The sequence below is a fragment of the Chromobacterium sphagni genome (genome assembly GCF_001855575.1).
Classification (GTDB): domain Bacteria; phylum Pseudomonadota; class Gammaproteobacteria; order Burkholderiales; family Chromobacteriaceae; genus Chromobacterium; species Chromobacterium sphagni.
This window is the reverse complement of the sequence record NZ_MKCS01000003.1, coordinates 1-224846: the sequence shown is the minus strand read 5'-3', so window position 1 is coordinate 224846 and position 224846 is coordinate 1. Positions and strand designations below refer to the sequence as shown.

Below are 224846 nucleotides of genomic sequence, written 5' to 3'. Positions count from 1 at the left end.
CCTCGGTGGCGATGCTGGTGGCGCTAGGCCTGTGGCCGCATTCGCCTGAGGCGCTGCCGGCCTTCGAGGCGCTGCCCTTTGTTATGTTGATCGCGCGCGAGGCGACGGTGGGCCTGCTGCTGGGTTGTCTGCTGGCTTGGCCGTTCTGGGTGTTCCATGCCTTGGGCAGCATTATAGACAACCAGCGCGGCGCCACCCTGAGCAGCAGCATCGATCCGGCCAACGGCGTGGACACCTCGGAACTGGCCAATCTATTCAACCTGTTCGCCGCCGCGGTCTATCTGCAGGGCGGCGGCATGGGGCTGATGCTGGACCTGTTCCGCCAGAGCTACCTGCTGTGCGACCCGCTGGGCGGCGGCATGCCGGCTTTGACCCCCGTGCTGGGCCTGCTCAACCAGGTGATCTCCAAATCGGTGGTGCTGGCCAGTCCGGTGATGGCGGCGCTGCTGCTGACCGAGGCGGTGCTGGGCCTGCTGTCGCGCTTCGCGCCGCAGATGAACGCCTTCGCGGTGTCGTTGACGGTAAAGAGCGCGGTGGCGCTGGTGATCATGCTGCTGTATTTCGCGCCGGTTTTGCCGGACGCGTTGTCGCGGCTGTCTTTCCAGCCCGGAGCCTTGTCCGGCTGGCTGCCGCCGGGGCGCTGACATGTCCAACAAGACCGAACAGCCGACGCGCAAGCGTCTGCAGGACTCGGCCAAGAAAGGCCAGTCCTTCAAAAGCCGCGATCTGGTGGTGGCCTGCCTCACGCTGTGCGGCGTGGCCTATCTGGTGTCCTTCGGCTCGCTGGTGGAACTGATGGGCGCTTTCCGCCAAGCCATCGCCGGCGGCTTCAGCCTGGACATGGCGGGCTACGCCAAGGCTGTGGCTTGGCTCGGGCTGAAGCTCTTGCTGCCCATCTTCCTGCTGTGCGTCGCCGCCTCGGCGCTGCCGGCGCTGCTGCAAAGCGGCTTTGTGCTGGCCAGCGAAGCATTGAAGCTGAATCTGTCGGCGCTCAATCCGGTCAATGGCTTCAAAAAACTGTTCAGTTTGCGCACGGTGAAAGAAGCGGTAAAGGCGCTGCTTTATCTGGCCAGTTTCGCGGTGGCGGTGACGGTGATCTGGCGCAAGCACAAGGAGTTGCTGTTTTCCCAGCTCAACGGCGGCCCGCTGGAAATGGCGGGGGTGTGGCGCGAGCTGCTGCTGTCGCTGGTGCTGACCTGCCTCGGCTGCATCGTGCTGATCCTGCTGCTGGACGCCATCACCGAATACTTCCTGTTCATGAAGGACATGAAGATGGACAAGCAGGAAGTGAAGCGCGAGATGAAGGAGCAGGAAGGCAATCCGGAAGTCAAGTCGCGCCGCCGCGAGGCGCATATGGAAATCCTGTCCGAGCAGGTGAAGTCCGATATCGAAAACTCGCGTCTGATCATCGCCAACCCCACTCACATCGCCATCGGCATCTACTTCCGTCCCGATGTGGTGCCGATTCCCTTCGTCTCGGTCATGGAAACCAACCAGCGCGCGCTGGCGGTGCGCGCCTATGCCGAGAAAGTCGGCGTGCCGGTGGTGCGCGACGTGCCGCTGGCGCGGCGCATCTTCGCCGGCCATCGCCGCTATTCCTTTGTCAGCCTGGGCGAGGTCGACGAGGTGCTGCGCCTCTTGGTATGGCTGGAGCAGGTGGAAAACGCCGACCGGCCGCCCGAGGATGGGCTGGCGGGGCCGGCTGGCTGAGCTTTTTGCGCCGCCCCCCGGCCGGAGAGAGCCGGACAGCGAGCGAAACCGCTGGTTTGCCCGTGCTGCGGCAGCGCATGGCGCAAGCAATGAGCGATTCCTGAATGTTTGTCCCGGCGCTCCGCGCTTAAATGATCTCGACCGTTTTTCACGCGCGCCGCGCGGCGAAGGCGGTTGCTAGCCAGCTCTGCCGGGTTGGTGACCTTACCAGGAGCAGATATGAACGCTAATGACAATGTCAGCGACGACCGTTTTGCGGAGGTGGTCTGGGAAGCCGTGAGCGGCGGCGCCACGTTGAAGGACGTGCACGGGATTCCGCAGGACATGATGGAAGGCCTGTACGCCCACGCTTACGATTTTTACAACAAGGGACGGCTCGACGATGCGGAGACTTTTTTCCGTTTCCTCTGCATCTACGATTTCTACAACCCCGACTACATCATGGGCCTGGCCGCCGTGTGCCAGTTGAAGAAGCAGTTCCAGAAGGCCGCCGATCTCTACGCGGTGGCCTTTGCGCTGAGCAAGAGCGATTACCGGCCAGTGTTCTTCACTGGCCAGTGCCAGCTGTTCATGCGCAAGGCCGCCAAGGCCAGGCAATGCTTTGAGCTGGTGTGCGAGCAAAGCGCGGACGAAGCGCTGCGCGCCAAAGCCCAAGTGTATCTGGACACCTTGCAGGAAGCCGAGAGCGAGCAGTCCCGACAGCAGAAAAAGGAGCAGGCATGAGTGATGCAGGCACAATAGGCCGCAGTGCGTATCTGCACAATCCCAAGCTGGCCGAAACCGCATTTGAGAGCGTCCGCAAGGACAGCAGCTTTCTCGACGCCGCGGACAAGGCGCTGAAGTCGGTGCTGGCCACCAAGGCCGGCGACGGCGACGTCCAGGTCCGCGAACGCGACCTGGCAACGCCGGCGCTGACCCAGCCGACGCCCAGGGCCAAGGAGGAACTGGACGGCAGCGGCAAATTGACTTTGCTGCTGGGCAAGCTGATGTCGCTGCTTGGCGATGTCTCGTTGTCGCAGCTGGAGAGCCGCATCGCCACTTGGCGGGCGATGATGGAGGCGCAGGTCGAGATGGGCGACAAGCTCTCACGCGAGTTCCAGCAGGCATTCCAGGAGGCGAGCGAAGCCACCGAGGTTTTCAAGAGCGCATCCGGCCAGTACGACAGCGCCAAGCAGGCGGCGGAGGCCGCGCAGAAAAAAGCCGAGGCCGCCCAGGCCAAGGTGGACGCGATGTCTCCGGACGAACCCGGTTACGCCGAGGCCCAGTCCGCCAGCCAGCAAGCGGCTGCCGACGCGCTGCAAGCCAAGCAGAAGGCCGACAAGGCGTTCGACGTGGCGGAGAAGGCCCGGGTCGTGGCCATGGACAAGGCCAGGATCGCCGACGATCTGGCCGGCAAGGTGCAAGGGGCAAACGTCAATGCCGATGTCTCGCGCAAAACCGGCGATGACAATTTGTCCAACGTCGCCAAGCTGACGATGCTGATGGCGATGTTCGTCGAGCTGGTCGGCAAGAACAGCGAAGAAAGCCTGAAAAACGATCTCGCCCTGTTCCAGTCGCTGCAGGAAGGCCGACAGAAGGAAATGGACAAGAAGTCCACCGAGTACCAGGAAGAGGTGCGCAAGGCAGAGGAGCTCAATCGCACCATGGGGTGCATTGGCAAGATTCTGGGTGCGGTGCTGACGGTGGTCAGCGTCGTGGCCGCAGCATTCACCGGCGGCGCCAGCCTGGCGCTTGCCGCTGTGGGCGTCGCGCTGATGGTGGCGGACGAGGTGGTCAAGGCCACCACCGGGGTGTCCTTCATGGAAGAGGCTTTGAAGCCGTTGATGGACAAGGTGCTCAAACCGTTGATGGACCTGTTGGGCAAGGCCATCGCCAAGGCGCTGGAAGGCATGGGGGTGGACAAGAAGACCGCCGAGCTGGCCGGCGCCATCATCGGCGCGGTGCTGGCCGCCGTCGCCATGGTCGCGGTGATGGTGGTGGTGGCTGTCGTCGGCAAGGGCGCCGCCAGCAAGCTGGGCGGCGCGCTAAGCAAACTGATGGGCGACACCATCAAGAAGATGGTGCCCACGGTGATGAAGGAGCTGGCCAAGAACGGCAGCAAGGTGCTGAGCCAGGGCTTCCAGCGTTTGGCCAACAGCCTGGGTCTGCAAACCGACGCCGCCGCCAAGCAGATGATGGCCAACACGCTGGGCCGCATCGTGGTCGGCGGCGAGGTGGCTCAAGCCACCACCCAGGCCGGCGGCAATGTGGCGCAAGGCGTGTTCATGAAGAACGCCAGCGACGCGCTGGCGGACTTCACGCTGGCGCGCGCCGCGATGGACCAGATCGAACAATGGCTGAAACAGGCGGTTGAAGTGTTCGCCAGCACCCAGAAAATCACCCAGGAACTGACCACGGCGATGTCCAGCGCGCTACAGCAGAACGGCGAAGCCGGCCGTTTCGTGCTGCGTCAGAGCCACGCCTGAAGAATATGAGGAATTGATCATGAGCAACGCCATTACATCTTCCCCGCTGTTCCCTTCCCGCCTGCCGTCGAGCGGTGTCGATCTGGCCGGCAGCGCAGCCAAGCCGCGCCTGCAGGACGGGCCGATTTCGGTCGGCACCCTGCAGGCGATACTGAGCCAGAGCGGCGATGCCGGTCGAGAGCTGGCCGGCGCGCTAGCCGGCAAACCGGACCTGGCCCAGCCGAAGCTAAAGCCGCAAGACGCCGGCGTGCTGCACGCCTGGCTGGCCGACAAGTACGAAGACGCCGGCTTCACCGCCGGTGTCGAGCACACGGCCAACAAGCTTGAGCAGGCGATAGACAAGGAGCTGAAGCAGCGCAGCACCGAGGGCGGCGACGCTGGCTTCGATATCAGCGGTCTGTCCACCAGCATGGCCGCGCTGCTGTCCCAGGCCATTGTGCTGATGTCGGCGCTGCGCACCGCCGACAATGCGTTGAGCACCAAGCTGTCGCTGGTCAGCTTCGACGCGACCAAGGCCACGGCGGCCTCCATGGTGCGCGAAGGCATCGCCAACCTGTCCAGCAGCATCGTGCAGAGCGTCGGTCAGGTGGCCATCACCGGCGTCGGCGCCAAGAAGAGCCTGAACGGCCTCAATGCCGAGCGCGGCGCGTTGAAGAACAACGCGCCCAAGCTCAGCAAGCTCGGCGACGAGGGCCGCAGCGTCCAGACCACGCTGGGCCGCCAGAACACGGTCAAGCTGGGCGCCGATGCCGACAACCTGAAGCAGGTGGGCCTGAAGCCGCAGAACGGCGCGGCCCGTCCGGAGGTGAGCGCGTTGAGCGGGCAGCCTAGCGCCGCCGGCAGCGTGGCCGACGGCATGGCCGGAGAGCAGATCGGCCTGCAGTCCAGCAACACGCGCCTGGCCAAGCAACATGAGACCGCGCTTGGCGGCACCGCCGACGGCCTGGGGGTCAAGAGCCAGACCGAACAGCGGGCGCTGGATGACACCAAGCTTAAGGCCCAGGCCAAGCAGACCACCGGCAAGGCCATCATGGACAGCTCGGCCGCGGCCGGCAGTATCGCAGGGGGATCGGGCCGCTACGCCTCCACGCTGGAACAATCAGAGCAGCAGATCAGCCAGGCTTCCAGCCGCGTGGCCAGTACGGCTTCCGAGGAAACCCGCGAAAGCAGCCGCAAAGCCGATAGCATCATTCAGGAACTGCTGCGCACGCTGGATGGCATCAGCCAGTCCAAGAGTTCGGCGATGGCCGCGATCGCCGGCAATCTCCGCATCTGATCCGTCCCATCGGAAAGCGGCGGGGCGGCATTAGCGCCCCGCCCGCCGTCCCGGCCTTTCCGGCCGGGACGGCGTTCCGCACCATTGATTCCGCCCGCGCCGCCGACGTGTAGCGGCGCTGGCCATGCAGGGGAATTCCATGTACGGCATTCAAACTTCGACCTCCATGCCGCTGACGCGGCCGCAGACTCCGGAAACCCAAGCCGCCGCGCAACGCCCCGACGCGTCCGGCGCCGCCGAGCCGGCGCGCGCGGTCGCGCAAGGGCCATCCGTTCCCGCGCTGGGCGCCGCCAAGATCAAGGCCGACGAGCTGAGCCGGGCCGCGCAGGACGTCCGCCGCAGCGTTCAGAGGCAGGCCTCTTATGAAACCAAGCTGGTGGAACAGCGCTCGCCGTTCTCCGGCGTCGTGCCGCCATCGGCCGAGGCGGCGCTTGCCAAGCGCGCAGCGCTGGCGGGCGAGCTGGACGAGGCCAAGAACGCCCAGACCCTCAGCGCCAGGCTGTTCGAGGGCAGTCTGCAGGGCGTGGCGCAAAGCGCTTACTCGATGAGCGACGAGCAAAAGCAGGCATTGCGTTCGGGCCTGGAAGACGCGTTCGCCGCCGCGCCGCCGCAGGCCCGCTCCGCCGGCGCGCCGATGTTGTACTCGGCAAACGCCGTGGCGGACGACGGCATGTCGGACAGCGAATTGTGGGCGGAGATCAGCAAGGCCATCGGCCAGATCAAGGACAACTACCTGGGCGTATACGAGAACGTCGTTGGTCAGTACACCACTTTCTACAAGGCGTTCAGCGACATTTTGTCGAAAATGGCGAACTGGATCACGCCCGGCGGTGACGGCAACAAGGTCAAGCTTGATGTTGGGGCGCTGAGGAGCGCGCTGGAAGATGACCTGAAAACCAAGTTCTCGCTGCCGAATAAGGAGGCCGTGCTCTTTCCCGTGCAAGCAAAGGGCGCGACTTCGGTTCAGGGCGGCAGCAAGAGCGATGCCGAGAAATGGGCTGCCGAGATGGGCCTGCCTGACTCCTGCGTCAAGCAGTCCGCTGATGGCAAGTGGGTGGTGGTGATCGACATGACGCCGGTCAGCACGATGATCGATAACGTCGGCAAGCTGGGCTCCGGCGTGGTTGAAATGGACAACGCCAAGTTCCAGTCCTGGCAGTCCGGCTTCAAGGCTCAGGAAGAGAACCTGAAAAACACGCTGCAGACGCTGACCCAGAAATACAGCAATGCCAATTCGCTGTTTGACAACCTGGTCAAGGTTTTGAGCAGCACCATCAGCAGCTGTCTGGAAACCGCCAAGTCCTTTCTGCAGATTTGACACCTGATTGGGAGCAAGCGATATGACTATTACCGCTTCATTGTCGCGCGCTGCGTCTTGTCCGGACCTGAGCGCGCTTCATGCCGGCGCCGGCTCGCCGCGCACCGGACTGGCCCGGCAGCTGAGCGCCGCCGAAGGTCGCGCCGGCATGCCGGCGACGCGCGCGCTGTCAGACGGCGATCTGGCCGGCTACCAGGCCGGCTTCGCCAACCGCAGCCTGGATGCGCTGTTCGCCAATATCGGCCGCGCCGACGCGCTGCGCGATGTGTACCACGGCTCGACCAATGTCTATGCCAAGCTGGAAGTCGCCGAATTCGCCAAAGTCTATCATCAGTTGTCGCGGCAAGCAGGCCTGAGCACTGAGGCGCGCGGCGTGCTGGACGGGCAGGCGCGCCGGTACGCGGAACAGATACTGAAGGACGGTCTGGGAGAGCGTTCCGCCTTCGGCCCATGGACGCCGAAAAACGCCAAAGGCTATCGGTTGCGCAGCGGGCTGGAGCGTCAGCTGGCGCAGTTCGCCGCCAAGCATCTGGCGGGGGACGCCGCGCGGCTGGGCGACGCTATGATGCGCGACGAGGTTATGCCTTTCGTTCGACAGTATCTGGAGCATCAACTGGGCGGGCAACTGAACGAGGAGATGCTGAGCCAGTTATGCGGCGTGTTCGACCGCGCGGCCTTCCAGGCTTTTGAAGCGCTGCGCGCCGCGCGCGGCCAGTTGCAGGATTTGCATGGCCTGGGGGTCGGCAAGCTGGCGCGCGATCTGGATACCGTGGCGGTGCTGCCTTTGCTGTTGCGCAATGTGCTGGCGCAGCTGCAGCCGCCTGCGGCGGAGGCGCGGGCTGAACCGCCGCCGACCGCCGCGCCAGGCGCAGACAACGGTTCGACGCCGCCAACTGCCGGCGTCACCATCAATATCGGCGACATTCATATCGACAACAGCCGGCATATCGACAACAGCCGGCATATCGCCCACCATCATGGCGGCAGGCGGCGCGGGGGTGACAGCCCGACGTCGCTGGCGGTGTCGTTGCGGCTGCGCCATCTTCAGGGCCGTGCGGCGCAGCCGGCCGATCTCGGCCGCGATCCCGCCGCTGGACGCAGCGGCGCCCGGCCTGCCGGCGAAGAGGCCGCGCCACGCCGTGAAATGGACATCGGCGGGCGACGCGCCAGCGTCTCGACGCAGACCCCAGCCGACGCCGAGCCGCGGGGCCGGGCAGATGACGGCGCGGGTGTAGGCGCCGGGGCCGGCCCGGCGCTGGCCGCGCAAGAGCCCATATCTGGCCGGACGGCCTTGCCGTTCGCGGTATGGCGCAGCTACTACCCGGAGACGGTGCTGCGCTCTGCCGGTTTTCATCTGAACGGCGACGCCCATCCGGCTGCGCGGGCGCTGATCACCGACCTGCGAAATGCGCTGCGGCTGAACGGCGGAGAGCTGGCATCAATGCCGGAGCAGGCCGCGCTTATAGCGGTGCGCGACAGTTTTCTGCGCGAGGCTCCGGCGCGGGACGGCGTGCCGCAACCTTATCAGCGCCCTCTGGACGAGGGACAGTGGACGACGCTGCACAACGCGCTGGACGCCCATGCGCAACGCGATCAACTGCGAGGCCAAGTGCAAAAGCTGGCGCGGCTGACCAATCTAGCCGCCGGCGACTGGCAACCGGATAGTGTGGTGGCGCGCTTGCTGGACTGGGCGCGGCCGGCGCAGAGCGTGTCGCCAGCGGCGCCGCAACCGCAGCGTGCATCAGCTGCTGCTGCGGCATCGCTGGTATCGGCGGCGCCGGTTGACGGCTTCGCCGATATCGAGCTGAGCCGAGCGCCATTGCGCAATCTACCCACTGCGGCCTATCTGCGCAGCCAGCGGTTCGTCGATCAGCCGCGCATAGCCGGCGAGTTGCTGTTGGGTGCGCTGCGCGACGCTTTGCAGGCCGACCCGGCGACGCCGGCGGCGCGACGGATCGCTTTCGAGAAGAGCCGCGACGCATTGTTGCCGAGTTTCGGCCGGGTGCCGGTGCTGGAGGCGTTCGCCGGTGGCCGGGCAGAGAAGCTGGAGCCGGAACTGGAGCGTCTTCTCCCGGTGATAGCGCGCCATCCGCAGCGCCAGGCATTGGCTGGCTTCGCACGCCAGATGGTCCGCGAAACCGCGTTGTTGCGCGGCAGCGCGCCCAATCCGCTGCTGACCCGGCTTTTTGGCGCGCTGGGGCTGGATGCTGCGGAGGAGGCCGGACGCCGAACGCCGCAGACGGCGTCGTCCGACGTCATCCTTACTGTCGATGGCCAGCACGTGAACGCCGCCGCGGCCAGGGAGCGCGTAGATGCGAAGCGGCATTGACGCGCGGGTCAGGGCGGTGATCGGCGCCTGCCTGGCCGCCGACGCCGCCCGCATCCAGCCGTCGGCGCGGCTGGTGGACGAGCTGTACGCCGATTCGCTGGAGCTGCTGGACATGGTGATGGCGCTGAACGACGAGTTTGGCATCGACATCGGCGTCGACGACATCGCGGCCATCCGCACGGTGGCGGATGTGCAGGCGGCGGTGGCGCGCCAACTGGCGGCGGCCGCTTAGTCCAGCGCGCGACGCAGCGCGTCCCGGAGAGCTTGCAGGTCGTGGTCCGGCGGCGGCGGCCGGCGCAGCAGGGACTCGAAGCGGCGGGCGGCGGCGGCCAGTTCCTCGCGGCCTGCCGCCAGCGCGGCGCCGCGCAGGCGGTGGGCGTGGTGGATGGCCAGTTGCCAGTCGCGCTCGCGCAGGGCTTGTTCCAACTGGCTGGCGTCGTCGGCGCAACTGGAGCGGAACACCTGCTCCAGTTGGTTGGCCGGCGGTGGCGCGGCAGGTTCGCTGGGTTTGGCGGGCCGGTGGTCCAGCCATAGCGTCAGGATCTGCTCCAATTGCTCCAGCCGCAAAGGCTTGGACAAACAGCTGTCCATGCCGCTGTCCAGGCAGCGTTGCTGGTGCTCGATGCCGGTCGTGGCGGAAATGGCCACGATGGGCAGGTGGGGCTGCAATTGCAGCGCCGGATGGCGACGCAGCCGTTGCGCCAGCTCGTAGCCGTTGACGCCGGGCAGATTGCAATCCAGCAGCACCATGGAGAAGCACTGCCCCTGGTCCAGCAGCGCCAGCGCAGCGGCGGCGTCCTCCGCCATCACGGCAAGGTAGCCCAGTTCTTGCAGCTGCTGGGCAATGACGAAGCGGTTGGCCGGCTGGTCTTCCACCACCAGGATCGGCGCATGCCCAGGTTCCGGCCGCGATGGCCCTACGGAGGATTCGCCCTCGATATGGCTTGCCTGAGGCGGCACACTGCGCACCGGCAGCCGCAGGGTCATGGTTGTGCCGAGGCCCGGCAGGCTGGACAGCGCAATGCTGCCGGCCATCAGTTCCACTAGTTGGCGGCAAATGGCCAGCCCCAGACCGGAGCCGCCATAGCGGCGAGTGGTGTCGTCCGCCTGGGAGAAGGCCGAGAACAGCCGGCTTTGCTGCTCCGGCGCAATGCCGATGCCGGTATCTTGCACCGTGATCAGAAGAACGCCGTTTTCCTGGTCGGCCAGCTGCAGATCCACCCGCAGCAGCACCTCGCCCTGATGGGTGAATTTCACTGCATTGCTCAGCAGATTGCTGAGGATTTGCCTTATCCGCACCGGGTCCAGCATGACTTGATGGTTGTCCAGTCCCGCCAGTTGCACGTTCAGCCGCAAGCCCTTTTTTTCCGCGCAGGTCCGGTAGATGGCCGCCACGCCGGCGGCCAGGGCCTCCATGTCTGTGGGCACCGGCTCCAGAGCCAGCCGCTGGGCGTCCAGCTTCGATATGTCCAGCACATTGTCCAGCAATTCCAACAGATTGACCGCCGAGGCGTTGGCCAGCGCCGCCAGCTCTTGTTCGCGCGGCGGCAGCGCGGCGCGGCGCAGCAGCTCCACCGAGGCCAGGATGGCATTCATCGGCGTGCGGATTTCGTGGCTCATCATCGCCAGGAATAGCGATTTTTCCGCCTCGCTGCGTTGAGCCGCCCGCTGGGCGGCTCGCGCGCGCTGCGCCAGCAGCACCAGTGCCAGCAGGCCGATGCCCAGCGCGGTGAGCTCGAAAGCGTAATAACGGGCGATGGAGCGCCATGACGGCATGCCGTAGTCTGTGGTCCGCAGCCAGGTGTAGAGGATGGCGTCGGTGTCTTCAGCGGTGAGTTGCGCCAGCGATTTGTTGATGATGTCGCGCAGCATCGGTTGGCGCAGGTTGACCGCCATCGACACCAGACGCGGCATCTCGCTGACGCTGCCGGCGATATGCAGCGTGCCGTAATAGCGGCGCTGGATTACTGCCTGCAAGGTGGCGTCCAGGCCGACTGCGGCATAGGCGCGGTTTTCCGCTACCGCGTCCAGCGCCGCCAGCGGCGTGGCGGCCGGCACGATATGTATGTCGGGATAGTACTGACGCAGGAAGTACTCGTAGGGATCGCCTTGCTCAACCGCGACAGTCTTGCCGTTAAGTTTGGCGGGATCGAATACGATGGGCTTGTCCGCCCGGGTGACCAGCAGGGTGCTGCCGGAAAAATAGGGGTCGGTAAACAGCATCTGCTGATTGAACGGCGCAGGAATCAGCTTGGGCGAGGTGGCGGTGAGCAGGTCCAACCGGCCTTGCAGCATCATCGTCATCGCCTGGAAGCGGTTTTGCACCGGCACCAATTGGAAGCGGATGCCGCTGATGTCTGCTATCCGCTGCAGATACTCCTGGGTCAGGCCCTTGTGCTCGTCTTGCTCAAGGTATTCGATCGGCCAGCCGTGCGGGTCTATCGCGTAGCGCACCACTGGCTGGCGGGACAGCCAGGCGCGTTCCGGCGCATTGAAGGTGCTGGCCATGCTCTGGCTGTGACCGAGCAGCAGGACCAGGGCCAGCAGGGCCGCCAGGAGCGGGCCTCCGTTGCGCAGCCTCGATGCCGGCTTCATTTGTCCTCCAGCCGGTGTTGCAGTTGGAACAGTTCGTTGTCGCGCCGCAGGCCGAGTTTTTTCAGCGCCGACTGCTTCTGGTTGCTGATGGTCTTGATGCTGCGCGAGAACTTGGCCGCGATGTCGCTCACCGACAAGCCGTGCAGACAGCAGCGCAACACTTCGCGTTCGCGCGGCGACAGGTCGGGATGGTCGAGCAAGGTGGGACTGGGGCCGTGCGGCGGAGGTTCCGGTTTGTCCTGTCTGGCCTGCAGCGCTTGCGACATCTCCGCGCTGAGGTAGTCGCGGCCTGCGGCCAGCGCGCGGATGGCTGCCACCAACTCGTCCAGTCCCTGCTCCTTGCCGATGAAGCCATGGGCGCCGCCGCGCAAGGCCAACGCGACGGTGGCGGGAGTGTAATAAGCGGACATCACCAGAAGGCGCAGCGGTGGAAAGCGTATCCGCAGCGCCCGGATCAGATTGATGCCATCGATGTCGTCGGGGCGCAGCGTGTAATCAATCACCACTACATCGGCGCGGTCTCCTTGCTCGTTGGCCAGGGCTTGGATCAACTGGCTGCTGGCCGTGAAACTGCCGGTAATCTGCAGATCTGGCACGCCAGCCAGATGGCTGGCCAGGCCATGCAGGATCATCAGATGATCGTCCAGCAGTGCGATGCGGATGGGATGGAGGGACTGGCCTGTGACAGATTTGCTATTGGACATGTTTTTTTCCCCACGGATGCTCGCCGCAGGGGCCGGCATGGCCGGCCCTGCCGTTCCATTGTTGATTATGCATGCTGCCGAGTGAAAGCGCGGCATGGCTGTTTTTGTCATGGCGAGTGCGCGGCTAGCGCTTTCCCCTCAGTCGATTCTACTCGGCGCGGCCGCGAAACCACAGGATGCTGGAGGAGCTTCGAGCATTTTATGCATTTGATTTTTATTTATTTTTAATCAAATGCCAATGGCTTTTTGTTTCATGTTGGGGCATGGTTTGTTGGCAATGCCAAGCCGTCGAAGTCGAAAATCACCGGCAGCGAGGTGCGCAACGCCGCGATCGCGGCGTGCAAACGCTTGGGGAGACGAATCTGGAAACGCTGGAGCGGCTATCACCGCCGCAGTCTGGCGGAAACGAAGATGCACGGTTTCAAGCGACCGTGTAGCCGAGTGATGGCGCGCACCTTTGATCGACAGGTGGCGGAACTGCAAGTGCGCGCGGCGTTTTTGAACCATTTTACCGCTCTGGGCCGCCCGAAGACCGTGGCGGTGGCAGCGATGAACTGAATTCGCTCTGGACAAGGAGACGCACGTTCTTGGGCGGGGTTATGCAACAAAGCCCCTCGGATAGAGGGCATCGATTGGCTATTAAGCGGAAACCGTCATTTTGAAAGGAAGGAGTGCTTGAGTTGCAATCGATTGTCTGACAGTGTTTTTGTACCTAAATAAAAGGACAGGTGTGTGGCGCTGTCGTGGGTCTCCGAGGAGGCTCTAGCTGCCCGCATGCCAGAGCAAAGCCTGACCAAAAGGGGACCATAAAGCCGTGCGCACGCCGGCGGCGTTCAGCGCGTTGCGCGTCCATTGATTGCAGGTCATCAATGGGTTGTAGTTGCCGTTGGCCTGATAAAAGGCGTCATTGCCGTCATAGTGGTAATCCTTGAGCCACAAAGGTTTTCCGTCGGCGTCGATGGGCATGCTTTGGGAAATGAAATCCACCAGCTTTGCGTATTGGCCCGGGGTGAGCAGCATTTTGCGCGTATTGGCGCTTTCGCTGGGTTGGGGCTGATATTCCACGTGTAGCACGCTGTCGTCTGAAGCCAGCGCCGCCAGGGCTTTGCCTGGCGTCAGGTCGGCCCAGGTCTGCGTTTGCAGAAAGAAGGTGCGGCTGCCCCAGCCTATGGCGATGTAAGGAGAGGCCGCAAAGCGGTCGGCGCGAAGAATCTGCCGCGGCGGAAACCGCGCGCTCCAGTCCATCTGGCTGTTTCGCATAGGCAGCACCAGGCCGGTATGCACGCCGTTGCTGTCCAGGTAAATGGGGATGCCCGCAGCTGGCGCTTGCCAGTCGCGGTTGGCTGGCAGCAGGCCGAGCGCCAGCGCGGCCTGCAGGTAGGCCGCAGGCATGGCCAACAGGCCTGTCAGAGCGAGAGGTGCCAGGAATCGGAGGCGGCTTGCGGGGCGTGGATGCTCTTGGCTCATGGTTCCGCGAAGGGAAGATGGATGGCGGATGATCGCACTCCTCCCCGGTGGCGACAAGGCAGCGCAATCCGCGCCATAACAAAACACCCCGCGGGGCGGGGTGTCGGGTGGCTCAATGGTGGTCGTGCCTATAGGCGAAGACCGGCAGCTGCCATTCGCGCCATAACGCGGTCAGGCGCAGGGCCAGGCCAAAAGCGAAGCTGGCGGCGATATTGTAGTCGTGCGGCACGTTCAGCAGATTCAGGCCCAGATAGAGCATGGCCACCAGCAGCGACACGCTGGCGTACAACTCGCGGCGGAACACGATGGGCACGCGGTTGCACAGCACGTCGCGCAGGATGCCGCCGGCGATGCCGGTGATCATGCCAGCCATCACCACGATCACCGGATGGTAGTGCATGCCTAGCGCCACATCGCAGCCGATGATGGTGAAGGCCACCAGGCCCAATGCGTCCAGCACCAGAAACAGCCGGTTCAGGTGGCGCATGAAGCGGGCGGCCAGCACTGCGGCGATGCCGCCGGCCACTACCAGCAGCACGTATTCCGGATGTTGGGTCCAGCCTATCGGGTAGCGGCCCAGCACGATGTCGCGCACGGTGCCACCGCCGAGGGCTGTGAGGAAGGCGATGACGGTCACACCAAAAATATCCATATTGCGGCGGCCGGCGGCCAGGGCGCCGGTCATCGCTTCGGCGGTGATGGCGATGAGATAGATCAGGGTCAGCATGATTTCACACGATTGCGGCAGTTGCGCGCCGGAGGGGCCGGCAGACGGGGAAGCGGGAACGGAACGAGTGCAGGGCGCCGGAAAACGTCGGGCGCGCCGCTGGATGAAGAGCGGGACAAGGCAGACTCCTGGGTGGATTCCGGGCTACGGAACAGCCTCTCCCCTTGTCCTTTTACCTGAGAGTTGCATGGCCTTTGGCCACTTGCCCCTTCGGTGGGCTGCTCGCGGCAGCCTCTCTCCAATCGGCTTGAATCAATGAAACACTGCGGTACGGCTTGCCTGAGCGATTATGGGAGCTTGCGTCTTCGGCGGGGGCGTGGCCCCTCTCTCCCGCAGAGAGTCACTATATTAGCTTTTGCTATTGGAATAGTCAACGGCAGCACCGGGGCGCGTTTGCGCCCCGGCTGTGCTCGGTCAGGATTTGGCTTGCGGTTTGGCGCGGGGACTTGTCTTGCCGGTTTTGGCCGGCGCGGCCTCTCCCGGCACCTGGCCATTGGCCTTGGCCGGCGCTTTTCGCGCGCTGGCCGGCTTGGCCGCGACAACTGGCTTGGCTTCCTCCGACTTCACCGCGGCTTGGGCTGTCGGTCTGTTTTCCGGCGCGGTTTTCGCGGTCTGACGCGTGGCGGCAGGTTTGCCGGATTTGGGCTTGACCGCTGGAGCGGAGGTGGTTGCGGGTTTTGCCGATGGCTTGGCGGCAGCGGGTTTGGGCAATAGCTGGATCGCAGGCGCGGCGGGCGGTTCGGCCCTGGCTTGCCCGTTGATTTCCAACTGCAACACTTGCGCTACTTCGTCCAGCCGTGCCTGATGTTCCGGAGGTATGGCGCCGCGCAATGACAGCAGGTCGCGCGCCAGCATCCACGCCTGATGGCGGCGGTGCGGGTCAGGTAGCAGCAGGGTCAAGCCCTGCAGCGCGCGCGGCGCATCCAGTCGCACCAAGAATATCTGGTGGCGGACGATGTCCTTGAGCTGCATCAGCGTCAGCGGGTATTCGTGGCGCACGTCGCGCATCACGCGGCGGATGGCGTTGAACGGCCGCTCATCCACCACGCCCATGCCGATGCTGACGTACAGCAGCAGCCGGACGAAGCCGTCGGCCAGCGTGCCCTGCTCAAAGCTGGGGTCCAGCGCCTCGCGCTTCAGGCGCGCTAGCTCGCGGCTTTCCCAGGCCAGCACGTGCTTGCGCGGCTCGCTGGCTGGCCGCACGCCGACCAGGGTAGCCAGCTGCGGCGACTCGTAGACGGCGCGGAACAGTTGCTCCTGGGTGGCATCGCGCAGGTCGCGGTATTGGTCCAGCGACTGGGCGATGAAATGGGAGAGCTGCTCCTGCCATTGCCACAGCGGGTTGCTTTCCGCCACTGGCCGGCGTTGTTCGCGCACTTGGGCGGCGAGGCCGGGCAGCCACCACAGCCAGGGATTCTTCGGAGAGATCAGCGTGCGTTCCAGCCGGGCCGGGTGGAGCTCGCGCAGCAGGCGGGCGCTGGCTTCGTTGCCGATGGCGCGCAGCGCGGGGGAGAGGTAGCGGTCGTACACGCCCTGGTTGATCTCCGACACCCGCTTCACCACCTCGAAGGCGCGTTCGTCGTCGCGGCCGTCGTCCAGTGCCAGGATGTCGGGCACGTCGCGCGCTTCGAAGCGGATGATGTAGCGACCTTCTATGTATTCCTGGCCGGGCGCGTCCGGCGCGATGTCTTCGATGATGGCTTCATACAGGCCGGGGGCCAGCACGTCTATCAGGTCCAGCGCGCTGGCGAATTCGCTGTGTTCCTTGTTGGCGATGCCGGCGGACACGAAGATGCCCAGGTGTCCCACCTTGCTGTGCAGTGCGTAGACGATGGTCTGTTCGTTGTCGCGGATGTCCTCGACGCTGTCGTAGAGGTCGGCGATCCAGTTCAGCGCCTGTTGCGGCGGGGTGATGTTGTCGCCCCAGGAGGCGAACACCACGATGGGCGAGCGGATGTTGCGCATGTCCACCCGCACCTTGCCATCATGGCTGGCGATCTTGCCGTGGACCAGATCGTTGCCGACGAACAGTTTCTGGGCGATCCACTCCATCTCTACCTTGTTGAGCAGGTAATGGCCGCCCCACCAGCGCTCGAAGTCCAGATAGCGTTGCGGTTCGGTATCCACCTTGGAGTAAAGGTTGTAAGACTTCTTCCACAGGGTGTTGGCCGGGTCCAGTTTTTCGAAGTTGTTGACCAGGTGGGCCCCGTCGAAGTGGCCGTTGCCCAGATCGCCGGCCAGCGACGCGGTCCAGGTGCCGCCGTTCAGCCCGCCGGCGTAGCGCATCGGATTTTTGCCGCGGACGCCGGCCCAGTAGGACAGCGGCGATCCGGCCAGCAGGATGGGGCCCACCAGTTCCGGCGCCACCGCGGCCAGCATCGCCAGCGCCCAGCCGCCCTGGCAGTTGCCAATGACGAAGGGTTTGCCGTCGGAGTCGGGGTGCAGCTCGTTGACACGCTTGAGGAAGGCGCCTTCGGCCTTGCTGACGCTTTCTATGGTCTGGCCGGGCTCGGGCTGTGGGAAGAACATCACGAAGTAGCAGGGGTGGCCTTGTTGCAGCGCGATGCCGATTTCGCTGTCCATTTTGAAGCCGCCTATGCCCGGGCCGTGGCCGGCGCGCGGGTCTATCACCACGAAGGGACGCAGGGCCGGGTTGGTGGGCGGGCAACTGGGCGGCGGCGCGATGGCCGCCAGCGCGTAATTGGCCGGATCGGGCAGTTCGCGCCCGTCCTGGATGATCTTGTGGTCGAACACCAGCACCGGCGGCTTGCCGCTCTCACAGTGTTCCAGGTAAGTGGCGCCGCGCTGGTAGAGCACGTCCCAGTACAGGATGCCGCGCTGGCAGGCGTCCAGCCAGTAATCAAACAGCGGTTGTGCGAACGGGGGAGTCCCGCCTTGAACTGCAGTAGCTGACCACATTGCAACCCCTTGCTTTGGAAAAGATGGAGACAGGCGTGGCGGCCGATGACAAGGCCATGGACGCCACTGTACTCGCTTGATGCTGCAATGCAATAAAAGCGGATGGTCTGAGCCTGGTCTGTGGCGCGCAGCCATCAATTTGTTGCGGCGCAAACAGGAGTTCGAGTCGCTGCGGCCGTTTCCAGTTCCTTGACCATCACCACGCTGGCGTAGGCTTTGTCCGGCCATTGCAGCGGGGCCTCGACGCGGTAGCCGCGCTTGCCGTAGCGCTCCACCAGATGGGACGCGGGTTTGGCGGTGTCCAGGCGGATGCGCAGATAGCCCTGGCTGCGGGCCCAGGCTTCGGCGGCGTCCATCAGCAGGGAGCCCAGGCCGCAGCCTTGCCAGACGGGATCGACGCCGAACTGCATCAGCACCGCGCCATCCGGCTGGCGGAATTGCGGGCAGGGCGAGGCCGGCAGCGGATGATGCACCGTGATGGTGCCGGCCAGCGCATTCCCGCGCCATGCCAGCAGGCAGTGGCCGCCGGCGATGCGGCGGCGGGTCACGGCCACGCTCTGGTCCACCGCGGTGTAGCGCAGGCCCATTGAGGCCAGCTGAGCGTAGGCGCGGTGCAGCAGCGCGGTCAGTTGTTCCAGGGAGTCGGTTTCGGCCAGCGGGCGCAGCGTGAACATGTTTTCAACCATCCGGTGCGGGAAACCGGGGGTGAAGCAATTGTCATGCCGGGCGAATGTCGCTGCGCCCCCAGTCGCCGGCAATCTCTTCGCTGATCAATTCCTGGCTGATGAAGTCGATGAAGGCGCGCACCGCCGGCGACAGGCCGCGGCGGGTGGGAAAGGCGGCGTGCAGGATGCCCCAGGGAAAATCGTATTGCGGCAGGATGTGGCGCAGCTTGCCGTCAGCCAGCGCCTGATGACAGACATTGCGCGGCAGAGCGGTGATGCCCAGTCCGGCGATGGCGGCCTCCAGCAGCACGATCATGTCGTCGGTCATCAGCCTGGGCGTGTCGATGTGTATGGTGTAGCTTTGGCCGACATTGTCCAGCAGCATCCACTGGCCGCGGCTGTCGGGCCGGCTCATGGTCAGCGCCGGCAATGCGGCCAGCCGCTCCGGGGTTTGCGGTTCGCCATGCTGTTCGATGAAGGAGGGGCTGGCGACCAGGATCACCCGGCTCTTACCCAGCCGCCGCACCACCAGGCTGGCGCTGTCCTCGATCACATTGCGCACCCGGATCGCCACGTCCACGCCTTCCTCGATCAGGTCCACCCTGCGGTTGGTGGAGTCCAGCGCAATGCGCACCTGCGGGTAACGCGCCAGGAAACGCGGCACTGCCGCGCTCAGCATGGTTTTGGACAATAGCTCGGGGCAACTGACGCGGATCAGGCCGCGCGGTTCGGCGCTGCTTTGCAGCACGGTCTCGTTGGCGGCTTCGGCTTCCGCCAGCATTGCCTGGCAGTGCTGATAGTACTGGCTGCCGATTTCGGTCAGGGCCAGCCGGCGGGTGGTCCGCTGCAGCAGGCGCACGCCCAGCCGGTGTTCCAGTTCGGCCACCCGCCGCGACAAGCGCGATTTGGGAATGCCCAGCACCCGGCCGGCGGCCATGAAGCCGCCGTGCTCGACCACCTTGGCGAAATACAACAGGTCGTTCAAGTCTTGCATTTTATTGTCCCGCTGGTAGAACAATGTTTCCAATTTTAGTAGTCTATTCGGAATTGTTGCACCTGCCTATCATGCAGTCATTCCCCCCTGACATTGAAAGACTGCCAAATGAAACTGCTCCATCTCGATTCCAGCATCCTGGCCGACAATTCCGTTACCCGCGAGCTGTCCGCCGTCGTCGCCAATACGCTGCGCCAGCGCCACGCCGATGTTGAAACCACCTACCGTGACCTCGCCGCCAACCCCATTGCCCACCTGTCCGGCGAGATCGTCGGCGCGCGCTTCGTCGCCGAGGCGGACTGGACCGCGACGCAGCGCAGCGAAAGCGCGCTGAACGATCAGTTGATCGAAGAATTCATCGCCGCCGACGTGCTGATAATCGGCGCACCGATGTACAACTTCTCCATTCCTTCGCAGCTGAAGAGCTGGATCGACCGCGTAGCGGTAGCCGGCCGCACCTTCAAATACAGCGAAAACGGCCCGGTGGGCCTGGTGCCGAACAAGAAGGTGGTGCTGGTTTCGGGCCGCGGCGGCGTGCACAGCGGCGAGCAGGGCAGTTTGATGGATTTTCAGGAGGACTTTCTGGTGAAGGTGCTGGGCTTCCTGGGCGTGATCGATGTGGAAATCGTCCGCGCCGAAGCCATCGGCATGGGGCCGGACAAGCGCGCCACCTCGATCCACCTGGCCAAGGAAGCCATCGCCAAGCTGGCGCTGTGATTCCGGCTGGAGGAAAACGCCAAAGCCCCGCAAAAGTCCGGGGCTTTTCCATGTCGGCCCGATCTTAGTCCAGCGGCAGCCTGAGGGCATGCTCGACGCTGGTTTCGCTCAGGTGGCGGCGCATGATCGCCCGCAACGAGCCATCATGGTACATGCGGATGATTTCGTCGTTCCAGCGCGCGGCCGCCTCCTGGCTGAAGCGCGCCTTGCTCAGCGCGAGGCCGCCTGAGATGGTTTCCGTATCCGGAAAGAAGTCGTGCACGGTGACCTGCTGGCTGGCCTGATGGCTTTGCAGCCAGGGGTCGTAGCTGACCGGATGGCCGAAGGCGGCGGTGACTACGCCGCTGCACACCATCTTGTACAGATCGTCCTCGTTTTCCGCCATCACCACTTTGTGCTGCTGCACCAAGTCTTCCAGCAGTTTATCCTGGGCCGGGCTGTGGCGGTAGCCGCGTATCATGCCCCAGCGCAGATTGGGCAGCTGCAGCAGCTCGGGCAGCGAGGATGCCTGCACGCCGCGATGCAGCAGCACCATGTTCTTGCTGTGGTGGTAGGTGAGCAGCCACAGGTAGCGTTTGCGTTCCGGCGTGATCAGCGTCGAGGTGCCGATGTCGGCCTGGCCGATTTCCAGCAGCTTCAGCACCCGCGGGCGGGGGTAGTCGCTCTCGTTCTGGATGGGGCAATTCAGCCGCCGCGCCAGCTCGTGGATGATTTCCGGATCGTAGCCCTTGCCTTTGTGGTAGGCCACGCCGAAGTCGTAATAGGCGATGACCAGCGGCCCTTGCGGGCATGCGGCGTTGGGGGCGGCCCATGCGGTGGGCAGCATCAGCAACAACGCGCAGCCTGCTAGCCATTTCATGTTTCGCTCCGTGGCGCCGGACAGCCTGGTCCGGCGGATCAATTAATGGGCAGCCGCATCATCTGCTTGGCGGCGCCTTCGTTGAGGAAGCGTTGCATGATGGCGTACAGGCTGCCGTCCTGGTACATCTTCACCAGTTCCTGATGCCATTTCTCCGCCGCCTCCTGGCTGAAGCGGCTTTTGCTCAGCGCGAGGCCGCTGGCGACCATGTCGGCCTCGGGAAACAGGTCGAGTATGGTGATCTGCCGGGCGGCCAGAGGGTCGCGCAGCCAGCGGCCGTAGCTGAGCGGCTGGGCAAAGGCGGCGGTGACTACGCCGCTGCTCAGCATCTTGTAAAGATCGTCTTCGTCCTCGGCAATCACCACCTTGTGCTGCGCGGCCAGGTCGGCCAGCAGCTTGTCCTGGGCCGGGCCGTGGCGGTAGCCTCGAATGGCGCCCCAGCGCAGAGCCGGATCCGCGCGGAGGTCGGCCAGCGTGCGCGCCTGGGTGGCGTGGTACAGCAGCACCAGATTCTTGGTGTGATTGTAAGGATATATCCAGGCATAAGCCTTGCGCTCGGGGGTGGCGATGGTGGACGGGCCGACATCCAGCAGGCCGTTCTCCAGCATCTTCAAGGCCCGCAGGCGGGGAAGCTCCATTTCGCTGCCTATCTGGCAGTGCAGACGCTGCGCCAGTTCGTGCACCAGATCCACGTCATAGCCTTTGCCGTCGCGATAGGCGGCGCCGATCTTGTAGTAGCCGACCCTGAGCGGGCCGTTGGGGCAGGCCGGGTTGGCTGCGGCCGGGTTGGCTGCGGCCAGGTTGGCCGTCGGCGTCAGCAGCAGGCAGGCCAGCCAGGCGGCGCGGAATCGCAAGAGGCGATTCGGGGGGGCTATGGTAACGCGCATGGACTTTCCCGGACGAGATCATCGTTTCACTATAGCCAAGGCTGCCGCGCTGTTTGATTGCGCTGCGTGGTGTCAGGTGTGGATTTGCCGGGAGGGAAGCGAGAGGTCTGTCGGCCATCTGTCGCGGCAGGCCACCGGCCCGGTTTGAACCGGGCCGGGGTGGCGCTTACAGCTTGATCAGCGTGCTTTTCAGCTCGCTGTATTTTTCCAGCGCGTGCAGCGATTTGTCGCGGCCGTTGCCGGACTGCTTGTAGCCGCCGAAGGGGAAGTTCATGTCGCCGCCTTCGTCGTAGCAATTCACCCACACCGTGCCGGCGCGCAGCCGGCGCGAGATCTGGTGGGCGGTGCTGACGTTGGCGGTCCATACCGCCGCCGCCAAGCCGTATTCGCTGTCGTTGGCGATGCGGATGGCGTCTTCCACGTCGTCGAAGGTGATCACCGACAGCACCGGTCCGAAAATTTCTTCGCGGCAGATGGCGAGATCGGGGCGCGGGCAGTCGAATACCGTCGGCTCGATGAACAGGCCCTTGTCGGCGTGCGCGGCCTTACCGCCCAGCAGCAGGTTGGCGCCTTCGCTCAGGCCCTTGTCGATGTAGCCCAGCACTTTCTTGTATTGGATGCCGTCGACGATGGCGCCCATGCTGGTGGCCGGGTCCAGCGGGTCGCCCGGGTAGTAGCTGGAGGCGGCTTTTTGCAGTTCCGTGAGGAAACGGTCCTTGATGGCGCTGTGCACCAGCACGCGGGAACCGGCGGTGCAGACTTCGCCCATATTGTAGAAGATGGCGCCGGCCGCGCTGCGCGCCGCGTGCTCCAGATCCGGGCAGTCCGGCAGGATGATGTTCGGCGACTTGCCGCCCAGCTCAAGCCATACCCGCTTCAGATTGGACTGGGCGGCATAGCCGGCGATCAGCTTGCCCACCGCGGTGGAGCCGGTGAAAGCCACGCAGTCCACGCCCATGTGCAGCGCCAGCGCCTTGCCGACTTCGCCGGGGCCGGGCAGCACCTGGAAGATGCCGTCGGGAATGCCGGCTGCCTTGGCCAGCGCGGCCACGCGGATGGCGGTGAGCGGCGATTTCTCCGAGGGCTTGACGATGACGGCGTTGCCGGCCGCCAGCGCCGGGCCGAACTTCCAACTGGCCATCAGGATGGGGAAGTTCCACGGCACCACCGCGGCCACCACGCCCACCGGCTCGCGCGTCACCAGGCCGACGAGCTTGGGATCGACCGGCGCCACTTCGCCGCCAACCTTGTCTATCGCCTCGGCATACCATTCCACGCAATAGGCTGAGGCGGGAACGTCCACGCTGGTGGTGTCGCCGATCGGCTTGCCGGCGTCCAGCGTTTCCAGCAGCGCCAATTCGTCGGCGTGTTCGCGGATCAGCGCGGCGAAGCGCTTGAGGATGCCGCCGCGCTTGAGCGGCGCGAGGCCGGACCAGACGCCGGAATCGAAAGCCCGGCGCGCGGCCTTGACCGCGGCGTTGACGTCGGCTTCGCCGCTATGGGCGATATCGGCCAGTTTGGCGCCGGTGGCCGGGTTGACGCAATCGAAGCGGCGCTCGTCGGCGGCATGCCGATAGGCGCCGTCGATGAAGGCGCGGCCTTCTATTTTCAGTTCTGCAGCAAGTTGTTTCCAGTCGGCATGCGTACTGCGGGACATGGCTTACTCCTCTTGATGTGGATACTGCTTGCGGTTACAGCGGCTGAGTCCAGCCGGAAATCAGGCAGCATGGGGGCTGCAAAGTTCGATCAGCGCGCCGTCGGGGCTGCGCAGGTAGGAAACCACCTGTCCCCACGGTTTTTGCGCCGGAGCCGCCAGTTCTTGCGCGCCGCATTCCAGCGCGCGCCGGTGGGCGGCTTCCACCTGGTCGGTGACCAGGCCGATTTCCATTCCCAGGGGCTGGGCGGTGTCGCTGGCGCGCACATGGCCGGCGGGGAGGTTCATCGCGGCCAGCTCGTGGCTGGCGAAGGACAGCGTGGTGTCGCCGGTGTCCAGTTCGCCGTACATGCCGGACTCGTGCAGGAACTTCTGCCTGAGGCCAAAGGCTTGTGCGAAGAAGCGCAGCGAGGCGGCGACATCGGGAACGTAGACGATGGTGTAGCCCAGTTTCATTGTCATCTCCGGAGTGGGGCGGATTCAGAATGTCGGCGGCGAGCTGGCGCTGACCATCTCGCAGATGTCGTCGCCGACGTTGCGGAAACGGTGCGGCAGCTTGCTGTCGAAGTAGTAGGCGTCGCCCGGGCCCAGCACCCGGCTTTCGTTGCCTACCGTCACCTCTATGCTGCCGCGGATGATGACACCGCCTTCCTGGCCCTCGTGCACCAGCATGTCGGGGCCGGTGTCGGCGCCGGGCTGGTAGCGTTCGCGCAGGATGGCGATGTCGCGCTTGTCGTGGCCGGTGCCCACCAGCATCAGATTGATTTCCGCGTTGCCCAGATTGGGCAGTTCGTCCGCCTGGTAGAACACCCGCGGCTGCTGCGGCGCGGCGTCGAAGGTGAAGAATTCCGCCAGCGTGATGGGCAGGCCTTCCAGCACTTTCTTCAGCGAACTGACCGAAGGGCTGACGCGGTTCTGCTCGATCAGCGAGATGGTGCCGTTGGTGACGCCTGCGCGCTTGGCCAGCTCTCTTTGCGACAAGCCAAACCGGGTTCTGACCATTCTCAACCTAGCGCCGACGTCCATGCTTGCTGCTCCATCAATATGTTAATAATTTTAGACATTTGAGGCATTGTACCGCGAGCGGGAGTCAATCTGCTTGCTGCGTCGCAAAATCGAATATCTTTGCAACGGTCAGGGTTTATAGTCAGAATCAGCTTGAAGGAGCAAGCGCAATGTGAATTTTCTTAAACGCATGTTGTTTGCTTGCCCATGAACAAAACTAGATGGAGGCGACTATGTTGATTGGCGTTCCGAAGGAGATCAAGAACCACGAGTACCGAGTGGGTCTGACGCCGTCCGGTGTGCGCGAGCTGGTGGCGAACGGACACAAGGTGCTGGTGCAGACCCAGGCCGGACTGGCGATCGGCTTCACCGACGAGCAGTACATCCAGGCCGGGGCGTCCATCGCCTCCAATGCGGAGGAAGTGTTCGAGCGCGCCGAGATGATAGTCAAGGTGAAGGAGCCGCAGCCGGTGGAGTGCCGGCTGTTGCGGCCGGGCCAGGTGCTGTTCACCTATCTGCATCTGGCGCCGGACCCGGAGCAGACCAAGCTGCTGGTCGAGTCCGATTCCATCGCCATCGCCTACGAAACCGTCACCGACGAGCGAGGTGGCCTGCCGCTGTTGGCGCCGATGTCGGAAGTGGCCGGCCGGATGGCGATCCAGGCCGGCGCCCACGCGCTGGAGAAGGCGCAGGGCGGCCGCGGCGTGCTGCTGGGCGGCGTGCCGGGCGTGGCTCCGTCCAAGGTGGTGGTGATAGGCGGCGGCGTGGTGGGCTTGAACGCGGCGCGAATGGCGATGGGCGCCGGCGCCGACGTCACCATCCTGGACAAGTCGCTGACCCGCCTCAAGGAAATAGACATGGTGTTCGGCGGGCGGATCAAGACCTTGATGTCCAACAGCGCCAATATCGACGACAGCATCCGCGTGGCCGACCTGGTGATAGGCGCGGTGCTGATCCCCGGCGCCGCCGCGCCCAAGCTGGTGACCCGTGCGATGCTCAAGAGCATGAAGCCGGGCGCGGTGCTGGTCGACGTGGCGATAGACCAGGGCGGCTGTTTCGAGACCAGCCGCGCCACCACCCACCAGGACCCGATCTACACGGTGGACGGCATCGTCCACTACTGCGTGGCCAATATGCCGGGCGGTGTGGCGCGCACCTCCACTCAGGCGCTGACCAACGCCACGCTGCCATACATGCTGGAGCTGGCCAACAAGGGCTGGCGCCAGGCCCTGCTGGACAACGCCCATCTGCGCAACGGTCTGAACATCTGCCGCGGCCGCGTCACCCACCAGGCGGTGGCGAAAGACCTCGTCTATCCCTATGTCGATCCCATCGAGGCCATCAAGGCCGCCAGCTGAAAGAGGAGCGCAGCACACCATGCAGCAAGCGATCATCGGCATTCCCTGCGACGTGAAAATGATAGGCCGGCTGCCGTTCCATGCGGTGGGCGACAAGTACATCGCCGCCGCGGCCGGCGGCGCCGGCGGCCTGCCGCTGCTGATCCCGTCGCTGGGCGACGAGAAGCTGCTGCGCGCCACGGTGGCGATGCTGGACGGCGTGCTGCTGCCCGGCTCGCCATCCAATGTCGAGCCGCATCACTATGGTGGCCCGGCCAGCCGGCAGGGCACGCTGCACGATCCGCAGCGCGACGCGACGACGTTGCCGCTGATCCGGCTGCTGCTGGAGGAGGGCGTGCCGCTGCTGGGCATTTGCCGCGGTTTCCAGGAGATCAACGTGGCGCTGGGGGGCGAGCTGCACCAGCACGTGCAGGAAGAGCCGGGCCTCAATGACCACCGCGAGGCGGAAAGCGACGACGTGGTCGAGATGTACGCGCCGTCGCACGCGGTCAGTTTTGTCGAGGGCGGCCTGCTGGCCGGCTGGACCGGCCAGCGCGGCGCGCAGGTTAACTCGCTGCACCAGCAGGGCATCAAGCGGCTGGGGCCCTGTCTGCAGGCGGAAGCGCATGCGGACGATGGCTTAGTTGAGGCTTACCGGATTAGGGACGCCAAGGGTTTCGCCTTCGCAGTGCAGTGGCACCCGGAATGGCGCTATTGGGAAAACCCGCTGTCGCAGGCGATCTTCCGCGCCTTCGGCGACGCCTGCCGCGCCAGGAGGGCTGTCCGGACGAGATAGGCGGGGCCCGCGCGCCGGCCGGTGAACCCGGCGCGTTTTTTGATGACTCATAAAGTGACACCTCCCGATCCAGAGCCGTATCCAGCGGCCGGGGAGTCAACAGAGGAAGCGTTATGAATCACCAGATCAACGAGTGGTTGAGAGAGCATCGCATTACCGAAGTGGAGTGCATCGTGCCTGACATGACCGGCGTGGCGCGCGGCAAGATCGTCCCCAAGGACAAGTTTGTGTCCGACCCGGAAATGCGCCTGCCGGAGGCGGTGCTGATCCAGACCGTAACCGGCGACTACCCGGACGACAGCCTGCTGGACCTGACCGACCCCGACATGGTGCTGGAGCCGGATCCCAACACCCTGCGCTACGTGCCGTGGGCGGTGGACCCCACCGCGCAACTGATCTACGACTGCTGCCGCGCCGACGGCAGCCCGGTGGACGTGGCGCCGCGCAATGTGCTCAAGCGGGTGCTGCGCCTGTTCGACGAAATGGGCCTGGAGCCGGTGCTGGCGCCGGAAATGGAGTTCTACCTGCTGTCGCCGAATCCGGACCCGGACATCCCGCTGGCTGCGCCGGTGGGGCGCACTGGCCGCGCCGAGTTTGGCCGCCGCTCCTACTCCATCGACGCGGTCAACGAGTTCGACCCGCTGTTCGAGGACATCTACGACTACTGCCACGCGCAAAACCTGGAAGTGGACACGCTGATCCACGAGATCGGCACCGCGCAGATGGAGATCAACTTCCTGCACGGCAATCCGCTGGAACTGGCCGACCAGGTGTTTCTGTTCAAGCGCACCGTGCGCGAGGCGGCGTTCCGCCACAATATGTACGCCACCTTCATGGCCAAGCCGATGGAAAACGAGCCCGGCAGCGCCATGCACCTCCACCAGAGCCTGGTCGACAAGAACACCGGCCGCAATGTGTTCACCAACGAGGACGGCAGCCCGTCCGAGATTTTCTTCGGCTTCATCGCCGGCCTGCAGAAATACATTCCGCAGACCATGCCGCTGTTCGCTCCTTATGTGAACTCATTCCGTCGTTTGTCTCGCTATACCGCGGCGCCGACCAACGTCGAATGGGGTTACGACAACCGCACCGTCGGCTTGCGCGTGCCGCACTCGTCTCCCGCCGCGCGCCGCATCGAAAACCGCGTGCCCGGCGTCGACGTCAATCCTTATATCGCGATGGCCGCCACGCTGGCTTGCGGCTACCTGGGCATGGTGAACAAGCTCAAGCCCAGCGAACCGAGGCAGACCGACGCCTACGAGCTGCCTTACCAGTTTCCCAACAGCTCGGAAGAGTCGCTGCAGCGGCTGGCCGGCTGCACGGAGATCGCCGAGGTGCTGGGGCCGCGCTTCGTCAGCATGTACGTGGCGATGAAGGAAAAGGAGTTCGCCGAGTATTTCCGCGTGATCAGCCCGTGGGAGCGCAAGTTCCTGCTGCTGCACGTCTAGTGCGCAAAGGGTCCGCGCGCGGTTAGAATTGCCGCAACAGACAGGACATTCGAATAAATCGACGCCGCAGGCGCAGGAGAGGCGGGCCAGGGGTCCGCCTTGTCGGAGAAAACTGGAAGGAAGTGTTATGCAGAAGCAACGTACCACCAGCCAATGGCGTGAACTGGATGCCGCCCACCATCTGCATCCGTTTACCGATACCGCATCGCTGAACCAGCAGGGCGCGCGCGTGATGACGCGCGGCGAGGGGGTGTACCTGTGGGACTCCGAGGGCAACAAGATCATCGACGGCATGGCCGGCCTGTGGTGTGTCAATGTCGGCTACGGTCGCAAGGACTTCGCCGAAGTGGCGCGCCGCCAAATGGAAGAGCTGCCCTTCTACAATACTTTCTTCAAGACCACCCATCCGGCGGTGGTGGAGCTGTCCAGCCTGCTGTCCGAAGTGACGCCGGCGGGTTTCGAGCGCGTGTTCTACACCAACTCCGGCTCGGAGTCGGTGGACACCATGATACGGATGGTGCGCCGCTACTGGGATGTGAAGGGCCAGCCGCAGAAGAAGACGCTGATCGGCCGCTGGAACGGTTACCATGGCTCCACCATAGGCGGCGCCTCGCTGGGTGGCATGAAATACATGCATGAACAGGGCGATCTGCCGATTCCCGGCATGGCCCACATCGAGCAGCCGTGGTGGTACAAGCACGGCAAGGACATGACGCCGGAAGAGTTCGGCCTGGTGGCGGCGCGCTGGCTGGAAGAGAAAATCCTGGAAATCGGCGCCGACAAGGTGGCGGCGTTTGTCGGTGAACCCATCCAGGGCGCCGGCGGCGTGATCATCCCGCCGGCCAGCTACTGGCCGGAGATCGAGCGCATCTGCCGCAAATACGACGTGCTGATCGTGGCGGACGAAGTGATCTGCGGCTTCGGTCGTACCGGAGAATGGTTCGGCCATCAAGGGCTGGGCTTCACGCCGGACATCTTCACCGCCGCCAAGGGCCTGTCCTCCGGCTATTTGCCGATAGGCGCGGTGTTCATCGGCCAGCGCGTGGCCGACGGGCTGATAGAAGGCGGCGACTTCAACCACGGCTTCACCTATTCCGGCCACCCGGTGTGCGCGGCGGTGGCGCACGCCAATGTGCTGGCGCTGCGCGACGAGGGCATCGTGGCCCGGGTCAAGGACGACATCGGACCCTATATGCAAAAGCGCTGGCGCGAAACCTTCAGCCAGTTCGAACATGTGGACGACGTGCGCGGCGTCGGCCTGATCCAGGCCTTCACGCTGGTGAAGAACAAGGCCACCCGCGAGCTGTTCCCCGATTTCGGCGAGATCGGCACCCTGTGCCGCGACATCTTCTTCCGCAACAACCTGATCATGCGCGCCTGCGGCGACCACATCGTGTCGGCGCCGCCCTTGGTGATCAGTAAGGCGGAAGTGGATGAGATGCTAGGGGTGGCGGCGCGCTGTCTGACCGAGTTCGAGCAGACCATCAAGGCGCGCGGGCTGGTGTAAAGCGGCTATGCTGGCTGAGGAGGTGGTAATTTTGTCTCCTCAGCAAGTTTTACAGCTGATGAAGCGGGTTGGTACAATTCCACCCGCTTTTTCTATTATTTCTATAATGAATTGCAAAAAGGCATGCTGTAATACAAGCAACGGCATAGGGCAACATCAAAACAGGACTTGACGCATGTTCGTCGGAATCGGTTATCTCATCATCCTAGGCTCGGTGCTAGGGGGCTTCATCGCAGCAGGGGGCCATGTCGCCGCACTGATGCAACCGTTGGAAGTGGTGATGATCGCGGGCGCCGCCATCGGCGCCTTTGTCGTCGCCAACGGCGGCGCGCCGCTCAAGGCCACCCTCAAGGCGATGCCGTCTGTATTCAAGGGCAGCCCTTACGGCAAGGCCTTCTATATGGACCTGTTCTCGCTTCTGTTTGAAATTCTGACCAAAGTGCGCAAGGAAGGCCTGATGTCGATCGAGGCCGATGTCGAAAATCCCGACGCCAGCCCGGTCTTTACCAAATACCCCAGTGTCATGCGCGATCACCATGTGGTGGAGTTCATTTGCGATTATCTGCGGCTGATGGTCGGCGGCAACCTCAACGCCTTCGAGATCGAAAACCTGATGGACGTGGAAATCGAAACCCACCATCACGAGGGCGAGGTGCCGGTCAGCGCGGTGAAGGGGCTGGCCGACGGCCTGCCCGCTTTCGGTATCGTGGCCGCGGTGATGGGTGTGGTGCATACCATGGAGTCGGTGGGCGCGCCGCCGTCGGAGCTGGGCATGCTGATCGCCCACGCGCTGGTGGGCACCTTCCTCGGTATCTTGCTGGCCTACGGCTTTGTCGGCCCGCTGGGCACCATTCTGGAGCACAAGCTGGGCGAGGGCACCCGCGTTTACCAGACCATCAAGGTGACCTTGCTGGCCAGCCTCAACGGCTATGCGCCGCAAGTGGCGGTGGAGTTCGGCCGCAAGGCGCTGTCGTCGCTGGAACGGCCTTCGTTCAAGGAACTGGAAGACCACGTCAAGCAGGCGAAGAAATAAGGCGGGCGGGAGATCACCATGGCTGACGAATCGCAACGACCCATTATCGTCAAACGCATCAAGAAGGGCGGTCACGGCCACCATGGAGGCGCCTGGAAGATCGCCTATGCCGACTTCGTGACCGCGATGATGGCTTTCTTCCTGCTGATGTGGTTGCTGGGTTCGGCATCGGCGGGAACCTTGAACGGCATTTCCGAGTACTTCAAGACGCCGCTGAAAGTGGCGTTGAGCGGCGGCGCCGGCGCCGGCGACGCCACCTCCGTGGTCAAGGGTGGCGGCAACGACCTGACCAAGCAGGCCGGCCAGGTCAACAAGGCCGGGGCGCGCAAGGAGGACATCATGAAAAAGCAGCAGGAGCAGGCCAAGCTTGACCAGCTGCAGCAGAAAATCCAGCAGAACATCGAGCACAGCGAGCTGCTGAACCAGTACAAGAACCAGCTCAAGCTGGAAATGACGCCGGAAGGCTTGAAGATCCAGATCGTGGACGAGCAGAACCGTCCGATGTTCGATTCCGGCAGCTCGCGCATGCTGCCGCATACCCGGGTGCTGCTGCAGCAGCTGGCGCCCGATCTCAACCAGCTGCCCAACCGCATCAGCATTTCCGGCCACACCGACGCCAAGCCCTTCGCCGGCGGCCAGGGCGGCTACAGCAACTGGGAGCTGTCGGCCGACCGCGCCAACACCGCCCGTCGCGAGTTGATCGCCGGCGGCTTGAGCGAGAGCAAGATTCTGCGGGTGGTGGGGCTGTCGTCGGCCAATCCACTGATCAAGAGTGATGTATTCAGCCCGGAAAATCGCCGCATCACCATCCTGGTGCTGAACAAGGACGCCGAGCTGTCCATCCTCAACGATGGTTTCAAGCCGCAGATGAATCAGGACGTGATCGGCGGCCCGGGCAGCGGCGGCGGCCAGGACGCGGCCCCGCCGCAAGCGGCTGGGAATCCTTGACGGCGGCGCAGGCATGAGCCGCCTGCGGCATGTTCTGCAACAGCTGCTGGCATGCCTCGGAGCCTGGGTGTTCATCGCCCCGGCGCAGCATTTGCCGGCATGGTCCATGCTGCAGGGCCTGCTGGCGGCCTTGCTGGCCATCGCTTTGCGCCAGCCGGGCTGGCAGAGGCTCGCCCACGGCCTGTTCGTCCCCGCGGTGGTCGTGATGCAGCAGGCCGGGATTCCCGCCACTTGGTATCTGCTGGCCCTGCTGCTGACGGTGGCGCTGGGGCGCAACGCGCTAGTCGAGCGGGTTCCGCTTTACCGCTCCGCACGACGGGTCGCCGATCTGCTCGCCGGGAGACTGGCGGCCGATGCTACTCTGCTTGAGGCCGGTTGCGGCGATGGCCGGCTGGCTTTACAGTTGGCGGCGCAGCGTCCGGATATCCAGTTGAGCGCGCTGGAAAACGCGGTAGGCAGCTGGCTGCTGGCCTGGCTGCGCTGGTGGCGGGCAGGCCGCCCGGAACGCCTGGCCGTCGCCTGCCGCAGCTTCTGGAAGGAGGACTGGGGAAACTATGACGCAATCTATGTGTTTTTGTCGCCCGAGCCGATGCCGCGTGTGTGGCGGAAATTCCTGGCCGAGGGACAGCCTGACAGCCTGCTCATCAGCAATACCTTCGAAGTGCCGGACATACAGCCCGACGAGCGCATCCCGCTCGGCGGCCCCTTGCAAAAAGAACTCTTGATCTGGCGCCATCCAAATGGATCTCAATAACTGGGCCAAGTCCATCGGTGAAAAACGCTGGCCGATATTGCCCGATACCCTGAATCAGCTGACCGACGCCTGCGCGCGCCACAGCGACCTGATTAATTTCACCGACCTGGCCAATCTGTGCCTGTCCGACCCATTCCTGCTGCTGGATCTGTTCCGGGTGATAGGCAACTCGCGCGCGCTGCAGCGCAATGAAAGCATCCCGTCGGTGGAGCAGACCTTGATGCTGATGGGACTGGAGGCGGTGACCAACCGGTTCAGCAAAATCGGCGCGCTGGAAGCGGTGCCGGGCCAACTGGACCCAGAAGTCTACGAGGCCGTGGGGGACTGGCTGGGACGTAGCCGGGTGGCGGCGCTGCTGGTCAAGGAGTGGCTGTCCATCATGGGCGAATTGAAAGTCGAAGACTGCTTCGTCGCCGCGTTGCTGTACAACCTGCCGGCCTGCATCTACATGATCCAGCGCAATCAGCTGCCGGACAAACCGTTGTTGCAGGAGGTCTCCGAGGCGTTCAACGCCGATTATGGCCAGGTTCTGGAAGCCTTTGTCAAGAACATGCCGCTGCCTTCCGGCTTCAATGCGCTGATCGGGCAGGGCGTGCCGACCAAGCGCCGCCAGTTGCTGAAGCTGGCCATCGCCACCGCCAATTCGCTGGAACACGGCGTGGTGCGCAGCACTTGGCTGGTGGGGGTGGACACCGCGGCCAAGATGATCAACGTGATGCCGGAGCTGGCCTATATGGCGGTGGTGCATGCGGTGTTGAACGTGGCGCGCCATCCGCACGTGATCGGTTACACCTTCCCGGCCCGGTCGCTGCTGCGGCTGCCTTCGAATGCGGGAAAAATGGAGATGAAGAAGGCGGCGGCCTTGCCGGGCGAGGATCAGCTGGAACACGCGATCCGCGAGTCCATCCGTTTTCTGGCCAACGACCTCAAGTTCGAACGGGTGCTGTACTACCACTACGAAGATGAGGGCCACAATCTCAAGCTGCGCTACCAGGTGGGGGTGGCGGGCGAAAGCCCCTTGCGCAAGCTGCTGCTCGATCTGGAGATCGGCAGCTTTTTCGGCGTGTTCACCAGCAAGCCGCAGAGCTTCCACGCGACGCCAGACGTGCGGGGCCAGTTGACGCGCCGCTACCGGGACGAGTTTTTCCAGCATGTGGGCGACCACGAGTTCGCGCTGATGACGCTGTTCGGCGGCCGCAAGCTCAGCGGCGTGTTCTATGTGGACAATGCCCGCAGCGGGCGGGCGATAGACGAGGCCACCTATCACCGCTTCAAGGACTTGGTCACCCGGCTGACGCAGATGCCGCACTGATGCAAGAAGGCGGCGGGACGGGTACACTCTGTCCCTTCGTCTCCGCTCCGCTACCAGAATCGACCATGCATTACATTTCCAAGACCATTACCTCCCCCCATAACGACGAAGTCAAGGCGCTGGCCAGGTTGGCGCAGCACAGCCGCGACCGCCGCAAGGAGGGCGTGATGGTGCTGGAAGGCATACACTTGGCCGAGTCCTGCCTGCAGGCGGGCGGCGTCCTGTCGCGGCTGTATGTCAACGAGGGCGCGCTGGGCAAGGCCGAGCTGCAGGCCTTGCTGTCCCGGTTGCCGGCCGCCTGCGTGGTGGCGACGCTGCCCGAGGCGGTGATGGCAAAGGTGACCGCGCTGACCAGCGCCTGCGAACTGCTGGCGCTGTGCGAGCGGCCCAGGCCGCCGGCGCCGCAGGCCGCGGCGTCGCGGCTGCTGCTGGAGGATATTCAGGACCCGGGCAATCTGGGCACCATCCTGCGCACCGCCGCCGCTGCCGGCGTGTTCGAAGTGTTTTTGTCCAAGGGCTGCGTGGACGTGTTCTCGCCCAAGGTGTTGCGCGCCGGCATGGGCGCGCATTTCGCGCTGAACATCCATGAACACGCCGATCTGGCTGCCGAGTTGGCTGGTTTTGCCGGGCGCAAGCTGGTGACCTATCTGGAAGGCTCCAGCTCGCTATACAGCCATGACCTGACCGGGCCGGTGGCTTTCGTGTTCGGCAACGAGGGCGCCGGCGTCAACGAGACGCTGCTGGCGCTGGCCGACGCGCGCATCCGCATCCCGATGCCGGGCCATGCGGAATCGCTGAACGTGGCGATGGCCGCCACGGTGTGTCTGTTCGAGCGGGTCAGGCAATTGGAAAAGTAGGGTTTGTCTTTAGCCGAGGCGGGCGGCAGGCAGGCTCCGCCAGTAGCCGATGCCGGAAACGGCTTCCTGCGGCAGCGCCGCGCGGGCCAATTGTCCCGCCGCGCCGGATAGCGCCAGCAGGCAACCATCGCTCAGCTTGCATGTCAGGGCGTCTGCCGGGCTGGCGACAATCCCAATGGCATTTCGGCCCAGCGCGCAGGCCATGTTTTCTCCGCTGTGGCTCAGCGACGCATGCAGTTCTTCGCTGCCAATCAGGAGCGGGGACGATCCGGCGCCGGAGCGGCTCCCCAGCCTGCCAGCCGAATGTCGAGATACCTGCCCGCCAGGCGGCGCAGCAGCCAGCGCGCGGCCTGGAACTATTGCTGCCTTTCGAGCTCGGCGGCGTCCAGCCAGGCAAGCGCCGCGAGCGCATCCCGCAGGCAGGTATCGGCGAGCATGGACTCAGCGGCCGACCTTGGCGTAGCTGCCCTTGATTGCTGCGCCGGCTATCATCGTTCCGGCATGGCACTCGATGGTTTGGCTGTCGCGGCGCTCTTCCTTCTTGTAGTAGCTGACGATATCCACCACGGCATTGGCGTGGCGCTTCTTGGCGGACTCCTGGAACGAGATCAGCGTCGACAGGATGGCCCAGCGGCAGGCCTGCTCGTCGGATTTGTTGACGGCATTGGTCTTCTGGTTGGAGACGTCCGATCCCATCTTCTTGCGGATGGCCGGGGTATGCTGGCCGGCCAGGTAGAACTTGACCGAGCCATCCAGCTTTTGCTGGGCTTCCGGCATGGACAGCACGTCGGACAGCGGGATCTGTACGACGGTGTCGCGGGCCATGGCGGGACCGGCAATCAGGATCAGCGTCAGCAGCGGGGCGGCGAATTTCATGTTCTAAAGCTCCTTGTCTCGATGGGTGAGCCGGCCGGGAGGCCGGCGGGAAGGTTCAGTCGCGCCAGCGGCGGAAGATCAACGAGGTGTTGATGCCGCCGAAAGCGAAGTTGTTGCTCATCACCAGCTCGGTTTCCAGTTGGCGTCCGGTGCCGGTCAGATAATCCAGTTGGGCGCAGCGCGGGTCCAACTGGTCCAGGTTGAGGGTGGGGGCGAACCAGCCCTCGCGCATCATTTCTATCGACATCCAGGCTTCCAACGCGCCGCAGGCGCCCAGCGTGTGGCCCATATAGCTCTTCAGCGAGGAAATGGCGATTTTTTCGCCGAACACGTCGCAGGTGGCATGGGACTCGGCCACGTCGCCCTGCTCGGTGGCGGTGCCGTGCGCGTTGACATAGGGAATGTCCGACGGCGCGAGCCCTGCGCCGTCAAGCGCCATGCGGATGGCGCCGGCCATGGTGGCGGACTGCGGGTGGGTGACGTGCTTGCCGTCGCTGTTGGTGCCGAAAGACAGTATTTCCGCAAGAATGTTGGCGCCGCGGGCGCGGGCATGCTCCAGTTCCTCCAGCACTAGCGTGCAGGCGCCTTCGCCCAGCACCAGGCCGTCGCGCGCGGCGTCGAAAGGACGCGGTGTCAGCGAGGGCTGGCCGTTGTACTCCACACTGGTGGCGAACAAGGTGTCGAACACCGCCGCCTGGGTCGGGTCCAGCTCCTCCGCGCCACCGGCTATCATCGCCAGCTGGCGGCCGCTCTGGATGGCCTCGAACGCGTAGCCTATGCCCTGGCTGCCGGACGTGCAGGCGCTGGAGGTGGTGATCACCCGGCCGGTGATGCCGAAGAACACGCCGATATTCACCGGCGCGGTGTGCGCCATCATGCGGATATAGGTGTTGGCGTTGATGCCTTCTATGTTTTTGCACATCAGCATGCGGCCGAAGTCGCCCATATTGGCCGGACAGCCGGAGGACGAGCCGTAGGAGATGCCCATCCGGCCGCTGCCGAGCAAGGGGTCGCTCAGCAGGCCGGCCTGTTCCAGCGCCAGTTCGGTGGCGCGGGTGGCCATCAGAGCCACCCGGCCCATGCTGCGGGTGGTCTTGCGATTGTAATGAGCCGGCAGCTCGAACGGCGCGGCCGGCGCGCCGACCTGGGTGCCCAGGCCTTCGTATTCGCCCCAGGGCTCCATCACCTGCACCGCGTTGCGGCCAGCCTTCAAGCGCGCGTGCACGGTTTGCCAGTCATGGCCCAGGGGGCTGAGCGCGCCTACGCCGGTAATGACGACTCGCTTCATCCCATCATCCCCCCGTTGACCGAAATCACCTGACGCGTGATGTAGGCGGCGTCCTCTCCCATCAGAAAACTGACCACGGCGGCCACTTCCTCCGGCTTGCCCATGCGGCGCGCCGGAATGATCTTCATCGCCTCCTCCAGCACATGTTCTTCCACCATTTCGGTGTCGATCAGGCCGGGGGCGACACAGTTGACGGTGATGGCGCGGCTGGCCAATTCCACGGCCAGCGCCTTGGTGGCGCCGATCACGCCGGCCTTGGCGGCGCTGTAGTTGACCTGGCCGCGGTTGCCCATCAGGGCGGAAACCGAGGCCAGTGTGACGATGCGGCCAGGCTTGCGGCGCCGCACCAGCGGCATGGTCAACGGTTGCAGCACGTTGTAGAAGCTGCCCAGGTCGGTGTTGACCACCAGGTCCCAGTCTTCCGGCGGCATGGCGGCGAAGGTGTTGTCGCGCGCCAGGCCGGCGTTGCACACCACGCCGTAGTAGCAGCCATGGGCTTCGATGTCGGCCAGCAGCACGGCGGCCGCGGTCTCGCGGTCGGTGACGTCGAATTGCAGCACGCGGGCCTGGCGGCCCAGCGCGATGATTTCCGCGGCGACGGCGTCCGCCTCGTCGCGGCGGCTGCGGCAATGGACCGCCACGTCGTAGCCGTCCCGAGCCAGGCGCAGGGCTATCGCGCGGCCTATGCCCCGGCTGGAGCCGGTGACCAGAATGGTGTGGTCTGTCATTGCGAGGATTCCTTGATGAAGTGATCGATATCGGCCGGCTCGAAAACCTTGAGTTGCGCCGAGGCCAGACGCTGGCCCTGGCTGTCGATATGGCAATCGAACTGACACAGGCCATTGTCGGAGACGAGCTGCTGGGTCACGCTCACCTGCAGCGGCACATCGGGCGCAAAGGCCGCTACCGCGGCGGTATAGCGGCGGGTGCCCAGCAGGAAGCCCACCTTGGGCTCCTGGCCGAGGGATTTGGCGCGCAGGCCGGCCCAGATGCCTATGGTCTGCGCCATGTATTCGATTCCCACCCAACTGCCGATTTCGCCATCGCGGCAGAACAGCTGGTCCAGGCGCGGCGTGACTTCGGCCACCACGCTGTCCGCGCTGGAGGACAGCACGCGGTCCAGCAGCGACATGTCGCCGGCGTGCGGCACCAGGGAATCGATTTCGTAAAGGTCGGCGCTCATGGCGTGGCCTCCAGGATCAGGCAGGCATTGCTGCCGCCAAAAGCGAAAGAATTGCTCAGGACGCGGCGCGGCGGCTGCGTCAGCCGTTGGCCGGCCTGAACCAGGTTGAGGGACGGCAGGGCCGGGTCGGGCATGCCATCCCAGATATGGACCGGCAGCAAACCGGCCGGATTGCCATGCAGCGTCAGCCAGGCGAAGGCGGCTTCCAGCGCGCCGGCCGCGCCCAGCGTGTGGCCGGTCAAGCCCTTGGTCGAGCTGGCCGGCACCAAGCCGCCGAACAGCTGGCTGACCGCCAGGCTTTCCATCGCGTCGTTCTGCTGGGTGGCGGTGCCATGCAGATTGACGTAGTCGATGTCCGCCGGCGCGCAGCCGGCCCGCGCCAGCGCCTGGCGCATCGCGGCGATAGCGCCGCGGCCGCTGGGGTCGGGCGCCGAGATATGGTGGGCGTCTGCGCTTTCGCCCCAGCCGGCCAGCCGCACCGGGCCGCTTTCGCGGCTCATCAGGAACAGCGCGGCGGCTTCGCCGATGTGGATGCCGTCGCGGTTGCGGCTGAACGGATTGCAGCCGCCGGCGCTGACCGAATCCAGCGCGGCGAAGCCCGCCACGGTGAACTGGCACAGCGAATCGGCGCCGCCGGCTATCACCGCGTCGCACTGGCCGGAGCGCAGCAGCCGCGCCGCGCTGGCCAGCGCCTTGGCGCTGGACGAGCAGGCGGTGGAAATCACCAGCGCGGGGCCGCCGGTGCCCAGCACATGGCGCAGCAGCGCGGCGGGCGAGCCCAGCTCCTGCTGCAAGGGATGGAAGCTGTCCGGAAAGCGGCCATTCCGCCGCGCGGCGGCGAAAGCCGCTTCGCTCTCGCCTATGCCCGAGGTGCTGGTGCCCAGCACCACGCCTACCCGGTCGGGGCCGAAACGGGAGATGGCGTCGTCCACTGCCGGGCGGATGTCTTCCAGCGCAGCCAGCAGCAAGGCGTTGTTGCGGCTGCGCAGCGGCAGCGGCAACCGGCTTGTGTCCGGCCGCCGGCCGAGGTGGGGCGCCGTCGGCCAGTCGCGGCCGTCGGGCAGTGTCAGCCTGGGCCGTTGCAGCTGCGCCGGCGGCTGGAACAGCGCCGCGCGCAAGGCGGCGTGGCCGCGGCCGGCGGCGCATAGCGCCCCCAGATGGTTGAGGTAGACGGCGTTCGTCATGAAAGTCTTCACTGCAGGGGCGCGGAGTCTATGCTCAGGCGATAGCCTTCGCGCCGATTGATCAATTCGCTGTGGCCCATCCAGGCCGGGCTGGCCTGGTTGGCTATCCGCACCACTTCCTCGCCTTGCCGGCTGAGAATGCGCGTGCCGCCTTGCTCGTCCAGGCTCCAGTCCGCCGGCAGGGCCGCGCGCAACGCCGGCAGCGGCCAGTAGGCCAGCTGGATGTCGCGCACGATGCGGGCCTCGTCCACGCTGGCGGGCAGCAGCGGGCTGCGTTGGCTCTGCAGCGTCTTGCCATCCCAACTCAGGCGCAGGATGCGCTGGCCCAGCGCCAGACCGGCCAACTGGAGCTTGTCGCCGTCCACCTCCAACTGGATGTCCAGCGCGGGCGACGGCTTGCCGTCGCGCGGGTCCAGTGGACCGGCGCTCAGCCGCTGCGCCAGGCTCAGGCTGGCGCCCAGGCTGGCCGGCGACAGCGCGATGGGCGGCAGGCGCGGCTGCGGAGCGTAAACGCTCTGGCAGCCGGCCAGCAAGGCCAGGCAGAGCAGCAGGGTGCGGCGCATCGTCATTGGGTGCGGGCGAATTGCAGCAGCGAGTGGCAATAGCCGATGCCGTCGCGCTGCTGCACCAGTGTCAGGCCGGCTTCGGCGCACAGGCGGATGTAGTCGTCGGCGCGGTAGACCTTGCTGTTGCCGCTGGCCATCGCGGTGAAATAGGGCGAGGTGTTGATCAGGCAATAGGCAGCGATGTCGTGTTTCTGGCGATCCCACAGCGTATCCAGGATCATCACCCGGCCGCCGTCGGCCAGCGCGGCGGCGGCGCGGCGCAGAATGCTGGCGATCGCGCCCTCGCTGAAGCAGGACAGAAACTGGCTCATCCAGATCACGTCCATGCCAGCGGGAAAATCCAGCGCCGGATTCAGCATGTCGATGGGGTGCAGGCTGGCGCGCTGGCTCAGGCCTTTTTCCTCCAGGGTCTTTTCTATTACCGTCAACTGGCCAGGCAGGTCCACCAGATGCATGTGCACATCGGCGTCGTGGCCCAGCGCGGCCAGGGTGAATTTTCCGGTGTTGGCGCCGATGTCCATCAGCTTGCGCGGACGGTTGGCGAACACATCGGGCAGGATTTCCGGGAAGGAGGTGTCGGAATAGAAATGGTCGAAGCGCAGCCAGCTCTCCCGCGCCGGCTCAGGCAGCGCGGCCAGGCCCTGGTAGATGGTATCCCACTGGCCCAGCGCGGACAGGCCATGCGGTTTTTCCTCGTCCAGCGAGCGTTCCAGTTCGAACAGGCCCTGATAGCACACGTCGTTGATGAAGTCGAGGTTGATCTGGGTGATGGGATCGGACAGCAGGCAGAAGCCGGTCTTGTCCAGCGCGTAGCGACCCTGGCGCAGCTCCACCACGCCGGCGGATAGACAGGTTTCCAGCACCAGCTTCAGCGCGTAGACGGTGAACTTGCCGTCTGCGGCCAGTTCCTCGATTGACAGGCCTTGTTCGCCGGCCTCGGCCAGGGTTTGCAAGAGGCCGCGCTTCCAGGCGAAGCGCACGCACTGGAATACAACGGGGCCGAACGCGATCTTTTGCGCGTCAAAGCGCGCGTCCATCACGCTCTGGCGAGCGGGAGAGAAGCTTTTGTCTTGCAGGATTTGAGAGCCAGTTTCCATGTCTTCGCTTTATTTCTTATGTTTTTTGGGTGAATAGGGGGTTGAGCAGCCAGCACAGGCCGATGCCCAGCAGCATGGTCAGGCCGAAGGCGGTGAGTGCCGGGGTGGACGACAGCGCCAGCAGGCCGAAGGCGAGCAGGGTGCCGGCCGCGGCCAGCGTCACCGACAGGAAGGCGCGAGGGTCGCTGTCCGCCAGCAGGAACACACCATAATCCACGCCCATGCCCAGGATCAGCAGCAGGGCCAGGATGGTGAACAGCTGCAGCGCTTGTCCCAGCAGCGCCAGCAGCGCCACGGTCAGCAGGCTGGCCAGCAGCGTCGGCAGCAGCGCGCGCCAGGCCCGGCGGCCGAAGCGGCGCCACAGCATGGCCAGCACCAGCAGGTAGCTGGCGGCTATCACCCAGCTCATCAGTTGGCGGTAGTGCCGCATCAGGCCGGAAATCTCCCCTGCCTTGTCGATGAAGCGCACGCCGGCCGCCGGAGAGGCCTGCCGCTCCAGCGAAGGCAGCATGGCCGGGCCGGCCAGGCCGCGCAGCATCACCACGCTGGCGTAGCCCTGGCCGAAGCGGCCCAGCCATTGGGCGCGCAGCGGCTCCGACACCGGCGCGGCCAGCCAGGCCTCCAGCGTCAGCGGTCTAAAATCGGACAGCGGCGCGGCGGCGGCATGCTGGCCCAACCGGGCGGATGCCTGCTCCAGCACGCCGCCTGGCTGGAGCACCACCCGCTGCAGCAATCGCCGGTCTGCCAACTGGCGGGCCTGGGAGGGTGCCCAGTCGGATACCGCCTGCACGCCCTTGAGCTTGCCGGCGGCGATCAGCGGCGCAAGCCGGGCTTTCAGCGCTTCCTCGCGCTGCAGCACCTGTTCGGCGCTGTCGCCGCTCACCAGGTAGAACTGCGCGGGGCCGGCCATTTCCATCAATTCGCCGATGCGGCGCTGATCCTGCAGCAGGCTCTGCGGCGCATTTTGCAGTGCGCGGATATCGTCGTTGGTTTGCAATGCGGCGAAGCCGGCCAGCAGCACGGCGGCCATGGCCAGGCCCAGCAGCAGGCTGAAGCGGTTGCGGCCCCAGCGCGGCCAGCGCAGCCGCCAGCCGCCCAGCGCGCGAGAAAAACGGTTGAACGGCATGTCGCCGCGGTCGGCAAAGGGCAGGCAGCACAATACGCTGACAAAGGCGCCAAACAGCCCGGTCACGGAAAACACCGCCATCTGCCTAAGCCCCGGGAAGGGCGCCAGCGCCAGCAGCGCGTAGCCGATGGCGGTGGTGGCGAAGGCCAGCCACATGGTGGATTGCTGGCCGCGCAGCATCGCCCAGCGCTCGCCCGCCGGTTTGCCCAGCCGGTAGGCATAGTAGTTGTTGCCGTAGTTCTCCGCCACGCCTATCAGGCTGGCGCCGAACACCAGAGTGATCAGGTGCAGTTTGCCGAACAGCAGCGAGGTGAGCGAGATGGCGAAACCCAGGCCGGCGACGATGGACAGCGTCACCAGGATGCGCGGGCGGATGCCGCTGAAGGCCAGCACGGTAAGCAGCAGGATGCCCAGCAGCGAGCCTATGCCTATGGTGTGCACTTCGCGCTCGGCTTCGCCGGCGGCGAAGGCGGCGAACAGCGGCACGCCGCCTTGGATGACCTGGGCGCGCGGCGCTGCGCTGCGGGCGGCCGCTTCGGCGTTTTGCAGGATGGGCAGCATGGCCTGCTGGGCGGACACTGAAAACGCCGGCCCCTGCTGCTCCAGCATGATCAGCGCGTATTGCATATTGCCGTCTGACAGCGACAGGCGGTCGTCGCGCACCCGCACCCGGCTTTGCGCGGCGCGCTCGCCCAGCCACCGGCCGTACAGGTTCAAGGGGTCGTCCTGCCAGCGGCCCAAGCGCGGCATCCCCACCGGCTGGAACAGCGCGGCCACCGCCTGTTCCGCCAGCGCGGCCGGTGCGGCTTGCTGCAATTGCCGGCGCGCGTCGTCGCCCAGCAACTGGCTGCGGTAGGCGGCATAAAAGTCCAGCCAGCGGTTGCTTTGCCGTTCGTCCACTTGATAGCGCAGCGCCAGCGGTTTGCCGGAGGCGCGGATGCTGGCGGCGTAGGCGTCGCCGGCGCGGCGGGCGTCGGCCCAGTCGGGCGCGCCGACCAGCGCCACGATGCGGCGCGCGGCGGAATCCGCCAGCTGGCGGGTGGCGTCCTGCGCCGCCTGGTCCTGGCGGTTTTGCGGCAGCATCGCCAGGATGTCGGTTTCCAGCCGTACGTGGCCGCCCAGCCATAGCCAGCCGTTGTGGCCGGCCACGGCCAGCAGCACGGCCAGCCAGGCGGCGGCCAGCCAGCGCCGCAGGCGGCCTGGGCCTTGCTTGTCAGTCAAAGCGCGCCTCTTCCTCGCGGCTCAACTGGGCCGGGCTGGCGCTCTGGCCATTGAAGGTGATCCGGGTGACGTCGCCGTTGGCCTCGTCCAGACGGATGGCGCGCACGTATTGGTTGCCGGACAGCTCAACCTTCTGCATTACGCGGGCCAGCGCGCTCTGGCGGGGGGTCAGCGTCAGTTGCCAGTTGCTGCCGGCCTGCTTGCCGTCAATGCGGAAATAGCCGTCCAGCGCCTTCAGATTGCCTCCCAGCAAGGCGAACATCAGTTCGTTGATGGTGCGTACGGTCGGCTCCCTGGCGGCGCTCAGCTGGAAAGACACCGCGCCGTTCTGGGTGGCGACGATCTCGCCGCGGGTCAGCCTGAGCTTGCTGGCGAACGGTTGGCGGGTGTCCCACAGCACGCCTTTGTCGCGCGACACCAGGAAGCTGCCGCGCGAGCGCAGCGGCTTGGAGAAGCCGGCCATTTCCTTGCTCTGCTCGAATTCGCCGCGCAGCACCGCCGGCTGCGCCAGCTTCCGGGTGATGTCGGCGATCAGTTCGCCGGCGCCGGCGGCCTGCGGCAGCAGCAACAGGCTGGCGAGAAAAACGAATTTTTTCATGGCGCGGGCACTCCCAGTTTTTCCCACAGCACCGGCGGGCACAGGTAGAGCATCTCTGAGCTTGCGATGTCCACCGCCACCTGCACGGTGTAGGCCTTGTTGATCTTATGCCCGCTGGCGGCGTCGCGAATCAGGTACTCGATCTTCAGCCGGCACTCCCATTCGACGATGCGGGTTTCTATCCGCACCTTTTGGCCGAAGCGAATGGGCTGAACGTACTTGAGCCGCATGTCGACGATTGGCCAGATGTAACCGGAGTCGCGCATCTGCGGGTAGTTGTAGCCGAACTTCTCCAGCAGCGCGCAACGGGCGATTTCCAGGTATTTGACGTAATTGCCGTGCCAGACCACGTCCATCGGGTCGAGGTCGTGGAAGGCCGGGTTCAGCTCGATGGCATGCGACAGATCAGGCATACAGGCTCCAGGCTTGCTGGCGGATGGCGGAGATCAGCTGTTGCAGTTCCTTGTCCAGCGCGCGGTCTTCGGCGATGCGCGGAACGCGTGCGGCCAGATCCCGCTGCATGCGCTCCAGCGCCGGGCTCAGCGACAGCTCGCCGGCCGCTTCGCGGCGCAGCTCCACGCCCTGGCGCGCGGTGATCAGCAATGCCGCCAGCACCTGCTCGGTCAGCTCCAGCACGCGCAGCGCGTCGCGAGCGGCGATGGTGCCCATGCTGACCTTGTCCTGGTTGTGGCACTCGGTGGAGCGCGAGAACACCGAGGCCGGCATGGTCTGCTTCAGCGCCTCGGCTGTCCAGGCCGACACGCTGATCTGCAGCGCCTTCAGGCCGTGGTTGATTGGCGCGCGTTCTGGGCTGGCGCCGCTGAGGTTGCGCGGCAGGCCATTGTTGTAGCGGGTATCCACCAGCAGCGCCATCTGTCGGTCCATCAGGTCGGCCAGATTGGCCACCGCGTTCTTCAGGCTGTCCATCGCGAAGGCGATGTGGCCGCCGTAGAAGTGGCCGCCGTGAAGCACGCGTTCTTCGTCGGCGTCGATGATGGGGTTGTCGTTGGCGCTGTTGAGCTCGTTTTCTATCAGGCTGCGCATGAAGGGCAGCGCGTCTTCCAGCACGCCTATCACATGCGGCGCGCAGCGCAGCGAGTAGCGGTCCTGCAGCCGGCTGTCGTTGCGGCTGGGGCGCGGGGCCTCCAGGTCGGCGCGGATGCGGGCGGCGATGCGCTGCTGGCCGGGATGGGGCTTGACCGCGAACAGCGCTTCGTCGAAGTGGTGGGCGTTGCCGGCGGCTGCGACAACATTCATCGCGGTCAGGCGTGAACACAGGCGGGAGGCGTAGTCGGCGCGGCGCCAGGCCAGGCAGGCCAACGCGGTCATCACCGCGGTGCCGTTCATGATGGCCAGGCCTTCCTTGGGTCGCAGCCTGAGCGGCGTCAGGCCGGCGGCCTTGAGCGCGTCGGCGGCCGCGCAGCGCTCGCCGCGGTAGACGACTTCGCGCTCGCCGCACAGCGCGGCGGCGACGTAGGACAGCGGGGTCAGGTCACCGCTGGCGCCGACCGAGCCTTCAGCCGGGATCAGCGGCAGGATGTCGTGCCGCAGCAGCGCGGCCAGCTGGGCCAGCAGCGCGTAGCTGACGCCGGATACGCCGCGGCTCAGCGAGGCCAGCCGGACGGCCAGCACCGCGCGGGTCTCCATGGAGTCAAGGAAGCGGCCGGCGCCGCAGCCATGGTAGGTGTACAGATGGTGCGGCAATTCCTGTGCCAGCGCGGGGGGAATCTCCACGGTGCAGGAGTCGCCGTAGCCGGTGGTGACGCCGTAGACCACGCCGTCTTCCGCCAGCAGTTGATCGATGAAGCGGCTGCCTTTTTCGATGCGCTCGCAGAAGGCGGGGGCATCGGACAACCGGGCCTGCTTTTCGCCATGGGCGATGGCGTGGATATTTTCCAGGGTCAGCCAGGAGCCGTCGAATACTACAAAATCTTGATGCTTGTCAGTCATTGTTTGGATTTCTGCTCCCAAAATGGGAAAAAATTGAACCAGTCGTAGGGAGAGGCCGCCAGCAGGCAGGCCAGTTCTCCGGCGAAGCGGGAGGCATGCTCGGCGATGACCGCTTCGCGGTTTTGGCGCGGCAGGCGGATAGATTCCGCCAGCGGCACAAACTGCAAGCGGTAGCCGCGGTTGTTGCGCACGCAAGCCATCAGATAGAGGGGGCAGCGCAGCAGATGGGCCAGCAGATAGGGGCCGGAGGGGAAGGGCGCGGCTTCGCCGAGGAAGGGCACGGTCACGATGCGGTCGCCATGCACCGGGATGCGGTCGCCGGCGATGGCCACCACCTCGCCGGCGGCGATTTTCTGCTCCAGCAGGACGGCGGTGGCGGCGTTGACCTCGGTCACTTCCAGCAAGCGGATCGATTGTTGCGGGTTGAGCCGGTTGAGCAGGGCGTTGAAGCGTTGGGCGTGGCGGGTGTGCACCAGCACGTTGACCACCACCTCCGGCGACTGGTCTGCCAGCGCGCGGCATAGCTCCAGGCAGCCGATGTGGGCGGTGACGATCAGCGCGCCGCGCTGTTGGCGCAAGCCTTCGATGACGACGTCGGCGCCGCAGATATCCACCTGGCCGGCCGGGTAGCGGCCGGCGGTGGCCAGCAGCTTGTCCAGCATGGTGTCGGCGAAGCGCAGCAGATGGCGGAAGGTGTCCAGCCGGCCGGGCTGGCGGCCCAGCGCGCCGCAGTGCGTCTCCAGTCGTTGCAGGTATTGCAGCGAAGCCGCCCGCGCCGCGCCGCCGCTCAGCCAGTAGCAGGCCACCACCGGGAGCAGGCACAGGCGGAACAGCCGCCGGCCCAGCAGGCGGTGTATCCAGAACAGCAGGACGATGCCGGCGATGAAGGTGTTCTCGCCGATTCCCGCCCAGTGGCGCGCCTGGCTCATCGCGTCGCCTTGCGGGCCAGCAGCAGCGGCAGGCGGGGCAGCATGCCGAAGAACAGCTTGGCGTGCATGCGGCTGATGCGCAGATTGTCCCGCCACAGCTGGAAGTGCGATATCCCATCCAGCGGATAGCTGACGCGGGTGGGCAGGTTGACGATGCGCATGCCGCGCCAGCTGAGCCGCACCAGCACTTCCACGTCGAAGTCCATGCGCATGCCCAGCCGCGCCTGGTCGAACAAGGGTACGGTGGCGGCCAGCGGATAGACGCGGAAGCCGCACATCGCGTCGCGGATCTGCAGCGACAGCGTGTTGATCCATACCCAGACATGGGTGGCGTAGCGGCCATAGCGGCGGCTTTTGGGCGCGTCGGCGTCATACAGCGGGCAGCCGCAGATCAGCGCCTTCGGCTGGGCGCGGGCCAGTTGCAGGAAGCGGGGAATGTCGCCGCTGTCGTGCTGGCCGTCGGCGTCTATCTGCAGCGCGTGGCTGTAGCCCATGCCCAGCGCGGCGCGCAGGCCGGCCATCATGGCGCCGCCCTTGCCGCGGTTTTGCGGCAGGCGCACCAGGCACACCTGTTCGTCGGCGGCGGCCAGCGCGTCGAGCACCGCCGCGCAATCGGCGTCGCTGCCGTCGTCCACCAGCACGCAGGGCAGATTTTGCGCGCGCAAGGCGGCCACTACGCAGCCTACCGCGCCGCCGTGGTTGTACACCGGCACCACCGCGCAGATCAGCATGCCGGCGCTCCAAAGCGCAGCTTGCCGCTGGCGTGCGGCTGGTCGTCGGAATGAAAGGAGAAGCTCACGCTCTGCTTTGCGCGGTCGTAGCGCAGCTCCAGCCGCACGGTGCTGTCCGGCGCAATGATGCGCTGGAATTTGAGATTGTCGATGCCGGTGAAGCCGGGCAGATCGAACAGTTCGCGGGCGAAGCGCACGCCCCAGTCCAGCTGGGTGACGCCGGGCAGCAGCGGGAAGCCGGGGAAGTGGCCGTCGAAGTCCGGCAGGGTGGCGGCGGCCTCTATCGACAGCAGCGCATGCTCCTCATCGCGCCGCAGCAGGGTGGCGTGCGGGCGCCGGGCATCGAACCAGGACAGCAGCAGCGCCTGGGTGGTCTTGCCCTGGGCGTTGGCCGGCAAGCGGAAACCGTAGCGCCAGTGGCGCGGCAGGCCCTCCGGGATCACGCTGCGCTTGAGCCCGGCGATCAGGCGGGCGGCGAATTCGCGCCGGCCCAAGGCGGCCAGCTGTTGCCAGCCGGCGGCGTTGGGCACCGCCGCCACGCCCAGCGAATCGCGCTGGCCGGGCAGCAACACCAGGCGCGCGGCGTCGAACAGGCCGCTCGCCAGCAGCGCGCCCTCCACGCCGTCCAGCGACACGCGTTTCTCTTCCAGCTTGATGATGCGGTCGGCGCGGCCTTGCAGGACAAAGCCCCCATCCTGCGCTTGCACCTTGTCGCTGGTCTGGTGCCAGGCATTGTCCGGCAGATGGGGCGAGCGTATCGCCAGCAGGCCGTCGTCGACGCGGGTTTCCACGCCCGGCAGCGCTTGCCAGGACAGGTCCGGATCGGCCTGGCGGCGGCGCCAGGCGATGCCGCCGGTTTCCGTGCTGCCGAATATCTCGAACGGCGTCTGCCCCAGCGCGGCCAGGCTGTTTTGCAATGCGGCTTCGTCCAGCGGGCCGCCGGAGGAAAATGCGGCAGCCAGCTTGCCGGACAGAGAGCCCCAGTCCAGGCTGTCCGGCAGGCGCTTCAGGTGGGCCGGGCTGCTCACCAGCAGGCAGGGACCGGCGGACAGCGCCTGCAGCAGGCTCTCGGGGAAGGTCTGGCGCCGGCAGGCGAACGGCCGGCCCGCGGCCAGCGGCCACAGCACGCGAAACAGCAAGCCATAGATGTGTTGATGCGAAACCGTGGCCTCTACCAGGCAGCCGGTTGGCAGCGCGCCATCCCACAGCCGGGACAGGGTGGCAGTCTCCGCCGCCAGCTGGCGCAGACTCTTGTCTATCGCCTGCGGTTCGCCGGTGGAGCCGGAGGTGAACAGCTGCAGCTTGCAGTCATCGTCGGACAGCTCGCCGAAGGCGATGGTTTCGGCCTCTGCGATTTGCAGCGTGTCCAGCAGCACCATGCCGCGTCCGGATAGGGCCGCGCGGGTGGCCGGCAGGTTGTCGCCGGGCAGACAGACGGTTTTGCCGGCGTGCCAGGCGCCGAACAGCGCGGCGGCGAATTCGAAGCTGTCGTCCAGATGGATGGCGACCACCTCCTGGGCGCGGGCCCGCAAGCTGGAGGCCCAGCGAGCGGCGCGCAGTTGGAAGTCGCCGAAAAGGTATTGTCGTTCGCCGTCGCTGGCAACGGGATGGTCTGCGTTGCGGCCGACGGCCAGCAGTCGCGAAAGGGGAATGAAGTCAGCCATGTGTGGTATTGCGGGATTTGACGCGTTGGCGGACCAGCCATTCGCCGCCAAACAGCGCGCCCATCAACAGATAGGAGGCGCAGCCGTTGTAGGCGGTCCAGACGGCGTTGTCGGCCCATAGCGCGGTGGCCAGCGACAGACTGCCGTTGACGATGAAAAAGCCGCACCATACCTGGGTGACAGTGCGGGTGTAGCGTACGCCGCGCTCGTCCAGCGCCGGCTCGGTCAGCCGGGCCAGACGTTCTATCAGCGGCGGGCCGAAGCGCAGACTGCCGGCGAACGCCGCCAGCAGGATGGCGTTGACCAGCAAGGGGTAAAGCTTGAGCGGCAGCAGGCCGTTGCCCAGCATGCTGAAGACCGCCAGCAGCAAGGTGGCGGCGGCAGCCCAGTACCAGGCCGCCTGGCGCGTGCTGAACGCGCGCAGCAGGGCGATGCCGACCAGCAAGCCCGCCAGCAGGCGCGGCTCCACCCGCCCCTGGCCGAAGTAGATCAGGAAGGGGTAACACAGGGTGAGCAGGCTAGCCAGTACGGTGCCGGACATCGCTCAGTCGTTTTCCTGCATCAGGCCGTGCAGCGCGTCCACTACGTCCTGCAGCGTGCGCACCGACTTGAACACATCCGGTTGCAGGCGCTTGCCTACCAGCGGGCGGAACTGGACGATCAGGTCTACGGCGTCGATGCTGTCGATGTCCAGGTCTTCGCGCAGCCGCGCGTCGGGATGGATCGCGTCGGCGTCGATTTCAAAAGTGTCCTGCAATACCTTGCTCAGGCGCGCGAAGAGTTCGTCTTTGGTCATGGGGCAGTCTCGGATGGTGGTGGTTACAGCTTGCGCGCGCTGGCGACGAAGCTGGCCAGGCTGGCGATGCTGGCGAAGTGGCGGCGGGTTTCCTCGCCATCCGGGGACAGGGTGATGCCATAGCGCTTTTGCAGCGCCAGGCCCAGCTCCAGCGCGTCGATGGAGTCCAGGCCCAAACCGTCGCCGAACAGCGGCGCGTTGGTGGCGATATCTTCAGGCGTGATGTCTTCCAGATTCAGGGAGGTGATCAGCAGGTTTTTGATCTCAAATTCCAGGGTTTGCATGAAGGCTCGATGTTGTCAGGTAAAAGTCGTGCAAGAAGCGGGTCAATCCGCGGGCGGCCATGGCTTCGTTCTGCCCTTCGAGGAAGGGGGCGACGGGCAGGTCGTCCAGCACCTCGATGGTGAAGCGCATCGGCTGCGATGGAATGCTCCACCATGGAACGCCTTTGGCCAGGCTGCGGGGTTCGCAGCTTATGGTGACCGGCGTAATGGCGCAATGGCCGCGGACGGCGATATTGGCGGCGCCGCGCTGCAGCTTGAAGCCGCCATCCAGCGGCGTGCGGGTGCCTTCCGGGAAGATCACCAGGTTGTTGCCGGCCCGGACCGAACGTATGCAATCCTCGATCAGTCCTTCGCCGGAGTCGTTGCAGATGTAGCCGGAGGCGCGCACCGGGCCGCGGGTGAAGGGGTTGCGCGCCAGCGAGGACTTGACGATGCAGTCTGCGTTGGGCAGCAGGGAAATCAGGAACACCACGTCTATCAGCGTGGGGTGGTTGGCCAGGATCAATAGGCCGGGCCGGCGCAGCTTTTCCGCGCCGACGATCCGGTAGCTCAGGATGCCCAGCGCCCGCATCAACCGGATGAAGGCGGCGAAGCTCAGCTGGACCACCCGGCGCGACAGGGCAATCCGGCGCGCCGGCTGCCGGATCAGCAGCGTCAGCAGTGGAAATACGATCAATGAAAACAGCACGCCGCCAAGCCCGAACACGGAGAAGGCCACGGCGGTTGCCATCAGGCGCCACAAGTAATTGCAGCGCTCAGCCATGGCGGGTCCAGTGCCAGTCGCTCTGGCCGCAATGATGAATGTAATGGCCGGCGGAGCCGTTCAGGAATGGCCAGAGCCGCGGACTGTCGGCGTCGGCCGTGGCCGGCGCGGCGCGCAGGCTCAGGCCGCTGGCGGCCCGGCGCACGCGGCAGGCCCAGGCCAGTGGGTCGGGGGGGGCGGCCTCGGCATGCTGATAGGGGGCGGGAAGCGGCGCATCGTAAACAATCAGCCGCACCGACGGCGCGCCGTCGCTCAGCATGGCGAGCGCTTCGCAAAACGCGGCCTCTGCGGTTTCCGCGCCGGCGGCGATAGCGGTGTACTGCCCGGTGTGGCCAGCTAGTATGCCGTGCAGCGCGCCGATGGCGTTGTGCACCGACAGGCTGAACTGGGTGGGCGACAGGGCCTCGCCCTGGCTCAGCTGCCGCAAGAGTTCTATCGAGCGGGACATGTCGCCGAAACGGGAGGCGAAGACCAGGGGTATGTCATCTCCGGCTTCATCCAGGCCAAACGCGCCATGCAGGGCGGCCTTGCACAAAGGACTCATGCGCCGCCGTTGCATGGCGGGCACCTGCTCCAGCGGCGGATGGCTTGCCTGACTGCCGGCATCCGCGGCCGGGGGCCAGCTGATCAGATTGTCGACGGCGAAATGTAAAGCGGATGACATCGGGTGTTTGGTTTTCCAGTACGGGCTGCGGGGCAGCCGATTTTGTTTCAAAGCTGATTGTAATGGTCAAAATTTTACAATTATAAATAAAAAAAATGAACATGGAACTATTCTGCAATTTTTTAATCGAGTCGAAGGGAGTCAGTGCGAGCTTGTTTCGCAGGAGCGGGGCGCTTCGCCGCAAACCCGGCTTGAAGTGGCGGAAATGGTCAATCCACCCGCAATGAATGGCGTCAGGCCAGCGGGATGTAGGCTTCTCCGCGCATCAGAGGCCTGGCGGTGCGGGTCATGACCACTTCGCTGATCGACCATCCCAGCTCGTCACGGCCCAGTACGGCCTCCAATGTCTGTCTGCCGCTGGCGTGGCTGAAGGTGAGCGGCATGCCGCGCACCGCGCCTCCCGCCAGCTCCGCCGGCAAGGTGCCTTCCGCCGCGCAGGCGCAGGCCAGCGCAATCGCCCCGGTGCCGGTGTAGGCGTGATGCACCCTGTCCATCGACAGGATGCGGGCGTTGAGCTGGCAGTCGGGCTCCCCGCTAGCCGACAGGAAGCTGATTCTGGGGATGGCTGGACGTTCGCGTTCCGCGGCGAAAATGTCTTCGGCCAGCCCCATCGCCACCGCGGCGGTGGCGCGGGCCAATTCCAGCCGTCGCAACGTGGCCAGCGCTATCTGCGCCGCGGTTTCGCATCCCTTCAGGCCAAAGTCGCGCGCCCGGACAAACACGGTGGGATTGCCGGCGTCCACCAATGTAGCCTCGACATGGCTGCCATCGGGCAGCCTGAGTTCATCTATCAGGCGGCCGGACGGGAACAGCTCGCCGGAGCTGCCGCCGGCGGGGTCGAGAAAGCGCAGCCGGATCGGCGCGCCAGGAAAGGCGACGCCGTCGATGAAGAAGTCGCCTTGCCATACCGGCTGGCCATCGAAGATTTCCAGCTCGGCCAGGATGCGCTTGCCGACATTGGCCTGCCAGATGGCGATGGTGGCCACGCCGTCCTCCGGCCGCACCAGCTTTTCCATCACGGCGAACAGCGGGACCGCGGCGCTGAGGTTGCCGCAGTTGCCGGACCAGTTCATCCGCGCTTCGGAGATGGCCGCGTGGCCGAACAGGCAGTCGATATCGCAGTCGTCGCGGCGCGAAGGGCTGAGGATCACCACCTTGCTGCTGCCGGCGAAGCCGGTGCCCAGGCCGTCCATCTGCTGGCCGTAGGGGTCGGGGCTGCCGATGGCGCGCAGCAGCATGGTTTGCCAAAGCTCGGTGTCTTCCGGCAGCGCATCGGCGCGAATGAACAGCCCCTTGCTGGTGCCGCCGCGCATCAGCGTGGCCGGCAAACGGTAGAACGCATCCATCAGCGGTCCTCCCATTGCTCCTTGCAGTTGGCGATGATGGCGGTCCGCGCCGCATCCAGCGTGGCAGGAATGGCGGCCTTGTCGCTGCAGCCCGCGGCTATGGCACCGGCATCAATCTGCAGCGTAGCAGCCAACATGTCGTTGAGGTAGTCCTTTTGCGGATAGGCGGCGGTCTCAAAATGCAGCCTGCCGCGGGCGTCGGCCAGACAGGCATCCAGCATCAGGCGGAAACGGTCTGGGCGTCGCAGCGCGTCGCAGTCCTTGAACAGCTTGAGCACGGTGGCGGGGCGCAGCTCTTGCGCCTGATGCACCTTGGTGTGGTGCACCATGGTGATATGGGCCAGATCGCGGCAGTCGCTGGGCACTCGCAGGCGCTGGCACAGTTCGCCCAATGGCTTGGTGCCGCGGATTTCGTGGCCGATGTGGCGCGGCAGCACGTCGGGCGGCGTCAGCGCCTTGCCCAGATCGTGGGTGAGGGCGGCGAAACGCACGGCGAGCGGCTGGCTTGTCGACGCGGCATAGTCCAGCACCCGCATGGTATGGTCGCCGCAATCTATTTCCGGGTGATAGTCGGCGCGCTGCGGCACGCCGAACAGCGCATCCACCTCGGGCAGCACCCGCGCCAGCGCGCCGCATTCGCGCAGCACCAGGATCATCCGCGACGGCTTGTCTTCCATCAGGCCCTTGGCCAGTTCCTGCCATACCCGCTCCGCCACCAGCGCGTCGGCTTCGCCGTTGTCCACCATCCGCCGCATCAGCGCCATGGTCTCAGGCGCCACCGCGAAGTCGAAGCGGGCGGCGAAGCGCGCCAGCCGCAGGATGCGCACCGGGTCTTCGGCGAAGGCTGCGCTGACGTGGCGCAGGATGCCGGCCCTGAGGTCGGCCTGGCCATGGTAGGGGTCGGTCAGGCTGCCGTCCGCGGCTTCGGCGATGGCGTTGATGGTGAGGTCGCGCCGCGCCAGGTCCTGTTCCAGCGTCACGTCGCTGGCGGTATGGAAAGTGAAGCCGTGGTAGCCCTTGGCGATCTTGCGCTCGGTGCGCGCCAGCGCGTATTCCTCCTGGGTGTCGGGATGCAGGAATACCGGAAAGTCCTTGCCTACCGGCCGGAAGCCCTGATTCAGCATCTGTTCCGGGGTGGCGCCCACCACCACCCAGTCACGGTCCTTGACCGGCAGATTCAGCAGGCGGTCACGCACCGCGCCGCCGACGATATAAATGTCCATTTTAACGCGCCGCCTTTTCCCGGTAGCGGGAGGCGATGTAATTGTAGCCGCGGCCAGCCAGCCAGTCCGGCGCCAGCGCCGACAGCGCCGTGGGCGCGAAGCCCAGCAGCCCGGAGGGGAAGGGTTGGTCGCTGACATTGTCCCATCGCAGCGAGCGGACATTGTCCCGGCTCATCAGCGTGGGGCCGGGCAGGTGCTCCATCAGGCAGGCCTGCAACATGGCCAGGCTGTCCGGCAGCGCCAGGATCGGGCGGGGATGGCCGCTGCAACGGCCGGCGAGGCGGGCCAGATCGGCCAAGGTGTAAATCTCGGGGCCGGCCAAGTCCAGCTTGCGGCCTATGGTTTCCGGCCGCGCGAGGCTCTCGCAGACCGCGCGCGCCACATCTTCCACCCATACCGGCGCCATCTTGCTGGCGGCGCCGGCCAGGGGCAGCAGAGGCAGGCGCTTTTGCAGATCGGCGAACAGGTTGAGGAAGGCGTCGTCGTGGCCGAACACCACCGACGGCCGCAATATGGTCCATTCCAATGCGCTGCTTTCCACCGCCAGTTCGCCCAGGGCCTTGGTCTGCAGATAGTCGCTGGGGCCGTCCTGCGCTGCGCCCAGCGCGCTGATGTGCACCAGGCGGCGCACCCGCTGGCGCTCGCAGGCGGCGGCGATGCTTTCCGCCAGCCGGGCATGGTTCTGTTCGAACTGTGCGCGGCTACCGTGCAGGATGCCGACCATGCTAACCACGGCGTCGTGGCCGGCGATCAGCGCTTCCAGTTGCGCCGGATCGTGGATGTCGGCGGAAACCAGCCGGACTGACGGCAGCACCAGAAACTCAGGCAGCGATGTCTTGCGGCTGGCGACGGTGATGGGATGGCCCAGGGTAGTCAGTTGCGCGGCCAGATGGCGGCCGATGAAGCCGCTGCCGCCTATCAGGCAGATCTTTTGTGCGGACATGTTCGCTCCGTTGTTCATTTCAGTTCATCGCGGCGGGATCGCGCCCATGCGGTTTCTCAGCGAGATGTTGGCATGGCCGAAGGTGCTGGAGTAGTAGGCGGCGTTGGCCATCACTTTCTGCACGTAGTCGCGGGTTTCGCTGAACGGTATGGTTTCGGCGTAGATGGTGCCGTCAAGCGTGCGGTCCGCCTGCCAGTTGCGCGCCCGCCCCGGACCGGCGTTGTAGGCGGCGGTGGCCATCACCTGGTTGCCGGACAGGTTGTCCAGCACGTAGCGCAGATACCAGGTGCCCAGCTGGACATTGGTTTCGATGTCGTTGACCGCGAAATGGGTGAGGCCTATCTTCTTGGCCGCCCATTTGGCGGTGGCCGGCATCAGCTGCATCAGGCCGGAGGCGCCCACGCCGGAGCGCGCCATCGTGATGAAGCGGCTTTCCTGGCGGATCAGGCCGTATACCCAGGCGTCGTCGATATCCAGCTGGCGGGCGTATTTCTGCGTGACATCGCGGTACGGAGTCAGGTAGCGCAGGGAAAAGTCGTGCTCTTCCTTGGTGCGCTCGGCGCTGTAGATGGCCATGTCGTAGAAGCCTTCCTTGCGGGCGATCTCCGCCGCCGCCAGCAGCTCCATGTCGTTGCGGCCGCGCATCGCCCAGCGCCATTCGCGCTGGGCATCGGTGCGGAATTCGGGCTTGGTGTAGATCTCCGCCACCGACAGCAAGGCCAGTGAGCGGCGGATGGCCGGGTCGGACTTCATCTTGTCCAGATCCTGGCTGGTGGGGGTGGTTTTGCTGGCGGAGGCGGACAGCGAGTTGCCCAGCTCTTCCAGAGACAGCAGCGCGTAGTAGCTGTGGCCGACGCTGGCCTGGCTGAACAATGGCGCGGCCTCAGCCGGCTTTCCCTGCTGCTGCAGCGAGCGGGCTTGCCAGTAGCGCCAAGCCGGCTTGGCCGAAACTACCGCCGGCATGCGGCGGATGATGGCGTCCAGCTGGGTCCATTGCTCAAGGCGCAGCGCGGAGCGCGCCCACCATTCCCATTGGTCGGCGGTCAGCTGGCGCGGATCTGCCTTGTCGAACCATTGCAGCGCCTGGCCGGCCTGCTGCTTGCGGGCGGCAAGCAGCGCCAGTTGGCCCCAGCCGAAGCCGCTGCGAGCGGGGTCCAGGTCTTTCTCCATCCGGGACAGGCTGGCGGCGGCGCCGTCCAGATCGGTCTTGGCCTTGCGCTCGATTTCAAACAGCGCGGCCTCCTGGCCGCCGTCGGTTGCCAGATTGGCGTTGGCCGGCTTGTTCAGCGCGGCGTTGTCCAGCGGCAGCTGGGTGTCGGCGGCCAACTGCCGCGCCTGGCTGAGGAAGTTGCCGGCCAGCAGCAGCCGGGCGCGCCGCCACAGCCACTCCTGGCTGAGCAAGCCACGCGCGTACGCGCCTTCGATCAGGCGGTTGCAGCCATCCGGCGCCGGTTTGCCCTCAAGGAAACGGTCCAGATCTTCCGGTTTCTGTCCCTGGTGCAGCCCCATCAGCTGGCCGTAGCAGCTGGACTCCTCGTCGCGGGCCTCCACCGGCAGCTTTTTCCACTCGGCGGCGAAGGCGGTCCAGTTTTCGCGCAGTCCCAGTTTCTTCACCCACTCGTTGCGTATTCGTTCCGGCATCAGGCCTTCCGGCACGTCGTTGAGGAAACGTTGCACCTGGGCGTCATCATTGCGCTCCAGCGCTTTCCAGGCAAGCCAGTAAGCGGGGTAGTCCTTCAATGGATAGTTGGCGGGGAGGCTGTCGCCGAGGCTGGCCAAGCGGCTGGTTTCGTTGGCGCGGAAGGCGTCGCGGGCGGCTACCAGGGTGTCGTCGGGGCCGGCGAGGGCCGGCGCGGCGGCACCGACGGCCATCAGCAGGCCTGCCAGGCGGGCGGGAGAATTCAGGACTTTCATATGCATTCCGTTTTTTCGGGTGGGTTTCCGCCGGCTCTTCGTCTGGACGGCGGAACGGCGTCAGGGCGTTTGCGCGCCCGGCGCGGCGATAATTCACTATGACAGCCAATGCGGAAATATGAAGGCGATCACCGCCGTCATGGCTGTTTCTCGTCTTGCGGCTGGTTCCGGGCCGCCTGGTAAAACTCTATCGGCAGCTGGTCGGGGTCGGCGCAGAAGAAGAATCTGCCGCCGGTGTATTCGTCCAGCCTGATCGGCTCCACCGTTACGCCTTGCTCCGTCAGACGGTGGTGCGCGGCCTCGATGTCGGAACAGGCGAAAGCCAGGTGGCGCAGTCCGCAGGCTTCCGGCCTGCTCAGCCTGGCCGGCGGCTCCGGGAAACTGAACAGCTCGATCTGGCTGCCGTCGGGCAGTGCCAGGTCCAGTTTCCATGACTGTCGGTCCGCGCGCCAGTTTTCCGCCAGAACGGGCAAGGCGAGGATGCGATGGTAGAAATCGCGCGAGCGCGTGTAGTCGGAGGCGATGATGGCGAGATGGTGCAGGCCGCTGATATGCATGGTAGTTGAAGCGTGGCTGTTGCCGGATGCCGGCATTTTAACGTTGCGGGCGGCGGGCTGCCCAGCGCGTGGAAGGGTCATTAAAAAAGACAATCGAAAATCTTGTGACAATCAATTGGACGAATTTGTCATCAGCTATCAGAATTCACCCATCGATAGCAAACAACTGTTCACCTCAAGGAGATAGCCATGCTGCAAAACCGTGAAGGCCAACGCGTACCGAATGTCACTTTCCGCATCCGCGAGAACAACGAGTGGAAGAATGTGACCACCGCCGAGCTGTTCGCCGGCAAGACCATCGCGCTGTTCTCGCTGCCGGGCGCGTTCACCCCCACTTGCTCGTCCACCCACCTGCCGCGCTTCAACGAACTGGCGCCGGCATTTCGCGCCAACGGCGTCGACGCCATCCTGTGCGTGTCGGTGAACGACACCTTTGTGATGAACGAATGGGCCAAGGATCAGGAAGCCGGCAATATCGTGATGATACCTGACGGCAACGGCGAGTTCACCGAAGGCATGGGCATGCTGGTGGACAAGGCCGATCTGGGCTTCGGTAAGCGCAGCTGGCGCTACTCCATGCTGGTGAAGGACGGCGTGGTGGACAAGATGTTCGTCGAGCCGCAGGAGCCGGGCGATCCGTTCAAGGTATCCGATGCCGACACCATGCTGAACTACATCAACCCCAACGCCAAGAAGCCGGACCAGGTGGTGGTGTTCACCAAGGTGGGTTGCCCGCACTGCGCGCGCGCCAAGGCGGTATTGGCCGAAAACGGCTACGACTTCGTCGAGGTGCCGCTGGACAACAAGATCCGCGGCAAGGCGCTGGGCGCGGTGTCCGGCAAGATGACCGCCCCGCAGGTGTTCATCAACGGCCAGCTGATCGGCTCGGCCGACGAAGTGGAAAAGCGCTTCGCCAAGTAAGGTGTTCGTTTCCGGCGGCTCGGGCCCTGACGCCGCCGGTTTTTTGGGCCGGTACTCCTGCCGGCCGCCTTTTTGCCGGGATGCGGGACGCCATGCGCGGCGTGGCGTGCCGCATCCCCGCCAGATACAAGGATAATGCCATGCAAACCATTCATATCGACGTAGCCGTCATCGGCGCCGGCACCGCCGGCCTGGCCGCCTACCGCGCCGCCAAGGCGGGCGGCGCCTCCGCCATCGTGATCGAGGGAGGTCCGTACGGCACCACCTGCGCCCGAGTCGGCTGCATGCCGTCCAAGCTGCTGATCGCCGCCGCCGAAGCCGCGCATCATGCCGGCCATACCGATAAGTTCGGCGTGCATGTCGATGGGCGGATTCGCATTGATGGCCGCGAAGTGATGGCCCGGGTGCGCCGCGAGCGCGACCGCTTCGTCGGTTTCGTGGTGAAGGGGGTGGATGGCATTCCCGAGCAGGACAAACTGCGCGGCTACGCCCGCTTCATCGACAACACCACCTTGCAGGTGGACGAGCACACGCTGGTGCAAGCCAAGCGGGTGGTGATCGCCACTGGCTCGGCGCCGGTGATTCCGCCGCCGTTCAAGGCCTTCGGCGACCGTCTGATCGTCAACGACGACGTGTTCGACTGGGAAATCCTGCCGCAAAGCGTGGCGGTGTTCGGCCCCGGGGTGATCGGCCTTGAGCTGGGCCAAGCGCTCTCGCGGCTGGGTGTGCGGGTGAAGGTATTCGGCGCCCGCGGCGGCGTGGGACCGCTGAGCGACCCTGCGGTGCGCGACTATGCCCGCCAAGCGCTGGGCGAGGAATTCTATCTGGACCCCGATGCCAAGGTGCTGGAGATGGGGCAGGCAGAGGGCAAGGCGCAGATCCGTTTTGTCTCGCTGGACGGCGAGGAGGAGACCGAACAGTTCGACTACGTGCTGGCCGCCACCGGCCGCGCGCCGAATGTGCGCGGGCTGGGGCTGGAGAACACCAGCCTGCCGCTGGACCAGGCGGGCGTGCCGCTGTTCGACGCCCAGACCCTGCAATGCGGCGATGCTCCGGTGTTCATCGCAGGCGACGCCAACAACATCCTGCCGCTGCTGCACGAGGCGGCGGATGAGGGCAGGACTGCCGGCGACAACGCGGCGTCCTACCCGCAGGTGAAGGCAGGCTTGCGCCGCTCCACCATCGCGGTAGTGTTTTCCGAGCCGCAGATGATGATGGTGGGCAGCCGCTTCGCGGATCTGCCGCAGGACGGGTTCGTGGTTGGCGAGGCCAGTTTCGAGGACCAGGGCCGCAGCCGGGTGATGGGCATCAACAAGGGCTTGTTGCATGTGTATGCCGACAAGGGGAGCGGCCGTTTCCTGGGCGCGGAGATGATAGGCCCGCGCGCGGAGAATCTGGCCCATCTATTGGCCTGGAGCCATCAGCAGGGGCTGACCATTGCCCAGATGCTGCAAATGCCCTTCTACCATCCGGTGATCGAGGAGGGGCTACGCACGGCGCTGCGCGATGCCCAGGCAGGGCTTGATGCGATTGCCCTTGCATAAAAATGCACAGGAAGGCTATGAATATTCCATAGGCATTGCCTGGAGAGTTGTTTATGGCCACACGGTCCCTGCGCCGGATGGATTCCCTGTCCCGCGTCCCCCGCGCCGGTTCATCGCCAGCGTGGGGTTTTCCGTTCGTGGAGTCTTGAAATGCAAGGGAGCTGGCAGGCTCTGCTTGAGTTGGCTGTCGCGGCCGGCGTTCTGTGGCTGATATGGCGCAGTTGGCCCGGTCTGGCCGGTTGCCGCCGGGCGGTGGCGCGCCGCGAAGTGCAGGGCTTGCTGTTGCTGGTTCCGCTGGCGCTTACCTTCATCCTGGCCCGGCATTTCGACAGTGTGGAGCGCCTGTCGGCCGAGTCCAATTTCCGCCACGATGCGGCGGCGGCGGCGGAGCAGCTGGCGGCGACGATCCAGCAGGATATCGATGCGCTCGATTCGCTGGCCCTGTTCATGGGCAATGCTCCCAATATCCGCCAAGAGGACTTCTATCGCTTCGCCAAGCCGCTGGTGGCGAGGCGGCCCCTGTTCCAGGGAATAGGCTGGGCGCCGCTGTTGTTGCAATCCGGGCGCCAGGTCTATGAGGCGAAATACGGATTCATACGGGAGAAAACCGAGCCCGATGGGCGCATCGTCCGCGCGGGCACCCGGCCGGAGTACTACCCGGTTACCTTTCTCGCCCCCAGGGAGGAAAACAAGAATGTATGGGGGTTTGACATGTGGTCGGAGCCCAAACGGCGCGATGCCATACGCCGCGCGCTGGCCAGCGGCCAGCCGCGCATCAGCGAGCCGCTGATTCTGGCCCAGTTCAACGATCGCTCCGGCAGCGGGGTGTCGATGATCATTCCGGTGCAGGGCATGCGCGGCGGGGTGGTGGTCGGCGGCATCAATGCCGCTCGGCTGGCGACACGCGCCTTGCCTGGCTTGAAGGAAAAGGGAGTCAGCCTGCAACTGGAGGATGTTACCGATCCGCGGCGCTCGGTCGGCTTGGTGGCACCTGAGGAGGCGGCACCGGGCGCGGCGTCGCTGAGCCGGACGCTGGACGTGGGCGGACGGGTGTGGCGGGTCACCTTGCGGGCGCTGCCGCGCTATATCGAGGCCAATGGCAGCCATGCGGTATCGCGGCTGGTGCTGCCGGCCGGAGTGGCGTTCACGGTCTTTCTCGGCATTTATCTCAATCTGCTGATAAGGCGCAGGGAAATGGCGGAAGAACTGGCAGGCAAGAGCACCCGGGCGCTGCAGCAGAGCGAGGAACGGTTCCGGATGTTCGCCAGCATCGCGTCGGATTGGCTGTGGGAGGTGGACGCCGACGGGCGGCTCAGCTATTGCTCGGAGCATTTCAGCGAGCTGACCGGCATTCCCATGGGCAAGCTGCTGGGGCGCCGCTGGTGGCGGCCGTTGCGGTCAAGCCGCGAGAAAAACCGCTTGTTGTCGCGACTGTTGGCCGAGCGTCGGGAGATACGCGATTTCGAGTTCAGCTACCAGAAGCCTGGAGGGGGGCGCCAGTGGATAGCCATCAGCGCCTGCCCGCTGCTCGCGGCCGATGGGAGCTTGCGCGGCTATCGCGGGGTGGGGCGTGATGTGACGGAGCGCAAACGGGTGGAGCAGGAGCTGCACAGCCACCGCAATCATCTGCAGGAGCTGGTGGCGCTGCGCACCGCCGACCTGTTGCAGGCCAAGGAGGAGGCGGAGCGCGCCAATCAGGCCAAGTCCGAATTCCTCGCCAATATGTCGCATGAGCTGCGCACGCCGTTGCATGGCATCCTCAGCTTCGCCGAGATCGGCTGCGGCAAGGCGATGCAGGTGCCGGCCGTCCGGCTCAAACGTTATTTCGAGAATGTCCACGCCAGCGGAACCCGCTTGCTGGCCCTGCTGAACGATCTGTTGGACCTGGCCAAGCTGGAGTCCGGCCGGATGGTGTTGAGTCGGGAGGAGGTGGATCTGGCGGAACTGGTCCGCCAGATGACTCAGGGCGAAGAGGGCAGGATGATGGAGACCGATATCGGCCTGCGGCTGGAGCTGCCGTCGGCGCCGCTGCCGGTCTGGGCCGACCGCAAGTGCATGCAGCAGGTGCTGGCCAATCTGCTGTCCAATGCGATCAAGTTCGCCCCGCCGGGCAGCCGAATCACCGTGGAGCTGCAGCGCTTCAGTTCCACGATCACCCTGTCGGTAGCCGATCAGGGGCCTGGGGTCCCCGAGGCGGAGCTGGAGCGGATTTTCGAAAAGTTCGTGCAGAGCAGCGCCACCGCCAACGGCTCGGGAGGCACCGGGCTTGGGTTGGCGATCTGCCGGCAGATCGTGCTGGCTCACTCGGGCAGCATCTATGCGGAAAATCTGCCGGCCGGCGGAATCTGTTTCCTCGTTTCGCTGCCGGATGCGAAAAACGGCAAGGCCATAGACAAGCTGTCGCGGCTGGTAGGCGAGCGGGTGCAGGAGGCGCACGAAACCGGCGAGTGAATGGGCGAACAGGCGGAAAAACGGCAGCGTTTGCCCTCGTCGTCGTTTCCGCTCAGGCGTTGCCGCCAAACAGCGGCGCGATCCAGCTGAAGCGCTGGCGCCAGATCACCGGCGCGCGCCAGGCCAGGTGAGCGGTGGCCAGGACATTGAGCAGCGCCACCGCCAGCAGCAGCATCGAGATGCTGTCGAACCATTTGAGCATCAGCGCGCTGCCGATGGCGGCCGCCACCATGTAGAAGCCGTTGATGATGTTGTTGGCGGCCACCGCCTGCGAGCGGAACTCGTCCGGGCTGCCGGTTTGCAGCCAGGTGTACAGCGGCACGGTGAAAAAGCCGCCGAAGAAGCCCAGCAGAGTGACGTCGACAATGCTGCGCCAGCTGCTGGCGCGGGCCAGGAACTCGGTCAGCGTGGCCAGCGCGCCGTGGTGGTGGGGCATCGCGCCCAGCGCCAGGTCGCCGCCGAATACCGTCATGCCGACACTGCCCAGCAGCACGATGCCCAGTTGCAGCTTGCCGTGCGACAGTTTGGCGCACATCACCGATCCCAGGCCTATGCCGATGGAGAACAGCGCCAGCAGCAGGGTGTAGACATCGGCGTCGCCGCCTAGGTGCAGGCGGGTGAAGGTGGGCAACTGGGTAGTGTAGACCGCGCCCATCAGCCAGAACCACGAAATGCCAAGAATCGAGCAGCGCACGTCATGGATGCGCCAGGCCTGGCCCACCAGGTCCACCGAGTCCGCCAGGAAGTTCCAGGACAGTTTCAGCTGCGGAGCGCCCGGCGCCACCGCCGGCATGGCGGTGCTGCTGAAAAAACCCAGCAGCGCGGTCAGCAGCAGTGCGCCTATGATCAGTAGCGAGCCGTTGTGGGTGAATACGCTGCCCAGCAGCTGCCCCAGCAGGATGGCGAGGAAGGTGCCCATTTCGATCAGGCCGGTTCCGCCCACCAGCTCGCCCTCGCGCAGGTATTGCGGCAGCACCGAATATTTCATCGGGCCGAAGAAGGCGGAGTGGGTGCCCATCATGAACAGCGACGACAGCAACAGTCCCGCCGACTGCCACATAAAACCCGCGCCGGCCAGCAGCATGATGGCGATCTCCGCCAGCTTGATCAGCCGGGCGATGCGCGCCTTGTCGAAGCGCTCGGACAGTTTGCCGGCGCTGGCGGAAAACAGGAAGAAGGGCAGGATGAAAATGCCGGCCGCCAGATTGACCAATTGTTCCGGCGGCATGCCGGCCAGCGTCAGGCCGTGAAAGCTGATCAGCACCACGATGGCGGTTTTCAGCATATTGTCGTTGAAGGCGCCCAGGAACTGGGTGCCGAACAAGGGCAGGAAACGCCGGGTGGCGAAGAAGGAAAAGTCGGCTTTCACGGATCACCGTAGATGGAAAAGGCGGGAATCGCATGCTAGCCGATTCCCGCCTGGCTGTCAGGCCCGGATCAGAACAGCGACAGCCACAGGCCGGTGGTGGAAGCGGTCATGAAGCCGGTCATGATCGAGGCCAGCAGCGCGCGCATGCCGATCTGGGCCAGCTCTTTCTGCCTCTCCGGCGCCAGCGCCCCGATGCCGGCGACGCAGATGCCCACCGAGGAGAAGTTGGAGAAGCTGGCCAGCGCGAAGGTGGCGATCATCACGGTTTGCGGCGACAGCGTGCCGGCGGCCTTCATCTTGGCCAGGTCCAGGTAGGCGATGAACTCGTTGAGCACGATCTTCTGCCCCAGCAGGCTGCCGACGCCCAAGGTCTCGTCCCAGCCGATTCCCATCAGGAAGGCGAACACGCGGAATACCTGGCCCACCAGGTATTGCAGCGTCAGGCCGTCGAACATGCCGTGGGTGGAGACGCGGATGGAGGAGTTGACGCCCAGGAGCTCGCCCAGTCCGTCTTTTACCGCGTAGTTGGCCAGCGCGATCAGCGACACGATGGCCAGCAGGATGGTGGCCACCGCCGCCGCCATCTTCATGCCGTCCAGCGCGCCAGTGACGATGGCGCCGACGAAGTTGCCGTCCTGCTTCTCCTGCCCTTGCTTCAGCTGGCTGCACGACATCTGCTCCGGGCTGACCTCCGGGAACATGATCTTGCAGAACACTGCCGCGCCGGCCGCGTTCATGCAGGAGGCGGTGAGCAGATAGGTGGCGAACCTCGCCTGTTCAGCCAGATCCGCGCCGCCGAGGAAGGCGACATAGGCCGCCAGCACGCCGCCGGACAGTGTGGACATGCCGGCGATCATGATGCAGGCCAGTTCCGAACGGGTCATGTGCCGGATGTAGGGCCGCACCAGCAGCGGGGCCTCGGTCTGGCCCAGGAAGATGTTGGCGGCGGTGACCACGCTCTCCGGCCCGGACAGGCGCATGCTGCGCTTCATCAGCCAGGCCAGCACGGCGACGACGCGCTGCAGGATGCCGAAGTGGTACAGCAGGGCGGTGAGGGCGGAGAAGAAGATCATCACCGGCAGCACCATGAAGGCGAACAGGAAGCCCAGCTTACCGCCCGGGTTGGCCAGGTCGCCGAAGATGAAGCGGGCGCCTTCGCCGGCGAAACCCAGCACCTTGGCGAAGCCGGAGCCGAAGGCGTCGAAGCCGTGGCGTACCGCCGGCAGATAGTTGATCAGCAGAAACAGGCCGCTCTGGATGGCCAGGCCGATCAGCACGGTGCGCCAGTTGACGGCGCTGCGCTGGGTGGAAAAAGCATAGGCCACGCCGACCAGCAACAGCATGCCGGCGAGTGCTTGGATGGTATTCACGGACGCCCTTCAGGATTGGAACAGCGATGGAGGCGCATGCGCGCCCGGCGTGGCGGCCGAGTCAACGCGCGCGCCCCTGTCTGGACGCAGGCTGCGGCCAAGAAGGCGCGCGGCTGCTGGGGAGCTGTTGGCGAAAAAGAGGGCGATTATATAAGCGAAGGGTAAATTGTCAATTTCTTATTGACCACGTGGTGCGGCTAGGACGGCTTGACGCCGCCGCTGGCGTCGCGGCCCTTGACGGCCGCCAACTGCAGCTCCTGGGGGCGGGCAACGTTGCGGCGCTTGTCGTTCCGCATGGCGTCGCCGGTGTCGAAAGCCTCCAGGCCCTGGCAAAGCTTGATGGCCAGCTTGCGCAGGTCGTCCGGCGAAACCGACAGGATGCGGTTGGAGTCCAGCGCGTCCTGATTGAGCTGGATCAGGATGTCGCCGGAAGCCTTGGAAGCCTGCACCGAGGCGTTCTGCTGCAGGATGGCTTGACTGATGGCTCGCGAAGACTGGTTGATGCCGTGAATGGACAGGGTGATGTTCTCCAGTTTTTCACGCGAGGCGCCAGCGTGGGTGGCGGCGGTGTCGGCGTGCTGGTTGGACGCCTGCATCGTTTCCGCCACTTTCTTGGTTCCTTGTTGCACTTGCAGCATGATGCTCTGGATGCTGCGGGTGGCTTCCTGGGTGTTGTGCGCCAGTTTGCGCACCTCGTCCGCCACCACGGCGAAGCCGCGGCCCATTTCTCCGGCGCGGGCGGCCTCTATCGCGGCGTTCAGCGCCAGCAGGTTGGTTTGGTCGGCGATGTCCTGGATGGTCTCCAGAATATTGCCCACCTGGCCCGACGCATCGACCAGCGCCTGCACCTCCTGGGTGGATTTTTCCAGCAGCTGCGCCATTTCGGTGACGCCGTCTATCACCACCATGGTGGTGTCGCGGCTCTCCTGCATGTCGCCGCTGGCGCTGTGGGTGGAGCCGGTAATCTCTTCCAGGTGCGCCTGCAGCTGTTGCGCCTGCTCCATCATGGTGTTGATGGCGCCAAGCAGAGCTTGGCCGTGATTGGCCTGCAACAGGCTTTTCTGCAGCATGGAGCTGTAGGTGTCGGTCAGCTCCTGCGCCATCGGCATCAGCCGCACCGAAGCCCCGGCGACATCGCGGAGCGCGATGTGGGCGCGCTCCAATAGCCGGTTCAGTTTGCCAATGGCATGGCGCAGCGGGGTATTTTCAGCCGGCAGAGGCAGGGGCTGGCCAAGATGGATGGGCGTGTCGGCCAGCAGCTGGTCCAGGTGCCGCTCGATGTCCTGCAGCGGCTTCATCAGGCTGCGGTGGTGCAGCCATTGGTTGAGGGCGAGGGCGAGGATGCCGCTGACGCAGCCGCTGAGCAGCAGGGCGAAGCTGGAGGCCTGGGCTTGGCTGAACGCCAGCGCGGACAGGATGCAGACGGACATCGAGATCAAGAATGTGCGCATGGGGCTCGCTCAATAGGCTAAGTAGTAACACGTAGACTGGTTATAGGCAGTAATTCGTCTGCACAAAAGCCGCATTCTACGATTGCGAACGCGGCCCTTTTTTCCCCTTGTCTACTCTTCTTTCTCCTCCTGGCGGGGCGAGTCGTCGTCCATCAGGATGCGGTGCGCCGGGCCTTCCATATCGTCGAACTGGCCGGAGCGGGTGGCCCACCAGAAAATGGCGCCGATGACGAAGGCTAGCACCAGACTGAGGGGGATGAGCAGGTAGAGGCTTTCCATCAGTTCTTCCGTTTGACGAGGCGCAGCGCGTTGCCCACCACCAGCAGCGAGCTGAGCGCCATGCCCAGGCTGGCGAGCCAGGGCGTGACGTGGCCGAGGATGGCCAGCGGCAGCGCCACCAGATTATAAGCCGCCGCCCAGCACAGATTCTGCCTTATCACCGCCAAGGTGCGGCGGCTGACGCCTATGGCCGCGTCTATCAGACCAAGCTGGTCCGCGATCAACACCATGTCGCCGCTGGCGCGCGCCACGTCGGTGCCGCCGCCCATGGCGATGGAGACGTCGGCGCGCGCCAATACCGGCGCGTCGTTTATGCCGTCGCCGACCATCAGCACCCGTTTGTCCTGCGCCTGCAGCGCGCCGACGTAAGCAAGCTTGTCTTCCGGCGCGGCGCGGGCGCGGCGCCGCTTTATGCCCAGCTCCTGCGCCAGACCGGCGACGGCGCTGTCGCCATCGCCGCTGAGCAGATGCACCGTCAGGCCTTGTTGCCGCAGTTGCGCGATCAGCGCGGCGGCCTCCGCGCGGACGGCGTCGCCGATGGCGAAGCGCGCCTGCACGCCGTCGGCGTTGGCCAGCAGCACCTGGCTGCTGCCGGCATGCCAATCCTGTTCATCGCTCACGGGCTGACCCAGCCAGGCGGAGATGAAGGGCGCGGAGCCCAGCCGCCATTCGCGTCCGTCCAGCATGCCAGCCACGCCATGGCCGGGATGGTTGAGCAGCGATTCAGCCCGTGGCGCAGTTGTGTCCTTGGCCGCTTGCAGCAGCGCCTGCGCCAGCGGGTGTTCCGATCCCTGCTCCAGCGCGGCAGCCAGCGCCAAGGCGGGTTCGCGGCCCAGGCTGCCTGGGGCCGCGATATCCAGCAGCCGCATTTGGCCGTGGGTGAGGGTGCCGGTCTTGTCGAATACCACGTCGGTGACTTTTGCCAGTGTTTCCAGCGCGTGGCCGCGGGTGGTGAGCACGCCCAGGCTGGCCAGATGGCCGCTGGCGGCGGTGAGCGCAGCCGGGGTGGCCAGCGACAGCGCGCAGGGACAGGAGATCACCAGCACCGCCACCATGACCCACAGCGCGCGCTCCGGTTCGATGAAATGCCAGCCGATATAGCTAGCGGCGGCGGCGATCAGCAGCAGCGCCACGAACCAGCTGGCGAAGCGGTCCGCCGCCACCGCCAGCCTGGGTTTCTCCGCCAGCGCCCGGTCCAACAGGCGGACGATGCCGGCCAGCCGGGTGGATTCGCCAACCTGATCCACCCGCAAGATCAATGGGCTGGCGGTGTTGACGCTGCCGGCGATGACGGCGGCGCCCGGGCTTTTGCCTATCGGCCGGCTTTCGCCGGTGAGCAGCGCTTCGTCGCTGGCGCTGCGGCCGTCCAGTACCGTGCCGTCTACCGGTATGGTTTCGCCGGCTTTGACCAGAATCACGTCGCCGGGGCACAGGCTGGCGACGGTGGCCTCGCGGCTATCGCGGCTGGCGGGCCAGCCTGCCAGCCGGTGGGCGAAGGCCGGCACCAGTCTGACCAGGCTCTCGCTGGCGGCGCCGGCCTTGCGGCGGGCGATGGATTCCAGATAGCGGCCGCCCAGCAGCAGGAACACGAACATCGACACCGAATCGAAATAGATGCCGTGCTCGTATTTGTGGAGCAGCGCCCAGAGGCTGGCGAAGAATGCCGTGAGTATGCCGATGGTGACCGGTGTGTCCATGCCGACGCGGCCGGTTTTCAGGTCGCGCCAGGTGGCGCGGTAAAACGGCAAGGCCGAGTACAGCAGCACCGGCAGCGTGAGGATGAAGCTGGCCCAGTGCAGCAGCCACAGCAGGTCGGGCGCGATGTCGCCGTCCGGCGCCAGGTATACCGGCACCGCGTACATCATCACCTGCATCATCGATAAGCCGGCCACCCACAGCCGGCCCAGCGCCTGTTTGCGCTCTTTCTGCTGCAAGGCTTCCTGGCGCTCGGCGTCGTAGGGGTGGGCGCGATAGCCGATGGCGGCCACCGCCTCCAGAATGGCGGACAGCTGGATTTTGCCGTTGTCCCAACGCACGCGGGCGCGCTGGGTGCTGTAATTGATGTCCACTGCCACCACGCCCGGCAACTGGCGCAGATGCTGCTCGTTGAGCCAGATGCAGGCGGCGCAGCTGATGCCTTCCAGCATCAGCGCGGCTTCGCGTACCTGATTCTGGTCGATATGGACGAAACTGCGCTGCAATTCGTCGGAATCGTACAGCCGGATCTGTTCCAGCAGGTTCTGCGGCAGCGCTTCGGCGCGGGCCGAATCCTGGGTGCGGTGCTGGTAGTAGTCCGACAGGCCGGAATCGATGATGGTGACGGCCACCGCCTGGCAACCGGCGCAGCAGGCCGCCTCCTCGCGCTGGCGGTAGCGGATGGGGAAGTGGGAGCCCGCCGGAACCGGCAGGCCGCAGTGGAAACAGTTCTCGCTCATGACGGGGCATTGTAATCAAAGCCGGCCGCCATTGCTTGATCCAGCTCATGGCATATGTCGCCGTACTCGATTATTTCGCGTAGAGGCTTGGACTGGCGGAGACTGGCCGCATTTGTCGGATATCAAACACGGAAGGGAATCGCGATGAAAATGCAGGCGGTGGCGCAGCAGGCGCCGGGCGGCGTGGAAACGATGGAGTTGGTCGAGCGGGATCGGCCGCAGGCGGTGCCTGGCAAGCTTCTGGTGCGGGTGATGGCGGCGGGGGTTAATCGCGCCGATCTGATGCAGCGCGAGGGGCGTTATGCGCCGCCGCCGGGCGCCAGTCCGCTGATGGGGCTGGAGGTGGCCGGCGTGGTGGAGGAGGTGGCCGGCGAGTCGAACTTTCAGCCGGGCGACGCGGTGTTCGGCCTGCTGGAGGGCGGCGGCTATGCCGAATATGCGCTGATGGACGAGGCGCTTGCCATTGTCAAGCCGGACCCTTTGTCCTGGGTGGAGGCGGCCAGCCTGCCGGAGGCGTGGATGACGGCCTGGTTCAATCTGGCGGAAAAGGCCGGCGTCAGGGCCGGCGACAATGTGCTGGTGCATGCCGGCGCCAGCGGCGTCGGCGTGGCGGCCATCCAGGTGGCCGGTTTGCTTGGCGCGCAGGCCTTCGCCAGCGCCGGCAGCGCGGACAAGCTGGCCTTCTGCCGTGAATTGGGCGCGGCGCAGGTGTTCAACTACCGTCAAGCGCCGGCCTTCGGCGAGCTGGTGAAAAGCTGGGGCGGGGCGGACGCGGTGCTGGACCCGGTGGGCGCCAGCTACCTGGCGGAAAACCTGCAGGCGCTGAATCCGGATGGCCGGCTGGTGAATATCGGTTTGATGGGCGGGCTGAAGGCCGAACTGGATTTCGGTCGCTTGCTGATGAAGCGCATCAGCGTGATCGGCTCCACCTTGCGGCCGCAGCCGCTGGAAACCAAGGCGCGGCTGGCGGCGGCGCTGCGCGAACGCATCCTGCCGGGCATCCTGGATGGCCGTCTGCGCACGGTGGTGGACTGCAGCTTCCCGTGGAGCCAGGTGCAGGACGCCCACCAATACATCGCCGACAGCCGCAACCTGGGCAAGGTGGTGTTGACCATGTTCCCGCTGCAGGCGGGGTAGGCTGTCGGGCGGGCGCGGGACGAAAACAGGGCGCTCCGGTTCGAGGCGCCCTGTCGCTCATCGCCTGCCGGCCAAGGGCCGGCGAGGCTCAGTTGTGCATTCGGCCCAGCTGGCGGGCGATGATGTCGTGATTGAGCCACAGCACCGGTCCGGCGGGTTGCGATGCCTCGTGGAACATCAGCGGCCCGGTCGCCTCGATCACCAGCGTGCTGAGGTGGTCGGTGATCAATGCTTTTCTGTCCTGATGCATCTCGGTGAGCTCGTCCGAGGTCCCTATCATCACCTCGGCCAGTTCCGCGCTGTTCGGCATCGGCCAGGCGTCGAACCGGCGGAAGCCCTGCATCACCGCGCCGTCGTTGAGCGCGTCGATCTTGTCCAGCAGCGCTTCCAGCGAGCAGCCGTCCTTCAGCAACTGGCTGCAGGTTTGCCATTGGCTGTCGGTCCAGGCGCCGGCGGCTTCCTTCTTCAGCGCGCGCAGCAGCGCGAACAGCGGCAGCTCGACGCCGACGAAGATGTCGGACGAATTGGTGCGAATTTCCGGGCAGTTAAACACCGTGGCCTTGACGCCTTGCTCCCAGGCCGCCTGCGCCACCTTCTCCAGCCGCATCTTGGCGTAGCCCTGAGTGTAGTTGGTGTAGGTCTGCCATTGATAGCGGCCGTCGATCAGGATTTCGGTGCCGTGGTAGCCGTAGGCGGTGTAGCGGACCTGGCCGCCGCTGGCCTCCAGGCGCCGGCGCAGCGCCGCGCTGCCGTCTATCAGGTGCTGGAAGGTGTTGGCGGTGACTTCGTCGAAGTTCTGCAGGATCAGCTTGCCCAGATCGCTGTCCAGCAACGCCTGCGAGGACATGAAGCGATCGCCGCGGCCCTTGTAGACGCGGTTGGCGATGGCCAGGAACACCTTGACCTTGGGAATGCCGCCGGCCATGGTGTGGGCGAAGAACACGTTGCGGCCGTCGGTGATCATGCCGTCCAGCCGGGCCATCACTTCGGCCACGCCGGACTTGAAGCGCTGGACGCCGGCTTGGCGGCATTTCTCGATATGGGCCCAGTCCAGCTTGTCCTCTTGCCAGCCTTTCAGGGTCAGGCCGCTCAACAGTTCGGTCGGGGTCGGCTCGCCGGCGGGGGCGTCCAGTTCGAAGCCTGCCATCAGCGGCACGTTGATGATGCGGCCGCCAAGATTGGCTTCGGCGGCGGCCAGCTCTTCGTCGTTCAGCGGGCGCAGCCGGTTGTTTTCGTCGCGGCGGCCGACCGTGATGCCGATGATCTCCATGCCGGCCTGGCGGGCTTCGTTGACCAGGCCGTTGGCGTAGCCGCGGCCGAACAGTTCGCCAAACAGGACGAATACGTCGCCGGGGCCGAAAATATTGCTTTGCGGAAGCTGTCTCAGGGCAGGGGCTTGGGACATAGTGCGTTCTCCATGGTTTTGTCGGCCGTCGACCGGTTTCGATCTTGCGGCCGCATGATGGGGATGGGGCGCTCGCGGCGCGCAGGCTTGCCTGGGCGGAGTGTGCGCGCGGCGCGTGAATTTTGGAGCGATTGCTCGTGTTCGGCGTGCATCATACCAGTGATCGTCCGCGCCGGGTCGCGGCAAGGCCTTGTGGCCGCGGCCGGACGCGCTGCGTCTCGAATCAGGCGGATTGCAGCGGCGACAGCGCCTCGATCAGCGCCACTTCCTGCGCGTAGCTCAGGCTCTTCATCTTGGCTAGCAGCGCCTCGCCGTCCAACTGGTATTGTTGGTCCAGCTCGTCTTCGATGATGCGGGCCTCCACCGCCAGCCACACGCCGCGGCAGGAGGCGGCGCTGTCGAAGTGCACGCTGCCGATCACGCCGGCGATCAGCCTCAGCTCGTCGTCGCTGAACAGCCGGGACAGCACCGCCTGCTCGCGGCGCACGATTTCGGCGTAGCGGTCGCAGATCTGCATCACCCGCGCCTGGTCGCCGTAGTGGGTCGGTTCGTCCTGCGGCGCCGCCAGCTCTCCATGCTGGAACCAGGCCTCGATCAGCGGGCGCAGCAGCGGCAGATCTTCGTGCCAGACGCGGGCGAGTTCGTCGCGGAAGGCGGCCTGGTCGGTGAAGGACAGCTCGTCGAAGGGCATCGCGGGCAGCACGCCTTCATCCAGCGTGCGTTTGCCTATCCAGATGCGGTCTTCTTCGTCCAGTTTCACCTCGCCGCGCCATACCGCCTGTTCCTCGGTTGCGAGGTTGTCGACGTGCAGTTCCACATACGGCACGGCCGGGTCCTTGCCTTCGTCTTCGCCGACAAAGCGCAGCGTGATGTCGAACAGGCCGTGCTTGAACACTTCCAGCAGTTGCAAGCCGTCGGCGTGGCCGGCCAGGATGTAGCGGATGGCGTCTTCATATACCGCCACCTGGTCCGGCGCGTCGGCGGTGTGGATCAGTTTGGCTTGCAGCGGTTCGGCCAGCAGGTTGGCGTCGTTGTGGTGAATGTCGTAACCGGTGCGGTAGGCTTCGCGTTCATGCCAGAGTGCGTTCCAGTCGTACATGTTTTGTGTTCCTTGTTGCCAGATGGCTGGCAGTGTAATGGCAATTTGCTCTTTCGACGAATTTGCCGCGGGCCGGCCGGCGTTAACGGTAAAATTACGAAACTGTAATCTGTTTTTACCGAAATTTTCTTGGTGCTTGGCTATCATGCTATAATCTTTCGATTTTTCTGTTTCCAGATAGCCGCCTGAGACATGACCCGACAAATTCGTAACATCGCCATCATCGCCCACGTTGACCACGGTAAGACCACCCTGGTTGACCAACTGCTGCGCCAATCCGGCACCTTCCGCGAAAACCAGCAGGTAGACGAGCGCGTAATGGACAGCAACGATCTTGAAAAAGAGCGTGGCATTACCATTCTCGCCAAAAACACCGCCATCGAATATGAAGGCGTGCACATCAACATCGTCGACACTCCGGGACACGCCGACTTCGGCGGCGAAGTAGAGCGCGTGCTGGGCATGGTGGATGGCGTGCTGCTGCTGGTGGATGCCGTTGAAGGCCCGATGCCGCAGACCCGCTTTGTGACCAAAAAGGCGCTGGCTTTGGGCCTGCGTCCGATCGTGGTCATCAACAAGGTTGACCGTCCGGGCGCGCGTCCGGATTGGGTGGTGGACCAGACCTTCGACTTGTTCGACAAGCTGGGCGCCACCGACGAACAGCTGGATTTCCCGATCATTTACGCTTCCGGCCTGAACGGTTTCGCCAAGTTGGAGCTGGAAGAAGAGTCCGACAATATGCGTCCGCTGTTCGAGACCGTGCTCAAGCACGTCCCGACTCCTCCGGGCGACGCCGACGCGCCGCTGCAGCTGCAGATCTCCGCGCTGGACTACTCCACCTATACCGGCCGCCTGGGCGTGGGCCGCGTGCTGAACGGCCGCATCAAGCCGGGCCAGCAGGTGGTGGTGATGAACCACGAAGAGCAGGTGGCTTCCGGCCGCATCAACCAGGTGCTGGGTTACCAGGGTCTGGACCGCGTTCCGGTTGAAGGCGCTGAGGCGGGTGACATCATCATCATTTCCGGCCTGGACGACATCGGCATCGGCGTGACCATCTGCGACAAGGAGCAGCCGGTAGGCCTGCCGGTGCTGGGCGTGGACGAACCGACCCTGACCATGGACTTCATGGTGAACTCGTCGCCGCTGGCCGGCACCGAAGGCAAGTTCGTCACCTCGCGCCAGATTCGCGACCGCCTGACCAAAGAGCTGCTGACCAACGTCGCGCTGCGCGTGGAAGACACCGGCGACTCCGACGTGTTCCGCGTGTCGGGCCGCGGCGAGCTGCACCTGACCATTTTGCTGGAAAACATGCGTCGCGAAGGCTTTGAAATGGCCGTCGCCAAGCCGCGCGTGGTTTACAAGGAAATCAACGGCCAGAAGTGCGAGCCGTATGAAAACCTGTCCATCGACCTGGAAGACGACCACCAGGGCGGCGTGATGGAAGAAATCGGCCGCCGTCGCGGCGAGCTGACCAATATGGAATCGGACGGCATGGGCCGTACCCGCCTGGAATACCACATTCCGGCGCGCGGCCTGATCGGCTTCCAGTCCGACTTCATGACCATGACCCGCGGCACCGGCCTGATGAGCCACGTGTTCGACGACTACGCTCCGGTTAAGCCGGACATGCCGGGTCGCCACAACGGCGTGCTGATCTCGCAGGAAAACGGCGAAGCCGTGGCCTACGCGCTGTGGAAGCTGGAAGACCGCGGCCGCATGTTCGTTGCGCCGGGCGAAAAGCTGTATGAAGGCATGATCATCGGCATCCACAGCCGCGACAACGACCTGGTGGTGAACCCGGTCAAGGGCAAGCAGCTGACCAACGTCCGCGCCTCCGGCACCGACGAGGCGGTTCGCCTGACCACTCCGATCAAGCTGACGCTGGAATCGGCGGTCGAGTTCATCGACGACGACGAACTGGTGGAAATCACTCCGAAATCCATCCGCATCCGCAAGCGCTACCTGCAGGAAAACGAGCGTCGCCGCATGTCCAAGGCTGAAAGCAACTAAGGCTTTTGCCCTGCCGGCGGCTTGCGCCTCCGGTCGTCAAAACACCCCGCAGCCTGAATGGCTGGCGGGGTGTTTTATTTGGCGGACTCGGGCGTTCAGGGCGGCGTCCAGCTGTTCGAACAACTGCTGATAGGCGGCGTGGTCGCTGTCCAGCATGGTTCGAGAATTGCCGCTGCTGTCCCAGACCGTTTGCTCGATCCGGGCGCGCAGCAACACGTCGTGCGGCTGGCTGCCCGGGCGCAGCGAGAGCAGCAGGGCGGTGCTCTGGTGGTCGGGCTTGGCCGGCAGCGGCACCTTTATCTTCAGCACCCCGCGCAGCACCTGGCGCGCGTGGCTGACCAGGGGTTCGTTTTTTTTCGCCTGGATCAGGCCGTAGTCGGCATCCACTTCCACCCTGGTATAGCCCAGCTTCTGCAGCGCCTGCCGCGCGGCCTGCAGCACGGCGGGCAGGCTGGCTCCGCTCAGCTGCCGGTCGCGGGCCTGCAGATAGGCGTTCATTTCCTCCTCGCTGGGCTCCGCCCTGAGCTGGGTGGAGCTATAGCGCAGGAGGCGGCCGCCCTGGCCTGTGACTTGCTCGTTGTCGTCGGTCAGCGCGGCGGCGCCGAGCGCCAGCAGGATGATGCCCAGTAAAAGGAAACGCATGGTCCGGACCTTTTAAATGACCATGGTATTCAATCTGGCAGCTTGCCGATGACGCCCGTGTTTCCAAATGTCCGCGCCAGGCTGCTTGGCGTCGTTGCCACCATATATTGATTAATGCCAAGAATTTCCCCTCTATTTTGTGTGATAGTCGACGCAACAGTAGGCGGGGCGCGCTTGCGCAGGCGCTTCGCCGCAGTGATGGAAAATCGGGGGGGGGGGGTAACGGATGTTGCAAGTGAGCAAGCGGGACGGAGCGGTGGTGGGGTTCGATATCGGCAAGATCGCCAACGCCTGCGAACGGGCGGCGCGGGCGGCCGGGCATGCTGAGCCGGCGCGCCTGGCGCTGGAGACGGCTGCGCGGGTGGAGCGGCAGTGCAAGGCGTTGGCGGTGGAGGGGCGGCTCAGCATTCCCGCCATTCAGCGGCAGGTGGAGGATGCGTTGATGCATGACCATCCGCAAGTGGCGAGGGTCTACATACAGTATCGCCACCACCGCGACACCATCCGCGCGCAAGGCTCGGAACTGCATGCCAAATTGATGGGGCTGGTGAGCAAGACCGACGAAGAGGCGACCACCGAGAACGCCAACAAGGACGCCAATGTCTTTCCGGTAATGCGCGACCTGATGGCCGGCATCGTGTCCAAGCAGTTCGCCAGCACCTTTTTGCCCAAGGACATCCTGGAAGCGCACAACCGCGGCGACATCCATTTCCACGACCTGGATTACTCTCCCTTCCTGCCGTTTACCAATTGCTGCCTGGTTGACCTGAAAGGCATGCTGGAGCAGGGCTTCCGTCTGGGCAACGCGCAAATTGAAAGTCCGCGCTCGATAGGGGTGGCCTGCGCCGTCACCGCGCAGATCATCGCCCAGGTAGCCAGCCACCAGTATGGCGGCACCACCATCCCCAACATCGACCAGACGCTGGCGCCCTATGTGTTGAAAAGCTATCGCAAGAACCTGGACGTGGCGCAGGAGTACGGCATCGCCGATACGGAACGCTATGCCCGCGAGCGCACAGAGAAAGAGACCTACGACGGCATCCAGGCTTGCGAATACGAGATCAATACTCTGTTCAGCTCCAACGGCCAGCAGCCGTTTGTCACTTTTTCCTTCGGCATGGGCCTGGCCTGGGAGGCGCGCATCATCCAGCAGGCCATTCTGAAGGTGCGCATCAGGGGCTTGGGCAAGGAGGGCATCACGCCGGTGTTTCCCAAGCTGGTGATGTTTATCGACGAAGGCGTCAATCTCAAGCCGCAAGACCCGAATTACGACATCAAGCAGCTGGCGTTGGAGTGCACCTCCAAGCGCATGTATCCGGACATCATCTCGGCCGGGCTGAACCGGCGGATTACCGGCTCCAGCGTGCCGGTGTCGCCGATGGGTTGCCGCAGCTTCCTGTCCGCATGGCGCGACGAGCAGGGGCGGGAGGTGCTGGATGGGCGCAATAATCTGGGCGTGGTCAGTCTGAACCTGCCGCGCATCGCCATCGAGGCCAATGGCGATGTGGCCGTTTTTTGGCGCGCGCTGAATGAGAGGCTGCAACTGTGCCTGCGCGCATTGATGCTGCGCATCGGCCGGCTGGAGGGCGTGAAGGCCAATGTGGCGCCCATTTTGTATACCGAGGGCGCTTTCGGCATGCGGCTGCGGCCGGACGAGGATGTCATGGGGCTGTTCCGCGGCGGCCGGGCTTCCATATCGCTGGGCTATATCGGTCTGCACGAAGTGGGCGTGCTGCTGTTTGGCAAGCATCCGGCCGACAGCGCCGAAGCGCGGGACTTCCTGCGCAGCGTGGTGGCGCGGATGGGCGAGGCGGCGGCGGAGTGGCGGCGGGAGACCGGTTTTGGCTTCTCCCTGTACTCCACGCCCAGCGAATCCTTGTGCCACCGTTTTTGCAAGCTGGACCGCGAGTACTTTGGCGTGATCGCCGAGGTGACCGACAAGGGTTACTACACCAACTCCTTCCACCTGGACGTGTTCCGCAAGGTGGACCCGTTCCAGAAGATAGACTTCGAGTCTGGCTATGCCGAGCTGGCCAGCGGCGGCCACATCAGCTATGTGGAGCTGCCCAATATGAAGCATAACCTGCAGGCGCTGGAGCGGATCTGGGACTACGCGCTGGAGCGGGTGCCTTACTTCGGCAGCAATACGCCGGTCGACTCTTGCGGCCAGTGCGGTTTCATGGGCGAGGCGCTGGCCACCGCCGACGGCTTCAGTTGCCCGCAATGCGGCAACCGCGACGGCGCGTCGCTGTCGGTGACACGCCGGGTGTGCGGTTACCTGGGCAGTCCCAATGCCCGGCCGTTCAATGCCGGCAAGCAGAAGGAGGTGATGCGCCGGGTCAAGCATTTCGGCGGCGAGCATTGAGCGCGACATGAACTACGAGCGCTACTACACTTGCGACCTAGTGAATGGCGAAGGCGTGCGGGTAAGCTTGTTCGTCACCGGTTGCCTGCATGCCTGCGAAGGCTGCCATAACCGGTCGACCTGGGACCGAAAGGCCGGCCGGCCATTTACCGCCGCGGCGCGGGAGGCGTTGCTGGAGCGTTGCGCCGACCGCGACGGCCTCAGCCTGTCCGGCGGCGATCCGTTGCACCCGGCCAATCGCGACGAGATTCTGGCGCTGTGCCGGCTGTTCAAACAACGCTATCCGGACAAGAACATCTGGTTGTGGACCGGCTATCTGTTCGAGGAGGTGCGCTCGTTGCCGGTGATGCAGTATCTGGACGTGGTGATCGACGGCCGCTACCGCCGGGATTTGCCGACCAGCAAGCCCTGGCGCGGATCGGACAACCAGCGGCTGATCCGTCTGGGCGGGCCGGTTCCCGTCATCGGCTGACCGCGGTCCCGATCGCTGGCGGGGAGGGGATGGAAAGACTAGGCTGGATGCAGTGATCGAGCCGGGCGGAGGTTGGGATGCGCTGGTTTTGGCGGATGGTCTGCTGCCTGGGGTGGGCATTGCTGCCGGCTTGGGCGGCGGCGGACGAGGTGGCGCTGGCCAATGGCGAGTGGGCGCCCTATCTATCCGCGCGCCTGCCGCATCAGGGTTTCGCATCCCATATTGTCAGCGAGGCGTTCCGGCTGGCCGGCTTGCGCGTGGCCTATCATTTTTATCCCTGGGCGCGGGCGGAGGCGATGGTGCGCAGCGGCGAAGTCGCCGGTTCGGTGGTGTGGTCGATGACTCCCGAGCGGCAGACGTTCGCGCTGTTCAGCGACCCGGTGGTCACCGATGAAGAGGTGGTGTTTCATCTTGCGACCAGGCGGATGCGGGCTGATCGGGTGGAGGATTTCTATGGCCTGAGCATGGCCACGCCCAATGGCTCGCGCCTGGGTGTCTGGCAGGAGGCCATCGATGCCGGCCTGATCCGCAATTATGTCACCACCGACATTCAGTCCGGCATGCGGCAGCTGCTGCTGGGACGTCTGGATTTCTTCCCGCTGACCCGCTCGGTGGGGCTGGCCGAGTTGCGCCAGTACTTCACTCCCAGGGAGCGGGCCGCCATCGTTGCCGCGCCGCATGTGTTCGCGCGGGTGGATTATCGGCTGATGCTCAGCCGCAGGCAACCCGGCGCGGCGCAGTTGCTTGTGCGTTTCAATCAGGGCCTGGCGCGCCTGCGGGCCAGCGGCCAGTATGCCCGGCTGGAAAGGGACTTCCTCGCCGGCGGGTATGACCAGCCGCGGCCGCCCTGAGTTCAGGGCTAACTTGTTGCAAATTCTGTCCGCTGCTTCCTGTTGCGTGAAACTCAATTATCATGAATTGAGAATCATCAAAAAACAATGATCGCGGAGGAGAAGGCAATGGCCTGGACTAAGGAGCAGAAGCAGACGGTGTTGGCCTGCTATCTGGGCTGGACGCTGGATGCGTTCGATTTCTTCCTGATGGTGTTCGTGTTGAAGGACATCGCCAGGGAATTCGGCACCGATATCGAAGCCGTGAGCTGGGCCACCATGCTCACGCTGGCCGCCAGGCCGATAGGCGCGCTGATATTCGGCCGGCTGGCCGACCGTTATGGCCGCCGCCCGGTGCTGATGGCCAATATCGTGATGTATTCGGTGCTGGGCTTCGCCTCGGCGTTTTCGCCCAACCTGATGGTGCTGCTGATTCTGCGCACCCTGTTCGGGGTGGCGATGGGAGGCGAATGGGGAGTGGGGTCGTCGCTGACCATGGAAAGCATTCCCAAGGAGTCGCGCGGTTTCGTTTCCGGCTTGCTGCAGGCCGGCTATCCCAGCGGCTATCTGCTGGCGACGCTGGCCTTCGGCCAGTTGTTCGAGCATGTGGGCTGGCGCGGCATGTTCATGCTCAGCCTGCTGCCGGCGCTGCTTACGCTGTATATCCGCCGCAACGTGCCGGAAAGCCCCAGTTGGGAGGCTGCGCGCCATCAGGAGAAGCCAAGCCTGTTTGCCACCATTTGCGCGCAGTGGCGCTTGTCGTTGTACGCCATCATCCTGATGACCTGCTTCAACTTCTTTTCCCATGGCACGCAGGACTTGTATCCCACCTTCCTGCGCGTGCAGCACAAATTTGACCCGCACACCGTGCAGGCCATCGCCCTTTGCCTGAATGTCGGCGCCATTATCGGTGGCCTGACGATTGGTGGCTTGTCCGAGCGGATTGGCCGCCGCAACGCCATCACCCTGGCGGCTTTGTTCGCCTTGCCGGTGTTGCCGCTATGGGCGTTTTCTTCCACTCCGATGGCGCTGGCCGCAGGCGCCTTCCTGATGCAGATCGCGGTGCAGGGCGCCTGGGGCGTGATTCCCGCCCACCTTAACGAAATCTCGCCGATGGCTGTGCGCGCCACCTTTCCCGGCTTGGTCTACCAGCTGGGCAACCTGCTGGCCTCGGTCAACAGCCCGATGCAGGCGCACATGGCCAAGCTGAACGGCGGCGACTACGGCATGGCGATGGCGACGGTGGCCGGCGTCGTGGCGATTGCGATTGCGGTGCTGATCCGTTTCAGCCGCGAGCGGAGAGGGGAGCCGATGGAGGTGATGGAGCCGGCGCCGCATTGATCGGGACATGACTTGCCAATGAAAACCGGCGGCGAAGTTTGCCGCCGGTTTTTGCTTCTCTGGCGCCGGGTTGGGACGTTAAAGTTCTGACAGTCTGAGTTTGCAGGCGGCCGCCTCGGCCATGACCCGTTCGAACAGTTCCGCCACCGTTGGGACGTCCTCGATCAGTCCCTGAGCCTGCCCTATCAGCTGCACACCTTTCATGTGGTCGCCTTCCTGTATCGCCAGCCGTATCGATTCGGTCGCCGCGCCGAACAGCGCCAGTTGCCTTAGCGCCTGCGGCTGGCTGATCATGCCGCCGATCGCCATTTTCATCACCGGCATGCCCATGCGGCGCGCCATCTGGCTGGCGCGGAAGGCGGCGGGCAGCAGGCCCAGCGGTTTGCGGCAGGCGCGGCGCGCGGCCGGCGTGTCCATCACGCGGCACCATAGGCCGTCGAAATTCTTCGAGTACAGCGTGTCCGCCACGCCGCGTTCGCGGATCATGTCCTTGGTTTTTGCGTGCACCGGGCTTTCCCGCGTCATCGCCAGCCGCGTGCCCATCGCCACTGCATCGGCGCCCAGCGCCAGCGCGGCGATCAGGCTGTTGCCGTCGGCAAAGCCGCCTGCGGCGATGATGGGGAGCCGGCTTGCCTTGCGGATGGCTGGAATCAGCACCAGCGAAGTGACGTTGCCGCCATGGGCCGCGGCTTCGTGGCCGGTGACCAGCAGCGCGTCGGCGCCGCTTTTTTCGGCGGATATGGCGTGTTTCTCCGTCACCACGGTGGCAATCACCTTGCCGCCGTAATCATGAACCGCTTCGGCGATCCAGTCGCCTTTGCCCAGTGAGTAATTGATTACCGGCACCCGCTCCTCCAGTGCCGCCCGGGCGTTGTCGGCGGCGCCCGGCATCATTAGCGTGCAGCCTATGCCGAAGGGGCGGTCGGTCAATTCGCGGATGCGGCGGATGGCGGCGCGGGTGTCGGCGGCGGATAGCGGTCCGCTGGCCAGAATGCCCAATCCGCCTGCGTTGCTGACTGCGGCCACCAGTTCCGGCGTGGCGATGTAACTCATTCCGGGGCAGATTAGTGGGTGCTGGATCCCGAGCAGGCGGGTGAGGGCGGTTTGCATTGGGCGGGTCCGGAGTGGTTTACAATGGTGCGATATTGTTGATGTATTTGTCCTGAAATTCAAACGATTGTTTTATAACATGACGCTGATCATCGTATTGATAGGCTGGTTGTATGTGGTGCTGATGTTGGCGGTTGCCCAGCGCAGTGTGCCTGCGGGGCTGGCTATCGGCTTCTTTCTCGGGGTGCTGCCCACTTGGTTTGTTGCCTGGGTGGTACGCAACCGGCTGCGAAGGCGCGTCGCTGGGCGGAAAGATGCCGGCAAAGCTTGAGCTGGCGGGCCTTGAAGTGCTAGAATCCCGCGTTCCCTGCCATTCCGGTTGGGAATATAAACCAAACTACGCACATCCGCGCGAAAGGGTGCCAGTCTGAAACTCGAGTTCAGGCGGGTTGTCTGCGCGGATGGAGGCTTAACCCTTTAGGAGTTTTTGCATGTCCACCAACGTTACCATGCGTCAAATGCTTGAGGCCGGCGTTCACTTCGGCCACCAAACCCGTTTCTGGAACCCGAAGATGGCTAAGTACATCTTTGGCAGCCGCAACAAGATCCACATCATCAACCTGGAAAAGACCCTGCCGCTGTTCGTGGAGTCCCAGGAGTATGTGCGTCGTCTGGCCGCCAACAAGGGTACCGTGATGTTCGTTGGCACCAAGCGTCAAGCGCGTGAGATCGTACGTGAAGAAGCTGCCCGTTGCGGCATGCCGTTTGTTGACCACCGCTGGCTGGGCGGCATGCTGACCAACTACAAGACCGTGAAGCAGTCGATCAAGCGTCTTGAAGAGAAGCGCGCCATCCTGGAAGGTTCCGGCGATACCGGTTACAACAAGAAAGAACTGCTGGACCTGCAGCGCGAAGTCGACAAGCTCGAGCGCTCGCTGGGCGGTATCAAGGATATGAAAGGCCTGCCGGACGCCATCTTCGTTATCGACACCGGCTACCAGAAGGGTACCATCGTCGAAGCCAAGAAACTGGGCATCCCGGTTATCGGCGTTGTTGACACCAACAACTCCCCGGATGGCATCGATTACGTAATCCCGGGCAACGACGACTCCAGCCGTGCCATCCGCCTGTACGCTCGCGGCATCGCCGACGCGGTACTGGAAGGTCGCGCGCACTCTCTGCAAGAGATCGTCGCCGCCGCTGAAACGGCTCAAGCCGAGTAAGCGGACCATAAAGGGGCGCAAGCCCCTTTTTTTGGACCCGATTGTTTACGTAATCTAAATCATTAGGAGTGAAGCATGGCGGAAATCACCGCAAAAATGGTTTCGGATCTGCGCGCGGCCACCGGCCTCGGCATGATGGAGTGCAAGAAGGCTCTGGTTGAAGCTGACGGCGACGCTGCGAAGGCCGAGGAAATCCTGCGCATCAAGTCCGGCAACAAGGCCTCCAAAATGGCCGGTCGCCTGGCTGCCGAAGGCATCATCGGTTCCCATGTTGAAGGTGGCGTAGGCGCACTGGTTGAAGTGAACTGCGAAACCGACTTCGTTGCCAAGGACCCGACCTTCCTGGCGCTGGCCGCCGCCGCCGCCAAGGCTGCCGTTATCGCCAATCCGGCCGACGTGGAAGCGCTGTCCGCGGTGGAAATCGACGGCGTGTCCGTTGAGGAAATCCGCAAGGCTGCCATCGCCAAGCTGGGCGAGAACATGACCATCCGTCGTTTCGTTCGCTACCAGACCGAAGGCGCGATCGCCACTTACCTGCACGGCGCCAAGATCGGCGTGATCGTCGACTACGCCGGCGCCGAGCAAGTGGGCAAGGACGTGGCCATGCACATCGCCGCTTCCAAGCCGATCTGCGTTTCCAAGGATCAGGTTTCGGCCGACATCCTGGAGCAAGAGCGCAAGATCTACACCGCGCAGGCGGCCGAATCCGGCAAGCCGGCCGACATCGTCGCCAAGATGGTTGAGGGCCGCGTCAACAAGTTCCTGGCCGAAGTGACCCTGCTGGGTCAGCCCTTCGTCAAGAACCCGGATCAGACTGTTGAAAAGCTGCTGGCCGAGCAAAAGGCCTCCGTCAAGGCATTCGCCATGTTCGTTGTGGGTGAAGGCATTGAGAAGAAGGTAGTAGACTACGCAGCGGAAGTTGCCGCCGCGGCCAAGCTGTAAGCCCGGGCTTACCGCTTCATCGACGGCACCCTGCTTGCAGGGTGCCGTTTTGCAAATTGAAAACCACAAATCGCCAATCCGAGGACATCATGAGCCAAGTTCCCGCCTACAAACGCATTCTGCTGAAACTTTCTGGTGAAGCCCTGATGGGGGATGACAGCTATGGTATCAACCGCGCCACCATCGAGCAGATCGTGGGCCAAGTCAAGGAAGTGGTCGAGCTGGGCATTGAGGTGGGCATCGTGATCGGCGGCGGCAACATCTTCCGCGGCGTGGCTCCGGCTGCGGCGGGCATGGATCGCGCCACCGCTGACTATATGGGCATGATGGCCACCGTGATGAACGCGCTGGCGCTGAAGGATGCGATGACCAAGGTGGGTCTGATCGCCCGCGTGCAGTCCGCGCTGACCATGCAGCAGATTGCCGAGCCCTATGTGCGCGGCAAGGCGATGCAGTACCTGGAAGAGGGCAAGGTGGTGATCTTCGCCGCCGGCACCGGCAACCCCTTTTTCACCACCGATACCGCCGCCGCCTTGCGCGGTATGGAAATGAATGTGGATATCATGCTGAAGGCCACCAAGGTTGACGGCGTCTACACCGACGATCCGAAAAAGAACCCGGATGCGGTGCGTTACCAGAGCGTGACCTTCGACGAGGCCATCTCGCGCAATCTGAAGGTGATGGACGCCACCGCCTTCGCCTTGTGCCGCGATCAGCATCTGAATATCAAGGTGTTCAGCATCTTCAAGGACGGCGCTCTTCGGCGGGTCGTGCTTGGCGAAGATGAAGGCACGCTGGTACACTGCTGAGTTTGAAAATTGCTGAGGGCGAAAACGGCAATGGCCGTTTTCGCCTTGTCATTTGAAGTTTTGATGGGAGTGGGACATGATTAACGACGTCAAGAAGTCGACCGAACAGAAAATGCAGAAATCGCTGGAGGCGTTCAAGAACGACCTGTCCAAGGTTCGCACCGGCCGCGCCCATACCGGCATTCTGGATCATGTCATGGTTGACTACTACGGCAGCGACGTGCCGGTCAACCAGGTCGCCAACGTCACCTTGCTGGATGCGCGCACCATTGGCGTGCAGGCGTGGGAAAAGCCGATGGTGGCCAAGATTGAAAAAGCCATCCGTGATTCCGACCTGGGCCTGAATCCGGCCTCGATGGGCGAGATCATCCGCGTGCCGATGCCGATGCTGACCGAAGAGCGCCGCAAGGAGCTGATCAAGGTGGTGCGCGGCGAGGCAGAAGGCGCCCGCGTGACGATGCGCAATATCCGTCGCGACGCCAATAACGAATTCAAGACGCTGCTGAAAGACAAGCTGATCACCGAGGATGATGATCGTCGCGGCCAGGATGAAATTCAGAAGCTGACCGACAAGTACACCGCCGAGATCGACAAGGCGCTGGCCGCCAAAGAAGCCGACCTGCTCGCAGTATAAGGGGCGGATCTTGCTTTCCGGTTCTGTGACGCAAATGCCGGAGGGGCGCCAGCCGCCCCGGCATATCGCCATCATCATGGATGGCAATGGCCGTTGGGCCAAGAAACGCTTCCTTCCAAGGGTGGCGGGGCACAAGCGCGGGCTGGACGCGGTGCGCGAGGTGGTCGGTGCTTGCAAGGAAATGGGCGTTGGCTACCTGACGCTGTTCGCTTTCTCCACCGAAAACTGGCGCAGGCCGCAGGATGAAGTGACTTTCCTGATGGACCTGTTCCTGCGCGCGTTGGAGCACGAGGTCAGCAAGCTGCACGGCAACAACATCCGCTTGCAGGTGCTCGGATCGCGCGCGCGCTTCAGCGCCGAGCTGTGCGAGCGCATCGATCGCGCGGAGCAGAAAACGGCCGGCAATGACGGCTTGGTGCTGAGCATCGCCGCCGATTACGGCGGCCGCTGGGATATCGTGCAGGCTGCCAACCAGCTGTTGCAGCAAGGCGCGACCGAAATCACCGAGGAGGCCCTGAGCCGCCAGTTGACGATGTCCTGGGCGCCGGAGCCGGATTTGTTCATCCGCACCGGCGGCGAGCAGCGCATCAGCAATTTCCTGCTGTGGCAATTGGCGTACTCCGAGCTGTATTTCACCGACCTGCTATGGCCCGACTTCGACCGCGCGGCGCTGGAGCAGGCGATTTCTTCGTATTGGCAGCGTGAACGGCGCTTTGGTCGCACCAGCGAGCAATTGCCGGAACATCTACGCCGCGACAAACCCTGACAATTCATGCTCAAAACGCGAATTCTGACCGCGCTGGTGCTGCTACCTCTGATGTTGGCGGCACTTTTTCTCTTTCCCGCCTCGATCTGGGCGGGCTTCTCCTGGTTGATCGTGGTGCTGGCGCTGTGGGAATACTCCCGCATGGTCAAAATGCGCCTGCCGCAGCAGGCATGCTATCTTGCGCTTTCCACTCTGGCGGCGGCCGCCGCTTGGATGGGACATCGGCAGATGAACGCTGTTGAGCACGCGCTGGTGCTAGCTTTCTGGCTGGCCCTGGTGCCCTGCTGGCTGGTTCGGCGCTGGACAATCCCATCCGGTGCGCCGGCCTGGTTGTTGGGGTGGATGCTGATGATTCCCGCCTGGTTTGCCTTCCTGGAGTGGCGGCCGCAGCCGTCGATCCGGGACGCGCTGGCGCTCCTGGCGGTGATGGGCCTGGTGTGGGTGGCCGACGTGGCGGCCTATTTCTCCGGCAAAGCCTTCGGCAAGCGCAAACTGGCTCCTGCGATCAGTCCAGGCAAGAGCTGGGAGGGGGTTTACGGCGCGGTGGCATGCGTGGCGCTGTATGTCGCGGCTATCGACCATTTCGGCTGGCTGGATACCGGCTTGCCGTTGTGGGCCCTGCTGTTGCTGGCCTTGCCGCTGACCGCGGTCAGCGTCTGCGGCGATCTTCTGGAGTCCTGGTTCAAGCGCGCTGCCGGCATCAAGGACAGCAGCCGGCTGCTGCCTGGTCATGGCGGCGTGTATGACCGTATCGACAGTCTGATCGCCGTACTGGCGGTCAGCAATGCCCTGCGCGTGCTGGGCGGCATGTAATCTGGAAGCGATTCTAATGACCAAACCTCAGGGTATTGCAGTACTGGGGGCGACCGGAAGCGTCGGCTGCAACACGCTGGACGTGATTGCCCGGCATCCGGGGCGTTACCGGGTGGTGGCGTTGAGCGCTCACCGTCAGATGGACAAACTGTTTGAACAAGCATGCCATTTCCAGCCCGATTATCTGGCGGTGGCCGACGAGGATGCCGCGGCAGGCTTGCGGGAGCGCTTGGCGCTGGCGAGTGTTCGCTGCGAAGTGCTGCATGGCCCTTCGGCGTTGGAGTGGATAGCGGCGTTGCCCGAGGTGGAGGTGGTGATGGCGGCCATCGTCGGCGCCGCGGGCCTGCCTTCCGCGCTGGCGGCTGCCAATGCCGGCAAGCGCATCCTGCTGGCCAACAAGGAGTCCCTGGTGGTGGCGGGGCGTCTGTTCATGGATGCCGTGCGCGCAAGCGGCGCCAGCCTGCTGCCGGTGGACAGCGAGCACAGCGCCATCTTCCAGTCGTTGCCCGCCGATTACGCCGGGCAGCCCGATTCGGCAGGCATCCGCAAGATCATCCTGACCGCTTCGGGCGGTCCCTTCCGTGGCAAGAGCGCGGCGGAGTTGCTAGGCGTGACGCCCGCCGACGCCTGCCGCCATCCCAACTGGAGCATGGGACGCAAGATATCGGTGGACTCGGCCTCGCTGATGAACAAGGGGCTTGAGGTCATCGAGGCGCATTGGCTGTTCGGCGTGCCGCCCGAGCGGATCGAAGTGGTGGTGCATCCGCAAAGCGTGATTCATTCCATGGTGCAGTACCGGGACGGCTCGGTGATGGCGCAGTTGGGGTCGCCCGACATGCGCACGCCCATCGCCTGCGCGCTGGCTTGGCCGGAGCGGATTGAGGCGGGCGTGGAGCCCTTGGATTTCTTCTCGCTGTCCGATCTGAGTTTCGAAAAACCGGATTTGCAAAACTTCCCCTGCCTGCGGCTGGCGTTTGACGCGCTGGCAATGGGCGGAGATGCTCCGGCCGTGCTCAATGCCGCCAACGAGGTGGCTGTCGAAGCGTTCCTGAATGGCCGCTTGCCGTTTGTCGACATCCCTCGAGTGGTGGCCGAGACCCTTTCCGGAGTGGGAGTGGCGGCCAGCACCAGTCTGCAGGCATTGCTGGCGCGGGATCGAGAGGCAAGGCGCTTTGCCGAGGGCAGGGTGGGGGCATGCTGACGCTTATGGCTTTTCTGCTGGCTATCGGCCTGCTGGTGACTTTTCACGAACTTGGCCACTATTGGGTTGCCAAGCTGTGCGGCGTGAAGGTGCTGCGCTTTTCCCTCGGCTTCGGCTCCCCCTTGTTCCGCTTCCGCCCGCGCGAGACCGAGTGGGTGCTGTGCCCGATCCCGCTGGGCGGTTATGTGAAAATGCTGGATGAGCGCGAAGGCCCCGTCGCTCCGTCGGAGCGCGGCCGCGCTTTCAATAATCAGCATGTGCTCAAGCGCATGGCCATCGTGGTGGCTGGCCCGCTGGCCAATCTGCTGTTGGCGGTGTTGCTGTATTGGGGCGTGATCGCCCAGGGCGTGCCGCAGCTCAGACCCCTGGTCGGCACCGTGATCGCGCAGACGCCCGCCGCTTCCGCAGGCTTCCAGGCGGGTGACCGCATATTGAGCGTGGCGGGGCAGCCCGTGAGCAACTGGCAGGATATTCGTTTGGCGATGGTGGGAGCCGCGATGTCCGGCGGCGTGGTGCCGGTGCAGGTGCAGACTTCTTCCGGGGCCGGCGCGGCGCGCCAGATCGATGCCGGGCGCTTCGGCGACAAGGCGATGCTGGCCTTGCAGCAAGGCGATCCCGGCCTGTCTCCGGCTCGCTTTCTGCCGGTGCTGGGCGCGCTGGAAGAGAATAGCGTGGCGGCGCGCGCGGGCCTGAAGGCCGGCGACAAGCTGCTCGCAGTCAATGGCGTGGCCCTGAGAAGCTGGGAGGAGTGGGTTCAGATCGTGCGCAATAGCCCCGGCAAGGATCTGGCGCTGAGAATCGAGCGCAAGGGCCAGGCCCTAGAGGTCAAGCTTCGGCCGTTGGCGGTGGCGCAGGATGACGAAGTGGTGGGGCGGATAGGCGTCGGCCCCATGCCGGATCGCGCCTGGAATGACAAGTTGAGCTTTACCCTGCATTATGACGCGTTAGGCGCATTCTGGGCGGCTTGGGTGAAAACCGGCGACACGGCCTGGATGAGCGTCAAGTTCCTCGGCAACATGTTGATCGGCCACGCTTCTCTCGACAACCTATCGGGGCCGCTGACCATCGCCAATGTCGCCGGACAGACCGCTCGCGAGGGCCTGACGCCGTATCTGGAGTTCCTGGCGCTGATCAGCGTGAGCATAGGCATATTGAATCTGCTGCCCATACCAGTTCTGGATGGGGGCCACTTAATGTATTATGTCGCGGAGCTGGTTAGAGGTAAGCCCGTCAGCGAACGGGTGCAATTGCTCGGACAAAAAATTGGTTTCATATTGCTGGCGTCTTTGATGGCCTTTGCCATGCTGAATGATTTCAGCCGCCTATTTGGGGGTTAAAACACACCTATGAAATTGAAGCGACTCGCAGCGGCCGTAGTAGGCCTGTCCATGGCCTCCGTAGCCGTGGCTGCTGACCCGTTTGTAATCAAGGATATCCGCGTTGAAGGCCTGCAGCGTACCGAGCCCGGCACGGTCTTCAACTATCTGCCGGTGAAGGTCGGCGACACCTTCTCCGACGCCAAGGCGCAGGAATCGATCAAGGCGCTGTTCAATACTGGCTTCTTCAACGATGTGCGAGTGGAGAATCGCGGCGACACCCTGATCGTCACCGTGGCCGAGCGCCCGGTGATCACGCAGTTGAACATCAACGGCGCCAAGGAATTCAGCAAGGACCAGTTGAAGAAGGCGCTGAAGGACAACGGCTTCGCCGAATCGCTGATCTTCGACCAGGCTCTGCTGGACGGCGCAGTGCAGGAGCTCAAGCGCCAGTACTACAGCCGCGGCAAGTACTCGGTGGAGATCACGCCGTCGGTGACGAAGCTGGAACGCAACCGCGTTTCCGTGACGCTGGACATCAACGAGGGCGTCACCGCGCGCATCAAGGAAATCCGCATCGTCGGGGCCAATGCGTTCGCTCAGTCCAAGCTGCTGGACGAATTCAGCCTGACCACTGGCGGCTGGCTGTCCTGGATCACCAAGGACGATCAGTACTCGAAGCAGAAACTGACCGGCGACCTGGAAAAGCTGAAGGCTTTCTACCAGAACCAGGGTTACATGGAGTTCGCCATCGACTCCTCGCAGGTGTCGATCAGCCCGGACAAGCAGGACATGTATCTGGTGATCAACGTGCACGAGGGTAAGAAGTTTACCGTGTCCGACGTGCGCCTGGCCGGCGACCTGAAAGTCCCCGAAGCCGATCTGCGCAAACTGATTCTGATCAAGAACGGCGATACCTTCGACAACGAAAAGGTGACGGAATCCGTAAAGGCGATCAGCGATCGCCTGGGCAATGCCGGCTACGCCTTCGCCAACGTCAATGTGCTGCCCGACATCGATCACGACAAGCAGACCGCCGCCTTTACCTTCTTCGTCGATCCGGGTCGCAAGACCTACGTCCGCCGAGTCAATGTCGCCGGCAACAGCAAAACCCGCGACGAAGTGATCCGCCGCGAGCTGCGCCAGCTGGAAGGCGCGCCGTACAACGCCGCCGACGTCAAGCGCAGCAAGGAGCGCCTGGAACTGCTGGGCTACTTCGAGGATGTCAACGTCGAGACGCCGGCAGTAGCCGACGCGCCCGACCAGGTCGACATGAACATCAGTCTGAAAGAGCGCTCCACCGGCAGTATCTCCGGCAGCCTGGGCTATGTGCAGGGCGAGGGCCTGGTGCTGGGCGCCAGCATTTCGCAGAGCAATATCTTCGGCTCCGGCAAATACATGTCGCTGAGCATGTCCACCGGCCAGGTGAACAAGAACTACGCGTTGTCGTTCACCGATCCGTACTTCACGCCGGATGGCGTCAGCCTGGGCTACGACCTGTACGACCGCGTCTACAATCCCGACGCCACGTCGATCTCGGCCTACAAGACCAGCACCATCGGCGCCGACGTGCGCTTCGGCGTGCCGATTACCGAATACGACCGCATCAACTTCACGTTGGGCGCGGAAAAAACCGACATCACCACGTATTCGAACAGTCCGCAACAGTACATAGATTTCGTCAATCAATACGGCAGTAGCAACTACACTATCCTCGGTACGGTAGGCTGGGCGCGCGATACTCGCGATAGCGCCTTGTGGCCGACCAAGGGCGCCTCCATCAAGGTGAATGCCGATGCCGGTCTGCCGGGTGGCAGCCTCGAATATTACCGCCTGACCCATCAGCAAACCTGGTTCTTCCCGCTGTCCAAGGACTTCACGTTGATGCTGAACGGCGAATTGGGTTATGCCAACGGCTATGGCAAGACCAAGGTGCTGCCGTTCTTCCAGAACTTCTACATGGGCGGTCTCGGTTCGGTGCGCGGCTACGATACCAGCAGCATCGGCCCGTACGATGCGGTTGCCAACTCCTACCTGGGCGGTAACCGCAAGGCGGTGGCCAACGCGGAAATCCTGTTCCCCTTCCCGGGGATGAAGGATAATAAATCGTTGCGCGCCAGTCTGTTCTTTGACGCGGGTACGCTGTGGAACACCAATCTGACGACCCAGCAGAATGCCTCCGGCATTCATAGTTCGGCGAGCGATGGCTTCCGCTATTCCGCAGGTCTGGCGTTGACCTGGTTGTCGCCGATGGGACCGATGAAGTTCAGTATTGCCAATCCGCTGAAGAAAGAGCCGAATGACAAGATCCAGCGCTTCCAGTTCCAACTGGGCGCCTCGTTCTAACCCGATTCTCAGGATGCAATCATGAAAGCATTGAAATGGTGGCTTGCGGTACTGAGCGTAGCAGCCTTGCCTGTTCATGCTGCCGACTTCAAGCTGGGCTATATCAACGTTGAGCGCATCTACCGCGAGGCGGGCGCGTCCATCGCCATCTACAAGAGGCTGGACAAGGAGTTTGCCGACCGGCGTGAGGACATGAAGAAGATGGAGGCGCGCGCCAAGGAGTTGGAGACCCTGCTGGGCAAGAACAGCCTGCCCCAGGAGGACCGCAAGCGCTATGAACGCGAGTACGCCAGCCTGGATCGGGACTATCGCGCCAAGTCCAGGGAGATCGCCGAGGATTACAACCAGCGTCGCAACGAGGAGTTCGCCGGAGTGACCGAGCGTGCCAACCGCCTGGTCAAAGAGATTGCGGCGCGGGAGCAGTATGATCTCATCCTGCAGGATGCGGTCTACATCAATCCCAAGTTCGATCTGACGCCTCAGGTGTTGAAGGAACTTGACAAGTAGTCGTCTCAACCGTCACCGGAGTAAGCCGACCCCGGGTCGGCTTTGTTTTTGATGTCCTATACACTTGCATACATTGTTGAGCAGCTGGGCGGTGAAGTGCGCGGCGAAGATCTGGCGGTGTCCAGGCTGGCGCCGCTGGAGTCGGCTCAGGCTGGCGAGATCGCCTTTGTCGGCCACGCCAAGTTCCGCCGCCAGATGCTGGCAAGCGGCGCCGGCGCGCTGATCGTGACCGAGGCGCTGGCGGCCGAGTTGCCGGGGCGCTCGCTGATCGTGGCCGCTGACCCTTATCTGTACTTCGCGCGCCTGGCCAGCCTGTTCCATCAGCAGCCGCGGCCACGCGCCGGCATCCATCCGCGCGCAGTGGTGGGCGAGGGCTGCCGCATTGCCGCCAGCTGCGAAATCGCCGCCAATGTCACTATCGGCGAGCGGGTGGTGATAGGCGAGCGTTGCCGTCTGCTGCCCGGCGTGGTGGTGGGTGATGATTGCGTGCTCGGCGACGACGTTACGCTGCATGCCAATGTCACGATTTATCATGGTTGCCTGATCGGCAGCCGCGTCGGCGTTCACTCCGGCAGCGTGATCGGCGCCGACGGTTTCGGTCTGGCCTGGGACAAGGACCACTGGTTCAAGATTCCGCAGACCGGCCGCGTGGTGCTGGAAGACGATGTGGAGATCGGCGCCAACACCACGGTGGACCGGGGCGCGATGGCGGATACCATCATCCGCCGCGGCGCCAAGATAGACAATCTGGTGCAGATTGCCCATAACGTTGAAATCGGCGAGCATACCGCCATCGCCGGCTGCGTAGGCATAGCCGGCAGCGCCAAGATCGGCGCTCGCTGCACCGTCGGCGGCGCGGCGATGTTCGTCGGCCATATAGAAGTGGCGGACCGCACCCACATCGGCGGCGGCACCCTGGTGTCGAAGTCGATCAAGGAGGCAGGCAACTACGCGTCGTCCTACCCCTTGCAAAGCATGAAGGACTGGTTGTCCAACGCCGTCCACGTGCGCCATCTGGATGATTTCGCCAAGCGCATCAAGCAGCTTGAGCGGGAACTGGAAACACTGAAAAAATCGAAGGAAGAACCTCATGAGTGAACATGCAGTCTCGATCGACGTCCGCGAGATCATGCGTTGTCTGCCGCATCGCTACCCGTTTTTGCTGGTGGACCGCGTCACCGAGTTGGAAGCCAACGTCCGCATCAAGGCGCTGAAGAATGTCACCATCAATGAGCCGTTCTTCGCCGGTCACTTCGAGCAATACCCGGTGATGCCGGGCGTGCTGATCATCGAGGCGCTGGCCCAGGCGGCCGGCATCCTGGCGATCAAGAGCGGCGGCGAGCGCAAGGAAAACGAGCTGTACTTCTTCGTCGGCATCGACAACGCCCGCTTTAAGCGCCAGGTGGTGCCGGGCGACCAACTGGTGTTCGAGGTTACCCAGTTGACCGTCAAGCGCGGCATCGGCAAATACGCCGCCCGCGCGCTGGTGGACGGGCAGGTGGCTTGCGAAGCCGAAATCATGTGCGCACGGCGCGAGGTGTAAGCATGGCTATTCATCCGACCGCGATCGTTGATCCCAAGGCGCAGATCGCCGAGGATGTCGAGATCGGCGCGTATTCGATCATCGGCCCTCATGTCAGCATCGGCAGCGGCAGCTGGATCGGCCCGCACGTGGTGATCGAGGGGCATACCTCCATCGGCAAGAACAACCGCGTATTCCAGTTCTGTTCGCTGGGCGCCATACCGCAGGACCTAAAATACGCTGGCGAGCCGACCCGGCTGGAAATTGGCGACAACAACACCATCCGCGAGTTCTGCACCTTCAATACCGGCACGGTTCAGGATGGCGGCGTCACCCGCATCGGCAACGACAACTGGGTGATGGCCTATGTGCACATCGCGCACGATTGCCAGGTGGGCAGCCACACCATCCTGGCTAATAACGCCACGCTGGCCGGCCACGTCCACATCGGCGACTGGGTGTTCCTGGGCGGTTTCACCAGCGTGCACCAATTTGTCATCGTCGGCGAGCATGCGATGACCGCCTTCGCCAGCGCCGTGGCGCAGGATATTCCGCCGTACGTGACGGCGCATGGCAACCGCGCGGTGCCGTCCGGCATCAACGCCGAGGGCATGAAGCGCCGCGGCTTCAGTCCGGAGCAGATCCGCCGCGTCCGCAATGCCTACAAGACGCTGTATCGCCAAGGCCTGAGTTATGACGAGGCCAAATCCGCCATCCTGACCGAGGCGGCCGAGGGACATGGCGAGCTGGAGCCGTTTGTGCGTTTCTTCGGCCAATCCGCGCGAGGCATCATCCGCTGAACCTATGAGCGATCACTTGTTCAAGCGCAAAGGGGCCTTGAAGGTCGCCATGGTAGCCGGAGAGGCATCGGGCGACCTTCTTGCTGCCCACCTGATGGACGCGTTGCGCGCCCATCGCAGCGACATCGAATTCGCCGGCATAGGCGGACCTCGGATGGAGGCTCGCGGCTTTCACAGCATGGTGCCGCAGGAGAAGCTGGCGGTGCGCGGCTATTCCGAGGTGTTCAAGAGCCTGCCGGAGTTGTTGCGCATCCGCCGTCAATTGCGCGACAGGCTGCTGGCGGAAAAGCCGGATGTCTTCATCGGCGTGGATGCGCCGGATTTCAATCTGGGGCTGGAAGCCGCGCTGAAGAAGGGCGGCGTCCCGACCGTGCATTACGTCAGCCCTTCGGTCTGGGCGTGGCGGCCGGAGCGGGTGCAGAAGATAGGCAAGGCCGTCAACCACGTGTTGTGCCTGTTCCCGATGGAGCCGCCGCTGTACCGCCAGGCCGGCGTGCCGGTAACTTATGTCGGGCATCCGCTGGCCAGCGAGATTCCGCTCAAGCCCGATATGGGCGCGATGCGGGAACAGCTGGGCGTGCCGCCTCACGTGCCGGTGTTCACTCTGATGCCCGGCAGCCGCAAGAGCGAGCTGGAATACATGGTGCCGGTGTATCTGGACACCGCCCGCCTGTTGTTGCGCCAGTATCCGGATGCGCAGTTCCTGGTGCCGCTGGCCACCCGCGCCACCATGGACCTGTTCGAACAGATGCTGTATCGCTACAAGGCGCGCGATCTGCCTATCCGCAGGCTGTTCGGTCATGCGCAGATGGCCACCATCGCCAGCGACGTGGTGCTGGTGACCAGCGGCACCGCTACGCTGGAGGTGGCGCTGACCAAGCGGCCGATGGTGATCAGCTACAAGTTGTCGGCATTCACCTACCGGCTGGTCAAGCGCAAGATCAAGCTGCCGTATGTCGGCCTGCCCAATATCCTGTGCGGGCGCTTCGTGGTGCCGGAACTGTTGCAGAACCAGGCTACGCCGGAAAAGCTGGCGGCCGAGATGCAGCGCCTCCATACCGACGCGGCAGCGCGCGCCGATATGGAAAAAGCTTTTACCGAGCTGCATCTGGCTCTGAGGCAGGATACCGCCACTCGGGCGGCGCGCGCGGTGCTGGAGGTGGCGCGATGCCACTGATTGCCGGGGTGGACGAAGCGGGGCGGGGCCCGCTGGCCGGCGCGGTGTTCGCCGCCGCGGTCATTCTGGATCCGGCCAGGCCCATTGTCGGCCTCGCCGACTCCAAGGTACTGAGCGCGGCGAAACGCGATGAACTGGCTGCCTGGATCAAGCGCGACGCGCTGGCCTGGTGCATCGCCAGCGCCAGCGTGGAGGAGATAGACCGCTTGAACATCCTGCAGGCTACCATGCTGGCGATGACGCGGGCGGTGGCGGGCCTGTCGCTGGCGCCGGATCAGGCGTTGATAGACGGCAACCGCGTTCCCAAGAGCCTGCCGGTGCCGGGCGAAGCCATCGTCAAGGGCGACGCCAAGGTGGCGGAGATCTCCGCCGCCTCCATTCTCGCCAAGACGGCTCGCGATGCCGAGCTGGTTGCGCTGGATGCGCTGCATCCGCAATACGGTTTCGCGCGACACAAGGGTTATCCCACCGCCGAGCATCTGGCCGCCATCGAGCGGCATGGCGTGCTGCTCGAGCACCGCAAGACTTTCGGCCCGGTCAAATCCTGGCTGGCCCGCCAGCAAACGCAATTATTCTAACCATGGACACACCATTGGCAGCGGTGGCCGACAAGCGCTGCTTCCCGCCGTTGGCCGATGCGGACACCCGCTTGCTGATACTCGGCTCCTTGCCGGGCGACGCCTCCCTGGCGGCGGGCCAGTATTATGCGCATCCACGCAACCAGTTTTGGCGTCTGCTGGGCGAACTCCTGCGGCAGGAGCTGCATTCGCTTCCTTATCCTGAGAAACTGGCCGAGCTGCAGGCCGCCGGCATAGGCCTGTGGGACGTGGTGGCGGAGGCTCGGCGCCGCGGCAGCCTGGACGCCGATCTGCGCGATGTCCGGCATAACGATCTGGCCCGGCTGGTCGGCAGCCTACCCAGGTTGCGGGCCGTGGCCTTCAATGGCGCCACGGCTGCCAAGGCGGCGCCGCGGTTGGCTGGCCTGGGGCTGGAGTGGGTCGCCTTGCCATCGTCCAGCCCCGCGCATACTCAGGCATTCGCCGCAAAACTTGCAGTCTGGCGGCAATTGGACCGATATTTACATTTCCAAGCATGAGTTTTTCAGCACCCAGCCGGAGGGTCGCCGATGAATCGATACTGCATCTGGTTTGTCACCGCCGACGACAGCGTGATGCGTCGGGCCGAGGTCGCCATCAACGGCGTCATCCATTGCCATCAGGTACTTGAGGAAATAGAGTCGCAACTGGCGTTGGACTGTGGCCTCAGCCAGGTGATGATCGTCGACTGGAAACGCTTTGAAGTGCCGGAGCAGGACGGCGGCCGGCTGGTGCGCGTAGCCTGAGCGCTCAGCTCTTGGCGCTGGGCAGATAGCCCTGCCGCAGGCAGGCTTCCCTAGTGGCGTGGAATTGCGCGCTGACCTGCGCGATGCTGGCCGCTGGCGAGCAGGAGGATTGCGCCGCCTCCTGTTCCAGTTCCTGGCAGCGTTGCGCCAGGCTGGAGAATCCCAAGGTCATCGCTCCGCCTTTCAGGTTGTGGGCCAAGTGGAACAGCTTTTCGCGATCAGGGTGCTGAGGGCTCGATTCCAATTGCAGGATGGTGGGCTCGTGGTTGGCAAAGTACTGCTTCACCAGGTCGCTGTATTTGCCATGCGACAGCAGCTCGATAAAGTCGGCGATGGTTTGCGTATCGAACGCGGGAGTTTCCTGCGCCGGCGGCGCGGGGGTTTCTTCTGGCGGAAAATGCTGCTGCAGCGCGGCCAGCAGCTGGTTGCGGTTGAGCGGTTTGGTCAGAAAGCCGTCCAGACCATGGCTCAACACCATCTGCCGGGTTTCCGGAAAGGCATCCGCGGTCAGCGCGATGATGGCCATCCGCGGCGTCAGCGCTTCCTCGCGCATGCGCCGGGTGGTTTCCAGGCCGTCCATTCCCGGCATGTGAAGATCCATCAGCGCCAGATCGAACGGCTGGCGCCTGGCGATCTCCAGCGCTTCCTGTCCTGAGGCAGCCAGCGTCGGCAACTGGCTCATTCTTTCCAGCAACGCCTGCATGTATTTGCGGTTGACGGCATTGTCGTCCACCACCAGGATGCGCATCGACAGACGAATGGCGGGATAGAACGGCTGCTCGGCCGCCTCCGCGGAATATTGCGGCGTCGGGATCACTTTCAGCGGCAGGCTCAACTGGAAGCAGCTGCCCTGCAGGGGCGAGCTGGTAACCGAAATATCCCCCCCCATCAGCATTGCCAGGTTCTGCGAAATTTCCAGCCCCAGGCCGCTGCCGCCAAACTGGCGTGCGGTGGAGCCGTCGCCCTGCGAGAAGCGCTTGAACAACCGGGAAAGCGTGGCCTGGTCCATGCCGATGCCGGTGTCGGTGACCGTCAGCGTCAGCCTGGCTTCGTCCGGTTGCGGGCCGGGAGCGCTGGCCGCGTTCACGATGACGCCGCCGCGCTCGGTGAACTTGATGGCGTTGCTCAGCAGATTGAGCAGAATTTGCCGCAGCCGGGTGGGATCCAGCTCCACCCATTCGGGAAGGTCCGCGGCGATTTCCAGCTTCAGCATCACGCTCTTGGCTTGGGCCTGGGCGCTCATCAGGTTGGCGATCTGCCGCAGCAGGTAGCCAAGGTTGCAGGTGGCCGGCGCCAATTCCAGCTTGCCGGATTCCAGCTTGCTGGCGTCCAGCACATCGTTTAGCAGCAACAGCAGGTGTCTGGCGGATTCTTCCGCGGTGCTGATGTAGCTGGCCTGATTGCGGCTGGGGTTGCTGTCGGCCAGCAGCGCCAGCATGCCGAGTACGCCATTGAGCGGCGTGCGGATTTCATGGCTCATATTTGCCAGGAAGGCGCTCTTGGCCAGGCTGCCGGCCTCTGCCTGTTTGCGCGCGTCTTCCAACCGGGTGGTGAGCGTCTCCAGGGTCAGGCGCCTGCGCTCCAGCTGCCGCAATTGGCGGACGACGACGAAGCAGAAGCCCAGGATGAGTACCCACTCGAAGCCCATCAGCCAGTTGCCGATGGTGATGTGCTGCTGCATGGTGCGGTTGCGGTCGTCCACCAGCTCGGCCACTGCCTGGTTGGCTTGCAGCGACATGTCGTGCAGGCCGTTGGCCAACGCGGCCAGCTGGCCTTCGAGTTGCGCCAGCGCCGCCGGCGTTCGCGCCGCGGCCGGGCTGGCGAGCAGGGCATCTCCTTTCTGGACGAATGCGTCCAGCCTGGGCTGCATCCGCCGATACTCCGGCAGGTCCTGCAGCAGGCTCTTGTACAGGCCGCTGCGGATGATGCCGATGCGGCTGACGAAGATGTCGTAGCGCTCCTGCAGCTCATCGGGGGTGATCAGGCCGCGTTGCGCTTTCTGCAGGGCGGCCTGCAGATGCAGTTCCTCGGCTTCGAGCTGGAAGTAGGCCCAGATGATGTTGTCGTCCTGGTAGAGCAGGGCGCTGGCCAGCATTTCCGATTGGCGGAATTGGATATAGGCGACGCTGGCGAAGACGCAGATCAGCGTGACGCCAATAGCGATCAGCATGCGCCAGCTTGGATGATGCCGTTTGACGCCGCGCATGTTCTTATTCCACTTGCAGGGTTTTCAACTGCCAGGCTGAGCGGTTGTAGTAGATTTCCGAGCGCAGCGCCGCCTGGCTGTCGTATGGATAGACGATGAACAGCGGCCCCTTGTCGCGCACCGGCATCGGCTTGTCGTTCAGCAGTCGCGCCAGCACGACGTTGAAGCGGGTGACATCCTCCAGCGGGATGTCGGTCTTGTAGTCGTTGAGCGCGATCGCCTTGAGCGATTTCCCCCTGGCGCCGACCAGCGCCAGCACATCCTGCAGATAGGGGCCGGTGAATTTGCTGATGCCCGGCAGCCAGGGCGTGTGGGTGGCGATGGTATGCTGCGGCAGCTTGCTAAGCATGGCCATGTCGAATACCGCGTCGTTGTCGCGGTTCTTGTTGCTGATCTGGCCGCGGATGGTCAGCACCACCTTGCCGGTGGGCTGGTCCAGTATCGGATCGGCATGGGCGCACGGGGCAATAAGCGGCAGGGCGAATATCAGGAGAATGCGATGCAGTTTTTGCATGATGAAACTCCTCTGGTCGGCGGGTTTTGACTTATATCGGATGCTGGTCCGCGGCAATGGCCGGCAAGGGAAAGACGCCCTGGTGCTTCAGCAGCCAGCGGCGGAAGCTCTCGGCGTCCACCGGCGGCGAAATGTACGATCCCTGCACGACTTCCACCCCCAGGCTGCGGCACAACAGCCATTCGGCAAGCGAGGCGACGCCTTCCGCCACCACCTTCAGGCCGAGCTGGCGTCCAAGCTCGGCGCTGGCGCGCAGGATGGATGCGTTGGTGGGGTTTTGCGCGGCGTCGATGACGAAGCCCTTGTCTATCTTGAGTTCGGTGAAGGGGAAGCGCGATAGCCTGTCCATGCTGGCAAATCCGGTGCCGAAATCGTCTATCGCCAGGCCGGCGCCTTTGAGCCGCAGGCGCGACAACACTTCCAGAGCCCTGATGGGGTGGGCCATCAGGCTATTCTCGGTGGCCTCGATGGTCAGCCGCGACATCGGGAACCGGTTGGCCTCGAGAATGGCCTCGAAGTCGGCGACCAGTCCGGTTTCGCCCAGCGATGCCATCGACAGGTTGATCGACATGTCCAATTGCGGATCGGGCAGCTTCGCCATCATGCGTGTGGCATCGCACAGCAGGCGTTTGGTGAGCTCGGTGATCAGGCCAGAGCCCTCGGCTAGTTCGATGAATTGCTGCGGACCGGTGAGGCCAAGCCGGGGATGCTGCCAGCGGGCCAAAACCTCGACCGAGCGGATTTTGCCTGATTCCATCTCAACTTGCGGTTGGAAGAATGGGAGGAATTGGCCCTTTTCGATGCCGGCGCGCAATTCCTCTTCGGTGGGATGGCTGATGTTGATGGAGTGGCGGATGGCGGGAGGAGGCTGGCTGATCAGTTCCAGCAGGTGCTGGCGATTGACCGGCTTGGGCAGCACGCCGGCCAGCCACAGATCGTATAGCCTCGCCAGCTCTGCCACCGACTCCAGCACCCGTCCGTCGAAGCCGCTGGAGATCAGCAGTTTGCCCTGGTAGCAACGCTCTCCCAGGTGCCGCACAAATTCGATACCATCCATCCGCGGCATGTCAAGGTCGCAGCAGATCACGTCGAAATTCCGGTCGCCGGCATCCAACTGGATCAGTGCGTCAATGCCATCGTTCGCCACTACGACATTGTCATTGCCAAGCCGGTTCAGCACCATGACCAGAAACTGCTGAGATACGGCATCGTCATCCACGACCAGTATCCGGTGCATTGCCTCTCCTTGGCGGAATCGCGCGGCTGCGAGCGCGCGTTCTGCATTATAGAGGGCATTCCGGACCCGCCTTCCGGCCGTTGGCGGCTAAGCGGCCTGGCCTATGTCCAGTTGACGTATCTTGCCATTGGCGTCGAGGTGGAATTTGAAATAGGTATCAAAATCCCCCCAGCGATCGCTATGGAAGGCGCCATAGATGTCCAGCCCCTGGTTCTCTACCCTGTCGATGCGGGTAAAACGCTCGTGGCCCATCGCGCTTTCGCTGAATTTCTGGAAATTGGCCGGAAGACCGTCGTCGGTCAGCTTGGCGTCCGCGCTGAACTGCGCGATCCAGGCGGCGTGGTCGCCTTGCTGCAAGGCCTGCACGGCAAGGCGTACGGTAAGGTGGGGCAGAATCGCCAAATCCATCTATGTCTCCTGATTGGGCAAAGCCAACCGCCGCCTTTCCCGGCATCCTGGCCTGGCGCGTATGGCTTTGCGTATTTCTAACCGGCACGCAAAGCGTACGCAGCTTGCCATTTCTCAGTCTACAGGCGTTCTGCATGCCGTTCCCGGCCAGCCTGGCTTGACTGGGTGGGTTCTTGCCGTCTGACAATGAGGGGCAGGACAGGGAGGGCGTTGCAGCGATAACGCGCATACGATCAGGCAAGAACCACAGTACGCTATAGCCAAAGCCCGGCGGGAATGCAATCCGACGCAGTTGCCGTGCCGGATGCGCGGTTTGCCGCTACAATGTCGCCTCGTTGAATAGACACCAACCCGGTACTGGATTTGTTATGTTGCGTATTACCGAACTGAAGCTGCCGCTGGACCACACTGAGCAGGAGCTCGCCGAGCTGATTTGCGGCTATCTGAAAGTGGCGGCGGACGATGTTCGCGGCTTTACCGTATTCAAGCGCAGCTACGATGCGCGCAAGGGCGTGATGAGCCTGGTCTACATCGTCGATGTGGACGTAGCGAACGAGGACAAGCTGCTGGTCCGCTTCAAGGGCGACCGGCGGGTGATGCCCGCGCCGGACACCAATTACTACTATGTGGCGCAGGCGCCCGAAACTCTGAAGCAGCGGCCGCTGGTGGTGGGTTTCGGGCCCTGCGGCATTTTCGCCGCGCTGCTCTTGGCGCAGATGGGCTTCAAGCCCATCGTGCTGGAGCGCGGCAAGGAAGTGCGCCAGCGCACCAAGGATACCTGGGGCCTGTGGCGCAAGAGCGAACTCAACACCGAATCCAACGTCCAGTATGGCGAAGGCGGCGCCGGCACCTTTTCCGACGGCAAGCTGTACAGCCAGATCAAGGACCCGCGCCATCTGGGGCGCAAGGTGCTGACCGAGTTCGTCAAGGCCGGCGCGCCGGAAGAAATCCTCTATATCGCCAAGCCCCACATCGGCACCTTCCGTCTGGTGAGCATGGTGGAAAACATGCGCGCCGAGATCGAGGCGCTGGGCGGCGAGATCCGCTTCCAGCAGCGCGTGGACGATCTGATCCTGGACAATGGCCAGGTGCGTGGGGTCCGGCTGGCCGATGGCAGTGAAATCTTGAGCGACCACGTGGTGCTGGCGCTGGGCCACAGCGCGCGCGACACCTTCCAGATGCTGGAAAAGCGCGGCGTCTACATGGAGGCCAAGCCGTTTTCCATCGGCGTGCGCATCGAGCATCCGCAGTCGCTGATCGATCAGGCGCGTTGGGGCAAGTACGCCGGCCATCCGATTTTGGGCGCGGCCGACTACAAGCTGGTGCATCACGCCAGCAATGGCCGCGCGGTGTACAGCTTCTGCATGTGCCCGGGCGGCACGGTGGTGGCGGCCACCTCGGAAGAGAAGCGCGTGGTCACCAACGGCATGAGCCAGTACTCGCGCAACGAGCGCAACGCCAACTCCGGCTTCGTGGTCAGCATTTCGCCTGAGGACTATCCGGGCGGCCCGCTGGCGGGCCTGGACTTCCAGCGCGAATTGGAGAGCAAGGCCTATGAGCTGGGCGGCGGCGATTACTTCGCGCCGGCGCAGCTGTTGGGCGACTTCATGGCCGGCAAGGCATCCACTCAGCTGGGTTCGGTGGAGCCGTCCTACAAGCCGGGGGTGACGATGACCGACCTGGCCCGCATCCTGCCCGATTTCTGCGTCGAGGCGATGCGCGAGGCGATTCCGCACTTCGCCCGTCAGATCCGCGGCTACGATCTGCAGGATGCGGTGCTGACCGGCCTGGAAACCCGCACCAGCTCGCCCTTGCGCATCACCCGCGGCGACGATCTGCAAAGCCTCAATGTCAAGGGCCTGTTCCCGGCGGGCGAGGGCGCGGGTTACGCCGGCGGCATCTTGTCGGCGGGCGTGGACGGCATCAAGATCGCCGAGGCGGTGGCGCAGGCTATCGTTGCCGGGCGCTGATTCGGCGCAAGGCCGCTACCCCGGTGGAAAGACAAAAACGGAAGCCCTCGGCTTCCGTTTTCATTTGTCGAGCCTTGGGCTGCCAGTCAGGTTTGCGGGACGGCATCCGCCAAATTTCTGGGACCGAAGGCGCCTGGCAGCAACGCGTCCAGCGTGCTGTCTATGACACTGTTGCCATCGCAGATGGCGCGCACCCGCATCGCGGGGCCGAATTCGTTCAGCACCTGGCGGCAGGCGCCGCAAGGCGGGGTGGGGGTGGCGGTGGGCGTGTAGATGCAGACCGCCACCACCTCCTGCATGCCGTGGTTGACGCGCGCGGCGTAGACGGCGGTGCGCTCGGCGCAGTTGCCCAGGCTGTAGGACGCGTTTTCCACGTTGCAGCCGGTATGTATCCGGCCGCAGCTGTCCAGGATGGCGGCGCCGACCGAGAACTTGCTGTATGGCGCATAGGCCTGGCTGGCGGCCTGCCGCGCGGCCTGTTCCAGTTCGGCCCATTGTTCGTTGCTGGGTACGTGTTGCTTGCTGGTCATGCTGCCTCCATAAAACCAGGTCGGCGACGGATGATGCGCCAGGGGAATGGCCTTGTCAATCCGCGCGGTCCGCTGGCATCCAGTGTGTATTCTCAGCAAGATTCTCCGCCGCTTGCCGCGCCGGGGTCCTTGTCCTGGCGCAAATGGCGGCCGCAATAATTCAGCATCGCCTCGGTCAGCGCCTGCGACAGGCTGGACTCCACCCGCCAGTGGTGCCAGTACAGCGGGATGTCCAGGTGTCTGCCGGGAAACAGGTCCACCAGCCGTCCGCTGGCCATGTCGTCGTCCAGCATCAGCTCCGGCAGCAGGCTGTAGGCCAGGCCTTGCCGCGTCAGCTCGACGAAGCCCTGGGCCGTGGGCACGGTCATGCAGGGAAAGTGGCCTTCATAGCCGGCGGCCTGAAGCAGGAACTGGCCGTGCACGGCATCCTTGCGGCTGAAGATGATGCTGGGCGCGCGCGCCAGCGCGGCGTGGCTGACGCCGTCCGGAAAATGGCGATCTGCGAACTGCGGCGTGGCCAGGCATCGATAGCGCATGGCGCCCAGATAGTGCTGGATGCCGCTCTGTATCGGCACCGGACGCGTGCTGACGCAGCCTATCACATGGCCGGTGCGCATCAGTTCGTGGGTGTGGTCCTGATCGTCAACCACGATGTCCAATAGCAGGTCGTTTTTCTCCAGTGCCGGCGCTACCGCCTGCAGATACCAGGTGGCCAGGCTGTCGGCGTTGACGCCGATGGCCAGGGTGGTGAACTCGCGCTGGCGCGGGGCCGGGCTTAGCTGTTGCAGCAGCTGGTTTTCCATCAGCAGCAGTTGTTGATAGTGCCGCAGCAGCTGGCGGCCGGCTTCGGTGGCCTCTGCCGGCGCGGTGCGGGTGAGGACTGGCTGGCCGAGGTTCTCCTCCAGCTGGCGGATGCGTTGCGAGACCGCGGACTGGGTCAGAAACAGCTTTTTCGCCGCCTTGTCGAAGCCGCCGGTTTCCGCTACCGCCGCAAGGGTCTGCAATTGTCGGGGATCAAGCACCAAATGCTTTCAGATGGAATAAAGGGTGGTTGTCTGATTAATAATGCCCGTGCACTTGCTTAAAAGCCAGTGTCGTGGCATTTTGGCAGGCTTCGGCGCAAGGAGGCTGTTTTTTCTTGCCTGCCGACAATAATCGCCTGCTCATGGGCAGGGGGGCAAGACAGCAAGGGGCGCGCATCGGCAGGATCGCGCCCTGGCCACGACAGGCGCAGAGAACAAGATGCAGACGGATAATATGGCGCTCCTGGCAGGCATGTGCCGCTTTATCGGTATCCGGACCGAACACCTGGCGCAATTGTCGCTCCAGGCCGATGCCTGCTTGGCAAGGCGCGAGCTGCTGGGCAAGGAGTTGTACTGGCACTTGCTGAAGAGCCCCGATGAGGCCGAGCGGTTGCAGCGGCACCATGGCGCCGCCCTGCAGGCCGTGGCCGATCGCTTGTTGCTGGAGTGGGAAACCCTGCTGCGTTCGCCGTTGGACGAGGCGGGTGCGCAGCGGCTGGCGGAGCAGGGCGAGCTGTATTGCCAGCTCGGCGTCAGCATGGGCTGGCTGTTGGGCCTGTACGAGCGCTGCCAGCTGCATTTGCTGGCCAGCGTTGACGCCGCGGAAATGGACGCCGCCGTCCGCGGCGCGCTGGCACGTCTGCTGCGCAAGCGCATTCTGCTGGACCAGATGCTGAAGACGCATGGCTACCAGCGTTTTTTGCACGGCGAGGTGGTTCGCCGGCGCGAGCATTTCCTGAACATGTCCGGCCTGTATTCCACTCTCAGCGGCGTCAGCCTGGCTTTAGCCGATAGCGTCGACCGCCGCAGCATGCTGCAGGCGGTGTGCGATGCCTGCGTGCGCGAGGCCGGATTCGGCATCGCTTGGGTCGGCCTGCTGGACTCCTCCAGCCAGCATGTCCAGATGGCGGCGCTGGCCAATGGCGGCATGGCGCCCTTCGCCGACACCCTGCGGATTTCCGGCGACTCGGGCGACGCCTATGGCGGCGGCCCCAGCGGGCGCGCCATCCGCAGCCGCGTGGCCCAAGTGGTCAACAACGCCCAGGCCGATCCCACCCTGCAGCCCTGGCAGGATGTGCTGCGCCGCTATGGCATCAACAGCCTGTTGGTGGCTCCGTTGCAGGTTCGCGGCGCTGTGGTGGGCACGCTGTCCTTGTATTCCGATCAGCCCGGTTTTTTCGATCAGGCCAAACTGGCCTTGTTCGACGTGATGGCGCGCGAGATAGGCCGCGCGCTGGAGCGGCACGAGGCGCTGGAGCGCAGCCATCGCGCCGAAACCGAGCTGGCCTTCCTGGCCCAGCACGATGCGCTGACCGGTTTGCCCAATCGCAGCCAGATGCAGGATTTGATCGACCGCTTGTTGCGCGCCCGCTTCAACGACAGCCAGGTGGCGGTGATGGCGATCGCGACGGAAGGCTTTCACGAGATCAACGCCCGCCTGGGTTATGAAGGCGGCGACGTGGTGTTGTGCGAGATGGCGCGGCGGCTGCGTCAGGCCATTTATCCGTTTGGCTATGTTGGACGGGTGGGGGCTTCCCGCTTCATCGCTTGCTCCGAACGCATGGACCAACTGCAGCCTCTGGTGGATGCGGTGTTGCAACGCCTGCCGCAGCCGGTGGACGCGATGGGCGTGGCAGTGGAGATCCGCTGCAGCGTGGGTGTGGCGGCGAGCGGCGTCTGCCCCTGCGATGCTGCCACCTTGCTGCGGCGGGCCGATTTGGCGCTGAGCCGCGCCAGGGAATTGGGCGGCGGCCATTTCCGCCATTACGACGCGGCGATGGACGAGGAGATCCACAAGCTGCACGCGCTGCGCAGCGCTTTTGCTCGGGCCATTCCGCGCGGCGAACTGGTGCTTTACTACCAGCCCAAGATCAATTTGCTGAACCACCGCATCGAAGGCGCGGAAGCGCTGGTGCGCTGGGCCCGCGACGGCCAGCATGTGGCGCCGGGCGAGTTTTTCCCGGCGATAGAGCATACCGAGCTGATGCGAGAGCTGGACTGGTGGGTGCTGCGCGAAGCGGTGCGCCAGGCGGCGGAGTGGCGCCAGCAGGGGCAGTCGATCCCGGTCAGCGTCAACATCTCCGCCGCCACGCTCAAGCACGACGATTTCCTGCGCACGCTGGAGGTCCTGCTGGAAACCAACCCGCTGCCGACCGGCTTTCTGGAGCTGGAGGTGCTGGAGAGCGTCACCCAACAGGAAGCGGAGCAGGTCACCGCCAAGCTGGAGCGCTGCCGCGACCTGGGCCTGTCCATCGCGCTGGACGACTTCGGCACCGGCGCTTCCTCGCTGGTGCATCTGCAGCAATTGCCATTCGACACCATCAAGATAGACCAGCGTTTCGTGCGCCTGCTGCTGGACATGCCGGGCAACGAAGCCATCATCCGCAGCATGGTATCCTTCGCCCACTATACCGGCCGCAAGCTGGTGGTGGAGGGGGTGGAGAGCCGCGCCATCTGGAACCGCTTGCTGGAAATCGGCTGCCATGACGGCCAGGGCTATGGCATTTCCCCGCCCTTGGCCGCGGCGGAGCTGCCGGAGTGGATGCTCAATTGGGAAAAGCGCGATGGAGCGGTTATTAATTATCCTTATGTATCATGATTTTTATTAGTTTTACTAAAGAATAACCGCCAGGTAGTCTGTCTGCGAATCATTTGGGAGCAGGCAGTGTTCAATTTCAGCGTATTTCTTTCCGCCCTGGGAATTTCTTTCAGCCAGATCGTGGGCATCGGCCCGCAAAACGCCTATGTGCTGCGCCAGGGCATAGGCCGCAGCCATGTGCTGCCCATCGTGCTGATCTGCATCGTCGCCGATATTTTGCTGATCGCCAGCGGCGTATTGGGCATGGGCAAAGTGGTGGCGGGCATTCCGGGCTTTGTCGGCGTGGTGACCTGGGCCGGCGCCGCCTTCATCCTGTGGCTGGGGTTCAAATCCTTTCGCGCCGCCTTCTCGGCGGGGGCAATGACGCTGGAGGGCAGTGTGGAGCGCGACCGCAAGCGCGCCATCCGCACCATCCTGGTAGTAACGCTGCTCAATCCCTATGTCTGGCTTGACACCGTGGTGCTGATCGGCAGCGTGTCTTCGGTGTATGGCGAACACGGCGCGGTTTCTTTCCTGCTGGGCAGCCTGTGCGCCTCGGTGCTGTGGTTCGGCGCCATCGGCCTGTTTGCCGGAAAGCTGGCGCCGTTGTTCCAGAAACCGTCCAGCTGGAAGGTGCTGGATTGCGTGATCGGCTGCGTGATGCTGTTCACTGCGGCGATGTTGATCGGCAATTATGGCTTGTCGGCTTCTTTGCCCTTGTGAGCGGCGGCTGACAGATAGGCGAGCAGCGCCTGCAGCGCAGGCAGGTCCTGTGCTTGGGCCGCGTAGCACAGTCCGACCCGGCGCGACAGCGTGGCGCCGGCCAACGGGATGGCGGCCAGGGCGTCATTGCCGCTCAGCAGCGATGCGGGCAGCAATGCCAATCCCAGTCCGGCTGCCACCATATGCGCTGCCAGGCGCAGGCTGCTGGCCTGAGCCGCCAAGGCCAGGCCCGGTGCCACCGCGCCGTGCAAGTCCAGTAGGCGCTGGTGTGCGGAGTTTTCCGGACAAGTGATCCAGTCGCTGTCCGACAGCTCCGCCATCTCCACGCGTTCTCCGCCTGCCAATGGATGGCTGCTTGGCACGGCCAGCACGAAATCCTCCTCCCACAATGCGACGAACAGCTCGTCCTCGCAGCGGCTGTCCTCCGCGGCTAGTCGCGCGTCTCCGGCGCACCCCTCCCGAACATTCAGCAGGATGGCCGCGGAGGCCTGGGCTGTCATGGCCAGGAAATGCTCCAGTTGCCGCCGGCCTACTTCCACCTCCACACCTATCGTCAGCGGCAGGCAATCGTGTTTCTGGCGGAACATCCGCGCCAGCGCCTCGGCTTGCGCCACCAGCCGCCTGGCTTGCGGATAGAGCAAGCGGGCCTCTTCGCTAACCGCTACTCCGCGCGGCAGCCGCTCAAACAGTTTGACGCCGAGCGCTCCCTCCAGCTGGCGGATGGTGACGGACAGCGTCGGTTGCGCAAGGAACAGCCGTTGTGCCGCAAGCGTGATGCTGCGCTCCTCGAAGACGGCGATGAAGGCTTTGAGTTGTCGAATATCCATAGAAATTAACGATGTCAGCTAGAGATTTTTATCATTTTTCAGCAGATTGTTGCCAGGAATATACTCTATCCATGTTGTAAGTATCGTATTTTTCTATGGATGAAATTCGCATGAGAAAACCCCTGATCGTCATTACTGGCGCCAGCTCAGGCATAGGCGCCGCCACCGCCCGTCTGTTCTCCGAGGCTGGCCACCCGCTGCTGTTGCTGGCACGCCGCATCGACCGCCTGGAGGCGCTGCGCTTGCCGGACACCATGTGCCGACAGGTGGACGTGAGCGACCGCGCGGCGGTGCTGGCGGCGCTGGCGGAGGCCGAGGCCTGCTTCGGTCCGGCTGACGCCATCGTCAATAATGCCGGCGTAATGCTGCTGGGCGCGATAGCGGGGCAGGATCCGGACCAATGGCAGGCCATGCTGGATGTCAATGTCAAAGGCCTGCTCAACGGCATCCATGCCGTGCTGGCCGGCATGCTGGCGCGTGGCCGCGGCTCCATCATCAATATCAGCTCCATTGCCGGGCGCAAAACCTTTCCCAATCACGTGGCCTACTGCGGCACCAAGTTCGCCGTGCACGCGATCTCGGAAAACCTGCGCGAGGAAGTCGCCGGCAGCGGCGTGAGGGTGATCACCATCGCGCCGGGCGCGGTGGAAACCGAATTGTTGGGCCATACCACCGACGAGGCCATCAAGGCGGGTTACCAAGAGTGGAAGCAGGGCATGGGCGGCGTGCTGGATGCGCAGGATGTGGCCGAGGCCATTGCCTACGCTTATGCCCAGCCGCAGCGGGTATGCATCCGCGAGATCGTGCTGGCGGCAACCGGCCAGGCGGCCTGAGCGACGCTAGTCCGACGGGCCGGGAAGCGGGTCGACGCTTGCGCCGGCCCGTTTTTTAACAAGTCTTCATCGATATTGTCTGAAGTAAATTTGAATAACTCATATGCATAAAATGAGCATATTAAATCTAATTTTCAGGAGAAATAATTCTTTCAAAATGATTTATTTATATCGCATAACAAAATCTCCATGATGTGACAAACCAAGGAGAAAGAGATCATGACAAAAAAAATCCTCAACGCGCTTGCGCTTGGTGCGGTCCTGGCAGGCCAGGCATCCAGCGTGCTGGCCATGCCGGTGAGCAATGCCTACATCCAGTCCAGCGCCACTGAGATCCGCGGACAGCTGGGTTCGTACTCCCGCCCGACGGTGTATGTGGACCAGTCGGCCTGCGGCGAGGGACAGGCCAGCGCGATGGCCTGCGGCCCGTATACCATCAGCGTGGGCGTCGACTTCCTGCAGCAGCAGGAGAGCAGCTATGGCAACTACGTGGCCAAGTTCATCCTGGCGCACGAGTGGGGCCACACCATCCAGTTCACCCGCGGCATCAACCGCCAGCCGCCGATGCAGGAATTGCAGGCCGATTGTGTGGGCGGCACTTTCGCCAAGTACGCCGAGACCAATCTGCGTTATCCCAGCTTCATCGAAAACGCCGTCGCCTCGGCCCGCGACGCCGCGGATTACGCCGAGCACGGCACGCCGTCGCAGCGCGATTACTACTCGCGCTACGGCTACGCCAACGGCCTCAACACCTGCCTGAGCCGGATCTGATCATGAAAGGCGCACCCTTGTTGCTCGTCGCCGCCGTTGGGACGGCGGTGGCGGCGGGCTGGTTGTGGGGGCCGCGCGCGCTGAGTGTCGGCGGCGGAGCGATGCTGGCGTCGCAGCCCGCCTCCAGCCCGGCGGCCAGCCAGGCGGCCTCGCGCGCAGCAGCGGTTGGCGGCTCTAATGGCCTGAGCTTTGCCGTAGGGGGCGATCCCGGCGCGGGAGCGCAGTCGGCAGGCATGCCGCAGGAGACGGCGGCCGAACGTCAGCGCAAGCAGCAATTGCGCAAGCTGGGCTATCAGATCGACGCGCGCTACTACCAGATGCCGTTGTCGCAGCTGCGCGAACTGGCGAAGCAGGGAAACGTGCAGGCGCTGACGCATCTGGCCGAGCGCTACCTGTTCCAGTTGGACGGCCATCCGCGCGAACCGGATTATGAGGCCGGTTTCAGCTACCGCGAAGAAGCGAGGGCTGTGCTGCAGCAGGCGTATGCGTTGGGCAATATGCACGCGGCGGCGATGATCTCGGAAAGCTATCTGCTGGAGAAGCAGCCGCAGGAGGCCGCGGCCTGGAATCTGGTGGCGCGGCGTTCCGGCGATACCCTCAGCGCCGACTGGTTCCTCAAAACCAAGGACTACCAGGCGCTGACCGACCAGCAGAAAGCCGGCGCGGCGCAGCAGGCGGATCGGCTGATGCAGTCGCTGCAGCAGCGCAAGCCCGCTTGAATCGTTGCAATCGCGGCGCTTCAGCGGAGTTTGGGCCTTGCTGTGGCGCCGCGCACTTCAAACCGCACCTTTTCCACGCTCCTGCCATCGCCGGCGCGCAGTTCCAGTTGATGGCGTCCAGGCCAGGGAAACCAGGCCAGCTCCGCGCCATTGCCCAGTTTTTTCCCATCCAGCCACCATTGAGGTCGGCTTACGCCGCGCGCGCGCAGCACCATGCGCTGGTTGGCCGGCGGGATGTCCGGGTCCAGCGCGAAGATGCTGCCATCCACCGGCGCGGCGATGCCCGGCGTCAGGCTGGCGGCGCTGCCGCGCTCTGGCACGATCACGCCGCGTTCGGTGCCGGCCAGAAACCACTCCTGGCGGCTGGCCGCCACGTTGCCTTGATAGCGTACTCGCTGGCGCAGCACGCCGGGAGGCGGCGACGGCGGCTGCGATGGCGGGGCCGACTGTTGCGCCCGGTCCAGCACCGCCTGCCATACCGGCGCGGCGCCATGCATGCCGGACACGTCCCACATCGGCTCGCCGCTGGCGTTGCCTACCCATGCCGCTACCGTGTAGCGGCGCGAGAAGCCCACCCCCCAGTTGTCGCGCATGTCCTTGCTGGTGCCGGTTTTCACCGCGCTCCAGTAGCGGGTGGACAGCGCACTTTCCAGGCCGAAGGTGAGGGCGCGGGCAGTGCGGTCGGATAGGATGTCGGCGATGATAAAGCTGCTGGCGGCGTCCAGCAGCCGCTGTGGCTTCGGTCTGGCGTCGCCTGTCGTCCAGCGCGGCGCGCTGGCCAGGCCCTGATTGGCCAGGGTGCGGTAGGCGTTGGCCAGGTCCAGCAGCCGGATATCGGCCGCGCCAAGGGCCAGGCTGTAGCCGTAATAGTCGCCGTCCTGCTGCAGACTGGTGAAGCCCAGCTGGTACAGCCTATCGCGCAAGGCGTCGGGGCTGACCATTTCTATGGTCCGCACTGCGGGGATGTTGAGCGAGGAGGCGAGCGCGGTGCGCACCGGCACCAGGCCCTTGAAGTCCTTGGAGTAGTTTTGCGGCGCGTACAGGCCGGAGCCGGTTTGCAGGTCCAGCGGGCTGTCGTCCAGCAGCGAAGCTGCGGTCAGATAGCGTTTTTGCAACGCCAGCTGGTACAGGAATGGCTTCAAGGTGGAGCCGGCCTGGCGCAGAGAGGTGACGCCGTCCACCTGGGCGGCATTGGACAGGCCGCGGCCGCTGGAGCCTACCCAGGCCAGGATGTCGCCGCTGGCGTTGTCCAGCACTACCAACGCGCCGTCTTGCACATTGCGCTGCGACAGCGCCGCCAGGTGGCGGCGCAACGCGGCGGCGGCGAAGCGCTGCAAGGGCAGGTCCAGCGTGCTGACCACCCGGCTGCCGGCAGGCAGCCGCTGCCTTTGCAACAGTTTTTGCGCAAAGTGGGGGGCGTCCTGCTCGGCCAGCGGATTGGCGGCGCGACCTTGCGCCAGCGCCTGATTGACATGGACCGCCAGCGCCGCGCAGTCGGTTCTGCGGCCCATGTCCTGCTGGATGCGGCAGGCGCGGCCGGACACTTTGTCCGGCGCGGCGTTGGGCGCGCGGATCAGCGCCACCGCGATGGCCGATTCCTCCAGGTTCAATCCGGCCGGCAGCTTGCCGAACAGGGTGGCGGACATCGCCGACAAGCCTACCAGTTCGCCGCGGAAGCCTACCAGATTGAGATAGGCCTCCAGGATCTGCGCCTTGCTCCAGTGTTGCTCCAGCCAGGCCGCGGACCAGGTCTGGCCCATCTTTTGCCAGAGGCTGCGCCCGCCCTTGTTGACCTTCAGATCATCGTCCAGCAGGCCAGCCAGTTGCATGGTGAGGGTGGAGGCGCCGCGGGTGCGGGTGTTCCACACATTGCCCCAGGCCGCCGCAGCCACGCCGGACCAGTCGACGCCGCTGTGCTGATAGAAACGCTTGTCTTCCGACACCACCAGCGCATGGCGGAAAGCGGGTGAGGTGTCGGCAAGCGCCACCCAGTCCAGCCGCCGCGACTGCTTGTCCACCCGCAGCCGCTGCAGCGGCTGGCCGTGGCGGTCCAGGATCACGATGTCGGAGGGTTTCCAATCGGCCTTTACCTGTTGAAAGCTCGGTTGGGCCTGCGCGGGCAGGGCAAGTGCAGAAACCAATAGTCCAAAAAGAGTGAGACCGACAGCAGGGCGCAGCTTAGCCCCGCCGTGACAGTTTGCAGCTTTATTTTGCATCGACAACCTTGAACACCGGGTTGGGCAGCATGCCGAACACCTCCGGCGCGTACATCGCCTCTACCCGCGTCGGCGGCAGCTTGAAGGCGCCGCGGTTGTTCAGCCGCATCGTGTACTCCACTTTCAGCTCGCCCTTGGGTACGTAGCCGTAGTAGGCACGGTAGCCGGAGAAGCGGCGCTCGATGTAGTCGGCGTAATCGCCGGCGTCGCCGGACTTGGCGTCTATCGCCGAGTCGCGGCCCAGGCCGCCGCCCTGGATGGCGGCGCCGGCCGGGATCGGGTCGTTGACCACCACCCAGCTCATATCGCTCTGCGCATGGATTTCCAAGGTCACCTTTACCACATCGCCAGGCTGGTATTGGCCGGCGGCTTTCTGGCTGACCGGCGTCAGCGTCTTCTTGATGCTGTAGCCGGCGTAGCGCGGCGCCTTCAAGACGATGGCGGCCTCAGCCTGCACGGTGGCCCATGGCGCGCCCGCGCCATTGTGCTTGAGCGTCAGCCTGCCGGGGCCGCCGGCCGGCCATGGCAGCAGGCCCAGCTGCTTGACGCCTTCCTGCGGCCAAGCCTGGCTCAGCCTGGAGCTTCCGAGCTGGGCGCTGGTCTGGCCGGATACTGGCGTGCTCTCGAACTGCCTGGAGAATTGCGCCACCGCCAGTGTGCCCCACAGATTGGCGGTGGTGGTCTGCCAATGCCCTTTTTGCTGTCGGGACAGCAGGCCGGTCAGCAGGCGCGGCATGTCGGCCTGCCAGTCCGGCAGCTTGCGCGCGGTCAGCAGCAGCTTGGCGGCGTTGACGTCGCCGTTGCCCATCAACCACCAGGCATTGTCGCTGGCCTCGGTGCTGAACGCCATCCGCGTGCCCTGGTAAGTCAGGCGCGCGCGCAGCAGGTTGGCGGCCTCGCTCAGCCGCGGGCCGCGTTGCGGGATATCGGCGGCGCGGTTCAGCAAGGACAGCCAGTCCACCAGCATCGCGGTGCCCATTTTTTGCGGATTGAGGTCCAGTACGTCCAGCATCGCCGGGCGGAAGCGGCCGTAGCGCGACAGCGCCTCCATAGCCGTCAGCCGGCGTGCGTCGGCGTCCTGGCGGCTGATGGGCAGGTCGCGCTTGAGCTTGCCTTCGACAAAGGCGGACAGGCCGTCCAGCATCTTGCCGCGCTGGGCGTCGGGGATGTCCGCGCCGGCTTCGTTCGCCGCCGCCAGCACATAGCTGGTGAGGATGTCGCTGCCGCGGTCCGGCGCGCCTTCGCCCAGCGGGAAGTAGGCGGCCAGGCCGTTGCCGTCCAGATAAAGCGGCAACTCGCTCATCAGCTGCTGCCAGCGGGTTTTGTCATCCAGGCCCAGCGCGATGGAGCTCCTCTGTTCCAGGCAGGCGTAGGGGTAGTCCTCGAACCAGCGTTTGACGCCAGGCAGGCTATTGCCGAGCTTGGCCTGCAGGCTGACGCGGATGCCGCCGCGGCCGGGCTGGGCGCCTGGCGGCAACGTCACCGGGATCGACAACTCTGGCGCCACCCTTTGCAGCGTGGCCTGCTCCACCGTCACCGGCACCGCAGGCTCGATTTCCTGGCGGATGGCCAGTTTGTCCGCGGCCTTGCCGTCCACCTGCTGCGCGCTGAAGGTCCACTTCAGCTCCTTGACGTCATTGGGCACGGTCACCGGCCAGGCGACCAGCCGCGATTCGCCCACCGGCAGGCTGAGTTGGCGTGCGGGCAGCGCCGGCAGGCCGGGCGCGTTGGCTTCTACCTTGATGTTGAGCGTCTTGTCGCCGCCGTTGCGCACGGTGACGCCGGCGCTGAATTGGTCGCCCTCGCGCGCCAGGGGCGGGATGCCGGATGACAGCTGCAGGTCCTGAGTGACGTTGAAGCCGGCTTCGCCGGTGCCGAACATGTCATTGCCCGCGTCGGTCACCGCCACCAGGCGGAAGCGGGTCAGCGCGTCGTTGATGGGCACCTTGACATGGACGCTGCCGTTGGCGTCCAGCACCGCCCTGGGCTGCCAGGTGAGCAGGGTGTCCAGCAGTTCGCGCGTCGGCGCCTTGCCGCCGCCGCCGCCCGGCGGCAACGACTTGCGGCCATAGTGGCGCTTGCCCACCACCTCCAGCTGCGCGGTGGAAGTTTCCACACCGTAGCTGTGGCGCTGGTACATCGCCTGCATCAGTTCCCAGCTATGGTTGGGCTGCAGCTCCAGCAGCGCTTCGTCTACCGCGGCGAAGGCGACTTCGGTGCCGGCCGGCGCCGGTTTGCCGCCAGGCAGCCTTACCTTGATAGTGACGTCGGCAGTTTCGCGGATGCCGTAGGTCTTCTTGGCCGGGGTCACTTCCACGGTCAGACGCTTGGCGGCGTCTCCTACTTGTATCTCCGCGATGCCGTATTTGAAAGCCGGACGCGACAGATCCACCATGCTGCCGGGCGGGGTGTAGTCGCCGCCTTCGTTCCAATAGGCGTTCCACCATTCCGACGGCGTCTTCCATCCCCAGGTGAAGAAGGAGTACCACGGCACTTCGCGCACTCGGCCGCGGATGGCCAGCACCGACACATAGACATTCGGGGTCCAGTCCGGCTCAACCTTCAATTCGATGGTGGGATTCTTGCCCTCCAGCTCCACCACGCGGGTTTCCAGGATGCCCTCGCGCTCTATCGCCAGCCAGGCGGTGGCCTTGCGGAACGGCATCCTCACCTGGAAGCGGGCGGTGTCGCCGGGCAGATAGCCGGTTTTCTCCGGCAGTACGTCGATGCGGTCGTTGTTGTCGACGTCGAACCACAGCTCGTCGTGCTGGCTCACCCACACCGATTGCGAGCTCTGGGCGATGTTGCCCTGATCGTCTTTGACCTCGGCGATCAGCTCCATGTCGCCGGCGTCCTTCAGGTTCAGTTCGCAGAACACCAGGCCGCGCCCATCGGTGGCGCCGCTGCAGACCTTGCCCTTGTCGTCGGTTTCCTCGTTGTGGTCCCAGGCGTAGAAACCGCCGACCAGCCGCTTGCGGCTGGACAGGTAGCGGTGTTCGCGCAGAGAGACCTTGACGTCCTTGCCCGCCAGCGGCTTGCCGGCGGTGTCCAGCACCACTGCCTTCATCTGCAACGCCCGGCCGGCGGTGATCCAGCTGTCCACGCTGATGCCCACCTGCACGGCGGCCGGCCACAGCGAGATGCGGCGGGTGATGGTCTGGGTTTCGCCGTTGGGGTCGCGGTAGGCGGCCTCGGTCACCAGATCGTAGCGGCGGTCCAGCTTGGGCAGCTTGTCGACGAGCGCTTTGCCGTTGCCGTTGCCATCCAGCTGGATGGCGGCCTTGTCCAGCACCACCTTGCCGTCCAGCGAGCTTTCGCTGTTCTCGCGGTTGCGTTGCGGCGGCGAGAAGCTGAAGTCGTCGTAGGCCTTCAGGCGTTGGTAACCGTCCGCCAGCATGGCGCTGACCTCAATCGGCCAGCCTTTGGCCGGGCCGCCGTTGCCCCAGGACAGCGACACGTTCAGCGGCAGTTGTTTGGGCGCGATGCCGGCGTTCTTGACGGTCGAGATGCGGCCGGTCATCGCCGGCAGGCGGAACTCCTCCACCCGGAAGCTGCCGCTTTGCAGCGAGTAGCCGTCCAGCTCCGGGCTGGCTGGCTTGCCCTGATCGGCCGGGCCGCGGATGCCCTTGCGCTCCAGATACAGCGAGTACTCTCCCAACTTGGCTTCCTTGGGCAGCGCGTAGCTGCTTTCCGCGTAACGGCCGTTGCGCCAGGTTAGCGGCAGGCTGATTTCGTCGCCGCTGCCGTTGTGGACGATGCGCAGCTGCTGCGGCAGCTGGTTTGGTTTCAGCTGCGTGAGGCCCTTGCCGGCCTGGACCCGCAGCAGGTGTTTCATCGCCACGGTTTCGCCGGCGCGGAACAAGGCGCGGTCCAGAATGCTGTGGGCGATGATGGCCGGGCCGTCGCCGCCTTGGGTCGGAAAGGGAAAGCGCCAGGACTCTATGCCGCGGTTCCAACTGGAGCGGACGAAGGACACGTCCTCGTTGCCCTGCGCGTCCTTGGCGCGGGCGGTAACGAACAGGCCGGACAGTTCTTCGTCCGAGCAGTCGCCTGCCTGCAACGGGCCCTTGACCATTGCCGTGCCCTGGGCGTTGGTCTTGCCGGTCCACAGCGAATTGCCCTTGCAGTTGTAAATGTTGACGCGGGCATCCGGCACGGGCTTGCCCTTGTCCAGTGTCGTCACCCATACCGCGGCGTTTTCGCCGGATTTTTTCAGATGCACCGCCATATTGGTGACCAGCGCGGCGGTGCGCACATACATCGGCTGGTTGGCGGCCAGCAGCGACTTGCCCAGCAGCCTGGACGACACCTCCACCACGTACAGGCCGGGCCTGGGCAGCGGGATGCCCACCACCTCGAACGGCCACTTGCCGTTCTTGTCCGGCTGGGTGGGCAGTTTCAGCGGCACCGCGTCCCGGTTCTTGGCCAGCAAGGACAGGCGGCGGCTTTCCACGGTCTTGCCCTTGCCGGCCGGCAGGGCGCTCTCGTGGTAACGCTGCACCTTGGCCAGCCATTGCATCATGTCGGCGTCGCGGTTCAGGCGCAGCGCCTGGCCGCCCAGTTGCACCGACTTGATGTTGAGGTCGGCCTCCACCCCGCGCAAGGTGATGGGCAAGGCGGCGTCGGCGTCGGATTCGATGATGCCGAATGGGGCGGCGGCGAATTTGGCCAGCGGCGGATAGTCGGCCAGTTTGATGGGCAGCGGGAAGCGTTCCGCGTTGACCAGCGGTCGGCCGACTTCGTCGTTGAAGTCATTCGGCAGTTTCAGCGTCAGGGTTTCCAGCGGCGGGAAGGGGGGGGCGAAGCTGATGCTGTCCACCGGCTCGCCCTTGTTGTGCTGCTCGGCCTGCGGCGCGCGTTCCGCTCCGCCGCCGGACAACCTTGCGGCCTGAGCCAGCTTGGCCGGCACCGGCGAACTGAAATTCAACGTGATGGTCTTGAACGGGATGCAGGCGCCTTTGGCGTTTTCGCGTTGGCAGCTCATGCTGGCGGTGAAGGCCGGGCGCACCTGATACTGCTGCTTGTCCGGCGCGCCGGCGCCGCGCAAGTGCACCAGCGTGAGCTTGCTGTCCGGCGCCAGGCGCTGGTCGCAACGCACGGCCAGCACGTTGACGGCCTGTTTCTCCAGTTTCAGATGTTTGATCAGCGCCGCGCGGTCCGTCTCGGCCAGAGGTTTCACCGGAATGCGTTCCGGCAGGCTGGACGACTGGCAATACAGTGACGACGGCTTGACCTCCGCGGCGTTGAAGCGCAGCACGAAGGCCTGATCTTCCTCGATGCGGCCTTCCGACGGCCAGCTTTCGGCGATGACTGGCTGGCCGGTGTAAAAACGGAAGCCCAAGCCGGCGGCTATGGCGTTGCCCTGCAAGTCCTTCAGGCCCGGTTTGGCCGAGAAGCGGCAGTTGGTATTGGCCGGCGGCGTGTCCCGCACATCCAGTGCCCAGGTCTTGTCATCCACCCAGTGGCCCTTGCCCTTCAAGCCGCAGCTCCAGGCGAAGGGCGCAGGCGCGGCGCTGTTGCCGAGTGCGGTCATGCTGCTGTTGAAGGTGGCGCGCACCTGGCTGACTTCCTTCACTTCCCCTTGTGGGCTGAAGGTGGTGACGCCGGCCGCGGCGGAGAGCTCGGGCAGCGTCAGTCCGGCGAGGATCAAACCTAGGCGCAGCAGTGTTTTCATGGCATCACCATGGTGCGGATTGGACTTTGGACGGGGAGCGGACATGAGACCTGTCATTCTGAACGGATATTTTTCTTGCCCAGGCTGGCGATTTGCATGATTGGGAATCATAGCAGATGGATGGCCGGGCCGGGATGGGCTTGCCGAAATAATCCAGCAATATCAAACAGCAAACTCCCGTTTCAAGCGCCTGGCCGCCGGCGGGTTGCGGCTTCGACGCTTCCTTTGGCCGAAACGCGTTCCCGCACAGGTGCAGACAAGCGCGGGGTGCGTGATATACTGTTTGTTTCGTTGGGTGCGCGGTGTAACTCCGCGCAGCGTCGATCAGCCGCCATCCGGCAAGCGCCGGAAAGGCGGGTGTCTGGCGTCGTACCGTCCCAGATGACCCAAACCCGTCACATTCAAAGGATTTAACATGCAAGTACAGCTGGAAACACTGAGCAATCTTGAGCGCCGGATGGACATCGCCCTGCCGATGGCCGCCATCGACACGCAAGTCGCCGAGCGCCTGAAGCGCGTGGCCCGCGGCGCCAAGATCCAAGGTTTCCGCCCGGGCAAGGCTCCGCTGAAGATCGTGGAGATGAACTATGGCGCCCAGGTGCGTGAAGAAGTGATGGGTGAGCAGGTGCAGCAAGGCTTCTACCAGGCCGTCACCGAGCAGAAGCTGCGCGTTGCCGGCTATCCGCGTTTCGAGCCGGTTGCCGCTGGCGACGACAAAGAAAGCTTCAAGTTTGCAGCCACTTTCGAAGTGTACCCGGAAGTGAAGGTCGGCGAGCTGACCTCCAAGGAAATCGAAAAGCCGGCAGTCACCGTGGGCGACGCCGAAATCGAGAAGACCATCGACATCCTGCGTAAGCAGCGCACCCGCTTCAACCGCGTTGAGCGCGAAGCCGCCGCAGGCGACCGCGTGATCATCGACTTCAAGGGCGCCATCGACGGCGTGGCCTTCGAAGGCGGCTCCTCCGAGAACTTCCCCTTCGTGCTGGGCCAGGGCCAGATGCTGGCCGAGTTCGAAGCCGGCGTCGTCGGCATGAAGGAAGGTGAGATCAAGAGCGTGGAAGTGAGCTTCCCGGCTGACTACCATGGCAAGGACGTCGCCGGCAAGACCGCCGTGTTCGAAATCCTGCTGAAGAACGTGGCCGAGGCCATCCTGCCGGAAGTGAACGAAGAGTTCGCCAAGGCGCTGGGCATCGCCGAGGGTGACGTCGAGAAGATGCGCGCCGAGATTCGCAAGAACGTAGAGCGCGAAGTGAAGCGTCGCCTGCAGGCCCGCACCAAGGAAAACGTGATGCAGGCGCTGATCGACGTTACCGAGATCGAGCTGCCTAAGGCGCTGGTCGGCCTGGAAATCGGCCGCCTGGTCGAGCAGGCCCGCCGCGACATGCAACAGCGCGGCATGGATGTGAAGAACATGCCGTTCCCGCCGGAGCTGTTCACCGCCCAGGCCGAGCGCCGCGTCAAGCTGGGCCTGATCCTGTCGGAAATGGTGGAAGCCAACAAGCTGGAAGCCAAGCCCGAGCAGATCCGTTCGATGATCGTGGAGTTCGCCGACAGCTACGAAGAGCCGGAAGACGTTCTGGCCTGGTACTACGAGAGCCAGGATCGCCTGGAAGGCCCGACTTCGATGGTTCTGGAAGACAATGTGGTTGAATTTGTGCTGTCTCAGGCCAATGTAGTAGAGAAGGCGCTGTCTTTCGATGAACTGATGGGCAGCCAAGCCTGATAACAACTTTGGAGTGGCCGATGAAATCGATGATGGAACCGCAAGGGTTGGGCCTGGTGCCCATGGTGGTGGAGCAGAGCGGTCGTGGCGAGCGCGCCTATGATATTTACTCGCGTCTGCTGAAGGAGCGCATCGTCTTCCTGGTCGGCCCCGTCTCGGACGAATCGGCCAACCTGGTTGTCGCGCAGATGCTGTTCCTGGAGTCGGAAAATCCGGACAAGGACATCCATTTCTACATCAACTCGCCGGGCGGTTCGATTACCGCCGGCATGTCGATCTACGATACGATGAACTTCATCAAGCCGGACGTTTCCACCCTGTGCATAGGCCAGGCGGCCAGCATGGGCGCCTTCCTGCTGTCGGCAGGCGCCGAGGGCAAGCGTTTTGCGCTGGAGAACAGCCGGGTGATGATTCACCAGCCGCTGCTGTATGGCGGCGGCCTGTCCGGCCAGGTGACCGACATCGAGATCCACGCCCGCGAGCTCGTCAAGGTGAAAGCCAAGATGAACGAGCTGATGGCCAAGCACTCCGGCAAGACCATGGAGCAGCTGGAAGCGGATACCGAGCGTGATAATTTCATGTCGGCTGAAGAGGCCCGTGTCTACGGCCTGATCGATAAAGTGCTGTCTTCCCGCAAGGATGTCACGGCGTAAGTAGTGGAATTGGCTAATGGCTGACAAAAACAGCAACGAGAAACTTCTCTATTGTTCTTTCTGCGGAAAGAGCCAGCACGAAGTGCAGCGGTTGATCGCCGGCCCGCAGGTATTCATTTGCAATGAATGCGTCGAGCTGTGCAACGACATCATTCGCGAAGAACTGGAGAAGGGTAGCAGCAGCGAGGTGGTGGGCGGCGCGTCCGCCGACCATCCGCTGCCGACGCCGCAGGAAATCCGCGCAGACCTGGATCAGTACATCATCGGCCAGGACTTCGCCAAGAAAACCCTGTCGGTTGCGGTGTACAACCACTACAAGCGCCTGTACCAGAAGACCGGCAAGGACGACGTGGAGCTGGCCAAGAGCAACATCCTGTTGATCGGCCCCACGGGTTCCGGCAAGACCCTGCTGGCGCAGTCGCTGGCGCGCCTCCTGGACGTGCCCTTCGTCATCGCCGACGCCACCACGCTGACCGAGGCGGGCTACGTGGGCGAGGATGTCGAGCACATCATCCAGAAGCTGCTGCAGAAGTGCGACTACGATGTGGACAAGGCCCAGCGCGGCATCGTCTACATCGACGAGATCGACAAGATCTCGCGCAAGTCGGAAAACCCGTCCATCACCCGCGACGTATCGGGCGAGGGCGTGCAGCAGGCGCTGCTGAAACTGATCGAGGGCACTGTCGCCTCGGTTCCGCCGCAAGGCGGCCGTAAGCATCCGAACCAGGAATTCATCCAGGTGGACACCACCAATATCCTGTTCATTTGCGGCGGCGCGTTCGACGGCCTGGAAAAGATCATCCGCCAGCGCTCCGAAAAGGGCGGCATCGGCTTCGGCGCCGAAGTCACCTCCAAGGACGACGGCCGCAGCCTCAGCGCCCTGTTCAAGGACGTGGAGCCGCAGGATCTGATCCGTTTCGGCCTGATTCCGGAGCTGATCGGCCGCTTGCCGGTGGCTGCGACGCTGGACGAGCTGGACGAGGAGGCGTTGGTCACCATCCTGACCCAGCCGAAGAACGCGTTGATCAAGCAGTACCAGCGCCTGTTCTCGATGGAGTCGGTGGAGCTGGAGGTCCGCCCGTCGGCGCTGCGCGTCATCGCTAAGCAGGCATTGGTCCGCAAGACCGGCGCCCGCGGTCTGCGCTCCATTTTGGAGCGCGCGCTGCTCGATACCATGTACGAACTCCCGTCGATGCAGGACGTGGAAAAAGTGGTGGTGGACGAGAAGGTGATAGAGAAGGGCGATAAACCGCTTTTCATCTACCGCGAACAGGGCGGTGTGGCACAATCCGCCTGATGGCCTGGCCTGAATGACTGAACCGCCCGGCAGGGCGGTTTTTTATTTGTCACCGATGTAATCTGTTTTAGTATGGGGTGTTGATATTCTGGCCTCACACCCCATTTTCCAAGCATTGTTTCCCCAAAGCTAAGGTTAGGTGATATGTCCCAACCCGCAGAAATCAGAGAAGAGACCACGCTGCCGCTATTGCCGCTGCGCGACGTGGTGGTCTTCCCGCACATGGTCATTCCGCTGTTCGTCGGACGGGCCAAATCGATCCGTGCGCTGGAGCTGGCGATGGACGAAGGCAAGCAGATCCTGCTGGTGGCCCAGCGCTCGGCCTCCAAGGACGAGCCTTCGGCCGAGGACCTGTACGGCATAGGCACCATCGCCGCCGTGCTGCAGATGCTCAAGCTGCCGGACGGCACCGTCAAGGTGCTGGTCGAGGGCCGCCAGCGCGCCACAATCAAGCAGGTGGGCGAGGAGGACGGCTGCTTCGTGGCCGAATTCGAAGCGCTGTCCAGCGAAGTGGAGGAGTCCAACGAGACCGAGGCGATGCGCCGCGCGCTGCTCGCCCAGTTCGAGCAGTATGTCAAGCTGAACAAGAAAATCCCGCCCGAGGTATTGAACTCGCTGGCCGGAATCGACCGCGCCGGCCGCATGGCCGACAGCATCATCGCCCACCTGCCGCTCAAGCTGGAACAGAAGCAGGAAGTGCTGGAGATGTTCGATGTCCAGACCCGTCTGGAGCATCTGATGTCGCAGCTGGAGGGCGAGATCGACATCCTGCAGGTGGAAAAGCGCATCCGTGGCCGCGTCAAGCGCCAGATGGAGAAGAGCCAGCGCGAGTACTACCTGAACGAGCAGGTCAAGGCTATCCAGAAAGAGCTGGGCGAGATGGACGAGGTTAGCGACCTCGACGAGCTCGAACGCCGCATCAAGGCCGCCGGCATGAGCAAGGAAGGCCGTGAAAAGACTCTGTCCGAGTTGAAGAAGCTGAAGATGATGTCGCCGATGTCGGCTGAGGCCACCGTGGTGCGCAACTACATCGACACGCTGCTCGACATGCCGTGGAAGAAGAAGACCAAGATCAGCAAGGACGTGGCCGCGGCCGAGGCTGTGCTGGACGAGGACCACTTTGGCCTGGAGAAGGTCAAGGAGCGCATTCTGGAGTACCTGGCGGTGCAGCAGCGCGTCGATCGCCTGAAGGCGCCCATCCTGTGCCTGGTGGGGCCTCCGGGCGTAGGCAAGACCTCGTTGGGCCAGTCGCTGGCCCGCGCCACCAACCGCAAGTTCGTGCGCATGGCGCTCGGCGGCGTGCGCGACGAATCCGAAATCCGTGGCCATCGCCGCACCTATATCGGTTCGATGCCGGGCAAGGTGCTGCAGAACATGAGCAAGGTTGGCGTCAAGAACCCGTTGTTCCTGCTGGACGAAGTGGACAAGATGGGGGCCGACTTCCGCGGCGACCCGTCGTCCGCCTTGCTGGAGGTGCTGGACCCTGAGCAGAACCACGCTTTCATCGACCATTACGCCGAAGTGGAGTTCGATCTCTCCGACGTGATGTTCGTGGCCACCGCCAATTCGTTGAATATTCCTCCGGCATTGCTGGATCGGATGGAAATCATCCGGCTTTCCGGCTATACCGAGGACGAAAAGGTCAATATCGCGCTGAAGTACCTGCTGCCGAAGCAGATCGAGGCCAACGGCGTGCGGGAAGGCGAACTGGCGGTACAGGAGTCGGCGATCCGCGATATCGTCCGCTACTACACCCGAGAAGCCGGCGTACGCAGCCTGGACCGCGAGGTGGCCAAGATTTGCCGCAAGGTGGTGACCGGTGCCTTGCTCAAGCCGGGCAAGCCGGGCAAAGTGACGGTGTCGGCCAAGAATCTGGACAAGTATCTGGGTGTGCGCCGCTTCGACTACGGTCTGGCGGAAGAGGAAAACCGCATCGGCCAGGTGACTGGTCTGGCCTGGACCGAAGTGGGCGGCGAATTGCTGACCATCGAGGCCGTCACGCTGCCGGGCAAGGGCAATATCGTCCGGACCGGCCAGCTGGGCGAAGTGATGCAGGAGTCGATTACCGCGGCGATGAGCGTGGTGCGCAGCCGGGCGCGTTCGTTGGGCATTAAGCCGGACTTCTACGAGAAGAGCGACATGCACATCCATGTGCCGGAAGGCGCGACGCCCAAGGATGGTCCGAGCGCCGGCATTGCGATGACCACCGCCATCGTTTCGGTGCTCACCAGCATCCCGGTGCGCGCCGATGTGGCGATGACCGGCGAAATCACGCTGCGCGGCGAAGTGTTGCCGATCGGCGGTCTGAAAGAGAAATTGTTGGCGGCGCATCGCGGCGGCATTCGCCACGTGCTGATCCCCAAGGGCAATGAAAAAGACTTGGTGGAGATTCCGTCCAACATCAAACAGAAGCTTGAAATCCATCCAGTGAAGTGGATTGATGAAGTGCTGGCACTGGCGCTGGAGCGTCAGCCGGAAGAATTGTCGCAAGAAGAACAGTCTGCTGACATTCCTCCTGCGCAAGATGCCGCCGGCGGAGTGTCGGTTTTGAAGCATTAAGAATCATGGCCTTACCGAAGCTGTGAATATCTTGTGGTTTCGCGGCTTCCAAATGTCCTTGCGAATTAGCAAAACACCCGTGGAAGCCGCTTGACACAAGGATTTCCGCCTTGCTATAAAGCAAGCGTTTTTATCCGAATTACGTAGACCGAAGAACGACGAAAGGGGACTTACGTGAACAAGTCTGAACTGATTGACGCCATCGCGGCAGAAGCCGATATTTCCAAAGCTGCTGCTGCGAAAGCTCTGGACGGCATGGTTGCTGCCGTTACCGACGCCCTGAAAAAAGGCGATACCGTGACTCTGGTGGGTTTCGGCACCTTCTATGTGGGCGAGCGCGCAGAGCGCAGCGGCCGCAATCCGAAGACCGGCGAAACCATCAAGATCCCGGCTGCACGTTCTCCGAAGTTCCGTGCTGGCAAGGCACTGAAAGACGCGCTATAATCGGCGGCCTTTCCGGCCCGATCTGATCGGGCCGGTTTGGTAGAAGGGCGTTTAGCTCAGTTGGTAGAGCGTCTGCCTTACAAGCAGAATGTCGGCGGTTCGACTCCGTCAACGCCCACCAGGGTTCGGAGCGGTAGTTCAGTTGGTCAGAATACCGGCCTGTCACGCCGGGGGTCGCGGGTTCGAGCCCCGTCCGCTCCGCCAAAAATACACGAGAGAAGGTGAACCGGTTTACGCGTTCACCTTTTTTTTTACAGGGGTGGCCTTAGCCAATCGTCATGTTCGAGTTTGTCCAGAACAACAAAACCGTCATTCAAGTCATCCTCGGTGCTGTCGCGCTGACCTTCGCCGGCTTTGGCGTCAGCAGTTACAGCAGCGCAACCGATGATCCCTATCTGGTCAAGGTGGGCAGCGTCAAGATCTACAAACGGGATCTGGACCGCGAGCTGGAAGGAAAGCCCAGCGATCCGGCCGCCCGCCAGGCCGCCCTTGAGGATATGATCCGCCGCAAGCTGATCCTGGCCGATGCCCGGGATCATGGCGCCACGGTCAGTGCCGAGCAACTGCGCAAGGTCATCGCCTCCATTCCACTTTTTCAGGACAATGGCCAGTTCAGCCAGTCGCGCTACAGCGAGTTTCTGAAAAACCGCTATCAGTCGGCGGAAGCTTTCGAAACCGAGATCAGCGACGATATCCTGGTGAGAAGCCAACTGACCAGCGTGGCCGGCACCCAGTTTGTCGCCAACAGCGTGGTCAATCGCGTGGCCGCGCTGCTGGGCGAGGGCCGGGAGTTGCAGCCGCTGGTGCTGAAGCCGGCTGATTTCGCATCCGAAGTGAAAACCGACGCCGCCGCGGTCAAAGCCTATTACGATGCCAACGCCAAGCGCTTCCGTACTCCGGAAAGCGTGAAGCTGGATTATGTGGTGTTGTCGCAGGACGCGTTGGGGCAGGGCATCAAGATTGCCGATGCCGATGTGCAAAAGTACTACGACCAGCACAAGGCCGATCTGTCCAGCGAGCAGCGCCGCGCTTCGCACATTCTGCTGACCGTGGCCAAGGATGCCGCTCCGGCGCAAAAAGCCAAGGTCAAGGCCGAAGCCGGAGCCCTGCTGAAGGAAATTCGCGCCAATCCGGCCAAGTTTGCCGAACTGGCCAAGGCCAAGTCGCAGGACCCCGGCTCCGCCGAAAAGGGTGGCGATCTGGGCTTTTTCGCTCATGGCATGATGGTCAAGCCGTTTGACGACGCGGTGTTCCGCATGAAGCCGGGCCAGATCAGCGATCTGGTGGAAACCGAATACGGCTTCCACATCATCCGTCTGGACGAAATCAAGGCTCAGGATCTGGAAACCGTCAAGGCTGCCATCGTCGACAAGCTGCAAAAGCAGAAGGCCGCGGCATTGTTCCGCGAGCAGGCGGACAAGCTGAGCGAAGTCGCCTATCAGCAGGCGGACTCGTTGAAGGGCCTGGTTGACGCGCTGAAGCTGGAGGTCAAGCATTCCGACTGGCTGCAGCGCAATCAACCGGGCAAGGACGATCTGCTGGGCAACGAAAAGCTGCTGGCGGCGGTATTCAGCGACGATGTGCTGAAGAAGAAGCACAACAGCGAGCCGGTGGACATCGGCGGCGGCCGTCTGGTGGTGGCCCGCGTGGCCGAGCATCAGCCGGAACGCCAGCAAGCGATTGCCGATGTGCGCGAGCAGATTCAGGGCGAGCTGGTGGAGCGCGAAGGCGCCAAGCTGGCCGACAGGAAGGGCCAGGCACTGCTGGCCGACTTGAAGGCGGGCAAGAATGTCGATGCGCCAAAGTGGGGCGCGGCCTTGACGGTATCCCGCCGCGCCGCCGCTAGCCTGCCGCCTACCGATATGCGCGCGGTGTTCAGCGTGGCCGCCGCCAAGCTGCCGACTTTCGCCGGGGTGCGACACGATACCGGCGAGTACGTGATTTACCGCGTCAACAAGGTGATCGCCGCTCCGGCCGTTACCGATGCCGATCGCGCCCAATTGGGCAATGTGCTGGGCGAGTTGACGGCCAACGGCCAACTTGGCAGCTATCTGCAGGCGCTGCGCCAGAAATACCCGGTAACGGTCGGCAAGCAATCGCTGAGCGATAACAGCCAGTAAGCCCCCAGGCTGCGTGACGCCACCAACCCCGCCCAATGGCGGGGTTTTTGCATTCCTCTTGCCGTTACGGCAAGCGCGCGGCAGTCAGGCCGTCCCGGCGCAGCGCGTCCAGCAGCAGCCTGGCCTTGCGCGGGATACTGCGGCTGGCGAACACCGCATGCATCTGCGGATCATCGCCCTGACTGGAAACGATGCGGAATTCCGGGCACAGCCGCACCAGTTCGCCGCGCGCGACCAGCGGTTCGGCCAGCCAGTCGCCCAGTCGCCCGATGCCCATGCCCGCGCGTATGGCCTCCAGCACGCCGTTGCCGGAGTTGCTGCGGTGCCAGGCGCTGAGGTTGAGGCTGATCTGCGTGTCCTGGCTGATGAAATTCCATGCCTTGAGCACCCGTGGCGCAGTGTGGATTATCACCCGGTGCCCGGGCAGTTGGCGCGGATGTTCCGGCGCGCCGTGGCGCGCCAGGTAGGCGGGGCTGGCGTATAAATGGCGCCGGTAGTCCCACAGCGGGTAGCCGATCAGCTCGCTGGAGGCCGGGAAGGCGCCGCGGATGGCGAAGTCCAGTTTTTCCCGAATCGGCTCCAGCGTGGCGTCGCTATACAGCACGTCAAAGCGCAGGTCGGGGTTTTCCTCGGCCAGGAGCGCCAGCACCCGTGGCAGCACGGTTCTCCCCAGCGTCTCCGGGGCGGAGAAGCGCAGCAGGCCGCGGGGCGCGGCAATCTGCTGGTTGAGCTCCTCTTCCGCCTGTTGCTGCAGATCCAGCATCTGCCTGGCTATCGGATAGTAGGACTCGCCGGCCATGGTCAATTCCAGCTGCTTGCTGGAACGGGCCAACAGCGCGGTCCCCAGCTCCTCTTCCAGCGCTTGCAGCGCGCGGGTGGCGCTGCTGGGCGAGGTGCCCAGCTGGCGCGCGGCGGAAACAAAGCTTTTCTGCTCCACCACCGCGCAGAAAATCCTTATGCCCCAAAGTGCTTTCATTGTGGCTCCATCATTGCGTTTATTGCAATGCTACATTGCAAGCACCAATTCCGGCCAGGCCTTAGAATGCGCATTGGAAGGAGAATGCCAATGTTGTTGAGTTTGAGTTTTCTGTGCGTGATCGCTTTTTTTGCCGGCCTGGTCGATGCCGCGGTCGGAGGAGGGGGCTTGATCCAGATTCCCGGCTTGTTCAGCGTGTTGCCCAATGTGGCGCCGGCCACCTTGTTTGGCACCAATAAACTGGCGTCCGCGGTGGGCACGCTGTCGGCGGCGCGCTCCTATCTGCGCCGCGTGCGTCTGCCGTGGCGGCTGGTGCTGCCGTCCGCGGCCATGGCGTTTGTGTTCTCGTTCGCCGGGGCGCAGGTGGTGTCGCTGATTCCCAAGGACGTGATCCGGCCGCTGGTCCTGGCGCTGCTGCTGATCATGGCGGTGTATACATTGTGGAAGAAGGATTTCGGCAAGCTGCACAGGCCGGTGGCGATAGGCCGACGCGAGCTGCTGGTGGGCATGGCGATAGGCGGCGCCATCGGCTTCTACGACGGCCTGTTCGGCCCCGGCACCGGCAGCTTCCTGATGTTCCTGTTCATCCGTTTCTTCGCCTTCGATTTCCTGCACGCCTCGGCCGCGGCCAAGGTGGTGAATCTCACCACCAATGTGGCGGCTCTGCTGTCCTTCGCGATAGGCGGCCATATCTTGCTGGCCTATGCGCTGCCCATGGCCGCGGCGAACATGGCAGGAGCGATGGTCGGCACCCGGCTGGCCATGAAAAAGGGCGCGGGCTTCGTGCGCATCCTGTTCCTGGCGCTGACCAGCGTGCTGATCTGCAAGCTGGGCTGGGACATTCTGCACGGCTGAGTCGGCAGCCGCGGGGCGCTGGAGCGCGTGCCGCTTTGAACTGCGGTGCCCGCTCCCTTATCATGTAGGCTGAACGATTACTCGGCGGCCACTTTACATGCATCCATCCCGCTGCCCGCCCCCGGATTTGGCGCTCAGTCTGCTGCAACTGCCCAACGTCGGCCCGCGAACCGCGGCCGACCTCGAACTGTTGGGCATCCGGTCCCCGCAGCAACTGCGGGGGCGCGATCCTTATCAGCTCTATCTGGAACTGTGCGACCGTACCGGTCAGAGACAGGATCCTTGCGTGCTGGACATGATGCTGTCCGTCTGCCACTACGTCGATACCGGGGAGGCGCGCGCCTGGTGGAGCTTTACCCCGGAGCGCAAACGTAAATGGATGCTATGAGGTCCGAAACGGAGCGAACCACCGCCTGTCACGATTGCGATCTGCTGCTGCAATTGCCGGCGTCCGCCGGGGATCGAGCCTGCATCCATTGCCCGCGCTGCGGTGCGCTGCTGCACGAGCAATCGGATCAGGCGCTGCATGCCGGCACCGCGCTGGCGCTGGCGGGTATGCTGACATTCGTGATCGCCAATAGTTATCCGGTGCTGGTGCTGGAAATCGCCGGCAACCGCAATGCCGCCACTCTGTGGCAAACCGCGTTGGCCTTGCAGCGGCAGGGCATGGCGGAAGTGGCGTTGTTGGTGCTGTTCACCGGCATCGTGATGCCGGCGCTGGAGTTGGCCAGCATGCTGTATCTGCTGTTGCCGCTGCAATTGGGCCGGGCGCCGCCAGGCTTTCCCGTCGTGATGCGGCTGCGCCAATTGGCGCGGCCCTGGTGCATGGTGGAGGTTTTTTTGTTGGGCGTGCTGGTTTCGCTGGTCAAACTGGTGCATCTGGCATCGGTGCGGCCGGGCATCGGACTGTGGGCGTTTTTTGGCCTGATCGTGCTGATGGCCGCCTGCGCCAGCCGTTTCCGGCCGGTGCAACTGTGGGAGCGCTACCAGGCATGCCGCATTATGGAATGAAGAGCGCGGCGGCGCGCAATTTGGGCCTATGCCTTGGCTGCGGCCTATTGTGTCGGCTGGACGGCGATGCGCCGGGCGCCTGCCCGCGCTGCCGGAGCCCGCTGCACCTGCGCAAGCCGGCGGCGCTGCAGCGTTGCTGGGCTTTGCTGTTGGCCGCCGTGATCAGCTATTTCCCGGCCAATCTGCTGCCCATCATGGAAACCACTGCGCTCACCGGCGTGCAGCGCGACACCATACTCAGCGGCGTGGTCTACTTGTGGAACAACGACTCCTGGCCGTTGGCGCTAGTGGTGTTCACCGCCAGCGTGCTGGTGCCCTTGCTGAAGATACTGGCCTTGCTGCTGCTGTTGTGCAGCGTGCAATGGCGCTGGTCGTGGGCGCCGCGGCAGCGCACCGGCCTGTACCGGCTGATCGAGGTGATAGGTCCGTGGTCGATGCTGGATATTTTCGTGGTGGCGCTGATGGTCGCCCTGGTGCAATGGCAGTCGCTGGCCAGCATCAAGGCCGGCGCCGGCGCGGTGGCCTTCGGCGCGGTGGTGGTGCTGACCATGCTGGCCGCAATGAGTTTCGATCCCAGGCTGATCTGGGATCCTGTAGAGGACGATGATGAGCAGTGAAAAACCGGTAGAGCCTCAAGGCCAGGAGCCGCAATTGCCGCAGGCGGTGGCCCTCAAGCGCAGCCGCTGGGCGCCGTCGCTGGTCTGGCTGATTCCCGTGGTGGCGGCGCTGATAGGCGGCTGGCTGGCGGCGCACGCGATATTGTCGCGCGGCCCCACCATCACCATTTCGTTCCAGAACGCGGAAGGGATAGAGGCGGGCAAGACGCGCATCAAATACAAGGACGTGGAAATCGGCGAGGTAACCTCGATCAAGCTCAGCCCCAACCGTCAATCCATCGTGGCCACCGCCCAGTTGAGCAAGGAGGCGGGCGACTATCTGGCGACCGACAGCCGCTTCTGGGTGGTGCGGCCGCGGGTGTCCGGCGGCGGCGTGTCAGGCTTGGGCACAGTCTTGTCCGGCTCGTACATCGGCATGGACATTGGCAAGAGCGAGGCGCGCAAGACTGAATTCGTCGGGTTGGAAACGCCGCCCATCATCAATGCCGATCTGCCGGGGCAAACCTTCTTCCTGCGGGCCGACAACCTGGGTTCGCTGAACACCGGCTCGCCGGTGTATTTCCGCCGGGTGCCGGTGGGGCAGGTGGTGGGGTATGAGTTGGATCCGAAAGGCGGCTTCGTCCGCGTCAGCGTGTTCATCAATGCGCCGTACGATCGCTTCGTCAGCGCCAACAGCCGTTTCTGGCACGCCAGCGGCATAGACGTATCGCTGAGCGCCAACGGTCTGAACGTCAGCACCCAGTCGCTGGCGGCCATCGCGCTGGGCGGCATCGCCTTCGAGACGCCGCTGGCCGACAACGCCGCCATTCCGCTGTCCGACCGCAACTTCATCCTGCACGACAGCCGCGACAAGGCTCTGCAGAATCCCGACCGCGAAATGCAGGCCTTCCGCCTGCGTTTCCGCCAGTCTTTGCGTGGATTGGCTATAGGGGCGCCGGTGGATTTCCGCGGCATCATCATCGGAGAGGTGACGGCGATAGGCGTTGAGTACGTGCCGGAGCGCAAGGATTTCGACATGACTGTGGACATCCGCACCTATCCCAGCCGGCTGGACAGCCTGTCGCATGGCGCGCGCATCTCGCGCAAGCTGTCGTCGCAGCAGCTGGTGGCCAACGGCATGCGCGCCCAGTTGCGCTCGGGCAGCCTGATCACCGGCCAGTTGTACGTGGCGCTGGACTTTTTCCGCGACGTTCCGCCGGCCAAGCTGGTGGTGCGGAGCGGCATCGCCGAGTTGCCGACCATTCCGGGCGACCTGGAGGAGTTGCAGCGGGTTCTGCAGCGGATTGCCAAGAAGCTTGACTCCGTGCCGTTCGACAGCATAGGGCTGGAGATGGATGCCTCGCTGAAATCGCTGCATCAGACGCTGGACAGCATGCGCAAACTGTCCGACGGCATCAATGGCGAGATGCTGCCGCAAACGCTGAAGACGCTGGAGCAACTGCAGCAGACGCTGGACGCGACCCGCCAGACCATGAGAGCCGACTCTCCGCTGCAGCAGGATGTGCGCTCGGCGGCGCAGGAAGTGAAGGAGACGGTGCGCAGCTTCCGCGCGCTGGCCGATTACCTGGACCGCCACCCGGAAGCGCTGGTGCGGGGCAAGGAGGCGCAGCCATGAGTCTGCAACGATGGGGCGGCATCGCCATGCTGCTGATTGCACTGGCAGGCTGCGCATCGCCGCAGGCCCGCTTCTACGGCCTTGAATCGACTTCCGCTCCCGACGGGCAGGCACAGTTCGGCAAGCGCATCCTGCTGGGGCCGGTCAACCTGCCTGCGGGGCTGGACCGTCCGCAACTGGTGCTGGACAACGGCAATGGCCAGTTGCAGCTACTGGAATTCGAGCGCTGGAGCGCGCCGTTGGATCGTTTGCTGGCGCAGAACCTGGTTTTGGCAGTATCGCGCCGCAGCGGCGTCGCCAGCATCTACGCCTATCCGCAGGCGACGATGGACGGCGGCGATCTGCGCTACATGCTGGATGTGCGCCGTTTGAGTTTGCAGCCAGGCCGCCAAGTGGCATTGGAAGTCGTGTGGCAATTGCAAAACGTTGCCGATGGCAAGCTGCTGGCCGCTGGCAGTTTCAGCCGCACTCTGGTCCCGCCCGCTCCGGGTAACGACGCGGCGCTGGCCGGTTTGCAGATCCTGCTGGATGCGCTGTCCGGAGACATGGCGCAGCCACTGCGCCAGCATCCGGACTGGTGGCAAAATCCAGCCGGGCGTTCCTGATGCAGGCTGGCGGCCTAATTCGTATGGAGTAGGCCGCATCCGTCTTTAGCGCATTAATAGTCCTGCGTCAGACGAATACCCCCGGCAGGACGCAACACCTAATCTTGGCAGCCATGACCACTCCATGGGTATGGCGCCATGTCCTCTCCCTCATTCAAACGCTACAGCGTGCTGGCCAGCGGCACGCTGGCCTTCACAGTCTGCTTCATGGTCTGGATGATGTTCGCGGTGCTGGGCATCCCGATCAAGCAGCAACTGGGCCTCAATGAAACCGAATTCGGCATCCTGGCGGCGACGCCGGTGCTGAGCGGTTCGCTGATCCGCGTACCGCTGGGCATCTGGACCGATCGCTACGGCGGCCGTCCGGTGCTGTTCGCGCTGATGCTCAGCTGCGTGCTTCCCGTCTATCTGCTGCAGTTTGCCAGCGCCTACTGGCAGTTTCTGCTGGCGGGGCTGTTCGTCGGCCTGGCCGGCGGCTCGTTCTCGGTCGGCACGCCCTATGTGGCGCGCTGGTTCCGCAAGGAGCAGCAGGGTCTGGCCATGGGCATTTTCGGCGCGGGCAACGCCGGCTCGGCGCTGACCAAGCTGGTGGCGCCGGCGCTGATTCTGGCCTGGGGCTGGCAGAGCGTGCCCGCCGCCTACGCGCTGATCATGCTCGCCGCCGCCATCCTGTTCTGGCTGTTCTCCTTCAGCGATCCGGCGCACAGGGCGCCGTCCACCGTCACATTGCGCCAGCAACTGGCGCTGATGAAGCACCCGGCGGTGCTGCGCTATTGCCAGTACTACTCGGTGGTGTTCGGCGGCTATGTGGCGCTCGCGCTGTGGATGACCAAGTACTACGTCGGCGAGTACGGTTTGGACCTGAAGCACGCGGCCTTGCTGGCGGCCTGTTTTTCCTTGCCTGGCGGCGTGCTGCGCGCGGCGGGCGGCTACTTGTCCGACCGCTTTGGCCCCCATGTGGTCACCTGGGCGGTGATGTGGGTGTGCTGGGTGGCTTTCTTCCTGTTGTCCTATCCGCAGACCGAGATGCGCGTCGCCACCGTGAACGGGCCGATGAGCATGCATATCGGCCTCAACGTCTACCTGTTCACCGGCCTGTTGTTCCTGGTGGGCGTGGCGATGGCGATCAGCAAGGCATCGGTGTTCAAGTTCATCGCCGACGAGTTCCCCGACTCCATCGGCGCGGTGTCCGGCGTGGTGGGCCTGTCCGGCGGCCTGGGCGGTTTCTTGCTGCCCATCTTGTTCGGCGTCTTGCTTGACCTGACCGGCGTCCGCTCCAGCGCCTTCATGCTGTTGTATGGAACGGTGTGCGTCAGCTTGGTGTGGATGCATTTTTCCTTCAAATCGGCGGCTAAGGCCGCGCCGGCCCATCCCATTCCCTTGACGAGCGAGCGCGGCTGAGCGCGGCGCGGGAGACACTCATGACTTATCTGATCAAACACTGGGAGCCGGAATCGGCCCCGTTCTGGCAGCAGAAAGGCCGTTCGGTGGCGCGGCGCAATCTGTGGATCTCGATTCCGGCGCTGACGCTGGCCTTCGCGATCTGGCAGGTATGGAGCGTGGCGGTGTTGAACATGCCGAATATCGGCTTCAGCTACACCCAGAACCAGCTGTTCTGGCTGGCGGCGCTGCCGGCCTTGTCCGGCGCGACGCTGCGCATCTTCTACTCCTTCATGGTGCCGCTGTTCGGCGGCCGCAAGTGGACGGCGATTTCCACCGCCAGCCTGTTGATTCCCGCGGTGGGCATCGGTTTCGCGGTGCAGGACCCCAGCACCAGCTATGTCACCATGGTGACGCTGGCGCTGTTGTGCGGCTTCGGCGGCGGCAACTTCAGCTCCAGCATGGCCAATATCAGCTTCTTCTTCCCCAAGGCGGAGAAGGGCACCGCGCTGGGCCTGAACGCCGGCCTGGGCAATCTGGGCGTGTCCATCGTGCAGTTCGTGGTGCCCATCGTCATCACCATGGGCCTGTTCGGCCAGCTGGGCGGCGATCCGCAGCATTGGGCGAAAGGCGCGCTGTCCAGGCAGATGTGGCTGCAGAACGCCGGTTTCGTCTGGGTGCCGTTCATCGCCCTGTCCGCGCTGGCGGCCTGGTTCGGCATGAATGACCTGGCCTCGGCCAAGTCCTCGTTCTCCGAGCAGGCGGTGATCTTCACCCGCAAGCATAACTGGCTGATGTGCTGGCTGTACGTGGGCACCTTCGGTTCCTTCATCGGCTTCTCCGCCGGCTTTCCGCTGCTGGTGAAGGGCCAGTTCCCGGAAATCGACCCCACCCGCTATGCCTTCCTCGGGCCGCTGGTCGGCGCCTTGACCCGCCCGCTGGGCGGCTGGCTGGCCGACAAGATAGGCGGTGCCAAGGTGACGCAGGCCGCGTTCGCGCTGATGATCCTGGGCGTGCTGGGCGTGATCCTCTTCCTGCCGCACGGCGGCCAGGGCGGCAGCTTCTCCGGCTTCTTCGCGATGTTCCTGTGCCTGTTCGCGCTGACCGGCATCGGCAACGGCTCCACCTTCATGCAGGTGCCGGCCATCTTCCTGACGCTGCACCAGCGCTTGGCAGGACCGGGCAAGGCGGCGCAGAAACAGGCCTTGCAGGACGCCACCCGCGAGGCGGCGGCGGTGCTGGGCTTTACCAGCGCGATCGGCGCTTACGGCGGCTTCTTCATTCCCAAAAGCTACGGCACCTCGATCGCGCTGACCGGCGGCGTGGAGGCTGCGTTGTACGTGTTCATCGCCTTCTACCTGAGCTGTCTGGCGATCAACGGCTGGTACTACGCCCGCAAGAAGGCGGAGGTGCGTTGCTGAGCAGGCGGCGCAATGCCCGGAAGATGGTGGTTGGTGGCCGGGCATTGCAGCCTATGGCTTGGATGGTATCGGAAGGGCGCCCGTGGGCGCCTTTTTCACGTCCGCTTTCGTTCTATCCCGGACTACTCCTTAAGGCTTAGCCGGCCCCCTTCCTCTGCAGGCGCCGTTCACCCCGACTGACCGATTGGGCGGCTTGAAGGCGAACGGTAGGCTAGGAACTATCGCAACCAGTATCGGCAGCCGGGCGGCGGCGACTCAGAGCAGGGTTCCCCGGCGCGCATGGAGGCAAGATGAGCCATTTTCTTGATAGATTGAATTTCCTCGGCAAGGTGAAGAGCACCTTCGCCGACGGCCACGGCGCGGTGGTGAACGAGGACCGCGGCTGGGAAGACGCGTACCGCCAGCGCTGGCAGCACGACAAGATCGTCCGCTCCACCCATGGCGTCAACTGCACGGGCTCCTGCAGCTGGAAGGTGTATGTGAAGAGCGGCCTGATCACCTGGGAGACCCAGCAGACCGACTACCCGCGCACCCGTCCCGACCTGCCCAACCATGAACCGCGTGGCTGTCCGCGCGGCGCGTCCTATAGCTGGTATGTTTACTCCGCGCAACGCGTCAAATATCCCCTGCTGCGCGGCGAATTGGCCCGGCTGTGGCGCGACGCCCGCCAGACCCTGAGCCCGGTGGAGGCTTGGGAAAAGATCAGCCAGACGCCCGAACTCGCCAAACAATACAAGTCCGCGCGCGGCCAGGGCGGCTTTGTGCGCGCCAGCTGGGACGAGGCCAACGAAATCGTGGCCGCGGCCAACGCCTTCACCATCAAGAAATTCGGCCCGGACCGCATCGTCGGCTTCTCGCCGATTCCGGCGATGTCCATGGTGTCGTATGCCGCCGGCAGCCGTTATCTCAGCCTGATCGGCGGCGTGCCGCTGTCATTCTACGACTGGTATTGCGACCTGCCGCCGGCCAGCCCGCAGACCTGGGGCGAGCAGACCGACGTGGCCGAGTCGGCAGACTGGTACAACGCCAGCTATCTGATGGTGTGGGGCTCCAACGTGCCGATGACCCGCACGCCGGACGCCCACTTTTACACCGAGGTGCGCTACAAGGGCACCAAGACGGTGGCGGTATCCAGCGACTTCGGCGAAATGGCCAAGTTCGGCGACATTTGGCTAGCGCCCAAGCAGGGCACCGACGCCGCGCTGGCGATGGCGATGGGCCACGTGATTTTCAAGGAATTCCACCTCGACCAGCCGTCCGAATATTTCACCGACTACATCCGCCGCTACACCGACATGCCGATGCTGGTGAAGCTGCGCCGCGACGGCGAGCGCTGGCTGCCGGACTACTTCCTGCGAGCCTCCCATCTGGACGGCCAGCTGGGCGAGGACAACAACCCGGACTGGAAAACCCTGCTGATCGACAAGCAGAGCGGCGACATCGTCGCGCCCAACGGCGCCATCGGTTTTCGCTGGGGCCAGGCCGAGGGGCAGACCGGCAAGTGGAATCTGGAGCAAAAGGCACAGGGCGAGCGCCAGGTGTCGGGCCGGCTGTCGCTGATAGACGATAGCGACGAGGTGGTCGGCGTCGGCTTCCCATATTTCGGCGCCGAGCATGACGAGCTGCTGACCCGCAAGGTGCCGGTGAAGAGAATCAAATTGGCAGACGGCGGCGAGGCGCTGCTGGCCACCGTATTCGATCTGATGGCGGCCAACTACGGCATAGACCGCGGCCTGGGCGGCGGCAATGTCGCCACCAGTTATATGGACGACGCGCCGTACACCCCGGCCTGGCAGCAAAAGCACACCGGCGTGAAGCCGGAGATGGTGATCCAGGTGGCGCGCGAGTTCGCGCAGAACGCCGATCAGACCCACGGGCGTTCCATGGTCATCGTCGGCGCGGCGCTGAATCACTGGTACCACATGGACATGACCTACCGCGGCATCATCAATATGTTGATGCTGTGCGGCTGCATCGGCCAGAGCGGCGGCGGCTGGTGCCACTACGTGGGTCAGGAAAAGCTGCGGCCGCAAACTGGCTGGGCACCGCTGGCCTTCGCTGGCGACTGGGTCCGCCCGGCGCGGCAGATGAACGGCACCAGCTTCTTCTACGCCCACACCAGCCAGTGGCGGCACGAAAAACTGGGCGTGGGCGAGATCCTGTGCCCAACCGCCGATGGCGAGATGGCCGGCATGGCGCTGATCGACTACAACGCCAAGGCCGAGCGGATGGGCTGGCTGCCGTCCGCGCCGCAATTGTCCTCCAATCCGCTGAATATCGCGCAAGCCGCCGAAGAGGCCGGCCTGAGTCCTGTCGAATATACCGTGGATGGTTTGAAGTCGGGCCGGCTGGATATGGCGTGCAACGACCCGGACAACCCGCAGAACTTCCCGCGAAACATGTTCGTGTGGCGCTCCAACATTCTGGGCAGCTCCGGCAAGGGTCATGAGTACTTTCTCAAATACCTGCTGGGCACCCAAAACGCGGTGCTGGGTTCGGAAGACGATTGCATCAAGCCGGGCGAAATCACCGTGCGCCCGGCGGCCGAAGGCAAGCTGGACCTGATGGTGGTGCTGGATTTCCGCATGTCCACCACCTGCCTTTACGGCGACATCGTGCTGCCCACCGCCACTTGGTACGAGAAGGACGACCTCAACACCTCCGACATGCACCCCTTCATTCACCCGCTGTCCGAGGCGGTGCAGCCGCTGTGGCAGGCCAGGAGCGATTGGGAAATCTACAAGGGCTTCGCCAAGAGCTTGTCCCAGATCGGCAAGGACTATCTGGGCGTGCAGAATGACCTGGTGCTGACGCCGCTGATGCATGACAGCCCGCAGGAGCTGGGCCAGCCTTTCGACCCCAAGGACTGGAAGAAGGGCGAGTGCGAACCGCTGCCGGGCAAGACCATGCCGGCGATGACGGTGGTGGAGCGCGACTACGGCGCGATCTACGACAAATTCACCACCATCGGCCCGCTGTTGGAGAAGGCCGGCAACGGCGGCAAGGGCATAGGCTGGAAGACGGCGCACGAGGTGGACATTCTGCGCGGCCTGAACCAGGTGGCGCAAACCGGCGCGGGCAAGGGCCAGCCCCGGCTCGAAACCGCCATCGACGCAGCGGAGATGATTCTGACGCTGGCGCCGGAAACCAACGGCCACGTGGCGGTAAAAGCCTGGGACGCGCTGTCCAAGATCACCGGCCGCGACCATACACACCTTGCCCGCCCGCGCGAGCACGACACCATCCGTTTTAGAGACGTGCAGGCGCAGCCGCGCAAGATCATTTCCTCGCCGACCTGGTCCGGCCTGGAAAGCGAGGAAGTCAGCTACAACGCCGGTTACACCAATGTCCATGAACTGATCCCGTGGCGCACGCTGACCGGCCGCCAGCAGTTCTACCAGGACCATCAATGGATGCGCGCCTTCGGCGAAGGATTATGTGTGTATAAGCCCGCGGTCGATTTGAAGACCACGCAGGCGGTGCTGGGCAAGCACGGCAACGGCAATCATGAGCTGGTGCTGAATTTCATCACCCCGCACCAGAAATGGGGCATACACAGCACCTATTCCGACAACCTGCGCATGCTGACGCTCAGCCGCGGCGGTCCGCACGTCTGGCTGTCCGAGATCGACGCGAAGAAGGCCGGTATCGCCGACAACGACTGGATCGAGGTGTTCAACGTCAACGGCACGCTGACCGCCCGCGCCGTGGTGTCGCAACGGGTGCCGGAAGGCATGACGCTGATGTACCACGCCCAGGAGAAGATCGTGAACGTGCCGGGCGCCGAGGTGTCGGGCAAGCGCGGCGGCATCCACAACTCGGTGACCCGGACCGTGACCAAGCCCACCCACATGATAGGCGGCTACGCCCAGCTGTCCTGGGGCTTCAACTACTACGGCACGGTGGGCGCCAACCGCGACGAATTCGTGGTGGTGCGCAAGATGGACAAAGTCGACTGGATGGACGTTCCGGCGGGAGAGAAGCAATGAAGATACGCGCGCAAATCGGCATGGTGCTGAACCTGGACAAGTGCATCGGTTGCCACACCTGTTCGGTCACCTGCAAGAACGTGTGGACCAGCCGCGACGGCATCGAGTACGCCTGGTTCAACAACGTCGAGACCAAGCCCGGCATCGGCTACCCCAAGGATTGGGAAAACCAGGACAAATGGCAAGGCGGCTGGGAACGCACGCAGGCTGGCAAGCTGCGGCCGCGTCAGGGCGGCCGGCTGAAAATCCTGGCCAATATCTTCGCCAACCCCATCCTGCCGGCCATCGACGACTACTACGAGCCGTTCACCTACGACTACGAGCATCTGCAAAACGCGCCGCGGATGCAGACGCCGCCGACCGCGCGGCCGGTGTCGGTGCTGACCGGCAAGAAGATGGACAAGATCGAGTGGGGCCCGAACTGGGAGGACGATCTGGGCGGCGAATTCTCCAAGCGCGCCAAGGACGCCTTGTTCGAAGGCATCCAGAAGGAGATGTACTCGGCCTTCGAGAACACCTTCATGATGTATCTGCCGCGGCTGTGCGAACACTGCCTGAATCCGGCCTGCGTCGCCTCCTGCCCGTCCGGCTCCATCTACAAGCGCGAGGACGACGGCATCGTGCTGATCGACCAGGACAAGTGCCGCGGCTGGCGGATGTGCGTGTCAGGCTGTCCGTACAAGAAGATTTATTACAACTGGACATCCGGCAAGGCCGAGAAGTGCATCTTCTGTTACCCGCGCATCGAGTCCGGCCAGCCTACCGTGTGCTCAGAGACCTGCGTCGGCCGCATCCGCTACCTGGGCGTGCTGCTGTACGACGCCGACAAGATCGAACAGGCGGCGGCGGTGGAAGATCCGCAGGATCTGTACCAGTCGCAGCTGGACCTGTTCCTGGACCCCAATGATCCGGCCATCGCGGCCGAGGCGCTGAAGCAGGGCATCCCGCAAAGCTGGGTGGACGCCGCCCGCCGCTCGCCGGTGTACAAGATGGCGATGGAGTGGAAGGTGGCCTTCCCGCTGCACCCGGAATACCGCACGCTGCCGATGGTGTGGTACATCCCGCCGCTGTCGCCGATCCAGAGCGCGATGGAGAACGGCCTGATAGGCGAGGGCGGCATCATCCCGGAGGTGCAGAGCCTGCGGATACCGATCAAGTACCTGGCCAACCTGCTGACGGCGGGCAAGGAAGAGCCGGTGGTCAAGGCGCTGGAAACCATGGTGGCGATGCGCCGCTACATGCGCAAGAAGAGCGTGGAGAAGGTCAGCGACGCGTCGACCTTAGCCGGCACCCATCTGACCGCCGCCCAGGTGGAGGAAATGTACCAGGTGATGGCCATCGCCAATTACGAAGACCGCTTCGTGATTCCGTCCAGCCACAAGGAAATGGTGGAGGAGGCGTTCGAGGACAAGGCCAGCTGCGGCTTCAGCTTCGGCAACGGCTGCTCCGGCGGCGAGTCCGAGGCCAGCCTGTTCGGCAAGAAGAAGGCCACGCCCATCGTGTTCCACGACATGCGGCGCGACCGCAAGTCCAACGCCGGTAACTGAGGGAGACCATCATGCGCATTCACGCCATTCTGTCCGCGCTGTTGTGCTACCCGGAGGCCGAGCTGATCGCCGCGGTGGTCGAGATCCGCGCCGAGGCGGCCGAACATCTGCAAACCGCCAGCCTGCTGGAGCCCTTGCTGCAGGCGCTGGAGAACGAGGACCTGATCGAGCTGCAGCAGCGTTACGTGCTCACCTTTGACCGCAACCCGTCCCACTCGCTGCACTTGTTCGAACACATCCACGGCGAAGACCGCGCCCGCGGCCAGGCCATGGTGGACCTGCTGGAGGAATACCGCCGGCACGGTTTCGAGCCGGCTTGCAGCGAGCTGCCGGACTACCTGCCGCTATTCCTGGAGTTTCTGGGGCAGTGCGACCAGGCCGAGTCCGAGCGGCTGCTGGGCGATGCGGTGCATGTGATCGGCCACGTCGCCGGCAGGCTGAACGAGGCGGAGTCGGCATACGCCGGCCTGTTCGACGCGCTGCTGACGCTGTCGCCGGTCAAGCCGGAGCCGCTGCAGGCGCCGCCTATCCGCGACATGGACGAGATGCTGGAAACCTTCGGCCCCGGCGCGGACGGCGTGGAGCCGCTGCTGCGCCCGGCGCCGCCGGCGATCGCCCCGGTCAATTTCTATCCGCGCGGCGCGCGCGCCTGAAACCTTACCCCCTCTCCCCGGCGCGGGAGAGGGGCGGCGGGCGGCGCTGACGCCCCGCCATCGGGAGACAAACATGGATTACTTGCATAGATTCGTATTCGGCATCTATCCCTACATCGCGCTGGCCATCTTCCTGCTGGGCAGCCTGATCCGCTTCGAGCGCGAGCAGTACAGCTGGAAAAGCGAGTCGTCGCAGCTCTTGTACCGCGGCCAGCTGCGGCTGGGCAATATTCTGTTCCACCTGGGCATCATCGGGCTGTTCTTCGGCCATCTGGCTGGCCTCTTGACGCCGCTGGCGGTGTGGGACGCGCTGGGCGTCAGCCACAGCTTCAAGCAGCTGTTCGCGATGAGCGCCGGCGGCCTGATGGGCGGCCTGTGCCTGATCGGCATCGCGCTGTTGCTGCACCGCCGCTTCATGTGCGACCGGCTGGCCGCCAACACCACCTGGCGCGACAAGCTGGTGCTGCTGTGGATACTGGCCACGCTGCTGCTGGGCCTGTCCACCATCTTCGTGTCGGCGCAGCATCTGGATGGTCACGAAATGGTGCTGCTGATGAGTTGGGCGCAGCACATCGTCACCTTCCGCGGCGACGCGGCGGACTTTATCGTCGCGGCCTCGCCGGTATTCAAGCTGCACCTGTTCATGGGCATGAGCCTGTTCGTGATCTTCCCCTTCACCCGGCTGGTGCACGTGTGGAGCGGCTTCGGGGCGGTGGGCTATCTGGGTCGGGCATGGCAGCTGGTGCGTCCTCGAGCCTGAGCGCCGCGCATGAAAAAAGCCGCTCTTCCAACGCGGCTTTTTCGCGGGAGTTCGCGGGAGAAAGCCGGGGTCAGGCCTTGTCCACCCCGTGCTCGACCGCGTACACCGCCGCCTGCACTCGGCTGTTGAGCGACAGCTTGCGCAGAATGCTCTGCACATGGACCTTGACGGTGCTTTCCGCCAGCGCCAGCGCGCGGGCGATTTCCTTGTTGCTGGCGCCGCGTGCCAGCCAGCCCAGTGTTTCGCGTTCGCGCGGAGTCAGTGCGTCCAGTTCGTTGAGCTTGACCGGTTGCGCCGGCTGGCGCAGGCGGGCCAGCAGCTTGGCGGTCATTTCCGGCGACAGCACGCTGTCGCCATCCACCGCGCGGCGTATGCTGTCCAGCAGGAAGTCGGCGTCGATATTCTTCAACAGATAACCACGGGCGCCGCCGCGCATGCACTCGGCCAGGTCGTCACCGTCCTCCGACACAGTCAGCATCAGCACCGCGCATTGCGAGCAGCCGTCCAATATCTGCGGCAACGCTTCGCGGCCATTCATCACCGGCATGTCCAGATCCAGCAGCACGATGTCCGGCTGCAGCCGTTCTGCCTGCTTTACGCCCTCCAGGCCATCGGCGGCCTCGCCGACCACCACGAAGTCGACCTGTCTTTGCAGCAACGCCCGCAGACCGCTGCGAAACAGGGTGTGGTCGTCAACCAGTAGAATGCGGATGGCTTGGCTCATGCGGTGGTACGCTCCTTTTGCGGCAGGGTCAGTTCCACCGTGGTGCCCCCCTGCGGACTGGAATGGATCTGGATGGTGCTGTGAATGCGGCTTGCCCGCTCTCGCATGATGGACAGTCCGACATGGCGGCTTGACCTGATCCCCTGCAGAGCTGGATCGAAGCCGCGGCCGTTGTCGCGGATGCTCATGCTGAAGTTGGCGGAATTGTCTATCGCCACGTTTACCTGAGAGGCTTCGGCGTGCTTGCGGACGTTGGACAGCGCTTCTTGCAGGATGAAAAACACCTGCAACTGCTGCTGGGGGTCCAGCGGCTTGCCGTCGCCGCCCATCTCCAGGCTGACCGGCACATGGGTCTGCTGCTCGAAACGCTGCAGCAGCGCACGCACCGCTTCAGGGAATTCCTGCTTGCTGATGCGAACGCGGAAGTTCAGCAGCAGTTCCCTCACGTCTTCATAGCATTCCTGCACCCCAGCGCGGATGCTGGTCAGGTTTTCTCGCGCCTGCTCCTCCTCGCGCGCGGCCATCGCATCTTCCAGCATCTGCGTCTGCAGGTTCAAGAAGGACAGCGATTGGGCGATGCTGTCGTGCAACCCTTGCGCCATCAGGTTCCTTTCCTCGGACACCGCGAATTGTCGTTCGCAGGCTGCCAGACGCTGGTTTTCGATGGCGACGCCCAGATGCTGCCCCAGCGTTTCCAGCAACATCTGTTCCGCATGCGGCAATACGCGGGGCGACTTGAAGAACAAGGTGAAGATGCCGATATCCATACGATAGTTGCGGATATGGAATACCGCGATGGAGGAAAAGCCAGCCTTGCGACAGTGGCGAATTTCCTCGCCCTCCATTTCGCCGATGTGACGCAGCACCGCAAAAGGTTGCTGTACAGCTTCGCCGCAATAGCAGGCGTCGTGGGGAATACACTCCTCGTGCGCCTGCAGCTCCTCCGGCAGGCCGACCTGGGCGATCTGGTCCAGCTTGCCGCGCTGGGGGTCGATCAGCCGGGCATTGGCGGCATCGGCGCCCACCAGTTGGATCAACCGTAGCAAGAAGCCTTGGCACATCTCGTCCAACGCGTGCTGCTGGTGAAGAAAGGAAGTCATGTCATACAGGGTTTTCAACTGCAGATTCTGTTCTTCCACTTCCCGCGTCTTGTGGTCCACCTTGCTTTCCAGATTCTGGTACAGGTCTTGCAACCGTGCCGCCATCTGGTTGAAACCGGAGGCCAGCATGCCGAATTCGTCCTGACGGTCCACCTGCACCCGGGTGTCCAGCTCGCCTTCGCGCAGTCGGCGTATCGCCTGGCTGAGCCGGTTGACCGGGTGAATCACCATCAGAAACAACAGGTAGGCCATGCTCACCGCCCCTACCAGCGCCAATGCTATCAGCACCATCTGAAACATCCGCAGCAAGGCGGTATTCGCTTCGTTGTCGCGCTCCACCAGGCTGACTTGACGGTCTATTTCCACAACAAAGGCGCGCAACTGTTCGGTGGTTTGCGGCGAATCGCCGCCGCTAAGCAGCAGCGGACGGATGCGCGACTGCCATTGCTCCTCTATCCGCTGCTGCTGCTGGTGCACTTCGCGGCTGGCAGGCAGGAACAAGGGCCGCGCCGGATCGCCGTGACGCAGCCTGGCGAGTATTGTGTCGAAATCATCGACCTCATCCAGTATCTGCTGCCGCTGCGCCTGGGTGGCACCCAAGTAGGCGGTGCGGTAGGTGCGCATGCGCAGGCTGCCGACATCGTTGATGGCGGCCGCGCCGCCTTCCAGGCGCCACGACAGGACCAAGGTATAGCCTATCGATGTCAACGACACCGCCAGCGCCAGAAACGACAGCACCAGCAGTTTGCTGGACAGGCTTTGCAAATATCGGATTGGCCCGAGGGGCTGGGTCATGCGGGTGCTTCCTGCTTTTGGCGGGTGGCTAAATGCGGAGAGTCGGAGCAGAATTGCCACTAAATGTTCGCATATTAATAGTATTAACATAGCGCTTGTCGGCGCTGGCGACAATCCGTCAAAAGGAGAAGGCGTGAAGCGGGTATTGGGTGTGGCCGGCTATTCCGGCAGCGGCAAAACCACCTTGCTGGAGGCGGTGCTGCCGCTACTGATGGAGGATGGGCTGAGGGTGGCGGTGATCAAGCACAGTCACCATGACATCGCGCTGGACTTGCCGGGCAAGGACAGCTTTCGTCACCGCCAGGCCGGCGCCTGCGAGGTGATGGTGGTGTCGCCGAACCGTTTCGGCCTGTTTGCCGAAACGCCGTGCGCATTGACTCTGGACGAGCAGCTGGCGCGGCTGGGACCTTGCGATCTGGTTTTGCTGGAAGGGGGGAAGTCGCAGGCGTTGCCCAAGTTGGAGGTGTTCCGGCCGGCGCTGGGGCGGACCCCGCTGTTCAGCCAGGATCCCTGCATCATCGCGGTGGCCACCGATGCGCCCTTGCCTGCCGACATTCCTGTGCTGGACCTGAACGACCCGGCCGCAGTGGCCGGCTTCGTCGCCAACTGGTTGCAAGGCTGATTCAGCCCCCGGTCTGCGACATGAAGCGCATCATCTTGACCGGAGCTTGTGCGAATTCATGTTTTTCCGGTTTCAGCTCGATGGCTTCGCGGATGGCGGCCTCCAGCTCGGCGTCGCTGCAGCCCGCGCGTAGCAGCGGCCTCAGCTCGAACCGCTGCTCTTGCCCCAGGCATAGGTAGAGCGTGCCGTCCACCGCCAGCCGCACACGATTGCAACTGGCGCAAAAGTGTTGGCTGATGGGGGTGATCAGACCCAATGTGAAACGGTTGTCGCGAGATCGCCAGTAGCGCGCGGGGCCGCCGCCCAGGTTCAGGCTGAGCGGGTGCAGATCGAAGCGCTGCCGCAGACGCTCCAGCACCGGGCGCAGGTCCATCCCCGCGGCGCGCTGGCCGATGTGGCCCATGGGCATGGCCTCGATCAGCCGCAGGATGAAGCCGTGTGCAATGCAGAACTCCGCCATGGCCTCGATGTCGCCATCGTTTACGCCTTGCAGCGGCACCATATTGATCTTGATGTTCTCAAAACCGGCAGCTCTGGCTGCTGCGAGGCCGGCCCTTACCCTGGGCAGGCAGTTGCTGCCGGTCAGCTGGGCGACGCAGTCGCTCCGCAAGGAGTCCAGGCTGACATTAAGCCGATTGACGCCTGCGCGGAACAGCGCGTCGGCATGGCGGTCGAGTTGCGTGGCGTTGGTGGACAACGACAAGTCGCTGACGCCGGGTAGCCGCGCCAGGCGCGCCGCCAGTTCTGACAGCCCCCGCCGCAGCAGTGGCTCGCCTCCGGTGAGGCGAATGTGCTTGGCGCCCATCCGGGCGAAAGCGGCCGCCACCCGCGCCATCTCATCCAGGCTCAGCCAGTGCGCCGGCTCTTCAAAGTTTTTGAAGCCCTTGGGCAGGCAATAGCTGCAGCGAAGATCGCAGCGATCAGTGATGGACAAACGTAGATATTCGACGGAGCGGCCGAAGTGGTCGGACAGCATGGCGCGTTCCCGGAAGGCAAGAGTCATGACAGACATGTTAGCCAAAACCGAGATCGCGGGCTGTTCACAGGAAGGAGGGGGCAGTCTAGCTATTTTGGCTTAGCCTTGCGCAGAAAAGCCGGGGTGGTTTGAATCCTTTTTTTACTTATTTTTGGCATTTTAATTCATTTAAATTATAAATATTGATGCAAATTTAATTTTATTGAAATTAATTGGCATCAATATTTATTGCCATGCCTTAAAATGGCACCCATTCATTTTAAAGCATGCCATGCCACCCCAATCCAGCCAGCGTAACGCCCATATCCTGTTGGTGTTGACCATGTTGATGTGGTCCACCAACTTTGTCATCGCCCGCGCCCTGCATAGCCTGGTCGGACCATTTACGCTGGCCTTCGCCCGCTGGGGCATCGCCTTGTGCTGCCTGCTGCCGTTTGCCTTGCCGCGCTTGCGTCGCAATTGGCCCAGATTGCGCGAGCAATGGCGGCTGCTGTTGCTGCTGGGGACTTTCGGCATAGGCCTGACCAATACCTTCGTCTACTGGGCGGTGCAAACTACTTCCGCCACCAATGCGGTCATCCTGAATAGCGCCACCCCGGTGATGGTGCTGCTGCTGGGTTCGCTTTATTTCCGCCAGTACTTGAGCTGCCGCCAGTGGGGCGGCATGGCGATGGCCTTGTCCGGCGCCATGCTGATCGTACTGAAAGGGGATCTGCGGGCCTTGTCCGGTTTTCATTTCGGCGGCGGCGACCTGCTGGTGCTGGCGGGCGGCTTGAGCTGGGCGATCTATACGCTGGGGCTGCGCAAGCTGAAGCCGGGCATCGATCCGCTGGTGCTGATGAGCGTGCTGCTGTTGGTGGGCGAAGGTTTGCTGTTGCCGCTGTTCGTCCGGGAGACCGTCCTTGGCGGTTTACCGTCCCTGAACGGAGCGGCGCTGGCCAGCCTGATCTATCTTGGGGTGCTGCCTTCGGTGGTGGCCTACCTGATGTACAACCGGGCCATCGGCATGGTGGGCACGGCCAAGGCGGCCAGCTTCCTTTACCTGATGCCGGCCTTCGGCGCGCTGCAATCGATCTGGCTGTTGGGGGAGGAGTTGCACTGGTATCACGCGGCTGGCCTTGCCGCCATTTTCTGCGGCATCGCGCTCAGCTCGCTTACCCGGCCGCAGCCGGCTGGGGGCGCCGCGCTGGCGTCCAAGCCCAGAGCGTCGCAGGTCTGATCCAGCGCGAGCGAAAGTGCTATGCTGGCCCAATAGACGGGAGCTTGCATTCAACTGTTTCGTTGAGTCTGCAAAAAACAGCGAGTTTTGCGAGTGAGGATTGGCCATTAGAGAGTCAAGCTCAAGCGGCGCCGAAGAGTCGGCGCCGCTTTTTTGTCTACGGCGAGGAAGATGTCAGGTCAAACCCAGGATGGCCGGAGTCAGCCACTGCGCCAACCAGACCAGCAGCAGCGGCAACAGCAGGCACATCATCCCCCATGCGGCCCAGGATGTGCCGCAAACCTCGCGCCTGCGCATCGCCAGCAACTGGGCGCGGTAAGCGAAATAGCTGACCGAGGCGATCAGCGGCGGCGCCATGATGTAGACCGCCAACGGACGCCAGTCCAGCCATGGCGACAGGGCCAGCACTCCGATATGCAAGGCCAGCTGGCTGGAGAACAGCGCCGCCAGCCGCGGGTCCTGTCCTGGGAAGAGCAAGGCTTTGCGCGTGACCCGCATCGTCACAGCGGCCCACATCGCCGCGGCTATGCCCAGCCAGGCATAGGCATAGATGAAGGGCAGCAGCAGCGGGGTGAGCGAAACCGGTTCCGGATGGCAGTTAAGCAGCGCGGCGAGGACGATATAGGCGGCGAGAAAACAGCCGATGGCGCTACCGCTCTTGCTGGCTATCAATCGCCATGACGCATGCAGGAAGAACAGCAGCACAATCAGCAGCAGCAGCACTCCGACCGGCGTTGCCGTCATTTAGCCTCCAGCGTGGCCAGGAGGGAGGCCGACAACAGTTCGCCGATCTGGCTCAGGTATTGGGTGTGCATGTCGAAAGTGAAGCGTTGCGCGTCGTCGCTGGCCAGAACCAGCAGGCCGAAGGCCTGGCCGCCGGCGTCGCGCAGCGCCACCTGGGCGAAGGACTGCAGCACCGGGATGGCGGGGAACCAGCTCATCACCTCGTCGTTGACGTAGGGGCCGCAATAGGGGGCGGCGAGATTGCGCGCCAGTCCTTGCACTTCGTTCTGCGCATTGTAATGCTCGGTCTCGGCTTCCGCTCCCGAGTGCCACAGCCGCAGGGCGACGCGGTTGAGCTGGAACTCTTCGCCGAGGCTGTGTTTTAGCGCGGCGATTTGCTGTTTCAGACCGCGGTGGGCCAGTTGCGCCAATGTCAGTTGGTGCAGCTTCGCGACGATGCGCTCGTTGGTCTGCGCCCGTTCCGCCAGCTGCTGCAATTGCGCCTCCAACTGGCGGTTGTGGTCCTTGAGCTCCAGCAACTGGCGTTCGACGAAGGACACCACCCGTTCGCCGTTCTGCGGACTTGCCTGCAGGCTGAAGCGCGCGGCGTGCTGCTGCAGAAACTCGGGGTGTTCATCCAGAAAAGCCAGAACCTGTTCGCTATGCATCTGCCTTGTCCTTTCGAAATGATGCGGCAATGAGATTGGTGTCGCTGCCGGCGTTAAAGTTCTATCTCGCCCTGAAAAACCGTGACGGCGGGGCCGGTCATGATCACCGGCCGACCGTCGCCTGCCCATTCCACCGTCAGTTCGCCGCCGCGGGTGCGCACTTTTACCCTGGCGTCCAGCAGGCCCAGCCGGATGCCGCTGACCACCGCGGCGCAGGCGCCGGTGCCGCAGGCCAGCGTTTCGCCGGCGCCGCGCTCGAAGACCCGCAGGCGGATTTCGCCGCGGCCGAGCACCTGCATGAAACCGGCGTTGACGCGTTGCGGGAAGGCGGGGTGGTTTTCAATCTGCGGGCCGATTTCGCCCACCGGGGCGCTGTCCACGTCGTCAACCAGCTGCACCGCGTGGGGGTTGCCCATCGATACCACGCTGATGGCGCAAACCCGGTCCGCCAGCCGCAGCGGGTGGGACAGGGCGTCGCCATCGGCCAGGAAAGGGATGTCGGCGGAAGCGAAGCGCGGCACGCCCATGTCCACCCGCGCCTGTCCGTCGCCAAGATATCGCGGCGCGATCACGCCCTTGGCGGTTTCCACCAGGATGTCGGACTTGTCTGAAAGCTGCTGGTCGTGGACGAACTTGGCGAAGCAGCGCGCGCCGTTGCCGCATTGCTCGACCTCGCCGCCGTCGTTGTTGAAGATGCGGTAGCGGAAATCGTGGCCGGCTTCGCGGGGCGGTTCCACCAACAGCAGTTGGTCGAAGCCTATGCCCAGCTGGCGGTCGCCCAATTGGCGGATGCGCTCCGGCGACAGGGCGACTTGCTGGCGCACGCCGTCAATCACCATGAAGTCGTTGCCCAGGCCGTGCATTTTGCTGAATTTGAGTTTCATGAGCGGATGACTGGCTACGGAAATACGGGATAGGGCAGATTAGCATAGTGCGGATGGATATTCACCGCGGGCGGGGTGAAAGCATGACGGCGGGCATGATCGCCCGCCACGACATGGCTGTCAGCCGCGCAGCAGGGTGCGCGCGCCTTGGTAGCGCGGGGCGAAGTAGACGTTGTCCAGCCGCGCCACGCGGATGGTGCTGTTGCTGCGCGGCGCGTGGACGAACTTGCCGTCGCCGATGAAGATGCCCATGTGCGAGAACGGACGGTTCATGGTGTTGAAAAACACCAGATCGCCCACCTGCATCTGGCTGTCCGGAATGGGCCGGGCCAGGCTGGCTATCCTGGCGGCGTTGTGCGGCAGCTTGATGCCCACCGCGTTCTGGTAGATGTAGCTGACCATGCCGCTGCAGTCTAGGCCGGCTTCCGGGTTGTTGCCGCCGAACTGGTAGCCGCCGTCCAGCAGGCCGATGGTGTAAAGCAGGATTTCGCGGCCGTTGCCGTCGGCGCTGATGCCCGACAAGGAGGTATCGCCGGACGGATGGCCTGGCCGGGCGGGTTTTTGCTGGCTGGTCCTGGTCGGCGTGGTGCCGCAGGCGGCCAGGAGGGCAGCCAGACCCGCCAGTGCGGCCCCGCGCAGCAAGAGGCGGCGGCTCTGGCCGCCATCCGTCAGCGATGGTTTGCTCATTGTTGCTTGGACTCCAGTTCTTCCCAGCGAGCCAGTTTTTCCAGCAGCGTTTCGTCAATCTCTTCTATGCGCTGCTGCCAGGCTACCGCCTCGCGCGGGGTGTCTCGATAGCAATTGGGGTCGAGCAGGCGCTGGTTGAGTTCGGCCTGCTCCGCCTCCAGCGCGCTGATCTGGTCCGGCAAGGCGGCCAGCTCGCGCCCCTCATTGTAGGACAGCTTGTTGCGCGCCGCCTTCGGCTTATCCTGCCGTGCTGGGGCATTGGCCGGCGCGGTTTCCTTCGGCTTCTCCGCCGCGCCCATCGCCGCCATCCGCTGGCGGGTATCCAGCCAGTCTTGATAGCCGCCCGGGTATTCCTCCAGCCTGCCGTCGCCTTCGAAGGCGATCACCTGGGTGACCACATTGTCGAGGAAGGCGCGGTCGTGGCTGACCAGGAACACGGTGCCCGAATACTGACCGATCACGTCTTCCAGAAGTTCCAGCGTGTCGATGTCCAGGTCGTTGGTGGGCTCGTCCAGCACCAGCACGTTGGCGGGGCGGGTGAACAGGCGCGCTAGCAACAGGCGGTTGCGTTCGCCGCCGGACAGCGACTTGACCGGGCTGCGCGCGCGTTGCGGCGAGAACAGGAAGTCCTCCAGATAGCTCATCACGTGCTTCTTCACGCCGCCGATCTCGACGAAGTCGTTGCCCTGGCTGATGACGTCGGCCACGCTCATTTCCTCGTCCAGCTGTTCGCGGAACTGGTCGAAGTAGGCGATTTCCAGCTTGGTGCCCTGTTTCACCGCGCCGCTGTCGGGCGGCAATTCTCCCAGGATCAGCTTCAGCAGCGTGGTTTTGCCGGCGCCGTTGGGGCCGATCAGGCCTATCTTGTCGCCGCGCAGGATGCGGCTGGTGAAGTCGCGGATCAGGGTGCGGCCTTCGAAGCCCTTGCCGACGTGTTCCAGCTCCGCCACCAGCTTGCCGGAGCGCTCGCCGGCGTCCAGCTGGAAATTCACTTGGCCGACGCGTTCGCGGCGCGACGAGCGTTCGCGGCGGATCGCCTCCAGCCGGCGCACGCGACCCTCGTTGCGGGTGCGGCGCGCTTCGATGCCCTTGCGTATCCACACTTCTTCCTGAGCGTGGTGCTTGTCGAAGATGCGGTTCTGCTCTTCCTCGATCGCCAGCTCTTCGGCCTTGCGTGTCTGGTAGGCGCTGAAGCTGCCCGGATAGCTGCGCAGCAGGCCGCGGTCCAGTTCGACGATGCGGCTGGCGACGTTGTCCAGGAAGCGCCGGTCGTGGGTGATCAACAGCACGCTGCCGGCGAAATTCTTGATCAGGCCTTCCAGCCATTCGATGGCGGCGACGTCCAGGTGGTTGGTGGGCTCGTCGAGCAGCAGCACATCGGGCTTGGACGCCAGCGCGCGCGCCAGCGCCACCCGCTTCTTCCAGCCGCCGGACAATTCGCCGATGCGGGCGTCCGGGTTGAGGTCGAGATGGCTCAGCACCGAGCTGATCAGCGCGTCGAACTGCCAGCCGTCGCGCGCCTCCAGCTGCTGCTGGATGCTTTCCAGCCGCGACAGCGCCTGTTCGTGGTCGGTGTCGGCCAGCGTTAGCTGGTGGGTGATGTGGTGGTAGTCGGTAAGCAGCGCTTTCAGTTCGCCCAGGCCCTCGGCCACCGCTTCGAACACGGTATGCTCGAGGTTGAATTCCGGCTCCTGAGGCACGTAGGCCACCTTGACGTCGCCCTTGATGTTGATGCGGCCGTCGTCCAGCTGCACCGCGCCGGCGATGCCCTTGAGCAGCGATGATTTGCCCGCGCCGTTGCGGCCGATCAGGCCGATGACTTCGCCGGGCTCCAGCGAGAAGTCGACATTGTCCAGCAGCGCGTGGTGTCCGAAAGCCAGGCAGGCTTTCTCGACGGTAATGAGGGCCATGTTTATGTGTCTAGCGAGAAGGAAAAACGGCGCCTAGTGTAACACGGGCGGGCAGCGGCAACCCTGAAGGCAAACGGGTCGCCTAGCCGCGGGCGGACTGATACAATGCGCGCCAAATCGTCTTGCCAGAAAGGCCGCACCATGTACTTCGTCGATCGCGCCGTTGCCGTCATCAAACCCAAACAACCGTTCCTGGACTGGCTGAACCAGTTGCCTGACACCGATATGATCGATCTGACGCTGGACAGCCTGCGCAGCGACTGCACCGCGATCCTGCTGCCGGAGTTTGTCGAGCCGGAAGAGGGCGTCGCCCACATCGATGAAATCAGCGAACAGCTGTTCAAGATGGAACTCGCCTCCTGGGACGAGGACGAAGCCAAGTGGCCCAAGGATTTGTCGCTGAAGGCGTTTTGGGAGTGGTTCGACGTTGAAATCCACTCCACGGTGATGGACAGCGTCGACGACGACATCACCAACAGCCCGGCCAACGATCTGTAATTTTCGCGATGCGCAACCGGCCCCTGCTGCAATCGTTCGCGGTGGATTTGCGGCCGTCGCGGCTGTGGCTGGCCTTGGTGTTGGCAAGTTGGCTGGCGTATGCGCTGCTGTTGCTGTGCTATCTGCCGCCAGCTTATGCGATGAGCTTGCCGGCGGCGGCGTTCTTCGCCTGGCGGGCCTTGCGCGCCGGAGGCTGGTGGCGGACGGATGCCTGGCGTCGGCTGGAGATCGATCCTCAAGGCCGCCTCCATCTTTGCGGCGACGGCGGCCGGCGGGAGGCGCGGGTGCTGGACGACTGCTTCGTCACGCCGCTCTTGACCGTGCTTAACCTGCAGGCTGACGGCCGCCGCCAGAGCCTGATGCTGTGGCCGGATTCGGCCGACGCCGAAGCGCGCCGCCTGCTTAGGGTATACCTGCTGTGGTTCCATCCGCCGCAGCCATCTGACACTACGGAAACCACTCCATGACCACAACAAAGACACTGGACGATTGGCTGCGCTGGCAGGAAGGCCTGCATCTGAGCGCCATCGACATGGGCCTCGCCCGGGTGGAAAAGGTGCGCCAGGCGATGCAGCTGGCGCCGCGCTGCCCGGTGATCATGGTGGCGGGCACCAACGGCAAGGGCTCCACCTGCGCGATGCTGTCCAGCATCTTCCGCGCCGCCGGTTTCAAGGTGGGGACCTACACCTCGCCGCACATCCTGCATTACAACGAGCGCATCGCCATCGACCTGCAGCCGGCCAGCGACGAACGCATCATCGCCAGCTTCGAGGCGATAGACGCCGCCCGCGGCGACACCACGCTCACGTACTTCGAATTCGGCACGCTGGCGGCGGTGCACAGCTTCGTCGCCGAAAAAGTCGACGTCATCATCCTCGAGGTGGGCCTGGGCGGGCGGCTGGACGCGGTCAATATCTTCGAACCGGCGGTGTCGGTGGTGGTCAGCGTGGATCTGGACCACCAGGCGATACTGGGTGACAACCGCGAAGACATCGGCTTCGAGAAGGCCGGCATCTACCGCGCCGGCAAGCCAGCGATCTGCGCCGACCCCAATCCGCCGCAAAGGCTGCTGGAGCATGCCGCCGCCATCGGTGCCGACCTCAAACTGTACCAGCGCGACTTCGGCTTCACCCGCATGGACAACCAGTGGTCGTTCCATATCGGCGACCATCAGCGCCATGCGCTGCCGATACCGGCGCTGCGCGGCGGCTATCAGATGGTCAACGCCTGCGCGGCTCTGGCTGCGCTGGACGCATTGAAGGAGACGCTGCCGGTGGGAATCGGCGCGATCAAGCAAGGCCTGGTGGAGGTGGAGTGGCCAGGCCGCTTCCAGGTGTTGCCCGGCCGCCCGGCGGTGGTGCTGGACGTCGGCCATAATCCGCACGCGGTGAAGGCGATGGCGGCGGCGCTCAAGCAGCTGCCCTACGCGGAAAACCGCTATGCGGTGTTCTCCATGCTGGCGGACAAGGATATGGCCGGCGTGGTGGAGCTGGCGCGCGGCGAATTCGACCACTGGCTGGTGGCGGGGCTGGACATGCCGCGCGGCCAGAGCGGCGAAACCATAGCCGCTGCGCTGCGCCAGGCGGGGGTCGACCAGGTCAAGGCATACGATACGGTGGCAAACGCATGGTCTGCCGCCTTATCGCAAGCCGGCGACAATGATAGAATCGTCGTTTTCGGATCTTTCCACACCGTAGCAGAGGTGATGGAAGCCCGGCGTCACCCGGTTTGAGGAATGCATGGCACTGTCCAGCCACGATGAATTGATATTGTTGAGAAAACGCGCCCGCCGCCGCCTGGTCGGCGCGCTGGTGCTGGTTTCCATCGCCACCGTCGTATTGTGGAATGTGGTGGGCCATCTGCCCGAACAGCCGATGAAGCCGGAATCCATAGAAATCATGGGCGCGGCGTCCGCGCCGGCTGCCGCCTCGGCGCCACAGGGCGTCAAGCGCGCCGCTTCGCAAGCCGCGGCCGAGATGACGGCGGCGGCATCCGCCACCGAGCTGCCGGCCAACTTGTCCTCCATCACGGCGCCGACGCCGGCGGAAAAGGAGACGGTGAAGCCTCCCGTCGCTCAGGCCGCGGCTAGCAAACCCAAGGAAAGCAGACCGGAGCCGAAGCCGGAAGCCAAGCCCAAGGCGGAACCGAAGCCCGAGGCCAAGCCGCGCAAGGCAGATCCCGCGGCGATTCTGGAAGGCCGATTCGACCCCGAGCCGCATGCGGCCAAAACCGATCCGCACGGCAAGTCCATCATCCAGCTGGCCGCGCTGTCCGACCCGGCCAAGGTGGACGCGCTGCGCGCCAAGCTGGCCGGCATAGGCGTGACCGCGCACTTCTCCAAGGTGGATACCAGCAAGGGCGAGGTCACCCGGGTGCGGGTGGGTCCATTCGCCAGCCAGGCCGAGGCGCAGTCTGCGCTGCAGAAACTGGCCAAGTCCGGCATCAACGGCATTATCATCAACAAGTAGCCGCCATGACCGTGTTCGACTATATCGCAATTGCCGTCATCGCCGGATCGGTGCTGGTGGCGCTGATGCGTGGCTTGATCGCCGAGGTGCTGTCGCTGGGCTCCTGGCTGATCGCCTTCTGGTGCGCCAAGCAGTTTTCGCCGCTGGTGACGGGTTTTCTGCCGGCAAGCCTGCCCGGCGAGGGCGTGCGGCTGGTGGCTAGCTTCGTGCTGGTATTCTTTCTGGTGTGGCTGGCCAGCGCGCTGTTGCGCGTGACCCTGACCGGCCTGCTGGACAGCGTGGGGCTGGGTTTGATCAACCGTCTGTTGGGCGGGGTGTTCGGCCTGGCGCGCGGCGTGGTGCTGGTGACGGTGCTGGTGCTGATAGGCGGCTTGAGCAGTCTGCCGCAAAAACCAATGTGGAGGAACGCCGTGCTCTCGGTGCCATTCGAATCGCTGGCCTTGTCATTAAGGCCATGGTTGCCGCCGATATTGGCGAACAACCTCCACTACACCACCGGCCAGGCGCCGGATAGTTAGGTGAACAAGGCGGAATCTCTTGATATCTTCACTTCAAGATTCCGCCTTTTTCTTTGTCTTGTCTGTTTTCAGGTAGTTGGGAAGAGAGCTTAAAGATGTGTGGAATTCTAGGCGTGGTCGGTCAGTCTCCGGTCAATCAGCTGCTGTACGATGGCCTGCAGGTACTGCAGCATCGCGGGCAGGACGCGGCCGGCATCGTTACCGCCAATGGCAAGACCTTTCACATGCACAAGGGCAGCGGCATGGTGCGCGACGTGTTCCGCACCCGCAACATGCGCTCGCTGATGGGCACGGCCGGCATCGCCCATGTGCGCTACCCGACCGCGGGCTCGGCTTCCTGCCTGGCCGAGGCGCAGCCGTTCTACGTCAACTCCCCCTTCGGCATCGTGCTGGCGCACAACGGCAACCTGACCAATACCGATGAACTGAAGGCGGACATGTTCCGCCACGACCTGCGCCACATCAATACCAACTCCGACTCGGAAGTGCTGCTGAACGTGTTCGCGCACGAACTGGCGCAGCGGGTAAAAGGCCACGAGTTGAGCGTGGACGCGGTGTTCGGCGCCATCGAGGCGGTGCACCGCCGCGTGCGTGGCGCCTATGCGGTGGTGGCGATGATCGCCGGCTACGGCCTGGTGGCGTTCCGCGACACCAACGGCATCCGTCCGCTGGTGATAGGCGTCAACGACAGCCAGGACAAGACCGAATACATGCTGGCGTCCGAATCGGTGGCGCTGGACTGTTCCGGCTTTTCGCTGCTGCGCGACGTGCAGCCGGGCGAGGGCGTGTTCATCAGTTTCGACGGCGAATTCCACGCCCGCCCGTGCGCCAAGGACACCCGTCACGCGCCGTGCCTGTTCGAGTACGTGTACTTCGCCCGTCCGGATTCGGTGATAGACGGCGTATCGGTGTACCAGTCCCGCCTGAACATGGGCGAGCGCCTGGCGGAGAAGATCCGCCGCGATCTGCCCGCGCTGGACATCGACGTGGTGATCCCGATTCCCGACTCCAGCCGCCAGAGCGCGCTGCAGCTCGCCAACGCGCTGGGCCTGCCTTACCGCGAAGGCTTCATCAAGAACCGCTACATCGGCCGCACCTTCATCATGCCGGGCCAGGCGGTGCGCAAGAAGTCGGTGCGGCAGAAGCTCAATCCAGTGCCGCTGGAGTTCACCGGACGCAATGTGCTGCTGGTGGACGATTCCATCGTGCGCGGCACCACCTCCAAGGAAATCGTGCAGATGGCGCGCGATTCCGGCGCGAAAAAGGTGTATTTCGCCTCGGCGGCGCCGGCGGTGCGTTTCCCCAACGTCTACGGCATCGACATGCCGACCCGCGCCGAGCTGCTGGCCACCGGCCGCGACGAGGAGGAGATCGCCCGCGAGATCGGCGCGGACGCGGTGATCTACCAGGACCTGGAAGCCCTGAAGGACGCCGTGCGTAGCGCCAACCGCGAGCTGCATGATTTCGAGAGCTCTTGCTTCGACGGCAAGTACATTACCGGCGACATCTCGGCGGCTTATCTGGATGCCATCGAATGCGCGCGGCTGGACCTGAAGCAGCAGGATCAGGCTGGCAGCGAGCAGATGATAGATCTCAACCTGAACGTGGCGGAGCAGAACCTGATCTGACCTCCTCGTCCCGCCGGAGCATGGCCGCTTGGGCTATACCTCCGGTGGGGGAGTCCCGCCATTTGGGCGATCGATGCGGCCGAAGCGCTCTCCCGGCAGGGAACGGGCTTCGGTCGTTGTCTTTTCCGGGAGAGGGCGGACTTGTCGAGAATCGCGCTGGCGCGCCTGCTGCTTTTGCTGTGCTGCATGCCGGCCAGGGCCGCTCCGGCCCAGCCGTTGGAGCTGGTGACGCTGCAATACCCTCCTTACCAGTACCAGGACAATGCCACGGTCAAGGGCTTTGTGGTCGAGATCGTGCAGGAGGTCTTCCGCCGGCTGAAGCTGCCGGTGAACATCAGCGTCTACCCCTGGGGCCGCTCCATCGCCATGGTGGCGGAGGGCCATGCCGACGCGATCTTCACCTTGTACCGCACGCCTGAGCGGGAGGCGCTGCTTGATTATTCCCACGAGGTGCTGGCGCAGCAGGCGGTTTCGCTATTCGTGCGCAAGGATTCTCCCATCCGGTTCAGCGGTCGGCTGCAGGAGCTGGCTGCCTACCGCTTCGGCGTGGTGCGGACGGTAAGCTACGGCGCCGTCTTCGACAACGCGGTCAAGAACGGACAGATAGCGATTGCCGAAGTGGCCGCCAGCGGCGAGCAGAATGTGGACAAACTGCTGGCGCATCGCTTCGACATCCTGGTCAGCAATCAAATGGGCGCGCGGGACATTCTCAAACGGCACCACGTCGAGTCTCAGGTGAGGGAGCTGCTTCCCGCGCTGGAGCAGATCCCAAGCTACATCGCCTTTTCCCGCAAACGCAATCTGGGCGATTTGCGGGCGCGCTTCGACGCCGAGCTGGCGGCGATGAAAAAAGACGGCAGCTATCAGCGCATCCTGAATGGCGCCCACCCCTGACGCTTTGCCGCAGGCGGTGCCATCTTGCGCATGCATTCCCCCGTAAACTAGAAAACTGCCGCGGCGAGCGCCGTTTTCCCGTTCCGATCCTGCAGCGTCGATACCCAGGCTTGACTCCACGGTCGGCACAGACTTAAGTAAATCCATGTAGCAAGCAATCCCGGTCCTGATGAGCGGCGGGGCTGACAAGTGAAACCACAGCCAACCGGAGTTGGCGACTGGCGGCGCAGGCATGCCTGGGTACTGGCGGCAAAGCTGTCGACCGTTGGGCATGATGAACATCATTGTCGGGGGTACGGTCGGCATGGAAAACCGGAATCGGTTTCTGATCGCCTACATCAGTCTCTGCCTGTTGGCGGCGTTGATCCTGGCTTTTCTGTCTGCGTGGCTGGGCTGGCTGATAATCAGCGCGGGCGGCTTGGCGTTGCTGTTCGCCATCAAGCCGGCCGCCGTTGCGGATGCCGGGCATATCAGCCAGGAGCCGCCCCCGGATGCCGCGGAGGCAAGCCTGGCCTTGCTGGAGGCGGTGATTGAGCGCTGGATGGACAATCTGCAGCTGGTTCTCGCCCAATCCACGACCGGCAGCAATGAATTGGCCTCCACGCTGACCGCCATAGCCAATGGCCTGCACTCCACCATCGAGGCCTCGCGCTCGGCCGCCAATGACATCGGTTCCGACAGCCTGTCCAATATGGTGCGGGACGCCGGGCTGCGCAGCCAGGAAGTGTCCCACGTGCTGTCGGAAATCGTCAGCCACCGCCAATTGCTGATAGACGAAGTCTCGAAACTCACCACTTTCTCCAGCGAGTTGCGCGCGATGGCGGAGGAGGTGGGCAAAATCTCCAATCAGACCAATCTGCTTGCGCTGAACGCCAGCATCGAAGCCGCGCGCGTCGGGGAGCATGGCCGCGGCTTCGCGGTGGTGGCCGACGAGGTGCGCAAGTTGTCGCAGCAATCGGCGCAAACCGGCAATCAGATGTCGGAAAAAGTGGAAACCATCAATGCCGCGCTGGAGCAGACCCGGCAGTCCACCACCAGCCTGGGCGCGCAGGACGCCGACAAGGGCAACGGCGCGCTCGACCTGTTGGACGCTTCGGTGCAGGACTTCAGTTCGGTCGCCGGCCGGCTGGCCGAGATCAACCAGCAAATGCAGACCGACGGCTCCCAGGTGGAACGCGAACTGCACGCATCCTTGATTGCCATGCAATACCAGGACCGGGTCAGCCAGATTCTGCAGCATGTGGCCAGCGATCTGCAGCGCATGCTGGAGTATCTGCAACAGGTGCGCGAAGCCAGGAAAAACGGCAGCGAGCCGCCGGCCATCAGCAGCGGCGAATGGATGAAGCGGCTGGAATCCACCTATACCACACTTGAGCAGGCGGCGTTGCATCAGGGCTCCGGCGCCAAGGTGCAGACGTCGCAGGGCGACGTAGACTTTTTCTGATCCCGACAGGGCGGCGCGGCTGCCCTCCATCCGGAGGTGTCAATGGGCAAATCCATTCTGATTGTCGACGACGCGGCCAGCATCCGCGCCACCGTCAGCATCGCGCTGAAGGGCGCGGGCTACGAGGTGATAGAAGCCTGCGACGGCAACGACGCCTTGTCCAAACTCAATGGCGCGCGGGTCAATTTGATCATCTCCGACGTCAACATGCCCGGCATGGACGGCATCACGCTGCTCAAGCGATTGAAGGAGGGTGCCGCCACCCGCTTTCTGCCGGTGATCATGCTGACCACGGAGGGCAGCGACGACAAGAAGATGCAGGGCAAGGAGGCGGGGGCCAAGGCCTGGATCGTCAAGCCTTTCGATCCGCTCAAGCTGCTGGATGCGGTGTCCAAGCTGATCCAGCCGTGAACGGGAGGCGGCAATGCCAATGCAGTTGATACAGGATGGCGAGGTGACCCGGGCGGTTCTGGACGACGAACTCACCATTTTCACCGCCGAGGCGCTGCAGGACGAGCTGTTCGGCTTGCTCAACCACGCCAGGGTGGAGCTCGACCTGTCCGCGGTGACCGAGTTGGATGGCTGCGGCGCCCAATTATTGTGCATTCTGCTGGCCGAGGCGCAGCGGATGGAGCGCAGCTTCGCCATTCGGGCCAGCAATCCTCTGGTGGACGAGGTAGGCCGATGGTTGGGCTTGACCCCTGCGCAAGAGGCGGCGGGAGAGGAGCATCATGGATCTTAGCAAGGCCAAGGCGGTTTTCTTCGAGGAGTCGCGCGAGCTGTGCGACGCGCTGGAGACGGCGCTGTTGGACCCGGTGTCGTTCCCGCCCAATGTGGAAACCTACAACCTGTTGTTCCGCACCGCGCACACCATCAAGGGCTCGGCCGGCATTTTCGGTCTGGACGCGCTGGTGCGCTTTGCCCACGTGGTGGAGAACGTGCTGGAGCGGCTGCGCTCCGGCCAGGTCGCGCTCAGCGAGGATCTGATCAGCCTGCTGCTGTCCTGCAACGACCATCTGCGCCGCCTGTTGGACAGCGCCGGCGCCAGCGATGACATGGCGCTGGAAGACCTTCCCGAAGGCGAGCCGCTGCTGCACAGCCTGCGCCAGTACCAATCCGACGCGATTGTAGCGCCGCAGCCGCTTGCCGCTCCAACGGCCGTGAGAGAGGCTGGTAGCGCGCGGATAGCGGCGCAGACGCCGCATTGGCAGCTGTCTTTACGCTTCCATCCCGATACTTTCCGTCATGGTTTCGATCCGCTGTCTTTCCTGCGTTATCTGGCGGGTCTGGGCACGCTGCGGCAGGTGGAGGCGGTCTGGCGCAATTGGCCGCCGTTGCCGCTATTGGACCTCACCGAATGCTTCATGGGGCTGGACCTCAGCCTGGAGTCCGACGAAAGCCTGGAACGCATCGAGGGAACCTTCGAATTCATCGCCGAGGACAGCCTGATAGGCATCCTGCCGCCGCATGCGCCGCTGGCGGACTTCGCCGCTCTGGCGGCGCGGCTGGGCGAGCCGCTGGAGGAGCAGTTGGCGCGCTGGCTGCGTCGTGGAGCGCTGACGCTGGATGAAGCCGCGCGGATTGAAAATGGCGATGTCGACGCCGCTGCGGATGAGGCCGATCTGGAAGCGGCCGCCGCGCCGGTGACGCCGCAAGCGTCGGCGGCAGGCGGCGTGCCGGCCAAAGCCGGCCGCGGCGATGGCCAGTACATCCGCATCGAGGCCAGCAAGCTGGACCGGCTGATCAACCGGGTGGGAGAGCTGGTGATCGCCTCGTCCGGCACCAAGTTGATCGCGCAGGCGCGCGGCGACGCCGAGCTGCTGGAGTCGGTGGCGGTGATCAACACGCTGGTGGAGAGCATACGCGACGACGCGCTGACGCTGCGCATGGTGCCGGTGGATGAAATCTTCAGCCGCTTTCCGCGCATGGTGCGCGAGGTATCCAAACAGCTGGACAAGGCCATCCACCTGGAGATCAAGGGCGGCGACACCGAAATCGACAAGTCCATGGTTGAGAAGCTCACCGACCCGCTGATGCACATCGTGCGCAACGCGGTGGACCACGGACTGGAATCCGCCGACAAGCGCCGGGCTGTCGGCAAGCCGGAGGAGGGCACCATCACACTCAACGCCTATCACGACGCCGGCTCGGTGGTAGTGGAGGTGAAGGACGACGGTGGCGGCATCAACCGCGAGAAAGTGCTGGCCAAGGCAATGGAGCGCGGCCTGGTGACCGATGGGCGCGTGCTGAGCGACCAGGAAACGCTGCAGCTGATCTTCCTGCCCGGCTTTTCCACCGCGGACGCGGTCAGCGATCTGTCCGGCCGCGGTGTCGGCATGGACGTGGTCAAGCGCAATATCGAGGCGCTGCGCGGCGAAATCGAAATCCAGTCGCTGCCCGGCATAGGCTCGACCTTTCGGCTGCGGCTGCCATTGACGTTGGCCATCATCGACGGTTTCCGCGTCGAGGTGAATGAATCGGCGCTGGTGATGCCGCTGGACATGATGATCGAATGCGTGGACATGCCGGAAGGCGCGATGAACCAGCATGCGCGCCAGGTGAACCTGCGCGGCGACTGGCTGCCTTTCGTCTCCTTGCGCGAGCTGTTCGGCCTGCCGCCGTCCGGCCAGCCGGAATACATCGTCATCGTCCACTACGGCGAGCACCGCGCCGGCATCGTGGTGGACCGGCTGATGGGCGAAGTGCAGGCGGTGATCAAGCCGCTCGGCGAGATATTCAAGTCGCTGCGCGGCATCAGCGGCTCCACCATCCTCGGCAACGGCAAGCCGGCGCTGGTGCTGGACATCCCGCAGCTGATCCACCACGCCTGCCGGCGCGAACGGCGCCAGATCCGCCAACATACCGAGGCGCTGGTAGCCGAAAAACCGTAGTTCCTACAGTAGCTTGCGATTGTTTCAATGGTTTCAGGAGACAGAGATGAACTGGTTTCACAATATGAAAGTGCACGTCAAGCTGGCGATAGGCTATGGGATCATCCTGCTGCTGATGGCGTCCATTCTGCTGGTGGGGATACGCAGCATGAGCTCGATGAGCGACAACACCAATGACATTGTCGCGAACCGCTACGTCAAGGTGGCGCTGTCCAACGACATGATGGCCAACGCGCTCAACAATGGCCGGCTGGTGCGCAATATGCTGCTGGAAACCAATCCGGCGGATGTGGAGAAGGCCAGGCAGAAGGTGGAGCAGCTGCGCGAGGAGAACAAGGAGCAGCTGGCGCGGATGGACAAATTGATAGAAAGCCCCAAGGGCCGGGAAGTATTCGACAAGATTGTGGCCGCCCGCGAGGTGCTGAGCGGCAAGTACACCGAGCTGTATGCGCTGATGAGCAAGGACCACGCGCAGGCCACTATCTTCCTGCTCAAGGAGTTTGCCCCAGCCAACAATGCCTTCATCGGCGCGCTGGATGAAATGAGCAAGATGCAGGCGGCGCAGATGCAGCAATCGAGCAAGGAGGCGCTGGACAGCGCCGCCAGCGCCCGCAATCTGATGGTGACGATAGGCATCGTGGCGCTGGTGGTGACGGTGCTGCTGGCGCTGGCCATCATCCGCAGCATCCTGCGCCAGCTGGGCGGCGATCCGTCCTACGCGATGCAGGTGGTGGCCAGGGTCGCCGACGGCGACCTGGCGGTGCCGATCAAGCTGAGCGGCGGCGATACCAGCAGCCTGTTGTACTCGATCAAGGGCATGGCGCACCGGCTGTCGGACACGCTGGCCGAAGTGAGTTCGATGTCCGAATCGATAGGCGCGGCGTCGGAAGAAGTGTCCTCTACCGCCAGTTCGCTGGCGCAGACCGCTTCCGAGCTGGCCTCCAGCGTGGAGGAGACCAGCGCTTCGGTGGAGGAAATGGCCTCGACGGTCACCCAGAACGCCGACAACGCCCGCGTCACCGAGGGCATCGCCTCCAAGTCGGCCGACAGCGCCACCCAAAGCGGCAAGGCGGTGGGCGACATGGTGCATGCGATGAAGGAGATCGCCTCGCGCATCACCGTGATCAACGACATCGCCAACAAGACCGATCTGTTGGCGATCAACGCGGCCATCGAGGCCGCCCGCGCCGGCGAACATGGCAAGGGCTTCGCCACCGTGGCGGTGGAGGTGCGCAAGCTGGCCGAGCGCTCGCAGGTGGCGGCCAAGGAAATTGGCGATCTGGCCGGCCGCTCGGTCAGCGTGGCCGAGCGCGCCGGCGTGCTGCTGCAGGAAATGCTGCCGGGAATCGACCAGACCGCGACGCTGGTGCAGGAAATTTCCGCGGCATCGCGCGAGCAGCGCACCGGCATAGACCAGATCAACACCGCTGTCTCGCAGATCAGCACCGGCATGCAGTCTTCCGCCTCGTCGGCCGAGGAGTTGAGCTCCACCTCGGAGGAGCTGAGCTCGGCGGCGATGCAGCTGCAGGACCTGATGCAGCAGTTCAAGCTGCGCAGCAGCCGCAATGCGCGCAAGGGGGTGTCGCTGCACATGAGCGGCCATGGTGCCGGCGGCGCCCGCAAGGCTGCCGCGCTGCCGTCCCATGTCATGCATCCGGACGACGACGATTTCGACGAGGGCGTGGACGACGACAAGTTTTCCAAATACTGAGGATAACCATCATGAACGAGCGTGCAGACCCGGGCGGCGCCGCGCATGGCGGCGGCAAGTTCCATTGCGTAACTTTCATCCTGGGAGAGGATCTGTTCGGCATCCAGATCAACTTCATCCGCGAGATCATCGAGCTGGACGGCATCACCCATGTGCCGATGATGCCCAGCTTCGTGCGGGGCATCATCAATCTGCGCGGTTCGGTGGTGCCGGTGATAGACCTGTCGATCCGCTTCGGTCGCGGCCTGACCGAACTGAAGCCGTCCACTTGCGTGGCCATCCTGTCGCTGCCGGGTCTGGACAACGGCTACAGCGAGGTGGGCATCCTGCTGGACGCGGTGTGCGAGGTGCTGGAGATTCCGGAGGGCGATATCGATCCATCGCCGACTTTTGGCGTCAGCATCCGCGGCGACTTCATCCAGGGCATCGCCACCATCAACGAGCGTTTCGCCATCCTGCTCAATGTGCAACAGGCCCTGTCGGTGACGGAGTTGAGCGCGATGGCGGAATCGGTCACGCAGCAGCATTTCAATGACGACGCCGAGGTGGCCTAGGATCGGGGGCGCGCGTGCTGAATCATGACCCGGTGCTCAGCGATGAAGAGTTCGCCATCTTCCGCCAGTTCATCTTCCGCGAAGCGGGCATCGATCTGCCGGCGGGCAAGCGCTCGCTGGTGCAGTCGCGCCTGTCCAAGCGCATCCGTCATCTGGGATTGGACAGCTATTCGGCCTACTGGCAGATGCTGCGCAAGCCGACCGCCCATGCCGAGCGCCAGCGGGCGATCAACCTGTTGTCCACCAATGAAACCTATTTCTTCCGCGAGCCGCAGCATTTCCACTGGCTGGAGCAGGAAGTCCAGCACCTGCGGGACATCCGCCCGGGAACGGTGCGGGTGTGGTCCGCGGCCTGTTCTACCGGCGAGGAGCCTTACACCATCGCCATGGTGCTGGCGGAAACGCTGGGCATGAACGGCAATTGGCGGATATATGCCACCGATATCAACACCAAGGTGCTGGCCATCGCCAAGCGGGCGGTTTACTCGGTGGACCGGGCGCGCCGCACGCCGCCGCATTTCTGGCAAAAGTATTTCCTGCGCGGGCGCGACGAGTACGAGGGCATGGTCAGGGTGATGCCGGAGTTGGCGCGCAGGGTGGATTTCTCCAATCTTAACCTTTTGCATTGCAATAAATTCCATCAGGGCGAATTCGACATTGTCTTTTTGCGTAATGTTCTGATTTACTTCAATGAAGCGACCAAGCTTGAGGTGTTGTCCAACTTGTGCACCCGGATGAAGGGCGGCGGCCATCTGCTGATCGGCCACTCCGAATCGCTGCACAAGCTGGTGTTGCCGCTGACGCAGGAAGAGCCGTCGCGTTACCGGCTGGATGCCTCGCATATAAGAGGAGGGGTGAAATGAGCATCTCCGTCCTGATTGTGGATGACTCCGCAGTGGTGCGCGAAATCCTGAGCCAGATGTTGTCCACCGCGCCTGACCTCGAGGTGATCGGCGCCGCGCCCGACCCGATTTTCGCGATGACCCGGATGAAGCTGCGCTGGCCGGATGTGGTCATCCTGGATATAGAGATGCCGCGAATGGACGGCCTGACCTTCCTGCGCAAGATCATGGAGGAGCGGCCTACGCCGGTCATCATCTGCTCGTCGCTGACGGAGAAGGGCGCGCGCATCACGCTGGACGCGATGTCGGCCGGCGCGGTGGCCATCATCACCAAACCCACGGTCAATCTCAAATCCTTTCTGCAGGAGGCGGCCAAGGAGCTGATCCAGGAGGTGCGCGACGCCGCCGGCGCCAGAATGGGAGCGTTCAAGCGCATCGCCACCAGCGCCAGGGGGGGCGAGCATCAGCCGGCGCCCAAACTGACCGCCGATGTGGTGCTGGAGGCGCCGTCCGGGCTGGAGAAATACCGCACCACGGAAAAGATCATCGCCATCGGCACCTCCACCGGCGGCACCCAGGCGCTGGAGTACCTGCTGCCGCGGCTGCCGGCCACCTGTCCGGGCGTGGCGGTGGTGCAGCACATGCCTGAGAAATTCACCGCCTCCTTCGCCGAACGGCTGAACCGCTTGTGCAAGGTGGAGGTTCGGGAGGCGAAAAACGGCGACCGGCTGATTTCCGGGGTGGCGCTGATCGCCCCTGGCGGCAAGCACCTGCTGGTCAAGCGCAGCGGCGCGCAATACGTGGCGGAAGTCAAAGACGGGCCGCTGGTATCGCGCCACCGGCCGTCGGTGGACGTATTGTTCCGTTCGGTGGCGGTCAACGCCGGCAACAACGCGATAGGCGTGATCATGACCGGCATGGGCGACGACGGCGCGCGCGGCATGCGCGAAATGCACGACGCGGGCGCGCGCACGCTGGCCCAGGATGAGGAGTCCTGCGTGGTGTTCGGCATGCCCAACGAGGCGATCGGCCACGGCGGCGTAGACGAGGTCATGTCGCTGGAGAGGATCACTCACACGCTGGCTGGAATCCGAGGCTGAGTCATGGTGTATCTGGAAAAATGGTTGGGCCGCTCGGCAATGGTGGTGGAGGATTCCGCCAGCCACCGTATGCTGGCGGTCGGGCTGCTGCAGGAGCTTGGCTTCTCCATGGTGCATCAGGCGGAGAACGGCCTGGACGCCATCGCGCAATTGAACGCGCTGGACCTGGTGGATCTGGTGGTGACCGATCTGAACATGCCGGGCATGGACGGCGTCAAGCTGCTGGAAAGCATCGCGGCTTCGTTCAAGGGCAAGGTGCGGTTCGTGGCGGTAATGAGCGGCGTGCCGCGCGATGTGCTGGACACGGTGCAGGGCGTGGTGGACGCGTCCGAGCTGGAGCTGCTGGCGGTGTTTCCCAAGCCGCTGACCCTCGCCGATGTAAGGCGGGTGCTGGACGACTGCGACCCGGACTGGCATATGGCCGGCGCCGTCATCAGCAATCTGAACCTCAGCCGGGAAGAGGTGGCGCTGGCACTGGGCCTGGGGCAATTGGTGCCTTACTTTCAGCCCAAAGTGTCGATAGGCGACGGCAGCCTGCGGGGCATGGAGGCGCTGGTGCGCTGGGAGCATCCGCAGTTCGGCGTGCTGCAGCCGCCGATGTTTGTCCACCACCTGGAGCAGGGAGAACTGGCCTTGCGCTTTTTCTACCAGTTTTTGCGGCAGATCTGCTCCGAACTGAACCGCTTCTTGGCGTTGCAGCCGGACCTGCACGCCTCGATCAATCTGCCGGTGCCCTTGCTCAACGACCCCAATCTGGTGGACGAAATGACGTCCATCGTGCAGTCCTGCGGGCTGTCATGCCACTGCATCGTGGTGGAGGTGACGGAAACCTCTCTGATGTCCAATCTGGCGGCCTCGCTGGGTACCTTGGCGCGTTTGCGCCTCAACGGTTTCGGCCTGGCGATGGATGACTACGGCACTGGTTATTCTTCGATGAAACAGCTGTCGCGCAGTCCGTTCACCGAACTGAAAATAGACCGCGAATTCGTCCACGACGCCTCCAGCAGCCCCAAAAAGCTGGCCATTCTCACTGCTGCCATCGCCATGTGCCAGCGCTTGCACTTGCTGTCGGTGGCGGAGGGAGTGGAGAACGAGGAGGACTGGAAGCAGCTGTTCGCATTGGGTTGCGATGTGGCGCAAGGCTACTACCATAGCCGGCCGCTATCGGCCGAAGCTTTTCTGCAATGGATGGCCGAACGCTGAACATGGCGGCCTGTCCATGAAAAAAAAGGGGCCTATGGCCCCTTTGCTTATGCTGCCTTCGGAATCAGGCGGCGAAGTTCTTGGACGCGAAGTCCCAGTTGACCAGCTTCCAGAAGCTTTCCATATAGTTAGGGCGGCTGTTGCGGTAGTCGATATAATACGCGTGTTCCCACACGTCACAGGTCAACAGCGGCTTCTTGTCGGTGGTCAGCGGGGTGGCGGCGTTGCTGGTGGATACCAGGTCAAGCGAACCGTCGCTGTTTTTCACCAGCCAAGCCCAGCCGGAGCCGAAGGTGCCGACGGCGGTCTGGGTGAAGGCTTTTTTGAACTCGTCGAACGAACCCCACTTGGCCTTGATGGCATCGGCCAGCGCGCCGGTCGGCTCGCCGCCTGCGTTCGGGGCCAGGCCGAACCAGTAGAAGGTGTGGTTCCAGACCTGGGCGGCGTTGTTGAAGATGCCGCCGGAGGATTTGCGGACAATCTCTTCCAGGGAGGCGTTCTCGAACTCGGTGCCCTTGATCAGGTTGTTCAGATTGGTGATGTAGGTCTGGTGATGCTTGCCGTAGTGGAATTCCAGGGTTTCCTTGGAAATGTGCGGCGCCAGGGCATCGAGTGCGTACGGCAGTTCAGGCAGTTTGTGTTCCATCATGCTCTCCTTGTTGAGAAAGTAAGCCGCATAAGCGGATGCTTTAGCGTCTAGTTTACTGGAATATGCGTTGACAGGCCAATAGTTGACTGAAATGGTAAGGATAAAGATTTGCAATTTGATGTGATTGTCATTGGCGCCGGCGCGGCCGGTTTGATGTGCGCGGCCACCGCCGGCCAGCGCGGCCGCAGCGTATTGTTGCTGGATCATGCCGCCAAGCTGGCGGAGAAAATCCGCATTTCCGGCGGCGGGCGGTGCAACTTCACCAACATCAACGCCAGGTTCGATTGTTACCTGTCCGCCAACCCCAATTTCTGCCGTTCGGCGCTGGCGCAATACACGCCGCAGGACTTCATCGCCATGGTCGAGCGCCACGGCATCGCCTACCACGAGAAAAAGCTGGGCCAGCTGTTTTGCGACGACGGCAGCGAGCGGATCATCGCCATGCTGGACGAAGAATGCCGTCTGGCCGGCGTAGAGCGGCGGATGGAAACCGCCATCCAGCAGGTGTCGCGCGCCGACGCCGGCTTTACGCTGCAGACCTCCATGGGCGAGGTCAAGTCTGAATCGCTGGTGGTGGCGTCCGGCGGCTTGTCCATTCCGCAGATCGGCGCCACGCCTTTCGGTTACCAGCTTGCCGAACAGTTCGGTTTGCCAGTCACCAATTTGACTCCGGCGCTGGTGCCGCTGACCTTCCACGTCGAGGATGCCGATGCCTTCTCGCCGCTGGCGGGGGTGTCGCTGGAGGTGGAGGCGCGCGCCGGCAAGGGCAAGTTCCGCGAGAACGTGCTGTTCACCCACAAGGGCGTGTCCGGCCCGGTGATTCTTCAGGTGTCGTCTTATTGGCAGCCGGGCATGGAGTTGACGCTCAATCTGTTGCCGGATGTGGACGCCGAAAGCTGGCTGGAGAAAAAGGGCGCCAGCGAACAGCTGATCTCCAACGCGCTGGCCGAATTCCACTGGCCCAAGCGCTTCGCCGACGCCTGGCTGGACCGGGTGGGCTTCAACAAGCGCCTGAAGGACCTCAATCCCAAGCAGCGCGCCCAACTGGCCGAGCAGTTGCACCACTGGCGCGTCAAGCCCAACGGCACCCAGGGCTACAAAAAGGCCGAGGTGACGCTGGGTGGCGTCTCTACCAAGGCCCTGTCGTCGAAAACCATGATGGCGAGCGATGTGCCCGGCCTGTTCTTCATCGGCGAAGTGGTGGACGTCACCGGTTGGTTGGGCGGCTACAATTTCCAGTGGGCGTGGTCGTCCGGCTATGTGGCGGGATTGAACTGCTAACAGATGCCGGCTCGGGCCAAAGCGCGTGAGCCGGGGCACGTTTCGGGTTAGAATTACGTTTTGCCTTTTGCGCCATCCGGCGCCAAGCATCCCAGGTATACATGACACAACAGTACGAGAATTTTGATGGCGAAATGGCGGCCATCCGCACGCCGCCGCATTCGATAGAAGCCGAGCAGTCGGTGCTGGGCGGCCTGTTGCTGGACAACAGCGCCTGGGACAAGATCGCCGACGTGGTGTCGGAATCCGACTTCTACCGTCACGACCACCGGCTGATCTACAAGCACATCGCCAAGCTCGTGGAACTGGCGCGTCCGGCCGACGTGGTGACGGTGTCGGAAACGCTGGACAAGAACGCCGAGCTGGGCAACGTCGGCGGCCTGTCCTACCTCGCCACGCTGGCGCAGAACACGCCGTCCGCCGCCAACATCCGCCGCTACGCCGAAATCGTGCGCGAGCGCTCGGTGATGCGCCAGTTGGCCCAGGTCGGCACCGAGATCGCCGAGGCCGCCTACGCGCCGATGGGCCGCGACGCTTCCCAGCTGCTGGACGAAGCCGAGGGCAAGGTGTTCCAGATCGCCGAATCCACCGCCAAATCCAAGCAGGGCTTCCTGGAAATGCCGGGTCTCTTGAAGGAAGTGGTGGAGCGCATCGACATGCTGTACAGCCGCGACAACCCGGACGAAGTCACCGGGGTGCCTACCGGCTTTATCGATCTTGACGCCAAAACCTCCGGCCTGCAACCCGGCGACCTGATCATCGTCGCCGGCCGCCCGTCGATGGGCAAGACCGCCTTCTCGATGAACATCGCCGAGCACGTGGCGGTGGAAACCCGCCTGCCGGTGGCGGTGTTCTCGATGGAAATGGGCGGCGCGCAGCTGGTGATGCGTATGTTGGGCTCGGTGGGCCGGCTGGATCAGCACACCTTGCGTACCGGCAAGCTGGGCGACGACGACTGGCAGAAGCTGACCTATGCCATCGGCAAGCTGTCCGAAGCACCGATGTACATCGACGAAACCGCGGCGCTGACCGCACTGGAAGTGCGGGCCCGCTCGCGGCGCCTGGCGCGCCAGCACGGCGGCAAGCTGGGCCTGATCGTGATCGACTACCTGCAGCTGATGTCGGGCTCCGGCCGCGGCGACAACCGTACCGCCGAACTGGGCGAGATATCGCGTGGCCTGAAGGGGCTGGCCAAGGAGCTGCAGGTGCCGGTGATCGCGCTGTCGCAGCTGTCGCGGGCAGTGGAGCAGCGTCCCAACAAGCGGCCGATGATGTCCGACCTGAGGGAATCCGGCGCCATCGAGCAGGATGCCGACTTGATCGTGTTCATGTACCGCGAAGAGTACTACAGCCCGGACAACCAGGAAGTGAAGGGCCTGGCCGAGGCCATCATCGGCAAGCACCGTAACGGTCCCACCGGCGCGGTGCGGCTGGCCTTCGTCGGCAAGTACGCCAAGTTCGACAACGCCGCCACCATAGGCGTCAGCGGCTGGGCCGACAACGATTCCTGATCATCATTCAGAGCAAGAGATTCCGATGAGCTATTTCGACAAGCACGTATTCGTCTGCTGCAACCAGCGCGCCAACGGCGAAGGCTGTTGCAACAATCTGGGCGCCAGCGAGCTGCATGCGTACATGAAGGAGCAGATCAAGGCCAAGGGCCTGTCCGGCAAGGGCAAGATCCGCGTCAACAAGGCCGGTTGCCTGGATCGCTGCGACGAGGGCCCGGTGCTGGTGGTCTACCCGGAGGAGACCTGGTACACCTTCGTCGACAAGCAGGACATAGACGAAATCATCGACGAGCACATGGTGAATGGCCGGGTGGTGGAAAGGCTGAAGATCTGATGCTGAAGGCGATGAACAAGGTGGACATCGCCGGCCCGGCCGGCGCGCTGGACACCATCGTGGTGGCGGCGCAGGGCGAGGCGGCGGGCGTGGCGGTGATCTGCCACCCCAATCCGCTGCAGGGCGGCACCCACACCAACAAGGTGGTGCAAACCACCGCCAAGGCGCTGTCGCAGCTGGGTTATGTCTGCTACTGCCCCAATCTGCGCGGCGTCGGCGGCAGCGAAGGCGAGCACGACTACGGCAATGGCGAAGTGGACGACGTGATCGCGGTGGCGGCTTATGCCCAGGCGCAGCATCCCGGCCTGAAGCTGGCGCTGGCCGGCTTCTCCTTCGGCGGCTTCGTCGCCGCCCGCACCCGCGCGCGCATAGACGCCGACAAGCTGCTGTTGATGGGTGTGGCGGTGGGCAAATACCCGATCCCGACTCCCGATGTGCCCGCCGACACGCTGGTGATCCACGGCGAGGAAGACGAGGTGATTCCCTTGTCCGCGGTGATGGACTGGGCGCGGCCGCAGGGCCTGCCGGTGCTGGTGTTTCCGGGCACCAGCCACTTCTTCCACGGCAAGCTGGTGCAGCTGGCGCAGATGATACAGCGGTGCTGGTAGCATCACAGGCAGGCCTTTCCGGCCTGCCTTTTTTGTATCTGAAAAAAGAGAACGACATGCAGGAAATTATTGACTTCGTATTGGAAATCGACCGGCTGAAGCTGGTTACCCGCAAAACCCGAGTCTTGAATAGCGACCGCTATGAAAATTCGGCCGAACACAGTTGGCAGATCGCCTTGCTGGCGACGTCGTTGCAGCCTTACGCCGCCGAGCCGGTGGATATCAACAAGGTGGTGGCGATGCTGCTGGTGCACGACATCGGCGAGATCGAGACCGGCGACACCATAGTCTACGCCGAAGGCGGCTGGGAAGAGCGCAAGGCGCAGGAGCTGGCCTGCGTCACCCGCATTTTCGGCCTGCTGCCGGAGGCGCAAGGCCAGCGCTTTCTGGCGCTGTGGCGCGAGTTCGAGGATGGACAGAGCGCCGAGGCGCGTTTCGCCCACGCCGCCGACCGCGCGATGCCGGTGCTGTTGAACCTGGCCAACAATGGCCAGAGCTGGCGTGAGAATGGCATCCGCCATGAACAGGTGGTCAAACGCATCGGCCCGCCGGTGCGGCAAGGCTGTCCGGCGCTGTGGACATACCTGGAGACCAGGCTGGAGCATGCCCGCGAACAGGGTTGGCTAGGCTGAGCGCAACCGCCAGGATCGCGATGGCCGGCCATGCGCGGCCATCCATCCTACCAATCAGTATATTTACTTATCCTTTCAAGCACGCCATGCTATGAAAGATGCGCCGTGCCACTGACTTTCCTATGCTATATATCAAGCAATTGAACTGATTTGCTCTCCGGAAGAGGAGATTACGCAGTACTGTTCAGCGGAGAGCGGTGCATATGCTGCGATCAAACCCGGCCACCTCGGAACGATTCGAATTTCTGTCCACCTTGCCGCCACCGCGTAGCCAGCTTCGGCTTGCGCTTGCCGTGATTCTGGTGTCCGCGCTGGTGTTCGTCATCGCGGTGCCTTTTGTCAAAATACCGCTTGCCAAAGTATGGGCTTTCATCCCCAGCTACGAGTCGGCGCTGATAGTCAATGATCTGCTCACCTCCGTCCTGCTGTTTGGCCAATTCGCCATTTTGCGGCTGCGATCCTTGCAGGTGCTGGCAACCGCTTACCTGTACACCGCCCTGATGGCCATGATTCATGCGCTCACCTTTCCAGGTTTATTTTCTGAAAATGGCCTGCTGGGCGCCATGCCGCAAACGACAGCCTGGCTGTACATGTTCTGGCACAGCGGATTCCCTTTATTCATTATCGCCTATGTCCTGCTTGCCAATCGCAAGGACAAGACTCAAGGCCATGTCCGTATTGGACTCTCCATTCTGGCCTGCGTCGGCATGACGGTGGCCGTGGTGTTCGGTTTGACCCTGCTGGCGACGATCGGGCACGATCATCTTCCCGTCATTATCAAGGACCGTGTTTATACGGAAAAGATGTGGGGAGTGGCCACGGGCCTATGGACGCTGACGCTGCTGGCTTTTGCGATGATCTGCCTCAGGCGCGCCCGGACATTGCTGGATGTCTGGCTGACTGTGGTGATGTTTTCCTGGCTATGCGATATCGCCTTGTCGACCCTGCTCAATGCCAGACGGTTTGACGTTGGTTTCTATGTCGGGCGGGGGTATGGCCTGTTGGCGGCAAGCTTTGTGCTGGTGGTGCTGCTGCTGGAAAACGGCAAGCTGTATGCCCGCCTGGTCGATACCGCGACCGAATTGAAAGACGCCAAGCAGGTCGCGGAGGCAGCGACTCAAGCCAAGTCGATGTTCCTGGCCAATATGAGCCACGAAATCCGCACGCCGATGAACGCCATCATCGGTATGTCCTATCTGGCTCTGAAAACCGGGCTGACCGAGCAGCAGCGCGACTATGTCAGCAAGATCCACAACGCAGGCACCTCGCTGCTGGGCATCATCAACGACATCCTGGATTTCTCCAAAGTGGAGGCCGGCAAGCTGGATCTGGAATTCCAGCCATTTTGGTTGGACGACGTGCTGGAGAGCATTTCCGCGCTGGTGGCGCAGAAAGCCTCCGACAAGGGGTTGGAGCTGCTATTCGAAACGAGGAGGGATGTGCCGCAGGGACTGATCGGCGATGCGTTGCGGCTGGGGCAGATTCTGACCAACCTGGTCAACAACGCGATCAAGTTCACGGAGAAAGGCCAGGTTGCCATCATCATCACCCTGGCGGACCAGATCGGCGACAAGGTCCAGTTGCGCTTCTGTGTGCACGACACTGGCATCGGGATGACGGAAGAGCAGGTGGCGAAGCTGTTTCAGGCATTCCGCCAGGCTGACGGCTCCACCACCCGGCGTTTTGGCGGCACCGGACTCGGCTTGACCATTTCCAAGCGGCTGGTGGAGATGATGGGCGGCACGATACAGGTGGAGTCCGCGCCGGACTGGGGCAGTTCCTTCGTCTTCAGCACCTGGCTGGGACTGTCCCAGGCGGTGGATGCCCGCCGCAAGTCCCTGCCGAGTGAAACCAAGGGCATGCGCATCCTGGTTGTGGACGATAACGCCTCGGCGAGGGATATCCTGTCGGAGCAATTGCGCGCGCTGGATTTCATCGTCAGCACTTGCGCTCAGGGCATGGAAGCCATCTCGCTGGTGCGGCAGGCCAGCTTCAAGCAACCCTTCGATGCGATTTTCGTCGACTGGATGATGCCGGAAATGGACGGCATCGAAACGATCAAACGCATCCGCGAAATCACGCGCGCCGCGCGCGTCGTCCTGGTCACGGCCTTTGGCCGGGACGATGTGCGCACCATGGCTCTGGCCGCCGGCAGCAACGCATTTTTGCTGAAGCCGGTCAGCCAGTCGTCGTTGTTCGATGTGATCGTCGAGGTTTTTGATCACGGCCCGCGCAACGGGACTCCGCGGGTAACGGAAGACGTGCAATGCCTGGCCGGGCTGCGCCTGCTGCTGGCAGAGGACAATCAGATCAACCAGCAGATTGCGGTGGAGCTGCTGGAGAAGGCTGGCGCCACCATCACCGTGGCCGGCAATGGCCAGTTGGTGTTGGACCAACTGGTCGCCCATGGGCCGGAAGGCTTCGACGCGGTGCTGATGGATGTGCAGATGCCGGTGATGGACGGCATTGAGGCCACCCGCTGGATACGGGAGGACTCCCGGTTCGCCGCTTTGCCCATCATCGCGATGACGGCGGATGCCTTGCTGGAGGAAAGGGAAAACTGCCTGGCCGCCGGCATGGTGGACCATATCGCCAAGCCGATCGATCCCCACCAGATGTTCGCCACCCTGCTGCGCTGGACGCGGCCGACCGGAAATCATCCGGCAAAACACGCCGTCGTGAAAGACGAGTCGCGGACGGAAGCGCGAGCCATGCCGGTTGTTGATGGCCTGAATGTCTCTGCCGGCCTGCGCCGTGTGGCGGGCAACCGCGAGCTGTACCTGCATTTGCTGCGCCAGTTTGCAACGGAGGAGGCGGATGCGGCGGAGCGTCTGGGGGCCGCCCTGAACGCCGGCGACTATCAATCCGCAGAACGCATCGCGCATACCCTGAAAGGCATCAGCGGAAGCATTGGTTTTCCCGAGCTGCAGGAAATCGCCATGAAGCTGGAGCAGGCCATTCGCGCCCGCGAAGGCTACGAAGCGATACTGGTGTCGCTGACTGCGCGGATGGCGCATCTCGTCGCGGCATTGCGCAACGCGCTGGACGCGCTGGCGCCGGCCGCGGATACGGAGGAAACGCAAGGGGCCGGCCTGCTGGCGCAGCTTGCTGCCTTGCTGGCCGCCAGCGACGGCGAAGCCTTGGGATATTTCCTGGCGCACTCCGCTGAAGTCAGGGAAACCTTCCCTGGCGATGACTATACGGCTTTCGAAAAAGCGCTGATCAACTTTGACTTTCCCGCGGCGCTGGCATCCCTGTGTGCTGCGGCGGCGCAGCAGGGCATCACGTTTCCGGAGGATGCATCATGAACGCAGTGCCCGACCTGAGACGCCAAACGGTCCTGATCGTGGACGATACGCCGGAAAGCCTCACCCAGCTTTATGGCTTGCTGAAAGACCATTACCGCACCCAGATTGCCAACGGCGGCGAGAGAGCGCTGCAGATCGTGGCCGGCGACACCTTGCCGGACCTGGTGTTGCTGGATGTGATGATGCCGGGCATCGGTGGACTGGAAGTCTGCCGCCGCCTCAAGGATGATCCGCGTACCGCGGAAATTCCGGTGATTTTCCTGACGGCGATGAGCGAGAACGAGGACGAGCAGGCGGGTTTCGACGCCGGCGCGGTCGACTACATCATCAAACCCATCTCGCCGCCCATCGTCATGGCGCGCGTCTCCACCCACCTCCGTCTCAAGGCCGCCTCGGACTTCCTGGAGGACAAGGCCGCCTTCCTGCAAAGCGAGGTGGAGCGCCGCACCCGTGAAGTGCAGGTCATTCAGGATGTCACGATCATGGCGCTGGCATCGTTGGCGGAAACCAGGGATCATGAAACCGGCAACCATCTGCGACGGACGCAGAACTACGTCCGCGCGCTGGCGGTCGAGTTGCGCAAACATCCAAAATATCGGCTGGAGCTGAATGACGAAACCATCATGATGCTGTACAAGTCGGCACCGCTGCACGATATCGGCAAGGTCGGCATCCCCGACCACATTCTACTGAAGCCGGGTCGCTTGACGCCTGAAGAGTTCGAAGTGATGAAAACGCACACCACGCTCGGCCGCGACACCATTGCCGCGGCCGAGAGAATGCTGGATGCGCCCAGCAACTTTCTGCGGCTGGCGCGCGAGATTGCGCATTGCCACCAGGAAAAATGGGATGGCAGCGGCTATCCCCAGGGGCTGGCTGGGGAGAATATTCCGCTTTCCGCGCGCCTGATGGCGTTGGCGGACGTCTACGATGCGCTGATCTCGCGCAGGGTGTACAAGCCTGCCTTCGCGCACGAGCAGGCGGTGGAAATGATGCGGGAAGGCAGCGGCCGGCATTTCGATCCTGAAGTGGTCAAGGCTTTTCTGCAGATTTCCGACGAATTCCACACTATTGCCCTGAGGTATACCGACGAATCGTAGCAAGCCGGATCGGAGTGGGCTAGCGGTGGTATTCGCCGGCCGCCTCCGGTTGGTAGACGATTTCCAGCACGGTCAGGCGGGTGGTGCCGGAAGGTGTTGGCCACTGCATGTCCTGCCCGGTGGATAGGCCGAGCAGCGCGGCGCCTATCGGTGCCAGCACGGAGATCCGGCCTTGTTCGCTATCGGCATCGCGCGGGTAGACCAGCGTAAGCAGTTTCTCCTGGCCGTCGCCCAGACGGATGCGCGCGCGGCTGTTCATGGTGATGACATTGGCCGGCATGGCCTCTGGCTCCACCACGTCGGCGCGTTCCAGCTCTGCCTCCAGTCGACCGGCGACCGGATGGTCCCTCTCGCAAGTCTCCAGCAGCGCGGCCAGGCGCTCGTAATCGAGCGAGGAAACCATGATGGCTGGGGTAATCGACATATGAGACTCCTTCAGATGGACAAAGGGCACCGCGATGGGTGCCCTGTGGACAAATCCTGGATGGATTCACAAGTCGATCATAAAGGATTCAAAGCCGCGCAAACAAGGCTTGCGCGGCAATTATTTTGCATCTTGCGGCCGGAACTTTTTCAATAAATTGCCTTAGCCCAGCAAGGACAAGGCTGCTTGGGGCGCGATGTTCGCCTGGCGCTGGGTCAGGGCTGCGGATTGACCCAGGATTTGCTGCGACGCCAGTTGCGCGCTGGCTGCCGCGTAGTCGGTGTCGCTGATCCGGCTATTGGCCGCCTCGGTGCTGATATTGGAGGTTTGCAGATTGCTGATGACCGAATCGAAGCTGTTGCCGACGGTGCCGAGCGTGGTGCGTTGCGCGCCTATGGTATTGAGGTCGCTCTGCGCGCTTTGCTGGGCGGTCAGCGCATTGGCCTGGGTGGTGATGTCGATGGTGTTGGTGGCCGCCAGATTGGCGTTGTAGCCATTGAGTCCGCCGGACGAGGGCGCCGCCGACAGGTTGATGCCGGGAACGGTGACCTGATTGGAGGCGGTGCCGTTCGGTCCGACTTGAAAAGTCGTGGAGTTGCCACCGGTCAGCAGCGGGGTGCCGTTGTACTGGGCGCTCTGCACGATTTGTGAATTGGCCTGGGTCAGTTGGTCAACCTGCTGCTGCAATGCCTGGCGGTTGCTGCTGTTGAGCGCGCCGTCGCCTGACTGGATCGCCAGGTTCTGAATCTGCTGGGTATTGTCTTGCAGCTGGCCCAGAGCGGAATCGGCGGTCTGCACCAGGGAAATCCCGTCGCTGGTGTTGTTCAGCGCCTGGTTGTTGCCGTTGATCTGCGCTTGCAGTTGCTGTGAGATGGCTTGATTCGCCGCGTTGACCGAATCGCCGCTGAGCTGCGAGCCGGAGCCCAGTTCGGCCAGCACCTGCTTGGTTGCCTGCTGAGTCTTGCTCAACTGATATTGCCCGGCCAGCGAGGCCAGGTTGCTGTTGACGGTAAGTGCCATGGTGTTTCTCCTGCAAGCTGACTGCTCTAGACAATACTATTGCTTCAGTTTAGAAACAATGGCTTGTCGGCACAATAGCAATTTAAAGATCGCAACAATTCAGGGCGGGAATCAGGCGCCGCAAGCCACGATGGCAAACAAAAAGGCCTGCATGGAATGCAGGCCCCGCGGCAGGCTGGTGATGCTTACTTTACGCCGGGCTTTTCTGGCGTGCCGGCGGACTGGGTCAGGATTTCATAGCCGGTTTCCGTGACCAGTACGGTGTGTTCCCATTGGGCGGACAGGCTGCGGTCCTTGGTGACCACGGTCCAGCCGTCGGCCAGCATGCGCAGATGGCGCTTGCCCTGGTTGATCATCGGTTCGATGGTGAAGATCATGCCTGCCTGGATTTCCAGTCCGGTGCCTGGACGGCCGTAATGCAGGATCTGCGGCTCCTCGTGGAATTTCTTGCCTATGCCGTGGCCGCAGAACTCCTGCACCACGCTGTAGCCGGCGGCTTCGGCATGGCTTTGGATCGCGTAGCCGATGTCGCCCAGCTTGATGCCGGGCTTGACCTTCTCGATTCCCTTCCACATGCATTCATAGGTGATCTTGCACAGGCGCCTGGCGTGCGGGCTGACCTCGCCGACATAGAACATGCGACTGGTGTCGCCGTGGTAGCCGTCCTTGATCACGGTGATGTCCAGATTGACGATGTCGCCGTTTTTCAGCGGCTTGTCGTTGGGAATGCCGTGGCAGATGACGTGGTTGACCGAGGTGCAGATCGACTTGGGGTAGGGGATGTGGCCATCGGGAGCGTAGTTCAGCGGCGCCGGGATGGTGCCTTGCTCCTTCACCATGTAGTCGTGGCACAGCTTGTCTATGGCTTCGGTGGTGACGCCGGGCTTGATATGGGGAGTGATGAAGTCCAGGACCTCGGAGGCCAGGCGGCCCGCGATGCGCATTTTCTCGATGTCCTGCGCGTCTTTCAGATGGATGCTCATGGGTGGCTTGCGTGTTCTGTCGGCTAATGAGACGTAATTCTAGCAAAATGCGCGGCGGCGGGCACGTGGCCGCACTGCCGGGCGGGCCTGGGCGCTGAAAAGCCGCCGTTGCGCGCGGTGGATGGATGCCTCATCATCACGATGATGAATGACTAAGCGGGAGAGAGCATGACGACGCATCATCTGCCGGCAGAGCTGCTGCTGGCCTATTCCGCCTATTTGCTTGGCGCCGCCAGCCCGGGCCCTAGCAATCTGGCCATCATGGCCGCCGCCATGCATGCCGGCAGGCGCCAGGCGCTGATCCTGGCGCTTGGCGTGGCATGCGGCTCGCTGTTCTGGGGCGCGCTGGCGGCGCTGGGGCTTTCCGCGCTGCTGGCCGGCAGCGCGGCGGCCTTGCTGGCGATGAAGATCCTTGGCGGCCTGTATCTGCTGTCGCTGGCCTTCAAGTCTGGTCGTTCGGCGTTGGCGCCCGATCGCGGCCCGCCGGCGCGGGCTGGGACCGGAGCCGGCGCGGCGCGGATTTTCCTGCGCGGCGCGGCCATGCATCTCACCAATCCCAAGGCGATCTTCGTCTGGCTGTCCATCGTGTCGCTGGCCATGCCCGCCGGCGCCACGGCGCGGGACGCGCTGCAAGTGGTGGCCGGCTGCGGCCTGATCGGCCTTCTGGTATTCGGCGCTTATGCAATGCTGTTTTCCATGCCCATGGTGCGGCGAGGCTTTTTGCGGATGCGCAGCTGCTTCGACGGCGCGCTGGCGCTGATGTTCGGCTATGCCGGTTGGCGGACGCTGGCGTCCGCGCTCAAGCCGTTTTGAGAGCGGCCGGAATCGAAAAAAGCCCGCACGACGCGGGCTTCTTTCTTTGCTTGGCCGGTCCGGCCGGCTTACTTTTGTTCCTGATGGTAGCGGGTGACCAGCTCCACTTCCTCTTTGGATCCCAGAAACACCGCCACCCGTTCGTGCAGCTTCTGCGGCACGATGTCCATGATGCGCTGTTGGCCGTTGGTGGCCGCGCCGCCGGCCTGCTCGATGACGAAGGCCATCGGGTTGCCTTCGTACATCAGGCGCAGCTTGCCGGCCTTGCCCGGGTCGCGCGCGTCCTTCGGGTACATGAAGATGCCGCCGCGAGTGATGATGCGGTGCACTTCCGCCACCATCGACGCCACCCAGCGCATATTGAAGTCGCGGCCGCGCGGGCCGGCGCTGCCGGCCAGCAGCTCTTCCACATAGCGGCGCACCGGCGCGTCCCAGTGGCGCATATTGGACATGTTGATGGCGAATTCGCCGGTGCGCTCCGGCACCTGCATGTCCGGGTGGGTCAGCACGAAGGAGCCGTGTTCGCGGTCCAGGGTGAAGCCGTGCACGCCGCTGCCGAAAGTCAGCACCAGCATGGTCTGCGGGCCGTATACGGTGTAGCCGGCGGCCACCTGGCGGGTGCCCGGCTGCAGGAAGTCCTGCTCGGACGGCATGGTGACGCCTTCCGGGCAGCGCAGGATGGAGAAAATGGTGCCCACCGAGATGTTGACGTCGATATTGGACGAGCCGTCCAGCGGGTCGAACATCAGCAGGTATTCGCCCTTCGGGTATTCGCCCGGGATGTGGTAAGGCAGCTCCATCTCTTCCGACGCCATCGCCGCCAGGCTGCCGCCCCATTCGTTGGCGTCCAGCAGGAAGTCGTTGGCGATCACGTCCAGTTTCTTCTGCGCTTCGCCCTGCACATTGCCGGTGCCGGCTTCGCCCAGCACCCCGGCCAGCGCGCCCTTGTTGACCGAATAGCTGATCGCCTTGCAGGCGCGGCCAACGGTTTCGATCAGCAGGCGCAGTTCCGGCGGCAGCGTGCCGGCCTTGCGTTGCTGTTCGATCAGAAAGCGGGAGAGGGTGATGCGGCTCATGGCGTTCCTTCAGGGAATGGGTGGGTGCGCGAATCATAATGCCGACGGTTTGCCAGCACAACGCGGCATTATAGCGAATAAGTTGGCGGCGGCGGCGGCGGGAAACTATTACGAAGATGTTAGGTGATTTTACCTAGGAGCCAGCCATGCCGAGCCTAGTCTTGTTGCTCTTGCTGCTTTGCTGCGCCTGGCCGGCGAGGGCGTTGACCATCTACACCGAGGACTGGCCGCCGATCACCTTTCAGCGCAACGGGGTGGCCGACGGCATGGCGGTGGAGGTGGTGCGGGAAATCCAGTCCCGCATTCATGACAACTCCCCGATCGAAGTGGTGCCCTGGGCGCGCGGCTACAAGGAACTGCTGACCAGCCCCGAGGTGATGCTGTTCACGGTCGGGCGCAGCGAGGCCCGCGAGAGGCAGATGTCGCTGCTGGGGCCGATCGCCGTCTCGCAAACGGTGCTGCTCGCGCGCAAGGGCGAGGCGGCCAGGCTGTTGGCGCTGGGCGCCGGCATCTACCAGCGCCCGGTGGGCGCCTACCGCGGCAGCATCTTCGCCGACGCCGCCTCGGCGGCGGGCTTTGTCGAGGTCGACTTGGCGCCCACGCCGCAGGTGACGGCGCAGAAGCTGCTGCTGGGCCGCTACGACATGTGGGTGGAGGGCGGCTTTGTGGTTTCGTCGGTGCTGAGGGACATCCACCAGCCGGCGGACGCGGTTGAAGTGGTGCGGGTGCTGGAGTCGCTGGAGCTGTATCTGGCGTTTTCCCGCGGCACCGGCGCCGACGAGGTGCGGCACTGGCAGGACGGCTTCGCCGCCATCAAGAAAGACGGCACCTTCAAGCGCATCTACAACAAATGGCTGCCGCGCGATGCCGCGCCCATGGATTTGCGCCTGATCGGCGTGCCGCCGGGGCCGGCTCGCTAACGCCGGGCGTTTATGCCGAAGCGGCTTCGCTTTCCAGCCAGCGGCGGAAAGCCGCCACTGTGGAATCCTCCGCCGCCATGCGCGGCACCACCCAGCAGTAGTCCCGTACCGTGGCGACCGGCGCGGCAAGGGGCGAAACCAGCGCGCCGGCGTCTATTTGCGCCTGGGCCATCGGCATCGGTCCCAGCACCACGCCCAGCCCGTCCACGGCCGCCTGCAGCGCCAGCGAGAATTTGTCGAAATGCATGCTGCTGGCCGATCGCAGCTCCGGCACGCCGGCCAGCGTCAACCAGCGCGGCCAGGCGGTGGGGCGGGTATCGGCGTGCAGCAGCGTGTGGGAAGTGAGGTCGGCCGGGCTTTGCAGCGGAATACGCGACAGCAGCGCCGGACTGCACAGCGGCAGTTCCCACTCTTTCAGAAAGGGTTTGGCGATATGGCCGGGCCAGTCGCCGGGGCCGCGGCGGATGGCCAGATCGAACGGCGCGTCCAGCCGGCTGATGTCGCGATCGGAGGTCGCCAGATGCAGCTCCAGGTCGGGAAACTGGGCGCGGAAGCCCGCCAGCCGGGGCAGCAGCCAGTAGCTGGCGAACGTGGGTGTGGAATTGATGCTGAGCCGGCGCTGGTTGTTGGGCAGCAGCAGTTGCGAAGTGGCGTTGGCGATCAAATCCAGTCCGTCCTGCACCTGCACCAGGTAGCGCCAGCCGGCGTCGGTCAGCTTGACCCGGCCGCCGCTGCGCTCGAACAGAAGGATACCGAGCCAGTCTTCCAGCTGCTTTATCTGTTTGCTCACAGCGCCGTGGGTGACGAACAGTTCGCCCCCGGCGGCGGAAAAGCTTTCCAGCCGGGCGGCAGCCTCGAAAATGCGCAAGGAGTTCAGGGGAGGGTAAGTGCTCATGCTGTGATTTTAACTCACAATCCATGTTGCCATTACTCGTTTGTATGCAATCGTCTAAACGCGTAATCTTCATTCATTACAAAGTGCATCATTCACACGCGCCATCGCCGGATAATGATGCGGAATCGTCGAATGAAGTTTGCCGGCCGCCTTGCGCCGGCAGACTTGCCAACAACCAAGCCAAGAAGGTCCCAAGTCATGCTAGAAGCTTATCGTCAGCACGTTGCCGAGCGCGCAGCGCTGGGCATCCCCCCCCTGCCGCTGTCCGCCAAGCAGGTTGAAGAACTGGTCGAACTGCTGAAAAACCCGCCCAAAGGTGAGGAAAGCACTCTGGTCGATCTGATCACCCACCGCGTGCCGCCTGGCGTGGATGATGCCGCCAAGGTCAAGGCGTCCTTCCTGGCCGCCGTCGCCGAAGGCAGCGTGAAGTCGCCGCTGGTTTCGCGCGAACTGGCTACCGAGCTGTTGGGCACCATGCTGGGCGGCTACAACATCAAGCCGCTGATCGACCTGCTGGACGACAAGGCCGTGGCGCAGATCGCCGCCAACGGCCTGAAGAAAACCCTGCTGATGTTCGACTCCTTCCACGACGTGAAGGAGAAGATGGACAAGGGCAATGGCTTTGCCAAGGAAGTGGTGGAATCCTGGGCCAACGCCGAATGGTTCACCAGCCGTCCGGAAGTGGCGCAGAAGATCACCGTCACCGTATTCAAGGTGCCGGGCGAAACCAACACCGACGACCTGTCGCCGGCGCCGGACGCCTGGAGCCGCCCGGACATCCCGCTGCACTACCTGGCCATGCTGAAGAACCCGCGCCCGGACGCCAAGTTCGTGCCGGAAGAAGAGGGCAAGCGCGGCCCGATGCAGTTCATCGACGACCTGAAGGCCAAGGGCAACCTGGTGGCCTACGTCGGCGACGTGGTCGGCACCGGCTCCTCCCGCAAGTCGGCCACCAACTCGGTGGTGTGGGCTACCGGCCAGGACATTCCTTACGTCCCGAACAAGCGCTTCGGCGGCGTTACCCTGGGCGGCAAGATCGCGCCCATCTTCTTCAACACCCAGGAAGACTCCGGCTCGCTGCCGATCGAAGTGGACGTTTCCACGCTGGAAATGGGCGATGTGATAGACATCTACCCGTACAGCGGCAAGATCGAGAAGAACGGCGCCGTGGTCGCCGAGTTCAAGCTGAAGTCCGAAGTGATCCTGGACGAAGTGCGCGCCGGCGGCCGCATCAACCTGATCATCGGCCGCGGCCTGACTTCCAAGGCGCGCGAAGCGCTGGGCCTGCCGGCTTCCACCACCTTCCGCCTGCCCAAGTCTCCGGTCGATTCCGGCAAGGGCTTCACGCTGGGCCAGAAGATGGTCGGCCGCGCCTGTGGCCTGCAAGAAGGCAAGGGCGTGCGCCCCGGCACCTACTGCGAACCGAAAATGACCACCGTCGGCTCGCAGGACACCACCGGCCCGATGACCCGCGACGAGCTGAAAGACCTCGCCTGTCTGGGCTTCTCCGCCGATCTGGTGATGCAGTCGTTCTGCCATACCGCCGCCTATCCCAAGCCGGTGGACGTCAAGATGCACAAGGAGCTGCCGTCCTTCATCTCCACCCGCGGCGGCGTAAGCCTGCGCCCGGGCGACGGCGTGATCCACAGCTGGCTGAACCGCCTGCTGCTGCCTGACACCGTCGGCACCGGCGGCGACAGCCACACCCGCTTCCCGATCGGCATCTCCTTCCCGGCCGGTTCCGGCCTGGTGGCCTTCGCCGCCGCCACCGGCGTGATGCCGCTGGACATGCCCGAATCGGTGCTGGTGCGCTTCAAGGGCAAGCTGCAGCCAGGCGTCACGCTGCGCGACCTGGTCAACGCCATTCCGCTGTACGCGATCAAGCAGGGCCTGCTGACCGTGGCCAAGGCCGGCAAGAAGAACATCTTCTCTGGCCGCATCCTGGAAATCGAAGGTTTGCCGGAGTTGAAGGTTGAGCAGGCGTTCGAGCTGACCGACGCCTCGGCCGAGCGCTCCGCCGCCGGCTGCACCGTGCACCTGAACAAGGAGCCCATCGTCGAGTACATGCGCTCCAACATCACCCTGATGAAGGCGATGATCGCCGACGGCTACCAGGATGCCCGCACCCTGGAGCGCCGCATCAAGGCGATGGAAGAGTGGATCGCTAAGGGCCAGCTCTTGAAGGCCGACGCCGACGCCGAATACGCCGCCGTGATCGAGATCGATCTGGCCGACGTCAAGGAACCCATCGTCGCCTGCCCGAACGACCCGGACGACGTGAAGTTCATGTCCGAAGTGGCCGGCACCAAGATCGACGAAGTGTTCATCGGCTCCTGCATGACCAATATCGGCCACTTCCGCGCCGCCTCCAAGTTGCTGGAAGGCAAGGCCGATATCCCGGTCAAACTGTGGGTGGCCCCGCCCACCAAAATGGACGCCAAGCAGCTGACTGAGGAAGGCCATTACGGCATCCTCGGCCGCGCCGGCGCGCGCATGGAAATGCCGGGCTGCTCGCTGTGCATGGGCAACCAGGCGCAAGTGCGCGAAGGCGCCACCGTGATGTCCACCTCCACCCGCAATTTCCCGAACCGTCTGGGCAAGAACTCCAACGTGTTCCTGGGTTCGGCGGAACTGGCGGCGATTTGCTCCAAACTGGGCAAGATCCCGACGGTGGAGGAATATCAGGCCAATATTGGCATCATCAACGAGAAGGGCGCCGAAGTTTACCAATATCTGAATTTCGACAAGATCGAAGAATATCAGGAACTGGCAGCCAGCAAGGGTTGATGGATTAGCCTCTGAGGCAGCCAACGCCGTTCATCCGCAAGGATGGGCGGCGTTTTTCATTGAGGAGACGGCGGAAGAGCTTTGGGGCAGTTCCATGCGGCAGGCTACGAACCATATCCAATCTGAAATCATTGCTGGAAACCGGGGGAGGGGGCTCTGATTTTCACGCCAGCCTGATTGGTAAGCTGAGTTTCAACCGCCGCGGCGCAGCCTATCCTGAGCAAGCCTTTCGTGCTCTTCATCGCTAGGGCTCCAGCCTGCCTGCTTTAACTCCCGAGATAAGCGCCTATAGGTTTCTACCTCGTATTCCGGCGTGCAGACATTGTCAGCGGCAGGTTGCCAGTTCACGCGCTTTTTCCAGTCGGCCACATAGCGCGGCATAACATCGCCGTGATATTCGCCGCAAGTATGCTTCACTTCGTGACGCAGATCGCGGGTGGCGGCATTTCGAGCGATACGGATGTGGGCCCATTGCATATTCTGGTCGAAACTGGTGCAGCCTTGCATGAAGGCGCCTATAGCCCAGATCCATTTTGTCATGCCGCAGGCGGTATGGATATCGCTGATGGTGGAAACTTCGGCAGTGACTTTCAGTTTTGGAAAGTCTTTTATTCGATCCTCCATCTGCGTACTACCAAATGGATTAATGTTGTTGCTGGTTTCCTGGGCGAAAATTTGATCCGACAAAGATATGGAAATCAGCGCAATGATGATACTTTTCAAACAACCACCTATGATTGCAAAAAATACTCAGCAAAAAATAGGATTGCGGTGATGTTGTATGGATTTTATTACAGGCCGGACGCAGTGGAAATGCTTCGGATAATAAAAAATTTTTCACGCAAAACTAAACTGAAATTGCCAAATAAATCAATTAAAAATAAATACCGATTTTGTGAAACTATCTTGCATATTCTTGACAGCAGCCTTTCCATAAATGATTTTGTCATCTTAATGGGCGATGTGAGGTGCTGAAGAGGTTTTGATGCATTCAGGGGGTGTATTATAATTTCGGCTAACCGGTTGCTCAAGCGGAAGTTCATTAAAAACCCATATGAATCAAGCAAATAACAGGAAAGTTGACAAGTGATTTTATATTGAAAAATGAATAAAACGGATAGGTAAAATTTGATGGGGCCTGACTCTGGGTTGGAGTTTTTGATCTAATTTTTCTCAATTCCAGTGGTGTTGCCATACTGGTTTCTGCAAAATTTCCGCAAACGGGCTGGGCATTTTTCCAGTTCTTTTCTTGACAATCCTCAAGTCATTTAATTCATTGTGCATGAATTTTTTGTTTGCCTTGATAGATTGCCTCAGTGCGCTCTCGCACAGACTGCTCGTGCCTGAGTGCTGACTCTTTGCCTGGCAAGCTCGTCATTCGACGATGCTAGATCTAAGGAGTAATGATCATGAGTGGAATCACGGAACGGTTTGAGGCGGGACACTCTCATCATGGAGCAGATAGGAATGAGAAGGGGATTCAAGATTTGGGAATGTTAGTGTATCAATGGTTTTGGTACGTCAATTTATTTGTCCCCTCCTTGATACTCAACATGTGGCGACAAAATGCTCAAGAAACTGCGTCCAAGCTGGAGGCGATAGAGCAAGCTGCGGCCGGCGCTGATGGCAAGTCGGCTGGCTATAGTGCCGTTGGAGAGGTTGAAGATCATGCATCTAATCTGAATTGGAAGCAGCGTATCGGCACAGCCAAGCAGACTTGGAGCAGGCTGACGGAGGACGAATTGCTTCAAACAGAGGGCGACTCGCACAAGCTTGCAGCTTTGCTTAAGGAACGCTATAGCCTTTCCGGGGAAGTAGCCGATAAGCAAGTTATGGGATTTCTTGACCATTCAGCGGCTTAGCTCGTCTTGCTTAAATGGGAACCCGCCTTGGCGGGTTTTTTATGTGCCTGCAGGCGATCAGGTGTACTTGCTGTTCGATAGCACTGGTCTGTCCCACTCTCCATGGACAGAGGGTTAAGCACTAAGCTCTGAGCGGCGGCGTTCGAACTCAACCGGGGTCAGGTACCCCAGGGTCGAATGACGTCGTTGGTGATTGTAAAAACGGATGTAATCAAACACATCTGTACGCGCCTCCTCGTAGCTCCGGTAGTGGGTCAGATAAACACGTTCCGACTTCAGTGAACGGAAGAAGCTCTCCATCGCTGCATTATCCCAGCAGTTCCCGGCGCGGGAGTGGCTCGGTACCATCCCATGCCGCTTCAGCAGCGCCTGGTAGTCAAAGGCACAGTACTGACTCCCACGGTCCGAATGCAGAATCACCTCTCCTGAAGGCTTGCGACGCGCCACCGCCATCGTCAGGGCAGCATGCACCAGTTCTTGCTGCATTCGGTGATGCATGGCCCAGCCCACTATCGCCCGGGAGTACAAGTCGAGTACCACCGCCAGGTACAGCCACCCCTCACTGGTCCGGATATAGGTCATATCCGACACCCAACGCTGATTGATGTCGCAAGCAGCAAATTGGCGCTGTAATAGATTGGGCGCTACGGGGAGAAGATGTTGGCCACCACTCACGGGTCGCCAACGTTTACGAGTTCTGACCCTGATACCGTTTCTCCGCATCAAGCCCGCGATGCGATGCCGCCCACAGGCGAAACCCTGCGTTAGAAGTTCGGCATGAATTCGCCGATGGCCATAGATGCCGTTGACCTCAGCATACACCAGCCGGATTTCGCGCAGTAGTTGTCGGTTCGCCATCTCTCGCGCCGAAGGGGGGCGGTGTAGCCACGCATAGTAGCCACTGCGGGACACACGAAACAGTTGGCACATCGGGGCTACTGGGTAGCGGCCCGACAGTGCCTGAATCGCGCGGAATTTCACTTCGTGGGTTGCGAGAAGATGGCGAGCGCTTTTTTTAGGACATCGCGCTCCATGGTAACGCGGGCCAGCTCATCCCGCAGTCGCTTGAGCTCGGCGGCTTCACCGGTCTGTTTGCCTCGGCCGGGGAAGGCATCGGGTCCGGCGTCTTGGAGCTGACGCTTCCACTTGCCCAGCAGCGACTCGGTAATGTCGAAGGCTTGGGCAACATGCCGTAACGGGGTGCCGGCAAGTACCTGCTCAACCGCTTCGCGCTTGAGGGCCTCCGGGAAAGTACGTCTGGTCTTGATCATGAACACTGCTCCTTGGTGGGGATTATCCACCTTAAGTTAGTGTCCACGGGGATCGGGACAGACCACGGGCGAGGATCTGTGCCCTTGATGCCCTTGCCCAGGTAAAGACCCTCCACGGCAAGGCCGGGGGATTTTGGCTTGCCAAACATCCCCCGGGCCTGCCGCCCGGCGAGGGCGCTTTTGACTTCCCAGGGAAACCAAGACCTAACACCAATGGTCAGCAGACAGACGGTGTTGTCTTGGTTTAGCATTTGCTGAAATTCAACGGAGTGTAATGAATGCATGGTTTTAGCAAGTGTATCGTCCTGGTCAGCCTGCTGCTGGTCGGTTGTAGTACCGCGTCCGGACTTCCGGACGACCCCTTTGCGGGTAAGGCGCGGGCATTGAGCATCGTCCTGGTCAACCATACGGACCGCTACGTATCGCAAGCCTTTGTGGATAAATATTGGGCTGCGAATATGGGGAAGCGTTATCCGGATGGCTCGCCGCGAGGTGGATATTCTTCTGTTTGTTGCTATTCGGGCGTGACTGATTGGCGCAAGCCGGTACGGGTAATGTGGGAGTGGGGGAGAGAAGAAGAGCCGGGCGTAGGTAATAAAAACGGTACCTACACTCCGGGTAAATTGATTCTTCCTGACGAGGAGCATGTTGTGATGGCCAAATTGCCGCCTCGTTTTCCAGTGGATAGCCCCGATATGTTTAAGCAAGAAACCTCTTTGTGTGTAATTTTTAGAGATTTGAATACTGTAGAATTGGACTATGCGGTAGGTAGCGTAGCTTGCGCTAAAAAATAAGGATAAATCAATGAGTTTGCGGCAGTCTGGAAATTATATTGATGATGGCATCCTAGATGCGGCGGCGGAGCAGGCTAGAATGGCCCGCTACAGAAAGGAACACGGTTGGGATGACTATAAAACCGCAATGGATCGGGTTCGATGCCGGCTTTGTGCAAAGATTAGTCTTTATTTTGATGGCACTGGCAATAATCTGTACAGCGAGCAGGCGAAGCAGCCAGAGAAGCAAGCGATATCAAATGTGGGGAGGCTATTTCTCGCAAATTTGGAAGATAAAGGACAAGACTCTTTTCGAGAGTACGTGCCTGGGGTTGGTACTAATTTCAATTCAAAATTTTACGACATCGGCGAGGATAAGGGTGGCACCTTAGGTTTGGCATTCGGCAAGGGTGGTGAAATGCGTTTGCAGCATGCGCTGCGCCGTTTTGCCGAAATATTAGATGTTGAGTATGGCGATGGAGCAATGAGTCACATTCCAGTTATTCAAGTGAATGTGTTTGGCTTTTCGCGTGGTGCAACGCTAGCAAGGGCCTTTGTGCTTAGGTTGTTTAAAGAGCAATGCGAAATTACCGAGGGCGGTGCCGTCAAATGGAAGTCCCACTTTGGTAGAAGGGTGCCGCTGGAGCTAAATTTCCTGGGATTGTTTGATACCGTGGCGTCTGTCGGTGGCCCAGGGATGCATGCCGATTGGGCGAAAGATTTACGGATTCCTACACAAGTAAAGCGTTGTGTGCATTTGGTGTCCGCACATGAGGTTCGCCAGGCCTTTCCTTTGGACTCCATTGCACATGATGGCGCATATCCGAACAATAGCGAAGAGGTGATTTACCCTGGCGTGCATTCGGATGTCGGTGGTGGATATTATCCGAATGAGCAAGGCCGCAGTAATGACCTGGCTAAAATTCCACTGAGAGAAATGTATTTTGAAGCGCTTAAGGCAGGCGTGCCGCTACTTTCTTTGAAGGATATGGATGCGAAAGCTCGACCTCAATTCTATTTAAGTGATGATACGACTGTTGATTCTTATATTGCCTATCGGGAGGCGCTCACTAGTTCCGGCGGCGATCTGGTTAGCCAAATCCGCGACCATCGCATTCCTTTGTTCAAATGGCGTAGCGCCTTGGCGCGCAGTGACGATAATACGCCCCTGTTGTCCGGTCTGATTCCCAAGGCGAATTGTGAGGCGTGCTTAGCCGCGCCGGAGGCAAGGCCGCAGTTCAAGTTTGATGACAAGCGTTGGAAGGACAAGGTGCCTGAGGATGCGACCGAACAGGGCAAGCAGCTGGTCACCGAACAGAAGCGGCTTATCCGTCAGATTGAGTTCATCCGCAACCCGTATGAGGGTACTGGCCAGGACCGGCATCCGCGAGCCCAGACCGACTACGAAAAGTTGATCCTGAGCGGCTGGGACAGCACGGTGCCGGTGTCGGATGCCGTGGCGGCCTTCCTGGCCAATCACGTTCATGACTCCGTGGCGCACTTTTCCGGCTGGCCCTGCGCGCTCTACGACCCTAGGGAGATTTTCCTCCACCGAGACACGGTCCTGGCTCAGGGAGATGCGCTAGGGCAAGGGGCGGTAGTCTAGCCGGCGTGGCCTTTGCCCTTATGGCTAGTCTATAACCATAGAATGGGGTTTCTAGGAGCGTATTGTGCTAATAGAAATAACAAGAATTCTAGGGTTCGAGCTTGGCGCGTGGCAAGTGGATGTGTTGCTTGAGCTTAGCGAGCTTGAGTCGATTCCGGATTGGGAAGTTATTGTTTTTGCTCTTCCTATCCTGCCGGGGCAGGTGTTTTTCATTGATAGACCATATCGGGATGTTCATGAGCTGGCGCTGGCTGGCCGGCTTGTGGAGGGGGAGTGGCGAGCCAAGATGCAGATGATCGATCCAATGGGGGTAGGTCGTTCAATGGATTCCGCAAAGCTGGCTTTGGTAAGAAGCATCAATGCGTCGATCGTGGCTGCGAAAAAGGGCGGCGAAGTAGTGGTGCAGCGATAGATGGACCGGAGGGGGAAGCATCAAATGTGGTTGGAGAAATCAAGATCGCCAGGTGCTGCGTTTGGGCTTTGGCAGGTGGACTTGTTGCTAGAACCATCCGAAATGGCGTCGATCCAAGGCCGTACGCCTGTCCGGTTTGAGCTACCGGTTCTGGCTGGGCAAATGTTTGACGTTGTCCGGCCTTTCCGGGGAGTTACCGATCCATTCATGACGGGGCGGATTGTGAACGGAGTGTGGCGCGCTGTGATTAGGACGGTCAGCGTTGAGCCTGAGAGCATGTCTCATGTTCGCCGCGTCCTGGCTCAGCACATCAACGCAGGGATTCGGAGCCGAACAAAGGGCCGCGAAGCGGACCTAGACGGGTGACTGGTAATACCCGTCTTTTTTCTCATTTTGATCCAAAACACCCCGGTTTCGGCCTGATTTTAGGCAATAAAAATACTATTGTCATTGCATGATGTCTTGCTCTCCAGTAGGAAGAAGCGTTGGAGCCAGCGACCCTAGAGCAGGGGAGCAACGTCTTGAAGGTGGCCTGAATGCGCCGCGCAACCTCATGGCGATCTGCGCGACATCTTCTTGCTTGGTTCCTTCATCAGCTTGTGGTGCATTGAAATGAAAGATAAAGACGCTCAATTAGATATTGTGAAAGCAAGCTCTAGGCCGTGGATGTTATGGCGGACATATTTAATTCGCTGGCTAATTTTTGGGTTTATTGCGGGCGCTATCGGACGACCTATTACCGAGAATATTGACCACTATTGGCAGCAGGTAGCTATGCAGGGGCTTAGTGGATTGGTATTTGGATTAGCCTGCTGGGTGGTATTCACGCCACTACAAAATAAAGTCAATCCTTCTCGAAAGCGCTGGCTTAGTTGGGTAACTGTTATCGGGACATGGATGAGTATGAAGTTTGTGTTTGCCGGGATTATGCTATACGCGTTTAACGTGCAAATCCGGTAGGCCTCGTATTTGTCTGCTTGAGTTTTGTTAAGTCAGACTTCATTGCCATTATTGAAGATCCCGCTCAGCAGCATTCCGAAGTTTCCTCAAAGTGTTGCGCAGATACGACATGAATCGTGTCAGTCGCATAAATTTTTTCTGATAGAATCTTGCCCATAATTTTGAAATCCAATATTTTACATAATATAGATTATGCGAACTATAAGCCGTCTTCGATATCAGAGAAGCGCCGTGGCCTCGCAGTCCTCCGAATGCGCCGCTGCTACTCTGCAAACGCTTCGCCCGCCTCTGGACACGTGAAGCCCGCGGTCGCGTCGGCGCGGCGCTTCAGCATCATCACGATGTCGCCCAGCTGTGACCAGTCGCCGTGCGCGTGATGCCCGACCAGCTCCTGCATCATCGCCTAAACTGACAATCGTTCTCTCTCTCTCAGGTGCGAGACCAGCCATGGCCAGGCATTCCTCTTTAGAGCGGCCCCGTCCTTTCCGATTGGTGCCCTATTTTTTTCTGCTATCGCTATTGCTGATGGGCATTGCTACCGGATTGATGGCCGGCTATCTGCGACATTACTCCGGCGAGCAGCTGCTGCAGCTGGAGAAAAGCCGCGCGGCGTCGCTGGCGCAGATTTTCGAAAATTCGCTATGGAGCGATTTCAGGCCATTGATCCCGCTGGCCAACAAGCCGGCCAAGCTGCAGCAGGCGGCGCGGCAGGCCAAATTGCGCGACGCGGTGGTGGAGTTGATGCGCGGGACCGACGTCATCAAGCTCAAGGTATACGCGCTCAACGGCTTGACGCTGTTTTCCACCGATGCCGAGCAGATAGGCGAAGACGAAAGCGACAACGGCGGCTACCGTTCGGCCGCTGCCAATGTGCCCGCCAGCGAATTGGCCCACAGCCACAGCATTGATGCGTTTGAGCGCACGCTGACCGAGCGCGACATCATCTCCACCTATGTGCCGGTGCACGCGCCCGATGGCAAAGTCGAAGGCGTGCTTGAAGTTTATCTGGACGCCACGCCATTCGTTTCAAGCTCGTCTCGACGGTTGATGTGGCTTACGCTGGCCATCTGCGCGTTGATGGGGGTGCTGTTCATCGCCCAAATGCTGGTCGTTCTCCACGCCGGGCGAATCATAGCCCGGCAGGCCTTGGCTCTTGAGGATGCCAATCGCGATCTGGACCAACGTGTGGCGGAGCGGACCCAGGCGCTGGAAAACGCCAATCAACAGCTTGAGGGGGAGATATCCGAACGCCGCCGCGCCGAGGACCGGCTTGACCGGCTGGCGCACCACGATCCATTGACCAGCCTGCCCAACCGCCTGCTGTTCCACAAACGCCTGCAACAGGCGCTGGACCGCCCGGAGATTGGCGAGCGCGGCCTAGCCCTGCTGTATATCGACCTGGACCGTTTTAAGGATGTCAATGATACGATGGGCCATTATGTCGGCGACCAGCTGCTGATGGCAGTGGCCGCCCGCCTCTCCGCCCATGTTCGTCCACAAGATTTGCTGGCCCGGCTGGGCGGCGACGAATTCGTTTGCGTGCTCGATCAGCTGGACAGCCGCGACACCGCAGGCATCGTTGCCGAAAAACTGTTGTCGTTGTTCAACCAACCCTTTGCCGTCCATGACAACGACCTTTATCTGTCTGCCAGCATAGGCATCAGCTTTGCCCTGGGCGATGGCGCGGATGTCGACACCCTGGTGCGCAATGCCGACATCGCCATGTATCAGGCCAAGTCGACCGGCCGCAACCGCTGCCAGCCCTACACCCCCGAATTGTCCGCGGCGGCCGAGGCGAGAGTCGCCATAGAAAGACAATTGCGTCAGGCACTGGACAATCACGAGATCGAAGTGCATTACCAGCCCAAGGTCGACTCGGCTAGCGGCGCCTTGATCGGCGCGGAGGCGCTGGCAAGGTGGAACAGTCCTATGCTGGGCAGCGTGCCCCCTGCCCGCTTCATCCCCATTGCCGAAGAGTGCGGACTGATCCTGCCGCTGGGCGAGCTGGTGCTGGAGAAAACCTGCCGCCAACTGGCGCAATGGCGCCAGCAAGGCTTCAGCATTCCGTCGGTTTCGGTCAATTTGTCAGTCAAGCAACTGGAGCACGATGATTTGCCTCAACGGATACAGGCTTTGCTGGACAGGCATGGGCTAGCCCCCGGCCAGCTGGAGTTGGAAATCACCGAAAGCGTGATCATGGCGGTGGATGACGCCATTGTCACGCTGGCGGCGCTGCGCAAGCTGGGAGTCCGGCTGTCCATCGACGACTTCGGCACCGGCTATTCATCGCTGGCCTATCTCAGACAACTACCGGTGCAAGTCCTGAAAATAGATCGCAGCTTCATCATGGGCATCGGCGCCGGCAAGGATGGCGAGGCCATCATCCGCACCATCATCGCACTCGCCGCCAGCCTGGGGCTGGACCCGGTGGCGGAGGGCGTGGAGACGCAGGCCCAAGTGGATTTTCTGCGGCAGGCCGGCTGCACCGCGATCCAGGGCTTCCACTACGGCCGGCCCCAGCCGCCGCAACGCTTCATGGCGGACTGGCACGACAAGATAGGCATTTGATCCCATCCTTTCAGACTATCCAGAACGTCACGGAACCCATAGACCGGTCATAATCTCGATTCCACTTCAACCGCCGCATGAAAGGCGATGAATATGACCGGAAAACTCGAGAAAGTGCTGTATACCGCCAAGGCCCACACCACCGGCGGCCGCGACGGGCGCTCAGTCAGCGATGACAGCCTGCTGGATGTCAAGCTGGCCGTGCCCAAGGCAATGGGCGGCGCAGGAGGCGCGACCAATCCGGAGCAACTGTTCGCCGCCGGCTATTCGGCCTGCTTCATGGGGGCCATCCGCCATGTGGCCGGGCTGAAAAAAATCGCCGTTCCGGCCGATGCCAGCATCGATGCCAGCATTGCCATCGGTCCGATTCCAAAAGGCTTCGGCATCGCCGCCCAGTTGGATATCAGCCTGCCGGGCATGGCGCGAGAAGCGGCCCAGGATCTGGTTGACGCCGCCCACCAGGTATGTCCCTACTCCAACGCCACTCGCGGCAATATAGAAGTCATCATCACCGTCAAGTAGCGGCATCCCAGGCTGGCCGCAGCCGGCTGCCTCTCCCATCGGAAACCGACGTACATCAGCCATATCAAAATCATGGATGGCCGGCTGACATCGCAAGAGAAAACCGCCCCGGCATGCCGGGGCGGTTTTCTTTGGCGCTGACCGCAAGCGTCAAGGCTTGGCGGTTTCGGACAGGCGTTGCGCCAGCTCGGCCAGCGTCATCTGCGGGTAATGCTTGTGCAGCAGCAGAGCCAGTTCCTGTTCGAACTGCTGCCAGGAGGTCAGCCTGTCCTGCATGCCATCGGCCACCGCCTGGCTGATCATGCCGGCGGCGACGGTGCCGTTGCTCAGGCGGTCGATCAGAATCAGGCTGCCGCTGCCGCGGCAGTTCCGGTACGAATCAAACACTGCCGGGTTGTTGAGCGAGATGCGGCACAGACCGATTTCGTTGAGCGCCAACGCCTCGGCCGGGGTATTGGCCAACGTATTGATGTCCACCCGGTGCTGGATGGATTCGATGCGGCCGGTCACGTATTTGCCAGCCAACTTGAAGCCGTACTCCTTGCCAGGCCGCAGCGGCACCTCGCCCATCGCCACCAGGTTGGCGTCGAAGCTGCGCGACACATGGGGCGCCGCCTCGTCGGCGCGCACCAGCATGTCACCGCGCGAGATGTCGATTTCGTCTTCCAGCGTCAGAGTGACGGCCTGGCCGGATGACGCTCTGGGCAAGCTGCCGCCATAGACGACGATTTCTTTCACCCGGCTTTGCTTGCCGGAGGGCAAGGCCACAATGCGGTCGCCCTGGTGGATGCTGCCGGACGCCACCGTGCCGCAGAAGCCGCGGAAATCCAGATTGGGCCGGTTGACGTATTGCACCGGCAGGCGGAAGACGTCCAGCGCCACGTCGTGGCTGATCTGCACCGTTTCCAGCAGATGCATCAGGGGCGGCCCCTGATACCAGGGGGCGGCCTCGCTGTGGCTGACCACATTGTCGCCGCGCAGCGCGGACAGCGGCACAAAGCGGATGTCGGGGATGTCCAGGTGTTCGGCGAAGGTCAGATATTCGTCGCGGATGCGGTTGAACACGTCTTCGCTATAGTCCACCAGGTCCATCTTGTTCACCGCCACGATCACATGGCGGATGCCCAGCAGGCTGACGATATGGCTGTGGCGGCGGGTCTGGGTCTGCACGCCGCGCCTGGCGTCTATCAAGATGATGGCCAGGTTGCTGGTGGAGGCGCCGGTGGCCATATTGCGGGTGTACTGTTCGTGCCCCGGGCAGTCGGCGATGATGAATTTGCGCTTGTCGGTGCTGAAGTAGCGGTAGGCGACATCGATGGTGATGCCCTGTTCCCGCTCGGCCTGCAGGCCGTCCACCAGCAATGCCAGGTCTATGTTCTGGTCGGTGGTGTTGTACTTCTTCGAGTCGCGTTCTATCGCCGCCAACTGGTCTTCGAAAATCAGCTTGGAGTCGTGCAGCAGGCGGCCTATCAGAGTGGATTTGCCATCGTCGACGCTGCCACAGGTGATGAAGCGCAGCATGTCCTTGTTTTCATGCTGGCGCAGGTATTCCAGGATGTCCCCGGAGATCAGTTCGGATTGGTGCGACATTAGAAATACCCTTCCATTTTCTTCTTTTCCATCGAGCCGGCGCTGTCGTGGTCTATCAGCCGGCCCTGGCGCTCGGAGGTGCGGGTCAGCAGCATCTCCTGGATCACCTCGGGCAAGGAGGTGGCGCCGGACTCCACTGCGCCGGTCAGCGGGTAGCAGCCCAGCGTGCGGAAGCGTACCTTGCGGGTTTCGATGCGGGCCTTTTCCTCTGGAGTCAGATACTGCAGGATGCGGTCGTCGTCTATCATGATCAGCATGCCGTCGCGCTCCACCACCCGGCGCTCGGCGGCGAAGTACAGCGGCACGATCTCGATGCTTTCCAGATAGATGTATTGCCAGATGTCCAGCTCGGTCCAGTTGGACAGCGGGAACACGCGGATGCTCTCGCCCTTGTCTATCTTGCCGTTGTAGATATTCCAGAGTTCCGGTCGCTGGTTTTTCGGGTCCCAGCGATGGTTCTTGTCGCGGAAGGAGTAAACGCGCTCCTTGGCGCGGCTTTTCTCCTCGTCCCGGCGCGCGCCACCGAAGGCCGCGTCGAACTTGTATTTGTCGAGGGCCTGCTTTAAGCCCTCGGTCTTCATCACGTCGGTGTGCTTGGCGCTGCCGGCGGTAAAGGGATTGATGCCGGCATCCACGCCGTCTTGATTGATGTGGACGATCAGATCCCAGCCGTTTTCCCTGGCCTGTTTGTCGCGCAGTGCGATCATCTCGCGGAATTTCCAGGTGGTGTCCACGTGCATCAGCGGAAACGGCGGCTTGCCCGGATAGAAAGCCTTCTTGGCCAGGTGCAGCATCACCGCGGAGTCCTTGCCGATGGAGTACAGCATCACCGGGTTTTCGAATTCCGCCGCCACTTCGCGGATGATGTGGATGGACTCGGCCTCCAGTTGTTGCAGGTGAGTCAGCCTTGCTTGATCGATATCCATGCTTGCAGCCCGTTCTTTGATGAGGCCAATCTACCGGAAATGTCCTGAGGCGTTCAAAACCGATTGGATATATCAATATAAACTTAGCAAATCTTAAAAAATGAATTCAAAGAATAAGCAAGACACGACGCGTAAGCCGCAGCCGGGCGTGTAATATTAGAAAAACTGGCGTACCGGCTAAAGTTGTCGGCCAACCGGTCGATAGAAGTTCAGAAAACCGTTTTCATCCACCGGATGCGAATCACAATAACAGCAGCACTCAGTCCGTGATGACAGCTTGGCAGCTCATTGGCCCTAATTTGCAACATACCTGTTTGATGGCAGATCAGGCAGGGGCTTGGGAGACGACGTCATGTCAGCTTCATCTATCAGTAGTAGCGTCGGCCCGCTTGACGTGCAGTCCATTGTCAGCCAATTGGTCGCCGCTGATTCGCAACCGCTGGTTCAAAGCCAGCAGCGGGTCAGCAATTACCAGTCGGAACTGAGCACCCTGGGTCAGGTTAGCTCCGCCTTGTCCAGCCTGCAGTCCGCCGCTACGACATTGGCATCGGGAACCTTCCTGCAGCAGTTCAGCGCAACCTCTTCCGACAGCACCATCGCCACCGCCACCGCCACCACTGGCGGCGCCGCCGGATCGTATGTGCTAAACGTGTCGCAGCTGGCGCAGTCCCGTCAGCTGGTTTTTGACCAAGGCTCCAACGGCAAGCCGATTACCGACGAAAACGCCGCGCTATCCGGCGCGCCCTCTTCGTTGACGTTCAGCGTGAATGGCACCAGCAGCACCGTGCAGCTCAGCAATAATGGCAGCCCGACCTCGCTGTCCTCCATCGCCAGCAGCATCAATGGCGCCGGCATTGGCGTATCCGCCTCCATCGTGCAATACAACAACAATTACTCGCTGGTGCTGAACTCCACCCAGGCCGGCCCCAGCAACGCATTCTCGATCACCTCGGGCGGGACGGACAGCAGCTCCACTTCCGGGAACACGCTGGCGGGCCTGCAGCAAAGCAGCATCGCAGCCGGAGAGTCGACCAACGCCCAGAATGCGCTGATGACGGTGAACGGCGTCAACGTCTCCTCCAGCAGCAATGCCGTCACCAATGTGATCAACGGCACCACGGTTAACCTGGAGAAAGTCGGCCAGGTCACGATCAACATGAGTCAGAACACCGCCAATATCACCTCCACGCTGCAGAGCTTTGTTTCGGCCTACAACCAGGTGGTATCAGCGACCAATTCCGCCACCAGCAGCTCCACCACCGTGGGTAATGCCCCGGCCAACACTGATATCAGCAGCGACCTGACCGGCCTGCAAGAGCAACTGGCGGACATGTTGGGCACCCCGGTGCCGGGAGCGGATCCGGTCAATTCCTACGCCTATCTCGCCCAGGTGGGAATCACCCAGAGCGCGGACGGCACGCTGGCGCTCAACTCGACTACGTTCAACGCGGCGCTGACGGCCAACCCATCCGCGGTGTCGAACCTGTTCGGCAACGCCCAGAATACCGGTGTCGGCAACACCTTCAACACCGCCATCAACAATCTGCTAGGACCGACCGGCTTGATAACCATCGATCAGAACAATCTCAACTCGCAGGTGACGACCGAGCAGCAGCTGCAAGGCCAGTTGCAAAGCCAGCTCACCAACGAACAAAGCAGCCTGCTGACCGAATACTCCAATCTCAACAGCGAACTGTCGCAGATGGAGCAGGCATCAAGCAGCATGGCCAACCTGCTATAGCCTGACTCCCTTGCCTCTCGCGGGCGGTCCCCTTGGCTGGAGGCCGCCTTTTCTTTTGGCGTATACTCGTCCAAATCCCGTCACCGCCAGATTGGCCGGAACTCATGGCCAGCCGACACGTCCGATTTTCATGACTCCAGACATCAATCTCCCCCGTCGCCACTTGCTGCAATGGCTAGCCATCGGCACCGGCGTCGGCATTTTGCAAGGATGCCGCTCCATGCCCGATCAAACCGCACAGCCCGCCGTCCGCACCCAAGTCTGCCTGTATCTGACCGCCTGCTCCGGCATCGTGCCAGCGAAACAGCGCCAGCTGGCCTTGCCGCGCCTGGAGCGGGCCGGTTTCCAGCTGGAAAACACCGCTGCGCTGGAGCGCGCATACCAACGCTTTGCCGGTAGCGACGAACAAAGGCTGGGCGACTTGCAGGCCCTGCTGTCCATGCCGCAACTTCCCCCGCTGACGCTGGCCGCGCGCGGCGGCTATGGCGCAATGCGGCTGCTGCCGCATTTCGACTTTGCCCGCCTGGGCGCGCGGCTGAAGGATTCGCACACGCTGCTGGTGGGCTACAGCGACTTCTGCGCCATCCAGCTGGCGCTGCTGGCCAAGAGCGGCGTCGGCAGCTTCGCCGGCCCAATGCTGGCCGATTTCGGCGGGGCGAATCCCAGCTCCTACACCATCAACGAGTTCTTCAGCGCCATCACCTCCCCGCAACGCAGCCTGCGCATTCCCATAGGGCAAACCCAGGCCAGCGGAGAGGGCATCTTCTGGGGTGGCAACCTGAGCGTGCTCTCCAGCCTGGCCGGCACGCCTTATCTGCCGGACATCAAGGGCGGCCTGCTGTTCCTGGAGGACGTCGGCGAGCAACCGTACCGGGTGGAACGCATGTTGCAGCAGCTGCACCTTGCCGGCGTGCTGTCGCGGCAGAAAGCCATCTTTCTGGGCGACTTCTCGATGCAGAAGCATCAGGATGTCTACGATCCGCACTACAATTTCGATGCGGTCGTCGCCGAACTGCGCCGCATCAGCGGCGTGCCGGTGTTCACCGGCATTCCCTTCGGCCACATTGCCAACAAGACCACGCTGCCGCTGGGCTATCCGGCGCGCTTCGATGCCGATGGCGGCGGGCTGAGCCTGCAATTCTTCAACTACCCGACCATTGCGCCTACCGGCCTGCAGCCAGAGGCCATTCTCGGAACGCAGCTGGCCTGACCGCCGCGGCGGAATAATGCCATGTCAAACGCTTGACTCGGGCGCGTCGCTGGTGCAGTTTGACTGTTTTGCGCTCAGGCAGCAGCGTTGCCTCATCTGGAGATTGCATGGCTATCCGTCACAAACCTCTGGCCGGCCTGGTTCTGGCCGGCTTGCTGTCCCCTTGCCTTGCCGCGGAGTCTGGCTACCAGACGCCTCCGCCCGAACTGGCGGCACTGGTGGACGCGCCGCGCACGCCTTTGCAGTCGCTCAATCCCCAGCGCGATACCATTCTGCAAACCCATAGGCCCGGCCTGCCCGGCATAGCGGACGTGTCGCAGCCTGAGTTGAGACTGGCTGGCTTGCGCTTGAATCCCAGAATGCACGCCGGCAGCCGCTTCGAGTTCGGCAATGCGCTGACTTTGCTGGATATCGCTAGCGGCAAGAGCCGCGCGGTGGCCGGCCTGCCGGCCAGCCCCCGCATCGCCGACAGCCAATGGTCGCCCGATGGCAAGCGGGCGGCGCTGAGCCTGTGGGGAGACAAGGGTGTGGAGCTGTGGCTGCTGGATGCCGCCAAGGCGCGGGCGCACCGCCTGGGCGGCTTTCATCTCAACGCCAGCAGCGGCCGCGGCTTTGCCTGGACCGGCCAGCAATTGCTGGTCAAGCTGCGCCCCGCAGGACAGGGCGCGGCGCCAGAGAAGCCGACCACGCCTGCCGACCCCAATATCCAGCAGAGCCTGGGCGGCAAGTTGTCGCAAACCCGCACGTATCCGGACCTGCTGAAAACGCCGTACGACGCCGATCTGCTCGATTACGAGCTGACCAGCCAGCTGGCGCTGGTGGATGCGGACGGCAAGGTGCGCAATATCGGCAAGCCCGACCGCTACCTGGCGGTGCAGCCCTCGCCGGATCGGCAGTATCTGCTGTCGGTGCGCCTGCAGCGCCCCTACTCCACCCTGGTGCCGATCGACCGCTTTCCGCAACGGATCGAGGTGCTGGACATGAAGGGCCGCAGCGTGCACTTGGTGGCGCAGCGCCCGCTGCTGGAGCGCCTACCGTCCGGCAACGATGCGGTGGAAAGCGGTCCGCGCGAGGTGGAGTGGCGCGCCGACGCGCCAGCGTCGCTGTTCTGGGCTGAGGCCCAGGATGGCGGCGATCCGGCGCTAGACGCCAAAGTGCGGGATGCCTTGTATCTTCAGGCGGCGCCGTTCACCCAGCCGCCGTTCAAGCTGCAGGAGCTGGCCAGCCGCTTTGCCGATATCCAGTGGGGCCGCGACGATCTGGCCCTGGTCAGCGAATACTGGTGGAAAACCCGCGACATCAAGACCTGGCGCGTCCAGCCCGGGCATCCCGGCAAAACCGCCGAGTTGCTGAACAGCCGCAAATCGGAAGACCGCTACGCCGATCCGGGCGCACCGGCGATGATCAGCAATGGCCAGGGACAATCCCTGCTGCAAACCAGCGCCGACGGCCACAGCCTGTATCTGCTCGGCGACGGCGCCAGTCCGGAAGGCGACCGCCCGTTCATCGACAAGTTTGATCTGAACAGCAAGCAAAGCGCCCGGCTGTGGCGATCGAAGGCACCATGGTACGAACAGCCGCTGGCGGTGCTGGATGGGCAGAAAGCGTTGCTGAGCCGCGAGCAGGTGGAGCAGCCGTCCAATCTGTATCTGAAAACGCTGGGACAGGACGACGGCCTGCGTCAGCTGACTTTCTTCGCCCACCCCACCCCGCAATTGAAAAGCGTGCACAAGCAGCAACTACGCTACAAGCGGGCGGATGGAGTGGACCTGACCGCCACCCTGTACCTGCCTCCCGGCTACGACGCCAAGCGCGACGGCCCGCTGCCGATGCTGATGTGGGCGTATCCCGCCGAGTTCAAGAGCGCCGACGCCGCCAGCCAGGTCACCGACTCGCCGTACCGTTTCAACCGCATCGGCTACTGGGGACCGGAGGCCTTGCTGGCGCGCGGCTACGCGGTGCTGGATGACCCCACCATGCCCATCGTCGGCGAAGGCAGCCAGGAGCCCAACGACAGCTACCTGCCGCAATTGAAGATGGACGCGCAGGCCGCGGTGGACGAGGTGGTGAAACTGGGGGTGGCCGATCGCGACCGCATCGCCATCGGCGGCCATTCCTATGGCTCGTTCATGACTGCCAACCTGCTGGCGCACACCCGGCTGTTCCGCGCCGGCATTGCCCGATCCGGAGCTTTCAATCGCACGCTGACGCCATTCGGCTTCCAGTCGGAAGAGCGCAACTTCTGGCAGGCGAAGGATGTGTACCAGACCATGTCGCCGTTCAACTACGCCGACCAGATCAAGGACGCCTTGCTGATGATCCATGGCGAGGCCGACAACAATCCGGGCACCTTCCCCATCCAAAGCGAGCGAATGTACCAGGCGTTGCAGGGGCTGGGCGGCACCGCGCGGCTGGTGATGCTACCGGCGGAAAGCCACGGCTACCGCGCGCGCGAATCCATCCTGCACATGTTGTGGGAGGAAGACCGCTGGCTGGATCAATACGTCAAGCACGCCAAGCCGCGGCCGGCGGGAACGCAGCCATAGCGGCGGGTTCCCGCCGCTCCTGCCGCGCAACGGCGCCTTGGATTCTGACCGAAATGACAGCGCATAACGGCGCAGTCAGGACTCCAGAAATGAAAACGGCCCTGACAGCGCGCGCTATCAGGGCCGGATGGGATGGTTTCCGATCTCAGCTATGCTGCCGGGCGAAATCCTGCATGAAGTTGACTAGCGATTTCACGCCCTCGATCGGCATCGCGTTGTAGATGGAAGCGCGCATGCCCCCCACCGCGCGATGGCCCTTCAGTTGCACCAGGCCGTTCTTGCGCGCCTCCAGCAGGAATATTTCGTCCAGCGCCTCGTCCTTCAGCTTGAATACCACATTCATCTTGGAGCGGAACGGCGCTTCGATATGGGTAGAGTAGAAGCCTTCGCTGCCGTCTATCACGTGATACAGCAGGCCGGCCTTTTCCTCGTTGCGGGTGGCGATGCCCTTGATCGCGCCCTGCTCCTTCATCCACTTGAACACCAGGCCGGCGATATAGATGGGGTAGGTGCCGGGCGTGTTGTACATCGAGTCGGCGTCGGCGTGCACCTGATAGTTCATCATGGTGGGAATGTCCGCTTTCGCCTTGCCCAGCAGATCCTCGCGGATCACCAGCACGGTCAGGCCGGAGGGGCCGATGTTCTTCTGCGCGCCGGCATAGATCATGCCGAAGCGGCTGACATCCACCTCGCGCGACAGGAAGTCGGACGACATGTCGCAGACCAGCGGCACACCGTCCAGCGTGGACGGGATGTGCGGAAACTGTAGCCCGCCTATGGTTTCGTTGGAGGTGTAATGCAGATAGGCGGCCTTGGGATCGCGCTGCCAGGCGGACTCGTCTGGCACGTAGCCGAAATTGCGGTCCTCGCTGCTGGCCACGACATTCACTTTAGCGTAGCGTTTGGCCTCCTTGATCGCCAGCTTGGACCAGTGGCCGGTGTTGACGATGTCGATGCTGGCCTTGTCGCCCAGCAGATTGAGCGGCGCCATCGCGAATTGCAGCGAAGCGCCGCCCTGCAGGAATAGCACCTTGTAGTTGGCGGGAATCTGCATCAACTCGCGCAGGTCGTGCTCGGCGTCATGGATGATGCTCATGAATTCCTTGCCGCGATGGCTCATCTCCATCACGCTCATGCCCGAGCCATGCCAATCCAGCAATTCGCTTTGCGCCTCGGCCAGCACCTGGTGCGGCAGGACGGCGGGACCGGCGGAAAAGTTGTACACCTTGGCCATGTCTATCCTTTATCTGTTGCGTGTATTGGGGTCAGCCGGCTTGGGCTGTCAGTACGAGTGTATAAAAAAACCGGCACGTCCCGCCAGGGATGCGCCGGTTTTCCTTGAGCCGCCATCGCAGGCGGCTCAGTTGCTCAGCAGAAAATGGGCGCGCGCCACTGCAACCGGCTTGCTGCGGTCATCTTGCCAGGCTTCAATCAGCACATGGGCCACCCGCTTGCCCTGCTTGGTGATTTCGCATTGGGCGCTCAGCGTCTGCGGGCGCCCCGGGCGCAGGTAGTCCAGCGAGAAGTCCACTATCTTCGGCGCTTCCAGCGATTCGCGGTTCCACATCAGATGTATGATCGCCGCGCTTTCCATAAAGCCGCCAATCAGGCCGCCATGCAGCGCCGGCAAGGCGGTATTGCCGACATTGCGTTTGGCGAACGGCAGGTCGAAGCGCAACTCGCCCGCGTCGTCCTCGCTCAGTTCCACTCCCATCAGCTTGACATAGGGCAACGTGTCCACGATCTCGGCAAAGGCCTTGCGTTCGCGCAGCTCGGCGAAGCGTTGCATGAATTCGCTCATGGCCGGCCCTCCTCCTGAAGCATAGGCGTACGGCTGGACTCGCGCATGAAGGTGGCCACGCCGTGGGCGATGGGGTCGGCCGGATTCTCGTGATAGCACACCGCGCGGGTGAAAGCGATCTGACTGGCCAGCCGGTAGCATTCGGCGGTGCAGTAGATGGCCTTGCCCGGCGTGGCGGACTTCAGGTAGTCGATGCGCAGATCCAGGGTGGCGATGGTTTCCGCCCCCGGCAACTGGGTAGTCACGGCGATGGCGCTACAGGTGTCCACCAGCGAGGTGATCACCCCGCCATGGATGATGCCGGAGGTCGGATTGCCCACCAGGTCTTCGCGCCATGCCAGTTTCAGCGTGGGCTTGCGCCCCTCGGTGCCGACATATTCGAAACCCAGCGTCGCGCAGTGGGGGAAGGAGACGAAGAGCGCGCTCATCGCCTCCAGCACCTGCGGGTTGGCAGGGGTCGGAATCATTACGCTTCGCCCTGCTCCGCCGCGCCCGCGGCGTCGCCCTCTTCACCATCGACGTCGACTTCCGCCTCGGATTCGGCCACGATCTCCAGGCCGATCAGCTTTTCGCCATCGTCCAGGTTGATCAGGCGCACGCCTTGGGCCGAGCGGCCGGTTTCGCGCACTTCCGCCACCTTGGTGCGGATCAGCACGCCGCCGGTGGTGATCAGCATCACGTCGTCGGTTTCCTCCACCAGGCTGGCCGCAACCAGCTTGAGGCCGGTCTTGTCGGTCAGGTCCATGGCGATCACGCCCTGGGTGCCGCGGCTGGTCAGGCGGAAGTCGCCGACGCAGGTGCGCTTGCCGTAGCCGCCGTCGCTGGCGGTCAGCACCATCTGCTGCTCCGAGTTGCTCACCAGCAGCGAGATCACCTGCTGATCGTCAGCCAGCATCATGCCGCGCACGCCAGTGGCGTTGCGGCCCATGGCGCGGACTGCGGTTTCGCTGAAGCGCACGGCCTTGCCGGCGTCGGAGAACAGCATCACCTGGTCGTCGCCGTGGGTCAGCGCCACGCCGATCAGGTTGTCGCCGTCATCCAGGTTGACCGCGATGATGCCGGCAGTGCGCGGACGGGAGAAGTCCACCAGTGGGGTCTTCTTCACGGTGCCGTTGGCGGTGCACATGAAGATGAACTGGTCGTCGCGGAATTCCTTGACCGGCAACAGCGCGTTGATCTTCTCGCCCGCCTCCAGCGGCAGCACGTTGACCATCGGTTTGCCGCGGCTCTGGCGGCCGCCTTGTGGCAGATCGTACACCTTGCGCCAGTAGCAGCGGCCACGGCTGGAGAAGCACAGCACGTAGTCGTGGGTATTGGCGACGAACAGCGTTTCGATGAAGTCGTCGTCCTTGGTGGCGGCGGCCTGCTTGCCGCGTCCGCCGCGGCGCTGCGAGCTGTAGTCGTCTATCGGCTGCGCCTTGATGTAGCCGCTGTGCGAGATGGTCACCACCATGTCTTGCGGGGTGATCAGGTCTTCGATGTTGATGTCGCCGCCGTAAGGCTCGATCTCGGAGCGGCGCGGGTCGCCGAACTGGGCGCGGATGGCGGTCAGCTCGTCGGAGATGATCTGGTTGATGCGCTCCGGACGGGCCAGGGTGTCCAGCAGGTCCAGAATCACCGCCATGATGTCGCGGTATTCGCCGACGATCTTATCCTGCTCCAGGCCGGTCAGGCGCTGCAGGCGCATTTCCAGGATGGCCTGGGCTTGCGTGTCGGACAAGCGGTAGCCGTCGGTCTTCAGGCCGAAGCTTTCATCCAGGCCTTCCGGCCGGGCCTTGTCCGGATCGACACGCGACAGCATCTCTTCCACCAACTGCGAGCGCCAGACGCGGTCCATCAAGGCGATCTTGGCTTGCGGCGGGGTTTCGGAGGCCTTGATCAGCGCGATGATCTCGTCCACGTTGGACAGCGCGACGGCCAGGCCTTCCAGGATGTGGCCGCGCTCGCGGGCCTTCTTCAATTCGAAGATGGTGCGGCGGGTGACCACTTCGCGGCGGTGGCGCAGGAATTCCACCAGAATCTGCTTCAGGTTCAGCAGGCGCGGCTGGCCGTCGACCAGCGCCACCATATTGATGCCGAAGCTGTCCTGCAGCTGGGTCAGCTTGTACAGGTGGTTGAGTACCACTTCCGGCACTTCGCCGCGCTTCAGCTCGATCACCACGCGCATGCCGGACTTGTCCGACTCGTCGCGCAGGTCGGAAATGCCTTCGATCTGCTTGTCGCGCACCAGTTCGCTGATGCGTTCCAGCAGGCGCGCCTTGTTCACCTGATACGGAATCTCGTCGACGATGATCGCTTCGCGGTCGCCCTTGCCTATCGGTTCGGTATGGGTGCGCGCGCGCATGATCACGCGGCCGCGGCCGGTGCGGTAGCCTTCCTTGACGCCGGCGGTGCCGTAGATGATGCCCGCGGTCGGGAAGTCCGGCGCCGGAATGATGTCGATCAGCTCGTCTATCGTCAGCTCGCTGTTGGCCAGCAGGGCCAGGCAGGCGTCGACGACTTCATTCAAGTTGTGCGGCGGGATGTTGGTGGCCATGCCCACCGCGATGCCGGAGGAGCCGTTGATCAGTAGGTTGGGAAGCTTGGCCGGCAGGATCAGCGGTTCGTGTTCGGAGCCGTCGTAGTTGGGGCCGAAATCGACGGTTTCTTTTTCGATGTCGGACAGCAGCTCGTGCGCGATGCGCGCCATGCGGATTTCGGTGTAACGCATGGCGGCGGCGTTGTCGCCGTCCACCGAGCCGAAGTTGCCCTGGCCGTCCACCAGCGGGTAGCGCAGCGAAAAGTCCTGTGCCAAGCGCACGATGGTGTCGTACACCGCGGTGTCGCCGTGCGGGTGGTATTTACCGATCACGTCGCCAACGATACGGGCCGACTTCTTGTATGCGCGGTTCCAATCGTTGGACAGCTCGTGCATGGCGAACAGCACGCGGCGGTGCACCGGCTTGAGGCCGTCGCGCACGTCCGGCAGTGCGCGGCCCACGATCACGCTCATCGCGTAGTCGAGATAAGAACGGCGCATCTCCTCTTCGAGGCTGATGGGAATCGTTTCCTTGGCGAACAGGTTATCGGTCATAGTGTCTTGATTCGTAAGGATGATCCGGCCACCGTTCGCCAGGTGCGCGTCGTATTTGCTGAATTACGCCCAGGCAACGTGTAGCCGATAGATGTGACAATCTTTCCATTCTACCACGAAAGGCCGGGGCAATGCCCGCCCCGCAAGCGTTTGGGCCGCATGGGCGCTGCTTGCCGCGGACGCAAAAAAGGAGGGCCGAAGCCCTCCGTCAAGTCTTGTAGCCAGGAGTGTTACAAGAAAACTCAGTTCCAGCCTTGCGGCAGCTTGTAGCCGGCGAATTTCTGCTTGGTGTAGGTCTTGAAGGCCGGCGAATTGTAGGCGGCGATCACATCCTTTGCCCACGGCTTGCCGGCATCGGCGGCGCGCACCACGCCCCAGTTGACGTAGGCGTAGCTCTTTTCTTGGTAAACGACCTCGGTCAGCTTGATGCCGGAGCTGGTGGCATAGTTGCCGTTGATCACCGAGAAGTCCACATCGCTGCGCGAGCGCGGCAGTTGCGCGGCTTCCAGCTGGATGATCTTCACTTTCTTCAGGTTGACGGCGATGTCGCGCTCGGAGGCGGTCAGCGGGTTGACGCCCGGCTTCAGCTTCACCCAGCCCAGGTCGCTCAGCATCACCAGCGCACGGGCGAAGTTGGACGGATCATTAGGCGCGGCCAGGGTCACGCCAGGCTTGGCGTCCTTCAGCGACTTCAACTTGCCCGGATAGATGCCCAGCGGCGCGGTCGGCACCTGGAACGCTTCCTTCAGCGACAGCTTGTGCTCCTTGGCGAAGTTGTCCAGATAAGGCTTGTGCTGGAAGACGTTCACATCCAGCGAGCCTTCCTGCAGCGCCAGGTTGGGACGCACGTAGTCGGTGAACTCCACCAGTTTGACCGAGTAGCCCTGCTTTTCCAGCTGCGGCTTGATCGATTGTTTCACCATGTCGCCGAAGTCGCCCACGGTGGTGCCGATGACGATTTCCTTCTTGGCCGGATCGGCGGCCAGGACATTGCCGGCCAGCGCCAGGCCCACAACCGATGCCGCAACTGCCTTGATAACGAATCTACGCATTGTTCTCTCCTTTAAATTTGCGCGTCTGAAACTCAACGTTTGTCCAGCTTGGCCGCCAGGCGGTTGCCTAGCAGCTGGATGATCTGCACCAACACCACCAGCATCAGCACCATGGCCACCATGATGTCGGTCTGGAAGCGGTAATAGCCGTAGCGGATGGCCAAATCGCCGATGCCGCCGCCGCCGACCACTCCCGCCACCGCGGTATAGCTGAGAAAGCTGATGGTCAGGATGGTGAGGCCGGAAATCAGGCCGGAGCGGGCTTCGTTCACCAGCACCTTGAAAATGATCTGCAAGGGGCTCGCGCCCATCGCCTCGGCGGCTTCCACCACGCCGCGTGGGATTTCGCGCAAGGTCTGCTCCACCAGGCGGGCGAAATACGGAATGGCGGCAAAAGACAGCGGCACCGACGCGGCGATCGGGCCGATGGTGCTGCCCACCAACAGGCGGGTCAGCGGCACTAGCGACACCATCAGGATGATGAAGGGGAAGGAGCGCACCAGGTTAACCAGCCAGCTCAATACGCCGTTGACGAAACGGTTGGCGAACATCTGCCCGGCTTGGGACAGGTACAGGACCACGCCCAGCGGGCCGCCCAGCAGGATGGCCGCAGCCAGGCCTATGCCTAGCATCACGCCGGTTTCCTGACTGGCCTGCCAGATCTCAGGCGCCATCGACTGCAGGTTCTGCAGAGCTTCGCTCAGGGTTGCAGCATCCATTACGCGGCCTCCAGCAGCGAGCGGGCCAGCGCGGAATCCGCTTCGACCTCGCGATTGTTAACATCGACGACTTCCACTACCCTGCCCTGGTCCAGCACCGCGGCGCGGTGGCAGATGCTGCGCACCACGTGCATTTCGTGGGTGACGATCACCACGGTCACGCCGAAGCGGTCGTTGATGTCTTTCAGGCAGTCCAGGATGGATTGAGTGGTTTTGGGGTCGAGCGCGGAGGTCGGCTCATCGGCCAGGATCACGTGCGGACGCGGCGCCAGGGCGCGGGCAATGCCGACGCGCTGCTTCTGGCCGCCGGACAGCTGGGCCGGGTAGTGGTTGGCCCGGTCTTCCAGGCCGACAATGGCCAGGCACTCGGCCACGCGCTTTTCGATGTCGGCGCGGCCCCAGCCGGCGATTTCCAGCGGAAAGGCGACGTTGCCGGCGACGGTGCGGTTGGCCAGCAGATTGAACTGCTGGAACACCATGCCGATATTCTGGCGCGCGGCTCGCAGCTGCTTGGCGGACAGGCTGGTCAGATCCTGGCCGTCGACGATCACCGCGCCGGCGTCCGGACGCTCCAGCAGATTGATCAGGCGCAGCAAGGTGGATTTGCCGGCGCCGGAGAAACCGATCAGGCCGAAGACTTCCCCAGCCTTGATGGTCAGCGAGGTTTCCGCCACGGCGTCGAACCAGCCGCCCTCGGGGCTGCGAAACCGCTTGCAGACATTTTGCAGATGAATCATTCCAAACACTCCCAGATGCACAAAGCCCACCGATAGCTGCGGCGGGCTTTGCTGTGGAAATCTTCGGAATGTCCGTGAGATTGTTTGTAAACAGTTTGGTCCGATGACGGGGTCTGTTTACCCACGCTTTAGCTGTTTTACGCCCGCAAGCTGTGTTCAAATCGGCGATAAATTTGATTGAGATTGAACATGTTTTTTCGCTTAGCGTCAACCGCCTTTTAAAAAATTATAAGCAACCGTCGCGTTATTGCAAAAAACGCTATTGATTGTGAGATTTAAGTTATTTATATAGATTTTTAAGTTATCAAAATCGCCGGCCAGCCGGCTATAGCGGGCTGATTTCGGCGCACAAAGGCAGGTGGTCGGACAATCCAGACCAGGGCTTGCCCGACAAAACCCGCGCGGCCTCCACTTTCAAGCCGCGTACATAGATGCGGTCCAATGTCAGCATAGGCATGCGCGCCGGAAAACTCTGCGCGTGCGCGCCCCGGGTCTGCAAAAAAGCCTCTTCCAGGCCCAGCTCGCGGTACAACAGCGCGCTGGCCTCGCCGCGCCAGTCGTTGAAGTCGCCGGCCAGGATCAGCGGCAAATGCTCGGCGATGGCCTGCTGCACATAGCTGGCCAGCCCGCGGTACTGCTTGCGGCGGTCAAACGCCAGCAGATTGAAATGGCCGCAGAGCGCCACCACCGGCTGCGGCCAGCCATCCGGTTGCAGCAGGCATTGCAGCACGCCGCGACTCTCGAAACGGTTGACCGAGATATCGCGGTTGCACCACTCGCGCACCGCAAAGCGCGTCAGCAAGGCATTGCCATGGTGGCCATGGTCATAAGCGGCGTTCAAACCGTAAACCGCCCGGTGCGACAAGCGGTTGGCCAGAAAATGGTGCTGCGGCTGAGCCGGCCAGCGGTGGTGCCGTATCGCCCGCTCAAGATTCTTGCCCTGCACTTCCTGCAAAAACAGCATGTCCGGCGCCAGCGTCGCCAGCGCGTCTGCCATATCGTCCACTCGCACGTGCCGGTTCAGCGGCGACATGCCCTTGTGGATGTTATAAGTGCATATCAATACATTATTCATATAAATATCAATGACTTAAGAAGTTAAGTTGAGGTAAGTTGCAAGGAAAAACAACAACTTTCACACCTTTAAAATCAAGCACTTACGCATCGATTTCGGAAATCATTTTGCATATTTGACGGGCTTTTCTTCACCCTGCACCACGCTTCTGTATCAAGTATGAGCCCCCATCTGTAAATGTACTTGTTTGGACTGAAATAAAGAGAAGCAGATGTACAGGGATCGGGGAGTCTGCATGCAGGATCGCATTCGGCAGCTGCTAGTCGAGGTGCCGCCATGGTCGGCGTATTCCTTGTTGGCGATACATGAACAACTCGCTTCACTCTCATCTGTAGATGAACTGACTCAATGGCTCCGTGGATTACGTAATGCCATACCCCTCATGCCTCCCGTCCTCCTTGCGATATCCGGTCGCGGTCGCTATCTTCCGCAACTACACCGAGTCATCTATCACGACTGGCCAGCCGACTGGCTGGAGCGCTACGACGACCCAGGATTCCGCTCTGCCGATCCCATCCTCAGCGCCCCAGCCGGCCAGCCCGTGCACTGGTCCGCCGAGTTCGCCAGGCTCAAACGTCCTACCCTGTCACAGCGCAAATTCCTCGCCTCATGCCGCAACAATGGCATGACGCATGGTGTTTCCTTTATTTCCGACCAGCGAAATCATCGGGTGATCCTCAGCCTATCCGGGCAACGAGCCGAAGAGGATGCCCAACTAATCCGGATGATAGAAATGGTATGGACGCATATCGTCCAGTGCGCACGGCGGCTCCTGCTACCCAAGAACCGGCTATTCGAGCTCTCGCCGCGGGAGCGGGATGTGGTCGAACTCATCAGCCTGGGCGAAAGCTACCGCAGTACAGCAGCCGCGCTCGGCATCGATGAGACCACCGTCACCGACCATGTCAATCGCATGGTCGAACGGTATGGCGCGAACAATTCAAGACACCTTGTAAAAATCCTGTTCAGCTGTACTGATTAATTCGAATTTTGCATCCAGTGCGACGGAGCAGCCCTTCTTTTCAGGGAATGAAATATGCGTATATCGTGGAGATAATGCTTCTTCCTCCAAAAAAATAAGGCGCTAACATGCACTACCTGCACCTCACCCGTGATCTCGCGCATTGCCTGAACCCCATGATCGGCTCCAGCACCAGGGAAACACTCGAAAACCTCGCTTCCCTCCTCAAAGGGCATTGCTCGCTGATAGCGGATCGGTCAAATGGCACAACGCTAGATGGCGAGTCCACGTTCCACTTGCTGCAAGCCGTGGCCGCCACACTGCTATTTGAGTCGGAGGCCCCCCCCACGGCCGCCAACGATAGTAAACCCACCTGACCAAATGCCCAGCAGAGCTGCAGAATGGATTATGGTAGTCTCCACGATCTTTTATCCTGCAGCTCCTCATCCCGATGAAACCCGTTATCCGACTCGGCGACCCCACTAACCATGGAGGATAAAGTCGTCAGCGCAGCGGCCACCACCTCAATGTTTGGCAAGGAGGTGACCTACATAGGTGACTCCACTCCATCACCTGTCCCAAGCTGTGCTAGCACTACGAGGAGTTGGCCGCAATGAACGTCAGTGACAGCTCTTCAGCCTGAAAGTAGATATGGAAGCTCCTACTGATTAGCTCGTTGTTTTGATTCTGCAGTGCGTAAATTTCCGAGAACTTCTCCGCATAGAAGCTGATCCACTCATCAGGCGTGGCAAAGTTCGACTTGGCCCATAGCGAAGCGTTCAGGTCGTGGATTGCCTCTGACGAGGCCGACAGGAAGTCGTGGTTGAGCGGGAAGAACATCAGCAGCTCGCCTGGGCCGATCTGCTCGATGGCGTCATCCGTGACGATGTGCAGCCGCGGGCCTTGTGGCGTAGGGGCTGACAGAATCAACCGCGTGATGTCGATCTGTTCGTTCGGGCCGGCCTCTTGGCGCCGACACTCCTTCTCGCGCGCCAGCAGCACCGGCAGAGACGCTAGGGCAGCTCCGCGGGTGAGGTGCCCTAGCGTGCGCTGAACGACGCCATACTCGCCGGTGCCGGTGAACACACCACCTGGCCACTCGTGGAGTTTTTGGCAGGCAATGCTCCGCCTAAAGGCAGTGGAATTGGTGAACGCGATCGTCGTGTTGTCGGCGGAGACGATGAGGCTGTCTTCGGCCTGCATTGCAATGATGAATGTCATGCTGAGCGAATAATGTATTTGATTTTCTAATCCGAACCATCCTACCCTGGAGAGAAAATGTCAGGCGGCGGTTACATCAGAATAGCAGGGGGCAATATTGAAGTGCATTGCCCAGGCACAGTTAGTATTCGTGGACAGAATATCGCGCTCTCAGGCCCGGCGCAAATTGGCACGAATATGCAAGGCATGCCATCAGCGGATTACAATAGCCTTTCATTCGTGGTGAAGGATGCTCAGGGCAACATCCAGAAAAATATGCCCTACATCCTCAAAGACGGCAAAGGGCAGATATTCAAGGGCGTGACCGACAAGTATGGCAGGACGCAGCGGATACATACCAGCGATCCAAATGACCTCTCGGTCCATTTAGACCATGGTGCAACTGGAATGAATTTGGAAGAATAGTGGCTATGGCGCAACCAAAAACAACGACGGCAAAGACCCAGCCGAAAGATAAAAATGCCGTGGCCGAACATCGAGAAGATGTCTTTCACCTGATCATCGGGTTTGAGGTAAATGATCCGAATGCCTACCGCGAGGTGTATGTTGCCCCCAATGGCATGAGAAAGGTTCATTACGTTCTGGAAGACCCTGGCCACACGTTCATGTATTTAACCAAAAATCTCAAGGTCACATTTTTCTACAGCCTCGGCCCGGCTTATAACAACCCTGTTCAGCGAGCCTACGGACAAGGGTCTCCAGAATACAAAATACCAGGCGACACTCGCCTTTTCAGATTTAACATAAGCGAGGATCAATACGAAAAGATGCTTGCCAAGGGAAAAGAATACCGAGCTGAAGTGCTGGCAGGGGCGAGATATTATAATATCTTCCAGAATTTCACCTGTGCCAGAAGTGCACGAGACATTATTGTCGCGGGCTGGTCGAGCGTTCCCAGAGGTTCTAGTTTTATAGGAAAAGGTGTTGTTATGGAGGATGTCGTAAACCCATACGCCTTCTATGAGGCCATTCATGACAAGTATCCGCAGGGTGAAATAAGACTCAGCCAGAATAAAACTGAGTGGCGCAATCTCATGCATGACGGGAATGCCTATCCAGGAAAAAAGCCGGACCCCACTATCAATCCAGCAGACTGGCCAAAAGAGCCTAAAGAGCAATGAAAAGAAAAAAATTAGTATTGCCCATACTTGCGATCATATTTGTTGCTTTAGGAGTTTTTATCATGAATGAAGGTGGCGAGAAAAAAGTTCCGAAGATCGTTGATGAGATATCCGATCGATATGGCACAGTCGTTAACTATGATCACTTTCTAAGTGATGGCATGAAGAGTAAAAAACTCACGCCTCTTGACAAGGAAAACTTGGAGAGGTTTATAGGAACAAACTTGGACGTCCTGAGTGGGAAAGTCTCCCTTGATGATGTTGGCAATAAGGATGCAAGCATCAAGGTGGACTTGTTTGTTCCGAAGATTCCTACAGATCCAGTTGTTACCGGAACCTTGTGGTATACCTATATAATTAGCCGCCCATCCCAAGCCACACGGGGTATCGTTGGAGGCTTCTCAAGCGATATAGATCGCAAAGATGGGGATGCTCCCTGGAAGTATAGCAACATCACCATGAGCAATTCAGACAAAGTCGAAATTCTGACTAATTTCGGACAGGCTGACTTTGAAAAATTGGAATTGAAATTCGTAAAGAAATTTCTAATGTCAGACTTAAAGAGTGAAACAAAAAAAATAGATTTCTCACCCTACTATGATTATAGAAAATTCCACTCCTCTGACTATAATTGGCTCGGTTATGCCTTTTATAAATTTACAACCGTCAAAAATTCTGTTCCGCTAACAGTCGTGTTCGCGGTTAAAGAAGATCAATACAGCGAGCACGAGACCTATCCAAAGAATTGGTTCTATGTCTACATGAAGCGCGAAAGTTGATGCCGGCAGATCAAGAGCGGCGCTTTCGTTGATACGGAGAACGTGCACAGCGCCGCTTTTGTTGAGACCGGCAACATCTACAGGTTCACGATATGACTACTGGAAGACTGCTGTTGGCCATATGGATGACGGCCACGCTGACATCGTGACGATCTTGACAATGCGTAATCATCAAATCAAGCACATAGCCCGGTCCAACACCGGGCCATCCCCTTTAAAACAAGCCTCCACACTCCTCAGCATTCCAGTTCATGATCACCAATTCCCCCGAGGCCGTCGGCGCACCCTGGCGCTGATTGCCGTTGCTGTACTTGATATCCAGCTCCAGCATGTGGTGGCCAGCGAATGCGCGCCGGATGTCCGGATGGTCGTTGATGCTGACCATGACCCGGCCGCGCACGCGCTGCATGATCTCGGCCATGGCCTCGTATTCCGCGAACGGGAACGGCACGCCGTATCCCTCGGTTTGCCAGTAGGGCGGGTCCAGGTAGAAAAACGCATGCTCGCGGTCGTAGCGCTCGATGCAGCGCCGCCAGTCCAGGTTCTCGACCGTCACGCCGGCCAGCCGCAAGTGGGCGGCCGACAGATTCTCCTCGATGCGCAACAGGTTGACCGTCGGCGCCGTGGTCGACGTGCCAAAGGACTGGCCGGTGACCTTCCCACCGAACGCGTGCTGCTGCAGGTAGAAAAACCGCGCCGCGCGCTGGATGTCGGTCAGCGTCTCCGGCCGGGTCTCCTGTAGCCAAGCAAACACCTGGCGGCTGGACAGCGCCCATTTGAATTGCCGGACAAACTCCTCCAGGTGGTGCTGGACGACGCGGTACAGATTGACCAGATCGCCGTTCACGTCGTTGATGATTTCGCACTGCGCTGGCTGCTGCCGCAGGAAAAACAGCGCAGCGCCGCCGCAGAACACCTCGATGTAGCAGCTATGCGGCGGGAACAGGGGCAGCAGGCGGTCAGCCAGGCGACGTTTGCCGCCGATCCAGGGGATGATGGGGGATGCGTTCATGTAGGACTCCCAGGCCCTCGCAGGGGCTCAGGAGTGGGGGCGCGCGGCCCTCGGAGGAATGCTGGCAGATGCCGGCGGGGGTTAAATGCCTTCCGGCATCAGGTCGCCGCTGTCGAGATCGGCGCAGTAGGTCAGCCTGGCCAGCTGCTCGGCCGGGACGTCGGTCGCCACGCCGCCGACCGCCTCGATCACAATCCCGTATTTGCGGCTCAATTCAGCCAGTTCGCGGCAGAAATCGCGGTATTCGGTCGGTATCATTTGCTACTCCTGTTTCGTTGTTGGCGTGACACCATTACCGCTCTGCCTGCGGCACCCCGCCGGACTGCCGCCCGGCAGTGGCGAGGTAGCGACATAGCAGTTCATAGCCCGGCAGCGCGGGCATTTGATATTCAATTTCACGAATTCACCTTCAGCCAGCTTCTTATTGCAACAATTACAACGTACTTCAATCATGACGAGCCTTAATTGTCTGTGGTAGGCTTTCCATGCTGTCGACAGCTGGGAAAGCCCACGGTCAAGGCTCGCAGGTATAGCTGCGAGTGCAACGATGGCGCGGCCTGCTGTTCCCGCAGCAGGCCGCGCCGCTTTCTTACTGCAGGCCAGCCCCACTGCGCTTCATCGCATCGATCGTGCGGGCCTTCTCGGCACTGCCGGCCGAACTGCCGTAGTAGTACTGGATGATGGAGCCGAATGCCGCGCCCAGCGCGCCAACCAGCACCAGCAGCGAGTCGCGGCCGGTAGGCGGCAGCTCCTGGAAAATCATCAGCGCCATGATGGCAAAGAAGCCGGCGACGACGACGGCGGCCAGCAACCGCGGCGTGATATCGCCGGTTTTGACCTCCCGTTCACGCGCGCTGGCGCGGTCGCCGGCGGCGATCGCCTCCAACGCCTGTTGGTTCTGGAACCCGAGTTCCTGCATTTTCGCCGCGAACTGCTGGTCAGCCTGTTTGACGGCCAGCATCTGCTCCGGCGTCACGCCAGCCAGAGCCTGTTTCACCGCCTCCTCGGTTTTTTCCGGCAGGCCGATCGCATCGGCCACAGCACTGACTGCCATACCTCCAAGCGGACCGCCAAGGGCAGTACCGATCCACGGTGCAACCGTGGCCACGATTTGTTTCCAGTCCATCACGCATCCTCCTTCGATTGAAACAGCGATTGCTCGGCCAGCCGGCGGCGGGTCAGGCCCGGCAGCATTTGGCCACCGGCTCGGTTCCAGCGCGGGAACTGGCCGGCGGCGCCGGCATAGTCGCCAGCGTTCAGCTTCCGCAGCAGGGTGGAGCCCTGCAGATTGGCCAGGCCCAGGTTGTAGGAGAAGCTGACCAGCGCCGAAAACTGGTTGCCGTTGAGCGGCACGGCCACCAGCCGGCCGATGCCGGACTCAAACCGAGCCAGGTCTTGGCGGAGCAGCTGCTCTGCCTGGTCGTTGGTGATTGTCAGCCCGGCTCGGACGTCAGTACCGGTATGGCCGTAGCCTATGGTCCAGACGCCGACGACGTCCTGGTAGGCGGTGAGGCGTAGGCCCTCGAATTGCTTGATCAAGACTAGGCCCTGAGCATTGGTTTTCATGGGTTTCTCCTGAAAGAGTTCGGCCCGCGCACGGCGGGCCGAATGGTCAGTTGTCGATATAGGCGTCAACTCGCTAAAACAAGGCATGACGTATGACTGCTGGGGGTTGTCATGAGACGCGCCGTTCCGGTTGTGCTGTATGGGCTAATGATCTCGGTTTGCCTGTATCTGATCTCAGATTGGGTGAGCAGCCATAAAGAGCCGGTCAAATGCGAGCTGCTTGTCGGCCAGGATCTGGACGTTTTGCCGGCCGCTTGCTTTGAACAGCAAATCCAGGCGCTGACACCGGACTAGCTGGCCAGATTGTCAGCGCGTCGCTTGAGCCACGCCTCCAGGTACTGGGCGCCCAGGATGCCCAGGCCGGCGCCGATGCCCACCAGTGCCGGCAGCGGCATGTCCGGAAACTGCGTCAACGCCACGCCGGCAACGGTGGAGGTGGCGCCGCCCAGAATGGCGCGGCCCACGGCCAGCCGGACGGTGATTTCTTCCTGGCTGACCAGCAGCTTGCCTAGGCCGATCAGCGCGCCTACGGTCAGCAACGCCAGCAATCCCTTCTCGTGATCCTGCATCTACCACTCCCTATATAAATGGCCGGAACAAGCCGGCCCCCCTCTTCCCCGCGCGTTACTGCGGCGGTAGTGCGTATGGTGCCAGCGCCGCGGTAGCGGCCACGCCCAGCGCGATGGCCAGCGGCTGGCCGGCTTGCAGATCCTCCGCCGCCAGCGGCCGGGGCTCGCCGACATAGGTCTGCAGTTGCTGGCTCATCGGATTGGGCTGATCGGCGGCGAAGCGCAGCGACACGCCCGCCACGCCGGCCGGCGACATGCGGATCAGCAATTCATATGGGTATTGGTTCATGTTTCTCCTCACACAGGGTTGCCGGTCCGGACGCTGATCCAGGCCGTGCCGTTCGAAAACGCGATCGCCGCGCCGCCGGCGGCGTCGGTGATGTAGACCGTCGCGCCGGCATAGGCGGCTGCCGCCGGCGCGGTGGCGCGGGTGTAGGCCGGCGCGGGCACCGGCACGGTACTGAACTGGCTGGTGGTCAGCAGCGGCTGCGGCTGCACGGCCAGGTAGTTGCCAGCCGGCAGCGCCGCGCCGACATGGGCCGGGCTGGCCGCCCAGCCGCCGCTGGTGGTGTCGCCGAACGCGCTGCAGCTGTTGGCGCCGGCCCAGGCCGGCAGCTGCGCGTACACGGTGTATGAAGTGGTGCCGTTCTGACACACCATGAAGGTGCAGCCGACGCTGCCAAACACCATGGCGGTGGCCGCGCCGAAGAACGGCCCTGTCGATCCAGGCTGCTGGGCGGCGCCGTTGCTGGTGCTGAACAGCAGCGTCGCCATCCCCAGCTGGCCATTGATGGCGTTGTAGCCGTTGCCGAACAACAGCATCAGCGCCAGCTTGGCGCCACCCTGCGGGCAGTTGAACGTACCCAGGCGCATGTAAGCGGCGGCGGCCTTGGTGTCAGGGACGTTGTCCTGCCGCGGCGGCCGGTAGCCCAGCGCCTGCAGCACCTGGTCGCCCGGCAGCGACTTCACGCTGCCAGCCACGCCCGACACCGAGATCGGCCAGGTGCCGCTGGCGTTGGAGCCGTCGGCGCGCAGCACGTTTGCGGCGCTGGGCACCGTGCGGCTGCCGCCGGCGGCGTCGGTCAGCGTCACCATGCCGTTGCCGGTCAGCCAGGCGTTGAACTGGTCCATGGTCAGGTTGTAGCGCTGCATCAGCTGGGTGATAGCTACCGCGATGTCGCCGAGAGAAGGGTCTGCCATCAGGCCTCCAAAGCAGAAGCCCCGCTGTCATCGCGGGGCTTCGGGTAGGTGTGTTTGACTTGCCGGATCTGCTCCAGCACTTGCGCCGCCTGTGGCGGCAGCTGGCCGGGCGGCAAGCTGGCCACCACGCGCCACAGCGCGTCCAGCTGGTCGCCGATGTCCGGGTACTGTTGGCGCCGCACCGCGGCGTGATCTCCAACGTGGTGGATCTTCATGTCGTCACCTCAAAAATCGCCGTCTGTTGTGGCCAGGCCTCCACCACGATCTGGTGGCGGCCAGGGTGCGCGAACGACAGCTCGCATGACTCCTCCGGGCACGGGTACGGCGTGCCATCGAGGATCAGCCGGCATGGCGCCGGCAACTGGCGCAGCGTCATGCCGTCCAGCACCGCGCTAGCGGGCGGGCGCGGCACGATGGCGCCGGCGCGCACATACTGCGTCACCGGGTCCGCCACGCCGATCAGGATTCGCTTGCCGGCGGCCTCGTCCAGCTGGATGTTCTCCGGCCGGCTGGTGCCGGTCTGGACGATGCGGCCGGCGTCGTCGTACTCGATGATGTCGATGGGCATCCCTACCTCCTGAAAGCACGCAGCCGTAACGGATCACGCCGCTTTTTTGAATCGCCGGCGACGAAACCCCGACCGTGACCACCTCGCCGGCATTGACGTTGAGCACCAGCACCGCGCTGCCGTTGACCGGCACCGACCGGTTGCGGCCATACAGCGTGGCCACCGGATCGGCAAACGGCGAATCGGCGAACGCCAGCAGCGTGCCGCTGTCGCTGCAGCTGAACTGGAACGAGTAATTGAACGCGTTGGTCCAGCCGTTGACGGTGATGCTGCGGGTGTCGTTCTTGCTGACCGCCTCGCCGCGTATCTGCAGCGTGTCCACCATCAGGTTGCGGATGTAGGTGGCGTCCAGGCCGTTGGCATCGACTACCACTGCGCCATTCCGGGTGATGCGCAAGCTCTCGGTGTCGATCTGCCCGACCGTGAGCCGGCCCTTGATGTAGCCGGCCCCCATGCCTGTCATGTCGACTACTACGCTGCCGGCCTGGTCGCGGATGGTCAGCCCGCGGCTGTTGATCTGACCGGCATCGATCGAGTCCAGCGCGATCACCCGCCGACCGACGATGGTGCCGTCGGCGATCAGCGAGCCATCCACGCCGACGGCCGGCTGGCCGTTGATGCGGGTGACGCTGAACACCGGTTTCGGGTTGGTGCCATCCGGCAACGCCACCTGGAACGAGTCGGCCAGCACCGGCAAACGACGAGCCGCCGGCGCCGCTGTTCAGCTGGATGCCGGCGACGCGCGGATTCTGCCCCTGGCTGTTCTAACTGCACCTTCAGCGCCCATTGCCCCTGCACACCATCAATAGACTGCGACAGCTGGGTGATGGTCGCCGCTGTTGCTGCCACTGTGGTTTGCACCCGGCTGACCTGCGACGCCAGCGCGCTGGTTTCGCTCGCCCGCGCCATCATCTCGTTGACCACGGCGCCGGCGTTGTCGGCCACCGCCGCCTGCAGCACGTCGATGTCCGACGCCATGGCGGTGTGCTGCTCCGCCCTCACCTGCTGCTCGCTGGCGATGGCGGCGAGGCCTGGCCGCTGACCACCCGCGCCGCCGCGCGCCTGCGAGCCAACTGCTGTCCACCTGCAGCACCGGCGCGCAGCAGCGCCCGGGCCGCCCGCGTCCGAGCTGGTGATGCTGCCGGCCACATCGGGCGCCAGCAGGCTGTAATCGACGCTGCCCTTCATCAGCTGGAGCAGCCAGCGCGGGGTCTTTCACCGTTGCGCTTTGGCGCTGACCGGCGCGGAAGCGTTGCCCCAGCTATCGACCACCACCAGCTGGTAGCGCACCTCCACGCCGAGGGCGATGCCCATATGCACCCAGCTGGCCGCCGGGTAGGCCACGTCGGCCAGCTTCGACCAGCTCTTGCCGTCCATCGAGGCCAGGATCTGCGCGCCGCGCAGGTCGGCCCGGTCCGGGTAGGCCCAGCGCAGCGTGATCTGCATCGCCTCGCCGATCGCCTGAAACACCGTGGCCCGCCGGGCGGCACCGCGTGGCCCTGCACCGTCAACGACGCCAGCGCCGGTGCCGACAGCGTGCCGTCGGCGAATACCGCCGCCACCGACGCTTCCAGCGGGCCGGGTCGACATCCCAGCTCGACGCGGTGTCCGGCACCACCTGCACCGACCAGGCGCCGCCGGCGCGCCGCCATTTCAGCTGGTAATTGATCGCGCCGCGCAGCGGCGGCCAGACGGCCGTCACCACCGCCACGCGCCGGCCGTCGCCGGTCACCCGGCTGGATTCCGACAGCCGCAGGAAGCCCAGCGCCGGCGGCAGGCTGGGCGCCGGGCCGCCGC

212 protein-coding genes, 2 tRNA genes, 1 pseudogene and 2 riboswitches (1 of these 217 running past the window's edge) are annotated in these 224846 nt (G+C 63.2%); of the genes and pseudogenes, 117 read left to right on the top strand and 98 right to left on the bottom strand.

Annotation, left to right across the window (positions count from 1 at the left end; all coding sequences use genetic code 11):
* The 8 genes from sctT to BI347_RS19950 form a co-directional block, all read left to right on the top strand.
* On the top strand, positions 1-644 hold the 3' portion of the coding sequence (gene sctT / locus BI347_RS19985; RefSeq protein ID WP_071113129.1) for a type III secretion system export apparatus subunit SctT. Its footprint begins 130 nt before the window's first position; the window shows 644 of its 774 coding nt (coding positions 131-774); its start codon lies off the left edge, out of view; its stop codon occupies positions 642-644.
* Position 645: 1 nt separating this feature from the next.
* Positions 646-1710, top strand: coding sequence for an EscU/YscU/HrcU family type III secretion system export apparatus switch protein (locus tag BI347_RS19980; protein ID WP_071116872.1), 1065 nt, complete (start codon positions 646-648; stop codon positions 1708-1710).
* Between the two features lie 219 nt (positions 1711-1929).
* Positions 1930-2433, top strand: a complete 504-nt coding sequence (gene sicA, locus BI347_RS19975; RefSeq protein ID WP_071116871.1) for a type III secretion system translocator chaperone SicA — start codon at positions 1930-1932, stop codon at positions 2431-2433.
* Positions 2430-4175, top strand: coding sequence for a type III secretion system needle tip complex protein (locus BI347_RS19970; RefSeq protein WP_071116870.1), 1746 nt, complete (start codon positions 2430-2432; stop codon positions 4173-4175). The genes sicA and BI347_RS19970 overlap by 4 nt, the downstream gene beginning before the upstream one ends.
* A 19-nt stretch (positions 4176-4194) precedes the next feature.
* A complete protein-coding gene (locus tag BI347_RS19965) occupies positions 4195-5451 on the top strand; it encodes an IpaC/SipC family type III secretion system needle tip complex protein (protein ID WP_083339075.1) in 1257 nt (418 codons plus the stop codon).
* 139 nt (positions 5452-5590) lie between these two features.
* Positions 5591-6769, top strand: a complete 1179-nt coding sequence (gene sctA, locus BI347_RS19960) for a type III secretion system needle tip protein SctA (protein WP_071113126.1) — start codon at positions 5591-5593, stop codon at positions 6767-6769.
* Between the two features lie 22 nt (positions 6770-6791).
* Positions 6792-9098, top strand: a complete 2307-nt coding sequence (locus BI347_RS19955; RefSeq protein WP_083339074.1) for a hypothetical protein — start codon at positions 6792-6794, stop codon at positions 9096-9098.
* Positions 9082-9330 carry an acyl carrier protein gene (locus BI347_RS19950; protein ID WP_071116868.1) on the top strand — a complete coding sequence of 83 codons (249 nt, stop codon included), beginning with the start codon at positions 9082-9084 and terminating at the stop codon, positions 9328-9330. The genes BI347_RS19955 and BI347_RS19950 overlap by 17 nt, the downstream gene beginning before the upstream one ends.
* Here BI347_RS19950 and BI347_RS19945 read toward each other — a convergent pair.
* Both BI347_RS19945 and BI347_RS19940 read right to left on the bottom strand, forming a co-directional pair.
* Positions 9327-11693 carry an ATP-binding protein gene (locus BI347_RS19945; RefSeq protein ID WP_083339073.1) on the bottom strand — a complete coding sequence of 789 codons (2367 nt, stop codon included), beginning with the start codon at positions 11691-11693 and terminating at the stop codon, positions 9327-9329. The two genes, BI347_RS19950 and BI347_RS19945, sit on opposite strands and share 4 nt — an antisense overlap.
* Complete coding sequence (locus BI347_RS19940) at positions 11690-12397, bottom strand: response regulator transcription factor (RefSeq protein WP_071116867.1); 708 nt, start codon at positions 12395-12397, stop codon at positions 11690-11692. Before BI347_RS19940 ends, BI347_RS19945 begins: the two co-directional genes overlap by 4 nt.
* 312 nt (positions 12398-12709) lie before the next feature.
* Between BI347_RS19940 and BI347_RS23070 the strand changes: the two are divergent.
* Positions 12710-12955 (top strand): annotated as a pseudogene (locus tag BI347_RS23070) (IS5/IS1182 family transposase); the annotation flags it as partial.
* Between the two features lie 204 nt (positions 12956-13159).
* On the opposite strand, the gene BI347_RS19930 reads toward BI347_RS23070, so the two are convergent.
* From BI347_RS19930 to BI347_RS19910, 5 genes are all read right to left on the bottom strand, one after another.
* The gene (locus tag BI347_RS19930) at positions 13160-13921 is read right to left on the bottom strand and encodes a TIGR02117 family protein (RefSeq protein WP_139167271.1); all 762 of its coding nucleotides are present in this window, start codon (positions 13919-13921) and stop codon (positions 13160-13162) included.
* Between the two features lie 55 nt (positions 13922-13976).
* Entirely contained in the window at positions 13977-14591 is a 615-nt protein-coding gene (locus BI347_RS19925) for a trimeric intracellular cation channel family protein (RefSeq protein WP_071113839.1), read from the bottom strand.
* A gap of 154 nt (positions 14592-14745) precedes the next feature.
* A riboswitch (glycine riboswitch) is annotated at positions 14746-14843 on the bottom strand.
* A gap of 4 nt (positions 14844-14847) precedes the next feature.
* Positions 14848-14934, bottom strand: a riboswitch (glycine riboswitch).
* Between the two features lie 71 nt (positions 14935-15005).
* A complete protein-coding gene (locus BI347_RS19920) occupies positions 15006-17510 on the bottom strand; it encodes a DUF3141 domain-containing protein (protein ID WP_071116864.1) in 2505 nt (834 codons plus the stop codon).
* A 134-nt stretch (positions 17511-17644) separates the two neighbouring features.
* Positions 17645-18184, bottom strand: coding sequence for a GNAT family N-acetyltransferase (locus tag BI347_RS19915; protein WP_071116863.1), 540 nt, complete (start codon positions 18182-18184; stop codon positions 17645-17647).
* Positions 18185-18227: 43 nt separating this feature from the next.
* Positions 18228-19169 (bottom strand): LysR substrate-binding domain-containing protein, encoded by a 942-nt coding sequence (locus BI347_RS19910; protein WP_071116920.1) that lies wholly within the window; start codon positions 19167-19169, stop codon positions 18228-18230.
* Positions 19170-19277: 108 nt separating this feature from the next.
* On the opposite strand from BI347_RS19910, the gene BI347_RS19905 reads away from it, so the two are divergent.
* The gene (locus BI347_RS19905) at positions 19278-19886 is read left to right on the top strand and encodes an FMN-dependent NADH-azoreductase (protein WP_071116862.1); all 609 of its coding nucleotides are present in this window, start codon (positions 19278-19280) and stop codon (positions 19884-19886) included.
* Positions 19887-19950: 64 nt separating this feature from the next.
* On the opposite strand, the gene BI347_RS19900 is transcribed toward BI347_RS19905, so the two are convergent.
* The 5 genes from BI347_RS19900 to BI347_RS19880 form a co-directional block, all read right to left on the bottom strand.
* Positions 19951-20745, bottom strand: a complete 795-nt coding sequence (locus BI347_RS19900) for a substrate-binding periplasmic protein (RefSeq protein WP_083339080.1) — start codon at positions 20743-20745, stop codon at positions 19951-19953.
* A gap of 38 nt (positions 20746-20783) precedes the next feature.
* The gene (locus tag BI347_RS19895; protein WP_083339071.1) at positions 20784-21632 is read right to left on the bottom strand and encodes a substrate-binding periplasmic protein; all 849 of its coding nucleotides are present in this window, start codon (positions 21630-21632) and stop codon (positions 20784-20786) included.
* Between the two features lie 166 nt (positions 21633-21798).
* On the bottom strand, positions 21799-23289 hold the full coding sequence (locus BI347_RS19890; protein WP_071116859.1) for an aldehyde dehydrogenase: 1491 nt from the start codon (positions 23287-23289) through the stop codon (positions 21799-21801).
* 60 nt (positions 23290-23349) lie between these two features.
* The gene (locus BI347_RS19885; protein ID WP_071112174.1) at positions 23350-23742 is read right to left on the bottom strand and encodes a VOC family protein; all 393 of its coding nucleotides are present in this window, start codon (positions 23740-23742) and stop codon (positions 23350-23352) included.
* A 24-nt stretch (positions 23743-23766) separates the two neighbouring features.
* Positions 23767-24312: a cupin domain-containing protein gene (locus BI347_RS19880; protein ID WP_071112175.1), complete on the bottom strand. Its 546-nt coding sequence runs from the start codon at positions 24310-24312 to the stop codon at positions 23767-23769.
* A 212-nt stretch (positions 24313-24524) separates the two neighbouring features.
* On the opposite strand from BI347_RS19880, the gene ald reads away from it, so the two are divergent.
* The 9 genes from ald (at position 24525) to BI347_RS19835 (ending at position 34283) form a co-directional block, all read left to right on the top strand.
* Entirely contained in the window at positions 24525-25649 is a 1125-nt protein-coding gene (gene ald / locus BI347_RS19875; protein WP_071116858.1) for an alanine dehydrogenase, read from the top strand.
* Between the two features lie 19 nt (positions 25650-25668).
* Positions 25669-26424 (top strand): gamma-glutamyl-gamma-aminobutyrate hydrolase family protein, encoded by a 756-nt coding sequence (locus BI347_RS19870; RefSeq protein WP_071112177.1) that lies wholly within the window; start codon positions 25669-25671, stop codon positions 26422-26424.
* A 113-nt stretch (positions 26425-26537) separates the two neighbouring features.
* Entirely contained in the window at positions 26538-27872 is a 1335-nt protein-coding gene (locus tag BI347_RS19865; protein ID WP_071116857.1) for a glutamine synthetase family protein, read from the top strand.
* A gap of 127 nt (positions 27873-27999) precedes the next feature.
* Positions 28000-29379, top strand: coding sequence for an aspartate aminotransferase family protein (locus tag BI347_RS19860; RefSeq protein WP_071116856.1), 1380 nt, complete (start codon positions 28000-28002; stop codon positions 29377-29379).
* A 175-nt stretch (positions 29380-29554) separates the two neighbouring features.
* Positions 29555-30412: a flagellar motor stator protein MotA gene (motA, locus tag BI347_RS19855; protein ID WP_071116855.1), complete on the top strand. Its 858-nt coding sequence runs from the start codon at positions 29555-29557 to the stop codon at positions 30410-30412.
* A gap of 18 nt (positions 30413-30430) precedes the next feature.
* Positions 30431-31360: a flagellar motor protein MotB gene (gene motB, locus BI347_RS19850; protein WP_071116854.1), complete on the top strand. Its 930-nt coding sequence runs from the start codon at positions 30431-30433 to the stop codon at positions 31358-31360.
* Positions 31361-31373: 13 nt separating this feature from the next.
* On the top strand, positions 31374-32114 hold the full coding sequence (locus BI347_RS19845) for a class I SAM-dependent methyltransferase (protein WP_071113932.1): 741 nt from the start codon (positions 31374-31376) through the stop codon (positions 32112-32114).
* Positions 32101-33426, top strand: coding sequence for an HDOD domain-containing protein (locus BI347_RS19840; RefSeq protein WP_071113931.1), 1326 nt, complete (start codon positions 32101-32103; stop codon positions 33424-33426). The genes BI347_RS19845 and BI347_RS19840 overlap by 14 nt, the downstream gene beginning before the upstream one ends.
* A 65-nt stretch (positions 33427-33491) precedes the next feature.
* On the top strand, positions 33492-34283 hold the full coding sequence (locus BI347_RS19835) for a TrmH family RNA methyltransferase (RefSeq protein ID WP_071116853.1): 792 nt from the start codon (positions 33492-33494) through the stop codon (positions 34281-34283).
* Positions 34284-34292: 9 nt separating this feature from the next.
* Here BI347_RS19835 and BI347_RS19830 read toward each other — a convergent pair whose 3' ends face one another.
* From BI347_RS19830 to gloA2, 25 genes are all read right to left on the bottom strand, one after another.
* Positions 34293-34487, bottom strand: a complete 195-nt coding sequence (locus tag BI347_RS19830; protein ID WP_071116852.1) for a hypothetical protein — start codon at positions 34485-34487, stop codon at positions 34293-34295.
* A gap of 237 nt (positions 34488-34724) precedes the next feature.
* Positions 34725-35159 carry an excinuclease ATPase subunit gene (locus BI347_RS19825; RefSeq protein ID WP_071113928.1) on the bottom strand — a complete coding sequence of 145 codons (435 nt, stop codon included), beginning with the start codon at positions 35157-35159 and terminating at the stop codon, positions 34725-34727.
* Between the two features lie 55 nt (positions 35160-35214).
* Positions 35215-36447: a beta-ketoacyl-ACP synthase gene (locus BI347_RS19820; RefSeq protein WP_071116851.1), complete on the bottom strand. Its 1233-nt coding sequence runs from the start codon at positions 36445-36447 to the stop codon at positions 35215-35217.
* On the bottom strand, positions 36444-37175 hold the full coding sequence (fabG, locus tag BI347_RS19815) for a 3-oxoacyl-ACP reductase FabG (protein ID WP_071113926.1): 732 nt from the start codon (positions 37173-37175) through the stop codon (positions 36444-36446). The genes BI347_RS19820 and fabG overlap by 4 nt, the downstream gene beginning before the upstream one ends.
* The gene (locus BI347_RS19810) at positions 37172-37630 is read right to left on the bottom strand and encodes a hotdog family protein (RefSeq protein ID WP_071113925.1); all 459 of its coding nucleotides are present in this window, start codon (positions 37628-37630) and stop codon (positions 37172-37174) included. The genes fabG and BI347_RS19810 overlap by 4 nt, the downstream gene beginning before the upstream one ends.
* Positions 37627-38814 carry a beta-ketoacyl-ACP synthase gene (locus BI347_RS19805; RefSeq protein ID WP_071116919.1) on the bottom strand — a complete coding sequence of 396 codons (1188 nt, stop codon included), beginning with the start codon at positions 38812-38814 and terminating at the stop codon, positions 37627-37629. Before BI347_RS19805 ends, BI347_RS19810 begins: the two co-directional genes overlap by 4 nt.
* A gap of 8 nt (positions 38815-38822) precedes the next feature.
* On the bottom strand, positions 38823-39377 hold the full coding sequence (locus BI347_RS19800; protein WP_071116850.1) for a DUF3261 domain-containing protein: 555 nt from the start codon (positions 39375-39377) through the stop codon (positions 38823-38825).
* Between the two features lie 2 nt (positions 39378-39379).
* Positions 39380-40477 carry a methyltransferase gene (locus BI347_RS19795; protein WP_083339070.1) on the bottom strand — a complete coding sequence of 366 codons (1098 nt, stop codon included), beginning with the start codon at positions 40475-40477 and terminating at the stop codon, positions 39380-39382.
* Between the two features lie 16 nt (positions 40478-40493).
* Entirely contained in the window at positions 40494-42824 is a 2331-nt protein-coding gene (locus BI347_RS19790; protein WP_071116848.1) for an MMPL family transporter, read from the bottom strand.
* On the bottom strand, positions 42817-43422 hold the full coding sequence (locus BI347_RS19785) for a LolA family protein (RefSeq protein ID WP_071113921.1): 606 nt from the start codon (positions 43420-43422) through the stop codon (positions 42817-42819). Before BI347_RS19785 ends, BI347_RS19790 begins: the two co-directional genes overlap by 8 nt.
* Complete coding sequence (locus BI347_RS19780; RefSeq protein WP_071116847.1) at positions 43419-43835, bottom strand: acyl-CoA thioesterase; 417 nt, start codon at positions 43833-43835, stop codon at positions 43419-43421. The genes BI347_RS19785 and BI347_RS19780 overlap by 4 nt, the downstream gene beginning before the upstream one ends.
* Positions 43828-45372 carry an HAL/PAL/TAL family ammonia-lyase gene (locus tag BI347_RS19775; protein ID WP_071116846.1) on the bottom strand — a complete coding sequence of 515 codons (1545 nt, stop codon included), beginning with the start codon at positions 45370-45372 and terminating at the stop codon, positions 43828-43830. The genes BI347_RS19780 and BI347_RS19775 overlap by 8 nt, the downstream gene beginning before the upstream one ends.
* On the bottom strand, positions 45369-46301 hold the full coding sequence (locus tag BI347_RS19770; RefSeq protein ID WP_071114751.1) for an LpxL/LpxP family acyltransferase: 933 nt from the start codon (positions 46299-46301) through the stop codon (positions 45369-45371). The genes BI347_RS19775 and BI347_RS19770 overlap by 4 nt, the downstream gene beginning before the upstream one ends.
* Positions 46298-47032, bottom strand: a complete 735-nt coding sequence (locus tag BI347_RS19765; RefSeq protein ID WP_071116845.1) for a glycosyltransferase family 2 protein — start codon at positions 47030-47032, stop codon at positions 46298-46300. The genes BI347_RS19770 and BI347_RS19765 overlap by 4 nt, the downstream gene beginning before the upstream one ends.
* Positions 47026-48696 carry an ApeI family dehydratase gene (locus BI347_RS19760; protein ID WP_071116844.1) on the bottom strand — a complete coding sequence of 557 codons (1671 nt, stop codon included), beginning with the start codon at positions 48694-48696 and terminating at the stop codon, positions 47026-47028. The genes BI347_RS19765 and BI347_RS19760 overlap by 7 nt, the downstream gene beginning before the upstream one ends.
* A complete protein-coding gene (locus tag BI347_RS19755) occupies positions 48689-49237 on the bottom strand; it encodes a COG4648 family protein (RefSeq protein ID WP_071114754.1) in 549 nt (182 codons plus the stop codon). Before BI347_RS19755 ends, BI347_RS19760 begins: the two co-directional genes overlap by 8 nt.
* A gap of 3 nt (positions 49238-49240) precedes the next feature.
* Entirely contained in the window at positions 49241-49492 is a 252-nt protein-coding gene (locus tag BI347_RS19750) for an acyl carrier protein (protein WP_071116843.1), read from the bottom strand.
* Positions 49493-49515: 23 nt separating this feature from the next.
* Complete coding sequence (locus tag BI347_RS19745) at positions 49516-49776, bottom strand: phosphopantetheine-binding protein (protein ID WP_071116842.1); 261 nt, start codon at positions 49774-49776, stop codon at positions 49516-49518.
* The gene (locus BI347_RS19740; protein ID WP_239690966.1) at positions 49757-50506 is read right to left on the bottom strand and encodes a lysophospholipid acyltransferase family protein; all 750 of its coding nucleotides are present in this window, start codon (positions 50504-50506) and stop codon (positions 49757-49759) included. The genes BI347_RS19745 and BI347_RS19740 overlap by 20 nt, the downstream gene beginning before the upstream one ends.
* A gap of 25 nt (positions 50507-50531) precedes the next feature.
* Positions 50532-51203, bottom strand: a complete 672-nt coding sequence (locus tag BI347_RS19735) for a beta-ketoacyl synthase chain length factor (protein WP_071116840.1) — start codon at positions 51201-51203, stop codon at positions 50532-50534.
* Between the two features lie 233 nt (positions 51204-51436).
* Entirely contained in the window at positions 51437-52549 is a 1113-nt protein-coding gene (locus BI347_RS19730) for a PrpF domain-containing protein (protein WP_071116918.1), read from the bottom strand.
* On the bottom strand, positions 52549-53772 hold the full coding sequence (locus BI347_RS19725; protein ID WP_071114759.1) for a multifunctional CCA addition/repair protein: 1224 nt from the start codon (positions 53770-53772) through the stop codon (positions 52549-52551). The genes BI347_RS19730 and BI347_RS19725 overlap by 1 nt, the downstream gene beginning before the upstream one ends.
* 1 nt (position 53773) lies before the next feature.
* Entirely contained in the window at positions 53774-54715 is a 942-nt protein-coding gene (locus tag BI347_RS19720; protein WP_071116917.1) for a complex I NDUFA9 subunit family protein, read from the bottom strand.
* A gap of 24 nt (positions 54716-54739) precedes the next feature.
* Positions 54740-56629, bottom strand: coding sequence for a lytic transglycosylase domain-containing protein (locus tag BI347_RS19715; protein ID WP_071116839.1), 1890 nt, complete (start codon positions 56627-56629; stop codon positions 54740-54742).
* A 137-nt stretch (positions 56630-56766) separates the two neighbouring features.
* A complete protein-coding gene (gene gloA2 / locus BI347_RS19710) occupies positions 56767-57186 on the bottom strand; it encodes an SMU1112c/YaeR family gloxylase I-like metalloprotein (protein WP_071114761.1) in 420 nt (139 codons plus the stop codon).
* Between the two features lie 189 nt (positions 57187-57375).
* Between gloA2 and BI347_RS19705 the strand changes: the two genes are divergently transcribed.
* The 3 genes from BI347_RS19705 to BI347_RS19695 all read left to right on the top strand — a co-directional run bounded on the left by BI347_RS19705 (position 57376) and on the right by BI347_RS19695 (position 62102).
* The gene (locus BI347_RS19705; RefSeq protein WP_071114762.1) at positions 57376-58107 is read left to right on the top strand and encodes a glutathione peroxidase; all 732 of its coding nucleotides are present in this window, start codon (positions 57376-57378) and stop codon (positions 58105-58107) included.
* A gap of 140 nt (positions 58108-58247) precedes the next feature.
* A complete protein-coding gene (locus BI347_RS19700) occupies positions 58248-59651 on the top strand; it encodes a dihydrolipoyl dehydrogenase (RefSeq protein ID WP_071116838.1) in 1404 nt (467 codons plus the stop codon).
* A gap of 150 nt (positions 59652-59801) precedes the next feature.
* Positions 59802-62102 carry a CHASE domain-containing sensor histidine kinase gene (locus tag BI347_RS19695; RefSeq protein WP_071116837.1) on the top strand — a complete coding sequence of 767 codons (2301 nt, stop codon included), beginning with the start codon at positions 59802-59804 and terminating at the stop codon, positions 62100-62102.
* Between the two features lie 52 nt (positions 62103-62154).
* Here the strand turns inward: BI347_RS19695 and BI347_RS19690 are convergent, their stop codons facing one another.
* From BI347_RS19690 to BI347_RS19670, 5 genes are all read right to left on the bottom strand, one after another.
* On the bottom strand, positions 62155-63471 hold the full coding sequence (locus tag BI347_RS19690; protein WP_071116836.1) for an MFS transporter: 1317 nt from the start codon (positions 63469-63471) through the stop codon (positions 62155-62157).
* Between the two features lie 68 nt (positions 63472-63539).
* Positions 63540-64841, bottom strand: coding sequence for a NupC/NupG family nucleoside CNT transporter (locus BI347_RS19685; RefSeq protein ID WP_071114701.1), 1302 nt, complete (start codon positions 64839-64841; stop codon positions 63540-63542).
* 197 nt (positions 64842-65038) lie between these two features.
* Positions 65039-66292, bottom strand: coding sequence for a methyl-accepting chemotaxis protein (locus tag BI347_RS19680; protein WP_071114700.1), 1254 nt, complete (start codon positions 66290-66292; stop codon positions 65039-65041).
* Between the two features lie 111 nt (positions 66293-66403).
* On the bottom strand, positions 66404-66571 hold the full coding sequence (gene ccoS, locus BI347_RS19675; protein ID WP_071114699.1) for a cbb3-type cytochrome oxidase assembly protein CcoS: 168 nt from the start codon (positions 66569-66571) through the stop codon (positions 66404-66406).
* The gene (locus tag BI347_RS19670; RefSeq protein WP_071116835.1) at positions 66571-69006 is read right to left on the bottom strand and encodes a heavy metal translocating P-type ATPase; all 2436 of its coding nucleotides are present in this window, start codon (positions 69004-69006) and stop codon (positions 66571-66573) included. Before BI347_RS19670 ends, ccoS begins: the two co-directional genes overlap by 1 nt.
* Before the next feature lie 144 nt (positions 69007-69150).
* Between BI347_RS19670 and BI347_RS19665 the strand changes: the two genes are divergently transcribed.
* Positions 69151-70143 (top strand): NAD(P)H-quinone oxidoreductase, encoded by a 993-nt coding sequence (locus BI347_RS19665; RefSeq protein WP_071116834.1) that lies wholly within the window; start codon positions 69151-69153, stop codon positions 70141-70143.
* Positions 70144-70231: 88 nt separating this feature from the next.
* On the opposite strand, the gene BI347_RS19660 is transcribed toward BI347_RS19665, so the two are convergent.
* Both BI347_RS19660 and BI347_RS19655 read right to left on the bottom strand, forming a co-directional pair.
* Entirely contained in the window at positions 70232-71548 is a 1317-nt protein-coding gene (locus BI347_RS19660) for an enoyl ACP reductase FabMG family protein (protein ID WP_071116833.1), read from the bottom strand.
* A 223-nt stretch (positions 71549-71771) separates the two neighbouring features.
* On the bottom strand, positions 71772-72647 hold the full coding sequence (locus BI347_RS19655; RefSeq protein WP_071116832.1) for a hypothetical protein: 876 nt from the start codon (positions 72645-72647) through the stop codon (positions 71772-71774).
* A gap of 192 nt (positions 72648-72839) precedes the next feature.
* On the opposite strand from BI347_RS19655, the gene typA reads away from it, so the two are divergent.
* Positions 72840-74657, top strand: coding sequence for a translational GTPase TypA (gene typA / locus BI347_RS19650; protein WP_071116831.1), 1818 nt, complete (start codon positions 72840-72842; stop codon positions 74655-74657).
* Between the two features lie 36 nt (positions 74658-74693).
* Here typA and BI347_RS19645 read toward each other — a convergent pair whose 3' ends face one another.
* Positions 74694-75299, bottom strand: a complete 606-nt coding sequence (locus tag BI347_RS19645) for a hypothetical protein (protein ID WP_083339069.1) — start codon at positions 75297-75299, stop codon at positions 74694-74696.
* 226 nt (positions 75300-75525) lie between these two features.
* Between BI347_RS19645 and nrdD the strand changes: the two genes are divergently transcribed.
* From nrdD to BI347_RS19625, 4 genes are all read left to right on the top strand, one after another.
* On the top strand, positions 75526-77664 hold the full coding sequence (gene nrdD / locus BI347_RS19640) for an anaerobic ribonucleoside-triphosphate reductase (protein ID WP_071116830.1): 2139 nt from the start codon (positions 75526-75528) through the stop codon (positions 77662-77664).
* Positions 77665-77671: 7 nt separating this feature from the next.
* The gene (gene nrdG / locus BI347_RS19635) at positions 77672-78136 is read left to right on the top strand and encodes an anaerobic ribonucleoside-triphosphate reductase activating protein (RefSeq protein ID WP_071113538.1); all 465 of its coding nucleotides are present in this window, start codon (positions 77672-77674) and stop codon (positions 78134-78136) included.
* Positions 78137-78213: 77 nt separating this feature from the next.
* Positions 78214-78987 (top strand): substrate-binding periplasmic protein, encoded by a 774-nt coding sequence (locus BI347_RS19630; RefSeq protein ID WP_083339068.1) that lies wholly within the window; start codon positions 78214-78216, stop codon positions 78985-78987.
* A 108-nt stretch (positions 78988-79095) separates the two neighbouring features.
* Entirely contained in the window at positions 79096-80307 is a 1212-nt protein-coding gene (locus BI347_RS19625) for an MFS transporter (RefSeq protein ID WP_071113565.1), read from the top strand.
* Between the two features lie 78 nt (positions 80308-80385).
* Here BI347_RS19625 and BI347_RS19620 read toward each other — a convergent pair whose 3' ends face one another.
* On the bottom strand, positions 80386-81417 hold the full coding sequence (locus BI347_RS19620) for an NAD(P)H-dependent flavin oxidoreductase (RefSeq protein WP_071116829.1): 1032 nt from the start codon (positions 81415-81417) through the stop codon (positions 80386-80388).
* A 79-nt stretch (positions 81418-81496) separates the two neighbouring features.
* Here BI347_RS19620 and BI347_RS19615 point away from each other — a divergent pair, with 79 nt between their 5' ends.
* The 18 genes from BI347_RS19615 to BI347_RS19530 all read left to right on the top strand — a co-directional run bounded on the left by BI347_RS19615 (position 81497) and on the right by BI347_RS19530 (position 96755).
* A complete protein-coding gene (locus BI347_RS19615) occupies positions 81497-81688 on the top strand; it encodes a hypothetical protein (RefSeq protein ID WP_071113566.1) in 192 nt (63 codons plus the stop codon).
* Positions 81689-81848: 160 nt separating this feature from the next.
* Complete coding sequence (gene rpsB / locus BI347_RS19610) at positions 81849-82580, top strand: 30S ribosomal protein S2 (protein ID WP_071113540.1); 732 nt, start codon at positions 81849-81851, stop codon at positions 82578-82580.
* Between the two features lie 75 nt (positions 82581-82655).
* Positions 82656-83522: a translation elongation factor Ts gene (tsf, locus tag BI347_RS19605; protein ID WP_071113541.1), complete on the top strand. Its 867-nt coding sequence runs from the start codon at positions 82656-82658 to the stop codon at positions 83520-83522.
* 89 nt (positions 83523-83611) lie between these two features.
* The gene (gene pyrH / locus BI347_RS19600; protein ID WP_071113542.1) at positions 83612-84331 is read left to right on the top strand and encodes a UMP kinase; all 720 of its coding nucleotides are present in this window, start codon (positions 83612-83614) and stop codon (positions 84329-84331) included.
* Positions 84332-84407: 76 nt separating this feature from the next.
* Positions 84408-84965, top strand: coding sequence for a ribosome recycling factor (gene frr / locus BI347_RS19595; RefSeq protein ID WP_071116828.1), 558 nt, complete (start codon positions 84408-84410; stop codon positions 84963-84965).
* Between the two features lie 34 nt (positions 84966-84999).
* Entirely contained in the window at positions 85000-85731 is a 732-nt protein-coding gene (locus BI347_RS19590) for an isoprenyl transferase (RefSeq protein ID WP_071113544.1), read from the top strand.
* A 6-nt stretch (positions 85732-85737) separates the two neighbouring features.
* Positions 85738-86544 (top strand): phosphatidate cytidylyltransferase, encoded by an 807-nt coding sequence (locus tag BI347_RS19585; protein ID WP_071113545.1) that lies wholly within the window; start codon positions 85738-85740, stop codon positions 86542-86544.
* Positions 86545-86560: 16 nt separating this feature from the next.
* Entirely contained in the window at positions 86561-87745 is a 1185-nt protein-coding gene (gene ispC, locus BI347_RS19580; protein ID WP_071116827.1) for a 1-deoxy-D-xylulose-5-phosphate reductoisomerase, read from the top strand.
* A complete protein-coding gene (gene rseP / locus BI347_RS19575) occupies positions 87739-89082 on the top strand; it encodes an RIP metalloprotease RseP (RefSeq protein WP_071116826.1) in 1344 nt (447 codons plus the stop codon). The genes ispC and rseP overlap by 7 nt, the downstream gene beginning before the upstream one ends.
* Positions 89083-89091: 9 nt before the next feature.
* Positions 89092-91407, top strand: coding sequence for an outer membrane protein assembly factor BamA (gene bamA, locus BI347_RS19570; RefSeq protein ID WP_071113548.1), 2316 nt, complete (start codon positions 89092-89094; stop codon positions 91405-91407).
* A 21-nt stretch (positions 91408-91428) separates the two neighbouring features.
* Positions 91429-91914, top strand: a complete 486-nt coding sequence (locus BI347_RS19565; RefSeq protein ID WP_071113549.1) for an OmpH/Skp family outer membrane protein — start codon at positions 91429-91431, stop codon at positions 91912-91914.
* 51 nt (positions 91915-91965) lie between these two features.
* Positions 91966-93012, top strand: a complete 1047-nt coding sequence (gene lpxD / locus BI347_RS19560) for a UDP-3-O-(3-hydroxymyristoyl)glucosamine N-acyltransferase (RefSeq protein ID WP_071113550.1) — start codon at positions 91966-91968, stop codon at positions 93010-93012.
* The gene (gene fabZ / locus BI347_RS19555; RefSeq protein ID WP_071113551.1) at positions 93005-93457 is read left to right on the top strand and encodes a 3-hydroxyacyl-ACP dehydratase FabZ; all 453 of its coding nucleotides are present in this window, start codon (positions 93005-93007) and stop codon (positions 93455-93457) included. The genes lpxD and fabZ overlap by 8 nt, the downstream gene beginning before the upstream one ends.
* 2 nt (positions 93458-93459) lie before the next feature.
* The gene (lpxA, locus tag BI347_RS19550) at positions 93460-94236 is read left to right on the top strand and encodes an acyl-ACP--UDP-N-acetylglucosamine O-acyltransferase (RefSeq protein WP_071113552.1); all 777 of its coding nucleotides are present in this window, start codon (positions 93460-93462) and stop codon (positions 94234-94236) included.
* Positions 94237-94240: 4 nt separating this feature from the next.
* Positions 94241-95413, top strand: coding sequence for a lipid-A-disaccharide synthase (gene lpxB, locus BI347_RS19545; protein WP_071113553.1), 1173 nt, complete (start codon positions 94241-94243; stop codon positions 95411-95413).
* Positions 95404-95991, top strand: a complete 588-nt coding sequence (rnhB, locus tag BI347_RS19540) for a ribonuclease HII (RefSeq protein ID WP_193430988.1) — start codon at positions 95404-95406, stop codon at positions 95989-95991. Before lpxB ends, rnhB begins: the two co-directional genes overlap by 10 nt.
* Before the next feature lie 2 nt (positions 95992-95993).
* A complete protein-coding gene (locus BI347_RS19535; protein ID WP_071113554.1) occupies positions 95994-96509 on the top strand; it encodes a DNA-deoxyinosine glycosylase in 516 nt (171 codons plus the stop codon).
* A 30-nt stretch (positions 96510-96539) separates the two neighbouring features.
* Entirely contained in the window at positions 96540-96755 is a 216-nt protein-coding gene (locus tag BI347_RS19530; RefSeq protein WP_071113555.1) for a hypothetical protein, read from the top strand.
* Positions 96756-96759: 4 nt separating this feature from the next.
* Here BI347_RS19530 and BI347_RS19525 read toward each other — a convergent pair whose 3' ends face one another.
* The 4 genes from BI347_RS19525 to BI347_RS19510 form a co-directional block, all read right to left on the bottom strand.
* A complete protein-coding gene (locus BI347_RS19525; RefSeq protein ID WP_158020827.1) occupies positions 96760-98925 on the bottom strand; it encodes an ATP-binding protein in 2166 nt (721 codons plus the stop codon).
* 40 nt (positions 98926-98965) lie between these two features.
* Positions 98966-99475: a putative pterin-binding protein gene (locus tag BI347_RS19520; protein WP_071116824.1), complete on the bottom strand. Its 510-nt coding sequence runs from the start codon at positions 99473-99475 to the stop codon at positions 98966-98968.
* Between the two features lie 31 nt (positions 99476-99506).
* The gene (locus BI347_RS19515; RefSeq protein WP_071116823.1) at positions 99507-100712 is read right to left on the bottom strand and encodes an EAL domain-containing response regulator; all 1206 of its coding nucleotides are present in this window, start codon (positions 100710-100712) and stop codon (positions 99507-99509) included.
* An 87-nt stretch (positions 100713-100799) separates the two neighbouring features.
* Entirely contained in the window at positions 100800-101120 is a 321-nt protein-coding gene (locus BI347_RS19510) for a hypothetical protein (RefSeq protein ID WP_071113560.1), read from the bottom strand.
* A gap of 368 nt (positions 101121-101488) precedes the next feature.
* Between BI347_RS19510 and BI347_RS19505 the strand changes: the two genes are divergently transcribed.
* On the top strand, positions 101489-103090 hold the full coding sequence (locus BI347_RS19505; protein WP_071113561.1) for an NAD(P)/FAD-dependent oxidoreductase: 1602 nt from the start codon (positions 101489-101491) through the stop codon (positions 103088-103090).
* An 86-nt stretch (positions 103091-103176) separates the two neighbouring features.
* Here the strand turns inward: BI347_RS19505 and BI347_RS19500 are convergent, their stop codons facing one another.
* A complete protein-coding gene (locus BI347_RS19500; protein WP_071113562.1) occupies positions 103177-103620 on the bottom strand; it encodes a cytidine deaminase in 444 nt (147 codons plus the stop codon).
* Positions 103621-103712: 92 nt separating this feature from the next.
* Positions 103713-104642 (bottom strand): ArgP/LysG family DNA-binding transcriptional regulator, encoded by a 930-nt coding sequence (locus tag BI347_RS19495; protein ID WP_071113568.1) that lies wholly within the window; start codon positions 104640-104642, stop codon positions 103713-103715.
* Positions 104643-104862: 220 nt separating this feature from the next.
* Here BI347_RS19495 and BI347_RS19490 point away from each other — a divergent pair, with 220 nt between their 5' ends.
* Both BI347_RS19490 and BI347_RS19485 read left to right on the top strand, forming a co-directional pair.
* The gene (locus tag BI347_RS19490) at positions 104863-107241 is read left to right on the top strand and encodes an EAL domain-containing protein (protein ID WP_071116822.1); all 2379 of its coding nucleotides are present in this window, start codon (positions 104863-104865) and stop codon (positions 107239-107241) included.
* Between the two features lie 66 nt (positions 107242-107307).
* Positions 107308-107943, top strand: coding sequence for a LysE/ArgO family amino acid transporter (locus BI347_RS19485; RefSeq protein ID WP_071116821.1), 636 nt, complete (start codon positions 107308-107310; stop codon positions 107941-107943).
* Here BI347_RS19485 and BI347_RS19480 read toward each other — a convergent pair.
* A complete protein-coding gene (locus BI347_RS19480) occupies positions 107913-108770 on the bottom strand; it encodes a LysR family transcriptional regulator (protein WP_071116820.1) in 858 nt (285 codons plus the stop codon). The genes BI347_RS19485 and BI347_RS19480 overlap by 31 nt on opposite strands.
* A gap of 110 nt (positions 108771-108880) precedes the next feature.
* Here BI347_RS19480 and BI347_RS19475 point away from each other — a divergent pair, with 110 nt between their 5' ends.
* The 3 genes from BI347_RS19475 (at position 108881) to BI347_RS19465 (ending at position 111093) form a co-directional block, all read left to right on the top strand.
* On the top strand, positions 108881-109603 hold the full coding sequence (locus BI347_RS19475; RefSeq protein ID WP_071116819.1) for an SDR family oxidoreductase: 723 nt from the start codon (positions 108881-108883) through the stop codon (positions 109601-109603).
* A 219-nt stretch (positions 109604-109822) separates the two neighbouring features.
* Positions 109823-110374: a neutral zinc metallopeptidase gene (locus tag BI347_RS19470; RefSeq protein ID WP_071116818.1), complete on the top strand. Its 552-nt coding sequence runs from the start codon at positions 109823-109825 to the stop codon at positions 110372-110374.
* 2 nt (positions 110375-110376) lie between these two features.
* Positions 110377-111093 (top strand): hypothetical protein, encoded by a 717-nt coding sequence (locus BI347_RS19465; protein WP_139167270.1) that lies wholly within the window; start codon positions 110377-110379, stop codon positions 111091-111093.
* Between the two features lie 20 nt (positions 111094-111113).
* On the opposite strand, the gene pbpC is transcribed toward BI347_RS19465, so the two are convergent.
* Together pbpC and BI347_RS19455 are read right to left on the bottom strand one after the other, a co-directional pair.
* Positions 111114-113309 carry a penicillin-binding protein 1C gene (gene pbpC / locus BI347_RS19460; RefSeq protein WP_083339067.1) on the bottom strand — a complete coding sequence of 732 codons (2196 nt, stop codon included), beginning with the start codon at positions 113307-113309 and terminating at the stop codon, positions 111114-111116.
* Positions 113299-118983, bottom strand: coding sequence for an alpha-2-macroglobulin family protein (locus BI347_RS19455; protein WP_071116816.1), 5685 nt, complete (start codon positions 118981-118983; stop codon positions 113299-113301). The genes pbpC and BI347_RS19455 overlap by 11 nt, the downstream gene beginning before the upstream one ends.
* 415 nt (positions 118984-119398) lie before the next feature.
* Between BI347_RS19455 and tig the strand changes: the two genes are divergently transcribed.
* The 8 genes from tig (at position 119399) to BI347_RS19415 (ending at position 127779) form a co-directional block, all read left to right on the top strand.
* The gene (gene tig / locus BI347_RS19450) at positions 119399-120706 is read left to right on the top strand and encodes a trigger factor (RefSeq protein WP_071114093.1); all 1308 of its coding nucleotides are present in this window, start codon (positions 119399-119401) and stop codon (positions 120704-120706) included.
* A gap of 20 nt (positions 120707-120726) precedes the next feature.
* Entirely contained in the window at positions 120727-121359 is a 633-nt protein-coding gene (clpP, locus tag BI347_RS19445; protein WP_043572302.1) for an ATP-dependent Clp endopeptidase proteolytic subunit ClpP, read from the top strand.
* A 16-nt stretch (positions 121360-121375) separates the two neighbouring features.
* Entirely contained in the window at positions 121376-122656 is a 1281-nt protein-coding gene (gene clpX / locus BI347_RS19440; RefSeq protein ID WP_071114094.1) for an ATP-dependent Clp protease ATP-binding subunit ClpX, read from the top strand.
* 144 nt (positions 122657-122800) lie between these two features.
* Positions 122801-125215: an endopeptidase La gene (gene lon, locus BI347_RS19435; protein ID WP_071114095.1), complete on the top strand. Its 2415-nt coding sequence runs from the start codon at positions 122801-122803 to the stop codon at positions 125213-125215.
* 174 nt (positions 125216-125389) lie between these two features.
* Positions 125390-125659, top strand: a complete 270-nt coding sequence (locus BI347_RS19430; protein WP_043572292.1) for an HU family DNA-binding protein — start codon at positions 125390-125392, stop codon at positions 125657-125659.
* 45 nt (positions 125660-125704) lie between these two features.
* Positions 125705-125780: transfer RNA gene (locus BI347_RS19425), tRNA-Val, on the top strand.
* A gap of 6 nt (positions 125781-125786) precedes the next feature.
* Positions 125787-125863, top strand: a tRNA-Asp gene (locus tag BI347_RS19420).
* A 74-nt stretch (positions 125864-125937) separates the two neighbouring features.
* On the top strand, positions 125938-127779 hold the full coding sequence (locus tag BI347_RS19415) for a SurA N-terminal domain-containing protein (protein ID WP_071116815.1): 1842 nt from the start codon (positions 125938-125940) through the stop codon (positions 127777-127779).
* Between the two features lie 64 nt (positions 127780-127843).
* Here the strand turns inward: BI347_RS19415 and BI347_RS19410 are convergent, their stop codons facing one another.
* The gene (locus tag BI347_RS19410; protein WP_071114097.1) at positions 127844-128755 is read right to left on the bottom strand and encodes a LysR family transcriptional regulator; all 912 of its coding nucleotides are present in this window, start codon (positions 128753-128755) and stop codon (positions 127844-127846) included.
* 90 nt (positions 128756-128845) lie between these two features.
* Between BI347_RS19410 and BI347_RS19405 the strand changes: the two genes are divergently transcribed.
* The 12 genes from BI347_RS19405 to narI all read left to right on the top strand — a co-directional run bounded on the left by BI347_RS19405 (position 128846) and on the right by narI (position 143208).
* A complete protein-coding gene (locus BI347_RS19405; RefSeq protein WP_204378117.1) occupies positions 128846-129610 on the top strand; it encodes a sulfite exporter TauE/SafE family protein in 765 nt (254 codons plus the stop codon).
* A 97-nt stretch (positions 129611-129707) separates the two neighbouring features.
* On the top strand, positions 129708-129998 hold the full coding sequence (locus tag BI347_RS19400; RefSeq protein ID WP_071114098.1) for a helix-hairpin-helix domain-containing protein: 291 nt from the start codon (positions 129708-129710) through the stop codon (positions 129996-129998).
* On the top strand, positions 129995-130621 hold the full coding sequence (locus BI347_RS19395) for a paraquat-inducible protein A (protein ID WP_071114099.1): 627 nt from the start codon (positions 129995-129997) through the stop codon (positions 130619-130621). The genes BI347_RS19400 and BI347_RS19395 overlap by 4 nt, the downstream gene beginning before the upstream one ends.
* Positions 130603-131238: a paraquat-inducible protein A gene (locus tag BI347_RS19390; protein ID WP_239690963.1), complete on the top strand. Its 636-nt coding sequence runs from the start codon at positions 130603-130605 to the stop codon at positions 131236-131238. Before BI347_RS19395 ends, BI347_RS19390 begins: the two co-directional genes overlap by 19 nt.
* The gene (locus BI347_RS19385; RefSeq protein WP_071116814.1) at positions 131228-132853 is read left to right on the top strand and encodes a PqiB family protein; all 1626 of its coding nucleotides are present in this window, start codon (positions 131228-131230) and stop codon (positions 132851-132853) included. Before BI347_RS19390 ends, BI347_RS19385 begins: the two co-directional genes overlap by 11 nt.
* Positions 132850-133458, top strand: coding sequence for a PqiC family protein (locus BI347_RS19380; protein WP_071116813.1), 609 nt, complete (start codon positions 132850-132852; stop codon positions 133456-133458). The genes BI347_RS19385 and BI347_RS19380 overlap by 4 nt, the downstream gene beginning before the upstream one ends.
* A gap of 138 nt (positions 133459-133596) precedes the next feature.
* Positions 133597-134859 (top strand): MFS transporter, encoded by a 1263-nt coding sequence (locus tag BI347_RS19375; protein ID WP_071116812.1) that lies wholly within the window; start codon positions 133597-133599, stop codon positions 134857-134859.
* 20 nt (positions 134860-134879) lie between these two features.
* A complete protein-coding gene (locus BI347_RS19370; RefSeq protein WP_071116811.1) occupies positions 134880-136259 on the top strand; it encodes a NarK family nitrate/nitrite MFS transporter in 1380 nt (459 codons plus the stop codon).
* 290 nt (positions 136260-136549) lie between these two features.
* Positions 136550-140248, top strand: a complete 3699-nt coding sequence (locus tag BI347_RS19365; protein ID WP_071116810.1) for a nitrate reductase subunit alpha — start codon at positions 136550-136552, stop codon at positions 140246-140248.
* On the top strand, positions 140245-141795 hold the full coding sequence (narH, locus tag BI347_RS19360) for a nitrate reductase subunit beta (protein WP_071116809.1): 1551 nt from the start codon (positions 140245-140247) through the stop codon (positions 141793-141795). Before BI347_RS19365 ends, narH begins: the two co-directional genes overlap by 4 nt.
* Positions 141796-141806: 11 nt before the next feature.
* Positions 141807-142448, top strand: a complete 642-nt coding sequence (gene narJ, locus BI347_RS19355) for a nitrate reductase molybdenum cofactor assembly chaperone (protein WP_071113593.1) — start codon at positions 141807-141809, stop codon at positions 142446-142448.
* A 73-nt stretch (positions 142449-142521) separates the two neighbouring features.
* Complete coding sequence (gene narI / locus BI347_RS19350) at positions 142522-143208, top strand: respiratory nitrate reductase subunit gamma (protein ID WP_071113592.1); 687 nt, start codon at positions 142522-142524, stop codon at positions 143206-143208.
* Positions 143209-143278: 70 nt separating this feature from the next.
* On the opposite strand, the gene BI347_RS19345 is transcribed toward narI, so the two are convergent.
* Both BI347_RS19345 and BI347_RS19340 read right to left on the bottom strand, forming a co-directional pair.
* Positions 143279-143932 (bottom strand): response regulator, encoded by a 654-nt coding sequence (locus BI347_RS19345; RefSeq protein ID WP_071113591.1) that lies wholly within the window; start codon positions 143930-143932, stop codon positions 143279-143281.
* Entirely contained in the window at positions 143929-145827 is a 1899-nt protein-coding gene (locus BI347_RS19340) for a type IV pili methyl-accepting chemotaxis transducer N-terminal domain-containing protein (protein ID WP_071116808.1), read from the bottom strand. Before BI347_RS19340 ends, BI347_RS19345 begins: the two co-directional genes overlap by 4 nt.
* A gap of 133 nt (positions 145828-145960) precedes the next feature.
* Between BI347_RS19340 and mobB the strand changes: the two genes are divergently transcribed.
* Positions 145961-146449, top strand: a complete 489-nt coding sequence (gene mobB / locus BI347_RS19335; RefSeq protein ID WP_071113589.1) for a molybdopterin-guanine dinucleotide biosynthesis protein B — start codon at positions 145961-145963, stop codon at positions 146447-146449.
* 1 nt (position 146450) lies between these two features.
* Here the strand turns inward: mobB and moaA are convergent, their stop codons facing one another.
* Positions 146451-147425, bottom strand: coding sequence for a GTP 3',8-cyclase MoaA (gene moaA / locus BI347_RS19330; RefSeq protein ID WP_071113599.1), 975 nt, complete (start codon positions 147423-147425; stop codon positions 146451-146453).
* 271 nt (positions 147426-147696) lie between these two features.
* Here moaA and BI347_RS19325 point away from each other — a divergent pair, with 271 nt between their 5' ends.
* A complete protein-coding gene (locus BI347_RS19325) occupies positions 147697-148644 on the top strand; it encodes a DMT family transporter (protein ID WP_071116807.1) in 948 nt (315 codons plus the stop codon).
* 174 nt (positions 148645-148818) lie between these two features.
* Here BI347_RS19325 and BI347_RS19320 read toward each other — a convergent pair whose 3' ends face one another.
* The 5 genes from BI347_RS19320 to BI347_RS19300 all read right to left on the bottom strand — a co-directional run bounded on the left by BI347_RS19320 (position 148819) and on the right by BI347_RS19300 (position 153516).
* Complete coding sequence (locus BI347_RS19320; RefSeq protein ID WP_071113587.1) at positions 148819-149388, bottom strand: hypothetical protein; 570 nt, start codon at positions 149386-149388, stop codon at positions 148819-148821.
* Positions 149385-150035 carry a DUF484 family protein gene (locus tag BI347_RS19315; RefSeq protein ID WP_071116806.1) on the bottom strand — a complete coding sequence of 217 codons (651 nt, stop codon included), beginning with the start codon at positions 150033-150035 and terminating at the stop codon, positions 149385-149387. Before BI347_RS19315 ends, BI347_RS19320 begins: the two co-directional genes overlap by 4 nt.
* Positions 150036-150088: 53 nt before the next feature.
* The gene (gene dapF, locus BI347_RS19310) at positions 150089-150919 is read right to left on the bottom strand and encodes a diaminopimelate epimerase (RefSeq protein WP_071113585.1); all 831 of its coding nucleotides are present in this window, start codon (positions 150917-150919) and stop codon (positions 150089-150091) included.
* Between the two features lie 120 nt (positions 150920-151039).
* Entirely contained in the window at positions 151040-151606 is a 567-nt protein-coding gene (locus BI347_RS19305) for a C40 family peptidase (protein WP_071113584.1), read from the bottom strand.
* The gene (locus tag BI347_RS19300) at positions 151603-153516 is read right to left on the bottom strand and encodes an ATP-binding cassette domain-containing protein (protein ID WP_071116805.1); all 1914 of its coding nucleotides are present in this window, start codon (positions 153514-153516) and stop codon (positions 151603-151605) included. Before BI347_RS19300 ends, BI347_RS19305 begins: the two co-directional genes overlap by 4 nt.
* 141 nt (positions 153517-153657) lie before the next feature.
* Here BI347_RS19300 and BI347_RS19295 point away from each other — a divergent pair, with 141 nt between their 5' ends.
* From BI347_RS19295 to BI347_RS19220, 16 genes are all read left to right on the top strand, one after another.
* Positions 153658-154014, top strand: coding sequence for a hypothetical protein (locus BI347_RS19295; protein WP_071113598.1), 357 nt, complete (start codon positions 153658-153660; stop codon positions 154012-154014).
* Positions 154015-154022: 8 nt separating this feature from the next.
* Complete coding sequence (locus BI347_RS19290; RefSeq protein ID WP_071116804.1) at positions 154023-154481, top strand: protein YgfX; 459 nt, start codon at positions 154023-154025, stop codon at positions 154479-154481.
* Entirely contained in the window at positions 154478-155746 is a 1269-nt protein-coding gene (gene folC / locus BI347_RS19285) for a bifunctional tetrahydrofolate synthase/dihydrofolate synthase (protein WP_071116803.1), read from the top strand. The genes BI347_RS19290 and folC overlap by 4 nt, the downstream gene beginning before the upstream one ends.
* Before the next feature lie 7 nt (positions 155747-155753).
* The gene (locus BI347_RS19280; RefSeq protein ID WP_071113580.1) at positions 155754-156482 is read left to right on the top strand and encodes an SPOR domain-containing protein; all 729 of its coding nucleotides are present in this window, start codon (positions 155754-155756) and stop codon (positions 156480-156482) included.
* Positions 156483-156487: 5 nt separating this feature from the next.
* Positions 156488-157000, top strand: a complete 513-nt coding sequence (locus BI347_RS19275; protein ID WP_071113579.1) for a CvpA family protein — start codon at positions 156488-156490, stop codon at positions 156998-157000.
* Between the two features lie 95 nt (positions 157001-157095).
* A complete protein-coding gene (gene purF / locus BI347_RS19270) occupies positions 157096-158628 on the top strand; it encodes an amidophosphoribosyltransferase (protein WP_071113578.1) in 1533 nt (510 codons plus the stop codon).
* Positions 158629-158769: 141 nt separating this feature from the next.
* Positions 158770-159522 (top strand): substrate-binding periplasmic protein, encoded by a 753-nt coding sequence (locus BI347_RS19265; protein ID WP_239690962.1) that lies wholly within the window; start codon positions 158770-158772, stop codon positions 159520-159522.
* A 271-nt stretch (positions 159523-159793) separates the two neighbouring features.
* Positions 159794-160966, top strand: coding sequence for a methyl-accepting chemotaxis protein (locus BI347_RS19260; protein ID WP_158020826.1), 1173 nt, complete (start codon positions 159794-159796; stop codon positions 160964-160966).
* A gap of 42 nt (positions 160967-161008) precedes the next feature.
* Positions 161009-161377 (top strand): response regulator, encoded by a 369-nt coding sequence (locus BI347_RS19255; protein ID WP_071116801.1) that lies wholly within the window; start codon positions 161009-161011, stop codon positions 161375-161377.
* Between the two features lie 13 nt (positions 161378-161390).
* Positions 161391-161708 (top strand): STAS domain-containing protein, encoded by a 318-nt coding sequence (locus tag BI347_RS19250; protein WP_083339062.1) that lies wholly within the window; start codon positions 161391-161393, stop codon positions 161706-161708.
* Positions 161698-163857: a chemotaxis protein CheA gene (locus tag BI347_RS19245; RefSeq protein WP_071116799.1), complete on the top strand. Its 2160-nt coding sequence runs from the start codon at positions 161698-161700 to the stop codon at positions 163855-163857. The genes BI347_RS19250 and BI347_RS19245 overlap by 11 nt, the downstream gene beginning before the upstream one ends.
* Before the next feature lie 46 nt (positions 163858-163903).
* Positions 163904-165568, top strand: coding sequence for a methyl-accepting chemotaxis protein (locus BI347_RS19240; RefSeq protein WP_071116798.1), 1665 nt, complete (start codon positions 163904-163906; stop codon positions 165566-165568).
* 11 nt (positions 165569-165579) lie between these two features.
* Positions 165580-166122: a chemotaxis protein CheW gene (locus BI347_RS19235; RefSeq protein WP_071116797.1), complete on the top strand. Its 543-nt coding sequence runs from the start codon at positions 165580-165582 to the stop codon at positions 166120-166122.
* A 14-nt stretch (positions 166123-166136) separates the two neighbouring features.
* Positions 166137-166985 carry a CheR family methyltransferase gene (locus BI347_RS19230; RefSeq protein ID WP_071116796.1) on the top strand — a complete coding sequence of 283 codons (849 nt, stop codon included), beginning with the start codon at positions 166137-166139 and terminating at the stop codon, positions 166983-166985.
* Positions 166982-168064 carry a protein-glutamate methylesterase/protein-glutamine glutaminase gene (locus BI347_RS19225; RefSeq protein ID WP_071114174.1) on the top strand — a complete coding sequence of 361 codons (1083 nt, stop codon included), beginning with the start codon at positions 166982-166984 and terminating at the stop codon, positions 168062-168064. Before BI347_RS19230 ends, BI347_RS19225 begins: the two co-directional genes overlap by 4 nt.
* Before the next feature lie 3 nt (positions 168065-168067).
* On the top strand, positions 168068-169267 hold the full coding sequence (locus BI347_RS19220; protein WP_083339061.1) for an EAL domain-containing response regulator: 1200 nt from the start codon (positions 168068-168070) through the stop codon (positions 169265-169267).
* Between the two features lie 64 nt (positions 169268-169331).
* Here the strand turns inward: BI347_RS19220 and sodB are convergent, their stop codons facing one another.
* A complete protein-coding gene (gene sodB, locus BI347_RS19215) occupies positions 169332-169913 on the bottom strand; it encodes a superoxide dismutase [Fe] (RefSeq protein ID WP_071114175.1) in 582 nt (193 codons plus the stop codon).
* A gap of 111 nt (positions 169914-170024) precedes the next feature.
* Between sodB and BI347_RS19210 the strand changes: the two genes are divergently transcribed.
* The 7 genes from BI347_RS19210 (at position 170025) to BI347_RS19180 (ending at position 178690) form a co-directional block, all read left to right on the top strand.
* A complete protein-coding gene (locus tag BI347_RS19210; protein WP_083339060.1) occupies positions 170025-171197 on the top strand; it encodes a BaiN/RdsA family NAD(P)/FAD-dependent oxidoreductase in 1173 nt (390 codons plus the stop codon).
* A gap of 101 nt (positions 171198-171298) precedes the next feature.
* The gene (gene dnaB / locus BI347_RS19205) at positions 171299-172708 is read left to right on the top strand and encodes a replicative DNA helicase (RefSeq protein ID WP_071114176.1); all 1410 of its coding nucleotides are present in this window, start codon (positions 171299-171301) and stop codon (positions 172706-172708) included.
* Between the two features lie 25 nt (positions 172709-172733).
* Positions 172734-173042, top strand: a complete 309-nt coding sequence (locus BI347_RS19200) for a (2Fe-2S) ferredoxin domain-containing protein (RefSeq protein WP_071114177.1) — start codon at positions 172734-172736, stop codon at positions 173040-173042.
* Entirely contained in the window at positions 173042-173650 is a 609-nt protein-coding gene (locus BI347_RS19195; RefSeq protein ID WP_071116795.1) for an alpha/beta hydrolase, read from the top strand. Before BI347_RS19200 ends, BI347_RS19195 begins: the two co-directional genes overlap by 1 nt.
* Positions 173651-173706: 56 nt before the next feature.
* Positions 173707-174282, top strand: coding sequence for an HD domain-containing protein (locus BI347_RS19190; protein ID WP_071114180.1), 576 nt, complete (start codon positions 173707-173709; stop codon positions 174280-174282).
* Positions 174283-174485: 203 nt separating this feature from the next.
* Positions 174486-177590, top strand: a complete 3105-nt coding sequence (locus BI347_RS19185; protein WP_071116794.1) for a hybrid sensor histidine kinase/response regulator — start codon at positions 174486-174488, stop codon at positions 177588-177590.
* Positions 177587-178690: an HD-GYP domain-containing protein gene (locus tag BI347_RS19180; protein ID WP_071114507.1), complete on the top strand. Its 1104-nt coding sequence runs from the start codon at positions 177587-177589 to the stop codon at positions 178688-178690. Before BI347_RS19185 ends, BI347_RS19180 begins: the two co-directional genes overlap by 4 nt.
* 19 nt (positions 178691-178709) lie before the next feature.
* Here the strand turns inward: BI347_RS19180 and rnk are convergent, their stop codons facing one another.
* The 3 genes from rnk to map form a co-directional block, all read right to left on the bottom strand.
* Positions 178710-179114, bottom strand: a complete 405-nt coding sequence (rnk, locus tag BI347_RS19175) for a nucleoside diphosphate kinase regulator (RefSeq protein WP_071114508.1) — start codon at positions 179112-179114, stop codon at positions 178710-178712.
* Positions 179115-179276: 162 nt separating this feature from the next.
* Complete coding sequence (locus BI347_RS19170) at positions 179277-180134, bottom strand: flagellin N-terminal helical domain-containing protein (RefSeq protein WP_071116793.1); 858 nt, start codon at positions 180132-180134, stop codon at positions 179277-179279.
* A gap of 185 nt (positions 180135-180319) precedes the next feature.
* The gene (gene map / locus BI347_RS19165) at positions 180320-181117 is read right to left on the bottom strand and encodes a type I methionyl aminopeptidase (protein WP_071116792.1); all 798 of its coding nucleotides are present in this window, start codon (positions 181115-181117) and stop codon (positions 180320-180322) included.
* A 168-nt stretch (positions 181118-181285) separates the two neighbouring features.
* On the opposite strand from map, the gene BI347_RS19160 reads away from it, so the two are divergent.
* Positions 181286-181930: a LysE family translocator gene (locus tag BI347_RS19160; protein ID WP_071116791.1), complete on the top strand. Its 645-nt coding sequence runs from the start codon at positions 181286-181288 to the stop codon at positions 181928-181930.
* A 68-nt stretch (positions 181931-181998) separates the two neighbouring features.
* On the opposite strand, the gene BI347_RS19155 is transcribed toward BI347_RS19160, so the two are convergent.
* On the bottom strand, positions 181999-183006 hold the full coding sequence (locus tag BI347_RS19155) for a class 1 fructose-bisphosphatase (protein WP_071116790.1): 1008 nt from the start codon (positions 183004-183006) through the stop codon (positions 181999-182001).
* Positions 183007-183152: 146 nt separating this feature from the next.
* On the opposite strand from BI347_RS19155, the gene BI347_RS19150 reads away from it, so the two are divergent.
* Complete coding sequence (locus BI347_RS19150) at positions 183153-183926, top strand: substrate-binding periplasmic protein (protein WP_083339059.1); 774 nt, start codon at positions 183153-183155, stop codon at positions 183924-183926.
* A gap of 10 nt (positions 183927-183936) precedes the next feature.
* On the opposite strand, the gene gcvA is transcribed toward BI347_RS19150, so the two are convergent.
* On the bottom strand, positions 183937-184821 hold the full coding sequence (gcvA, locus tag BI347_RS19145) for a transcriptional regulator GcvA (RefSeq protein WP_071114515.1): 885 nt from the start codon (positions 184819-184821) through the stop codon (positions 183937-183939).
* Between the two features lie 198 nt (positions 184822-185019).
* Here gcvA and acnB point away from each other — a divergent pair, with 198 nt between their 5' ends.
* The gene (gene acnB / locus BI347_RS19140; protein WP_071116789.1) at positions 185020-187608 is read left to right on the top strand and encodes a bifunctional aconitate hydratase 2/2-methylisocitrate dehydratase; all 2589 of its coding nucleotides are present in this window, start codon (positions 185020-185022) and stop codon (positions 187606-187608) included.
* A 192-nt stretch (positions 187609-187800) separates the two neighbouring features.
* Here acnB and BI347_RS19135 read toward each other — a convergent pair whose 3' ends face one another.
* Entirely contained in the window at positions 187801-188331 is a 531-nt protein-coding gene (locus BI347_RS19135) for a hypothetical protein (protein WP_071116788.1), read from the bottom strand.
* Between the two features lie 686 nt (positions 188332-189017).
* Here BI347_RS19135 and BI347_RS24430 point away from each other — a divergent pair.
* On the top strand, positions 189018-189470 hold the full coding sequence (locus BI347_RS24430) for a CsbD family protein (protein ID WP_204378116.1): 453 nt from the start codon (positions 189018-189020) through the stop codon (positions 189468-189470).
* 114 nt (positions 189471-189584) lie between these two features.
* On the opposite strand, the gene BI347_RS19125 is transcribed toward BI347_RS24430, so the two are convergent.
* Both BI347_RS19125 and BI347_RS19120 read right to left on the bottom strand, forming a co-directional pair.
* The gene (locus tag BI347_RS19125) at positions 189585-190451 is read right to left on the bottom strand and encodes an IS3 family transposase (RefSeq protein ID WP_071116787.1); all 867 of its coding nucleotides are present in this window, start codon (positions 190449-190451) and stop codon (positions 189585-189587) included.
* The gene (locus tag BI347_RS19120) at positions 190448-190741 is read right to left on the bottom strand and encodes a transposase (protein ID WP_046166891.1); all 294 of its coding nucleotides are present in this window, start codon (positions 190739-190741) and stop codon (positions 190448-190450) included. Before BI347_RS19120 ends, BI347_RS19125 begins: the two co-directional genes overlap by 4 nt.
* 278 nt (positions 190742-191019) lie before the next feature.
* Between BI347_RS19120 and BI347_RS23060 the strand changes: the two genes are divergently transcribed.
* The 4 genes from BI347_RS23060 to BI347_RS23735 all read left to right on the top strand — a co-directional run bounded on the left by BI347_RS23060 (position 191020) and on the right by BI347_RS23735 (position 194492).
* Positions 191020-191535, top strand: coding sequence for a DUF3304 domain-containing protein (locus BI347_RS23060; RefSeq protein ID WP_083339056.1), 516 nt, complete (start codon positions 191020-191022; stop codon positions 191533-191535).
* A 10-nt stretch (positions 191536-191545) separates the two neighbouring features.
* Positions 191546-193120: a T6SS phospholipase effector Tle1-like catalytic domain-containing protein gene (locus BI347_RS19110; protein WP_071116785.1), complete on the top strand. Its 1575-nt coding sequence runs from the start codon at positions 191546-191548 to the stop codon at positions 193118-193120.
* A gap of 64 nt (positions 193121-193184) precedes the next feature.
* Positions 193185-193532, top strand: a complete 348-nt coding sequence (locus tag BI347_RS19105; protein ID WP_071116784.1) for a hypothetical protein — start codon at positions 193185-193187, stop codon at positions 193530-193532.
* Between the two features lie 612 nt (positions 193533-194144).
* Entirely contained in the window at positions 194145-194492 is a 348-nt protein-coding gene (locus BI347_RS23735; RefSeq protein WP_139167269.1) for a hypothetical protein, read from the top strand.
* A 262-nt stretch (positions 194493-194754) separates the two neighbouring features.
* Here the strand turns inward: BI347_RS23735 and BI347_RS24055 are convergent, their stop codons facing one another.
* The gene (locus BI347_RS24055) at positions 194755-194892 is read right to left on the bottom strand and encodes a hypothetical protein (protein ID WP_158020825.1); all 138 of its coding nucleotides are present in this window, start codon (positions 194890-194892) and stop codon (positions 194755-194757) included.
* A 125-nt stretch (positions 194893-195017) separates the two neighbouring features.
* Between BI347_RS24055 and BI347_RS19095 the strand changes: the two genes are divergently transcribed.
* Together BI347_RS19095 and BI347_RS19090 are read left to right on the top strand one after the other, a co-directional pair.
* On the top strand, positions 195018-197060 hold the full coding sequence (locus BI347_RS19095; protein ID WP_158020824.1) for a putative bifunctional diguanylate cyclase/phosphodiesterase: 2043 nt from the start codon (positions 195018-195020) through the stop codon (positions 197058-197060).
* Positions 197061-197153: 93 nt separating this feature from the next.
* Positions 197154-197582: an organic hydroperoxide resistance protein gene (locus BI347_RS19090; protein WP_071114485.1), complete on the top strand. Its 429-nt coding sequence runs from the start codon at positions 197154-197156 to the stop codon at positions 197580-197582.
* A gap of 150 nt (positions 197583-197732) precedes the next feature.
* On the opposite strand, the gene cysN is transcribed toward BI347_RS19090, so the two are convergent.
* Both cysN and cysD read right to left on the bottom strand, forming a co-directional pair.
* The gene (gene cysN, locus BI347_RS19085) at positions 197733-199172 is read right to left on the bottom strand and encodes a sulfate adenylyltransferase subunit CysN (RefSeq protein ID WP_071114469.1); all 1440 of its coding nucleotides are present in this window, start codon (positions 199170-199172) and stop codon (positions 197733-197735) included.
* The gene (gene cysD, locus BI347_RS19080) at positions 199172-200098 is read right to left on the bottom strand and encodes a sulfate adenylyltransferase subunit CysD (RefSeq protein WP_071114470.1); all 927 of its coding nucleotides are present in this window, start codon (positions 200096-200098) and stop codon (positions 199172-199174) included. Before cysD ends, cysN begins: the two co-directional genes overlap by 1 nt.
* Positions 200099-200450: 352 nt before the next feature.
* Between cysD and fliD the strand changes: the two genes are divergently transcribed.
* From fliD to BI347_RS19065, 3 genes are all read left to right on the top strand, one after another.
* Positions 200451-201839, top strand: a complete 1389-nt coding sequence (gene fliD / locus BI347_RS19075) for a flagellar filament capping protein FliD (protein WP_071116781.1) — start codon at positions 200451-200453, stop codon at positions 201837-201839.
* A gap of 220 nt (positions 201840-202059) precedes the next feature.
* Positions 202060-203049 (top strand): LD-carboxypeptidase, encoded by a 990-nt coding sequence (locus BI347_RS19070; RefSeq protein ID WP_239690961.1) that lies wholly within the window; start codon positions 202060-202062, stop codon positions 203047-203049.
* A 107-nt stretch (positions 203050-203156) separates the two neighbouring features.
* Positions 203157-205595, top strand: coding sequence for an alpha/beta hydrolase family protein (locus BI347_RS19065; protein WP_083339054.1), 2439 nt, complete (start codon positions 203157-203159; stop codon positions 205593-205595).
* 145 nt (positions 205596-205740) lie between these two features.
* On the opposite strand, the gene serC is transcribed toward BI347_RS19065, so the two are convergent.
* The 8 genes from serC to BI347_RS19025 all read right to left on the bottom strand — a co-directional run bounded on the left by serC (position 205741) and on the right by BI347_RS19025 (position 214052).
* The gene (serC, locus tag BI347_RS19060) at positions 205741-206829 is read right to left on the bottom strand and encodes a 3-phosphoserine/phosphohydroxythreonine transaminase (RefSeq protein WP_071114473.1); all 1089 of its coding nucleotides are present in this window, start codon (positions 206827-206829) and stop codon (positions 205741-205743) included.
* A gap of 126 nt (positions 206830-206955) precedes the next feature.
* Positions 206956-207396 carry a PaaI family thioesterase gene (locus BI347_RS19055; RefSeq protein ID WP_071114474.1) on the bottom strand — a complete coding sequence of 147 codons (441 nt, stop codon included), beginning with the start codon at positions 207394-207396 and terminating at the stop codon, positions 206956-206958.
* Positions 207393-207863 (bottom strand): PaaI family thioesterase, encoded by a 471-nt coding sequence (locus BI347_RS19050; protein ID WP_071114475.1) that lies wholly within the window; start codon positions 207861-207863, stop codon positions 207393-207395. The genes BI347_RS19055 and BI347_RS19050 overlap by 4 nt, the downstream gene beginning before the upstream one ends.
* Positions 207863-210469 (bottom strand): DNA gyrase subunit A, encoded by a 2607-nt coding sequence (gene gyrA, locus BI347_RS19045; RefSeq protein ID WP_071114476.1) that lies wholly within the window; start codon positions 210467-210469, stop codon positions 207863-207865. Before gyrA ends, BI347_RS19050 begins: the two co-directional genes overlap by 1 nt.
* 242 nt (positions 210470-210711) lie before the next feature.
* Entirely contained in the window at positions 210712-211521 is an 810-nt protein-coding gene (locus BI347_RS19040) for a MetQ/NlpA family ABC transporter substrate-binding protein (protein ID WP_071116778.1), read from the bottom strand.
* A 32-nt stretch (positions 211522-211553) separates the two neighbouring features.
* Positions 211554-212240, bottom strand: coding sequence for a methionine ABC transporter permease (locus tag BI347_RS19035; RefSeq protein WP_071114478.1), 687 nt, complete (start codon positions 212238-212240; stop codon positions 211554-211556).
* Positions 212240-212977 (bottom strand): methionine ABC transporter ATP-binding protein, encoded by a 738-nt coding sequence (locus BI347_RS19030; protein WP_071114479.1) that lies wholly within the window; start codon positions 212975-212977, stop codon positions 212240-212242. The genes BI347_RS19035 and BI347_RS19030 overlap by 1 nt, the downstream gene beginning before the upstream one ends.
* Before the next feature lie 325 nt (positions 212978-213302).
* On the bottom strand, positions 213303-214052 hold the full coding sequence (locus tag BI347_RS19025; RefSeq protein WP_071116777.1) for an endonuclease/exonuclease/phosphatase family protein: 750 nt from the start codon (positions 214050-214052) through the stop codon (positions 213303-213305).
* A 235-nt stretch (positions 214053-214287) separates the two neighbouring features.
* Between BI347_RS19025 and BI347_RS19020 the strand changes: the two genes are divergently transcribed.
* Positions 214288-215034, top strand: a complete 747-nt coding sequence (locus BI347_RS19020; protein ID WP_158020823.1) for a helix-turn-helix transcriptional regulator — start codon at positions 214288-214290, stop codon at positions 215032-215034.
* A gap of 107 nt (positions 215035-215141) precedes the next feature.
* Positions 215142-215390 carry a hypothetical protein gene (locus BI347_RS19015; protein ID WP_071116775.1) on the top strand — a complete coding sequence of 83 codons (249 nt, stop codon included), beginning with the start codon at positions 215142-215144 and terminating at the stop codon, positions 215388-215390.
* A gap of 217 nt (positions 215391-215607) precedes the next feature.
* Here the strand turns inward: BI347_RS19015 and BI347_RS19010 are convergent, their stop codons facing one another.
* Positions 215608-216234, bottom strand: coding sequence for a hypothetical protein (locus tag BI347_RS19010; protein WP_071116774.1), 627 nt, complete (start codon positions 216232-216234; stop codon positions 215608-215610).
* A gap of 57 nt (positions 216235-216291) precedes the next feature.
* On the opposite strand from BI347_RS19010, the gene BI347_RS19005 reads away from it, so the two are divergent.
* The 3 genes from BI347_RS19005 (at position 216292) to BI347_RS18995 (ending at position 218134) form a co-directional block, all read left to right on the top strand.
* Complete coding sequence (locus BI347_RS19005; protein ID WP_139167268.1) at positions 216292-216639, top strand: DUF2345 domain-containing protein; 348 nt, start codon at positions 216292-216294, stop codon at positions 216637-216639.
* Between the two features lie 5 nt (positions 216640-216644).
* Positions 216645-217355, top strand: a complete 711-nt coding sequence (locus BI347_RS19000; protein WP_071116772.1) for a hypothetical protein — start codon at positions 216645-216647, stop codon at positions 217353-217355.
* Between the two features lie 62 nt (positions 217356-217417).
* Positions 217418-218134, top strand: a complete 717-nt coding sequence (locus BI347_RS18995; RefSeq protein WP_158020822.1) for a hypothetical protein — start codon at positions 217418-217420, stop codon at positions 218132-218134.
* 214 nt (positions 218135-218348) lie between these two features.
* Here the strand turns inward: BI347_RS18995 and BI347_RS18990 are convergent, their stop codons facing one another.
* The 5 genes from BI347_RS18990 to BI347_RS18980 all read right to left on the bottom strand — a co-directional run bounded on the left by BI347_RS18990 (position 218349) and on the right by BI347_RS18980 (position 220712).
* On the bottom strand, positions 218349-219146 hold the full coding sequence (locus tag BI347_RS18990) for a DNA adenine methylase (RefSeq protein ID WP_071116770.1): 798 nt from the start codon (positions 219144-219146) through the stop codon (positions 218349-218351).
* An 81-nt stretch (positions 219147-219227) separates the two neighbouring features.
* Positions 219228-219404: a hypothetical protein gene (locus BI347_RS24050; protein ID WP_158020821.1), complete on the bottom strand. Its 177-nt coding sequence runs from the start codon at positions 219402-219404 to the stop codon at positions 219228-219230.
* Between the two features lie 3 nt (positions 219405-219407).
* Complete coding sequence (locus tag BI347_RS23055) at positions 219408-219599, bottom strand: Com family DNA-binding transcriptional regulator (RefSeq protein ID WP_083339053.1); 192 nt, start codon at positions 219597-219599, stop codon at positions 219408-219410.
* Positions 219600-219735: 136 nt separating this feature from the next.
* Positions 219736-220272, bottom strand: a complete 537-nt coding sequence (locus BI347_RS24285; protein WP_193431063.1) for a hypothetical protein — start codon at positions 220270-220272, stop codon at positions 219736-219738.
* Positions 220272-220712 carry a lysozyme gene (locus BI347_RS18980; RefSeq protein WP_071116768.1) on the bottom strand — a complete coding sequence of 147 codons (441 nt, stop codon included), beginning with the start codon at positions 220710-220712 and terminating at the stop codon, positions 220272-220274. The genes BI347_RS24285 and BI347_RS18980 overlap by 1 nt, the downstream gene beginning before the upstream one ends.
* A 111-nt stretch (positions 220713-220823) precedes the next feature.
* Between BI347_RS18980 and BI347_RS23730 the strand changes: the two genes are divergently transcribed.
* Entirely contained in the window at positions 220824-221006 is a 183-nt protein-coding gene (locus tag BI347_RS23730) for a hypothetical protein (RefSeq protein ID WP_139167267.1), read from the top strand.
* On the opposite strand, the gene BI347_RS18975 is transcribed toward BI347_RS23730, so the two are convergent.
* Genes BI347_RS18975 through BI347_RS18950 form a run of 6 tightly spaced genes read right to left on the bottom strand, consistent with a single transcriptional unit; the run spans position 221003 to position 223746 of the window.
* Positions 221003-221281 carry a phage holin family protein gene (locus BI347_RS18975; protein ID WP_071116767.1) on the bottom strand — a complete coding sequence of 93 codons (279 nt, stop codon included), beginning with the start codon at positions 221279-221281 and terminating at the stop codon, positions 221003-221005. The genes BI347_RS23730 and BI347_RS18975 overlap by 4 nt on opposite strands.
* A gap of 55 nt (positions 221282-221336) precedes the next feature.
* Positions 221337-221570 (bottom strand): hypothetical protein, encoded by a 234-nt coding sequence (locus BI347_RS18970; protein ID WP_071116766.1) that lies wholly within the window; start codon positions 221568-221570, stop codon positions 221337-221339.
* 8 nt (positions 221571-221578) lie between these two features.
* Positions 221579-222481, bottom strand: a complete 903-nt coding sequence (locus BI347_RS18965) for a hypothetical protein (protein WP_071116765.1) — start codon at positions 222479-222481, stop codon at positions 221579-221581.
* A complete protein-coding gene (locus BI347_RS18960) occupies positions 222481-222696 on the bottom strand; it encodes a hypothetical protein (protein ID WP_071116764.1) in 216 nt (71 codons plus the stop codon). The genes BI347_RS18965 and BI347_RS18960 overlap by 1 nt, the downstream gene beginning before the upstream one ends.
* Positions 222693-222923: a hypothetical protein gene (locus tag BI347_RS18955; RefSeq protein ID WP_139167266.1), complete on the bottom strand. Its 231-nt coding sequence runs from the start codon at positions 222921-222923 to the stop codon at positions 222693-222695. Before BI347_RS18955 ends, BI347_RS18960 begins: the two co-directional genes overlap by 4 nt.
* A complete protein-coding gene (locus BI347_RS18950; RefSeq protein WP_071116762.1) occupies positions 222874-223746 on the bottom strand; it encodes a hypothetical protein in 873 nt (290 codons plus the stop codon). The genes BI347_RS18955 and BI347_RS18950 overlap by 50 nt, the downstream gene beginning before the upstream one ends.
* 126 nt (positions 223747-223872) lie before the next feature.
* Between BI347_RS18950 and BI347_RS18945 the strand changes: the two genes are divergently transcribed.
* The gene (locus BI347_RS18945) at positions 223873-224091 is read left to right on the top strand and encodes a hypothetical protein (protein ID WP_139167265.1); all 219 of its coding nucleotides are present in this window, start codon (positions 223873-223875) and stop codon (positions 224089-224091) included.
* 173 nt (positions 224092-224264) lie between these two features.
* On the opposite strand, the gene BI347_RS18940 is transcribed toward BI347_RS18945, so the two are convergent.
* Together BI347_RS18940 and BI347_RS24045 are read right to left on the bottom strand one after the other, a co-directional pair.
* A complete protein-coding gene (locus tag BI347_RS18940) occupies positions 224265-224519 on the bottom strand; it encodes a hypothetical protein (RefSeq protein ID WP_139167264.1) in 255 nt (84 codons plus the stop codon).
* A gap of 37 nt (positions 224520-224556) precedes the next feature.
* Positions 224557-224846 (bottom strand): hypothetical protein (locus tag BI347_RS24045; RefSeq protein WP_158020820.1); only part of this gene is annotated, 290 nt, incomplete at its 5' end.

Excerpts from the sequence above, each read along its gene's own strand:
- BI347_RS19980 (WP_071116872.1), top strand. The coding sequence starts at position 646 with ATGTCCAACAAGACCGAACAGCCGACGCGCAAGCGTCTGCAGGACTCG.
- sicA (WP_071116871.1), top strand. The coding sequence starts at position 1,930 with ATGAACGCTAATGACAATGTCAGCGACGACCGTTTTGCGGAGGTGGTC.
- BI347_RS19970 (WP_071116870.1), top strand. The coding sequence starts at position 2,430 with ATGAGTGATGCAGGCACAATAGGCCGCAGTGCGTATCTGCACAATCCC.
- BI347_RS19965 (WP_083339075.1), top strand. The coding sequence starts at position 4,195 with ATGAGCAACGCCATTACATCTTCCCCGCTGTTCCCTTCCCGCCTGCCG.
- sctA (WP_071113126.1), top strand. The coding sequence starts at position 5,591 with ATGTACGGCATTCAAACTTCGACCTCCATGCCGCTGACGCGGCCGCAG.
- BI347_RS19955 (WP_083339074.1), top strand. The coding sequence starts at position 6,792 with ATGACTATTACCGCTTCATTGTCGCGCGCTGCGTCTTGTCCGGACCTG.
- BI347_RS19950 (WP_071116868.1), top strand. The coding sequence starts at position 9,082 with ATGCGAAGCGGCATTGACGCGCGGGTCAGGGCGGTGATCGGCGCCTGC.
- BI347_RS19945 (WP_083339073.1), bottom strand. The coding sequence starts at position 11,693 with ATGAAGCCGGCATCGAGGCTGCGCAACGGAGGCCCGCTCCTGGCGGCC.
- BI347_RS19940 (WP_071116867.1), bottom strand. The coding sequence starts at position 12,397 with ATGTCCAATAGCAAATCTGTCACAGGCCAGTCCCTCCATCCCATCCGC.
- BI347_RS19925 (WP_071113839.1), bottom strand. The coding sequence starts at position 14,591 with ATGCTGACCCTGATCTATCTCATCGCCATCACCGCCGAAGCGATGACC.
- BI347_RS19920 (WP_071116864.1), bottom strand. The coding sequence starts at position 17,510 with ATGTGGTCAGCTACTGCAGTTCAAGGCGGGACTCCCCCGTTCGCACAA.
- BI347_RS19915 (WP_071116863.1), bottom strand. The coding sequence starts at position 18,184 with ATGTTCACGCTGCGCCCGCTGGCCGAAACCGACTCCCTGGAACAACTG.
- BI347_RS19910 (WP_071116920.1), bottom strand. The coding sequence starts at position 19,169 with ATGCAAGACTTGAACGACCTGTTGTATTTCGCCAAGGTGGTCGAGCAC.
- BI347_RS19905 (WP_071116862.1), top strand. The coding sequence starts at position 19,278 with ATGAAACTGCTCCATCTCGATTCCAGCATCCTGGCCGACAATTCCGTT.
- BI347_RS19900 (WP_083339080.1), bottom strand. The coding sequence starts at position 20,745 with ATGAAATGGCTAGCAGGCTGCGCGTTGTTGCTGATGCTGCCCACCGCA.
- BI347_RS19895 (WP_083339071.1), bottom strand. The coding sequence starts at position 21,632 with ATGCGCGTTACCATAGCCCCCCCGAATCGCCTCTTGCGATTCCGCGCC.
- BI347_RS19890 (WP_071116859.1), bottom strand. The coding sequence starts at position 23,289 with ATGTCCCGCAGTACGCATGCCGACTGGAAACAACTTGCTGCAGAACTG.
- BI347_RS19885 (WP_071112174.1), bottom strand. The coding sequence starts at position 23,742 with ATGAAACTGGGCTACACCATCGTCTACGTTCCCGATGTCGCCGCCTCG.
- BI347_RS19880 (WP_071112175.1), bottom strand. The coding sequence starts at position 24,312 with ATGGACGTCGGCGCTAGGTTGAGAATGGTCAGAACCCGGTTTGGCTTG.
- ald (WP_071116858.1), top strand. The coding sequence starts at position 24,525 with ATGTTGATTGGCGTTCCGAAGGAGATCAAGAACCACGAGTACCGAGTG.
- BI347_RS19870 (WP_071112177.1), top strand. The coding sequence starts at position 25,669 with ATGCAGCAAGCGATCATCGGCATTCCCTGCGACGTGAAAATGATAGGC.
- BI347_RS19865 (WP_071116857.1), top strand. The coding sequence starts at position 26,538 with ATGAATCACCAGATCAACGAGTGGTTGAGAGAGCATCGCATTACCGAA.
- BI347_RS19860 (WP_071116856.1), top strand. The coding sequence starts at position 28,000 with ATGCAGAAGCAACGTACCACCAGCCAATGGCGTGAACTGGATGCCGCC.
- motA (WP_071116855.1), top strand. The coding sequence starts at position 29,555 with ATGTTCGTCGGAATCGGTTATCTCATCATCCTAGGCTCGGTGCTAGGG.
- motB (WP_071116854.1), top strand. The coding sequence starts at position 30,431 with ATGGCTGACGAATCGCAACGACCCATTATCGTCAAACGCATCAAGAAG.
- BI347_RS19845 (WP_071113932.1), top strand. The coding sequence starts at position 31,374 with ATGAGCCGCCTGCGGCATGTTCTGCAACAGCTGCTGGCATGCCTCGGA.
- BI347_RS19840 (WP_071113931.1), top strand. The coding sequence starts at position 32,101 with ATGGATCTCAATAACTGGGCCAAGTCCATCGGTGAAAAACGCTGGCCG.
- BI347_RS19835 (WP_071116853.1), top strand. The coding sequence starts at position 33,492 with ATGCATTACATTTCCAAGACCATTACCTCCCCCCATAACGACGAAGTC.
- BI347_RS19830 (WP_071116852.1), bottom strand. The coding sequence starts at position 34,487 with ATGGCCTGCGCGCTGGGCCGAAATGCCATTGGGATTGTCGCCAGCCCG.
- BI347_RS19825 (WP_071113928.1), bottom strand. The coding sequence starts at position 35,159 with ATGAAATTCGCCGCCCCGCTGCTGACGCTGATCCTGATTGCCGGTCCC.
- BI347_RS19820 (WP_071116851.1), bottom strand. The coding sequence starts at position 36,447 with ATGAAGCGAGTCGTCATTACCGGCGTAGGCGCGCTCAGCCCCCTGGGC.
- fabG (WP_071113926.1), bottom strand. The coding sequence starts at position 37,175 with ATGACAGACCACACCATTCTGGTCACCGGCTCCAGCCGGGGCATAGGC.
- BI347_RS19810 (WP_071113925.1), bottom strand. The coding sequence starts at position 37,630 with ATGAGCGCCGACCTTTACGAAATCGATTCCCTGGTGCCGCACGCCGGC.
- BI347_RS19805 (WP_071116919.1), bottom strand. The coding sequence starts at position 38,814 with ATGACGAACGCCGTCTACCTCAACCATCTGGGGGCGCTATGCGCCGCC.
- BI347_RS19800 (WP_071116850.1), bottom strand. The coding sequence starts at position 39,377 with ATGCGCCGCACCCTGCTGCTCTGCCTGGCCTTGCTGGCCGGCTGCCAG.
- BI347_RS19795 (WP_083339070.1), bottom strand. The coding sequence starts at position 40,477 with ATGGAAACTGGCTCTCAAATCCTGCAAGACAAAAGCTTCTCTCCCGCT.
- BI347_RS19785 (WP_071113921.1), bottom strand. The coding sequence starts at position 43,422 with ATGAAAAAATTCGTTTTTCTCGCCAGCCTGTTGCTGCTGCCGCAGGCC.
- BI347_RS19780 (WP_071116847.1), bottom strand. The coding sequence starts at position 43,835 with ATGCCTGATCTGTCGCATGCCATCGAGCTGAACCCGGCCTTCCACGAC.
- BI347_RS19775 (WP_071116846.1), bottom strand. The coding sequence starts at position 45,372 with ATGACTGACAAGCATCAAGATTTTGTAGTATTCGACGGCTCCTGGCTG.
- BI347_RS19770 (WP_071114751.1), bottom strand. The coding sequence starts at position 46,301 with ATGAGCCAGGCGCGCCACTGGGCGGGAATCGGCGAGAACACCTTCATC.
- BI347_RS19765 (WP_071116845.1), bottom strand. The coding sequence starts at position 47,032 with ATGCTGATCTGCGCGGTGGTGCCGGTGTACAACCACGGCGGCGCGGTA.
- BI347_RS19760 (WP_071116844.1), bottom strand. The coding sequence starts at position 48,696 with ATGGCTGACTTCATTCCCCTTTCGCGACTGCTGGCCGTCGGCCGCAAC.
- BI347_RS19755 (WP_071114754.1), bottom strand. The coding sequence starts at position 49,237 with ATGTCCGGCACCGTACTGGCTAGCCTGCTCACCCTGTGTTACCCCTTC.
- BI347_RS19750 (WP_071116843.1), bottom strand. The coding sequence starts at position 49,492 with ATGACCAAAGACGAACTCTTCGCGCGCCTGAGCAAGGTATTGCAGGAC.
- BI347_RS19745 (WP_071116842.1), bottom strand. The coding sequence starts at position 49,776 with ATGCAAACCCTGGAATTTGAGATCAAAAACCTGCTGATCACCTCCCTG.
- BI347_RS19740 (WP_239690966.1), bottom strand. The coding sequence starts at position 50,506 with ATGGCAACCGCCGTGGCCTTCTCCGTGTTCGGGCTTGGCGGCGTGCTG.
- BI347_RS19735 (WP_071116840.1), bottom strand. The coding sequence starts at position 51,203 with ATGTCATCCGCTTTACATTTCGCCGTCGACAATCTGATCAGCTGGCCC.
- BI347_RS19730 (WP_071116918.1), bottom strand. The coding sequence starts at position 52,549 with ATGGATGCGTTCTACCGTTTGCCGGCCACGCTGATGCGCGGCGGCACC.
- BI347_RS19725 (WP_071114759.1), bottom strand. The coding sequence starts at position 53,772 with ATGGACATTTATATCGTCGGCGGCGCGGTGCGTGACCGCCTGCTGAAT.
- BI347_RS19720 (WP_071116917.1), bottom strand. The coding sequence starts at position 54,715 with ATGTCCGCACAAAAGATCTGCCTGATAGGCGGCAGCGGCTTCATCGGC.
- BI347_RS19715 (WP_071116839.1), bottom strand. The coding sequence starts at position 56,629 with ATGAAAGTCCTGAATTCTCCCGCCCGCCTGGCAGGCCTGCTGATGGCC.
- gloA2 (WP_071114761.1), bottom strand. The coding sequence starts at position 57,186 with ATGCATATCAGCGGCCTGCACCATCTCGCCATCATCGCCTCCGACTAC.
- BI347_RS19705 (WP_071114762.1), top strand. The coding sequence starts at position 57,376 with ATGCTGCAAAACCGTGAAGGCCAACGCGTACCGAATGTCACTTTCCGC.
- BI347_RS19700 (WP_071116838.1), top strand. The coding sequence starts at position 58,248 with ATGCAAACCATTCATATCGACGTAGCCGTCATCGGCGCCGGCACCGCC.
- BI347_RS19695 (WP_071116837.1), top strand. The coding sequence starts at position 59,802 with ATGCAAGGGAGCTGGCAGGCTCTGCTTGAGTTGGCTGTCGCGGCCGGC.
- BI347_RS19680 (WP_071114700.1), bottom strand. The coding sequence starts at position 66,292 with ATGCGCACATTCTTGATCTCGATGTCCGTCTGCATCCTGTCCGCGCTG.
- ccoS (WP_071114699.1), bottom strand. The coding sequence starts at position 66,571 with ATGGAAAGCCTCTACCTGCTCATCCCCCTCAGTCTGGTGCTAGCCTTC.
- BI347_RS19670 (WP_071116835.1), bottom strand. The coding sequence starts at position 69,006 with ATGAGCGAGAACTGTTTCCACTGCGGCCTGCCGGTTCCGGCGGGCTCC.
- BI347_RS19665 (WP_071116834.1), top strand. The coding sequence starts at position 69,151 with ATGAAAATGCAGGCGGTGGCGCAGCAGGCGCCGGGCGGCGTGGAAACG.
- BI347_RS19660 (WP_071116833.1), bottom strand. The coding sequence starts at position 71,548 with ATGTCCCAAGCCCCTGCCCTGAGACAGCTTCCGCAAAGCAATATTTTC.
- BI347_RS19655 (WP_071116832.1), bottom strand. The coding sequence starts at position 72,647 with ATGTACGACTGGAACGCACTCTGGCATGAACGCGAAGCCTACCGCACC.
- typA (WP_071116831.1), top strand. The coding sequence starts at position 72,840 with ATGACCCGACAAATTCGTAACATCGCCATCATCGCCCACGTTGACCAC.
- BI347_RS19645 (WP_083339069.1), bottom strand. The coding sequence starts at position 75,299 with ATGCGTTTCCTTTTACTGGGCATCATCCTGCTGGCGCTCGGCGCCGCC.
- nrdD (WP_071116830.1), top strand. The coding sequence starts at position 75,526 with ATGTTGCAAGTGAGCAAGCGGGACGGAGCGGTGGTGGGGTTCGATATC.
- nrdG (WP_071113538.1), top strand. The coding sequence starts at position 77,672 with ATGAACTACGAGCGCTACTACACTTGCGACCTAGTGAATGGCGAAGGC.
- BI347_RS19630 (WP_083339068.1), top strand. The coding sequence starts at position 78,214 with ATGCGCTGGTTTTGGCGGATGGTCTGCTGCCTGGGGTGGGCATTGCTG.
- BI347_RS19625 (WP_071113565.1), top strand. The coding sequence starts at position 79,096 with ATGGCCTGGACTAAGGAGCAGAAGCAGACGGTGTTGGCCTGCTATCTG.
- BI347_RS19620 (WP_071116829.1), bottom strand. The coding sequence starts at position 81,417 with ATGCAAACCGCCCTCACCCGCCTGCTCGGGATCCAGCACCCACTAATC.
- BI347_RS19615 (WP_071113566.1), top strand. The coding sequence starts at position 81,497 with ATGACGCTGATCATCGTATTGATAGGCTGGTTGTATGTGGTGCTGATG.
- rpsB (WP_071113540.1), top strand. The coding sequence starts at position 81,849 with ATGTCCACCAACGTTACCATGCGTCAAATGCTTGAGGCCGGCGTTCAC.
- tsf (WP_071113541.1), top strand. The coding sequence starts at position 82,656 with ATGGCGGAAATCACCGCAAAAATGGTTTCGGATCTGCGCGCGGCCACC.
- pyrH (WP_071113542.1), top strand. The coding sequence starts at position 83,612 with ATGAGCCAAGTTCCCGCCTACAAACGCATTCTGCTGAAACTTTCTGGT.
- frr (WP_071116828.1), top strand. The coding sequence starts at position 84,408 with ATGATTAACGACGTCAAGAAGTCGACCGAACAGAAAATGCAGAAATCG.
- BI347_RS19590 (WP_071113544.1), top strand. The coding sequence starts at position 85,000 with ATGCCGGAGGGGCGCCAGCCGCCCCGGCATATCGCCATCATCATGGAT.
- BI347_RS19585 (WP_071113545.1), top strand. The coding sequence starts at position 85,738 with ATGCTCAAAACGCGAATTCTGACCGCGCTGGTGCTGCTACCTCTGATG.
- ispC (WP_071116827.1), top strand. The coding sequence starts at position 86,561 with ATGACCAAACCTCAGGGTATTGCAGTACTGGGGGCGACCGGAAGCGTC.
- rseP (WP_071116826.1), top strand. The coding sequence starts at position 87,739 with ATGCTGACGCTTATGGCTTTTCTGCTGGCTATCGGCCTGCTGGTGACT.
- bamA (WP_071113548.1), top strand. The coding sequence starts at position 89,092 with ATGAAATTGAAGCGACTCGCAGCGGCCGTAGTAGGCCTGTCCATGGCC.
- BI347_RS19565 (WP_071113549.1), top strand. The coding sequence starts at position 91,429 with ATGAAAGCATTGAAATGGTGGCTTGCGGTACTGAGCGTAGCAGCCTTG.
- lpxD (WP_071113550.1), top strand. The coding sequence starts at position 91,966 with ATGTCCTATACACTTGCATACATTGTTGAGCAGCTGGGCGGTGAAGTG.
- fabZ (WP_071113551.1), top strand. The coding sequence starts at position 93,005 with ATGAGTGAACATGCAGTCTCGATCGACGTCCGCGAGATCATGCGTTGT.
- lpxA (WP_071113552.1), top strand. The coding sequence starts at position 93,460 with ATGGCTATTCATCCGACCGCGATCGTTGATCCCAAGGCGCAGATCGCC.
- lpxB (WP_071113553.1), top strand. The coding sequence starts at position 94,241 with ATGAGCGATCACTTGTTCAAGCGCAAAGGGGCCTTGAAGGTCGCCATG.
- rnhB (WP_193430988.1), top strand. The coding sequence starts at position 95,404 with ATGCCACTGATTGCCGGGGTGGACGAAGCGGGGCGGGGCCCGCTGGCC.
- BI347_RS19535 (WP_071113554.1), top strand. The coding sequence starts at position 95,994 with ATGGACACACCATTGGCAGCGGTGGCCGACAAGCGCTGCTTCCCGCCG.
- BI347_RS19530 (WP_071113555.1), top strand. The coding sequence starts at position 96,540 with ATGAATCGATACTGCATCTGGTTTGTCACCGCCGACGACAGCGTGATG.
- BI347_RS19525 (WP_158020827.1), bottom strand. The coding sequence starts at position 98,925 with ATGCTGATCGCTATTGGCGTCACGCTGATCTGCGTCTTCGCCAGCGTC.
- BI347_RS19520 (WP_071116824.1), bottom strand. The coding sequence starts at position 99,475 with ATGCAAAAACTGCATCGCATTCTCCTGATATTCGCCCTGCCGCTTATT.
- BI347_RS19515 (WP_071116823.1), bottom strand. The coding sequence starts at position 100,712 with ATGCACCGGATACTGGTCGTGGATGACGATGCCGTATCTCAGCAGTTT.
- BI347_RS19510 (WP_071113560.1), bottom strand. The coding sequence starts at position 101,120 with ATGGATTTGGCGATTCTGCCCCACCTTACCGTACGCCTTGCCGTGCAG.
- BI347_RS19505 (WP_071113561.1), top strand. The coding sequence starts at position 101,489 with ATGTTGCGTATTACCGAACTGAAGCTGCCGCTGGACCACACTGAGCAG.
- BI347_RS19500 (WP_071113562.1), bottom strand. The coding sequence starts at position 103,620 with ATGACCAGCAAGCAACACGTACCCAGCAACGAACAATGGGCCGAACTG.
- BI347_RS19490 (WP_071116822.1), top strand. The coding sequence starts at position 104,863 with ATGCAGACGGATAATATGGCGCTCCTGGCAGGCATGTGCCGCTTTATC.
- BI347_RS19480 (WP_071116820.1), bottom strand. The coding sequence starts at position 108,770 with ATGGATATTCGACAACTCAAAGCCTTCATCGCCGTCTTCGAGGAGCGC.
- BI347_RS19475 (WP_071116819.1), top strand. The coding sequence starts at position 108,881 with ATGAGAAAACCCCTGATCGTCATTACTGGCGCCAGCTCAGGCATAGGC.
- BI347_RS19470 (WP_071116818.1), top strand. The coding sequence starts at position 109,823 with ATGACAAAAAAAATCCTCAACGCGCTTGCGCTTGGTGCGGTCCTGGCA.
- BI347_RS19465 (WP_139167270.1), top strand. The coding sequence starts at position 110,377 with ATGAAAGGCGCACCCTTGTTGCTCGTCGCCGCCGTTGGGACGGCGGTG.
- pbpC (WP_083339067.1), bottom strand. The coding sequence starts at position 113,309 with ATGCAAAATAAAGCTGCAAACTGTCACGGCGGGGCTAAGCTGCGCCCT.
- BI347_RS19455 (WP_071116816.1), bottom strand. The coding sequence starts at position 118,983 with ATGAAAACACTGCTGCGCCTAGGTTTGATCCTCGCCGGACTGACGCTG.
- tig (WP_071114093.1), top strand. The coding sequence starts at position 119,399 with ATGCAAGTACAGCTGGAAACACTGAGCAATCTTGAGCGCCGGATGGAC.
- clpP (WP_043572302.1), top strand. The coding sequence starts at position 120,727 with ATGAAATCGATGATGGAACCGCAAGGGTTGGGCCTGGTGCCCATGGTG.
- clpX (WP_071114094.1), top strand. The coding sequence starts at position 121,376 with ATGGCTGACAAAAACAGCAACGAGAAACTTCTCTATTGTTCTTTCTGC.
- lon (WP_071114095.1), top strand. The coding sequence starts at position 122,801 with ATGTCCCAACCCGCAGAAATCAGAGAAGAGACCACGCTGCCGCTATTG.
- BI347_RS19415 (WP_071116815.1), top strand. The coding sequence starts at position 125,938 with ATGTTCGAGTTTGTCCAGAACAACAAAACCGTCATTCAAGTCATCCTC.
- BI347_RS19410 (WP_071114097.1), bottom strand. The coding sequence starts at position 128,755 with ATGAAAGCACTTTGGGGCATAAGGATTTTCTGCGCGGTGGTGGAGCAG.
- BI347_RS19405 (WP_204378117.1), top strand. The coding sequence starts at position 128,846 with ATGTTGTTGAGTTTGAGTTTTCTGTGCGTGATCGCTTTTTTTGCCGGC.
- BI347_RS19400 (WP_071114098.1), top strand. The coding sequence starts at position 129,708 with ATGCATCCATCCCGCTGCCCGCCCCCGGATTTGGCGCTCAGTCTGCTG.
- BI347_RS19395 (WP_071114099.1), top strand. The coding sequence starts at position 129,995 with ATGAGGTCCGAAACGGAGCGAACCACCGCCTGTCACGATTGCGATCTG.
- BI347_RS19390 (WP_239690963.1), top strand. The coding sequence starts at position 130,603 with ATGCCGCATTATGGAATGAAGAGCGCGGCGGCGCGCAATTTGGGCCTA.
- BI347_RS19385 (WP_071116814.1), top strand. The coding sequence starts at position 131,228 with ATGAGCAGTGAAAAACCGGTAGAGCCTCAAGGCCAGGAGCCGCAATTG.
- BI347_RS19380 (WP_071116813.1), top strand. The coding sequence starts at position 132,850 with ATGAGTCTGCAACGATGGGGCGGCATCGCCATGCTGCTGATTGCACTG.
- BI347_RS19375 (WP_071116812.1), top strand. The coding sequence starts at position 133,597 with ATGTCCTCTCCCTCATTCAAACGCTACAGCGTGCTGGCCAGCGGCACG.
- BI347_RS19370 (WP_071116811.1), top strand. The coding sequence starts at position 134,880 with ATGACTTATCTGATCAAACACTGGGAGCCGGAATCGGCCCCGTTCTGG.
- BI347_RS19365 (WP_071116810.1), top strand. The coding sequence starts at position 136,550 with ATGAGCCATTTTCTTGATAGATTGAATTTCCTCGGCAAGGTGAAGAGC.
- narH (WP_071116809.1), top strand. The coding sequence starts at position 140,245 with ATGAAGATACGCGCGCAAATCGGCATGGTGCTGAACCTGGACAAGTGC.
- narJ (WP_071113593.1), top strand. The coding sequence starts at position 141,807 with ATGCGCATTCACGCCATTCTGTCCGCGCTGTTGTGCTACCCGGAGGCC.
- narI (WP_071113592.1), top strand. The coding sequence starts at position 142,522 with ATGGATTACTTGCATAGATTCGTATTCGGCATCTATCCCTACATCGCG.
- BI347_RS19345 (WP_071113591.1), bottom strand. The coding sequence starts at position 143,932 with ATGAGCCAAGCCATCCGCATTCTACTGGTTGACGACCACACCCTGTTT.
- BI347_RS19340 (WP_071116808.1), bottom strand. The coding sequence starts at position 145,827 with ATGACCCAGCCCCTCGGGCCAATCCGATATTTGCAAAGCCTGTCCAGC.
- moaA (WP_071113599.1), bottom strand. The coding sequence starts at position 147,425 with ATGCTGTCCGACCACTTCGGCCGCTCCGTCGAATATCTACGTTTGTCC.
- BI347_RS19325 (WP_071116807.1), top strand. The coding sequence starts at position 147,697 with ATGCCACCCCAATCCAGCCAGCGTAACGCCCATATCCTGTTGGTGTTG.
- BI347_RS19320 (WP_071113587.1), bottom strand. The coding sequence starts at position 149,388 with ATGACGGCAACGCCGGTCGGAGTGCTGCTGCTGCTGATTGTGCTGCTG.
- BI347_RS19315 (WP_071116806.1), bottom strand. The coding sequence starts at position 150,035 with ATGCATAGCGAACAGGTTCTGGCTTTTCTGGATGAACACCCCGAGTTT.
- dapF (WP_071113585.1), bottom strand. The coding sequence starts at position 150,919 with ATGAAACTCAAATTCAGCAAAATGCACGGCCTGGGCAACGACTTCATG.
- BI347_RS19305 (WP_071113584.1), bottom strand. The coding sequence starts at position 151,606 with ATGAGCAAACCATCGCTGACGGATGGCGGCCAGAGCCGCCGCCTCTTG.
- BI347_RS19300 (WP_071116805.1), bottom strand. The coding sequence starts at position 153,516 with ATGGCCCTCATTACCGTCGAGAAAGCCTGCCTGGCTTTCGGACACCAC.
- BI347_RS19295 (WP_071113598.1), top strand. The coding sequence starts at position 153,658 with ATGTACTTCGTCGATCGCGCCGTTGCCGTCATCAAACCCAAACAACCG.
- BI347_RS19290 (WP_071116804.1), top strand. The coding sequence starts at position 154,023 with ATGCGCAACCGGCCCCTGCTGCAATCGTTCGCGGTGGATTTGCGGCCG.
- folC (WP_071116803.1), top strand. The coding sequence starts at position 154,478 with ATGACCACAACAAAGACACTGGACGATTGGCTGCGCTGGCAGGAAGGC.
- BI347_RS19280 (WP_071113580.1), top strand. The coding sequence starts at position 155,754 with ATGGCACTGTCCAGCCACGATGAATTGATATTGTTGAGAAAACGCGCC.
- BI347_RS19275 (WP_071113579.1), top strand. The coding sequence starts at position 156,488 with ATGACCGTGTTCGACTATATCGCAATTGCCGTCATCGCCGGATCGGTG.
- purF (WP_071113578.1), top strand. The coding sequence starts at position 157,096 with ATGTGTGGAATTCTAGGCGTGGTCGGTCAGTCTCCGGTCAATCAGCTG.
- BI347_RS19260 (WP_158020826.1), top strand. The coding sequence starts at position 159,794 with ATGATGAACATCATTGTCGGGGGTACGGTCGGCATGGAAAACCGGAAT.
- BI347_RS19255 (WP_071116801.1), top strand. The coding sequence starts at position 161,009 with ATGGGCAAATCCATTCTGATTGTCGACGACGCGGCCAGCATCCGCGCC.
- BI347_RS19250 (WP_083339062.1), top strand. The coding sequence starts at position 161,391 with ATGCCAATGCAGTTGATACAGGATGGCGAGGTGACCCGGGCGGTTCTG.
- BI347_RS19245 (WP_071116799.1), top strand. The coding sequence starts at position 161,698 with ATGGATCTTAGCAAGGCCAAGGCGGTTTTCTTCGAGGAGTCGCGCGAG.
- BI347_RS19240 (WP_071116798.1), top strand. The coding sequence starts at position 163,904 with ATGAACTGGTTTCACAATATGAAAGTGCACGTCAAGCTGGCGATAGGC.
- BI347_RS19235 (WP_071116797.1), top strand. The coding sequence starts at position 165,580 with ATGAACGAGCGTGCAGACCCGGGCGGCGCCGCGCATGGCGGCGGCAAG.
- BI347_RS19225 (WP_071114174.1), top strand. The coding sequence starts at position 166,982 with ATGAGCATCTCCGTCCTGATTGTGGATGACTCCGCAGTGGTGCGCGAA.
- BI347_RS19220 (WP_083339061.1), top strand. The coding sequence starts at position 168,068 with ATGGTGTATCTGGAAAAATGGTTGGGCCGCTCGGCAATGGTGGTGGAG.
- sodB (WP_071114175.1), bottom strand. The coding sequence starts at position 169,913 with ATGGAACACAAACTGCCTGAACTGCCGTACGCACTCGATGCCCTGGCG.
- dnaB (WP_071114176.1), top strand. The coding sequence starts at position 171,299 with ATGACACAACAGTACGAGAATTTTGATGGCGAAATGGCGGCCATCCGC.
- BI347_RS19200 (WP_071114177.1), top strand. The coding sequence starts at position 172,734 with ATGAGCTATTTCGACAAGCACGTATTCGTCTGCTGCAACCAGCGCGCC.
- BI347_RS19195 (WP_071116795.1), top strand. The coding sequence starts at position 173,042 with ATGCTGAAGGCGATGAACAAGGTGGACATCGCCGGCCCGGCCGGCGCG.
- BI347_RS19190 (WP_071114180.1), top strand. The coding sequence starts at position 173,707 with ATGCAGGAAATTATTGACTTCGTATTGGAAATCGACCGGCTGAAGCTG.
- BI347_RS19185 (WP_071116794.1), top strand. The coding sequence starts at position 174,486 with ATGCTGCGATCAAACCCGGCCACCTCGGAACGATTCGAATTTCTGTCC.
- BI347_RS19180 (WP_071114507.1), top strand. The coding sequence starts at position 177,587 with ATGAACGCAGTGCCCGACCTGAGACGCCAAACGGTCCTGATCGTGGAC.
- rnk (WP_071114508.1), bottom strand. The coding sequence starts at position 179,114 with ATGTCGATTACCCCAGCCATCATGGTTTCCTCGCTCGATTACGAGCGC.
- BI347_RS19170 (WP_071116793.1), bottom strand. The coding sequence starts at position 180,134 with ATGGCACTTACCGTCAACAGCAACCTGGCCTCGCTGGCCGGGCAATAT.
- map (WP_071116792.1), bottom strand. The coding sequence starts at position 181,117 with ATGAGCATCCATCTGAAAGACGCGCAGGACATCGAGAAAATGCGCATC.
- BI347_RS19160 (WP_071116791.1), top strand. The coding sequence starts at position 181,286 with ATGACGACGCATCATCTGCCGGCAGAGCTGCTGCTGGCCTATTCCGCC.
- BI347_RS19155 (WP_071116790.1), bottom strand. The coding sequence starts at position 183,006 with ATGAGCCGCATCACCCTCTCCCGCTTTCTGATCGAACAGCAACGCAAG.
- BI347_RS19150 (WP_083339059.1), top strand. The coding sequence starts at position 183,153 with ATGCCGAGCCTAGTCTTGTTGCTCTTGCTGCTTTGCTGCGCCTGGCCG.
- gcvA (WP_071114515.1), bottom strand. The coding sequence starts at position 184,821 with ATGAGCACTTACCCTCCCCTGAACTCCTTGCGCATTTTCGAGGCTGCC.
- acnB (WP_071116789.1), top strand. The coding sequence starts at position 185,020 with ATGCTAGAAGCTTATCGTCAGCACGTTGCCGAGCGCGCAGCGCTGGGC.
- BI347_RS24430 (WP_204378116.1), top strand. The coding sequence starts at position 189,018 with ATGAGTGGAATCACGGAACGGTTTGAGGCGGGACACTCTCATCATGGA.
- BI347_RS19120 (WP_046166891.1), bottom strand. The coding sequence starts at position 190,741 with ATGATCAAGACCAGACGTACTTTCCCGGAGGCCCTCAAGCGCGAAGCG.
- BI347_RS23060 (WP_083339056.1), top strand. The coding sequence starts at position 191,020 with ATGCATGGTTTTAGCAAGTGTATCGTCCTGGTCAGCCTGCTGCTGGTC.
- BI347_RS19110 (WP_071116785.1), top strand. The coding sequence starts at position 191,546 with ATGAGTTTGCGGCAGTCTGGAAATTATATTGATGATGGCATCCTAGAT.
- BI347_RS23735 (WP_139167269.1), top strand. The coding sequence starts at position 194,145 with ATGAAAGATAAAGACGCTCAATTAGATATTGTGAAAGCAAGCTCTAGG.
- BI347_RS24055 (WP_158020825.1), bottom strand. The coding sequence starts at position 194,892 with ATGATGCAGGAGCTGGTCGGGCATCACGCGCACGGCGACTGGTCACAG.
- BI347_RS19095 (WP_158020824.1), top strand. The coding sequence starts at position 195,018 with ATGGGCATTGCTACCGGATTGATGGCCGGCTATCTGCGACATTACTCC.
- BI347_RS19090 (WP_071114485.1), top strand. The coding sequence starts at position 197,154 with ATGACCGGAAAACTCGAGAAAGTGCTGTATACCGCCAAGGCCCACACC.
- cysN (WP_071114469.1), bottom strand. The coding sequence starts at position 199,172 with ATGTCGCACCAATCCGAACTGATCTCCGGGGACATCCTGGAATACCTG.
- cysD (WP_071114470.1), bottom strand. The coding sequence starts at position 200,098 with ATGGATATCGATCAAGCAAGGCTGACTCACCTGCAACAACTGGAGGCC.
- fliD (WP_071116781.1), top strand. The coding sequence starts at position 200,451 with ATGTCAGCTTCATCTATCAGTAGTAGCGTCGGCCCGCTTGACGTGCAG.
- BI347_RS19070 (WP_239690961.1), top strand. The coding sequence starts at position 202,060 with ATGCCCGATCAAACCGCACAGCCCGCCGTCCGCACCCAAGTCTGCCTG.
- BI347_RS19065 (WP_083339054.1), top strand. The coding sequence starts at position 203,157 with ATGGCTATCCGTCACAAACCTCTGGCCGGCCTGGTTCTGGCCGGCTTG.
- serC (WP_071114473.1), bottom strand. The coding sequence starts at position 206,829 with ATGGCCAAGGTGTACAACTTTTCCGCCGGTCCCGCCGTCCTGCCGCAC.
- BI347_RS19055 (WP_071114474.1), bottom strand. The coding sequence starts at position 207,396 with ATGAGCGAATTCATGCAACGCTTCGCCGAGCTGCGCGAACGCAAGGCC.
- BI347_RS19050 (WP_071114475.1), bottom strand. The coding sequence starts at position 207,863 with ATGATTCCGACCCCTGCCAACCCGCAGGTGCTGGAGGCGATGAGCGCG.
- gyrA (WP_071114476.1), bottom strand. The coding sequence starts at position 210,469 with ATGACCGATAACCTGTTCGCCAAGGAAACGATTCCCATCAGCCTCGAA.
- BI347_RS19040 (WP_071116778.1), bottom strand. The coding sequence starts at position 211,521 with ATGCGTAGATTCGTTATCAAGGCAGTTGCGGCATCGGTTGTGGGCCTG.
- BI347_RS19035 (WP_071114478.1), bottom strand. The coding sequence starts at position 212,240 with ATGGATGCTGCAACCCTGAGCGAAGCTCTGCAGAACCTGCAGTCGATG.
- BI347_RS19030 (WP_071114479.1), bottom strand. The coding sequence starts at position 212,977 with ATGATTCATCTGCAAAATGTCTGCAAGCGGTTTCGCAGCCCCGAGGGC.
- BI347_RS19025 (WP_071116777.1), bottom strand. The coding sequence starts at position 214,052 with ATGAATAATGTATTGATATGCACTTATAACATCCACAAGGGCATGTCG.
- BI347_RS19020 (WP_158020823.1), top strand. The coding sequence starts at position 214,288 with ATGCAGGATCGCATTCGGCAGCTGCTAGTCGAGGTGCCGCCATGGTCG.
- BI347_RS19015 (WP_071116775.1), top strand. The coding sequence starts at position 215,142 with ATGCACTACCTGCACCTCACCCGTGATCTCGCGCATTGCCTGAACCCC.
- BI347_RS19010 (WP_071116774.1), bottom strand. The coding sequence starts at position 216,234 with ATGACATTCATCATTGCAATGCAGGCCGAAGACAGCCTCATCGTCTCC.
- BI347_RS19005 (WP_139167268.1), top strand. The coding sequence starts at position 216,292 with ATGTCAGGCGGCGGTTACATCAGAATAGCAGGGGGCAATATTGAAGTG.
- BI347_RS19000 (WP_071116772.1), top strand. The coding sequence starts at position 216,645 with ATGGCGCAACCAAAAACAACGACGGCAAAGACCCAGCCGAAAGATAAA.
- BI347_RS18995 (WP_158020822.1), top strand. The coding sequence starts at position 217,418 with ATGAATGAAGGTGGCGAGAAAAAAGTTCCGAAGATCGTTGATGAGATA.
- BI347_RS18990 (WP_071116770.1), bottom strand. The coding sequence starts at position 219,146 with ATGAACGCATCCCCCATCATCCCCTGGATCGGCGGCAAACGTCGCCTG.
- BI347_RS24050 (WP_158020821.1), bottom strand. The coding sequence starts at position 219,404 with ATGATACCGACCGAATACCGCGATTTCTGCCGCGAACTGGCTGAATTG.
- BI347_RS23055 (WP_083339053.1), bottom strand. The coding sequence starts at position 219,599 with ATGATTGAAGTACGTTGTAATTGTTGCAATAAGAAGCTGGCTGAAGGT.
- BI347_RS24285 (WP_193431063.1), bottom strand. The coding sequence starts at position 220,272 with ATGGACTGGAAACAAATCGTGGCCACGGTTGCACCGTGGATCGGTACT.
- BI347_RS18980 (WP_071116768.1), bottom strand. The coding sequence starts at position 220,712 with ATGAAAACCAATGCTCAGGGCCTAGTCTTGATCAAGCAATTCGAGGGC.
- BI347_RS23730 (WP_139167267.1), top strand. The coding sequence starts at position 220,824 with ATGAGACGCGCCGTTCCGGTTGTGCTGTATGGGCTAATGATCTCGGTT.
- BI347_RS18975 (WP_071116767.1), bottom strand. The coding sequence starts at position 221,281 with ATGCAGGATCACGAGAAGGGATTGCTGGCGTTGCTGACCGTAGGCGCG.
- BI347_RS18970 (WP_071116766.1), bottom strand. The coding sequence starts at position 221,570 with ATGAACCAATACCCATATGAATTGCTGATCCGCATGTCGCCGGCCGGC.
- BI347_RS18965 (WP_071116765.1), bottom strand. The coding sequence starts at position 222,481 with ATGGCAGACCCTTCTCTCGGCGACATCGCGGTAGCTATCACCCAGCTG.
- BI347_RS18960 (WP_071116764.1), bottom strand. The coding sequence starts at position 222,696 with ATGAAGATCCACCACGTTGGAGATCACGCCGCGGTGCGGCGCCAACAG.